Origin of the sequence: Streptomyces piniterrae (assembly GCF_005048155.1) — a bacterium.
GTDB classification, from domain to species: Bacteria; Actinomycetota; Actinomycetes; order Streptomycetales; family Streptomycetaceae; genus Streptomyces; species Streptomyces piniterrae.
Map to the genome: position 1 here is coordinate 460227 of NZ_SUMB01000002.1, position 229673 is coordinate 689899.

Genomic DNA, 229673 nt, shown 5'->3' on the forward strand with positions numbered 1-229673 from the left:
CCGCTCCATCATCGACGGGCTGCACGACGCCGGTATCGATGTCGTGCCCACCGTGACGGAGACCCTCGGCGCCAAGGCGATGGGGGATCTGATGCGGGACCGGGGGCGCCGGGCCGCGCATGTCGACGCGCTGCTGCGGATGGTCGAGAGCCGCGCGTACAACGGAGTCGATCTGGATTACGAGACCATGGCGGTGACCGGCAGCAAGGCCGACCGCGAGCGGGTGAGGAGCGGCTACAACGCGCTGACCAGCGAGCTGTGCGCGCGTCTGCACGACCGCGACAAGCAGTGCGTGGTGACGGTGATGGCCCGGGTCCGCGGGTCCGGTGACGCCTTCGACTACGAGCACCTCGGCAGGGTCGCCGACCGGGTCCGGATCATGGGCTACGACCTGCACTGGGCGGGCGGCGCGGCGGGCCCGCTGTCCTCCAAGGGCTGGTACGAGGCGTTTCTGCGCTATGCCACCGACGCCATTCCGGTCCACAAGATCGAGGTCGCGTTCCCGGGTTACGGCTGGAACTGGACCACCGGCAGCCGCGACCGGGCCAAGCATGTGACCTGGAAGGAAGCCGAGGCGCTGCGCAAGCGGCAGGCGGCCGGCTATCTCTTCGACGCCGAGTCCGGCACCCCGCACTTCCGCTACCGGGAGAACGGCCGGGCGCACGAGGTCTGGTACCAGGACGCGCGCGGGGTCCGTGAGCAGCTGCCGTTGCTGAGGAAGTACGGGGTGCGGGGCACCGGCCTATGGGCGCTCGGATTCGAGGACCCGGACTTCTGGGCCGCGCTCCGTGGCAAGTAGCCGCAGTGCCGCTTCGGACGGCGAACCCTCCGCGGCGGTGTACATGATCACGCCCTGCCCGGAACCGTCCGGGGTCTGCATCATCTCGAAATCCAGCGTCAGCTCACCCACCAGCGGATGGCGGAACCGCTTGGTGCCGAAGGTGCAGTTGCCGACCGCGTGCCGGGACCACAGGCTGCTGAATTCGGTGCTCTTCATGGACAACTCGCCGATCAGCTCGGCGAGTTGCTGGTCGTCGGGACGCTGCCCGGCGGCCACCCGCAGCGCGGAGACCGCCCTGCGGGTCTCCTCGTCGCGGTCCGGGTACAGCTCGCGGGTGTGCGGGTCGAGGAACAGCAACCGCTGCGTGTTGGGACGGTCCAGTGGCCGGCCGGGACTGTCGAAGTCCAGATGCCCGGCGGCCAGGGCGTGCCCGAGCCGGTTCCAGGCCAGCACCTCGAAGCGGGGGCCGAGGGCGATGGCCGGTACGTCGTCCATCGCGGCGAGCAACTGCCGTATTCCGGGGCGGACTTTGTCGTGACGGACGGCGGGGCGGCGGCGGGCCCGCGCGGGCCGGGCGAGTGCGCGGAGGTGCGCCCGCTCGTCGGCGGTCAGCCGCAGCGCGCGGGCCAGGGCGTCCAGTACCCCTTCCGAGGCGTTGTGGCTCTGCCCCTGTTCGAGGCGGGTGTAGTACGCGACGCTGACGCCGGCCAGCTGGGCCAGTTCCTCGCGGCGCAGACCCGGTACGCGGCGGCGCGCCCCGTAGGAGACCAGACCGACGTCCTCGGGCTGGAGCCGGGCGCGGCGGGTGCGCAGAAAGTTCCCCAGATTCCCCAGGCCGGTCGAGCCCGCTCGCACGGTCGCCGGGTCGGCGGGGGTAGGTGTGGGGGGTATGTCCGTGGCGGGTGAGTCCATGGCGGACAGTCTCCGTCATGCGGCGGGCGGCAGCCTGACCCTGCCGGTACCAGGATCGCCGACACCGGGGACCCGGCCGATATGGTGTTCCCTCCGGGATACCGACCGCTTAGTATGTCGACTGCGGCGGAGCTCCGGCACCCACCGGGCGCCCCGCACCACCCGCGTATCCGAGGCTTGTGGAGGCACCAGGTGAGGGCATGGCGCGTACACGCGAACGGCGAGCCGCGCGAGGTGATGCGGCTGGAAGAGGTGCCGGATCCGCAGGCGGGACCCGGGCAGCTGCTGCTGCGCGTACGGGCCGCCAACATCAACTTCCCGGACGCGCTGCTGTGCCGCGGCCAGTACCAGGCGCGGCCGCCGCTGCCGTTCACCCCGGGCGTGGAGATCTGCGGCGAGATCCTGGCGGTGGGGGAGGGCGCCGCCGGTGAGATCGGCGCGCGCGTACTCGCCCAGCCGCCACTGCCCGACGGCGGCTTCGCCGAGCTCGCGGTCGTCGACGCGGCGACCGTACGCCCGGCCCCGGAAGAGCTGGACGACGCGGAGGCGGCGGCCCTGCACATCGGCTACCAGACCGGCTGGTTCGGGCTGCACCGCCGGGCCCGGCTGCAGGCGGGGGAGACGCTGCTGGTGCACGCCGCGGCCGGCGGAGTCGGCAGCGCCGCCGTCCAGCTCGGCAAGGCCGCGGGCGCGCGGGTCATCGGCGTCGTCGGCGGCGAGGACAAGGCCCGTATCGCCCGCGAACTGGGCTGCGACGTCGTCCTCGACCGGCGCACCGACGACATCGTCGCGGGAGTGAAGGAGGCCACCGGCGGCCGTGGCGCGGATGTGGTCTACGACCCGGTCGGCGGCGACGCCTACGCCAAGTCCGTCAAATGCATCGCCTTCGAGGGCCGGATCATCGTCGTCGGCTTCGCCGGCGGAGCCATCCCCACCCCCGCCCTCAACCACGCACTGGTGAAGAACTACGCGATCCTGGGCCTGCATTGGGGCCTCTACAACACCAAGCACCCGGCCTCGGTCGACGCCTGCCACGAAGAGCTCACCAAGCTCGCCGCACAGGGCGTCATCAAGCCACTCATCGGCGGACGAGTGCCGCTGGACGGCGCCGCCGAGGCCGTACAGCGGGTCGCCGACGGCACCAGCGTCGGCCGCCTCGTCGTGGTCCCCGGAGAGGAGCGGGCCTGATGCCCACCGACGCCGCCGACCTGCGCCGACGCACCGCCGAACTGCTCGCCGCGCATCCGCCCACCCGTCTCCCACCACCCCAGAACGAGGGCCCTGCGGGCCAGCACCTCTCGTCTGACACCGAGCCGCTGGACTTCCTGCGCGCCCGCTTCGACGCCGGGCTCGCCTGGATCCACTTCCCCGAGGGACTCGGCGGGCTGGACGCGCCGCGCGCCCTGCAAGCCGTCGTGGACGCCGAACTGGAGGCCGCCGGCGCCCCCGGCAACAACCCCGGCCGCATCGGCATCGGCCTCGGCATGGCCGCGCCGACCATCCTGCGCTTCGGCACCGACGAACAGAAGCGGCGCTTTCTGCGTCCCCTGTGGACCGGCGAGGAGGTCTGGTGCCAGCTGTTCAGCGAACCCGGCGCCGGCTCGGACCTGGCGGCGCTGGCCACCCGGGCCGTACGGGACGGGGGCGGGGACTGGATCGTCGACGGCCAGAAGGTGTGGACGTCCGGCGCGCACCAGGCCCGGTGGGCGATCCTCATCGCCCGCACCGACCCTGACCTGCCCAAACACCGCGGCATCAGCTACTTCGTCTGCGATATGACCGACCCGGGCGTCGACGTACGACCGCTGCGGCAGATCACCGGTGAGGCCGAGTTCAACGAGGTCTTCCTGACCGGCGTCCGCATCCCCGACGCACACCGCCTGGGCGAGATCGGCGAGGGCTGGCGGGTCGCCCAGACCACGCTGATGAACGAGCGGGTCGCCATCGGCGGCGCCCGCATGCCCCGCGAGGGCGGCATGATCGGCGTCGCCGCCGCGGACTGGCGCGCACATCCCGAACTGCGCACCCACGATCTCCACCAGCGGCTGCTGAAACTCTGGGTGGACGCCGAGGTCGCCCGGCTCACCGGCGAGCGGCTGCGCCAGCAGCTCACCATGGGCCAGCCGGGACCCGAGGGCTCGGGCATGAAGCTGGCCTTCGCCCGGCTCGCCCAGGAGATCAGCGGCTGGGAGGTGGAGTTCCTCGCCGAGGACGGTCTCACCTACGACGACTGGACGCTGCGCCGCCCCGAAGGCGTCGACTTCACCGGACGCGAGGCCGGCTACCGCTATCTGCGCGCGAAGGGGAACTCCATCGAGGGAGGCACCTCGGAAGTGCTGCTCAACATCGTCGCCGAACGTGTGCTGGGGCTGCCGCCCGAGCCGCGCACCGACAAGGACGTCGCGTGGAAGGACCTGCCCCGATGACCGCCCCGCAGACGCTCGCAACCGCCGGCCCGGACCCCGATCTCCTCTACTCCGAGGACGAGGACGCGCTGCGCGACGCCGTACGGTCACTGCTCGCCGACCGCAGCGATCCGGCCACCGTGCTGGCCGGTCTGGAGTCGGACGTCCCCTACGACACGCGGCTGTGGCGCTCGCTCGCCACCGACATCGGCACCGCGGGGCTGCTGGTTCCGGACAAGCTCGGCGGACAGGGCGCGAGCGCCCGCGAAGCGGCCGTCGTCCTGGAGGAACTGGGCCGCTGTGCCGCCCCGGTGCCCTATCTGACCAGCGCCGTCGTCGCGGTGACCGCACTGCTCGGCTGCGATACGGCGGACCCGGAGACCGCCACGCTGCTCGGCGCGCTCGCCGGCGGCAATACGGTCGGCGTGCTCGCGCTCCCGCTGACCACCGGGCCGGGCGGAGTGGCCGAGACCGCGGTCCGGGCGGACGCGGGCGGTGCCCTGACCGGCCGGGTGACCTCGGTCGCGGACGCGGCCTCCGCCGAGATCCTGCTGGTGCCGGCCGAGGGACCGGACGGCCCTGCCCTGTACGCGGTCGAGGCGACGGCGGACGGCGTACGCAGCGACACCGTCACCCCCCTCGACCTCACCCGGCCCCTCGGCCACCTCACCTTCGACGGGGCGCACGGCCGCCTTCTGGCCACCGGGGACCGCGCCCGCGCCGCCGTCGAACGAGCGCTGCTGGCCGGTGCCGGGCTGCTCGCCTCGGAACAGCTCGGCGTGGCGGAGTGGTGCCTGGCCGAGACCGTTCGCCATACGGCGGAGCGCACCCAGTTCGGCCGCCCCATCGGCTCGTTCCAGGCGCTCAAACACCGGATGGCGGCCCTCTGGCTGGACGTCGCCTCGGCCCGCGCGGCCGCCCGCAACGCCGCCGACGCGCTGGCCACGGACAGCCCCGACGCCCCGGTGGCGGTGGCGGTCGCCCAGGCGTACTGCGCGCCGGTCGCGGTACGCGCCGCGGAGGAGTGCATCCAGCTGCACGGCGGACTCGGCATGACCTGGGAACACCCGGCGCATCTGTTCCTCAAGCGGGCCAAGAGCGACGAGATCGCCTTCGGTACGCCGGGGCGCCACCGGGACGCGTTGGCCGGCCTGGTCGGGCTGAGCGCCCCGTAGCAGGCCGTAGAGAACTGAAGAGGGCAGGAGAGAGCAGAAGAGAGCCATGGAGAGGGGCGCTGTCCCGGCCCGTCGAGGGGGATCCGACGGGCCGGGACCAGGGTCCACTCGTTGCCGCCCATGGTTGAGATGTCCGGAAAAAGTCGTGTTCGGGTAGCGTCGTAAACATGAAGACCGCAACCCGTCGTGTGCTGTTCGGACCGCTGCTCCTGCTGGTGGCCGCCCTGCTGGCGGTGGTCACCGTGCTGGCACCGGGCGCTCATGCCGCCGACGGCCTCGACGAGGCCGCGGCGGCCCTCAAGAAGGGCCCGGTCTATGTCGATCCCCGGGCCGCGGGCGAGTTCTCCTCGGGCCAGGCGGACGCGCTGGCCAAGAAGATCAAGGACGCCGACAAGCCGGTCTTCGTCGCGGTGCTGCCGAGGGCCCCGGAGTATCCGCCCCAGACGGTGCTGCGTGATCTGCGCACCAAAGTCGGCATCAGCGGTGTCTACGCCATCGAACTCGGCAACGGCTTCAACGCCGGCGCCGACACCCGTGTGATGTCCCACAGCTCCGTCCAGAACCTCGTGGGAGCCGTCAAGCGCTCCCAGTACCCGACGGTCTCCGAACGCCTCAACAGCTTCGTCGACTCGGCCGACGCGCAGGCCAACGGCCATGCGCCCACCGCCTGGGACGCCGGCAGCAGCGGCTTCGACGTCGGCACGGCGATCGGCCTCGGTGTGCTGATCGCCGTCGGTGGCGGCGGCGCGTACGCCATCGCCCGCCGCAACCGTCGCCGGAAGGAGGCCGCGGAGCGGGCCGCGCTGGAGGACCTGCGGGTCGTCGTCGACGAGGACATCACCGCCTTCGGCGAGGAACTGGACCGGCTCGACTTCAGCCCTGGTGAGCCCGGCGCCGACGACGCGATGCGCGCCGACTACAGCCATGCGCTGGACGCGTACGAGACAGCCAAGTCGGCGATGGCGGCCGCGCAGCACCCCGGCGATGTGCAGGGGGTGACCGAGGCGCTGGAGGACGGGCGGTTCTCGCTCGCCACGCTCGCCGCCCGTCGCGCGGGCGAGCCGCTGCCCGAGCGCAGGCTGCCCTGCTTCTTCGACCCGCGGCACGGCCCGTCCGTCGCCGACGTCCAGTGGGCACCGGCCGGCGGGGCGGAGCGCACCGTGCCGGTCTGCGCCGCGGACAAGACCCGGCTGGACGAGGGCCTGGAGCCGATGGCCCGTACGGTCAGGACCGCGGCCGGTGACCGCCCGTACTGGGACGCGGGCCCGGCCTACGCCCCCTGGGCCGGCGGCTACTTCGGCGGCGGCCTGCTCCCCGGCCTGCTCGTGGGCACCATGCTCGGCAACATGATGATGGCCCCGCACGCCTATGGCGCCGGCTTCGGCGGCCCCGAGGGCGGCGATGTCTCCGGCTCCGACTTCAGCGCCGACGACTTCGGTGGCGGATTCGGCGACGGTGGCGGCTTCGACGGCGGCGGGGGCTTCGACGGCGGCGGCTTCGGCGGCTGAATTCGGTAGGCGAACTGGGTCGCGGGGTGCGCGGGCGCCGACTCGTAAGACCGACAGGTGAGTGGTCAGCCCAGGCCCTGACTGGTCAGCCCGGTCGCCGGACGGCCCCGCTCCCCCCGTCCCCTCCCTTGCCGACCGCCCGCTTGGCGCCCAGGAAGCGCGCATAGCGCGGCCGCGCCGCGAAGTCGGCATAGGTCCATACGGCCGGGCGGCCGATCTCCCGGCACAGGTGCAGGACCCGGTCGGGGCCCAGGTGGACGCCGACGTGCGCGCCGTACCCGGCAGGGCGCCCCTCGGCCCGGCCGCCGTCGAAAAGCACCAGGTCAAGCGGCTGTGGCGGATCGGCCTTGCAGGTTGCTCCGGTGTCCGCCCACAGCTCCGCCGAACGCAGCGGCGGGATCAGCAGGCCGAAGTGGCGGAGCACCGCGTAGGCGTAGCGCTGACAGTTCGCGCCCCCGGCCAGCCCATGCGCGCAATCAGGTGTCTCCGCTCCCGGATAGCGGGCGCCCGAGTAGGGGACGTTGCGGAGGGCCTCCGGGAGGTCGTGCAGGCCGTACGGGCCGTACTGGGGCGGGACTTGGCGGCCGCTGTCGGATATCACCGGGTCATCATGCAAGGGATCTCCTCATGCCGCACGCGTCGAGGTCGAGGACGCTCAACAGGCCGGATCCGACGACGTGTAGTCGACACCGCGAGGAGATCCCCGATGCAACGCCGCTTTCAGACGCAACGCCGCTTTCAGATGCAACGACGCTTCCGAAAGGCAGCTCTCTGGGGCGCGACCGTGGCCGCCGTGATGGCGGCCACCAGCCCGCTCAGCCCGGCCCGCGCAGACTCCGACCCGACGCCCCAGCCCGCACCGCGCGGCATGCTCGACGCGATGCGCCGGGACCTGGGCCTGACGCCGGACCAGGCGCGCAGCCGGCTGGTCCAGGAGGCCGAGGCGCAGCGTGCCGCGCTGGCCGTACGGCGGGTGCTCAGCAGACCGCCGGCCGGAATGTGGTTCGACAAGACGGCCGGCAAGCTGGTCGTCGCGGTCACCGGCGCCGATGACGCGCAGCGGGTGCGGGCTGCCGGGGCGGTGCCCAAGACGGTCGCGCACAGCCGCGCCGAGCTCGCCGTGCTGGTACGGCGGATCGGCAACCGGGCCGGCGACGGTGTGCCGGGTGTCACCGGCTGGGGCGTGGACGACCGCAACAACGGCGTCGTCATCCGCGTCCACCGCAAGGCCCGCAAGCCCGAGACCGCAGACTTCGAGCGCGCCGTCCGTGAACTCGGCACCCGCTCGCGCATCCCGGTGCGCATCGAGGAGAGCGACCAGAAGCCGATCCAGCAGGGCGGCCGGATCGTCGGCGGCGAGAAGTGGATGCCGGGGACCGAGGGCATCTGCTCCATCGGCTTCTCGGTGACCGGACCCAACGGCCTCAAGGGCTTTCTGACGGCCGGTCACTGCACCAACGACGCGGATCAGCTCGCGTACGGCAAGGACGGCAGCCGCGTGGGCATCTCCAACCAGGGCGGGCGGCTCAGCGTCAACGGGCGCGAGGGGGACTTCGGCGTGGTCGGGGTGGACGGCGACGACTGGACCCTGACCCCGGATGTGGTGGGCGAGGGCGGCAACCCGGTCGCCGTCACCGGAACGCAGGAAGGCATGGTGGGGATGTCCGTATGCCACTCCGGGGAGGCCAGCGGCTGGCACTGCGGCGAGATCACCAAGGCCGACCAGACCGTGGACTACGGGACGGTCGTCATCGAGGGGCTGTCGTACACCGACGCCTGCTCGGCGCCCGGGGATTCGGGCGGCTCGTATGTGACCCAGCCCAGCTCCCCGAAGGCGGTCGGCACACATTCCGGTGGCGGCAGCACCACCTGCAGCAAGAGCACCGGCTCCGGCGACACCATCACCATCTTCCAGCCGATCGGCGAGCCCCTGGCCAAGTGGGACCTGACCCTGATGACGCAGTCTTCGAGGGGGACGCCGACGCGGTGAACGGGGGGTCGTGAGGGGGACATGGCGGGGGCATGCCTGGGCGAGCGGCACTCCGCTCGCCCAGGCGACCTGCGTCCACGGGCGACTCGGCGCGAGTCGTCGCCCTTGTGTGATCCGTCGCCCCTGCCCGAGCCGTCGCCCCAGCCGTGCTCCAGCACGGACAGCCGTGAAATAACCGCCGGCCGTTGATCGTTGACGCCTACGATGCGAGAAAGCCGACGGCCGACGAGGCCGGCGCCAACGGGGAGCGGAGAGATCGTGGCAGAGGTAGCGGGTGCGGCAGCCGGGGCGGGCGGGGCGGAGCCCTTCACCGTAGGAATCACCGTTCGCGGCTATGAGACGGACACGCAGGGGCATCTCAATCAGAGCGTCTATCTCCAGTACGCCGAGCACGCCCGCTGGACGCTGCTCCAGGCGAGCGGAATCCGGCAGAGCGACCTGGTGGACAAGCGCGTCGGCCCGGTGACCGTAGAGACGACCATCCGCTATCTGCGGGAGCTGCGGGCCGGCGACGAGGTAGCGGTGAGCTGCGAATTCGTCTGGGGCGAGGGGAGGACGTTCCGGGTGGAGCAGACCGTCCGCAAGCTCGACGGGACGGTGTCCGCCGAGATCAGCGCCGTCGGCGGCCTGCTGGACCTCACCGAGCGCAAGCTGCTCAAGGACCCGCGGGAGGTGTTCCGGGAGCTGGCGGACGACCCGTCGCTGCTGGGCCTCGGCGGCGGCCCCGGGAGCGCTCGCGGCTGAGGGCGCCGCCAGGGGCTTTCCGACCCTGTCCGGTGGGTCAGGGTCGGACTCGGCGTCGGACAGGCCCTACCCCCGTTCCGCCACCACCATCACCTCGGTGCCGCCCGCCCGCACCGCCCGTACCTGCTCGGCCGGTAGCCCGTCGTCGACGATCAGCAGATCGAAGTCGGTCAGCGGCGCGAGCGCGTACAGCCCGTCCTTGGTGAACTTGGTGTGGTCCGCGACCAGCACACTGCGTGCCGCGCTCTCCATCATCGCCCGCTTGACCTGCACTGTTTCCGGTGAGGTGTGATAGCAGCGGCCGTTGGTCACGGCCGTGGTGGACATGAACAGCACATCGGCGCGAAAGGCCCGGACCGCGTCCGCGGTGTGCAGCCCCATGAAGGCGTCATAGGCGGGGAAGTAGGCGCCGCCCAGGGTGATGAGGGAGATACCCGGCTCCTTGGACAGCGTCGTGATCGCCGGCAGCGAGTTGGTGATCACGGTCAGCGGGGTGTGCTCGGTGGCCTCGTTCGCGAGCAGCAGACAGGTCGTGCTGTCGTCGAGCAGCACCGTCTGGCCGGGGACCAGCAACGTCGCGGCGGCCCGTGCCAGCAGCTGCTTGGTCTGCGCCATGGTGGCCATGCGTTCCGCGACGCTGCCGTGGAACTGCGCCGACGGCAGCCCGGTCGCGCCGCCGCGCACCTTGCGCAGCCAGCCCTGCGCCTGGAGAGCGTCCAGATCGCGGTGCGCGGTCATCAGGCTGGTGCCGAACTCCTCGGCGAGGTCCGCGGTGCGGACGAATCCGCGGGCGATGACGCTGTCGCGAATACGGCGCCGCCGCTCCTCCTGGGCCTCGACCCGGTCCATCGCCCCGCTCCCTCCGGTGCCCGCGCCAGGTGCCTCCGCGTGTGTCACCCGGCACGGCGTGTGAATTCGCCGCGTTATGTTCGCACGGATTTAACGTACGGACTCACCGTAGCGCGCCAGCCGGTGAGGGCGTCTCCCTGCGGCTTCCGCGTACGCAACATGGCAGGTCGCCGCCCTCATGCGAAGAGTTCCGGCCACCATTGACGCCCCTTTCGGCCAGGCGGTTCCCTCATCGCATCCATCCCGCCTGCCGCCGCAGAAAGGGGAGATTCGATGACGAACCTTCCGCCGCGTTCGCTGATCACACGCCTGGGCATCCCGCCGACCCTCGCCTGGGGCTACCTCGGACTCCTGCTCTTCATGATCGGAGACGGTGTCGAGTCCGGCTATCTCTCCCCGTACCTGATCGACGAGGGCATCTCCGAGTCCCGCGTCGCGCTGCTGTTCACCGTCTACGGAATCGCCGCCGCGATCGCCGCCTGGCTCTCCGGAGTGCTGTCCGACCTGTGGGGCCCGCGCCGGGTGATGTGGACCGGACTCGGCATCTGGGGCGTCTTCCAGCTGGTCTTCCTCGTCGCGGCCATCCCCGCGACCAGCTATCCGCTGATGATGCTCGGCTACGGCCTGCGCGGCCTGGGGTATCCGCTGTTCGCCTACGGATTCCTGGTGTGGATCGCCGGAGTGGCACCGCGCGCCCGGCTCAGCACGGCCATGGGCTGGTTCTGGTTCGCCTTCACCGGCGGACTGCCCACGCTCGGCTCGCTGGTCGCCAGTGGCCTCATCCCGCAGATCGGCGCCTACGCCACGCTGTGGGCGGCACTGGCGCTGGTCCTCGTGGGCGGCCTGATCGCCCTGCTGCTCGTCCGCGACGAGCGGGGCGCCAAGCGGGTGCCGGCCGAGGGGGAGAAGCCGCTGGCCACCCTGGTCGGCAGCGTCACCATCCTGTGGCGCAACCCCCGGGTCGGTGTCGGCTCGCTGGTACGCGTCATCAACACGGCCTCGCAGTTCGGCTTCTTCGTGATCATGCCGATCCACTTCACCAGGACCGTCGGCTTCAGCCTCACCCAGTGGCTGCACCTGCTCAGCGCGATGTTCGCGACCAACATCTTCGCCAACCTGCTGTGCGGGATGATCGGTGACCGGCTCGGCTGGCGCCACACCATCGCCTGGGTCGGCGGCGCCGGCTGCACCCTCAGCACCCTGCTGCTCTTCTACGTGCCGGACGCGGCGGGCGCCAACTTCCCGCTGGCCCTTGTGGTCGCCGCCTTCTACGGCGCTACGCTGGCTGGATACGTCCCGGTATCGGCGCTGATGCCCTCGCTGGAGCCGAAGCACAAGGGGCAGGCGCTGGCCGCACTCAACCTGGGCGCGGGCGCCAGCACCTTCGTCGGCCCCGCCGTCGTCGCGGCCTTCGTCGGGCCGCTCGGCGTGGAAGGCGTCGTGTGGATCTTCGCGGGGATGTATGCGCTGAGCACTGTGCTGGCCCTCTTCCTGAAGCTGCCGGACGATGCGGGTAGGGGCGAAGAAGCGGCTGCCGCCGGCGCCCGGCCGGGCACCGCGTCCACCGCCTCCGCCCCGGCGTGAAAGGACCCCACAGATGTCCGTACTGACCATTGATGTCGGCACCACGATGATCAAGTCGGTGGTCTTCGACGACCAGGGCACCGAGATCGCGGTGTCCCGCCAGGCCACCGAGGTGCACCGGCCGCACCCCGGCTGGGCCGAACAGGACATGGACGCCGTCTGGAACGCCGTTGTCTTCACCGTCCGCAGTGTTCTCTCGGACGTGTCGGAGCTGGCCGACCCGGTGTGGCTGGTGTCTTTCACCGCCCAGGGCGACGGCGCCTGGCTCGTCGACGAGCGCGGCCGCCCCACCGGCCCGGCGATCCTGTGGTCCGACGGCCGGGCCGGCGACCGGCTCACCGCCTGGCAGCGGGACGGCATCCTCGAAGCGGCCTTCCGCCGCAACGGCTCGCTGACCTGCGCCGGCATGCCCAACGCCCTGTTCAGCTGGCTCGCCGAACACGACCCGGACCGGCTGGCGCGCTCCGCCACCTCGCTCACCGCCGCCGGCTGGCTCTTCCTCCGCCTCACCGGCGTCCGCGCCACCGACGAATCCGACGCCTCCGCCCCGTTCCTCGACCACGCCACCGGCGATTACGACCCGCAGATCCTGGAACTGTTCGGCCTGACCGCCTACGCGCGGCTGCTGCCGACCGTCCTCGGCGAGTCGGAACGGATCGCCGAGATCACCGCCGAGGCCTCGGGACAGCTCGGGCTGCCCGCCGGACTGCCTGTCGTGATGGCCCCCTACGACATCGCCTCCACCGCCCGCGGCGTCGGCGTCGTCAACCCCGGCCAGGCGTGCAGCATCCTCGGCACCACCCTGTGCACCGAGATCGTCCGCACCGACGTCGACACCACCGGCGAACCGTCCGGCATCAACATCGCCTACCGCGGCCGCGAGCGGGTGCTGCGCGCCTTCCCGACCCTCAACGGCGCCGAGGTGCTCGGCTGGGCCGCGGAGATGCTGGGGCTGACCGGGCCTCCGGAGCTGGCGCGGCTGGCGTTCCAGTCGGAGCCCGGCGCCCACGGGCTGATGTTCCTGCCGTATCTCTCCCCGGCGGGCGAGCGCGCTCCGTTCCTCGATCCGCGCGCCCGCGGCTCCTTCTGGGGCATGTCCCTGGAGCACTCGCGCGCCGACATGGCCCGCGCCGTCTTCGACGGGCTCTCCCTCGTCCTGCGGGACTCGCTGGCCGCCGCCCGTACCGACATCAGCGAGCTGCGGCTGTGCGGCGGCGGCGCCAACAGCGACGCCTGGTGCGCGCTGATCGCCGATGCGACCGGGGTGCCGACCGCCCGCGCCGGGGACACCGAACTGGGCGCCAAGGGCGCGTTCCTCACCGGTCTGGTCCGCTCCGGCGCGGAGAGCAGCATGCACAGCGCCGCCACCAAGTACGTCCGGATGCGGAGCAGTTGGGAGCCGGACCCGGAGCGCGCGGAGTTCTATGCCGCGCTCTACGAGGACTTCCTCGGCTGGCGGACGATCGCCCGCGAGGCCGGCTGGCGGGGCGGCGCGGTCTGGCGGGGGAGCACGGCGGGACGCCGCGCGGCATCCGGGCCGCCGCCCGCGGACGACGGCATACCCCGCCAGGGCGCCGGCCCCACACCCCCGGCCACCCACGCAGTCCGCCCGGCCGCCGGCGGCACCACTGTCACCACCGGCCCCCGCGCCCCCACCGCCCCTGGAGGCACCCGTGTCTGACCCGCACACCCCCAGCCGCACCCCCACCCTCGACGGCACCTGGCTCGGCCTCGACCTGGGCACCCAGAGCGCCCGCTGTGTCGCCGTCGACGGCACCGGACAGGTCCTCGCCTCCGCCTCCCGCCCGCTGACCAGCCGCCGTCAGGGCAGGTGCCACGAGCAGGACCCGGAGGAGTGGTGGACCGCGCTGTCCGGTGCCTGCCAGGAAGCCCTGCACGGCATCGACACCCGCCGGATCCGCGGACTGGCCGTCGACGGCACCTCGGGGACCATCCTGCTCGCCGATGCCGCCGGCACCCCGCTCACCCCGGGGCTGATGTACGACGACGGGCGCGCCACCGACCAGACCGAGGCGGTCAACAAGGCCGGCGCGGCGGTCTGGGAGGAGCTGGGCTACCGCAGCATGCAGCCGTCCTGGGCGCTGCCCAAACTCCGCTGGCTGCTCGACCACGAACCCGCCACCACCCACCGGGGCGACCGGCTGCTCCACCAGGTCGACCTGATCACCTGGCGGCTGGCCGGACACCAGGTGCCGAGCGACGCCAGCCACGCCCTCAAGACCGGCTACCACCTGGTCGAGGAGGGCTGGCCGCACAAGGTGATGGCCGAACTCGGCGTCTCCGAGAGCCTGTTGCCCGATGTCGTACGCCCCGGCAGCGCGCTCGGCACCGTATGCGCCGACGCCGCCGAGGCCACCGGCATCCCCGAGGGCACCACCATCGTCGCCGGTATGACCGACGGCTGCGCCGCCCAGATCGGCGCCGGAGCCCTCGCCCCCGGCGCCTGGAACTGCGTACTCGGCACCACCCTCGTCTTCAAGGGCAGCAGCCCCCACCTCGTCCGCGACCCGGCGGGCGTCGTGTACTGCCACCGCGGCCCGGACGGCAACTGGCTGCCCGGCGGTGCCTCCAGCAGCGGTGCCGGCGTCATCTCGCAGTACTTCCACAGCGAGAACGTCGACGTGCTCACCGAGCAGGCCGCGGCACTCGACCCGGACGCCGTCGCCTACCCGCTGGTCTCCACCGGCGGCGAGCGCTTCCCGTTCCGCGCACCCGAAGCCGAACCCTTCATCCTCGGCCAACTCCCCACCCGCGCCGCCGAGTTCCACTCGTATCTGCTCGGCGTCGCCTGCCTCGAAAGGCTCTGCTTCGACTACCTCGACCACATCGGCGCCCCCGTCGACGGGCCCCTCACCTTCACCGGCGGCGGCACCCGCAACGCCTACTGGAACCAGCTGCGCGCCGACGTACTCGGACGCGCCGTACGCCTCCCCGAACAAGCCGAAGGCGCCATCGGCATGGCCGTACTCGCCGCCACCTCCTCCGGAGCATCCCTCCAGGAGGCGGCGACCGCCATGGTCCGGATCGCCGAGGAGCTGCATCCCGCCCCCGACCGCACCGCCCGCTACCTCCCCGTCTACCTCCGCTTCATCGACGAACTCACCCGCCGTGGCTGGCTCGACCAGACCGTGGCCGACCACGCCCGCAGGAGGGCCACGCAGTGACCGACTTCATCCTGGTACGCCACGGCGAGACCGTGTGGCATGCCGAGAACCGCTATGCCGGCCGCACCGATGTGCCCCTCACCGACCACGGTCGCGAGCAGGCCGCGACACTCGCCAACTGGGCGACGACCGCCGACCTCACCGCCGTCTGGAGCTCACCGCTCTCCCGCGCCCGCCTCACCGCAGGCCCCGCGGCCGAGGCCTGCGGCCTCACTCCGCGCATCGACGAGCGCCTCTACGAACTGGACTTCGGCCAGGGCGAGGGCCTGACCAGGGACGAGATGCGGCACCGCTTCCCGCAGCAGCTGGACGCCTTCCTTGCCGACCCGGTCGAGCACCATCTCCCCGGCGGCGAGGACCCGCGCCGGGCCGCCGGACGTGCCGCCGCCTGCCTGGCCGACATCGCCCGCGAGCATCCGCACGGCCGGATCCTCCTGGTCGCCCACTCCACCCTCGTCCGGGTCCTGCTCTGCCATCTGCTGGGCATACCGCTCGCCGACTACCGCCGGGTCTTCCCCGAACTGCACAACGGCGCCCTCACCGAGATCCGCGTCGAGGACGGCCGGACCGCGCTGCTGCGCCTCAACACCCCGGCGATGACCGCCATCCCCGTCTACCACTGACCCGCGAACAGCCCCTGCCGCACCGCCACTTCAGGAGAATTTCCCGATGACCACCCCCGTCCTCGTCGCCGGCAACCACTTCATCCGCCCGAGCCTGTTCGCCGACGCCGTCCGCCAGGCTGCCGGGGACCTGCCCCTCAAGGTCCGCGAGCATCAGTTCCCCTGGCCGCACACGCCCTTCGGCCCGGTCGCCGAGGTCATCGAGGCATCCGGCACCGAGGACGAGATGATCGAGGCCCTCCAGGGCATCGAGATCTGTGTCACCGAGCACGGTCCGCTCACCGAGCGCATCCTCGCCAACTGCCCCGACCTGAAACTGTTCTGCACCAGCCGCGGCGGCCCGGTCAACGCCAACCTCGAAGCCGCCACCCGGCACGGCGTCGCCGTCTGCTACGCCCCCGGCCGCAACGCCACCGCCACCGCCGAACACACCCTCACCCTGATGCTCGCCGCCGCCCGCGGCGTCGGCGACACCCACACGGACCTCCGCCGCGGTGTCTGGCGCGGCGACTACTACGACTACGACAACTGCGGCATCGAGATCGACGGCGCCACCATCGGCCTGATCGGCTACGGCGCCATCGGCAGCCGCGTCGCCAAGGTCCTGCGCGCCATGGGCGCCGAGGTGCTCGTCCACGACCCCTACGTACGCCCCGAAGCGCTGGCCGGCATCGCCGAGCAGGTCTCCCTGGACGAACTGCTCCGCCGCTCCCGCATCGTCTCGCTGCACGCCCGCGTGACCGCCGAGACCAAGGGCATGATCGGCCGCGCGCAGATCGCCGCCATGCCCCGCGGCTCCGTCCTCGTCAACTGCGCCCGCGGGGCCCTCCTGGACTACGACGCGGTCTGCGACGCCCTGGACTCCGGCCAGCTCGCCGGCGCCGGCCTCGACGTCTTCCCGGAGGAACCGCTGCCCGCCGACTCCCGGCTGCTGACCGCCCCCGGTGTCGTCCTCACGCCGCATATCGCGGGTGGCAGCCAGCAGGTCGCGCACAAGGCCGCTCGGATCGCCGCGGCAGAGGTCGGCCGCTATCTGCGCGGCGAGGCGCTGGCCCACTGCGCCAACCCGGAAGTTCTCAAAGCGAGTTGACGCGCGGGGCGGCGGCCCGTTCAGCACCCCGGAGTGGCCTCGGCCGGCAGCGGCACACGCCAGATCCGGTTGTCGTTCTCCGAGCCCGCGAGCAGCGAGGTGCAGTCGGCGTAGGTGACGGCCTCGCCCTGCGGCTGGGAGGGCAGGGCGACCTCGGCGAGCTCGGTGCCGGCCGAGTCGAAGACATAGCCGGTGTTCGGCCCGAACGGACCGCCGCTGCGCAGGACGTATGACCTGCCGCTGGGGGAGTACGCCCCGTCGGTGGCCCACACAGGACCCTTGCCCACCGGGGTGAGAGTGTTGACCTGTCCGGGCTGCGGGGGCAGCGGCGCCCGGTAGAGCCTGCCCCGCGAACCGAGCACCTTGCTCGCCACATACAACCGACCGGACGCCGGGTCGACGAGCAGCGACTCGGCGTCATGCCTCCCGTCGGAATAGGCGAAACGGAAGGTGGCAGGGGACACCGTCGCGTCCGCCAGCCGGTCGGGCTCGGCAAAGCGGTGGACGGAGATCTCGGTACGGCTGGAGAGGTTGTCGCCGATGTCGCCCACATGAACCGAAGGCCGCCCGTTCTCGTCGGGCCCGACGGCGATGCCCTCCCAGTCGGTATTGGTCACTCCGCTCAGCGTGAAAGTGGCCTTGAGCCGACCGGTCGCGCCCGAACAGTCGATGGCCAGAACCTGATGGGGGTTGCCACTGTCGTTGTGCGCGTAGAACACGCCCGGGTGCCTGGCGCTCATCGCGATACCGCTGAGTTCGGCGAGCCCCGCGGGGAGCGTGCACTGGGGCTCGGGCGCGACGGATCGAGGCGCCGCCACGGCGGACGGCGCGGACAGGGGACCCATACTGAGCGGGATGACGAGCGTGACGGTCGCCATCAGCATGGCAGGAAGTCTCGACATGGCCTCAATGTGACGCCGACCGCGCCAGGCGCCAATCCGCAACACGCCACCCGTCGGGCATGCCGGCGATAACCGGCCGGCATGGGAGTGGCCAGGACGCCGCCCTGAGAGGGTTCAGTGAACGGAGAACCCGCCGTCGACGAAGATCGCCTGCCCGGTGACATAGCCCGAGGCGCGGCCGGCCAGGAACACCGCCGCTCCGGCGAAGTCCTCGGCCAGGCCGTTGCGCCCGACCATCGTGCGCGCGGCCAGCGCCGCCACCTTCTCCGGGTCGGACGACAACCGCGCATTGAGCGGGGTCATGACGAACCCGGGCACCAGCGTGTTGCAGGTGACGCCATGTGGCGACCACGCCTCGGCCTGAGAGCGGGCCAGCGACTCCAGGGCTCCCTTGGAAACCCCGTAGGCGCCGCTCTGGACGAACGCCCGGTGTGCCTGCTGGGAGGTGATGTGGATGATCCGCCCGAAGCCCCGCTCGGCCATGCCGGGCCCGAACCGCCGGCCCAACAGGTAGGGCGCTTCCAGGTTCACCGCCATCGTGGTGTCCCACACGTCCTCGCTCAGCTCGCCCATCGGCGGCCGCAGGTTGATGCCGGCGCTGTTGACGAGAATGTCGGGCTCGCCGAACACCTCGGCCGCCTGCTCCGCCGCCGCGCGGACCCCGTCGCGGGTGCTCAGGTCGGCGCTCACCCAGGCCGCCCGGCAGCCGTCCGCCGCCAACTCGTCGACCGTGGCGGCCAGTTCCGACTCCTTGCGCGCCATGATCACCACGCTCGCCCCCGCCCGCGCGAGAGCCCCGGCGATGGCTCGGCCGATGCCGGAACTGCCGCCCGTCACCACGGCGACCCGGCCGTCCAGCGAGAAGAGTTCGGAGAGGTAGCCATGCGAGGTCATGTCCGCACCCTAGACGGCGCGTCCACGGCGACAGCGCCCGGGGCGGGACCCTCCGGGTGGGGAAACACGCCCCCCCTCGAACTACGCGCCGGGCGAAAGACCCCACCGCTCGGCTGTGTTCACCCCACAGTGGTGACCATGCTGAACCGAGTAGCGGTCCTGTCCGACATTCATGGAGTCCTGCCGGCCCTGGAGGCAGCGCTCGCCGAACCGGACGTCCACACCGCGGACCGCATCGTGCTCACCGGCGACATCACCGCCGGCCCGCAGCCGACCCAGGTTCTCGACCTGCTGACGAGTCTCGGCGACCGCGTCGCCTGGATCAGCGGCAACGCCGACCGCGAACTCCTCGAATACCGCCTGGGGCAACGCGACACGATCCCCGATCCCATCGCCCCCTGGGCGGCCGAACAGCTCCGCGCCGACCATCTCGACCTGCTCGGCTCGCTGCCACGATCACTTTCGCTGTCCGTGCGTGGCCTGGGGAAAGTGCTGTTCTGCCATGCCACGCCCCGTGACGACGAGGAGGTCGTCCTGGTGGACTCCCGACTCGACCGCTGGAAGGAGGTCTTCGACGGACTCGACGCCGACATCCGCACCGTGGTCTGCGGCCACACCCACATGCCGTTCGTCCGCCTCGCCCACGGTCGACTCGTCGTCAACCCCGGCAGCATCGGCATGCCCTACGGAAGAACCGGAGCCCACTGGGCTCTCCTGGGGCCAGGCGTCGAACTGCGCACCACGGACTTCGACATCGCGGCGGCCGTCACCCGGGTCGGCCAGGACTCGTCCTACCCTGAAATCGCCGAGTGGGCCGACTACTTCCTGCACGCCCGCGCGACCGACGCGGAAGCCCTCGAAGCCTTCGGCCCACGGGACGGACGCGACCACACACCGTGACTGCCACGACCGGCCCGGAGGTGCCATGACCCTGCGGATGAAGTTGACCGCGATAACACTCGACTGCCCTGATCCGCTGGCTCTGGCGGCGTTCTATCAGCAGGTCACCGGCCTTGAACCGCACCCGAAATCAGACTCCGAATTCGCCGGCCTCAGCCGTGCCGACGGTCTCCTCATCGGCTTTCAACGGGTCGACGACTACCGGGCTCCGCGCTGGCCCGACCCGACCCTTCCCCAGCAGTTCCACCTCGACTTCGCGGTCGAGGACCTGGACGAGGCCGAGGCCCGGCTGCTGGAACTGGGCGCGGGCAAGCCGGAACACCAGCCGGGGAAGGACAGGTGGCGCGTCTTCACCGACCCGGCCGGGCACCCCTTCTGCCTGGTCAGAGGCTGAGAAGAGGCCGCGACGAGGTCACCCGGCGCCCCCTTGCCCGACTGCCTGCCGCTCACGCGGGCACGGCACCGACCAGGCCGCCGTCGATGACGAGGTCCTGGCCGTTGATGTAGGACGCGTCGGAGGAGGCGAGGAATGCCACGGCCGCCGCGACCTCTTCCGGGCGTCCGAAGCGGCCCGCGACGATCTGGCCGGTCAGCGCCTCCTCCTCCGCCGTGCTCAGCGCGGCGGCGGGGTACATCGGGGTGTCGATGTAGCCGGGGCTGACGGAGTTGACGCGGATACCGCGCGGTCCGAGCGCGGCGGCGAGCGTCCGGGCCAGGTTGTGCGCGGCGGCTTTGGCCGCCGAGTACAGGGTCAGCACGCTGTTTCCCCGGTGCAGGGTCCAGGACGCGTTGATGACCACCGAGCCCCCGGCCACCAGCAGCGGCAGCGCCTTTTGGACGGTGAAGAACACCCCTTTGAAATTGACGTCGACGCCGTGGTCGAAGTCCGGCTCGGTGATGTCCTCGAACGGCAGGAACGTGCCGATGCCCGCGTTCGCGAAGAGGCTGTCGAGATGGCCGTGACGCTTCCGTACCGTCTCCATCAGCGCGTCCACCGCGCCGAGGTCGGCGGCGTCGGCCACCACCCCCGAGGCGTCGGGGCCGAGCGCACGGGTGGCGGCGTCCACCCGGGCGTGGGTCCGGCCGGTGACGATGACCTGGGCGCCTTCGCTGATGAGGCGGTGCGCGGTCGCCAGGCCCATGCCGCTGGTGCCGCCGGTGATGAGGACGGTCTTCCCGGTGAAGCGGTTCATGCCGGTGCTCCGATCAGGGTGTGCGTGAGGTGGTCGGCGAGGCGGGGGAGCCAGTCGGGCCGCGCGTTGCCGAGCAGGTGATCGCCGTGGGGGACGGACAGATATGTGCCGTGCGGTGCCAGACGGGCCAGCGGCTCGCCGTTCGTCACGCCGGGGATGACGTCCTGGCCTCCGTCGACGACCAGCAGCGGGGCCGCGATGCGCGGGGCCAGGGCGGCAAGGTCCACCTGCCCGGCGAACTCGCGGGCGGCGTCGGCCCCTCCGGTGCGTCGCGCCATGATGTCCCGTACGGGCGCGGGCAGTTCGTCCCAGTCGAGGCGGAAGGGACCGCTGACGGTGGCGACCGCCGCCACGCGCGACTCCAGTGCCGCGGTCCTGGCCGCGAAATAGCCGCCCAGACTGAGGCCGACGAGCCCGATGCGTGTGACGCCGAGCGCGTCGATGACCCGGCCCACCACCCGCTCGTACTCCGCCCTGAGGGACGTCGTCGCCGCCAGCACACCCTGCCCCGGGCCGTCCATCGCGAACACCGCCAGCCCTCTGGCCAGCAGCGCGGACACCAGATCGAGAAACTCCTCCTTCGCCGAGTCCAGGCCGGGGACGACGACCACGGTGCCCGGCGCATCGGCGGGGCCGCGCAGCCAGCCGGTGAATCCCGCACCGCTCACCCGCCGCGCACCGGGCTCCAACACCGCGAGCGCCCGGCTCAGGGCGTGGTCCGCCGCGACGGCGGCACGGCCTGCCTCCTCGTACGGCGCCAGCGTGGCGAGATGGAACCACCGGGCCGCCATCAGCAGATGCTCACCGGCCGAGACGGACGATCCCGCGTCCGCCGCGCGCTCCAGGTAGGCCTGTCCGGTGCGCAGGAAGCGGGGTCCCCAGTCGGCGACGGAGGTGAGGCCGTCGGTGACCCGCCGGTACTCATGGGGGTCGACTCCCGCACCGGTGGCGCGCGTCCACTGCGCCGCGGCGAACTCGGGGGCGCTCATCGTCCCTCTCCCGTCAGTAGTACGGCCTTACCGCGTATCCGGCGCTCCCGCAGATCGACCAGTGTGTCGGCGGCCTCGGTCCAGTCGGCGGTCCGGCCGATCTCCGGATGCAACCGGCCTTGCTCCACGAGGCGCACCAGTGCCGCGAGATCGGAGCCGTAGGGGGCGCCGGCGTAGTGGAAGTGCTGGATCGTGACGCGCTCGGGCCCACCCAGCAGCTGGAAGAAGTCGAGGGTCACCGGGGTGCGGCTCGCCTGGCCGAACCACACCAGCGTGCCCCCCGGACGCACCTTCGAGAGGGCGACCGGCAGAGCCGGCCCGCCCGTGGACTCCAGCACGACGTCGAACGGCCCCTGAGCCGCCGCGACGTCGTACACCACCTCCGCGCCCAGCGCGGCGAGCCGCTCGCCGCGCACCGGCGTGGCCGTCACCGCGGTCAGCTCGGCTCCGGCCCCGACGGCCAGCTCGGTGACGAAGTGGCCGACGCCGCCCGAGGCACCGGTCAGCAGCACCCGTCGCCCTGCCGGGGAACCGGCCGTACGCAGCAGTCGGAGGGCGGTGATCCCGGCCAGCGGCAGGGCCGCCGCCCGTACGCTGTCGATGCTGTCCGGGAGCACCGCGAGCGAATGCGTGGGCACGGTGGCGTACTCGGCCCAGCCGCCCTGCGCCGGATGCCCGACCACACGGGTGCCGATGCCGGGGCCCGAACCGTCGGCCGCGGCCTGCACGACGAGACCCGCGATGTCCTTGCCGGGCAGCAGCCCCGGCCGGGGATGTTCAAGGAGGAAAGTCTCGCCCCGGTTCGGCGCGAACGCCTCGACCTTGATCAGTGCCTCACCGGGCTCCGGGACGGGCTGGGGGACCTCGGCGAAGGCGACGGGACGCGCCGCTTCCCCCGTGGGAATCAGTCTTTGCATGAGCACGATGCAACCCCCGCGGCCGCCCCGCGATCCAACAACGAACCAGCACAGCCGACAACTTTTGGTTGTCACCTATGGTGGGAGGCATGGATCTCGACGTGGCGCAGGTACGTGCCTTCATCCGCGCCGCCGAGGAACTGCACTTCGGGCGGGCGGCCGGGACCCTTGCCATCTCCCAGCAGGCGCTGTCCAAGAGGATCGCGCGGCTGGAATCCCTGCTCGGGACCGAGCTGTTCCGGCGCGGCGGCAACGGGGTACGCCTCACCGAGGCCGGCCGGCGTTTCCTCCAACCGGCCCGGCACACCGTGGCCGCCGCCGACGCCGCGGTCGCGGCCGCGGTCGGCAAGGACCGTCCGCTGCGCGTGGACGTCTGGGGACACCTCTACGCGCCGATGCGGACACTGGCCCAAGTGGCCGGGCGGGCCGGGGAGTTGGCGTTGGGCCACGGTCGCGATCTGCCGTCGGTCACGGCGGCACTGCTGCGCGGCGACATCGACGCGGCCTTCGGCCGGGTCCACCCACCGCTGCACACAGGACTGACACACCGCCTCGTCCGCCTCGAACCGGTCGACGCCGTACTGAGCACGGACCACCCGCTCGCGGCCGAACCGGCGCTGCGCCCCGACCAGTTGCGCGACGGCGTGCTCTGGGCACCCGGGTCGCTGGACCGACTCGACTTCCTCCACCAGTTCACCGACCGATTCGACATCCGGAACCGCGCCGCGAGCGTCAACCTGGGCCTCACCCACTTCCTCGCCGAGGTGGCGGCAGACCCGAACCGCTTCTCGCTGCTGCCCGCCGACGTGCCCCTGCCGGAGACCCCCGGGCTGCGCTCCGTCCCGCTGGTCAACCCCACACCGCTGTACGCATGGTCGCTGCTGTGGCGCACCGGCAACGGCCACCCGGGCCTGACCGGCCTCACCACCGCCTGCGCGGAAGAAGCAGGACGAAGCCGATGGCTGGAGTACGACCCGGCTCGCGACTGGCTGCCCGAACCACCCGAGAACCATCCCCGGCACGGGGGCGAGCAGTAAGCGAGCAGTAGTGGTGTGGTCGCGGGGGGGGGAGTAGCCACAGCCACGGGACCGGGGCGAACGGGTTCGTGGCCATGGCCATCGCCGACGTCGCATGGGCGCGGCGAATGGCGAGGCCGGCACAGTAGTGCGATCATCGAATCAGCTCTGCGGGCCGGTGGGCACCGGCATGCGGAGTGAGAGGCCGCGAGGCCGGGACCGGGGGCCCGGACTGACGACATCGATAGCGACATCGATCATGCGCGGCTGGATCTTTCTCCCCGGAGGGGGACAGCATGGCCAAACGTCTGATCGTCTGCTGCGACGGCACATGGAATCTCGCCGACCAGCCCAGCAAGACGAACGTCACCAAAGTAGCCCTGTCGGTCCGACCGCAGGCCGCCGGTGTGGAGCAGCGCGTCTACTACCACAGCGGTGTCGGCACAAGCCGATGGGAGCGCCTGCGCGGCGGCGCGTTCGGCGCGGGGCTGTCCGGCAACATCATGGATGCCTACCGCTTCCTCATCGATGCCTACGAGCCCGGTGACGTGCTGTATCTGTTCGGCTTCAGCCGGGGGGCGTTCACCGCGCGCAGCCTGGCCGGCCTGGTGCGCAACTGCGGCATCCTGCGCCGGGAGAACGCCGATCGGATCAAGGAGGCGTGGGCCCTGTACCGCGACCGGATCGAGAAGCCGACCGGCACGGCGTCCACTCTCTTCCGCCGGGCGTACGCACACGAGACCGGGATCCACTTCATCGGAGTGTGGGACACGGTCGGTAGCCTCGGCATCCCAGATGCGGGCCCCCGGTGGCTCAGGCCGGTCGTGAGCCGGGCCAACCGTCGTTGGGAGTTCCACGACACCGGGTTGAGCAGCTGGGTGAAGGGCGCCTTCCACGCGCTGGCCATCGACGAGCAGCGCACACCCTTCCGCCCGACACTGTGGCACCAGCGGGCCGCCGACGCCGACAGCGGCCAGGAACTGAAGCAGGTGTGGTTCTCCGGAGTGCACACCGACGTCGGCGGCGGATACAAGGAGACGGGTCTGTCCGACATCACACTGCTGTGGATGGTCCATCAGGCCCGCCGGTACGGGCTGGAGTTCGACGCCGAGGTCCTCAGCGAGACCGGGCCGCGTCACATGACCGCGGACCGCAGCATCGACTTCCGGGTGCTGCCCGACAGCCTGGGCATGGTGCACGACTCACACACCGGCCTGTACCGACTGGACGCACCGTGGCACCGGCCCATCGGACAGGCCGCGGACAAGCAGGGGCGTCTCGACGGGTGCGAATATCTCTCGCAGTCCGCCAAGGAACGCCACGACAAGGACACGTCCTACCGACCGCCGGAGCTCGACCGCTATCTCGACCAGGGCCCGGTACGCCTCGAAGAACCGGTGCCCGTGCCCGCAACCAGCGCGCAACTGCCGCCCACCAGCACGGACCGGACAGCCGCTGCCTGATGCAGGCGCCCCCTGCCCGAGGTGTTGGTGTGCCGGTCCCTGGTGGAGTCCCCGGTGGGATCAAAATGCTCGCCGCGGGAGGGATGCGTCAGAAGCCCCAGACCGGTGAGCCACAGGGCGCCGTCGTCGCCCGCGCTGATGTCGTGCGCCCGCAGCTCGTCCGGACAGCCGGCTTTGCGGGCCCGACACTCGGCGATGGCGAGCCGCGCCCGTGCATCTGCGCCCGTCGCTCCGGGGTCCGTTCGGCGTCCCGGTCGTCGAGCCCGACTGCGGCTTCGGGTGCGCACGGACTGTGGGCGTACCCCAAGGGGACGGGATGGGAGGGTTCGCCATCCGGTCGGCTGTCGGCAACTATTCGGTTATTCCGTGGGCCGGCGCACCTGCCTCAACTCGCGGTGGACTGCCCAGGCGTCCCCTACCGGGCCCACGTGCCCGAGCTTGTCGGGGTTGACCACCGAGCGGATCGTCTGAATCTGCCCGTCGAGTACATCGAGGGCCAGGGTGTGGAGCACCTTCCCGTCCCGGTCTCGGAAGATCGCGCCCGGCTGGCCGTTGACCTCGTGCGGCTCGAACGTCACGTCGATCAGGGCCAACCGGGGGAAGACGGAGGCAAGCAGCCGGGCCACGTTCTCGGCACCGATGACGGCCCTGGCCAGCTGCGGGGCCTTGCCGCCGCCGTCGCCGACCATCGATACGTCCGCGGCGAGCAGTTCCCGCAGACCGGCGACGTCGCCTTCGCGCAGGGCGTCGAAGAACTGCGCCGCCAGTTCCTCCCGCTCCTCGCGAACCGCTTCGAAGCGCGGCCGTCCGGCCTTCATATGGCGACGCGCCCGCACCAGTAGCTGCCGGCAGGCCGCCTCCGACCGACCCACCGCCGCGGCCACCTCGTCGAACCCGAAGCCGAACACCTCCCGCAGCACAAACACCGCCCGCTCCAGCGGGCTGAGCCGCTCCAGCAGCAGCAACGCCGCCATCGACACCGAGTCGGCCAGTTCCACCGACCGCGCCGGATCCTCATACGGATCGCTCAGCAGCGGCTCGGGAAACCACGGACCCACGTACTCCTCCCGGCGCACCCGCGCGGAACGCAGCACGTCGATCGAGAGCCGCGTCACCGTGGCCGACAGAAAAGCCTTGGTCGACGTGGGGCGGGTGGACGTGAGGTCAAAGCGCAGCCAGGTCTCCTGCACCGCGTCCTCGGCCTCACCCACACTCCCCAGAATTCGATAGGCGATCGAGAACAGCAGCGGTCGCAGCTCCTCGAACTCCTCGACCTTGCTCATGCCGAATCCCCTCCCCCTGAAGCCCCTTTGGAGCTCTCCCACCCGGCAGTAGTCGCCGGCCGCAGACATCTGAAGGCACCTCAAGGCATAGGCAGACACCTTCGTTGATCATCCGGACCACCGGCAGGCAGAGTAACGCCCCCGAGCCCGGGGCCCGGAGTCCACAGCGGACCCCGAGCCAAGTGCCGATGTCCCCTCAGTGGAACTGCCCAGCCTCGTAGTTGCCGGCCGGCTGCCGGGTGATGACGTTCACCCGATTCGCCAAGTTCATGAAGGAGATCAGCACCACCAGTGCGGTGAGCTGCTCCTCGTCGTAGTGCTTGGCGGCATACGCCCACACCTCGTCGCTGACCCCACCGGCCGCGTCCGCGATCCGGGTCCCCTCCTCCGCCAGCTCCAGCGCGGCACGCTCGGCCTCGGTGAAGACCGTGGCCTCCCGCCACGCCGCCACCAGGTTCAGCCGCACCGAGGTCTCGCCGGCAGCGGCGGCTTCCTTGGTGTGCATGTCGATGCAGACGGCGCAGCCGTTGATCTGGCTCACCCGAAGCGCCACCAGCTCCTGCGTCGTGGCCGGCACCGGCATGTCCTTGAGCGCCTGGCCCGCCGACATCATGTACTTGAAGGCCTTGGGGGCGTCCGGGCCGGTGGAGAAGTTCAGTCGCGCGTCCATGGCGTGCTCCTTCGTGGTCGTCAGTGGCTACACCCCCTGAGACGGGGTAGCCCGACCCCCTGTGACACGGACGAATGTGGCCTGCGTCACTCGGCCGTCGGGTGCACATCAGTCGACGACCTCTCGGCACCTCCTTGCGTAGGATCCCGGCACTGTAGGAGCCATGGGAGCAGCAGGAGTGACACCACAAACGGGCGCCGGCACGCGCAGTGGCCGCATGTCGCTGCGGGAGGTGGCTTGGCGTTATCAGGCGGACGAGGTCTTCCCTGCGGACTTGGGGCCTGGCGCGGCGGTACGCGCTGCGCCGACTGGCGGCCAGGCTCGTCGAGGGGGAGATTGCCCTCGACCAACTGACAGCGGTCGAAACCGAGGAGGAGCGATCGTTCGTGTCGCTCATCCCGCAATGCGTGTGCTGCATCGAGTACACGTTGGGGTTCGATCAGCGGACTTGGGTGGCCGAGCTACGGGCTGCCGCGCTCACTCTGACATCGGCTCCGCCGATCGGCCCCGGCTACTTCGCCTGAGTTACCGCCACACGAACGAGAGAAGTCCCTGGCCACGAGGGCCGGCACGCAGGGGCGACAGCGTGGGAGCTCGGGGGGCGTGCATGAGGCGAGCGCATCCCGGACTGCCTGGGCCGATGGTTCGAGCCGCTCCGGGGCCCGGCTCAGGGCCCGTGAATGGCAGCATGATCGGCATGACGCGCATACTCACCCGCCGCGATCTGCTCGCCGTGCTCGATCCCGGTGCCTGCCTTGAGGTGCTGCGTGACGGGTTCCGTCGAGCCGGGGCCGGAGCGGTCCCCGGGCAGCGGATCCGTACCGACCTTCCGTTCCCGGGGACCGCCACCGCGCTGATCCCCGGCCTGCTGTCCGGCATCGATGCGTACACCGTGAAGGTCAACGCGAAGTTCCCCGGCGCCCGCCCGGCCCTGCGCGGCGTCATCTGCCTGCACAGCGGGCGAGACGGCGAACTGCTCGCGTTGCTGGACTCCGCGACTCTCACCGCCTGGCGCACCGGGCTGGCCGCCGCCCTCGGGACCCATCTGCTCGCCGCTCCCGACCCAGACGGCAGTGCGGTGCTGGGCGTCATCGGGGCCGGCGCACAGGCGGAACTCACCCTCCTCGGGCTGCGCGAGCTGCGTCGCTGGGGCGGGCTGGTGGTGCACGACACCGACGCGGAGCGCGCCGCCGGCTTCGCCGCCCGCCACGGCGGTACCACCGCCGACTCCGCCGCCGAAGTCGCCGCCCGCGCGGACACCCTGCTGCTGGCCACCTGGTCCCGAACCCCACTGCTCGCGCTCACCGACATCCGCCCCGGACAGCACCTGACCACTCTCGGCGCCGACGAACCCGGAAAGCGGGAACTCGCCGCCGACCTCCTGGATGCCGCCCTGCTCGCGGTCGATGACCGTCAACTTGCCGCCGCTACAGGTGCGTTGGCGAACGCCGGACTGTCGGAATCGGCCGCGGACGCCACCCTCGGTGAGATCCTCCGCCGTGATCACCCGGGACGTACCCACCCCGAGGAGATCACGGTCTACGCTCCGGTCGGCCTCCCTTGGCAGGACCTCGCCGTCTCCTGGGCCGCCCATCAAGAAGCCGAACGCCGGGACATCGGGGTCATCATCGATCTCCTTGGCTGACGGGTGACGGCTGACGGCTGACGGGTGAGGGGCGCCGGCTGGGTGGCTGCGGGTTTGTGCGCGCCGCCCGCTCCCAGCTATTTCGTCCAGGGCGGGCTGAACTCCACATGGAACTGCTCCACCTCGTGGGCGTGCACATCCGACCAGTAGTAGAGCCCCCTGCAGACGTGGTAATTGCAGCCACCCGGGAGGTACAGCCTGGTGGCGGCTGCAGGCGGCCCCTCCTTTGTCACCGCGAACACGTCTCCCGCGGCGTCCCGAAATGCCGACGTATCACCGGTCAGGAACAGTGTCTCGGCGAAGAAGTGCTGGCGGAGAAAGGGCTGGTTCCGGTGATTGCGGGTGGTGGCGTAATCCTTCTCCTTGTCGGCCTTCTCGTTCTCCTCGTCGGTCGGCAGATCGCTCTCCGGCACGCTCGCCGTCCGTATCTCCCGGGCGGCGTTCCCCGCGTTGATACGCTCCCGCAACCGCTTCCAACGGGACGGCCGGAACTGCACCGACCTGTGGGCCAGCACGAGATCGAGCGGCTGTTCCTCTCCCCAGCCGATCCCCGGCGCGGGCGGGGTGGTGCGCATCGGTAGATAGAGCAAGGTCCGTGGGGAGCGTGCCGCGAGCAGCCACAGCGTGCCGATGCGTCGGCCGTCCGCCCGGTCGACGTACATGTCGTAGGAGTTGCGGGTTTTGTAGAGTGCCCCGTTCTTGAGGGGTTTGGCCGGGCGCATCACCCGGAATTCCTCGCCCCCCATCCGTACGTGCTGTACGGCGACCTTCAGCCGCAGGTCGTCCCGTCCGATGGCGGCCCTTGATGCGGGCATCCAGTTCTCTCCTGCCTTTCGCGTGATGTTTCAGACCGTGATTGTTCCGGTGGGTGAGTGGTATGGCACCCGGAATTTCGGAATGGCCGCGCCGCCGCAGGTGCGGAACGAAGGGGGCCCGTCGGCCGTCACGATGTACGAAAGTACGGAACGGAGGGTCCGTCGACGACCAGCGGCCAGCACGGTGTCCGAATACCGCCAGACCTGTGGGTGAGCTGCGGGCACACTCGGGTCTGTAGCAGCCCGTGCCGCGGTTGAAGCCGGACACAATCGGCCGGCGCGGCCCCGTCCTCTGGAGCGACTCATGAGCACCATCCAGCCGGCGGCCGTTCCGCGTTTGGTAGGGGTCACGGCTAGGGGCGCCTGGGTGCTGTCGGCCGCGGTGAGTGAAGACGTATGACGAGCGCCGCAAGCGGAACGTACACCCTGATCGGGCCTGACGGCCGGGCCTACCGAAGCGCTTCGCCCGGCTCGTTGGGCGGTCACCGGCCGGGCAAGTTGTATGGGCGGCTCGACTGCCCCTCCGCGTTACGCGCCATTGCCCGCGGTCACTACGTACGCCATCGGGTCTTCTTCGCCGACGAAGACACCGCTGTCGCGGCCGGATATCGACCGTGCTCGGTGTGTATGCCCCAGCAGTACGCAAAGTGGAGGGCTCGGAGAAACGGGTTTCCCGGCCAGGGGAGCCCCGGAAGAGAGAGTGAATGCGTGATCAGTACATCTGGAGCCGGCGATGCGTTCTGCGCGTCCGACCCACCTGGCGATGTGGTGACCGACCGGTCGACGGAGGGGCAGGCCGTGGTGGGGGAGGACGGACTTGGGCGCTGTGTGTGGGCCGTCTCGCATCCGCTCAACCTGCACTATCACGACACCGAATGGGGCCTGCCCGTCCGTGGTGAACAGGCTTTGTTCGAGCGGATCACGCTTGAGGCCTTTCAGGCGGGGCTGAGTTGGCTGACGATTCTCGCCAAGCGTCCGGCTTTCCGTACGGCGTTTGGTGGTTTCCAGCCCGAGGCCGTTGCGGCGTACGCCGACGGGGATGTCGAACGCCTCATGAGCGACGCCGGGATCGTGCGTAATCGCGCGAAGATCGAGGCGGCGCGCACCAACGCCCGCGCCGTGCTGGCGTTGCGTGAACACGGCGGGCTGGATCGGCTGATCTGGTCCCACCAGCCGGCTCGCACCCCCGTGCCCCGTACCGTCGCCGAAGTGCCCACCAGCACGGCCGAGTCGAAAGCGCTCGCCGCCGAACTGCGGTCGTACGGCTTCCGGTTCGTCGGTCCCACCACGAGTTATGCCCTCATGGAGGCCATTGGCATGGTCGACACACATCTTGTCGGTTGCCATCGGCGCGGGTCCTCGGGTCAGTATGACGACTAGAGCGGTCTACGTCTGCGGCTCAGCCAGATGTATTGCCGGGCTTGCAGAAAGTGTGCGGGAATATCTGCTACCGGCTTGAAAATCGGCGGCCCGCGATTCATTATCGCGGGGACTCCGGTTCGTACGGGGCTGTTGAGCCCTATGCCACAGGAGTCCAGGATCCGGGGGGAGATCTGTTCTTTTGGCGATTCCTTGGCGTTCTTCGACGCCCCTGTGCGTTCTCTCTGTCTGCGGCATGACATTGATCGCGATGGTCGCACGGTTGCGCAGTCTCAAGGTCGCCCCCTTCGGTTCTGGTGACGTTTGCACTCATCATCCGCCGCTGCATTGCGGAGAGAACAAAGATTCCCGTCTTGCGGGGATCGGATAGATCCGGGGCAATTCACCGAGGAAGGGCTCGACAACACACATGACGAACGATCACAAGGATGCGGCACAGGGCGGGAACCCGGGAGGGCCCGGGCCCGAGAAGGCTCCCGCGGCCGAGTTCGGTGCGACGAAGATCGCGGCAGCCGACCCGCGTTACGGGGACCTGGTGCGCGGTATGAACCAACGCTGGGTGGGGCGACCGGAATCCGTGCGCATGGTCGACTCGACCCAACAGGTCCTGGCCGTGGTTCAAGAAGCGGTCCGGGACGGCAAGAAACTCACGGTCCGCGGTGGCGGGCACTGTTATGAGGACTTCGTCTTCAATGCCGACACCCAGATAGTGCTCGACATGTCGGAGATGACCTCGGTCTACTACGACGAACGGTTTTCCGCGTTCGCGGTCGAGGCGGGCGCGACACTGCTCGATGTCTACGAGCGGCTGTACAAGGTGTGGGGCGTCACCGTTCCCGGCGGAATGTGCTATTCGGTGGGCGTGGGCGGTCATGTCAGCGGTGGCGGGTGGGGCATGCTCGCCCGCCAGCACGGCCTGGTCGTAGACCACCTGTACGCGGTCGAGGTCGTCGTGGTCGACGCCCGCGGGAAGGTCCGTACGGTGGTCGCCACACGTGAGGAGTCCGACCCCAACCGGGAATTGTGGTGGGCCCACACCGGAGCCGGCGGCGGTAACTTCGGGGTGATTACCCGGTACTGGTTCCGCTCCCCGCACGCCAGGGGACGCAGACCGGAACAGGCCCTCATCAAGCCGCCGAGCGAGGTGTTAATCAGCGCCATCGCCTGGTCCTGGGACGACATCACCAAGGAAGAGTTCACCAGGCTCACCCGCAATTACGCCGCCTGGCATGTGGCGGACGAAAACTCCGCGCCCGGCAGCGAGTACAGCGGGCTGATGAGTTCGCTCCTGCTCAACCACAAATCGAATGGCCAGATAGGGCTGGTGTCCGTGCTGGACGCCACGGCTCCGCACGCGGAGAAGCTGCTGGAGGCGTATATCGCGGCCGTCACCGAGGGCGTCGACATCGAGCACGGCCCCGTCACCAAGACGATGGGCGAGCACAAACCGATGCCGCAGTACCACAAACCCCAGCGGATGCCGTGGCTACAGGCCACGCGGTACTTCGGCACCACCAACAACACACTGGTCGATCCGACGCTGCGTGCCGACTACAAGTCCGCCTACAACAAGCGCATGGTGACCGATCAGCAAATCGCGAAGATTTACCAGCACTTGGCGAATGCGGGCCTCAACAACCCCCGCGCCATGGTGCAGTTCAGTTCTTTCGGCTGCGCGGTGAACAGCGTGAAGCGGTCGGACACCGCGACCGTACACCGTGACTCGCGTTTCAAGCTGCTGTACCAGACGTACTGGAACAGTCCGGCCGACGACAAGGCGAACATCGCATGGCTCAGGGACTTCTACGAGGACGTGTACGCGCAAACGGGGGGTGTACCGGTCCTCGACGACACCACCGACGGCTGCTACATCAACTACGCCGACATCGACCTCAACGACCCGCGGCGCAATAGGTCCGGAGTGCCGTGGCACACCCTGTATTTCGGGGACAACTATCCCCGGCTGCAGGACGTCAAGGCGAAGTGGGACCCGGGCAACCACTTCAGCCACGGGCAGTCGGTGCGTCTGCCGTAGGCCGGCACCGGCGAGACCCCCTCGCGTGGGTCTCGTCGCGGCTGGACGGTGATGTCGTCTCGCCCGGGGCTGGGCGCCCCGGGCGAGACCACGGAGGAGAGCGGTTGGCGGCTCAGGCGCCGAAGCCGCCGTCGATGTCCAGGCTCGCGCCGGTCACGAACGCGGCCTCGGGGCCGGCGAGATAGGAGACCATTGCCGCTATCTCCTCGGACCTGCCGAACCGGTCCAAGGCCATCCAGCCGATCATGCTGCTGGACATCGGGCCGTCCGCGGGGTTGGCGTCTGTGTCGACCGGGCCGGGCTGGACGTTGTTGACGGTGATGCCGCGGGGGCCCAGTTCACGGGCCAGACCGCGGGTCAGCCCGGCCACCGCCGCCTTGGTCATGCCATAGACGGAACCACCGGGGAAGGGCATACGGTCGGCGTTGATACTGCCGATCGTAATGATGCGGCCGCCGTCCGGGAGATGCCTGAGCGCCTCCCGGATTCCCACGACCACGCCACGGATATTGACGTTGATCATCGTGTCGATGTTCTCGATGGGCAGTTCTTCCACCGGACCGAAGGTGCCGCCCCCGGCGTTGTTCACCAGGATGTCCAGGCCGCCCAGCGTCCGCACCGTCTCGTCGACGGCGGCCGCGATGTCCTCGTCGCTGCCGCTGTCGGCCTGGACGACCGTCGCACGTCCGCCCGCTGTGCGGATGCCGGCGGCGACCTCCTCGGCACGGTCTTTGGAGTGGGAGTAGGTGAGCGCCACGGCGGCGCCATCGGCCGCCAATCGCTGTGCGATCGCCGCGCCGATGCCACGGGATGCCCCGGTGACCAGGGCGACCTTGCCGTTGAGCGTGTCCGTCACGTGAAGTGTCCTCTCACAGTTTTTCGCTGGTGTTGCGATTGCTCTGATGGTTCGCCGGCTTGGTCCGGCGAATCAGCTTTCTGCGGGGGCGCTGCCGCGCTCCGCGCTCGGCAGGAACAGGGCGACGACCGCGCCGACCACGCAGAGCCCCAATGTCCACCAGAAGGCGGCGCCGAAAGCCTCGGTGATCGGCCCGGCCAACTGGGGGGAGGTGGCGACCGAGGCGGAGGCACCGGTCCGGCCCACGCGGTCGGTGAGCTGTTGCTGGACGACGACGGCGAGCAGTGCGGTGCCGACGGAGCCGCCCAGCTGGATGGAGGCGATCAGCGCGCTGCTGGCCCGGCCGGTGTTCTCCGGGGCGATGCTGGTGAACCCCGTGGACAGCGCCGGGGCGAGGGTGGTGCCCAGGCCGACACCGCGTATCAGAAGGGCGACGACGAGCAGTCCGGTGTCGTCGGCGGGGTCGAGCTGGGTGTACGCGAGGGTGCTGGCCGCCGCGAGGGCCATACCGGCAAGGACGACGGCGCGCGGGCCGAAGCGGGCGACGAGGCGTCCGACAGCGGGCAGGATCAGTACGGTGCCGACGCCCTGCGGGGCGAGCAGCAGGCCGGAGGTCCATGCGTCGAAGCCGCCGGCCTGCTGGAAGAAGAGCGGGAGCAGGAACATCACGCCGTAGACCGAGGCGCCGAACAGGAAGGAGCCGAGGGCGGCGGCGGTGAACCGGCCGGTGGCGAACAGCCGCACATCGATGAGGGGGACACCCCGCATGCGGAGAGCGTGCACCACGTAGGCGATCAGCAGGACCGCGCCGACGGCGAACGAGATCAGCACGACCGGGGCGCCGACACCCCCGCCGGTGGCCAGCTGGGAGAAGCCGAGCAGCAGTCCCGCGAGGGCCGCGGGCAGCAGGGCGAGTCCGGTCACATCGAGCCGGGAGACGGCCCGCTGTTCACGGGGCGGGTCGGTGGGCAGGATGCGGTGGGCCATCACCGCGCAGAGCAGGCCCAGAGGCACGTTGAACCAGAACAGCCAGCGCCAGTCCAGGCTGTCCATCAGGACGCCGCCGATCATGGGGCCGAAGACCGGGGCGAGCGTGATCGGGATCTGGATGAGGCTCAGTACGGTGGTGGCTCGTTTCGGGCCGGCCGCGCGGGCCAGCATCGTGAGCATGATCGGTTCGAACATGGCGCCGCCGATGCCCTGGACGACGCGGGAACCGATCAGGGTCCCGACGGATGTGGCGACGGCGGCCAGGACACAGCCGATGAGGTAGACGACGAGGGACGCCTGCCAGAGGGCCTTCTCCCCGAACCGGTCCATCGCCCAGCCGGCGATCGGGATGGCGACGGCGATCGCCAGCAGATAGGCGGTGCTCACCCATTGCACGGTGGACAGGGACACCGAGAACACCTCGGACAGCCGCCCCATGCCCACCGACACGATCGTGGTGCTGAGCAGGGCGATGACGGCACCGAGGGCCAGCGTCGAGCCGATGGGCAGCAGCCGCGTCTCCGCCGGTTCACCCCCCTCGGCGGGCCGATCTGGGATCGGAGCGCTGTCGACTTCCGGCGGTCGGGCCGCCGCGGTCTCTTCCATCGTCACCTTCCGTGCGGTCAATGCGTTCCCTGCCGCGGGCTCCTCGCGTGGGCGCGTGGCAGGTGGGGACGTGTCGTTCAGTGCGGGCCTCGGGATTGCAGGCCACCAGACCGTCAGGCCGTCGGGGCAGTCCGGGGCGTCGGCAGAGTCCGGGTCGTCGGGCGGGCCGGCACCCCGCCGTGTCAGCCGGCAGGTTCTTCTCCCAGCTCCCAGCCGTAGCGCGAGCCGATCTCCGCGACATGCGGGAAGCGCTCCGGGGGCCATGGCTGCGGATGTTCACCGGGCCTGGCCGGGTCGCCGGCTTCGAGGAAGAACTTGTCGAAGCCGGCCGGGGTGAACAGGAAGACCATCTTCGCCACATGCAGTCCGGTGTTCTTGAACCGATGGGTCACCCCGCGGGGTATGAAGACGAAGTCGCCCTGATGGGCGGTGAAGGTGCGTCCCGCGTCGAGGACTTCCAACTCGCCGGAGAGCAGGTAGTACGCCTCGTCCTCGAGGTTGTGCACATGTGCGGCCGGGCCGCAGCCGGGCGGCACGGAGGCCTCCAGGAAGGCCAGGGAACCACCGGTGTTCTCATGGCTCGCCTTGACGGTGTAGGTGTCGCCGTCGACCCAGACGGTGGGGCCCTGCCCCGCGGGGACGTGGAGTACCCGTTGGGGGCGCTCCGGGCGGTCCTCCCTTCCCTGCGTCAGCGTTGCCTCGGTCATGTGGTGGCCTCCAGCTCGGATGCGGTTTCGGAACGGATTCGGTGTGCTGCGGAGCGTCCGGTTCAGTGGAATTCACAGGGGAAACACCACCCGGGCCGAACGGGTTGCATCCCGGACCGACCGCCGGCCCGGAACGCCTCTTTCACACCGGCAGCGAGCCGCCGCGGCCGAGGTGACGGACGACCGTGCGGGCGGCGAGCTGCCGTTGGGCGGTGCCGGCCGTCAGGCTTCGTCGGTCGGCCGGCGGATCGAGCCGGCCGAGCAGCCTCAGCGCCCCGTCGGCCGGGTCGACCTCGACGAGGTCACGGGTGCACAGCCAGCCGCCGGGGTCGCGTCCGCCGTCGGCGAGGAAGCGCGCGGGAGGATCCTCCTGCGCGAGATACGGCGAGCCGGGCAGCCGTACCTGGAGCTCTCCGGAGACCAGCCTGATCTGGACGCCGGGTGCCGGGACGCCGACCGTGCCCGGCCCGTGCTCGCCCGCCGCGTCGACGGCGATGATCCCGGTCTCGGTCGTTCCGTACGCCTGGCCGACGCGCACTCCGAAGAGTTCGGCGAAGCGCCGGTGGACCCGTCGGTCCAGGACGTCACCCGCGGAGATGGCCACCCTCAGGCGGGGCAGCGGCGGTGCGTCGTCCTGGGCGGCGAGGGCGGCGAAGTGCGCGGGCGCCCCGAGGACGGCGGCGATGTGATGGGTCCGGCAGGTGTCGAGCACCGACCGGGCGCCGGTGTCCGGGGCGAAGACCGGGACGGCGCCGGTGTTCATGGCGTGCAGCAGGCCGCCGATGAGCCCGAAGGAGTGCTCGGGCGGTGTGAGCAGCAGCGTCTTCTCGCCGTTGCGGGGCATGCCGCCGATCGCGCGGAACCGGCCGAGTTCGGTGGTGAGGGACCCGGGGGTCCGGCCGATGGCCTTGGCGATACCGGTGCTGCCGGAGGTGAACTGGACCAGGCAGTAAGGGGTCCTTGCCGGCCGGCCGCCGACCAGGCGGCGTACGAGCACCTCGCACTCGTCGTGGAAGGTGCCGGCGGCCCACCCCGGAGCGTCGAAGGAGAGGTGGTACTGGGGCCGGCAGCGGTCGAGGACGGCGCCCAGCTCGCGGCCGCGCAGACCGGGCCCCATGAGCATGACCTGGGCCCCGCACGACCACAGCGCGAGCAGCGCCCACATCTGGGTGAAGCTGCGGGCGCCCTGTAAGGCGACGGTATTGCCCTCCCTGATGCCGTACGACCGGAGCGTGTGCCGCAACGCCGCGACCTGGGTGCGCAGTTGACCGTAGGTGACCGTGCGGCGGGCGGCCGCCCATGGAGCGTCGGTGGGGGGCCCGGCGAGCAGCCCGGCGCCCCACCAGTCGGTTTCCCGGAGCGTCACGGTGGTTCAGCCTTCCCGCTCGCGCCTGAGCTCCAGCCGCTGGTAGCCCTCGTGCCACGGGCGGCGGCGCTCCATGGCGGCGCAGGCCGCGACGACCTGCGGCTCGTCGAAACGCCGGGCGGCGACCTGGAGGCCCACCGGCAGGCCCGCCGGGGTGTAGCCGGCCGGGACCGTGGCGGCGGGGCTGCCGATGAAGTTGTACAGGCCCGTCAGACACCATCCGACCAGCGGGTTGACGCGCTGTCCTGCGACCTCGGAGGGGCCCACGGTGGTGCGGTCGGGAGCGTTGGCGATCCGCGCCACCGAAGTCACCGGGCTCACGATGAGGTCGTACTGGTCGAAGACGTCCTCAAGGGAGTCGAGGAGTTCGGTGCGCAGGATGTCCTCGAGGCGGTAGTCGACGGCCGAAGGGCGGGCGCCCATGTCCAGGAGCTCCAGATAGGTGGGGGCCATCCGCTCGCGGTGGGCGAGCACATCCACGCCGGCGCGGCGCATCCGGGTGATGAACTCGACCTGGCGGACCGCCTGAAGGCGTCGCCACAGGGCCGTGAACTCCTGGTGGGGCCGCGGCAGTTTGATCTCCACCTCGACGACCTCGGCGCCGTCGTCGATGAGCGCACCGAGCGACTCCCGTACGACCGAGGCCACTTCGGGTTCGACGGGAAAGCCGCCGAGGTCGGGGGAGTAGGCGACGCGCATTCCGGTCAGCGGCCGCCGCAGGGCGTCCGAGAGCCGCCCGGGTGCCTCGGGGAGCGAGTAGGGGTCCCGGGCGTGCGGGCCGGCCAGCACATCGAACATCAGCACACCGTCTTCCACGGTGCGGGCGATCGGGCCGTAGCACACCATGGGATTGAGCAGGCCGAACGCGTTGGGCCGCACCACGGTGGGCACCCGGCCGAAGGTCCCCATCAGGGCGAACACCCCGCACAGGGAGCCAGGGACGCGCAGCGAGCCGCCCGCGTCGGAGCCCTGGGCGAGAGGCACCAGCCCCTCGGCGACGGCGGCGGCGCTTCCCCCGGAGGAGCCGCCCGCGTTGGCGGCCAGGTCGAAGGGCGTGCTGGTGGGCCCGAACAGGAAGTTGTCGGTGATGGCCTTGTGGCCGAACTCGGGCGTGTTGGTCTTGCCGACGACGATGGCGCCGGCCTGGATCAGCCGTTCGGCGCTCACTCCGCCGGCCTCGGGCACCTCGTTCTCGAAGGCGTACGACGCCTGGGTGGTGCGGATCCCCGCCACCGGGTCAAGGTCCTTGATCCCTATGGGCAGTCCGTGCAACGGGGGCAGCGGCTCGCCGGTGAGCACCTCGCGCTCGGCCCTCCGGGCGGCGTCCAGGGCCTCCTCGGCACATACGGTGACGAAGGCGTTGACGGCGGGGTTACGGCGCTCGATGCGGTCGAGGCACGCCTCGACCAGTTCGACCGGGGACAGTTCACGTCGGCGGATCATCCCGGCGAGGCGGGTGGCCGGCTGATAGGCGAGTTCATCCATGGTGCGACATCCCTCCACTTGATGCGCTGCCGGCTCGGGCACCCCATACGGGCCCGCCGCACCGAAGGGGGCGCCCATAGAGGGCGCCCGAGCCGGCGCGCCGGCCTACTTCTCGACGCAGAACTCGCCCACCGGCCAGCCGACATGGCGCTGGTCGGTCGCGAGATAGCCCATCAGCTGGTCACCCTGCTTGAGTTCGGTGACATTGCGCACCGCGTCCCCGGGGCCGAGGACCCGTACATGCCAGTCGTCCTGGACGGCGAGGCTCACCAGGGTGCCGTCGTCGGCGCGCGTCTTGATGGTGAGCAGCGGGCGGGATTCGAGCTTGACGCGTCCGACGACGACGCGGCGGGTGCGCCCGGTGGTGCTGACGGCCAGGACGGTGTCACCGGCGCCGAGTTCGCTCAGGTAGTTGGTGCGGTTGTCGGTGCCGAGGACATACGACTGCAGGGCGCCGGCGTTGACGCGGAACGGCCGGGTCGGCATGTAGGGCAGGGGGTGGGTCTCGCTGGAGCACAGGATGAAGCCGTGTGAGTACGAGCCGACCAGGATGCCCTCGTCCTTGTGCAGATAGCTGCAGGTGTCGACGCACACCCGGTCGCCGAGTCCGCTGTGCTCGATGGACTCCACGGTCAGCTGAGTGAGCGTCAGCGGCGGGGTGTCGGTCCGGAGGAGCTCGGCGAGTTCCAGCACCTCGGCGACGGATTTCGGTGCGAAGAGGACGCCCTCCGAGCCCTTCTCCAGCACATCGAGGATGATCTTGGCTTCTTCCAACGAGTCCGCCCGGCAGATCAGCTGCCCGGGAGCCTTGTCGGCCGCGGCGATCACGATCTCCAGCGGGATCTTCGTGGGGTCCTTGAAGGTGACCGCGGTGTACGGCAGGGCCCGCGCGGCCGAGCACGCCAGGGTGAGCGAAGCGTCGTCGACCACCGGCACATGGGCGGCGACGGAGTCCTGGCCCTCAAGGGCCCGGCCGTGCAGCATGGAGAGGCCGTCGTCATCCGTGATGTCGGTGAGCAGTACGTCGTAGCCGTCCCAGCCCTCGGCTGCCCCATCGCCGGGCGCCGCGGCGACCAGCACCTTGCGCACGGTCGGGGGGAGGCCGGCCAGGATTTCCGGTCCGTCGTCGACGATGCCGTCGATCCGGGCATGCACGGCCGCCTCGACCAGCGCCGCACGCCGGTCGGCGGGGACGGAACGTATGTCGATCCAGGCGAACTTCACATCGCACCTGCCAGTTCGGGTAGGGAGGTTGTCTTCGGGGCGGTTTCCGGCCGTGGGCCGTGGACGGCGGCGGTGAGGGTGCGTACCGCGGCCGCCGGGTCGGGGCTGTGGAACACCTGACGGCCGACGGCGAGTCCGCGGCAGCCGGTGTCCATCGCGAAATGCGCGAAGTCGGAGAGGCCGCGGCCGCCGCCGGGGCCGCCGGCCAGGACGACCGGGACCGGAGTCTTGGCGACGATTCCCGCCATGTCTTCCGCGGTGTCCGCGGCGACGGTTTTCACCAGGTCGGCGCCGAGGTCGACGGCGATGCCCACCACATGCGCCAGCAGCGCGGGGTCGCGCGGATCCTGGATGCGGGGTCCCCGTGCGTACATCATGGCCAGCAGCGGCATACCCCATCGGTCGCAGCTCGCCGAGACGGCACCGAGATCGGCGAGCTGCCGTTTCTCGGTGTCCGAACCGATGTTGATATGCACGCTGACCGCGTCGGCGCCGGCGCGCACCGCTTCTTCGACGCCGCCCACCAGGACCTTGGCGTCCCCGTCGAGGGCGTGCGGAGTGCTGGCGCTGAGGTGGACGATCAGGGCGGCGCCCTTCAGCAGGCCCGGTTCGATGGACCGGGCGCGCCCCTTGTGCACAACGATGGCGTCCGCACCGGCGGCCACCACGTCACCGACGATCCGGCTGAAGCCCGCGGCGTCGGCAATGGGGCCGTCGGCCACGGAATGGTCCATGGGCACGATCAGAAACTTTCCGTCGCCGGGCCTTGAGAGCCGCGTGAGGCGCAGCGATTTTCCGCTCAGAGGTAGTAGGGGCACAGCACCCTCCGTAAGCACGGGTGATACGGGAACCGTCAGTCGGAACTGCGGATTGATAAAGACCCGGGAATGACGAACTCATGGAAAACGGGCCGGCACATTCCGGGTTGGGTGACTTAAGGGAGGTCCGGCTTCAGCCCGTGTACGTTCCGGCCGGATACTGATTCTTATGTCCCTTCGGCGTCCTGGGCAACATCCTTGGGGCCGCCATGCCGAACGGAGAAGAAGTTTGCGGCTACAGCGGTACTTCGCCGGGCGGATGACCGCCAATTTCCCTGAGAAGGCAACTCGGTCGGGCTCTTCGGTGTTCTGCGGGTGTCCGTGTCCTGAGGGGCACCGTGCCTGTGGAGGAGGGGCCGATGAGGAACGACACGCCGCCGCGTATCGCTGTGGTCGGGGGAGGGCTGGCGGGTCTGACGCTCGCGCTCGCGCTGCATCGCGCCGGGCTGGAGTGCCGGGTGTACGAGCAGGCGCCCCAGTTGGGCGAGGTGGGAGCGGGCATACAGCTGGCGCCGAGTGCGACCAGGCTGCTGCACCGGCTGGGGCTGGAGCCCGCGCTGCGGTCGCTGGCGGTCGAGCCTGCGGCCATGGAGTTCCGGCGCTGGGCGGACAGTTCGGTGATCAGCCGTGGGCTGCTGGGGGTGCACTGCGAGCAGCGGTATGGCGCGCCGTACTACGCGCTGCACCGGGCCGATCTGCATCGGGTGCTGGTCGAGGCGCTGCCGAGGGGCACGGTGCGGCTGGGCGCCAGGTGCACCGGGGTCGAGGAGGATCCGGACGGGGTGGTGCTGCGGTTCGCTGATGGCTCGGAGGCGGGCGCGGATGCCGTTGTGGGCGCCGACGGTATCCACTCCGTACTGCGCCGGGCCCTGGTGGCCGACCGGCCGCGCGCCTCCGGCCAGTCCGTCTACCGGGGCTTGGTGGAGAGTCGGAGGGTGCCCGCTGTGGTGGCGGAGCCCAGGGTGTTGCTCTGGCTCGGGCCGGGACGGCACTTCGTGTGCTACCCGGTTTCGGACGGACGGCTGGTCAACTTCGTGGCGACGGTGCCCACCACCGGTGCCACGGACGAGTCATGGTCGGGGCAGGGCCGGGTCGAGGATGTGGTCGCGGCGTACGACGGGTGGTGCGCGGATGTCACCTCGGTCATCGGCGCGGCGGACGAGGTGAGTCTGTGGGCGCTGCACGACCGCGCCCCGATAGAGCGGTGGAGCACCGGTCGACTCACGCTGCTGGGCGATTCGGCGCATCCGATGCTGCCCTTCCTCGGCCAGGGCGCCAATCAGGCCGTCGAGGACGCCGTGGCGCTGGCGGGCTGTCTGCGGGACGCCACCTCGGGCACGCTTCCGGCGGCTCTGGAGCGCTATGAATCGATGCGCAGGCCCCGGACCACCCAGGTGCAGGAGCGTTCCCGGGGCAACAGCACGGCGTTCCATCTGCCGGACGGTGATGCGCAGCGCGAGCGCGACGCGAGGATGGGCACGCCTGCGCCGGAGCGGCAGGACTGGCTCTACGGGTATGACGTCGAACGCTCTCTGGCGGCGCATCAGCCGGCCTGACTCCCGGCTCGACAGGTCTTCTGGGGGGCTCCCGTCCTCCAGAAGACCGGGGTGCTTAACGAGCCCCATGTGGTGACGTCTTATCGCGCGCCTTGCAGGATGTGGCTGGAATCAATCTGCGCCCCCGGTAGTAGCCATGGCCAAGTGATCAGGGTTTGCGGGGGAGTTCACAGAGGTTGGATCCCTTCTGCTGTTTCGGCGAACTCCGCCGTCAATTCTCCGCCCTGTCCTATGGAACACCGAAGCGCCCCAGAAGGTTGCATGCAGCTTGTTTCAGGAACGTCATTCGAGTCGAAGCAACTGGAGTGATCGTTTCCGCGACCGGTGTCGATCTTGGCCCGTCACGATGTCGACACCCCGCCCACCAGGAACTACCAATCGTCGCTTGATCGTTGAAGCATCCCGACCTTGGCGATTGCTTTAGTTTCACTTTAACTACCTTTTAGTTGCCGGATCTTCAGCATGTGGGGTTCGCTGGGTTGAGTCCGGAAAATGCACGGGGGGTCTCCGGTCGATCAAGAAACAAGCTGACCCATCAGATCGTTTCTCATCGCCGGCCGGGCTGTTGGAGGTAACGGGGGATTCACCACGGTCCTGGGGGCAGAGCCGACCGACGTGTGGCGATCGCATATCCGCGCTCGCCACACCGGAATGCATCTGTCCGTTTTCGTGTGCTCCGTGAGCGGCATTTCCCCGCTGTAATCAAGCACGTACGCGCCAGAGCGGGCCCGCGGCCATGCCGCCGTGCGCCCAACGGAGGAGCTCTAGTGATCGTTACCGAGTGCGCCACCAGACCGACGGCCGTCGCGTTACCGACCGCGATGCCGGCTGCGGAGACCGTCCGGAAACCCGCGCCCGCAAAGGCCGTCGACGTTCACTTACCGGACCCGCTGTCCAAAGGCAGTGCCTGGAGGTCATCCGCCACCGCGGGACAGCGGGTTCCATGCGTCCGAGACGGCCAACTGGCGGAGGTTCTGGCCGAATTGGGCAAACGGATCGGGCCGCTCTTCGCCCGACCAGAGCCGCGGGCGCAGGCGATGCAGTACGCCCTGGGGCTGCTCGCCGTCGGCGGTCGCAGTAATACCTGGCAGCTGGCCCAGCGGGTGGGCGACGCCTCCCCCTGGCGGATGCAGCGCCTGCTGACGCGCGCCCGCTGGGACGCCGAAGCCGTCCAGGACGCGGTCCGCGGCTATCTCTCCGAAAACCTGGGGCACCCGGGGGCGATGCTTGTGCTCGGCCAGAGCGACGCCCTGAAGAAGGGCGCGCAGACCGTCGCCGCGGCCCGTCAGTACACCGAGCTCACCCGCCGGGTCGAGAACTGCCAGACCGCCGTCGTGACCGCCTATATCTCCCCGCGGGGACAGGCCCTGATGGACCGTGAACTGCATCTGCCGACGTCCTGGACCGTCGATCCGCAGCGCTGCGTCAAAGCCGGGGTCCCCGAGGGGCGCCTCGCGTACCGGACCAAGGCCGAGCTGGCGCGGGCGATGATCGAACGCACCATGAAATCGTCCGTGCCGTTCCAGTGGGTGTGCGGCGGGCAGGACTACGGGCAGGACGAGGCGCTCCGCGGCTGGCTTGAGAAGAAAGGTATCGGCTATGTCCTCGCCGTACCTGCCGGACGGCTCGACGCCGCATCGCTCGCAGCCGCCCCGCCGAGACAGCGCTGGTGGCCGTCCCCCGGAGTTCCTGGCGACCCCGCCACCGCCGGCCTATGGGCCCGGGTGCCGGCGCCGAGCGCCCCGAACTGGGGCCCCACCGCGCCTCCCTGTGAGGGCTTTGCCCGCTTCCTGCTGCTGCACCGCCGCCCCGACGCACCGCGGACCGAGTGCTATCTGGTGCACGCCCCCAGGGACACCGGAACTCCCGCCATGGTGACCGCCGCCCAGGCCCGCGACCAGGCTCGGCGCTACCTGGACGCGGCCCGGCTGCACACCGGGCTCGACCGGCACGAGATCCGCACCTGGACCGCCTGGTACCGGCATATCACGCTGTCCCTCATGGCCCTGGCGGCCCATACGGTCGCCATGAACCGGGCAGGCTGAGAGCCGCCCCGACTTCGGCCCGTACGCCCTGTCGTAGCGGGCGAATTCGACCGCACGTCACCCGGTTCGACGCTTATGGCGCCGCGCCGGGATGACCCCTGCCCGGAATGCGATTGCACCTCATTTCCTAGTGGGCGTCTGGGCGTTGATCGCCGGGAAGTTTTGCCAAATCCCGGACAACCGATTCACGAAATCTCCAAGTACCGCAGTAGGAACGCACTCGGCAGGCGCAACCCCTTTCCCCTTGCCCGGTCCCCGCGGCGGATGGTGTCCTGAGCGAAGAACGACCCGCTTTGCCCCCATGGGCATGCCGCATCCCAGCGGCCGTCATTTCGGAATTCCTTCCGGAGGAGCGTGCACACACTGTCATGAGTATTTCCGCCAACTCCCTGACCAACGGGAATACAGAATTCCGGGACGAGGAATTCACCGCGCTCGATGTCGACGGGTCTCCGGGGCTGCGTCTCGCGCTCGCCTCGTTGCAGACACAGGCACAGGAGCTGGACCGGCTGGTGACGGCCACGCTCGACACCATGGCCCGGCCCCGGGAGCAGCTCTCCTCGCACTCCACGGCCTTCGCCGAGATCGCCACCCGCTCGATCCCGCGCTGGCACTTCGCGATGCTCAACGACACCGAACGCAATGACGCCCTGATCGTGGCACTGGAGCGCCGGATCCCGGCCGGCGCCCATGTCCTGGACATCGGCACCGGCACCGGCCTGCTGGCCATGGCCGCGGCCCGGGCCGGCGCCGGCCGGGTCGTCACCTGCGAGGAGAATCCGCTGCTCGCCGAGATCGCCCGGCAGATCATCGCCCAGCACGGGATGTCCGACGTCATCACCGTGGTCAACAAGCGCTCCACCCACCTGGTGATGGGCAGCGACCTGGAGCGCCCGGTGGACGTCATCATCTCCGAGGTCGTCGACTGCGGACTGATCGGCGAGGGACTGCTGCCCACGATGCGACACGCCCGGGAGCATCTGCTCGCCCCGGGCGGAGTGCTGATCCCCGGTGCGGCGCGGCTGTACGGGCAGCTCATCCAGAGCGAGGTGGCGAGCGGCCTCAACCGGGTGGGAAACGCCGGCGGGTTCGACGTATCGCTGATGAACGTGGCCTCGACCCGCGGGCACTTCCCCGTACGGCTGCACACCTGGCCGCACGACGTCCTCTCCGGCCCCGTCGAACTGCTCGACTTCGACCTGCTCACCGGCCCGCTGGCGGCCGGCAGCCGGGTGGTGCCGGTGCCGGCCACCGCCGCCGGACCGGCCCATGCGCTGGTCGCCTGGTTCGAACTGGACCTCGGCTCCGGAGTCGTACTGCGCAACTCTCCCGACAACGTCGGGTCCCACTGGATGCAGGCACTGATCCCGTTCGACAAGCCGGCCATGGTCGGCCCGGGAGACCGGCTGGACGTGGAACTGCACTGGACGGACTACAGCCTCTCCGCACGCTGAGCATCCGCAACCACCCCACAGGAAGGCCTACTCGATCCGATGAGCCACACTTCGTTCCCCTACGAGCCGTACGAGCTCCACGGCAAGGAACTGCGCGACGCGGTCGTGCGCTATGCGAGCAATCCCATCTATCTCGACAACGAGGAGTGGGAGAACAGCGACAACCCCTACCGGCGCCAGCTGCGCCCACAGGTGCTCGCGCACCTGGACCTCGACCGCGTCCCGGGGCGCGACGAATTACTGGACTACAGCAGCCTCGCCGTGCAGCGGCTGCTCACCACCGTGTACGAGGCCGACCTGGTGTTTCTGCCCAAGTCGGGCCTGAAGGGCAAGTGGGAGGACTTCAGGCGGTTCTACAGCCCGACCAACCGGGCGCTCGGGGAGATGATCCGGCCCGCGCTGGAGCGGTATGCCTTCGGTTTCCTCGACAAGGAGGTGGAGACCTCCGGGGCATGGACGATCGAGAGCCTGGAAGCGTATCTGGTGTCGCTCAACGCCCATGAGCCGATGGATGCTTCGCTCTCCGAGAAGGCCATCGCCCGCTCCACCGACCGCGAGCGCGCGGCGCGTATGTGGCTCATCCAGTTCGCCCCGGACTTCCTCTCCGAGGCCTCGCCGATGATCCGGAACGTGCTCGGCTACTACGGGGCCGCCCAGTCCGAATGGTTCAAGATCATCATCGATGAGTACGGCTACGGCGTCCATGACACCAAGCACAGCAAGCTCTTCGAGCGCACCCTGGAGTCGGTCGGACTGGAAGCCGACGTCCACCGGTACTGGCAGTACTACCTCAACAGCAGTCTGCTGATGAACAACTACTTCCACTACCTGGGCAAGAACCACGAACTCTTCTTCCGCTACGTGGGCGCGCTCTACTACACCGAGGCCACGCTGGTGGACTTCTGCCGCCGGGCCACCGCACTGCTCAAGGAAGTCTTCGGCGACCGCGCCGACACCCAGTACTTCACCGAGCATGTGCACATCGACCAGCACCACGGCCGGATGGCGCTGGAGAAGCTGATCCGCCCGCTCGTCGCCGAGCACGGGGAGGAGATCATCCCGGAGATCGTCCGGGGCATCGAGGAATACCGCCGCATCCAGGACCTCGCCGACGAGGACTTCGCCATGCAGATCGGCTGGATGGACAACGGCCCCGAGTTCAAGAAGCTGCACGCGCCGGTCTGGGACGCCATCAAGAGCGGCCGCGTCACCGCCCCGGTCGCCGACATCGTCGAGCCGCACGGCGAACTCTCCAACACCCACTGCCACGACGGAGACGAGCTGTGCCACATCGTCTCCGGGACGATGAAGTTCGTCTCCGGCTTCGACTCGCACCAGATCCTCGAAGCGGGCGAGGGCACCGTCATCCAGCGCAACCGTCTGCACGGGGCGATCATCGAGTCCGAGGAGTGCGTCTATCAGATCCACTCGGTGGGGGACTACAAGAAGTGCATGTAGTGACGTTCTCCGTGGCCGGCCGGAACAACTGCGCGGTGGTGGCCGGTGAACCGTATGTGTACGCGCGGACCGACGAGGGGTGCTTTGTGATGCGGGCCCGCTGCCCGCACCGCGGCGGCCCGCTGCATTTGGCGGAGCTGGCCCCCGAGCGCAACCGGCTGGTGTGCCCCTGGCACGAGCGCAGGACGTCGCTGACCCGGCTGCGGCAGGAGATCCCCGCCGTACGCAGCGGCGACACCGTCACCGCGGTCTTCCCCGGGCGGCCCGACGCCGGAGTCAGTCTCGGGCACCGGCCGTTGTCGGTGGACCTGGCGGGGTGACTTCGCAGCGCGGCCGGGACCTGGGACTCGCCCGTCCGGACGGTCCCGGCCGCGGCTGATCGCCGCCGAACCCGGAGCAGAGCTCCGATCTGACCGAGACTCCGAGACTTCACCGAGCGGACAAGGAATCCTGCTGTGTCTCCGTATCCTTCCGGCAGCCCGGCCGTCATCGTCGACCCGTTCTCCTCCGGCGGCCTGTACGGCCCGGCCTTCCGCGCGGTGGGGGTCCCGACGGTCGCGGTCGTCTCGTATCCGGAGATCCCGCCGGCCTACGCCGGGTCCTTCCGCCCCGAGGACTTCGACGAGGTTCTGACCTGGAGCGGGGAGGAAGGCGCGCTGGTGATGCGGCTGCGCGAGCTGCGGCCGCGCTGTGTGCTGCCGGGCGCCGAGATCGGCGTGGAGCTCGCCGACCGGCTGGCGGCGTTGGTCGTCCCCGAAACGGCGAACGTGCCCGCACTGGCGGCGGCTCGGCGCCACAAGTACGCGATGGCGCGGGCCGTTGCCGCGGCCGGGCTGCCGGTGTTGCGGCAGCTGTGCTGCGACGACCCTGACGAGATCGCCGCCTGGATCGACCGGGAGGGGCTGACCGGCCGCGACCTGGTGGTGAAGCCGCCGAAGAGCGCGAGCACGGACGGCGTGACACGGATCGTCGGCGGGCGGGGCTGGCGCCGGGAGTTCGAGGCACAGCTCGGACAGCTGAACCAGTGGCGGATCCGCAACGACCAGATGCTGGTGCAGGAATACGCGACGGGCACCGAATACGTCGTGGACGTCTTCAGCCACGCGGGCACCCACACCGTCACCGACGTGTGCCGCTATCGCAAGGTCGACAGCGGTGGGCAGATGGCGGTGTACGAGTCCATGGACTGGCTGCCCGAGGACCGGCCCGAGGTACCGGAGCTGGTCGGCTACACCCGGGGCGTGCTGGACGCGGTCGGCTTCCGATGGGGGGCCGCACATGTCGAGGTGATGATGACCGCCGAGGGGCCACGGCTGATCGAGGTCAATGCCCGGCCGCACGGCGGTGGCCACCCCCGTTTCTGCCGCGCCGCGACCGGCGGCAGCCAAGTCGACCGTGCGGTGGCGTACTTCACCGGCCGGACTCCGGTGCCGTCCGGCTACCGGCTGCGCCGGCGGGTGCGGGTGGTGTTTCTGATCAGCCGGTCCGCCGGGGTGGTCCGCAATGCCGAAATTCTGCACGGTGTAAAGGAGATGACGAGCCATCACTTCTCTGCGGTGCCGGTGCGCAACGGCGACCGGATTGCCCCGACGAAGGATCTGCTGGGGACGCTGTCCCTCGGGTTCGTGGTGCTTGCCCACGAGGACCCGGCGCAGCTCGACGCCGATCACGCCGCCATCCGGCGGATCGAGTCGCTGCTGAAGGTGGATCCGCAGGCGGACGCGGCATGAGCCGTCCGGGGCCGGGTGCCGGCGGCTGCTTATCCGTACTACACGCCTTCGGCCATGACCGCGGGCGCCTGCTAGTGCGCTGTGGAGAGCGCTGGGGGAGGCGGTCGTGATCAGCGGGTGGTTTCTGGGCAGTTCGCTGCTGGTGATCACCACTCCTGGACCGGACGCGGCACTGGTCGCCCAATTGGTGCTGCGCACCGGGCGGCGCGCCCCCGCGCTCGCCGCGGCGGCGGGCATGCTGACGGCGGGCGCCGCCCATGCGGCGCTGGCCATCAGCGGGGTCTCGCTGGTGCTCGCCGGCCGGCCTGAGCTGTTCACCGCCGTCCGCTGGTGCGGCGCGGCCGTCATGCTGATCTGGGGGATACGAGCGCTGCGCACCGCGCTCCGCCCGCACGGCCCGCACCCGCAGGACAGGCAGGGGCATGATGCCGGGCAACCCGCCCCGGCATCCCTGCGGCGCTGCTGGCTGCAGGGCCTGCTGTGCACCGGCACCAACCCCAAGGTCGGACTGTTCCTGCTGGCGTTTCTGCCGCAGTTCGTGCCGCCCGGGGACCCCCCGGCGCGGACCATGGCGGTGCTTGCCGTCGTCCATCTGTCCCTGGCGGCGCTGTGGCTCGCCTTTCTGAGCGGCGCCGTGCATCTGCTGCGCCGCTGGATGGCCGCGCGCCGGCCCGATGCGGGAGCCGGTCTGGCGCGAGTGGTCGAGGCGGTCGTGGGGACGGTGTTCATCGGTTTCGCCGTCCGGCTGGGACTCGGCGGATGAGCGATCGCGCCATCGGATCAGTCCTGACACTCCAGGTCGAGCAGGAAACGCTTGGCGGCGACACCGCCCGCGTAACCCGTGAGCCGGCCCGAGGCACCGACGATGCGGTGGCAGGGCAGCACGACGCACAAGGGGTTCGCCCCCAGGGCCTTGCCCACCGCCCGCGCCGCGCTGGGGCGCTGCACTGCCGCGGCGAGCTCCCCGTATGTCGCCGTCTCGCCGTACGGAACGTGCTCGGCGACCGCCAGCACCACCTCCTTGCTGAACGGTGTGGCCAGGCTCGGGTCCAGCGGCACCGAGAAGGAGCGCCGTCTCCCCGCGAGGAAGGCGTCGAGCTGACCGCGCGCCTCCTGTATCACCCCGAGCCGGCCGGGGCCGGCCGCGGACTCGTCCACGCAGACCCGCGCACCCGCCGCGAGCCGTTGCCGTACGGCGTCCGGCGGGAAGAAGCCGCAGTACAGCAGGGCTTCATCGGTGGCGGCGAGCGCCAGACGACCGATCTGCGTGTGGTGTTCGGCGACCACCACGGTGTCCACCGCGGCGTTCGCCGCGCTGCGACTACTGGTCTGCATGACGTGCTGCATGACGTCTTCCTCCCGGCTGGGCGACATGGCTGGCTGTCTCTTACTCCGCGGCACCCGACGCGCCGCTGTATGGCACACGCGGCTGCATCCCCCACGGTGCTGATCCCGAACGCTGCTGTTCCCGCACTGCGCTGCTTCCCTCTTGCCGCGAGAGAGCTCACACCGCCATGGAGCCCACCCCGTGAGGGACTCACGCAGCTATCGGCCGGCAGCTCTTGCAGGCGCGGTATCCCGCCTCGCGGGCGGCCCGTGCCGAGCGGAACGGCACCTGGTGGGGTGGGGTGATCCGGCGTGCGTGGGCACAGGTCGGATGGCAGTAGATACGCGTGGTGTCGCTGCCGAGGAACACCGTCCCCATACGGGACAGCCCCACCAACGCGTCGTCTATGCCCTCGGCGCCGCGCAGTACCGCGCCCACTATGGGGCCGTACCGCAGATCGCAGGGACCACTTTCGTCGAAGGTGACCCGGTGGCAGGGGATCAGCAGCGGCACCGGGTTGACCTCAAGGGCCTCGGTGACCGCGGCGGTGCCGGAGACAGCGGCCTCCCGCGCCACCCAGGCGAGCGGCCGCAACTGGCCGCGTGGAATGGTGCGTACCGCATCGAGCACGGCCCGCTCCGCTTCGGTGAGCTCCGGCAGATCTATCCGCAGCCCCTTGGCGCGGCCGGTGCGCAGCGCGGTCCGCAATCCCGGCAGGGGCCGCGTCGTGCGGATCGCGCTCCGTCCCGTGCGCGCGAGGTGTGCTTCCTCGAACGCCTCGGGACCGGGCACCGTTTTGCCGAGTGCGGCGCCCGTCACGGCCTGCGGCCCATACGCGACGTACAGCCCGCCGGCGGGTGCTTCAAGGTGCAGATACATGTCGTACCGGTTCCTCGGGATTCCCACCCGCTGCAGCACCCGTGCCGCGAAGTCCGCCGGAGCGGGACCGGCGAGGTCCGCCAGGGCCGCCTCCACGCCACCCTCCGGCCGCGGGGTCCTTTCCCCACCTCGGTTCACATCGTCACCTCCCTCAGCAACGCGACTTCCGGTTCCAGCAATTGACGCAGGGTGGCGATCCCTCTCGACACCTGAGCCTTGACCGTACCGACCGGGCATCCCTGCACCTCGGCCACTTCGGCGTAACTCATCCCGACCACATGCCGCAGCACCACCGCGACGCGGGCCGGCTCGGGTAATCGCGCCAGCGCCGCGACCAGCAGCGCCCGGTCGGCTGCCGTTTCGGCCCGTTCCTGAGGGCCCGGTCCCTCGGCCGGCCAGCTCTCGCAGGAGTCCTCCACACGCGCGGCTGCGACGGGCCTGCGGACGCAGGTGCGCACATGATTGCGCCATACGTTCGCGGCGATCGTCATCAGCCAGGCGCGTGGACGCAACGCACGGCGACGTTTGGCGGAGTATCCCTGCAGAGCCGTGTAGGCGCGCAGGAAAGTCTCCTGGCCCAGGTCGTCTGCTTCGGCGGCGAATCCCGTCACCCGGAGCAAGAAGGCATGGACCGCTGAGGCGTGGACCCGGACCAGTTCCGTGAAACCGTCGTCCAGATCCGTCGCCAGGCGTTCGCAGAGTGGCTCGGCTGTCTCGTCCATCACTCACAGAAACACCGACGGGCTTCGCATGGTTGCACAGCCCCGCCCGAGCCTTCACTGTCCTGCGTCAGCTCCGGGACCGTAAGCTCCAGGACCGTCAGCGCCAAGACCGCCAGCTTGAGACGACCGGCCTCCGGCCGTCCGCGCCCCGAGCCTCAGCGCCGGCCGTCCGCGCCCCACGCCTCAGCCGCCCCACCGCAGCACCGCGCCGAGTCCGCCCGCCGGCCCCTGCATGCCGGCCGGGACCAGCAGCACCTCGGCGTCGGCCGCCGCAGCGGACCGCAGCAGGGCGTCATCCGCGCGTGCCCGCTGCGGCTTGCTGACGCCCAGCGCCCGCGCCTGACCACGCTGTACCGCGACCTGGTCGACGCCCGGCCCGATCCAGACGTCGCGGCCCCCATCGGACGCGTCCTGGCCCAGGAACAGTGTGTCCACCTGATGGCTGCGGGCCGCGTCCACGACGGCGGGCACTCCTTCCGCCGCGCCCCCCGGACTGCTGTCGACGCCGAGCGGACCGTGCTCGCCGGGGCGGCCGCGTTCGGCCCGGAAGCGGTTGAGGGCCTCGTCGAGGCGGGCGCGCGCATACTCCTCGCAGGCCTGCGCGATCTGGCGGTCCAGCACGCTCTTGGAGGCGCCCGGGGACCTGCTGCCGTTCTCGGCCTCGACGGCGGCGGCCCGGAGCTGTTCGGGCAGCCGGTTGTACACGGCCCGCCGCTCGCGGGAGTCGCCGGTCAGCACCAAGAGCTGCGCGCCGCTCTCCGGCCACTGCCGGGCGAGCTCGTCCGCGATGATGTCGGCAGTCTCGTTCCAAGTGTTCTCGACCTTGTTCCGGTAGTGCCACTCGTACCGGTCCGCGGGGATGCTGCGGTGCCCTCGGCCCCGCCACTCCTTGCCGTTCGCCGTCGCCACGGCCTTGCTCCGCTGCGCCTCGCGCAGCTCGATATCGGCGCCGGTGCGGTCGATGTACGCGACCAGGCACGCCGGCTCCTCGCCGATCAGCCAGGGGAGCGGGGCGATGTGCGGCAGGAGGGACCAGGTCGCCTCGGTGCGGACCGGGGGCACGCTGAGCGGGATGTCGAGGACGACCTCGGCGCCCGCGGCGAAGACGGCCCGGCCGGGAGGCGCCCCGGAGGTCGGCTCGTGGGCGAGCCGGTCCGCCACCGCCCGGCACGTGTACGGGTCGGCACCCCCGTCGATGAGCTGAGAGGCCACGGAGCGCTCACGGAGCTTCTGCTGCCGCTGCGCGTCCTCGGTCGCGCGCGTGGTGTCGATGTACACGGAGGCCCAGGGGCCCAGATGGTCGAAGAGCGGCTTGAGAAAACCGAGTTCCATGATCTTCCCCCGGATCGGGGACAGTGGGTACTACCAGGTTAGGACGTGGACGAGGGGCCGGCAGAGCCGTCCTTGTGGAGGAATCGTCGCAAGCGTGCCAGCGGCCAGGTGTTGATCACATCTTCTGTGGTCAGCCAGCCCCGTTGTGCGGTGCCCACCCCGTAGCGCAGGTACTCCAGGTGGAGCGGCGCATGCGCGTCGGTGTTGATGGCGAACTTCACGCCGTACCGCTTGGCGCGCAGGATGTGCTCGTCGGACAGGTCGAGCCGGTCGGGGTGTGCGTTGATCTCCAGCGCCGTCCCGGTGCGGGCGCAGGCGGCGAACACCGCGTCGAGATCCATGTCGAGGCCGGGTCGTTTGCCGATGATCCGGGTGGTCGGGTGCCCGATGATGTTGACCTCCGGATTCTCGCAGGCGGCGACGAGCCGTCGGGTGAGGGCGTCCCGTCCCTGGTTGAAGTGGGAGTGCACGGCGGCCACGCAGAGGTCGAAGTCCCGCAGGAACTCCTGCGGCCAGTCCACGTTCCCGTCCGGGTCGATATTGAGCTCGGTGCCGTGCAACAGGCGCATCTTCCGGTGCCTGCCGTCGAGTTCGCGTACCCGCTCACGCTGGGCCAGCACTTTCTCGTCGGTCATCCGCTGCATGTAGAGGTTGGGCGCGTGGTCGGTGACCGCGTAGTAGCGCAGACCCCGCCGGGCGGCCGCCGTCACCATCTCGTCCAGCGGGGCGAGGCCGTCGGTGAGGTCGGTGTGGGTGTGCAGGTCGCCCCTGATGTCGGCCTCCGTGACCAGGTCCGGCAGCTCGCCGCGCAGCCCGGCGGCGACTTCGCCGCGGTCCTCGCGCAGCGTCGGGGGGATCCAGGGCAGCCCGAGCCGTGCGTAGACCTCCTCCTCGGTCTGCGAGACGATCTTCTTGCCGCTCTTGGCGTGGAAGAGGCCGTATTCGGACAGCTTGAGCTTGTGGTGCACGGCCATCTCGCGGGTGCGGATGTTGTGCGCCTTGGAACCGGTGAAGTACTGGAGTCCCGCGCCCCAGGAGTCCGGCGGTACGACGCGCAGATCGATCTGGAGGCCCTTCGTGGTGCGGATCGATGTCTTCTTCGTGCCGTGCGCGATGACCTCGGCGGTGTCCGGCAGCCGTGTGAAGGCATCCATGAAGGGGGCGGAGCGGCCCGCCGCCACGAGGATGTCCACGTCCCCGATGGTCTCCCGCATACGGCGCAGCGACCCGGCGTATGCGCAGCTCACGCAGCCCGACAGGGCGGACAGCTCGGCCACGATCTCCTCGGCGACCTCCATGGCGACGTTGATCGGTACCCGGTCGCCCGCGGCCTGCATCAGGTCGATGCCGTGCAGGATGTTCTCCTCGGTCTTCGGCCCGAAGCCCTTGAGGTCGCGCAGCCGCTCCTCATGGATGGCGTCGAGCAGCTCGGGCACCGAGGAGATGTGCAGGTCCTCGTAGAGCGTCATGGCCTTTCTGGGGCCGAGGGTGGGGATGGCCATCAGCTGGCGCACGCCGGCGGGGATCTTCGACCTGACCTCCTCCACGGCGGGCATGCGGCCGGTCCGCAGATACTGGAGCACCTTTTCGGCGATGGACTTGCCGACGTTCGGGATCTCGTGCAGGCCCTCGGCATCGAGTTTCGACACATCGGCGTGGTAGCCGCCGATGGCACGCGCGGCCTTCTCGTAGGCGCGGGCCTTGAACGCGTCTCCGCCGGTGATCAGGACGAGGTCCGCGTACTCCTTGAGCAGCGCCTCGACCTCCTCGTTGGGCCGGACCACACGCTCATTTTAGTGCGGGCCCGCGCAGGGGGCCTTTCCGCGCCCGGTGGCCGTGGCGCGAGAGGCGCTGTATGGGTGCCTCCGGGCACCGTCCTCCGTCGCCTTGGTCTCACGGCACCGCGGTCTCCCGGGTCGCGAGCGACCCGTCGGTCCCGGGGGCGGCTGTACCGAACGGTGGAAGGGGCTACGCGCCATGAGCGGCGGTGCACGTGTCGATCAGGCGTGCCGGTTTCGGCCGCCGATGTACACACATGCCGCCATGCGCGTGTCCGCCAACTACATTGGTTCCGCGCGCAGTTGTTGTCGTGGTCACGACGTGAGCGGAGGCGGCGCCGGTGAGTGTGGACGTACGGGGTGTGGTGTCCGACGTTGTTGCCCAACAGGCGCCGGAGGAACTGCCGCTGGTAGACGGACTGGCCCGGCTCGATCACGACGAAGCGGTGCGGCTGCTCAGGCGCCGCAACACCAGCGCGCCGCTCGGCTTCGGCCTCGCCGAGATCGCCACGGTGATCACCCCGGTGGTGTGGATCGCGGTGGACGAGGTCTGCCGCACCTCCGTCGGGTCGCTGATGGGCCGAGCCATACCCGGGCTGGGGGCGCTGGTGCGCCGGATGCTGCACAGACCCCCGGCACCACCGCCCGAAGTTCCCGCTCTCACCGCCGAGCAGTTGAATTCCGTACATCGCCGGGTGCGCGAGGGGGCGGCGCGCTCGGGGGTGGAGGAGGCCGCCGCAGAGACACTCGCGGACCGCGTGGTGGCCCGCCTCGCCCTCGACCGGGCCGGGGCGCCGACGGTACCGCCCGAGGCCGAGCCGGAACCCGCGGCCGAGCCGGAACCCGCGGCCGAGCCGGAACCCGCGGCCGAGCCGGAGCCCAGGAGGACGTCCTGAGCGCCGGCAGCACACCACCCACTCAGGGTGGCGCCCCGCCCACCCCGCCCACCCCGGACGACGCCCCGCCCCGGAAGATCGACCCAAGGGTCCTGCCGATGGGCACCACCCTGCGCTTCGCCCTCCTGGTGCTCGTGATGATGGTGGCGACCGTCGAGATGGTCAACTCGATGTTCGCGCTGGCGCCTTGGGACGACAAGGCGATTCTGTGCAAGTTCGCGGCGGGCTTCGATCCGAACGTCCGGATGCTGAACTCGATGCAGCTCGACACCCGGGGGCTGCGGGAAATCAAGGACTGCGTTCCTCCCAGCGCCGTGATCACCGCCCTGCCCGGCATCGCCGGCGCCGTGCTGGTGCTGCTGTCGGCCGCCGCGCTCTACGCCTGGCTGCCACGCTGGAAGACCAGGCGCGGACGGGTGATCACCGTAGACGAGGCGGACCCCAGCGGGGAATTGCGGGCCGAGCTGATGCGTCTGGTGGCCACGGCGCGGCTGCGTACCGTGCCGGCCTTCGTGGTGGACCCCGCCTCCTTCGATGCCGGTGCCGAAGTGTTCGGCCGGGCCGGGCGGCACACGGTCTGTCTGCACGCCGGACTACTGGCCACGCGGCGCGACGGCCCGGAGGGGCAGGCCGGATTCCACGCCGTCATGCTGCACGAGATGGCTCATCTCCGTAACCGGGACGTGGACCTCGCCTACGCCGTCACCGCGCTGTGGCGGGTCTTCGTGGCACTGGTCGTCGTGCCGTTCATGGTGCTGTACGGGGGCAGCTTCGTCGCGGCGCAGTTCTTCGGCGCGTTCTACGGGGGCGACGAGCTGTTCTGGCCCGCGGGGCGCGCAAGTGTGCTGCGGGCCATGGCGAGCGCGCTGTTCATGGTGCTCCTCGTGGTGCTGGCCCGAGCCGACGCCCTGCGCCACCGTGAGCTGTACGCCGACGCGGACGCCGTCGCCCTCGGGGCGGAGCGCCGGGTCTGGGACGGTTCCCGGGACCGCGGCCACAGCGGCCGCCCCACATCCCTTCAGAAGGTGCGGAGCCGGGTGTCCGCACTGTGGAGCACCCACCCTTCCTGGGCCGTGCGCAGACGCTCCCTGGCCGATCCGGCGGCGCTGTTCTCCCTGGGCACGGAGCAGATGTTCCTGGTCGGCTGGGCCGCCCTGGTCTCCGCGCACACCCTCTCCGCGCTGTGCGGCAGCACGGCGGCGACCTGGGCGACCGCCCTGCCCGCCGCGGCACTTGTCACCCTCGCCGCCTGGCGGTCGCTCGCCTATGCCGAGGACCACGGTCTGCGCGGGCCGGACGGCGTGCGCTCGGGCCTCGCGCTGGGGCTCGGCCTGGCCTGCGGTGAGCTGATGACCGGCATCACCAGCGGCGCCGGGTGGCTGCCCGAGCACCCCGAGATCCTGCTGGCGCTGCTGGCCTGTGCCGCGCTGTTCACGCTGTGGACGGTGACCTGCGCACGACTGCGGCTGCGGACGCTGGGCGGCGCCTCGCTGCGTACGGCGATCTGGCTGCCGCTGCTCGCCTCCTGCCTGCTGGCCGCGGCCGGCTTGAACTGGTGGCTGCGGTACGGCTTTCTGTACCTGGCGGGAGACATCCTCACCGGCAGCGGCCTCCAGCAGCAGATGACACAGGCATTCCCCGGTCCGTGGAACACTCACACAGCGGAACTCGACTGGTTCACCGCCACGATGCCGCAGGCGGCGATGCTGGGCACGAGCACACTGTTCGTCGGCGCGACGCTGGTGCTGTGGGCGTATCCGCTGGCCCTCTGGCTGCGGCGCACCCGGGTGTACGGACCGGCCACCGGTCTGCGGTCGGCCGTGGCGGCCGGGATGCTCGGCGGCGTCGCCTGTCTGGCGGGGCTGGCCGGCGTCATGGCCAGTATGCACACCTGGCAGCCGCCGGTCGGCGGGGCCCTCGGTGCCTTCTCGATCCTGTACCTGTGGTGGGCGGCCACCGCGATCTGGGCGGGGGTGGCCCTGACCGGCGCGGTGGTTGCGGTCACTTCCCGATACCGGTGGCTGCCGCGCGCGCTCGTCGCATCGGCGGTGGCCCAATCCGTCGCGATCGTCGGGCAGTTCGCGCTCGGCTCCGTGGACGGTTGTCTGGGGCCGCTGCGGACCCTGGGCCACACCTGCCACTGGCTGCCCACCGCGAGCTGGCTGTTCACCCAGTCCCTGGCGGGTCTGGTGCTGCCTTCCGTCATCGGCGCGGCACTGCTGGCCGTCTCCGCCAGAGGCGTGGCGTCCGCACTGCGTCTACGGCGCCCGACACGACAGCCCCGGCCGGGCCCGGCCGCCCCCTCGACACCCGTGCCCCGTTCCCGCACACGCTCGCCGGCCGCGCCGGCCGGCCTGGCTCTGCTGGTCGCCGTCGCGGCGGTCGGTCCGGCGGCTGTCGCCAGTCAGCGGCCGGCGGCACGGACACCGTCCGCCATGACACCACCACCGCCGCCCAAGGCATCCGAACGGATCCGGACCTTCCAGCTGCTGGCCTGGTTCAAGGTGGGTGGGCAGCGCAGCATTCTGCAACTCACCTCCGATTACGGCGAGTTCCGTAAGCAACTCGACGAAATGGTGCAGGCGGCGAAGTCCCGCCCGAACGAGATGGTCCGCTTCGACTCGAAGCGACTCCGCAGGACCTGTGCCGCGCTCACCAGGGATGCGACCACCGCACGCCACCTTTCCATCCCTGACCGGGATCTGCAGGGCCCCTGGGCGTCCTGGCTCGGGACAACCCTCAATGCGGGCCGGAACTGCGTGAGGCTGGTGGACAGCGAGCGCAACAACCCGGACGAGAACGACGCCATGCTCAACGGGCTCTTCCAGGGCTACACCCAGTCGACCAAGGCCGTCGGGCCGGTCGTCCGACAGGTCGAGGCCGCCGCCCGCCTCTGGCCACAGTGGGCGCACATCGACAAGCGCTGATAACCGGTCCTGCCGGGGCCCCGAGGTCCCGGCTGCTCGAATCCATCCCGGCGCGTGCGAAATCGCTATTGCCGGGGCCGTTGATGGAAGAAATCTGCCATCTTCGGGCTCTGGCTGGAACCGCGCCGAGCGGCCACCGCACGCTGACGTCCGACCGGGAGACGTTCCGACGAAGGGCCTCCGACGAAGGCTCTCCGACGAAGGAACTGCGTCCCGGTACGAGATATCAGCGGAAGGGACCCCATGGCCAACAAAGCCCCAATGACACAGAAATCCGCCACGCCTGTCAGCACGCAGAAAACATCCGCCCCGAAGACGGCCTACCGATGGCGATGGCCGGCACTGGCCGCATTGCTGCTCGGCGAGGCGATGAATTTGCTGGACTCGACCATCGTGCAGGTTGCCGCGCCGGAAATACACGCCGATCTGGGCGGTTCCGTATCCGACATCCAATGGTTCACCACGGCCTACACGCTCCCCTTCGCCATGTTCCTCATCACTGGGGGTCGTCTCGGCGATATCGCCGGGCGACGGCGAATCTTCACGATCGGCGTCACGACCTTCATGCTGGCATCGGTCGCCTGCGCGCTCGCCCCTTCGGCCGGTTCGCTGATCGCGTTCCGTATCGCGCAGGGCGCCGCGGCCGCGGTGATCATTCCGCAGACCATCGGCCTGATCAAAGCGATGTTCACGGCTGAGGAGACCTCCAAGGCGCTCGGCAGCATCGGCCCGGTGATGGGACTCGCCGCGGTGTGCGGCCCCGTGCTGGGCGGAGTGCTGACACACGCCGACCTCTTCGGCTCCTCATGGCGCGCCTGCTTCCTGGTCAACGTTCCGCTTTCACTCGGTGTCCTCGCCATGACGCCGAAGCTGCTCGAAGACCGTGCCCCGAAGCGGCCGACCCTCGACCTGATCGGCACCGCCCTGGCGATGACCGGCGTCGCGCTGATCGTGTACCCGTTGATCGGCGCCAATGTGGCCCGTATGTCGTCATCGAGCTGGAGCTCCATCGGCGTCGGCCTCGCCATCCTGATCGGATTCGCGCTGCATCAGCGCGGCGTCTCGGCACGCGGCCGTAGCCCACTGGTGGAGCCCAGCCTCTTCACGCGCCGTGGATTCCCGGGTGCTCTGGTGACATCCACCCTGTTCTTCTCGGTGACGACCGGCCTGATGATGGTCGTCGTCCTGCAACTGCAGCTCGGGCTGGGAACCGACGTCCTCACCGCGGGACTCTCGCTCGCCCCTTGGTCGTTCGGTCTGGCGGTCGCTTCCTGGATCGCCGGCGGCCATCTGACGAAGCGATACGGACACCGCGTCATGACGGCCGGGCTCGCGCTGCTGCTGGTGGGCCTGGTCGCCGCCGTGGCCGCGTACCGCTCGGCCGGTCCCACGGAGTATCCGACGGCGTTGCTTGTCGCACTCGGCGTGATCGGTCTGGGCATCGGTGTCTTCACCCCCGCGTTCTTCACCATCGCGCTGCGTCCGGTAAAGCCGCACGAGATCGGCTCGGCGGCCGGTCTGCTCAATGCAGTCCAACAACTCGGTGCCACACTTGGCGTCGCCGTCCTCGGCAGTGTCTTTCTCAATGGTGCCGTCGGTTCCGGTGGCCCCCTCGCGGCACTTCACGCCGTCCAGACGACTTTCTGGGTTGCTGTGGGACTAATCCTCGCAACCATTCTCAGCAGCAGGCTGATGGTCGAGCGGCGAATGCGGAGGTGAGGTCGGCCGCCTTGCCGGCTGCCCGTCAGCCGGCGTGAGAAGGAGTGCGTGAGGGGCGGCGAGGGGGGCCGAGGCCGCTCAGCGCCGGACTCGCCGCCTTGAGATTACGCATTACCGGAGTGGTTTCCAGCGATTGAACGGCATCGAGAGAGCCGAGCCGTTGGACAAGGTAACGGTGCAGGTCCGCGGGATCGCTGCACAGCGCCAGAGCGACCAAATTGGTGGGACCCGTGGTGGCGGCCACAAAAGCCAGTTCGTCGTGGCCCGCGAGGGTCGTCGCGACGAACTCCAGGTGTGCCGGGCGTACGGACATCCACAGCATCGCCCAGGTGTTGGCACCGAACAGTGCCGCATCCACCTCGACATCGAAGAAAATGCCACCGCTCGCCTGAAGATCCGCCAGCCGACGGGCCACAGTGACCGGCGACCACCCGGTTGCTCGGGCGAGTTCGGCGTGACTGGCACGGCCGTCCTTCTGCAGGGCAGTCAGCAGCGCGTCGTCGTTCGCGGAAAGCCGCCGTGAATTCGGCCGGTCCGCGGCGTCGGCGGCGTCTGCCGGATCGGACGGGCAGAGCAGGCGCTTCTGCTCCTCGCTGAGGGCGTTGGAGCTTCTTCGCCATTTGGTGGGGCCCCCGAGGTAGGTGTGCAGCAGGCAGTGGGCGGAGACCGCGGTGATGTTGTTCGTACGGGGAATGTCGCGCAGCAGAAGCGAATTGTCGGCCGTCGCATCGGTCGGCGTATGGACGATCGCGAAGATTTCGGTGCCGCCGGAACACAGCTTGACCCAGGAAGTGTCGGGCCGACGGCCCAAGGCCTGGGCGAGGTCCTGCGCGGCACCGGCGGCGGCCGTCAGCCGCACCATCCACTGCGTTTGACCCGCCCGGTGTGGATCGGCCAGTCCGACCACGCGCAGCGACGTCTCCGTCCGCAACCGGCTGTAGCGGCGTGCCACGGTCTGCGGGGAAACACCCAGAGCGCCGGCAATCCGACTGAACGGTGCACGACCGTCGATGTGCAGGGCATGGATCAGGGCGCGGTCCAACGTATCAAGCATGCGCACATCATTCCGTCCGGGAATGAGGCCTGCGGGGCGGTCGACGAGGACGGCAACGAGCGCCGCGAGCGCCGTCTGGCCGCGCTCCGGCTGGTCGGCTCCGAAACCACTGGCCGTGCCGGGTGCCTTCCGGATCGACCCCGGCGCCGTCATAGGTGTCCCGGAACTCGGAGTGCCCGGTCAAAGCCGCCGGCATGTCCTCGCCGTCGGGCATATCGAGCCCCGTCGGAATCTGACGCCCTGTGCTCTGCGCCCTTCCCGTTCTTTTCGCTCCAGCAACAGACGAGGGGCTGCCGGTATCCACGACCCCGGCAGCCCCTTCGCTCGTTGCGTACGTCCTGCTTGAACTGCTACGCCACCAGGCCTACTTGCTTGCCTTGGCGTACGCCTCACGAATCTCGGCCGGTACGCGACCACGGTCGCTCACGGTGTATCCGTTCGCCTTTGCCCATGCCCTGATTTCCGCGGTGTTCTCTCCGCTCGGGGCGCCCTTGCGAGCGGACTTCTTCCCCTTCCCGGTCTTGCGCCCGACCCTGGTGAAGGGTGCCACGGCTTCCAAAAGCTGGTCATAGCTGTCCGGGCTCAGGTCGAGCTCGTAGGTCACACCGTCGAGGGAGAGGGTGTGGGTGCTGACCTCCGAGGTCTCTTCGCCTGTGAGGTCGTCCATATAGATGGTGATGATCTTCTGTGCCATGGCCGGGATTCTACGGCCATCCGAGTGCGTTGCCGCCACTCAGCTCACCACTCATCCAATCGAGATAGGAAGGTTTCCGCACGAGCTATGGGATTCCTTACAAGCAGCCGACGTTACAGGCGATACGGGCGACACGTGCCGACCGGGTCGTTACGCTCGATGTCGACGGGACTCACCCCGTACCGGTCTCCAGGTCTCATCAAATTTCGCACCTTTGGTGGGGTGTTAGACAGATCAGCTGGTCTTGTGCCAGTGTCGTTGGCCGGCTCCGGTCTTCCTGCAAATTCATGGGGATTCCGCCGCCCATGCGGAATGCCCATCCCATGCGGAATCCTCAGCCCGTCAGATCTTCCGAGAAGGTCGGCCGTCAGCGGCCGGCAGACCTGACGGGCAGCGTTCTGGGCGTGGGCCTACGCTGGGTGCTCGTGGGGGTCAGTAGCTGTCGTCGATCTCGATCACGCCTATTCGTTCCGGCCCGACCATCAGGAGGCAGGCCCCGTCCCCTGCGAACTCCAGGGGAAACCCGGCGCAGTAGACCAGCGTCGGGGTTTTGCCGGGGGCCCCGGTGACAGCCGTGGTGACCGTATCCAGGAGCTCCCGGCCGAGCCAGGAAACGAGCTGGTCGCCGGGTATCTCGGGGGATGCCTCATCCTCGTAGTCACCGGCCAGCCCTCGCGCCATGTCGACCGCGTTTCGCTCGGACTCGGCCAGCACAGCGGCGAAGGACGCGTCGTCCAGCCGCCGTAGCCTGCCGTAAGCGTCTGCTTCCTCTGGAGTTTCCCCGTCCTCGAATTCCAGGTCCACGCCAGGGGATTTGAACGACACATGGAAAGTCACCTGGTTGTTGTTGTTCATCCAGAGGCACTCACTGAGCAGGGCGGTGGTCAGGGCGATGCGGGACGTGAGGGTGGTGGCTGGGCGCGGACTCGTCGCCGGCAGCGACACGGCGGGGGCCAGTGCCAGCCGCCGCGTACGACCGTCGAAGTCACGCACCAAGAGGTGCAGCTCGTTGTTCAGCGGGAGGCCGCCCGGCTCGGCCGCGACGGCGATCCGCAGCAGGTCCATACCCTCCGCGGTCAGCGCTCCGGCAAGGTAGCCGACCAGGCACCGGACCCGTCGGTCGAGCACGCCGGTTACGGACTCCAGAGCGCCGGTCAGGAGCGCGATCGCCTGCTCCGCACATGGGTCGGGATTGCCCGCCGCGGCCCGCAGCGCGCCGCACATATCGGCCTCGTCCTCGATATCGAAGTGCTCGACGGACACCGGGTAGCGGTGGCCAGCGGGTCCCGCGTTGGCGAAGGCTTCCGGGAAATTCCCGTATGCGGTTACTTCCGTGGTGGTTGGTAGGCAGGCCTGAGGGCCTTGCTGCCACTCCTCCTCGTACGGAGCCGGTGCCTCGCCGAAGACGAGTGCGCACCGCCACGCGGGCGCGCCGGTGGCCGGGTCTGCCGGCAGCCATCGCTCCAGCAGGCGCGCCGCGGCCTCCACCGGGCCCGTCCAACCCTCCTGCTCCTCTTCCGTGCTGTTCATCGCGGTTCTCCGCCCCCGTCCCGCTGGATCGATCAAGTGAAGCCAGCCTAGGACACATTCGCGAACGAATGTTCGGCCTGTGGATAACTCCGCACGCGCAGCCCGTACCGAGCCCAACCCCCTTGCCGTATCACCGAGATGGCCGTCGGGTCCCCGTGCGAAAGGCGTTGGGCTGACGCCCTATCATGGCCGCATGTCCGCCCCTGAGCTGATCCGTATCGTCTCCCGTGACTCCCCGATGGCCCTCGCCCAAGTGGAGCGGGTCCGTGCCGAACTGGGGGCGCTGCACCCCGGTACCGCCACGGAGGTCATTCCGGTGAAGACGACCGGTGACCGGTGGATGGGGGCTCTCTCCCAGGTCGAGGGGAAGGGCGCGTTCACCAAGGAGGTCGATGCCGCGCTGCTCGCCGGCGAGGCCGATCTCGCGGTGCACTGCGTCAAGGACATCCCCGGCGACCGGCCGCTTCCCGTCGGCACGACCTTCGCCGCCTTCCTCAAGCGTGACGACGTCCGCGACGCCCTGATCCACCCGGAGGGACTCACCCTCGACGAGCTCCCCGCCGGAACCCGCATCGGCACCTCGTCGGTCCGCCGGATCGCGCAGCTCGCCGCCTCCCATCCGCACCTCGACTGCGTCCCGATGCGGGGCAACGCCAACCGGCGTATGGAGAAGCTGGCCGCCGGCGACGCGGACGCGCTGCTCCTGGCGGTGTCCGGTCTGGAGCGGATCGGCCGCACGGACGTGATCAGTGAGATCCTGTCGGTGGACTCGATGTGCCCGCCGATCGGCGCGGGCGTCCTGGCTCTCCAGTGCCGCGAGGACGACACCGCCACCATCGACGCCGTCAGCGGCCTCGGCGACCCGGCCACGTTCCGCGAAACCACCGCCGAGCGGATGCTGCTGCACGTACTCCAGGGCCACTGCAACAGCCCCATCGCCGGTTACGCCACAACCGACCGGCGCGGTGAACTGTCCCTGCGGGCTTGTGTCTTCACCCCGGACGGCAAGACGGTCCTCAACGCCCACGAGTGGGCCGGTCCGCTGACGCCCGAGACGCTCGGCACGTCCGTCGCCGTCGCCCTTCTGCGCCAGGGCGCTCGCGAGCTGATCGACAACATCGCGCACTAGTCAAGCGGTTTCCGCCGCAAAGTCCAGCGCGCGGCGCCACTACAAATGCCGCCCTTCTGACGCCGTATATACCGTCAGAAGGGCGGTGGTGAGTGCGATAGGCGATGGGGAATCCATTCGCCGAGCCAATCCAGCGGCAGCTTTCATATCCGCTCATGTTCGCTGATTACTATGTGAATCACATCGGAACTCAGGGTCACGGACCTGCCCTCGGTCTGCTGGATTCTCGGGGTGATTCTCGGTACTCGGCCGACGAGATGCGCGCGTCACCCGCCTGTGGAACCGTGGAAGAAAAGCCCGACCGCCGGCCGGAGCAGTGCGGGATGTCGGCGATCGAGGGTCAGGTTCTCGAGTAGGGAGCAACCCCCATGGCCTCTCAGCGACGTGCCCACGGGTGGACGCTATTCGCCGCTGTCCTGATGATTTTCGGTGGTGTCATGACCTTCCTCGAGGGTATTTCCGCCATCGCCAAGGACGATGTCTTCGTCACGACCCGGAACTACGTCTTCTCGTACGACCTCACGGGCTGGGGCTGGATCCACCTCATCCTGGGCATCGTTATCTTCCTCGCCGGCATCGCACTGCTCAGCAACGCACTCTGGGCGCGCATGGTCGGCGTCGTCCTCGCGGGGCTCGGCGCGGTCGCGAATTTCCTGTGGATTCCCCACTACCCGTTCTGGGCCATCACGCTGGTAGCCATCAACATCTTCATCATCTGGGCCCTGTGTGCGGGTGATCGCCGCGCAGTGACCTGAGCCATGAGCTCCGGAACCGGGCTTTTCAGCGCGCGGGAACGGGCGGAGCGGGGCAGGGCGCTTCGCGCCGAGGTGCCCCGCTCCAGTCATGCGGAATACACGCCGACGGCCACCCGAGCCGATCCGATCGACATCATCGAGGAGCAATCGGCCATCCGCGTCCCGGAGTTGGTGCCGATCCGCTACGGCCGGATGATGGAGTCGCCGTTCCGCTTCTACCGGGGTGCCGCCGCGATCATGGCGGCAGATCTGGCCACCACCCCTTCCACAGGCCTGACGGCTCAACTGTGCGGGGACGCGCATATGCTGAATTTCCGGCTGCTGGCATCCCCCGAGCGCCATTTGATGTTCGATATCAACGACTTCGACGAGACCTTCCCCGGGCCGTGGGAATGGGATGTCAAAAGGTTGGCGGCGAGCCTGGTCATCGCTGCGCGCGGAAACGGATTCGGTGACGGCGTGCGCGACGACATCGTCCGGGCGGCCTGTGCGTCCTACCGCGAACAGATGCGCCGCTACGCGGATATGCGCACCCTCGATGTCTGGTACGCGCATGCCGATATGGACGATGTCCAGGTCCAGGTGGCGCGGGAACTCGGGAGCCTTGGCCGTAAACGGCTGTCGCGCGCCGTGGAGAAGGCCCGCTCTCATGACACCCTGCAGGCGTATCGGAAACTGACCCGGGTGAGCGACGGTGAGGTGCGTATCGTCGCCGATCCGCCCCTGATCGTGCCGTTGGCCGATCTGCTGCCGGGTTTCGAGCGAGACCAGGTGGCGGAGGCGTTTCGTGCGGTGGTGGAGGGCTACGGGCACAGTCTCCGGTCGGACCACCGCAGCCTGCTGAACCAGTACCGGGTCGTCGACATGGCCCGGAAAGTCGTCGGCGTCGGCAGTGTGGGTACGCGCTGCTGGATTTTCCTGTTGCTCGGCAAGGACGCGGAGGATCCGCTCCTGCTCCAGGCCAAAGAGGCCGACGAGTCCGTACTCGCCGCGCACACCGAAGCGAGCCCATACACCCACCAAGGCGAACGGGTGGTCACGGGCCAGCGATTGATGCAGGCCGCGAGCGACATCTTCCTCGGCTGGGAACGGACCACGGGGATCGATGGCCGTCAACGGGACTTCTACGTACGGCAGTTGCGCGACTGGAAGTGGGTCGCGGAGCCGGAGATCATGGTGCCTGTGGGTATGCGGTGGTTCGCCGTGCTGTGCGGGGCCACGCTGGCCCGTGCCCACGCCAGGTCCGGGGACCGCATCGCCATTGCCGCGTATCTCGGACGGGGCGATGTGTTCGACAGGGCCCTGGTGCGCTTCGCGGAGAGCTACGCGGACCAGAACGAGCGCGACCATCAGGCGCTGGTGGACGCGGTCCGCGAGGGGCGCGTCACGGCCGAGCCCGGCTGAGCCCGCCCAGGCCGAGGGCAAGTCACGAAAGTAACGGGCGGGAGCCCGTGCAACAGTCGGGATTTGGCACCGCTGCTTCCGCGATTCGGTATTGCTGCTTTCGCATTACTCCTCGCGCGACTCGACCAAGGCGGTGGGAAACGGTTCGCCGGCCCGGACCGGACAATGGCATGCTGTCCGGCGTGAACGGACCGGAGATCCACCTGAGTTTCGCCTCTGAGCTGCATCTATTCGTCGCCGCCGGCCGCCGGACCGGCCGTGTTCCCCTGGTGACCGATGGGTCGTCGACACTCGGCCATGTGGTCGAGTCACTCGGCGTCCCGCTCACCGAAGTCGGCCGCCTTGTCGTGGACGGCCGTGAGGTCACCGCCGCGCACATCCCGAGTGCCGGCGAGCATGTCGAGGTACGCGCCGTGGAGCGTCCGCAGGAAGTCCCCGGCGCCCCGCTGCGGTTCCTGCTCGACGTCCACCTGGGCACGCTGGCGCGGCGGCTGCGCCTCCTCGGTGTCGACGCCGCGTACTCGAACGAGGACCCGGGCGACCCCGTTCTCGCCACCCAGTCGGCCACGGAGCGGCGCGTCCTGCTCTCGCGGGACCGGGGGCTGCTGCAGCGGCGCGAGATCTGGGCAGGGGCGTATGTCTACAGCGACCGGCCCGACGACCAACTTCGCGACGTACTCGGCCGTTTCGCGCCCCAGCTCGCCCCGTGGACCCGCTGCACCGCCTGCAACGGCCCGCTGACCGAGGCCAACAAGGATTCGGTCCAGGATCAGCTCCAGCACGGCACTCAACGCACCTATGACGTCTTCGCGCAGTGCACGGAGTGCAAGCGGGTCTACTGGCGGGGCGCGCATCATGCGCACCTGGAGGCGATCGTGGAGGAGGCGCTCCGGGAGCGGAGCGTCTGACGGGGGCGGGGGAGACAGGGGAGACGGGGCAGTGCGCCCTCATGGTCTGCCCGTTATCTACCCGTTCCCATTCCCACGAGCAGGGTCACCAGTCGCCGTGTCTGTTCACGTGGGTCCTCCGTCGCGGCCCAGCCGGTCATCAGGAGATGGTGGACGGTTCCGACGAGGGCGAGCGCGACGGTGGCGGTGTCGGTGCGGTCCGCCAGGCGGCCGAGGCGTTGTTCGGCGTCCAGGTAGGTGACGATCGCGTCCTGAACCGTAGTGAAGCCCGGTGCACCGGCCTCCAGTGCCTGGCGCACCCGGAGGGAGGCGCCGGGGCGGGTCATCGCGAGGCCGACGACCGTGGGTTCCATGGACGTCAGGAGCGCGACCGCGACGGTGCCGAGGTTGTCGGTGACGGTGGCCTGACCTGCTCGGTCCGGGAGTTCCCCGGCCTGTGCCGCCGTGCGGCCGAGCCGATCCAGAACCAGTTCGGCGACGAATTCATCCAGTCCGGCGAAGTGGGTGTGCAGCATGCCCTTGGCGCACCCCGCCTCGCCGGTGATCGCCCTGCTCGTCAGCGCGCCGGGGCCCTCGCGCGCCAGAACCCGCTCAGCGGCGGCGAACAGCCGCTCGCGAACATCCGGTATCGCTACACCACGCGGTGACATGGGGCCTCTCCTGGTACGTGCGGGTGATGGGGCCTGTGACTTTTGATCTTGCCAGTTTGGGCGCCCGCCCATACTGTTTGGGCGCACGCCCATTCTAGTCGGCAGGCCCACAGCCCAGCAGGAGGCATCCGATGCATCCGACGGACCCCATGCGCCCGATGGACCCCACGCACTCCACGGAGACGAGTTCCACGGACGGTGCACAACACATCGTCAACATCGATCAAGCGCAGGCATGGAACGGCTACGAGGGCACGCACTGGGCCCGCAACCGGGACCGTTGGGACGCCGTCAACGCGGGCTTCAACGAGCCCCTGTTCACGGCCGCCGCCATCGGGGAGCGGGATCGCGTCCTGGACATCGGCTGCGGATCCGGGTGCACGACCCGCCTGGCCGCACGCCGGGCAGTCAACGGCCGGGCCCTGGGCCTGGACCTGTCGGGGCCGATGCTGGCGCGCGCACGCGAGTCGGCCCGGCATGAGGGCCTCGGCAATGTGGCCTTCGAGCAAGGCGACGCTCAGGTCCACGACTTCGAACCGGGCGCGTTCGACGTCGTGATCAGCCGCTTCGGAGTGATGTTCTTCGCCGACCCGGTCGCCGCCTTCGCCAACATCGGGCGTGCGCTGCGGCCCGGCGGCCGTATGGCCTTCATCTGTGGAGCCGATGCGGAAGGCAACGAATGGCTGCAGACCATCGCGGGACTGCGCGATCTCCTGCCCATCGGGGACTTCGGCGCGCCGGGACGTCCGGGAAACCCGGGCATGTTCTCTCTGGCGGACCCGGACAGGACCACCGAGGTGCTGTCCTCCGCCGGATACGAGCACATCGACTTCGCGCGCGTGGAGGCGTACGGAATCTGGGGCGAGGACGCCGCCGACGCGGCCGCGTTCCTGCTGGACTCCGGCCCCGGGCGCCACCTGACCAGCCAGGTCGCACCCGAGGTACGGGACCGGGCCCGCCAGGCACTCACGGAGAGCCTGCGGCCCCACGAGGCGAACGGCGCGCTGCGACTGCGCAGCACCGCCTGGTTGGTGACCGCCGATCGTCCGAAGTGACCCGGTCGGTCGCCCCCTCCAGCACCAAGACCTATGACCGGTGCAGTGAGCTGACGGGTGCAGCCACCACCACGCCATCTCCCGTCCGCTGTACACCCTGCTGTACGGTCGAAGCATGTCCAAATCAGTGACGATCAGGATCGACGACGAGCTGCACGCACTGCTGAAGGAACGCGCCGAAGCCGAGGGCACCACGGTGACGGCGCTCATCACCCAGGCCGCGCACAACGCCGTACGCGATCCCCGTCTCGAAGGCGCCACCGCCACCTTCCGCGCCTTCATCGACAGTCATGCGGACGCGTTCGACCAGGCCTTCCCCGATGACGCCCCCGCCCGGCTGGACGGGCCCGGCCGGGCGGCCTGACGTGGAGCTCTATATCGACCTGCGCTGGCTGCTGGAGCGCCAGGCGGATGTGCTGCCCAAGCACCCCACCGTCCATGACTTCTCCAGCCTCGTGGCCGCGGTCGGCCGCCATCGCGTCGGCACCCCGCGGGTCGGCGCGATCGTCGACAACGCCTGGCGGGCCGCCGCCCTGATGCACGCCATCGTCCGGCTGCGCCCGTTGCCCGCCCGCAACGCCCTGTTCGGCGCGGGCATCGTCACCGCCTACATGGACGCCGTGGGCGAGAGTCTCGACGTTCCGTACAGAGCGTTGGTCGACCTGGCCCGCGACATCGACGCCGGGCGGTCCGACGCGTACGACGCGGCGGACCGCATCCGTACCTGGAAGATGTGACCCGCACATGGTGGAGCAGCAGCAGTAAGCAACAAGCAAAGGGAGGCATCCATGGGCCGGGCCGCCACAGCAGTGGACGGGGCACTCGAAGTACCCGCCATCGACATCTCCAGCTGGACGACCGGAACCGAAGCCGACCGTCGGGCGATCGCGACGGCGGTCGACGAGGCGGCGCGCACGGTCGGATTCATGCAGATCCGGGGGCACGGCATCCCCGAGGGCACGATCACCGCCTTCGCCGACGCGCTGGACGCGTTCTTCGCGCTTCCCCTGGAGCAGAAGAAGGAACTGCGCCCGCCGTCCCCCGACGTCAATCGCGGCTACACCCCGCCGCGCACCGAGAAGCTCAGCCTGAGCCTGGGCGTTCCGGCAGCTGTCGAGGACCTCTTCGAGGCGTTCAACGTGGGCTCCGAGGCCGTCGCCTTCCCCGGGCTGGATCTGCCGGAGGAGCACTACCCGGCCAACCTCTGGCCGTCCGTGCCGGGCTTCCGACAGGCCGTGGGGGAGTGGTGCACCCGAGCAGGCGGGCTCGCCGAGCGGCTGTTGGAGATCTTCGCCCACGCCCTTGGCCTTGAGGACGGCTACTTCGCCCCGTTCACCGACCACTCCATCGACGTGCTCCGGATGAACCACTACATGCTCCCCGAAGGGGAGTTGGTGATCGACCGCGACCAGATGGGAATGGGCGCACACACCGATTACGGCATCGTCACCGTGCTCTGGGCCGATCGTGTCCCCGGGCTCCAGATCCTCGACGCCGGCGGCGACTGGCACGATGTGCTGCCGGAGCCCGGCTGCCTGCTGGTCAACCTCGGTGACCTGCTGGCCCGTTGGACCAACAACCGCTGGCTGTCAACGATGCACCGGGTCCTTCCGCCCACCGATGACAGGGGCCGGGTCGTCCGGCGTCGCTCCGCCGCGTACTTCCACGACGGGAACTGGGACGCGGAGATCAGCTGCCTGCCCGGCTGCGTGCCGGCAGACGCCGAGCCGCTGTACCCGCCCACGACGGTGAGCCGGCACCTCGCCGAAAAGCTGGCCGGCTCACGAACCGGCAAACTCAACGCGAACTCACCTCGCGAGGCCGCCCGGCTGCGCGCCGCCAAGGGCGGCTGAGAGCCGGCGACGTCCGCGATGACATGCCCGTCGATCTCCCGGCGGAGTCGCTCCTCGTCCGCTTGGTGGAGCGTGATGGTTCTCCGGCGGGAAGCGGGCGGCTTCGGCACTGGACAGCATGGAGTCCATGACCGTTGAAACGTATGCCACCCTGATCCGCCGCAAGCTCCTCACGCCCGCCGGGCCCGTACCCGCGCGGCCCTTCGTCCGACTGGCCGCGGGCCTGGCGATCGTCGAGATGCTGGTGTACACCGCGCAGAAGGTGTACATGGCGGCGCGAGGCGAGGTCGGCATGCCTGGACACCCCGCTCCTGCGGCCGTGCAGGCACAGTTCGAGCACGCGGGGTTGGCTCAGGCGGGCAATGCGTCGCTCGGCCTGATCGCGGCGCTGGTGGCGCTGGCGACCGTCACCCGCTGGGGCTCCCGCATCCCCCGGTGGATGCTGCTCTGCGCCGTGTCGCTCGCCTCGGTGATGCAGTCGTTGGGAGCGGTGATCATGATCCAGCGTGCGGACCTCGACCTGGCGCACCTTGACGGGAGCGCCGCGTTCGAGGTGGTGTCGGGAGGCGTCCAGATCGCGGCGTGGCTCGTAGTGGCGACGTCCTACTACGTGCGCAGCCGCCCGGCCCGCGTCGGCCTGACGACGGGTGCGTTCCGGTGACCTCGATTCCATCGGTGGACGGAGTGCCATCGGTGGACGGGGTGACGTCGTCGGACGCGGAGACGTCGGTGGACGCGGTGTCAGCCACTCCTCGCGTGCAGACGGCAGCGGCCTACGTGGCCTTGGTCTGCGCACTCGCCTACGGTGCGATGAAGCTCGACTGGGCATGGGGCGGCGACTTTCTGATGCGGCAGACTCCGCTGCCCCCCACCGCCAGGGACGAGCTGCTGGGTCACACCACGGGCTCGGTCATCCAGGACTGGGCGTCCGTGGCGCTCTCCCTGGTGGGCATGGCGGCCGCGCTCCATCTGGCGGGCCGCTTCCGGCCGCACGGGAAGATCCGCCGGTGGGCGCTGCTCGCCGGCTCCTGGGCCGGGTGCGCGTTCATGGTGGCGCGCGCGGTCGGGATCCTGGGCTACGGGTTCGTCAACGACGTGCGGCTGCTGGCCGGCGCGGTCCCCGTCCCTCCCGCGTACGCGGATCTGGCGCGCGACCAGGCCCGTTGGGACCTTCTGCTGTGGTCGCCGTACTGGCTGCTCTTCGGTACGTGCTGGGCGGTCGCGGCCTGGCACTATCGGCACGAGGGGCGGGGACGGCGGCGGGGACGTGCACGCGGACGTGGACGCCTACGAGGACGTGGACGCGGATGAGGACGTGGACACGCCTCGGCCATTCGTGGCGGCGCCTCAGCCGGCGCCGGCTTGCGTCATCCCCTTTACACCATGGCGGTGACACCGCCTCGGTGATCCGGGCCATCCAATGGGTGATCATCGGGCGCCTCGCCACTCGAAGGGCCCATGCCGTAACTCCAATGCGGCGATCTCCGGTGGTGCCGGACCGTAATCCGGCCGACGGTGATCACGTCGCTACTGCGATTCGTGCGCTGACGATGTGTCGGCCTTCGCGGGCGCGGCGAAAGGAACATCCCCATGCGCGCTATCCGAACGCTGTATAGCTCCGCCGCCTCCGCCGCCATCACCGTGGCCCTTGCGATCTCCGCTCCCGCATCCCATGCCGTGACCGCGTCGGAGGACTGGGGCCAGGATGAATCCGGCTATTCCACCGGCAGCGACCAGCAAGAGGACCCCTGGAAGGGCGCCCAGGAATCGTCTGGGACGGGCGACCGGGACAGGTCTGGGGCGGCTGGGCACAACGAGTCCGGTGCGGCTGGTCAGGACAAGTCCGGCGCGGCCGGGCAGGAGAAGTCCGGTGCAGCTGAGCAGGACAAGCCAGACGCGGCTGGTCAGGACAAGTCCGGGACGGCTGGGCACGAAAAGCCCGGGGCGGCTGGACACGACAAGACCGGCGCGGGCGGGCACAACAAGTCCGGGACCGGCGAGCGCGACAAGTCCGGGACCGCCGACCGCCGCGACGGGTCTTCGAAGGGTGCTCACGACGAGTCCGTGAAGGGCGGCCACGACAAGCCCGGCCATGGCAGGAAGCCGCACGGTGGCGTCCACACGGGGGGCGGTGCCATGGGCCTCTCCGGCGGCAGCCTGGCGGCCGGGTCGGTCCTGATGGTCGGTGGCCTCGGTGCCGGCGTGTACATGTTGCGCCGTCGGCGTCAGGTCTCGGATGCTGCGGCGTCCTGATCCGGCTGTCCCGCCGTATATCGCCGTGCGTACGTGGCCACCGTTGCTCCGCCGACGGTGGCCACGGCGATTCCGCTTACGCCGTCCGTGGCTCCGTGAGGCCCGTTCGACACCGAGGTGACGCCCGCTCACGAAAGGCACCACCTGATGACCATCCACCAGCAGAGCCAGCCGACCCAACCAGGACAGCCGAGCCAGCAGAGCCAACCAGGCCAGCCGGGCCAGCCGGGCTCCCCGTCCCCAGGTCACCCGACCCAGCCGGGCCCCCCGCCCCCAGGACCTCAGGGCCAGACCGCGCAACTGGTTCCACAACACCAACCGAGGCAACCGAAGCCGTCCCGCAGCGCCCCCACGACCGCCCCCACGACCCGTTCCCTTGACCACGGCCTGGTGTGGTGCGCCGCGGCCGTGCTGCTGGGCGGCTTCCTCGTCTACAACTCCGTAGAGGTGGCCGAGGATCCCCCACCGCAGGACCGCCCCCCGAAGGTCGCCTCCGCCACCCCCAAGGCGGCCGCCCGCCCTGTCGGCCCGGCGCTGCCCCCTTCCGTCCCGAAGCGGCTCATCATCCCGGAACTCGCCATCGACGCCCCCTTCGCCCCGTTGTCGATCGGCCCGTCCGGTCAGCTCAACGCACCCCCCGCGGGGAACAACAACCTCGTCGGCTGGTACCGCGACGGGGTCTCGCCCGGCGAGCGTGGTTCGTCGATCATCGCGGGGCATGTCGACACCAAGACAGGACCGGGAGTGTTCTTGCAGCTCAGCACGCTCGGACCCGGGAGCATGCTCGACGTCGCCCGTGAAGACGGCAGCACCGCCACGTTCAAGGTCGACTCCGTCGAGACCTTCAGTAAAGCGGACTTCCCCAACGACCGGGTCTACGCGGACACGCCGTCCGCGCAACTCCGTCTGATCACCTGTGGGGGAGCGTACGACCACAAGGCAAGGGACTACGTCGACAACGTGGTGGTCTTCGCGCACCTGGTCTCCTCGAAGCGGGCCTAGTGCGCCGCCGCTGCCTTGGCAGCGGACCGGTCAGGTCGTCGCCCCTGTCGCCCGCCGTCGAGCGCGTGCGGCGAGGGCGCCGTTAGCATGCACAACCATGATCACTCGCCGAGCAGACGGCTACGAAATCGATACCGATCCGGACCGTCTCGACATCGACCTGATGCACAACTGGCTCTCGACCGACGCGTTCTGGGCTCTGGGCCGAAGCCGTGAAGTGGTGGAGCAGTCGGCTCGCGCTTCTCTCAATTTCGGTCTCTACGATGCGCACGGGGCCCAAGTCGCCTATGCGCGCGTCGTCACCGATCTGACGACCTTAGCCTGGCTCTGTGATGTCTACGTCGACCGCGACCACCGCGGCTCAGGTCTTGGCACCTGGCTGGCCGCCGCGGTGCGCGACCACCTCGCCCCGTACAAGCTCAAGCGGGTGCTGCTGTCCACCCTTGACGCGCACAGCGTTTACGCCAAGGTGGGCTTCGTCCCGTTCCCGGACCCCGAGAAGCTGATGATCATGGGCGCTGTGCAGTGATCATGAGCTCTGTGCAGTGATCGCGGGCCACGTCGCCGGGCGGCCGGTCTGTGTGTGAAGCCGGGCGTCCCTGCCAGGCGGCAGACCGGCTGTTGTCAGTGCCGGCGTCTAGGGTTCTCATATGAGTTCCTTGGCCGACCCGAGCGTCGCGTTCCTCTGGCAGACGGTTGTCTACCGGGACTTCGACGTCGAGCTCGACGAACCGGGCCGCCGCAGCGGTGCGGCGCTCGAGTTGCTGATGGCCGACCTCGGGATACCGGACGATGCGGAGGGCTTTGACCTCGTAGGCGAGTGGGCGGATCAGCTGTCCAGAACTCTCACGGCGGGGCTCCCCGCCCTTCTGGCACGGCTCTCCCACCCGGACACAACGGTGCGACGCATCCTGCCCGTTGTCTTCGCCTACGCGGACGCGCCCGCGGACGAGGTGGTCCCCGCCCTCCTGGCCCACAGCGCGAGCGACCCCGATGCCCCGGTGCGGCTCGGCCTGCTCTTCGCCCTGGGACTGCACTGCGATATTCCGGAGGTGCGCGACCACCTGCTCCGCCGCATGCGTGGCGAGCAGCCGGCAGACGCGCTGGGTGCCGCCCTGGGGCTGCTGCTCCCACCGGTCGCGGAGACCGACGACGAAGTGATCGAGGAAGTGCTCGACGTCCTCACACTGTGCGCCGGCCCGGCCGGTGAAGCGCTGTCGGAGCTGGCTTGGTGCGACCCGGAATGGGTCGGCCGCCAGGTGCCCTACGGCCCGGTGTCCGTGGTCGATGACTGGCTCACTCCTACACCCGAGCTGCGCTCCCGGTGGCTGACCCGCATGCTGTCCGGTCTGTCGGACGGCCGCCTCGATGCCGCCACGGCACCCATACTGATCGAGGCCGCGGACCGGTTGTTCCAGAAGGACCGCGACCTCTACGCGGACCATGCCGCGACCGTCGCATCGCTGGTTGAACACCCGCATCCCGTGGTGCGGCGAGAGGCCGTCGCGACCAACTACCTCCCCGCAGACACCGGCTATACCGAAGCCCTGGCGAGAGTCCTGCAGCGCCCGCCCCAGGGCCCTGCCCCGGACACGCAGGACCCTGACCCGGACATACAGGGCCCCGACCCGGACATGCAGGGCCCTGACCCGGACGTATTCGACAAGGCGCTGTACGTCCTGGCCCGGCGCGGCGATCCCCGGTGTGCGGCACCGATACGGGAGAAAATCGGGCGGGGCACGGCGCATGCCGGACTGCTCGACGTGGCGAAGGACTTGGCCGACCAGCTGTGGCCGCACGTCCGGGCGCGGCTCGGCCAAGAGCTTGCGGCCGCCGAGGTCTGCGCGCTGTTGCGTGGCACCTCACCATGGCGCGGGGGCGAGCCGGCCGTCCCGCAGGTCATCACCACACTGGAGAGGTTGAGCCGCGGCATCGACGCCACGGAAAGCCCCGAGTTCGACGAGCTCGAAGCGGCCTCCGCGGCCTGCATGTTCCTGCGCAAGTGGGGGCTGTCCGACCCGCGTGCACTGGCGACCCTGCGGAGAGTCTCCGTCGGAGAAGACCTGGAGATCGGGCTTTCCGCCATCCGCGCACTCATGGGACTTGGCGAGTCCTCGGACGACGAAGTCGTACAGCTGCTGCTGAACGTACTGGCGCGCCGTGCTCGTCCCGGCCGTACCGCCGGACGGCGGGGGTGGCGATTCGACACCAACGCCTGTGGCTGGCTTGGCGAGTTGGGCCCGCGCGCCCAACTCGCCGCCGCTTCCCTGCGCCGCATACGCGACACCACGACAGAGGCACACGAACTGCGCGTAGCCGCGGCCCATGCGCTCTGGAGGATAGACGGTGATGCGGATGGCGCCCTGCCCGTCCTCCGCGAGTACGCCACCTCGGAAGACCGCCTCGGCGCACGTGCCCGGGACGCCGTCAGACGTATCGAGTCCGCGCCATAGGAGCGTGCCAAGCCCCGCGGAGACGCTTCTACGGCGTGTGGCAGACCGCTTCGATGTTGTTGCCGTCAGGGTCGCGTACGAAGGCCGCGTAGTACGACGCGTGGTACTCGGGCCGCAGCCCCGGCGTGTGCAGGGACTCGGCCCCGGCGGCGACAGCGGCGGCGTAGAAGGCGTCGACGGCCGTGCGATCGGCAGCCGCGAAGGCGAGATGCACTTCACGGGCCTGGCCGTCTTCGCTTGTGGGGACCAGCCAGAAACTGTGGTGCTCGGAGGTGCCGAGGCCGAAGCCGACGAAGTCGCCGAATTCCTTGGACCGCTTGCCTCCGAGTGGCGCGAGAGCGGCTTCGTAGAAAGCGGAGCTCGCGGCCACGTCCTGTACCTGGATAGCTAAGTGATCAAACATGCAGCCAGCTTTCCATGAACTTCGTCAGTCTGTCTTCCGGATATCCGGTCTGTCTTCTCGATATCCGGCCGGTCGGCGTCCCAAGAGTGCCGCCGATTCGGCGAACTGCGAGCGCAAGTCGGTGCGCGCCCGAGCGAACGAGAGCAACGACGTGGACAGTGGCGATGCGGAGAACGATGATGCTGTCCGTCTACAGCGAAGGGGAGAATGACGATGCTATCGGTGCACGTCGCCCGACTGGGTGGGGGAGTTCACCTGAGTCGGAACGCCGACCGTACGTACTACGCCGCTAGCACGATGAAGATGGCCGTACTCGCGGCCCTGTACCGCAGCGACCTCGACCTCGACGCGCCGGTTCCGGTGCGCAATCGCTTTGAATCGGCCGTGCCCGCACCTCCCTTCGGTATCACCCCGGACTGGGCGGCCGACTCCGACACGTGGCAGCTGCTGGGCAAAAGCGCGTCACTGCGTTGGCTGGCGCGGCGCATGGTGACCCATTCGTCCAACCTCGCCACCAACATCTGTCTTTCCCATGTCGGCATCGACGCCGTGAACGAGGTCTGGCAGCTGGCCGGCGCCCGGCACAGCGTCACCCATCGCGGAATCGAGGATTCTGCCGCCCGCGCGGCCGGAGTCACCAATCTCGTCACCGCCGCCGATCTCTCGCGGCTCCTGTGCTGGCTCCCCCCTGAGCTACTCGATCAACTCGCCGCCAACGTGCACCGCATCGATCTACCGGCCGGACTGCCGGCGGGCACCCGGATCGCTTTCAAGAACGGCTGGGTCCGGGGCATCCGGCACAGCGCCGGCATCGTGTATCCGCAGGCCGCCCCACCGTATGTCATCGCCATTTGCTACTCGGGTCCGCTCGCCATGGGGAGGGATTCGGACGACCCCGCGGCACGGCTCCTCGCCAGGATTTCGGCCGGAATCTGGTCGCACCGACGCTCGTTGCCGGCAATTGGCGATGCGTTCTGACCGTCGTCCGACTATTGCCGTGGAGCGCGGTGGTGGTCGGGTCGTACGTGCAATGTTCCTTCAACTGATCCGTAGTTCAGGAGAAGTCATCTGGGGATCATTTCGGATTCCGGTGGATCCCCGGTCCTCATGGATGGCAAGGTGCTTCAGGGCCGCGGAGCTCTGCTGTCTACTGCCCTGCCCTGCCCTTCCGGTAAACCTCTGAAGGAACAAAAGTGTCCGTCAATATCAAAGAACGGCTCGTGCTCAAGCCAACCGTCACCGATTCCGATATTCGCAAAATGGCGTTGGACGGCGGGTGGGATCTCTACGATATAGGAGACACTTCGTCAGGTGTCTATGTAGACGTATGGTTCAGCGGAACTGTTGAGATCCGCTACGTGGAAGATGAATTCGTTGGCCAGCGCTACTTCACGCTGTGGGGCGATGGCAGCGGTGATGGAGATGGCGCTGGTGCGGGCAACGTGAAGCGGGACATCCAGGACGGTCTCGATCTCTGGTCGGTCGGCGAAGCGTTGGCCGCTCTTCGTCGAGCAGTCGACCGTGAGGAAAAGTTGCTGGCGATCTACGCTGCGGCTCTCTCGGCCACCGGCGAGCCGGACCAGCGGCTGATCGACGCCTTCCGAGCGATCGCGCGGGAGGAGGAAGACGCCGGCATCCGGCAAGCCATCGTCATCGCGACCGGATATCTCCCCTGGCCCGGACTCGTCGAGCTGGTCGAAGGGTTGCGTGATTCCGATCCTGTGGACCACGTCAGGCGTAACGCGCAGATCCTCCTGGACGGCCTCAGCCTCTATCCCCAGACGGCAGAGGGGGATGCACCACCCGTGCTGCTGCCCACGACCAACTGAAGGCGATTACCCGCAAGGCGGCTCGTACGGAAGATCCGGTGAAAGGTAGCGCTCCCACTGTTCCCGGCTGAGGGTGTTTCCCGTGCACAGGGGCCGTAGAAGTCGGCGCGCAGGCCGCATACGACGAGCGCTACGGGGGCGTGCTGGGGGAGAGGGCGGCTGAGTTCGGGATTGGCTTCTGGGGTTGGCTTCGGGATTGGCTTGGGGGTTGGCTTCTGGGTTGGCTTCTGGGTTGGCGGCGGGATCGAGTTCGTGGGTGAGGTTGCTGTCGACGTCACGATGGGGGCCGTCCCCGGGGCCGCTTTCAGCCACCGACAGAACAAGTCGACGAAGTCGCGCCGTTCTTGGCAGTTGGTGCACATGGTGAACATTCCCTCAAGCTGGTCAATGAGCACGACTAGCCGGACACCCGACCTGCGCAGCATGGCCACGCACTCCTCCGGCCCGGCAGCCACCACTGACGCCACGGTCTCCAAGTCCGCCTGGAGGGCCGCCGAGAGAGAGTCGGTGAAGGCCGTCAGCGGATGGGCGGTGGGGGTGAACACCAGACGCGGCCAGCGCCGTGACCCGGGCAAAGCGCTACCCGCCAGGGCAGGTACCAGCCCCGCTCTCAACAGTGACGACTTTCCTGCCCCGGAGGGGGCGACCACCATCAACGGGCCGCCATCGTGGAGACGTCCGTCCAGCCGGGTGGTGAGCTCGGCGATCAGCCGGTCACGTCCGAATAACCACCGTGCGTTCTCCGGCCCGAACGCGGCCAGGCCGGGGTAGGGGCACTCGTCCACCACGGTGCCCGAATCGACCCGGCGGATCCGGTGCACTCCGTCGTGGCTGTGTATGTGTACGTCCCGACCAGCCTGGTTGACCTGCGCATTCCCGGCTGCCTGCGCTTCGAGTCGGATCCGCTCCCCGAAAGGCGGACGCTCACCGGACCGCTGTACGCCCTCAGCGGCGTCCTCGGGTGGCTGCCCCATAACGCACCCCCGTAGCCCGAATCGCTCGGAGCCGAGAACGTCTGGTCAAGAATTCGGGGTCGGCAGGGCGCCACGGGAGGGGGAGGCACGGAAACCGGACCTGAGACTCGGGCCCGTTGAATGGACCCGGCGGCCACTCGTAGCATCGCCCAGTGTCGAGTGGAGTGGACCCAGGAGGGTGTGTTGAAGATCTTCGTCTCCTCCGACATGGAGGGCACCGCGGGTGTCGTGGACTGGTCGCAATGCACACCCTCGGAGCCTGAGTTCGCCTACTACCGGGGCCTGTTGCAGGAGGAGGTCAACGCCGCGATCGAGGGGGCGGCAGCAGGTGGCGCGACCGAGTTCCTGGTCAACGACTCGCACTCGAAGATGGCCAATCTGCGGCCCGACGCCCTCGCGGGCCGAGCCCGCTACCTGTCCGGACGGCACAAGCCCCTCTACATGATGCAGGGCTTGGACGCCTCGTTCGACGGCGTCTTCTTCGTCTCCTACCACGGCTCGATGTCGGGCACCCCGGCCACGCTCTCGCACACATACAACCCGCAGGCCATCAGCGAGGTGCGGCTGGGCGGTGTGGTGGCCGGGGAGAGCGGCATCAATGCCCTGGTCGCGCTGGGCCACGGCGTCCCGGTGGTGCTGATCACCGGTGACGACACGACGGCCGCCGAGATCGAGCCCTTCTGCCCCGGAATCCGCAGCGCCGTGGTCAAGTCCTCGGTGTCCCGATTCGCAGCGGACAGCCTTCATCCAATGGAGGCGCGCGAACTGATCCACGAGGCGGCACGCGACGCCGTACGTGCCCTGCCGCAAGCCGCCCCGCCACACATCACGCTGCCCGCGACACTGACCGTGCGGTTCCGCAATCCGGACCTCGCCGAGATGGCCACGTGGATCGCCGGAGTGGTTCGTATGGACGCGGTAACCGTCGGGCTGACCGATGAGGATCCGATCCGCCTCTACCGCAAGTTCGTGACGGTCGTCATGCTCACGCGAGGCATCGCGGAGTAGCGACGGAGGACGGCTCGACGTCGGCTGCGGCCCGCTGAGGGAGCTCGGGCTTCGTCCCCCGTCCGTGAGAAGATCCTTTCGCCGTGTGTGCGCTGGTTCCGAGCGTGTGCTGATTCTGACTGTGTGCTGATTCCGACTGTGGAGGGCGGCCGTGTACGCGATATCCCTGGGCGACGACGGCGCCGAGCTGCGCCCGCTCGAACCATGGCGGGCCGAGGAACTCCTTGCTCACATCGACCGTGGACGGGAGTTCATCGGGCAGTACATCGCGCTGCCGGACGCGGTCGCGGACCTGGAGTCGAGCCGCGCGTTCCTCCAGGCGTACGCGGAGAAGGCCGCGGCCGACACCGGGCGGATCCACGGCATCTGGACGGACGGCAAGCTCGTCGGCGGAGTCCTCTTCCGGACCATGGACATCCAGCAGGGCACCGCCGAGGTGGGCTGCTGGCTGGAGCCGTCCGCGGTGGGCAAGGGGCTGGTGACCAGGGCCGTACGCGTACTCATCGACTGGGCCGTCGGGGAGCGCGGCATCCACCGCGTGGAGTGGCAGGTCTCGGCGGCCAATGAGCCCAGCATCGCCGTCGCCCAGCGGCTGGGGATGACGAAGGACGGGGTGCTGCGCGAGAGCTACCTGTACCGGGGCAAGCGGCACGACATCGAAGTCTGGTCGGTGCTGGCACCGGAGTGGCGGTCGGTCGGGCGGGCGGCCTAGAGCGCCTGGCGCCGCGGCCGTCCCACATACGTGCGCGTGCGGGTGTACTCGGCAAAGCCCATGGATTCATAAAGCCGCTTCGGCACCGGGTAATCGGCGTCGCCCCGGGAACAGACGACGGCGCGATGCCCGCCCGCATCGGCGAAGGCATGCAGCACCGCGATGCATACGGCCCGCGCGAGGCCGAGACGGCGGTGGTCGGGATGCGCGCCGACCGGTTCGAACGTACCGATGCCATTGGCCTCGTCGTACCAGCCCTGGCAATAGGCGGCGACGGCACCCTCGGGAGACACCACGACGAGGTCGAACTCGGCGCGGTAGGGCCATATTTCCCTCATGCGGGCATGGCGTTCGGTCGTGACGCGGGTCGACCCGAAGGCGGCGCGGTGTGCCGCTGCGCGGCCGGCCACGTCGGCATGGCTCTGCTGGGCGCGGATCGTATAGCCGTCCGGCAGGCGTGGGATGGCCGGCAGGCCGGTCAGCGGACGGCCCAGGCACGCCATGAACGGGCCGTCGACGACGGGGGTGCCCCCGCTCGGGCGAGTCCGAGACCGAGACCGAGATCGGGGGAGCGTGTAGCCACGTCGCTCCAGTACGCTGACCAGGTGCGGTTCGGTCTCCGCGACCTCCACGCTCAGCGTGCCACCGGCGGTCCGCTCGGCCCAGGCGAGCACCTCGTCGGCCAACTCCGGGCGGCTCGGATCGACCTGCAACATCAAGTTGTCGGGGAGTTCCAGCCAACCCCAGGCCAGCGTCTCGTCCCCGTGGCTCCAGACCGCCGTCGGGCACTCGTCGGCCCGGTCGAGGGACAGGCACCAATTCCAGGTGAGGTCGCCGACGTGCCGGTAGCCGGTCATCGGGAAGGTCCGGGTGGCCAGACTGTGCATGGCAGGCAGCGCCACGGGACCGAAGTATTCATGGCGTCGCATGGGCGCCATGGTGTCCAAGCGGCTCGTGATCAAGCAACGGAATATCGGCCAACGCGGCTGCGTCAGATGCAAACGCCCATCGCCGACCTGGAAGGCCGGCAGAAGATGGCCAGTCGGGATGCGGTGCCGCCAACGACCCCTCGTCGGACCGCAGATCGGCGTACGTACGCCGGGCCGCCAGTGCGGCCATCGCCGCGAACTGACAGCTCCCAGGTATGAGTTGAAGTTTCCCGATTCGGTACGAGCGCCCGACACGCTACTGTGCGGACGTGCTCAACACGGGGAGGCAGCGATGCAGGTGAGGCGACAGCAACGTACGGGGCAGGGCGCTTCGTGAGCAGACGGCGGTACGTGGCCAGGGGAGTACCGGGCGGTTACCGGATCTGGGACAACAGGGGGCGTCGGTGGTGGGGCGATCACTACGAACTCTGTCCTGACGATCTCCTCAGCGAACTGAATGGCAAGGCGGACTACGAGAAAATCACCGCACTTCTCAAGCGCTATCGGGCTCAGAAGCGTTAGGGCGTTTCCGGTAGACCATGAACGGACTGGTCGACGCCATTGTCAGCGATGGGAAATGTCGTGAGGAATGCGATGCGGTCGTGGGGAATGCGATGCGGTCGTGGGGAATGCTATGAGGTCACGGGGAATGCGATGAGGTCGTCGGGGTGTTCCGTCACCCTGTTCGCCGCCGCATTCGACCACGCCACCGGCACGGCACCTATGTCCGCATTGGTAGCCCTCGGCAACTGACTCCGCCGGTGTCGCGCGGCCTAAGGCCTACAGGTGGAAAAGCTCCCGGAGACTGGGTCCGGCCTCTTCCCCGTCGCGCATGGCTTCCACCACCGCCTGATGGAAATTGCGGCTGGCCTCTTCCGATTCGCATGGGACGGGGCTGCCGACCATGGTGAACCAGTCCGCCGATCCGGTGTACTGCACCGCTACGTGCGCCTCGCCCTCCGACCAGGTCGTATGGACGGTCAGATCGCCTTCGATCACCCCGGCCTCTTCCGTACGGACCGTGCCGGGGCGTGCGTGGATCCCGACGGTCGTCCAGGATGCCCAGGTCATGATGCTCCCCCTTGGGGCTGGGGGCCGCGGCCGGCGGCCGGGCGCGATGCCTTAAGTCTGACACTGGCGGTACGGAGACGCAGGGGATCGACAGGCGGTTTTTGGGCTCACACACGATCCGTGTGTGACGGAAGGAGCGCTCCGGCGTAGCGGTTGGGTAACACGCTGAATGCATTGAATTGGCGATTCCGAAGGTATGGGACCATGATCGGGACACCTTTCAATGCTCCATGCGGTAATCGCTCGCCGAAACATAGGTGAATTTGGATTCGCCGGGTTGGTGGGATTGGTGGGAGGGGAGCGCTGCCCCCGTCAAACCGTGTCGCGCCAAAGAGACGGTCTCAGCCTGCGAGTCCGACCCGCTCCCTCCCACCGTTTGCCCCAGCTGCCACCGGATGGCGTGCTGTGTCACCCTCCGCTGGCGCTTCAAGACGATGAGTGCTGCGGCCTCTAGTGGGCCGGCAGCGAATGCAGCCACTCGGCCAACAGCCGATTGACGTCGTCGCTGCGTTCCTGCTGGACCCAGTGCCCGCAGCCTTCGAGGATGTGCGAGGAGGAAAGGCCCGGAAGGGTTGTGGGATAGGCCTTGATGGCGTCGGCCAACCAGATGGTGGGGCCGTCGTGCTCTCCGCCGATGAACAGCGAGGGCTGGCTGATCGGCGCCCCCTCCCATGCGGCGAGGTCTTCCCAGTCCCGGTCGACATTGCGATAGCGGTTGAGCGCTCCGGAAAACCCGGTCCGCTCGAATTCATTCGCGTAGAAATCGAGGTCGGCCTCGGTCAGCCAGGCCGGGAGGCCATCGCCCAGGAAACGGTCGGAAAGCTTTCCGCCCTTGGGAACGAGGAAGAGGCTGCCGGCACCGTCCGCCGGCATCGTGTCGCCCGAGAGGCCTGCGTAGAACCCCGCCAGCCACCCGCGGACATCGAGCTCGATCTCCGCCTCCGCCCGGCCCGGCGTCTGGAAATAGCTGATATAGAACTCGTCCTCGCTGCCACCCATGAGAGCGAAGGCATCAGTCGGTCGGAATGCGCTGCGAGGAGCATAGGGAACGCTGAGAAGTCCTACGGCGGTGAAGACATCGGGCCTGAGAAGCGCCGAGTTGGCGGCGATGGGGGAGCCCCAGTCGTGGCCGACGATCACCGCCGTCTCTTCTCCGAGTGCCTGCACGACCGCGACATTGTCGTCGATATGAGCCAGCATCCGGTATGCCTCCACGTCGAGAGGCTTCGCGGAACGTCCGTAGCCGCGAACGTCGACCGCCACCGCGCGATAGCCCGCCGCGGCGATGGCCGGGAGCTGGTGGCGCCACGAGTACCACGACTCAGGAAACCCGTGAACCAGGAGAACGAGGGGGCCACTGCCCTGCTCGACCAGATGAATACGGCCTGCGGGGCCGTTCACCAGCCGGTGTTTCACATCCAGCTCCGGTGCGGAGGACGGTCCTTGGTCGTCCGTCAGTGGGGCGGACGAATCGGTGGGCGGCAATTCGGCGGACTGAGTCATGGGCCGAGGTATGGGCTGCGACATATCGCTCCTTGAGGGCCAGTCATGTCGGTGGTAGCGGTGCGGTGGTGGCGGCCATGTCGGTGGTAGCCGTGACGGAGTGCACCACCCACCCCGACCATGCCCTAGTAGTAACAGGCAACGCGAGACTTGTTGGCGCTTCAGCAACGACTGGGCGTCCGCGCCTCACAGGCCGTTCACGCTGGCCCGGCCGGCCATCGACAGGGGCTTGCGCGGCTGCGGTGTCGCACGCGCGCGGCGCTTGACGTCCGGCTTGCGTCGACGCCCACCTGCCAGCAATTGACGGCTCCGAAGCGCCATTTGAATTTCAAACCGGGTACGCGGGTCACGCAGCCGGGACCCGAACAGCTTCTCAATCTGACGCATGCGATAGCGCACCGTCTGCGGATGAATGCTGAGCGCCTTGGCGATTTCCGGTGCCCCGCCGCCACCCAGCCATGCCAGCAACGTCGCCTCCAAGCGTGCGCACCGCTCCGGCGTCAGCCCCGCGAGCGGACGAAGCCGACGGGAGACGAGGGCGCGTGCCAAGGACTCGTCCTGGAGGATCACGAGGGACGACACATGGTCGTCGACGAACACGACCCCGGCACCGCCCCCACCGCCGACTCCGCTGCCGAGCCCGCTCCCGGCTCCGCCACCGAGCCCGCCGCCGAAACCGTCAACGGCTCGGCCACCCATTCCGACTCCATTGCCGGCCCCGCCATGCCCGGTCCCGTCACAAGGCCACGCCATATCCAGTAGTCGGCGCGCCCAGCGCACAGAAGCGGCAGCGTTGTCAGGGGAAACAGCGTGCCCGACCGCGGCAGAACGACAGCGCAGCACTCCGAGGAGCCGGGCCTTTTCATCGGCGAGCGGGCCGGGAACGAGCAGGCACGGTGTGCGCTCGGGCGCTCCGACGAGACAGTCGCCCAGTGCGGAAGCCACAAGGTGGATATCGGTGCCGGTCCTGAGCGCGACGGCTCGCACCCTTTCGGGCAGGGGCCAGTTGGCCAGCCGGCTCAGTTCATGCAGTGCTTCCGGGGGCATCGAGCCATCCCCGATGAGAGCGGCGAACAAGGCCCGGCGGGCTTGTTGGGTCGTCGCGGATCGCGGCTGGCCCAAGCCGACGCCATCATCCGTTTCGTCGTCAAAATCTTCGTCAAAATCGTGAGGTGCGCCGCCATACGTACCGCAATCCGCCGCACCCTCATCGGCTACACCGCCCTTCATCCCGCCCTTCATGCCGTCTTTCATCCCGGCCTTCGCGCCTTCGCCGTCCGCGCCGACGTCGCCCGAAGGCCGCGGCCCGCAGTCGACGGCGTCGCGGAGTACCCCCTCGACCAGCCGCGTGACCCGTACGTGCCCAATGCGTTCGATGAGGCCCCGGAAACCGAGGGAACGGTCGGCCAGCGATTGCGTGATCAGCTCGGCGAGTGCCGCGCGTTGGCCGCAGTCGTCCTGCGTGCCGCCGCGCCGGATTAAGCAGGCGCTGTCGAGTGCGCTGCCGATGATTGCTTCACCCATAGTGACCTCATTCATCTGGATTCATCCCGGAAGCCGCCGAACACGGCCGGTTCCTGGAGCCGGCTGAAATTTCGACGCTCGGCCCGGCCGCAGTGCATCCGCGGTCAGGCGCCGGCCAGCGCACCTCCGCCGGCCAAGATGCGCTGTTGATGGGAGGGTATTCCCTACCGTTGCGTAAGCAATGGCCAGCATCGCAAGCGCCCTGCCGATGTGACCGAGCGGGTGCCGGTCGTCGATCGATCCGCTCCGGCATTTGTTCTACATGACCGGGCACGTGCCTTTGGCACCTGACGGAGATCCGTCACATTTGAGGTGGAGTCTGCCTGAATTAAGGTGCCGTTAGAACGTTCCTGACACCAGAAATCCCTTTGTGGCGGCGGGAGTACCGCCGGGTCTGTCGTCCGGGGCCCTGAGTCCCTCTGACTCCCCGTCGGCCGCACCGAAGCCGTTCAACTCGTGCACGCACCGTAAACGACAGCAAACATCCTGGAGGTCTGCAGTCCATGCGACCTCCGGCGGACGCCGTCATGCCCCACCATCGGGGCGGCGCAGGCAGCGGCGATCACGCGGTGACGTTGTGTGTCGGTGGCGTCTGGCACGATCGAGGCATGCCTGACACGTTCAAGACTCGAGTGATCGACGTGACGACCGGCTCACGGGAGACGGTCTATGACCTGACCCATGAGTGCGAGCGCTTCCTCCGGGATTCGGCCCAGGGACAGGACGGTTTCCTGAACGTCTTCGCTCCTCACGCGACCATGGGCGTCGCCCTGCTGGAGACCGGCGCGGGAAGCGACGACGACCTGCTGGCGGCCCTCAAGAAACTGCTCCCGGCCGACTTCCCCTGGCACCACAAGCACGGCAGCCCGGGCCATGGCAGGGACCATGTGTTGCCCGCACTGGTTCCACCACACGCCACACTCCCTGTCGTTGGGGGGAGGCTGGCGCTGGGTACGTGGCAGTCCGTCTGCCTGGTGGACACCAATGTCGACAACGTCAACCGTCAGGTTCGGTTGAGCTTCCTGGGCTGACCAAGATCGCCCTGGGGGCAGGATGTCCTCTCGGCTGCCGCGGCCGTCGGCGCCCACATCATCGGCCGGGCTGACGACGGGGGAGGTCTCGGGCGCCACGGACCCGATGATGCGGCCGAAGCCGGGTCCTGTCCTGCGCCAAGGGCGCCACCGGTAAAGCCACTGTCATCGCGGGCGGCGGCTACCGTGGCACCGATCTGGTTAACCCGTACCGATGTGAGAAAGGGCGGACTGGACTCCCGGTTTGGAAGGAGAAAACATCACGCCTCCCACAAGGCCCGCGCATGCGTCGAGCACGAATTCGCCCGGATGAAGGGCTGGGAGACGCCCCGCGATTCCGGTCGCCGGAGTACCGCGCGTTGGCGAGAGGTATGGCGTCTTTGAACCGCGGGGGCGGTCCGCAGTAGCCGCGGGATTCCCACTACCTGCAAGGCGGGTGAGGTCAGGACTGCTGTAGCCAATGTCCGCGGCAGCGGCCAGGACAGCCCTGCCGTGGCTCGATGACGGAAAACCGCTCAATGATGCCGATCGAGGGGATGGCGACCGAAGGAAAAGATCCTTCAGGCCTTGGGACGGTTTCCATGACGATCGATTCGCAATGCGCCTGGGCGCAGCACAGCCCGTTCGAGGGCTCCCGGACGGGAACAGCGCCGAAGGCCGGCGGCCGCAGTGCTTGGGCCGCTGAACGGGACAGCGCCGCGGTGGGGACGCATCTTCGGCGACTGGGCCTGGGGCACGTTCGTCCTCACGGTTGCGGTCGGATCCGCCGTGTTCATCATTCTGGCAGCCGCCTGCCACATGTGAACTCCCGCTCCTGTCGGACGCAGCCGAATCCTCTTCGATCCGGAATCCCGGCAGGGGCGGGACCGCGCTCACGTGCGGTGCTCGGAAGAGACGAGGTGTCAGATGGCGGAGGAGTACGCTCAATTGTCCCTGAAGGCCATTCTCGCTCTGTTCGAGCCCAGCGAAGCCAGACTCCTCACCCCTGAGCCGCAGGCCGACGTCCAAGTGACCGCACACGCGGTCCTGGATCTAACGGAGCGAGCCGGGACCCTGCACCGGGGCGCTCTTCTGATCGCGGTCGGAATCTCTACCGCCGACACCGGACTGCTCGACGCACTGCCCGCTCTTGCCGACGCGGGTGTTGTGGCGATCGCGCTGAAAACACGTGGTTCACGGGCCGAGCCGCTGGTCGAGACCGCCACAGCGGCGGGCGTCGCCGTGGTGGACATCGCCGAGGAGATCCCGTGGCGGCATGTCGACGCGCTACTGGGCGCCGCCATGGGCGGGGTCCGGAATGGCACACCCAACTCCTCCCCGGCGGACGCGGTCGGTGACCTCGCGGCGCTGGCCGATGCCGTGGCGGCGAGGGTGGGTGGTGCCGTCACGATCGAAGACCCGCAGATGCGGGTGCTCGCCTACTCCCATATCCCCGGTCAGCCGATCGACGACCTGCGCCGCGAAGCCATCCTCAGGCGCCAGGCCTCCGATGATTTTCTGCAGGCGTGGCGACGAGTCCAGGTCACCCAGGGCGTGATCCGGATCGACGACCTCTCCCCCCTGCCCCGCCTCGCGGTGGCCGTGCGGGCGGGAACGGATGTGCTCGGTTCCATCTGGGTGCTCCAGTCCCCGGGTACACGGTTCAGTTCCGTGACAAAGCGAGTTCTGTGCGAGGCCGCCCAGAGTGCGGCACTGCAGCTGCTCAGGCTCCGCTGTGCCACGCACCGGGAACGCCGGGCACGCGGTGAACTGCTGCGCGCCCTGATGGCAGGTGAGTTCGACTCCTCGCCGACGGCCAGGCTCGGCATCGAGCGCGGCCGCATGACCGTACTCGCCTTCAGGCTGCCGTCCTTGTCGGAGACCCCCGCCGATGTCGTAGGCCTTCAGGCGGCCGACCTGGTTGCCGCCTGCGCCGAGACGATGGCACGCCGCTCCTCCTGTGTGGTGGAGGGCCACGTCGTCTACGCCCTGCTTCCGCTGCCGGACGAGCTGTCCGCGACGCACGGGGCGGTCGCGCTGGCCAGGACCGTCCTTGGCCGGGCGGAGGCGTCCTTGCGTATCCGGTTGCGCGCGGGCATCGGCTCGGCCGTGGCCCACCTCACGGAGGTTCCGCGCTCACGTCAGGATGCCGACCGGGTGCTGACCGTGCTCGCAACCGGGCATCACGGCCGCCGGATCGCGTCCATCGAGGACGTACGCTGCCAGGCGATCCTGCTGGAGCTCGGCGACACCGCCGTCCGCGACCCGCGGTCGCGGCTGGGCTCGGTGGCCGCGATTCTGCGCCACGACTCGGAGAAGCAGGCAGAGTACGCCAAGTCCCTGCTGACGTACCTCGAGGCGTTCGGTGACATCGCCGTTGCCGCGGGCCGGCTCCATGTGCACGAGAACACCCTCCGGTATCGCCTGCGCCGGATCACCGAACTGTTCGGCGTGAATCTCTCCGACGCCGACGAACGCCTTGTGCTCTGGCTGCAACTGCGGCACCTGTGCCGGGTCCGGCATCAGAAGAAGCGCCATGCCTGCTGAGGAACTCCGCTGCACGTCTGCATCTGGATCGGTGTTCCGTTCGCGGTCGCAGGACCTCTCACGTCCAGGCACATGCCCTTGTACCCGACGAGTCTGCTGTCGGACGTGAGACTCCATCGCTGGGCAGGAGTGTCCGCGCAGGACCAGAGCTGCACCGGGGTACCGCCTGCCGCGCGCGGGCCGCGCACCTCGAGACACTTGTCGGCGAATCCCTTGATGTGCCCATCGCCGGTCAACACCCATCGTTCTTCGGGCACATTGATGCAATCCCACAGCTGGACCCCCGTCCCTGTGTCGGAAGACGGACCGAGGACGGTCATGCACTTGCTCGCATAGAGACTTTGCAGTTGAGACGTGACCGTGGCGGTCGCGGACGAAGCCGGTGTGGTGGCTTTTCTTGTCGTCGACGGAACGGGGGAGCCGGAGTGTGCGGCCGAACCAGCATGAATCGTCGGGGACTTCGTGCTGGCTCCCGCGCCGGCGTTGTGGTTGCCCAGCCTGGATTCCAGAAAGGCCGTGGATCCGGCCGCGGCCGCGATCACCGCGAGCGTCATGAGTGCGCGACGGACCGAACGCGGGGGAGAGCTGTCGCCTGGTCGGCGCTCCCGTGGCTTGGTGAGTGGCGCGGTAGCGGATGGGCCGACCTCGGTCTGTTTCGCCCTGCGGTTGCCGCGCTCTGCGGGCCGAGGGGCGGTTTCCGCCGCGGCGGAGGCGGTGTACGTGGCGCGCGCAGCCTGGAGGCGATCCAGGAAAGCGCTGGCGTCCGCGGGCCGGTCCGCGGGTTCGCTGGACGTGGCACGCGTCAGCAGACGTTCGACGCCATCTGGTGGGTTCTCGCCGAAGATCCCGTAGAGAGTGACCGCCGCTGAGTAGACGTCACTTCGGGTGTCGGGTTGCCGACCTCTGCCCAATTCCGGGGCGAGGTAGCCCGGTGATCCTGCCGGCGCGTTGAGCGTGTGCCGGTCGACGGGTTTGGCAATTCCCATGTCGCACAGGACGGCCCTTCCTTGCCGCAGGAGAATGTTGCCGGGCTTGATGTCGCGGTGGATGTGACCTTGCCGGTGGATCTCGGCCAGGCCCGACAGCACGTCCTCAGCGAGTTCGAATGCGTCCTCACGCGACAGGGGAGGGCAGCGGTGCAGTCGATTGTCGAGCGACTCGTCGCACAATTCTGTTGCGATCCACGCCGAGCCATCAGCCGGTGCATCGGCCCACAGAAAGCGAACGATGTTCGGATGGCCTGACAGCCGACGGTGCAGGGAGCATTCTTGCCGAAATCGGATGTGTTCGTCCTCGGTGAGCGACCGCTGCCAGACCTTGAGCGCCACGACATCGTCGAATGTTGTGCTCTTCGCCCGGTGGACCACGGATGAAGAGCCCCTGCCCAAAACGCCCAGACTCACGAAATTGGCGGGCCCCAGCGGCACATGACGATCCTGGCCTGGTATGGCACCCTCAGTCATCCCTGAACTCCTCCGCGGGGGAGCCGTTCCACATCGGCGGCCGTGATCCGGAAGTGCGAGACGAGTATCTGCGCGACCTCGTAGTAGTCGGGCAGAGCAAGTGCCCGCCGTCGGTTGCCCTCCTCCGCGCCCCGCTCTTCGGTGGTTCGAGCCCGGTCCTGTCCGAACGTCCACAGTCCGCGGCGCAACTGCGGATCCGCGGGTATGCCGAGTTGTTCCTGCTCCCGAACCAGCCGCAGCAGTAAACGGTCCTTCAATTCGGGAGAGGCATCGGTGTAGTGCGTGCACAGCTCGCCGACCAGCATGCGGACCTTTTTGAGGCTCGGTTCACCGATGCGTGACATCACCTCGCGGTACGAGGCCGGCAAATACCCGCCGGCAAGGAGAGGCTCGCAAAGAGCTGCGGCTATGTGCCGCAGATGTCGGGGAACTTCGGGGACCCTGGAGAGGGTGGGGATGTCCAGGCCGTAGGTGAGCATCTCGGGTGCGGGCTGGTTCACCTGGCGTACCTGAAGTTCGCAACCGTCCGGACCCAGCACGGTGCACACGGGCCTGGGAATGCTGCGGGCGTCTCCGCGTGCCTGCTCGTCACGGCGGCGACGCAGTGGCTGTTCCGGCGGCATATGAGGTATCCGCAGGTGGAGTTCGTGAGTCGTGGACAGGTTCCGCAACCACAACTCGCCCTCCATCCGCCAGATTCTTCCGGCGACCCTGGAGAGCTCGCGGCCATTCAGCGCTGACCAGATCACTATGTCGCACGAGGTGTCGTCCCTGCCGAACAAACGGGAATCGCCCTCTTTGGCGAACTCGAATGAGATGTCGGGTTCACCTGTGTAAGTCACTGTTAAGAACGGCTCAGTCATGGACCTGTTCCCCTCGCGTAACAGTGCGCCAAGCTTAGCCCAAAGGTCGCCTTGGCCTGTCGTGGTCGGAGAGCAAGATGCCGCCACCTGAGACGCTCCGAACGGCAGGTGGCACCATTCCCGAACGTTCCTCAGGTGCGGACGTACCGATCCCGTCACCGGCGATGTGACGTGGCAAGGCAGCTCCCAGAGCGGCGAGTTGAAGTGTCCTCGGGGCAGATCCGACAGCCGTCAGAAGGGCTCTTCTGAACGCGGGCCCGGCCTTCTCGGCAAGTTCGAGGACGGTGTGCGTGGTCACCTGGACGTCGGTATGAGGCGGTGCGGCGAGGAGGCCGGCCTCGGAGGGCCCGAACAGAGCGAGCAGCTGCTTCAGGATGTGTATCCGTGCCGGCTCGTCAAGTGCCACCCCCTTGGACGCTGTGATCCGGTTCGGCGCAGAGGCCCCCGCGAGGCCCGTCCCTTCGCCCATGCGGTCGTGCGAATGCAGGGCAGCCGGATGCGCGGGCATCTACGGCGCCGCGAAGCGGCTGGGCCGGGCTGCACGCTTCCGCGTGCGGCCCGGCCCAGCCTCAGCTCCTAGCCTCCGCAGTACGCCTTGGCTTCGTCAGAGGTCATCGTCCGGGTGTGCTGGCTCACGCTGCCGGCGTCCCCCTTCGGCGCGGTTTCCGTGAAGGGCAGATACCAGTAATAGTGGCCGTGGTACCGCTCTCCGAAGTGCATCTCGAACGTTCCCGAGGTCTCCAGCAGGGTCGGCTGGCGGGTTACCCAACCGACCTGACGCGCGGGCACGCTGATGGAGGTGGTCTGCTGCTCCGTGTGAGCTTTCGACCACTCGTGCCCGTACGACACCTGGAGGGAAGTCTTGAAGACCTCCCAGAAGCCGGCCTCGACGCCCACACTGACGCCGACGCTGTTGGACTCGGTGTCCGTGTCCGACCAGCTGACATTCATCATCTGCGAAACATCCGTGCAGTTGAAGACGGACGTTCCGACCTGGTGACTCTCGCCCGGGACCTCCTTCGGCGGACCGTCAGGGTGGAAACCGCAGAAGTCGGTGCCTGCGCCGCACTTCTCCAGCAATTCACGCGAGGATGGAGTGTCGTCGGCCTGTGCGGAGGGCGCGAGCAGGATGCCGCATATGGGGATGAGCGCCACCGCGAGGGTCGCGGCGCGGATTGACGTACGCATGAAGTCTTTTCTCCTTTTGGGTTGGTCGGGACTGATCCGGGCCATGAGGCGTGAATCCGAAGGGATCAGTCGAATCTGACGGACCTTGCGCGGTCGTTCATGAACGGGCCGATGTCGGGCGTGGGCGCCTTGATCGGGCCGTCGCGGTCACCGCCGAGGTTCGCCTCGGAGAAGAGATTGATCCAGCAATTCGCCCATGGTTGCACCGAGCTGATCACGTCGGACCATTCGTCCAGGTTCACCGCAAAGTCCGAAGCTCCGTTGCCCCGACACGGGTGGCTGCCCGTGAGGGTCAGGGTGGTGCCGCCGTAGTCCTTGTCCGTGAAGAACGTGCCGATGATGACATCGCCGTTCGCGCCGCCGACGTCTTCCATGAGTCGTGACGTCTCCGCACGGAGTTCCTGGAGCCCCGAGCCCCCGGAGGCCGCCTTCAGGTTGTCCGGTGCGTCGGTGATCCGGCCGCCCGATGCCGTGGAAATCGCGGCCGAGAAATTGCCGTAACAGGTCTGACGGCCCGTATCGAGTGCCAATACGCAGTGTTCGAGGGCTGGTTGACTTGCCCGGGCGGGCGGCGCGGCAGCCAGGCAGCCCAGCCCTGCGGCCGCGGCCGCCACGGCGGCCAGGGCGCAACGCGGGAGTTTTCTGATCATGAGCAGACTCTCTTCTGCGGGGGGGCGCTTGCTGTTTCATCAAGCGCTTCCTGTGCAGCCCACCGTGGTGGTGAGCGATCGGGAGAAGCCTGCAACGATCAGGGGGCTCCGGTCTTTGTCGTCCGCTCTCAGACAGCCGCGCCGGATTCGTCGCCGATTCCTAAGACAAACGGCGGCGCAGTTCACCGGTGCAGCTGACCTCGGCCATCTCGCGTACGCGGCCCTGACTGGCCGCCCCCAGGGGGGATTTGAAGGCCGCCGGCAGGGAAATCTGCTGTTCGGGAGCGCTGCATGGACATTGACAGAAAGCCTTGGCTGCCGCGCTTTCACCGGATTTATGGGACCGTGTCGACAGAAGCAAAGACGATCACCTGTCAGCGGCTGAGCGGTTCGGCGGCAGCTGGAGACCATGCGTTGATGCGAAGGCTGCGGAGGCAGGGCGCCTGTCGTGGTTGCCGGTGCTGCTTATGGCAGGGAAGCGCAGCTCCGCGTACTCGCTGCGCAGCGAAAGACCCTCAGGCCGCACGCAGGGCCGCGCAGTTTGCATGGTTGATCACCATGCCGTGGCTGTTCCCACGCATTTCCCGCTTGAAGGTCGCGTTGAACGACTCCACGAGTGCGTTGTCCGCTCTGCTGCACCACGCTCATGGACTGGCGGATGCCGGACTTGTGGCAGGCAGCAGCGAACGCGGCGGATGTGTATTGCGCTCCCTGGTCGGTGTGTAAGACGGCCCCGGCGAGGCTGCCGCGGGTCCGCTCGGCCGCCGCCAGGGCGTCGATGACGAGCTCTGCACGCATCTGATCGGCGATCGCCCAGTCGGCCAGACGGCGGGAGGCGAGGTCGATCACGGTCGCCAGGTAGCAGAGATTCCCGCTGCCGACGCTCAAGTAGGTGATTACTCCCTGCCGGTGGATCGTTGCCGCCGCCCAGAAGAGCAGGGGAGCCCAGCCCAGGTGGACGCCCGCCAGGAAGCGGTACAGATTGTCCGCGTCCGCCCCGCCCGCCGAACCTCCCTGCGCCAATTCCTCCCGACCGCCGCCGAGCGCGATGGCTGTGGGGCCACCAGCAGGCAGACACGGACGATGATGTCGGCCGGTGTGAGAGGGGCACGGGCGGTCACCATGCATCCCTGCCCGTCTCGGAGTTGGCGTTGGGCTTGTCGCTCAGACCTGCTCGGTGGGACGTACGAGCAGCTCGGCGACGGCCACGTGCCGGGGGCGGGTGACGATGTAGCCGACGGTGTCAGCGATGTCCTGGCTCTGCAGCCGGTCGATGTCGCCCAGAGCGGCGGTGATGTGCTGTTGGATGACGTCTGGGTTGTGGGTGCGCAGTTCGGTGTCGACGCTGCCCGGCTCGATGACGGAGACGCGGACGTGCTGGCGTGCCAGTTCCTGGCGCAGGGATTCGCTGAAGGCGCCGACGCCGAATTTGGTGGCGCTGTACACGGCGGACATGGCGTAGGCGTTACGGCCGGCGAGTGAGCCGATGTTGACGATGTCGGCGACCCGGCGCGGGGCCTCGGCTGCTGCTTTGACCAGGTGGGGGACGGCCGCGTGGGCGGTGTACATCAGGCCCATGAGATTGATGTCGATCATGCGCCGCCAGTCATTCAGGTCCGCGCCGGGGGCGGGTCCGAGCAGCATGAGACCGGCATTGTTGACCAGGGTGTCCAGGCGGCCCAGGCCCTCGACGGTCCGCTCGACCGCCTCGGCGGCGGCCTCGGCGGTGGTGATGTCGGCGGGCACGACCAGGGCCTTGCCGCCGGCGTCGGAGATTTCCGCGGCGAGACCCGTGAGCCGGTCCTCACGCCGGCCGACCACCGCCACGGAGGCACCCTCCCGGGCAAGCTCCAGGGCGGTGGCATTCCCGATACCGCTGGATGCTCCGGTGACCAGAGCGACGGTTCCTTCAAGACGACGAGTCATCGTTCAAACCTTTCGAAACGCGGCACGGCCACCTCGCTGCGGGCCGTGCGGGTAGAGGAAAGACAGCCTTCCTGGCGCGGGCCGTACGGGGTGGCGGCCGCTCAGTGCCGGGGCCAAGGGCAGAATGGGGAAGTGAGCACCACTGGGCAGAAGACCGTCAATGCCAACCATCGGGAGAGCGAAATCGAGGGAGACCTGCCGCCTCGCGAACGCCTGGTCCGGGCCGCGTCACGGCTGTTCTACTACGAGGGCGTCCGCGCGATCGGCGTGGAGCGGCTGATCGCCGAGGCCGGAGTGACGAAGGCGACCTTCTACCGGCACTTCGCCTCCAAGGACGACCTGGTCGTGGCCTATCTGCTGACCAAGGACGCCTACTACAAGGAGGTGGCCGAACCGCTGGCCGCCGGGCACCCGCCCGCGGAGGCGATCGACCTGATTTTCGAGGCGATCGCCGAGCACGCCCGCGAGCGCGGCTTTCGCGGATCGCCGTTCATGAACGCGGCCGCCGAGTACCCGGCCGCCGACCATCCGGTCCGCGCCCTGGTGACGACCCACCGGGACTGGATCCGCACCCTCTTCCAGGAGCTGCTCACCCGGCTCGGCCATGCCGACCCGGAGTCGGCCGCCGGTGCGCTGCTGATGCTGTACGACGGCGCGATGGCAGCCGGCTACCTGGACGACTCGACGGCCGCCCACAACACCCTGCAGGACGCGGTCCGGCTCATCCGATCGGGCGGCTGACCCCACCGGGGCCATGCGAAACACCGACCTTCTGCTGGACCCCGGACAAGCCGGGGCGCGGACTGGTTCCATGAGGCTTTTCATCTCTGTTCGACGTGCACCGGGATTCACTGGCGGTTGCCCGCCTGGTCGGCAGTCCCGTCCGGGAGGCCCGAAGCGCCACCCTAGAGGTAGGAAGACCGGTCGTTCTCCCTGTCGACGATAACCCCGTCGAGGTCCATGCGCCAGCAGGGCGGCCCGTTTGCGGGCGCCCTCACCGGCCGTGACCAGGGAGGACGGAAAGAACGCATCGCGGGCAGGTTCGCCCGGTATGAACCCCGCCTGCGGGCTGGGCGGTTGGTACTGGATCTGCTGTCGGACCTGCCGCGCAAAGATTGCTGGACCATCGCCGAGTGGTCTGGGGGGTGATCCGCTCACCGTGGGCGCCCGCGCGACCGTAACAAGGTGACCTCGGCTGTCGTCTCGTTTTGCTGGTGACACAGCGTGAGGTGGTGTGCCGTCGCTCCGGCGGTTGCGGCTGTGGCGGTGAATGAGGAGCTGCTGGCGTTCTACGACTTCCCGGCCGAGCACCGGATCCATCTGCGGACCACGAACCCCACCGAGTCGACGTTCTCCACGATCAGGCTCCGAACCAAGGTCACCCGCGGCGCCGGCAGTCCGGCCGCCGCCCTCGCGATGGTGGTCGAGCTGGTCGAGTCCGCCCAGGCCCGCTGGCGGGCGATCACCGGCGCCCACCTCGTCGCCCTGGTCCGCGCCGGCGCGAGGTTTGAGAACGGCGTCCTGGTCGAGCGCACGGAGACCGCCGCGGCCTGATCACGCCGCCGAGGTGTGTGCCCAGCCGCGGCGAAATCAGCCCAGAACGCCGGTCAGGGCGCGGACGAGTACGGCGTCGAACCGGTCGATGGGGTTGCGGTCGGGCGGGGGAGCGGTGAGCAAGGCGGTGATGCGAGGGTGGCTTCCTGCGGCGGCAACGTGGCGGAGGTAGGCGGACCGGCGCGTGGCGCTGGTGTCCGCGGCGGCCATCTCGTTCTGGACGAACAGTGCGGTCAGGCCGCTGAGGAGGGCGAAAGCCTCGAGTTTGCGGGCGGGGTCGGCCGGGTGGTCGGCGAGCACGTCGAGTACGTGCTCCAGTAGGTCGATCCCGTGGGGGCCGAGGGCCGGGCGGCCCATGACCATGGCGGGTAGCCAGGGGTGGCGGTGCATGATCTGCCGGGCCTGGCGGGCGATGGCGAGCAGGTCGGCCTGCCAGTCGCCGGTGGGGGCGGGCAGGCCGTATTCGCTCGCGGTGCTGTCGGTCATCAGGTCGAGCAGGTCGTCGCGGGTGGCCACGTAGCGGTAAAGCGAGGCGGCGCCGGTGCCCAGGACCGATGCGACGCGGCGCATGGAGACGGCCTCCAGGCCCTCGCGGTCGGCCAGTTCCACCGCGGCAGAGGTGATCTCGGCGCGGCTGCGCTCGGCCGGGCGCCCGACCGGCGCTTGCTCCGGCCGCATCCAGATCACCGGTTCCTGCTGTCTTGCCACTGCCACCTCCCGCGTTGTCACCAGCCTACCTATCGCATACGGTGTTCGCGAACGATGTTTGCGAATGGTGTTTGTGCAATGAGAGGGGGCGCGATGACGCGCTTCGCGCACAACGGCGAGATCCAGATCGCCTTCGAGGACCTGGGCGGCGCGGGCGGCGACCCACTGCTGCTGGTCATGGGACTGGGAACCTCACGGTTTTGGTGGCCGGACGGCCTGGTAGCCGAACTGGTCGGCCGCGGCTTCCACGTCGTGGCCTACGACCAGCGCGACGCAGGCGAATCCACCCACCTGCCCAACCGGCGCATCGGCCCGCCGGTCAAGGCCCTGCTGCACCGCAAAGCTCCGGCCTACAGCGCCGAGGACCTCACCGACGACGCGGTCGCCGTCCTCGACGCCCTCGGCTGGGAAGGCGCCCACCTCTTCGGCCACTCGATGGGCGGGCTCATCGCACAACGCACCGCCATCCGCCACCCGAAGCGCGTGCTGAGCCTGGCCACCTCCTCCGCCGTCCCCAGCGACACGAAAGGCCTGCGCGTCCTGCGCTACCTTCGCCTGACCTGCCTGCCCCGTTTCGCCCGGCTTCACCACCCCGAGACCCCTCAGGGCAACCTGGACCTGGCCGTGGCCCTCGCCCGCATCCTGGCCGCACCCAGCCAGCACATCGACGAGCAAGATGTGCGCGAGTTCGTAGACAAGGAGACTGCGCATCAGGTCACCAGCTTCCGCGACCAGAAGGCGCAGAGCCGCCAGATCGGCGCGAAGTGGCACGGCAGACCACTCGCCCAGATCACCGCGCCGACCCTGGTACTGCACGGCGAGCGCGACCCGCTCCTGCGCGTGGCGGCCGCGCGCGACATCGCCGACGCCGTCCCCAATGCGCGTGTGCGCACCCTGCCCGGAGTCGGCCACTTCCTCGCCCGCGACACCTGGGCCACCTACGCCGACGAACTGCGTGCGCTCGCCAACCGCGCCGACGAGCAACCGCAGATCGACGGGGTCACACATGGATAACCGGCGACCGCCGCCAGGCGCACTCCTCCGCAACCAACTGAAACCGAACTACCCCGTCGAGGAGATCCGAGGACATCCCACCCACAACTCTCGACAATTGCTCGTCAATATCAGGTGGTGGAACTGGAGTTCCGTGAAAGACGTTGAGGTAGGCATGCGGATCTCTTTAAGGCGTGTTGCGGGGGTCGTCGCCGGCATAGCAGTGGTGTGCGGCGGGGTCTCGGCGTGCGGGGCGACCTCAGGCGGTGAGGGCGGCCGGAGCGGGGGTGTTACGGCATCCGCTTCCCCCGCGAAGAAGGGGCCAGGAGGTCCGGGAGGCAGACTGTTCGATGGGATCTGGACCTTCGACGACGACACGCTCACGGTGGACGGACAAGAGGTGCGCGCCCCCGAGAACGCCAGTCCGTGGATCGAGTTCCGTGACGACGGGACGGTTGCAGGGGATTACGGCTGCACGCCGTTTCGAGTGAAAGCCGAACTTGAGGCAACCACGTTGACGTTGGGTGAAGACGCTCCGGCGCTGGCCCCTCCACCGACGCCTGCTTGGCACGACGAGACGACCTCATGCCCGAAGCCGGCACAGCAGAAGGACATCGCGAGTTCCGCGAGTCCGGACGCGCAGCAACCGAAAGCGGCGGGCCTCGTACAACGGAGCCCGGAACTGTCGGATTTCGAGGCGAAGGTCAAGAAGTTCTTCCACCGAGGCCTGCTGAAGATCGGCGAGAAGAAACTACCGGAGGAACCTGGAGGTCCGCCTCCCGGCTCGTTGCCGCAACTGCGGAACGAGCACGGTGACGTAGCCACCCTGACCATCATCAGGTCCCCGGCCTTCTTCGACACCGAGTTCCAACTGGACGCGTGGATGGAGTACGACCACACCGAAGGATTCCAGTCCGCCAAGGACACCTCCTTTGTGTTCCATCGCGACGGCACCGTCACCGGCAAGCTCGGCTGCAACGACTTCACCGCAAGGGTCTTCTTCAACGGCTTCCACCTCTTCTTCCGCGACACCCGCCTCACCACCCACCGCACCTGCGCGGCACAGAACATGAGAGACGAGGCATTTGTCTTCGGGATGCTGAAGCGTTCATTGAACTACTGCTATGTCGGTGATAGTGGCGGGATCTACATGAGGGACGACGTCGGCGACGAGCATCGGGCGACAGGTTTTCAGTTCAGGTCCGTCACAGATCAGTAGGCCACAACCGCCCCCACACGCCGGGCCGGCTGCGCTGGAAGGAGCCACGCAGCAGGGCCGCCGTGGAGGCAGGAAAACTGGACGAGAGTAAGCCGGAGCAGTCTCACGCTCTGGCTGCTGCCCGTCGACGTCTGGGCAGTGTGGCACCGGATCGATGCCGTTGGACCCTTGCGCGTCCGACGGGCGTCGTTGTTGACAAGGCCGCGGATTTGCTCATCCACTGCTAACTGACGGCCTTCATTGGCGACGAAGTCGCGGATCCTAGATCCGTGTCACGTGATCTCTCCTCGGTGTGATCAGAATCCATCGATGCCGATTACGTTGCCGAACGGATCGGTGAGCTGGGCGATTTTGCGGCCGGTGCCGACTGGCGCCGCCACATTCAGAGGCAACGCCGGCAGGTTCGGTCAGCAGTGCACTGAACAGGGCATTCGTCTGGTGGGTTCCTGGCGTTCTCGAGTCACTCGATGGCCTACGCGAGATGCTGGGACAGACCAGCTCTCACCGCACCGCTTTCCGTGCGGGTGGTGCGGGTAGGTATGGCGCACTGTCGGCCGGGCGCTCGGCCGACAGGCCGGCCCCGGTGTCCCGTACTGGGACGTCAGCCGGCAGGGTTTCCGGCCGCACCAGGGAGAAGAATGCAGACCGGGCCAGGGCGAACGGCGGGACCTTCGCTGTTCCGCATGCTGGAGTGGCACGAACACATCGAGGCGGAGCGGCAGCAACCGGGTGCCCGCGTTTTCCTCTCCGACTACAACGGCGGCCACCCCTACGTGGAGCGGTATCTCGGCGAGCTCGCTCATACCGCGCCACGTCATCTGGCAGACATCACCCGGTACTCGGGTCTGGACGAAGACCTGAAGCTCCGGTCCAAAATCGCCGCGATGCATGAGCGGTACGACGGGGTGGCCTACGGCGAGCGGAACGTCGTCCCGGCCGGCGGTTCGAGCAGCGTGCTCGGCACATTCGTCACCTGGCTCGCCGTGAACGGCCACCGGCGAGTCCACTACGTGGCACCCGTCTACTACAAACTGGCCTATCTCTTACGGGAGTTCGGTATCGAGCCGGTCCCGGTGGCCTCTGGGCACGCGTATCAGTCGGAGTTCGACCTGAGCCTTCCCGACGAGCGAACGGTCCTCGTGCTGACCGACCCCGTCTGGTATGCCGGGCGACGGGTGCCGGTGGATGTCCTGGACGCGATCGCAGCGTGGCAGCAAACCACTGGGTCGCTGGTGTTCATCGACGGCACCTTCCAGTACATGCCCTGGGACGGAAGGCTGGGCGAGGCCAGCGCCCGGCTTCCGGCCGAGCACACGCTGCGCATGGTGTGCCCCACCAAGTACCTGTCCATCCACGGATACCGCTGCGCCCATCTGCTGGTGCCCGCCGCGCTGCGTCAGGAGCTGGCCGACCTGCACATCAACCTGCACGGTGACATCTCCGTCTCCGACCGGCTCTTCGCCCACCGCGCCGCGGACCTCATGAGCCGGCACGGCAATGAGGGCTTGGTCGGGCACATCCGTGACAACCACGCGCGGCTCATCGCGAGCGGTGCGCTCGCCGCCTGGACACCGGTCGAGACCGGCTTCTTCCTCTTCGGTCGGCCACGCGTCCCGCACCGCTGGTTCCTGGCGCTCGACGAGCGGTACTTCGAACTCGAGGGTCACCCTGGCTACGTCCGCATCAATCTGCTCAACCCCACCGCCATCGAGGCGCTGGCGGCCACCGTCTCCGACCGCGGAGCCTCCGTCACGTCCGGGAACGGCGGGTTCCTGGGCCACTCGGAGTCAGGTGCCGGGGCCGGCGAGGGCGTGCCGACGTCGCCACACTCCGGCTGAGATACGGGCCAGCAGCCGGGCGGCGGGGTCGTCGACATCGCGGCCGTTCGCCAGCCGCCCGGTGTAGCAGACGGCGAGAACGTACGGTGCCGAGTCCGGGGGACGGACGACGGCGGCGCTGTGGCGCAGGCCGGGAAACCAGCCGTTCTTCCCGGCCATGGGCGTCCCTGGGGGCAGCCCGGCCGCGATGTCCACGCGGTGCACGTTGCGCTCCAGCAACGCCAGCACCTCCGGCTCCAGGGACTCCAGCAGCCGGACCAGGTCCCGGGCAGAGACCCGGTTGTGGACACCGGCGTCGCGCCCCGCGTAGTCCTCGACCCCGCGCGGGCTGCCACTGGCCGTGGCACCCGCCCGCCGCCAGACCCGGGCCACGGCCTCGTGTCCGACCTGCGCCAGGCACAGGTTCGTCGCCAGATTGGAGGAGTGGGTGACCATGCGCCCGGCGAGCCAGCGCACCGAGGCGCAGCCGCCGATCCGCTCCCAGGGCAACGGATCGCTGTCCCACTCGGGGCTGTTGCCGTAGCTGCTGCCCGTCACCGACCGGAACTCGTTGACCACCGGTATCTGCGTGTCCATGTCGAGACCGCTGCGGTACAGAGCCGTCAGAACGGCCACCTTCATCATGCTCGCCGCATCATGGGAAACGTCCGCATTGCGCAGCACCACCGGATCGCGCCCCCACGGTGCCACCACCATCGACAGCATCCCAGCATCGTATCCACCGCCCCTGCGCCCCGCCCTGATCCGCGGAGTCCAGGCACTGTCCTATCGGTCGTGTGACCAGGCCTGCGTTCACATCGTTCGGCGGATGTGGGGCGGGGTGATCTGTCGGATCAGGAATGGGCTCGACTGGAGCAGCGGAGCTTCCGTAGGAGGCGTCTCGCCACGCCCTCGAGGCTATCGGCCGAAGTCAGGGTCGATAGAAGTGCGCTGGTAGTGACATGGGTAGGAATGGTCGGGCTCCCCATACACCGGGACACTCCCATGCATCTGCAGCTTTCCATGCTCCAAAGTGAATGGCAGAAACTTGACGTCTTTCTGCTTCTCGAAACGAAGCGCCAGATAGGGAGTCAGGCCAGGATCTTTGTTGACCGCATGCCATTTCCCGTCGGTTGAACGGCGCGTCACCTGCGAGTCCGACCCGGGGCCGTCCCACCCGACCGGAAAGTCCTTGACGGAAAAGGTGTAATCGTCGCGCAGTCGAATGACCGGAAGCGGCGATCTGCATTCCCGCCCCCCGTCCCATCGGCCGACCAATTCGGAATGACGTACGGACTCCGGATGGGCGTAGGCCGGTTTGTTTGTCCCGCAAGCGGTCGAGGCGAGCACCGTCAAGGTGGGAGTCGCAAGGCTTGCACTGATGCGAGTGCGTCAAATCTCACGCTATCTGCTTCCAGTCGTTCCGGGCGGCGGGGCTGCCCCCAGGGATCCCTGGGGGTAGGGAGTAGTGGTGCCCGCATCGCCCATCTCGCCGCCGGTCCGCAGCCCCGCCTTCATCTCCCCAAGGATCCGTCATTTCCGAACTCCCTACTTTCCGGGCGATTTCACCAGGCGCCGGCATTCAGGCCAGTGCCATGCTCTCCCCGCGCCCTTTCCGACCTGACGGCGTGGCCTGGCGGTTGGCGGGCTGTGCGAACCGACGAAGCTCCTGGTAGACGGGTTCACGACCAAGATCACCCGTGCCGACCAGGAGCTCCGTGTGCTTGTCTATCCAGCGGTGATCGATCTGTCCAGGGCCCACCTGCGCCACCTCGCTGGCCAGCTCACGCTTCGCCGTCGCGAGACCGGCACCCGGTGGCGCCGCGTCACGCCGGGCCGTCAGGCACTGCCGGTCGCGGCCCATCTGCGGTGCGGACCGCGAGTCGCCTGGCCTTCGTGATCCTCGACGGGACACTGCTGCCGATCGACGGGATCGCTGCCGACACCCCGTACTACTCGGGCAAACATCCGCGTCACGGCATGAACATCCAGGTCCTCACCGATCCCTTCGGGCGGCTGCTGTGGGGCTCGCCCGCGCTGCCAGGCTCCACCCGCGACCTGACCGCCGCCCGCACCCACGGCATCGTCGACGCGCTCACCGAGGCCGACCTCAACTGCTGGGCCGACAAGGTGTACCAGGGTGCCGGCAGCTCCGTCCGGATCCCGTTCCGAGGCCGCCACCTCAAGCGTTGGCAGCGCCGGCGCAAGGCGCACACGCCGTTGCGCCGGCGCCGCGAGGAGCCCGTAGCCAATACCGCAGCAATTCGGGTCGTAACCTTTGGCGCGCACTGCACCCGATGGACCTCTGAAAAACGGGAGGCGGTGGCGCAAATCACGGCCACAGAGCCCGAGCGGCGCAAATCGACTCCACCCAGTAGCAAAATCCCTGGTGGGAGCCCACCGGGCGCCCAGTCACAGGAATTCCCCTACTTGTTCCCGGCTTGTGCCGATCGTCCATTCTTGGGAGCCCGGAGGATCCCTGCGTGGCTCGACACGAGGATCTCAGCGTGTTTAGAGTGCGCCGCGCAAACGCACGTCACCGGTCGTTTAAGAGAATCGAGATACTGCAGGAGTTTCTCCATGGGGAGTCGCGGCAAGCCGAAGCGGAGCGGCGCGAAGGTCGCCGTCATCGCCGGGGCGATCGCCGTGACGGTGGGGGCCGGCGGGTACGGCGCGTACAGCCTCATGAGCACGAGCGACACCGCCTCCGGCGAGAACCAACCCGCACCGGTGAAGACCGGCCCGCCCAGCGCGGTCGAGGTACGCGCCACCGCGCGGGACTTCCTCGACGCCTGGGCGGCGGGCGAACCGGACCGCGCCGCGGCTCTGACCGACGACCGTGAGGCCGCAGCGACCGCGCTGACCGGCTACCGGAAGGACGCCCACATCTCAAAGGTGTCTCTGAAGCCGGGCACGCCCACTGGCACCACCGTGCCGTTCGGCGTAAGCGCCGAGATCTCGTACGACGGAAAGCGCGCCACCTGGACGTACGGATCCGAACTCGAAGCGGTCCGCGAGAAGAAGACGGGCAAGGTGCTGGTCGGCTGGCGGCCCACCGTCCTCCATCCGGACCTGCGCGGCGGCGACACCCTCAAGACCGGCAGGGCGCAGGCTCCGCCCATCAAGGCCGTGGACCGCAACGGAGCCGGCCTGACAGGGAAGGAACACCCGGCGCTGCGCGAGGTGTTCTCCAGCCTGCGCGAGCGGTACGGGGATAAGGCCGGCGGGACGGCGGGCGTGGAGCTGTGGATCGCGCGTGCCGACAAAACGGCCGCCGATTCGGGCTCTGGTACGCAAGCTGACGGCAAGGACTCCGAGCGCCCTGACGAGACCCTCAAGGTGCTCTCCAAAGGCACGCCGGGCACTCTCCGTACGACGCTCGACACAAAGCTCCAGACAGTGACCGAGGAGGCGGTGGGCAAGCGCTCGAAAGCCGCGGCGGTCGTCCTCGACCCCGCCACGGGCGAGGTCCTCGCTGCCGCCAACTCCCCTGCCGACGGATTCGACATGGCCTTCCAGGGCTCCTTCGCCCCCGGCTCCACGATGAAGGTCATCTCGTCGGCGCTGCTGATCGACAAGGGGCTCGCGGCCTACGGAGAGCCCCACCCCTGTCCCAAGTACGTGACATACGGCGGCTGGAAGTTCCAGAACGACGACAAGTTCGAAATCAAGAACGGCACCTTCGAGCAGAGCTTCGCCCGCTCCTGCAATACCGCCTTCATCAGCCAGGCCGAGAAGCTCGACAACGACGAGCTGACCAAGGAGGCGCGAGACGTCTTCGGGATCGGGCTGAGCTGGGTAACCGGCGTGCCAAGTTTCGACGGTGCGGTTCCGGTGCAGACCGGTGCCCCGAAGGCCGCCTCGCTGATCGGCCAGGGTGGAGTCCGGATGAACCCACTCACCATGGCGTCGGTCGCGGCCACCATCCGTTCGGGAGCCTTCCACCAGCCGTACATCGTCGCCCCGTCGGTGGACGACCGGCAGCTCGCCAAGTCGTCCCGCCCGCTGTCCGCGGACACCGCGAAGCAGCTGCGCTCCCTGATGCGGCTGACCGCGACCTCCGGCACCGCGGCCGAGGCGATGGCGGGGCTGGACGGGAAGATCGGTGCGAAAACCGGATCGGCGGAGGTCGACGGGCAGAAGAAGCCCAACGGCTGGTTCACGGCCTACCGGAACGACCTGGCCGCGGCAGCGATCGTCCCCGCAGGCGGGCACGGCGGATCTTCGGCGGGCCCGATCGTCGCGCAGATCCTGCGCTCGGCGGACTGAGCTGCGGTAGGCGAGCTAGGGAGCTCACAGGTATGCGAGACGTCGCGGCAACGCCGACCTGATATCCCGGGTCGGCGCTCGCAGCCGCGGTTGAACCAAGCAGCTCCGGTGCCTGTCGGGGCGACGGGTCGGTCAGAGCCCGCTTACGGAACCTCGTCGGTCTCCATCGCCTTCAAGCGGCTACCAGGATCCTGGTGCGAGAAGGATGTGATGGGCCGTCAAAGGAGATGGGCGTCCCGCCACAGGCTTTGGCTAGCAGAACCAGCCTCGGAAGGACTCCTCGCCCTCCTCCTCCGCGTTGGAGTTCCGCCGCGCCACCACCGCCAGCAACCGCTCGACCGAGCGCTGCCATGCAGCGGCACGTGTCGGTTCTCCCGCCTGCGCCCACGACGGGACGAAACGCTTGCGCCGCCGCGGCTGGTACGGAGGGCGGTCGGGGGCGTCGGCCGCCGCGCCGAAGAAGTCCCCGCCCTTGCGCTTGAAGCCGTCCGTGCCCCACGCCTGGCTCTGGCGCTGCTCGGCCGACGCCTTCCGCAGGTGCGGAATGTGCTTGGCGCAGTGGATGTACGCCTCCTCAACCGTGATCTCGACCCACAGCTGGGCTCGGCGCCCAGGCACGGGGTCGACCGGCAGCTCGCGCTGGGCGCGGCGCATCTCCTCGTCGGAAACGATCCGGGCCCGCCCGTTGACGTGCAGGCCGATCCGGTCCTTCAGGAAGTCGATCATCAGGATGCCGACGTGGGGGTTCTCCTCGATGTTGCCGAGGCTGGCGAGCACGCCGTTGCCCCGGTACTCGGGGTAGACCAGCGTCCTGTCGTCGAGAACCTGGAGGAATCCGGGCGGACCGGCCCGGAAGGTGTTGTCGCACTCACCGTGCCGGTCGGAGGTGGCCAGGAAGCACATCTCCTGGCGCGCCACGAAGTCCCGCATCCTGGTGTTGAGCCGGTCCAGGACCTGCTCGTCGTAGAACTTGTCCGCGCGTGCGTTGGTGCCCATGCGCTCCTGGAGTTCGTGCTCCCCATCGCTGCCGGGTCGGATCCGGCAGCCTGCATCGGGCATGGGATCCACCGTGGGCATCCGGCCTGCCGTGGACATCTGGTCCGGCACTCCCACCTGGTCCGCCCTGAGCTCCGCTGGAACGCCACTGGCTGTCTCGGCGTTCACTTGTATGTTCACGTCCGCATCTCCTCCGTTCCCTAATCCCGTGCCGCGACGGGGCTCTTCGAGGGAGTCGTGCCGCATGCGGTGGGCCGGTACGCCGATCTCCACCAGAGTGTCGACGCCACTGCGGATCTGGCCGGGCGGAGACAGTGACAGTCGCGACGTCGGGGGTGCGCAGCTCGTGGGAGACGGCCTAGGCGTGCCACCAGGCTGGCGCGTGCCGCCCGTCTTCGGCGGCCGTGTCGATCACGATCTGCGAGATCGCGGTGTACGCCTGCTCCCAGGCGACCTCGGTCTCCTCGCTCCAGGTGTTCGTCGCGTAGCGGTTGAGGACGCCGATGAAGCACTCGCCGACGGCCGGGTAGTGCGCGGGCTGGGTCCCCTACTTGCCGTGGCCGCGACCGAGGTTGGTGAGGTACTCGGTCAGGACGCCGGCGTCGTCGGCGTGTTCGGTCGCTGTGACCAGCGCCTTGAAGAGGCAGTGGCGTTGAGCATCCATGGCGGCTGGTAACAAGTCCCCGCGTCTCGGGATGATGCTCGAACAGCATCGCGTAGAAGTGCGAGGTCACCTTGCCGGCGATCGGCTCGATCCCTGCCATGGTGCGGCGGATCAGGACCGCGTCCGGCGACGCGCCGGCGGCTTTGAGGCTGCCCTCGGCACGAGCCTGCCCCCGGGACCCGGAATCGTGCGGGGGCTCCGCTGCGGCGGCCGACGCGGGCGTCTTGCGCGGCCTCGGAGCGAACAACTCCCCACCGCCATTGCTCATCTCGGTGATGCCGCTGCCGGCGGACCTGGTGGTCGGAGCGTCCATGGCCTCCCTCACCTCGAACGTCACCGTGCCACCCCGAACTATCCCTTCGGACAATGCCAAGAGTTCGGGTACGGACGCCTCGCCCTCAGTAGGCGGGCAATCCGGCTTTGGGACAACTGCCACCCCCGGCCGGACCAAGCTCGACCATACCCGACCAAGGGCAATTCACAAGCTCGGCTCTTAAGAGCATCCGAAAGGCCGAGAATTTCCCGCATTTCCACGAGCAACGGACGGCTGCCATTCACGTACATCCACCGCACATATCCGTTACGACACGCACACGCAATGGACACAATATCTGCGCCGACAACTTCGTCACCGACAGAGATTCGCTACTCGTTGCACGCCTCGACTGACGGCACTGCCGAATCGTGCGACTACGGCCATTCTGTACATGGGTGCACCCATAGGACTCGCAAACGCACCTGAGCCCTATGGGTAGTTAACAGTGCTCGTATCTCTTCGTTTCTTCGCAGCCATGCCTCTATCGTTCAGCGTGGAGAAGGCGGAGACCAATGGCAGCGGAGCCGTGCAGCCGGGGAACGTCACGGTCGAGGTCACGGACGACGCCTGCAAGCTGGGCAGGGTCGGTGAGGGGGCACGCGTGGCAAGTTCACCGTGAACGCGAAGCGGCATGGATGGCGCCTCTCCACGTACCGGTCCCCGGCGACCGGGAGGCTCCAACCGCCGAGCTCCGGCTTCGGCGAAGCGCATGGCGCACCGATACCGAGAAGTAGATGCCGGACGCGGGCGGGGGCTGGGCCGGGGGGGCTCCATCCCCGCCCGCGTCGCGCACGGATCCTGTAGCCGGGGGGACCTTGGATCCGTCGTGTGCCGACGAATCAATTCGGCACGCTCAGTTCTGCGCCGTCGGCGGATCAAATGTCACACCCGCAGGCCGAGCGAATGGCGGAATTGTCGTACGCGCACACATCGGCGAGAGACACCCCTGCTGTGACCGCATAGGGGTCGCCGCACACACGCTCTTCGTCGAGTTTGTGGAAGGCGTGGCCGACACGCTGGCCTGATGGTCACAGGGCATCTTCACCATGGGCACAGAGAGCGTTCGCGTCCTACTCAATTACGGTCTGCCGGCCGTGATCTATCTGCCGGTCGGACACGAAATAGCCGCATGGATACGCCGCCTCTGACCCTGTTGCCGCCAATCCAGACCTGTGAAGAAACGAAGTCGGCTCAGCAACCGGTCTGAAACCGGGCTACTTTCACACACTCCAGAAGAATGTGGGCGATGGTGCAGCTGACGGACGTGGACCGACGCGGCTTGACTGCGCTCTCCTGGTCGAACGTCAACTCGTACGGGCACCGTCCGCTCGACGTGGGCCAGCGCCTCGAACTCTGTGTCTCCGCCACCGTGCCCGGACCACGCCACGTGGCCCACGCCAGCAGCCTGCCGAGAACAACGTCCTGAGGATCAGCGCCCATACCTACCCAGCGCGCAAGTGGGGCTGCGGATGAGCTGGGTATCGGCGTCGATGACGGCCTGGTGGTTGCTGGAGTACCGATAGGTCAACGACAGATGAAACTGGACAGCACTCAACGAACCTGCGCAATTCCATGTCAGAGTTGGACTGCGCAGATTCACCGACCGACGACACTCACCTCGACGAGTCGGTTGGTGGATACCAGCCAGGCCACACTGCGGTAGGGAACTGGGGTGCGCGCCGTCTACGGGCTTCGAGCACGAGGGACGTGACTCCCGAGACGAGCGTCGCGGTGAACGACAGCATCACGATGACCGGCCGCCAGATGTTGGAGGCCCCCACCACGACCAGCCACATCGCTGCCGAACCCGTCGCCAAGACCAGCAGCAAGGGGACCCTGACGCTGCGTGACAGCCTGCCGCTCACCGCGACGAATGCGTATCCCAGGATCGCGCCTGGCGTTACAGCCACGGCCAGACCCAAAGCCATAAAGGCAAGGAAGGCGATGATCACGTTCTGACCTCCGGATTCATGACAACCGGTCATAAGGGCAGGCAGACCCGCATTCCCCGCTGCTCCGGCAGGTTTACACGCCGACAATACGACGGCGCCCGACGGGTACGCCCAGCAGGCCCCGGGCCGTCCACTGGTCGGCGCTCACCGCAGCGACTTAACGTTCTGGGGCGCGCCGGCTCGGCAGCCTCGCCGCTCCCGGGAAGTACCGCAAGTGGCGTGGGGGCCGGGGCCCCCCCGCCCCCCCCCCCCCCCCCCCCGGGGGGGGGGGGGGGCGGGCCCCCCCCCCCCCCCCCCCCCCACGACTGCTGGGGGCGCTACTGCACGTCGACGTAGTCGCCGGTCGCCTTGACGGCCGGAGTGGTCGAGGTGCCGGCGAAGTTCCAGCGCCAGTAGCCGTCTGCGGACGCGGTGGCCGTGGCCTTCACGTCACCGGTGCTGGAGGTGTTCACCGTCTGGAGGGTTGTGTAGGTGCTGGTGCCCGCCTTGCGGAACTGGAGCTTGACCGGCTGGGCGGTGTAGCCCGCGTAGGTGTCGGTGTCCCAGTTGGCCCGGGTGAGCCTGCCGGTGACCGTGAGGGGCTTGCCGGCGGCTATCGGCTCCGGGCTCGCGTTGACGGTCAGCTTGGAGAAGCGCTGGAGTCGGACGGTGGTGTAGGCGTCCCGCACCGCCCGGCTGTCGTCATTCGCCCACACCTCGACGCCGACCTTCCAGGTTCCGGCGTCGGCGTTGGTGAGCCACCAGTCCGGTTCGAAGGTGAAGGTCTTCGAGCAGGTGGAGGTGGTCGCTGAGGAGGCGACGCAATCCGCCGGGGTGGTGTCCTCGTTCGGCTTGATGTAGCCGTCGGGGTTGTCGGGGTCGGTGCCGCGCCAGAGGTGGAAGTCGGCGTCCCAGATACCCGACGGGTCGGTGGCGGTCACAGAGACCGTGATTGTCTTGTCGGCGAGGCCGATCGCGATGTCTTTGCCGCCGTTGACGGTGACATTGGCGATCTGGATGTCGCCGACGGTCTCGTCCGCGTACGCGGCAGGGGCGGTGGATCCGCCCAGCGCGGTGGCAGCGGCGAGTACAGCGAAGATTGCGCGCTTGCGCATGAATCTCCCCACAATGTGAAGACGCCCGCCGGATGCATGACACGGCAGGCGAAGGAGCGGCCAACTGTAAGCAGTCGAACGTTTTTTCACAACGGCCGTCGATCACACCGATGCCATCAGCGCACCCGCCCGACAGCAGCATTGCCTACGAGGAGTGCCGCTACGCCAGCCCAGACGGGCACCATCCGCCATGTTGAGCGGCGCACCGGCAACACCGTGATAGCCCGGCCCCGGAGTCGGTCACGCCGCGACCGCCTGAGGGACCCAGGCGGCTGCTGGGGAACGGGGCGCCGAGCAGGTAACCGAGCTGCGCCGCGACCCGGCATCCGTGCTGGGTCAGAGGCGGCGTACCCGCCCGGCGATCAGGTGTCCGGCCAGCAGATAGATCGCGGCAGGCAGGCCGTAATTGAGGACGACGCGCAGCCTTTCGGTGTCCATGGTGAAGATGTCCCGCGCCCACCAGGCGAGCCAGTCCGCCACGCCCCAGGGCCGCCCGCTTTGCGGCGGTGCCGGCACGACTGCCGCTGTACTGATCATCTGCGGGTAGGGATTCGCGTCTGTGACTCATGGGAGTCGCAATCTGACGTACGGAGCACCTCGACAGCGGGGAAAGCGAGCACGGCCAGGGTGGCCACCCCCCACAGGAGTCACCCCGGCCGTGATCACGTACGGGGCGACTGTGCGCGCCCGTATGCAGTTCTGCGCCGCAGCGTGCTGTCGCGTTACCCGACGAAGCGATACGTCCCATGTGCGCAGACACATGCGCACTCCCAGACGCTTGGTCGTGCGGGTGTGACAAACGATCAACCGGTGGCGCAGTAGAAGTAGCCGACTGGTCATCGGCTCAGCGGACCCGAGGGCTCCCCCCGTGCCCGGCGGGTCCGCCACCCGGCGAGGGCGGCGCCACCCACCTCTGTGGCCCCGCCCTCGCCGGCCCCCGCCCACCGGCTGGATCGGTGTCGGTCACCTGTCGCTGGTGCCCGCGCTCATGACCGGGTAGAGCGTGAACGGGTTGGGGAGGGTGCCAGGCGTGGCCACCTGGCTCGCGAGCGTCGAGAGGAACCTCTGCTGGTTCTTGGCGCGGTCCAGGTCGCTGCCGACGAAGGCGTGCTGGGTACGGACGTACGCGAGCGCCTGGGCGCCGTCGAGGGTCTGTGTGCCGGCCTTGAAGTCGGCGCCTGACCACTTGTCCGTGAAGCCCTTGTCGAGGTTCATCTCGACGCCGCCCATGGCGTCGACGATGTCGGCGAAGCCGGTGAAGCCGATCTCGGCGTAGTGGTCGATGTGCAGCCCAGTGTCGTACTCGACCGTGCGGACCAGCAGCTGCGGACCGTCGAAGGCGTAGGAGGCGTTGAGCTTGTTCGCGCCCATCGCGGGCCTGATCTTGCCGGACTCGGAACCGCGGAACTGTGGGATGGTCACGTTCGAGTCGCGCGGCAGGGAGATCAGCGTCGGGCCGTTGGAGCCGACGTGCAGGATCATCATCGAGTCGGTCCGCTGACCCGCCTCCGCGCTGCCGCCGGTGTGCAGGCTCTTGCGCCGGGCCGCCGACATGCCCTTGCGGCTGTCCGAGCCGACGATCAGGTAGTTGGTGCCCTCGCCCTCGGCCGGGCGGTCGATGACCTTGCCGAGGTCGACCTCCTTGCGCAGGTTGGAGTCGCCCAGAGGTACGTGCCGGCCAATACCACGAGCAGGAGGACGAGGACGGATATCAGAATCCGCTTGACCTTGCCGCCCCGGCGCGGGGACGGCCCGGCTTCGTACGGCCCGCCGCCTCCCGGCAGGTGCGGCGCTGAGTGGCGCTGGCCGGGAAGGACACGGGCGAAATTCGGATGAGGCGCGGCATTTCCGCGCTCATGCCGGTCCTGAAAGTCGGCGTACCTGCCGTCGGGCCTCTGATTCATGCCCCGCAGTGCGCATTCCCCGGCTCCCTCAGACGCAAATCGAGGATGGGATTCCAGAAAGAATGTTTCACGCCTGAGCACAGCACCCGAGGGAACCGCCTGCAATGTCCTGCCAAACATGCAAGGGGGCGAATGAACGGGCAGTCGCGGCTGATTGCCATAATTCGGGCACGTCGAAATGATCACACGTACCGACTTTGATCACCACGTTACTCCCTGCGGCCGCAGGATGAGCGTGGGGCTGCCGGCTCGTCACCGGATCACGTATCGCCACTTCCGTGCAATGTGCACTCAGCGGGGGGCTGTACTGGGAGAGCGGGGTTTGTCGCGCGGCGGAACGTGCGTATCAGAATGCACACCGGGGTGCGCACCGGGGTGCGCATCGAGATGCGTACCGGGACGGAATTGTCAGTGCACCGCGCATCGATCGCCGACGGACACGGTGCCATGCTCGACGGCAATGATCGGCACGCGCCCTTTGCGCCCCGCAGCGGGGTGAGACCGGCGTGCGGAGTGCTGAAGGGGGTGGTTCGCGCTCAGGGGGCACTGGCGGCCTGCACCCCCTGAGCTCGAAGGAAGCCCCGTCAGAGGCGGCGAAGCCAGGCTGCTGCGCCGTGGCCGATCGCGAGGTAAATCAGCGCGGGCAGGGCGTAGTTGAAGAAGACACGCAGTCCTTCGGTGTCCATGATGAAGATGTCCTGCGACCAACCGGCAAGCCAGTCGGCCACACCGTGCACGAAGTCGACAAAGACATTCGCCTGATTTGCTTCGAGCAGATACAGCAGGATCCACAGCCCGAGAAATACCGCGGCGACATCCGCGATGCTGTGAATGATCAAGGCCATTCGGCCCCTGTCGATGCCTCCGCGATTGCCGCTCGAAGGCCTTCTGCCGTGGTATGCCGCGTTCGGAACGTCGCCGTACGGTCCGGCCGGGGCGGAGTTGTAGGGAGGGGGCGAATTTCTGGGGCGCGGGGCATGCACTCCGTCAGCAGGCGGCAGCGGGGCCGTATCACCGACATCCGGCGCGTTTGATCCGCCGCGGTAGGGAGGGTTTGATCTGGAGTCGTATGGGCGATTTTGCGGTATGCCGTCATTGGGGTAACTCACGGTCCCGCGCATTGCCCGTTGGGAGAATCCGAAACTCCCTTCACTGCTTTTTCACATGACTGCCCTCCGACCGCCACCTCGCAATCGAGGGACCAATGGCGCGGGCGGCCCGTCAGGGACCGCCCGCGCCGCGCACGGCAACTTGAGACGGGGGGACCGCAGATATCAAGGCACCGCACGACCGATAATGATCGGCACTTCCCCCTGCGGCGCAGCGGACGGAAGTGTCACACCCCGATGCGACTGCCTCACTGCGGACGTCTCGTCGCCGGGAGGGCACCACGGACGGAGTCGCTGAGTTTGAACTCGCGGAGTTGTAGGGGCTGACGGCTGACGGCGTACACGCGAATGTGCACAGGCCGCTACAGCTCGAAGTACACAACCTCCACCTGGTTCCGGAGTGCTGGGGAGCGGTACCACCAGAGTCGTCAGCGTGCGGCATCGTGCCCGCCGTCAAGGACGCCTATGGGCGTCGCGGTGCGATGCCGCCTTCGGCCCTGCCGGCGTGCCAGTACTGCGCGTATCCCACCGGTGTTCCGTGGGCCAGTACGAGGAAGGACTCCACACGGGACCGGCGCCGCCCCACGTACTTCTCGGCCACCTCTTCACGCGACTTCGGCGCTCCTCCCCAGTGCTCGACGAAGTCCGGGGTCGCGAACCATGCGGCCAGCAGATCCAGGTCATCCTCGCTCGTCGGGACCAGCCGGGTCAGCACCCCTTCGAGGGCAAGGCCATCAGGCATCGCTCACACTCCAACTCGAACTCGCTGCATCGACGTTGGTCCGCCGACGGTGCCGGGAGATGATCCTGCGCCGGGTGCGGGCCGATCATCGGTTGGGGCCCCGGTGCTCTGGTGTGCGGCGCGTTGTGCATGCAGTGCACTATCACGGGAACGCCGACACACCCGCGCCGCGACCGTTCACCGTTGGCGTCTCCGAGCTCATCGTGCTTCCAGTAGATCTGGCGATGGCCGGAAGCCTGCCCGTCGGTAGACCGGCACGCTGCGCTCGGACGGCCAGACGATGAGCACCTCCGCACCCAGCTCCTGGGCGTGCTGCCGTAGGGCCTTGAGAAGGGCAGCCCCGAACCCGAGATTGCGGTGCGCGGGGCTCACGTAGAAGTTGGTCACGTAGCCGACGGGGGTGTTGTCCTCATAGGGGTCCGGTACTCGCTCGACCAGGTGGAGGAAGACATGCCCGCAGATCTCTGCGCCTGTCTCGGCCACCCAGGCCAGCCACTGCCCGCCGTCAAGCCGCTCCCGGATCCACTGCTCAGCCTGCGTCATGGACCTGGCCGGAGCCGAAGAACCGCCTTCGTAGTCCTCCTGCTTGAATGCCCATCGCAGCTGCGCCAGTACGGGAGCATCAGCGGCTTGGGCCTGGCGCACGCGGAAGTCTGTGGTCATGGGGAAAGTCTTACGTGTTCCGATCTCGGTCGGCTCCTGGTTTTTCTGGCTTGCCCCGGCAGGGAACCCAGGCACCCCCGGGTCGGCGTCGCTACCGCGGCTGAGCGAGCAGCAGTTCGCGCGGTTGGAGCAGGAGCTGGCCAGGGGGCCGGCCGCGCACGGTTGGGAGTACCAGCGGTGGACGCTGGAGCGTGTCAAGACCGTGATCGGCCGACGTTTCCACCTGACCTACACCATCCAGGGCGTGCGGAAGCCAGGCGGCGGCCCGTGGAGCCTGGCTCGTCTTCGAGGATGAAGCCGGCTTCTCCATGACGCCGCCGCACGCCAAGACCTGGGGCAGGCGAGGCCGCAACCCGGTAGTCCGAGTCCGCGGCCGCTGGCACACGGGTGTCGATCGCCGCACTGACCTGCTACAAACCCGGCCTCACATGCTGCCTGACCTGGGTGCGGGCGAGGTCAAGCGCGAGCTTCCCTGTATGGGTGAAACGACCTCCGGAGCAATCCAGATTCCCCCCGATGAGGGATCCGGGTAGGGCCTGTCCGATGGGTCAGGGTGAGGGGCCGCGGCGTCTGGTGTGGATGTTTCGGCAACAACGGGGCCCGGCGGCGTTCAGGTGTGGGGGAGAGGTGCCGTGCCAAGCGTCACAGGCCCAGCCCTGACCATCGGCCGGGCCGTAGTGGGCATGCTGACTACTTGTCGACGGATGGCTCGGGCTTCGCCCGGAGTTCGTCGAGCCGCAGAAACGCCAGCGCGCGGCGTATCAGATCGACGAGTTCTTCGGGCTCGTCCTGCCAGGCCCAGTGCTCCATGGTGACGGTGAACGCATCCAGCACCGCGGTGGTAAGCAGACGCACTTCGAGACTGTCGACGGGGGCCTCCGCGCGGGACGCCAGCGCGGGCGCGAGCCGTTCCTGCATCTCCCGCCCCGCGGCGAGCCAGCGCATCTTCAGGACGGGGACGGTCCCCAAGATCCGGACCAGCCGACGGGCCCGGGCGGCGTCCTCCAGGCGCCGCTCGGCCATCGCCGTGCCGAAGGACGCCTCGATGGCGGCGCTGAGCGGTTCCTCGACCGGATGTTCCGTGAGGACGTCCACGAGTTGGCCGACGCTGGAGGCGAAGAGGGGGGTGAGGGCGTCCTCCTTCGCCGGGCAGTAGCGGTAGAAGGTGCGCAGGGAGATGCCCGCGGCCGAGGCGATGTCCTCGACTGTCGTCGTGTCATATCCGCGGTCGGCGAACAGGGCCGCCGCGGTCTCCGCGATCTCCAGCTGAGTCTGAAGGCGCCGATGTTCCGTCAGGGACGGACGGCCCCGCGCTGCCGCCATTGTGTGCTCCTTGCCGTGCTTGACCTCGGCCTTATTGTCACAGACAGAATTATTGGCACGCCATGCCAAAAAAGCGTATGTTGATCAACGGCTGATCAGGAGCCGATCGGACAGTGGTCGATTCGTCTGCTACGCCCGTGCTGTCGCGCTATCCCTGCCTGCCCGCGCGCAGGTGGGGGCCGCGCGGCGAACGGCGATTGCCGATCGGCGGCGTACGGCCAACGGCCGACGCGTGGTGATCAGTGACCGGTGAACGTACAGCGTCAGCGAAGGAGCCGACCATGTCCCGCACTTACCTCATCACCGGAGCCGCCTCCGGTATCGGCAAGGCCACCGCAACCCGGCTCAAGGAGCAGGGGCACACGGTCATCGGCGCCGACCTCAATGACGCCGATATCGTCGCGGACCTCGCCACCCGCGATGGCCGGGCCCATCTGGTCCAGCACGCAAGCGAGTTGAGCGGTGGGCGGCTCGACGCCGTGATCGCGGGCGCCGGCCTCGCCGGTTTCGCACCGCGCGCCGTCAGCGTCAACTACTTCGGCGCGGTCGCCACCTTGGAAGGGCTGCGCCCTCTGCTCGCCGCCGGTACGGACCCGCGTGCCGTGGTCATCGCCTCGGTCGCCTCAGTCCACCCCCACGACACGGCCATCGCCGACGCGGCGCTCGCCGGTGACGAGGAAGCGGCGCTGGCCGCCGCCCAGGCAGCGGTCTACCGGGGAGAGGGCTATGCGATCTACGGCTCGACCAAGGCCGCCATCGCCCGATGGATACGCCGCACCGCCGTGACCGCCGACTGGGCGGGCGCCGGTATCCCCCTCAACGCCATTGCCCCCGGAACCGTCGTCACCCCCATGACGGAACCCATGCTGGCCAGCCCCGATGTGCGCAAGATCGTCGACGCGACCGTCCCCATGCCGCTGCACGGCCACGCCCAGCCGGCACAGATCGCTCCCCTCCTGACCTGGCTCACCTCTCCCGAGAACGAACTGGTCACCGGTCAGGTCGTCTTCATCGACGGCGGCGCCGACGCCGTACTGCGCGGCGACGGCACTTGGTGAGCCGTCGAGGGAAACGGCCGATCAGAGACAACCCGCGGTCATCGCAATCCGCAATCATCGGAGGCCCGTCTGTGCACACGCTCACTCGTACCACCGTCGTCACTGCCGACCCCGATGCCGTCTGGCAGATCATCGGCAAGTTCGGCGGCCTCGCCGACTGGCACCCCCTGCTGCCGCCGTCGGTGATCGAGGACGGCGCCGATCCCGAGACGCCCGGGGCGGTACAGGCGTTCTCCGTCAACGGCCAAGTGGTCATCCGGGAACAGCTCCTGGAGAAGGACGACTCGCGCCGGATGTTCCGTTACACCATTCATGAATCCGTCGTCCCCGTCTCCGACTACGTCTCCATGCTGTCCGTGCACCCGCACGAGGCGGGCGCCGAGATCCGCTGGGCTGCGACATACGAGGCCGCCGACGAACACGTCCCCGAGATCGAGAAGCACTTCGGCGACAACATCTACACCACCGGCCTGGACGCCCTCAAAGAACGCTTCGCCCTACCTGCCCCGGTCCTGTCCGGCGTGTCATGCGCAAAGCCAGAGGCGAAGGGCTGCGACGGTGACGGTGACGGTGCTGTGAAAGACGTACGCCCTCTTGTCGAAGCGCGTGTCTCGATCTGCCGCCGCCGCGGGTAGCGGCGGTTGCGGCGTGATGAGTAGGCCTTGTCGCCGCCCAGATGGTCCGGCCGGGTGCGCGAATGGCCGCCGGCCGGGGTGCGCTTGCCGGGTTTCCACGGTGGAGACCCGAGGCCGCCCGAGCCGCCGCTGCCCACACTGCGGGCGGTGGCTCCGGCCCTGCTGCAGCGCGACCTTGTCCCGAAGGAATGGGCGAGGACGACGATGCCCGCGCCTGATCACTCCCGCCGGCGCCGGTCAGGAGCGTATGCAGGGTGGCCTGATGGAGCTCTCCGCGGAGTATCTGGCCCTGGCCGGCGGCCGCCCGTACTGGCCCGGTGTTCGCGGTCGCGGACTGTGACGCCGCCGGGGGGAGTGTCACCGAGAACGGCGGCAGCCTGCAGATGGGTCCCGAGGATGCGGAGGCGTCGGGCGGCCGGCTGTCTGCCTCGACCCGGCCGGCGCGGTTTTCGTGGTGCTCAAGCCCATGGACGGCCCTGATTAAAAGCGGAAATTGCAGAGCAAAGGCATAATTTCCCGGCTGGCTCTCCAAGGGCCGGTGCCGGATCGCCATGAGGTCGGCGCTTGATCCGGGCCTACGGGATGGGGCACCGGATCATGCTGCGTCGCACGCTGATCGTTGCGCATCGCCCCGGAGATCCCGCAGTCGTATCCGCTCCGGTCCCGGATTGAGTCCGTCCTACCCCTCCCCGCCAGGGGGTACCCGGCGGTAATGTCACCGCCCTCCTCCTAGGAGGAGGCGGCGCTTCCGGGGCCGGGTATCGATCTCGACAGTGCGAGGGGCCTGATGGCAGCGAACAATCATCCCGCGCATTCTCGTGGGTCGTACGGCGGTTCCGAGGAGCGCTGGCAGCGGATGTGGAGCCATCGCGAGCAGTTGCTGAAGGTGGCTCGCCGGAGGTCCATGAGCCTTGAGGACGCCGAGGACGCGGTGCACGAGGCCATGCTGCGCGCGGTGGAGAACCCCCATGTCGACGAGGAGCGGCTCGGGGCGTGGCTGACGACCGTGACGATGCGGCTGTGTGCCGACCGGTACCGGCAGGTCAACCGCGAGGCGCAGGTGGGCAGTCGGTCGACGTTCGCCGTCCCCCCGCCCCCGGCCGTCGAGGAAGAGGTGTGCGACCGCGCGGAGGCCAAGTGGCTGGCGAGCCGGAGCGGTGAGCTGCCCGCACGGCAGGCCGAGGCGCTCTGGCTGAAGTCGGAGGACCTGGACGTCGGTCAGGTCGCCCGGAAGATGGGGCTGAGCTACCGCACGGTCGAGTCGCTGCTGGCGAGGGCGCGGCGGACGCTGCGCAACTCGCTCGCCGCGACGCTCGGGGCTGCCCTGTGGCTGGTCTCGCAGGGACGGCAGCGAGCGGGCGGTGGTGGCGCGCAGGCCGCGACCCTGGTGTCCACGGCGGCGACGCTGGCCGTGCTGGGATTCGCCGCGCCCCACTACCCGTACGCGCCGGACGAAGCCCGTCCCGGGCCGGTCTCCCCGGAGGAGGCGGAGGAGTGGCCCACGGCCTCGTACGACAGCGACGCGCCGTCGTCGTCTTGGGGTGCCACCTCCGCGCCCGGCCGTGCGGGTGGGGAGCTCGGCATCGATCTGACCGCGGAAGTGCCGGCGATGCTGCCCGAGGCGGTGATGCTCCCGGGGCTGGCGGTTCCCTCCGTGCCCGCCGTCCCGCCGGCTCTGCGCATACCGTCGGTTCCGACCGTTCCCTCGGTCCCGTCCGTGTCGTCGCGTCCCGGCATCCCGGACGTTCCCGGCGCCTCGTCGGCCGGTGACGTTCCGTCGGCCCCCTCCGCCGACTCGGCTCGGTCGCAGATCTCGAATATGTCCGATCTGTCCGGTCCTTCCGCTTCGGGCTCCCCCTCGAGCGTCGTCCCGTCGGCCGGCCTGGGCGGCAGCGCCACCGAGCCGCTCGCCGACCCGCTGCCCACGGGCTCCTTGCACACCGACGTTCAGCCCTGATCAGAGCGCGATTACCAGCCCGTTAAAAAAATTCGGATTCCTAGCGACGGACGGGCCGCCCGCCCCCGTAGAGCAGATGACAGAGCTGCTCCCGGGGCTGAAGGGCGGACCGAATGGGTGTCGAGATCTGTGTGGAAGGGTTGACGAAATCCTTCGGACACCAGGTCATCTGGCAGGACGTGTCGCTCACGCTGCCCGCAGGGGAGATCTCCGTCCTGCTCGGCCCGTCCGGCACGGGTAAGTCCGTCTTCCTCAAAACGCTCGTCGGCCTGCTCAAGCCCGACAGAGGCTCCATATGGATCGACGGGAAGGACGTCACCCGGCTCCGCGAGCACGACCTCTACGAGGTGCGGAAGCTGTTCGGCGTCCTCTTCCAGGACGGTGCGCTGTTCGGCTCGATGGATCTCTACGACAACATCGCCTTCCCGCTGCGCGAGCACACCCGCAAGTCCGAGCGCGAGATCCGGCAGATCGTGCTCGAAAAGATGGACATGGTCGGCCTGCTCGGAGCCGAGGGGAAGCTGCCCGGTGAGATATCCGGGGGTATGCGCAAACGGGCCGGTCTTGCGCGGGCCCTGGTGCTCGATCCGGAGATCATCCTGTTCGACGAGCCCGACTCCGGCCTCGACCCGGTGCGGGTGGCCTATCTGAACCAGCTGATCGTCGATCTGAACGCCCAGATCGACGCGACGTTCCTGATCGTCACGCACGACATCGCCTCGGCCCGCCTGGTGCCGGACAACATCGGGCTGCTGTTCCGGCGCGAGCTGGTGATGTTCGGGCCCAGGGAAGAGCTGCTGTCCAGTGGTGAGCCGGTGGTCGGCCAATTCCTCAACGGGCGCATGCAGGGCCCCATCGGCATGGCCGAGGAGAAGGACGCCGCCCAGGTCGAACAGGAGCTGGCCGAGCTCGATGCCGGCAACCACCGCGGCCCCAAGGGCGGCAAGGGCGCGTCCGGCGCGGGTGTCACCCCCCGCCTGCTGCCCAGCGAGGGCATCGTCCGCCCACCCCGCTGGGAGGAGATCGCCGAGTACGAGGAGAAGATGCAGCGGCTGCGTGACCTGCGCGCTGCCTCGAAGGGTGCGGTCGGCGTGGACGGCCCGGGGGTGACCGGCATATGAGCCTGTCGCCCACCAACGCGCTGAAACATTCCGGCAGCCTGTTCGCGCTGTTCCTGGACGTCCTGCGGACCCTTCCGCGACGGCCGCTCCAGATACGCGAGTTCATCCAGCAGTCCTGGTTCATCGCGAGCGTCACGATTCTGCCCACCGCGCTGGTCTCCATCCCCTTCGGAGCCGTGATCGCGCTCCAGATCGGCAGTCTGACCCGGCAGCTGGGGGCGCAGTCGTTCTCCGGCGCCGCCTCGGTCCTCACGGTGCTGCGCGAGGCGTCGCCGATCGTGACCGCGCTGCTCATCGCGGGCGCCGGCGGCTCCGCGATCTGCGCGGACCTCGGGGCGCGCAAGATCCGCGAGGAGATCGACGCCATGGAAGTGCTCGGGATCGACCCGATCCACCGACTGGTCGTCCCGCGGGTGGTGGCCTCGATGGCCGTCGCGGTGCTGCTCAACGGACTGGTCTCGGTGGTCGGCGTGGCCGGCGGCTACTTCTTCAACGTGGTCCTGCAGAACGGGACCCCCGGCGCCTATCTGGCCTCCTTCACCACCCTCGCGCAGTTGCCCGACCTGTACTGGGCCGAGCTGAAGGCGCTGCTCTTCGGCGCCATCGCCGCGATCGTCGCCTCGTACAAGGGCCTGACGGCCAAGGGCGGACCCAAAGGCGTCGGCGACGCGGTGAACCAGTCGGTCGTCATCACCTTCATGTTGCTGTTCGTCGTCAACTTCGTGATGACGGCGATCTACTTCCAAGTCGTTCCGCAGAGGGGTTAGTCGATGGCGCTGTCGGAACGATTCCTCTCAGGCCCCCTCCGCTCCCTTGAGGAGCTCGGCGGCCAGCTGTCCTTCTACGGCCGCTCGCTCGGCTGGACCGCCCGCACGCTGCGCCGCTACAAGAAGGAAGTCCTGCGCCTGCTGGCCGAGGTGAGCTTCGGCCGCGGAGCGCTGGCGGTCATCGGCGGCACCGTCGGGGTCATCGCGTTCCTCACCTTCTTCACCGGAACCGAGGTCGGCCTCCAGGGGTACGCCGCGCTCAACCAGCTCGGCACGTCGAACTTCGTGGCGTTCATCTCCGCCTACTTCAACACCCGGGAGATCGCGCCACTGGTCGCGGGGCTCGCCCTCTCCGCGACGGTCGGCGCCGGATTCACCGCCCAGCTCGGCGCGATGCGGATCAGCGAAGAGGTCGACGCGCTGGAGGTGATGGGCGTCCCCTCGCTGCCCTTTCTGGTCACCACGAGGATGATCGCCGGTTTCGTCGCGGTGATCCCGCTGTACGTGATCGGGCTGCTCTCCTCGTACTTCGCCGCCCGCACGATCACCACCGGCTACTACGGGCAGTCGGCAGGCACGTACGACCACTACTTCCAGCAGTACCTGCCGCCCATCGACGTGTTGTGGTCCTTCGGCAAGGTGATCGTCTTCGCCGTCGTGATCATTCTCGTCCACTGCTACTACGGCTACTACGCGAAGGGCGGCCCGGCGGGCGTCGGCGTCGCGGTGGGCCGGGCGGTGCGCACCTCCATCGTCGCCATCAACATCATGGACTTCTTCCTCAGCCTGGCGATCTGGGGAGCCACCACGACTGTGCGGATCGCGGGGTAGCAGACAGATGCCGATACTGACACCGACACGGAGGCCGGCGCCGGCGCCGGCTCCGTCCCCGGGGAAAGCATGGACGCCCGCCGCCAAGCTGCGGCTCTACGGCATCGTCTTCCTCGTCGTCCTCGGGTTGCTGCTGACGCTGGCGGTCGCCGTCTACCAGAAGGCGTTCACCCCGTCCGTCCCGATCACCCTGCAGGCGAGCACGACCGGCAACCAGCTCGATCCGGGCGCCGACGTCAAGCTGCGCGGCCTGATCGTCGGAGAGGTCCGGGACATACGGGCCGACGGTGAGAAGGCGACGCTCGACCTCGCGCTCAAGCCCGAGCGCGCGTCCCACATCCCGGCCGACGTCCAGGCCCGGCTGCTGCCCAAGACGCTGTTCGGCGAGAAGTACGTCGACCTGGTCGTCCCCGCCCACTCCCCGCAGCGACCCATCCAGGCCGGAGACGTCATCACCCAGGACCGCACCAAGGCCGGCATCGAACTCCAGAAGCTGATGGACGACCTGCTGCCGCTGCTGCGCGCGGTCCAGCCGGGCAAACTGAACGCCACGCTGTCCGCGTTCGCCGACGCGCTGGAGGGGCGCGGTGACGAGATCGGCACCAACCTCGCCCGGGTGGACCGCTATTTCCACGAACTCAACCCGCACATGCCTGCCATACAGGCGAACATCTCGAAGCTCGCGGACGTGGCCGAGATCTACGGGGACGCCGCCCCCGACCTTTTGCGGACCCTGCGCAACACGATCACCAGCAGCAAGACGCTGGTGGAGAAGAAGCAAGCGTTCGCCTCGGCCCTGACCGGGACCACCACCTTCGCGGGCACCGGGGAGAAAGTGATCGACGACAACTCCGAGCGGCTCATCGGCCTGTCCCGGGTCTCCCGGCCCACCCTGGCGCTGCTCGCCCGCTACTCGCCCGAATACCCCTGTCTGCTGCGCGGCCTGGTGAAGTCGGAGCCGCTGTCCGAGCAGATCTTCGAGGGCGGAAAGATGCACATCACCCTGGAGGTCGCCCTGCCCCGCCCGCCCTACCGCCCCGGCGAGGAGCCGCGCTACGCCGATCGCTCAGGACCGAGCTGCCGGGGCCTGCCCAGTCCGCAGAAGCCGTTTCCAGGGACCGCGTTGAACGACGGCACCAAGGGCTCCGGCGGTGCTTCCCCTTCCACGCCGGGCCCGCTCGGCGGCATCGCCGGTACGGCCGCGGAGCAGCAGGTCGTCGGTTCGCTCGTGGCCCCGGTCATGGGCGTGCCCGCCGATGAGGTGCCCGGCGTGGCGACCCTGCTCTTCGGCCCGATGGCCCGCGGAACGGCGGTGAGCGTCGCATGAAGGCACGGGAAACGGCCGCACCGCTGATCAAGTTCAGCCTCTTCGCTGTAGTGACCGTCCTGGCGACGGCGCTGCTCGCGGCCACGATCGTCAACATCCGGTTCACCGACGAGGACACCTACCAGGCGGTGTTCAGCGACGTCACAGGCCTGGAGGAGGGTGACGACATCCGGGTGGCCGGGGTCAGGGTCGGCGAGGTCCAGGACATCCGGATCAAGGACCGGACGCTGGCCGAGGTCGAGTTCACCGCCTCCAGCGACCGGCCGCTGCTCGCCTCCTCAGGCGCTGTCATCCGCTACCGCAATCTCGTCGGACAGCGGTACATCGCGCTGACCGAGGGCGCGGGCAAGAGCAGCGAGCGACTGCGGTCCGGAGCCACCATCCCGCTCTCCAGGACCCAGCCCGCTCTCGACCTCAACGCGCTGCTCAACGGCTTCAAGCCACTGTTCGCCGCGCTGAGTCCCAAGGACACCAACCAGCTGGCCACGGAGATCATCAAGACCCTCCAGGGTGAGGGCGGCACGATCAACAGCCTGCTCGCACACACGGCTTCGCTCACCACGACCCTCGCCGACCGCGACGAGCTGATCGGCTCGGTGATCGACAACCTCAACCAGGTGCTCGGCACGCTGGACCAGCGCAGTGCGCGCTTCTCCGGCCTCCTCAAGCAGCTGCAGCGGGTGGTGTCCGGGCTGTCCGCCGACCGTAAGGCGATCGGCGACTCGCTGGCAGGCATCAGCGACCTGGCCGGCGCCACCTCGGGCCTGCTCGAAGACGGACGTCCGGCGCTGAAGTCCGACATCGCCCAGCTGTCCCGGCTCACCGGAACGCTCAACAAGAACGAGAAGACCGTGGAGGGCGTCCTGAAACGGCTCCCGCACAAGCTCAACAAGCTGACCGCCACCGGCTCGTACGGCTCCTGGTTCAACTTCTACCTGTGCGACTTCGACGGCCGTGTCGTGCTGCCGAACACCGCGCAGGCCATCACGCCGCGGCTGCACGTCGACCAGGCGAGGTGTGGTCGGTGATCCCTTTCCGCGAACGCAACCCCGTAAAGATCGGGGCGGCCGGCCTCACCACCATCGCGCTGCTGCTCGCCGCGGCGTTCAATGTGGACAGCCTTCCGCTGATCGGCAGCGGCGATCAGTACAGCGCCGCCTTCTCCGAGGCGGGCGGGCTGAAGGGCGGTGACGAGGTCCGGATCGCCGGGGTCAAGGTCGGCAAGGTCGACGACGTCGAGCTGGACGGTGACCACGTCAAGGTCAGCTTCCGGGTCAAGGGCGAGCCGCAGTTCGGGACCAGGACCGGCGCCGCCATCCGGGTCAAGACGATCCTCGGCGCCAAGTACCTCTCCCTGGAGCCCAAGGGGACCGGGCAGTTGGAGCCCGGCAGCCAGATCCCGATCAACCGGACCGTCTCGGCGTACGACGTGGTGCAGGCGTTCAGCGACCTCGCCACGACCAGCGAGAAGGTCGACACCAAGCAGGTGGCCAAGGCGATGGACGCGATCTCGGCGACGTTCAAGGACTCGCCCCCCGAGGTCAAGGCGTCGCTCAACGGCCTGTCCCGGCTGTCCAAGACCGTGGCCTCGCGCGACAAGGCGCTGGGCGATCTGCTCAAGCGCGCCAACGGCGTCACCGGGGTGCTCTCCGACCGCTCGGACGAGCTCACCTCCATGATGAAAGATGGCAACGCACTGTTCGAGGAGATCAGCAAGCGGCGCCAGGTCATCCACACCCTGCTGGTCAACGCCACGACGCTCGGGGTGCAACTCTCGGGGCTCGTCGAGGACAACCGGAAGCAGATCGGTCCGGCGCTGGCCCGGCTGAACACGGTCGTCCAGATGCTGCAGCGCAACGAGAAGAGCCTCAACCGCAGCGTCAAGCTGATGGCGCCGTTCGCCCGGGTCTTCACCAACACCCTCGGCAACGGCCGCTGGTTCGACACCTACATCCAGAACATGGTCGCGGCTCAACCCGCCTCGCCCCGCAGCGGCGGATCCGCGCAGACATCCCCGGGAGGGTCGCAATGAAGGCCGCCTCCAGGAGGAACCGACCGCAGCTGGCGCCGCGCAAGCTGCAGCGCCGTATCGCGCTCGCCGTCGCGCTGGCGCTCGTCACGGGACTCACCGTCGCGCTGTGGCCGCAGAAGGACAACGTGCGGGTCACCGCGTACTTCCCGCGTACCGTCGGCATCTACCCCGGCTCCGACGTCCGCGTGCTGGGCATCCGGATCGGCGAGGTCAAGAAGATCACGCCGCAGGGCTCCCGGGTGCGGGTGGATCTGGAGTACGAGGCGGACAAGAAGGTCCCCACGGACGCCAAGGCCGCCATCATCAACTCCTCCGTGGTCAGCGACCGTTACGTCCAGCTGCTGCCGGTGTACCGCGGCGGCCCGGAGATGAGGAGCGGCGACGTCATCCCGGAGAACCGCACGGCCGTCCCGGTCGAGCTGGACCGGATCAACGACAGCCTGCACACCACGGCCGAGGCGCTCGGCCCGCGCGGCGCCAACAAGGACGGCGCGCTGAACCGGCTGCTCGGGGTCAGCGCGGACAACCTGAAGGGGCAGGGCGGCAAGATGCACCAGACGGTGAAGGACCTCTCGCTGGCCGTCTCCGCCCTTTCGGACAGCCGCAAGAACATGTTCGGGACGGTCCGGAACCTGCAGGTGTTCACGTCCGCGATGGCGGCGGACGACAAGAGCGTCCGGACCTTCAACGACAGCCTGGCCGGCGTGGCGGGCCAACTCTCCGGTGAGCGTAAGGAACTCGGGGAGGCGCTCAGGCAACTGTCGATCGCCCTGAAGGACGTGGCCGGATTCGTCAAGGGCAACAAGAAGTCGCTGACCTCCAATGTGAAGGGTCTCAGCGAGGTGACGCGTGTGCTGGTCAAGCAGCGCGCCGCGCTGGAGGAGCTGATGGACGTCGCACCCGCCGGTCTCGGCAACCTCAACAACGCGTACAACCCGGAGTCCGGCACGCTGGACACCCGCAACAACAGCGAGCAATCGCATGACCCGGCCAGTGCGCTGTGCTCGATCCTCAAGACAACGGGAGACAGGTCCGACTGCGGGGAGCTGCGGAAGCTCTTCGACTCGCTCCCCGAGGTGCCGAAGGGCGACCCTCTCACCGGAGCGCCCCAGCAGGCCTCCGCAGGGACTGCCACAACGGACAAGACGCTTGGCGGGATTCTGGGGGTCAGCGCATGACCGCCCCGAACGCGGCCGCCTGCCCCGCACGGCGGCACAAGACCGGCTTCGCGCGGAATGCCCGGCGCACGGCCGCCCTGTGGGTGGCCGCCGGGTCGGTGCTGCTGTCCGGCTGCGAGTTCAACGGCCTGTACGACGTCCAGCTGCCGGGCGGCGCCGCCGCGGACGACGACGCGTACCACGTCACCGTCGAGTTCCGGGACGTTCTCGACCTGGTGCCGCAGTCGGCGGTGAAGGTCAACAACGTCACCGTGGGCGCTGTCGAGAAGGTGGAGCTCAAAGGCTGGCACGCCAACGTCCGCCTGCGTATCGCGGACCATGTGAGGCTGCCGGAGAACGCGGTCGCCGAAATGCGCATGACCAGCGTGCTCGGCGAGAAGTACGTGTCTCTGGCCGAGCCGGCGGGCGTCGAGCCGGTCGGGAAGCTCAAGGACGGGGCGCGCATCCTGATGTCGCGCAGTGGCCGCACACCGGAGATCGAGGAGGTGCTTTCCGCCCTCTCCTCGCTGCTCAACGGCGGCGGTGTAGCCCACCTTCACACGATCACCAAAGAGCTGAACAACACGATGGGAGGCCGCGAGGAGCGGATCAAGAACCTGCTTGAGGAGCTGGACACGTTCGTCGGCGGGCTCGACCGGCAGCGCTCCCAGATCGTCCGCGCGCTGAACGGCATCGACCGGCTCTCCAACCGGCTCCGGGAGGAGAAGGCCGCGATCGGCGAGGCTGTCGACGCCATACCGCCCGCGCTCAAGGTGCTGGCCGACCAGCGCCGGAACCTCACGCGGATGCTGCGGTCCCTCTCCAGTCTCGGCAAGGTCTCGACGAAGGTGATCAACGCGTCCAAGGACGATGCCATCGCCAACCTGCGGAACCTGCAGCCGATCCTCGCCAAGCTCAACCAGGCGGGCAACGACCTGCCGAACGCGCTGGAGCTGCTGACCACCTATCCGTTCCCGCGCAACGCCCCGGACGCCATCAAGGGCGACTACACCAACCTGCACATCACTGCCGACCTCGACCTGAAGAGCATCTACGGAAACGTCACCGACGAGCCGAAGAAGCCGGGCGAGGGCAAGAACGACGACGGCGGGAAGCCCGGCGTGCCGGAGGCACCGGACGCGCCGAAGCCGCCGGACGTGCCGGACTTCCCCGGTCTCGTCAATCCCACCTCGCTCCCGAAGTTGGACGGTGACGGGGGCCAGGACGACGGTGACGGGGGCCAGGACACGGGCGGTGGCGACGTGCAGTGCCTGCCGCTGTGCACCGGAATCCAGGCCTCGTACGGCGCCTACTCCGACGCCGGCGGGTCGGCCTATCCCAGCGGTTTCGACCTGGCTCTCGCGAGGCTCATGACGAAGGGGATGCTGTCGTGATCACCCGTACGGTCAAGGCGCAGCTCATCGCCTTCTCTGCCGTCACCGCCGTAGGCGTGTCCTACGTCGGCGCGGAGTACGCCGGCCTCGGCGACCGGATCCTGGACCGCGACTACACCGTGCGGGCGCACTTCGCCGACTCCGGAGGTATCTACTCGGACGCCGAGGTGACCTACCGAGGGATCCCGGTGGGCCGCGTGGGCGACCTGCGCCTCGGCGACTCCGGCAGCTCCGTCGGTGTATCGGTGGACCTGCACATCGGGGACGGCTCGCGCATCCCCGCCGACACCCTCGCCGTGGTGGCCAACCGCTCGGCGGTGGGCGAGCAGTACGTCGATCTGCAGCCGCGCTCCAGGAGCGGCCCCTATCTGCGCGATGGCTCCGAGATCGCCCAGAAGGACACCCGTACCCCGCTGCAGACGACGCAGCTGATCAAGGGTCTCGACCGGTTCGTCGCGTCCGTCGACAAGAGGGACCTCAAGATCACGGTCGATGAGCTGGGCAAGGCGTTCGCGGGCACGGGGCCGCACCTGTCCCGGATGGTCGACTCGGGCAACTCGCTCGTGAAGGAGGCGAGCGACTCGCTCCCCCAGACGATCAAGTTGATCGAGGACTCCCAGGGTGTGCTGCAGACCCAGATCGACAAGGGCTCGTCCATCAAGTCCTTCTCCCGCGATCTGGCGGACCTCACCGAGCAGATCAAGAACAGCGACGGCGACTTCCGCAGGCTGATGGACGGCCAGACGTCGGCCGCGCACGAAATGGACTCGCTGCTGAAGGCCAACCAGAAGGCGCTGCCGGTGCTGCTGGGAAACCTCATCAGCGGAGGCCAGGTCAGCGCGGCACGGCTGCCGGGCATGGAGCAGACCCTGGTGACCTTCCCGGCCGTCGTCGCCGGCAGCTTCACGGTGCTCCCGGGCGACGGCACCAGCCACTTTGGTCTGGCCCTCAACTCCGACGAGCCGCCGTCCTGCCGGCAGGGATACGGCAGCACCCAGCGCCGCTCCCCAACGGACACCAGCGAGCGGCAGGCGAACACCTCGGTCCGCTGCACCGAGCCCCGCGGCAGCAAGACCTCGGTGCGCGGTGCGCAGAACGTCCCGCGGCCGGGCGGCTCCGGGAGCCAGGCCGACCTGGCGTCGTATGTCGCGCCCTACGATCCCGCGTCCGGCCTCATCCAGGGACCGGGCGGAGGGACCGTCCAGATCGGCTCGACCGGGGGAGAACAGAACGTGTTCGGAAAGGACTCATGGCAATGGATGCTCGTTGGACCGATGGCATGAATGCCATGAATATCCGGCTCCTGGCCGCCCGCGGCGGCGGGCCGCCGCTTCGCCTCCTCGTCAAGGGGGTGCGCTCGGCCCGCCGCAGCAGGGTGCTCCCGATGGGGCTGGCCGTCGCAGCCGTTCTGCTGGTGGCCCTCTCCGGCTACCTCGGCGTGCAGAAGTATCAGCACCACCAGCTGGACCAGCGGGAACAGCAGGCGCTGGCCGCGGCCCGGCAGTCCGTGCTCAACTTCACCTCGCTCGACTACCGGCACTACGGCCGGGACAGCAAGAACGTCCTGGACGGCGCCACCGGTGACTTCAAGAAGCAGTTCGCCGAGCAGAACAAGCAGCTCACCAAGCTGGTGGCCGCCAACAAGTCCGTCTCGCAGGGGCAGGTGCTGGAGGCGGGGATCATCCGGGCCGACGAGAAGTCCGCGCGGGTCCTGGTCGTGGGTGACAGCAAGGTCACCAACGTCGCCGCCCCGAAGGGGCAGGCCCGCAACTACCGGCTGCAGCTCGACCTCGTGCACGAGGGCGGGCGATGGCTGACGTCCAACGTCGAATTCGTCGGCTGACCGGCAAGTAAGGAGAAAGACCGTGGCGAAGCTGTCCGTTCGAGGGAGTGCCGGCAGCGGCACGACCCGGTCCCGTTCCTCCTTCGCCGCGGCTGCCCGTGCCGCGGCGAAACGAGCCGAGAAGGCACACGGCTCAGCCGCGGAGGAGCCCGCCGGGGAGCCGCGGCGCAGGGGCCTGATCGACGCGCTGAAGGCCGACACGTCCGCCGACAAGGCGGCCGCCGAGCCGAAGCCGAAGGCGAAGTCCGGGTCGGAGGAGGCGACGGCGGAGCCGAAGCGCCGTCGGTCCGGCCTGCTCGGCGCCGGACTCGCGCTCCTCGTCGTGGCGGGTCTCGCCGCGACGACGGTGCTCGGGCTCGACTACCGGGACGCCGAGAGCGCCGGCGAGGCCCGTACGGAGGCGCTCGCCGCCGCGCAAAAGGCGGCCCCGGCGATTCTGTCCTACGACTACCGGCACCTCGACAAGGACTTCGCTGCGGCGCGCAGCCACATCACGGGCGACTTCGAGGACAAGTACCGCAAGACCACGACGACGGTGGTCGCGCCCACCGCGAAGCGCTACCACGGGGTGGTCAAGGCCACGGTGGCGAAACCGGCGTCCGGCGACCCTGCGGCGTCGGTGGTGTCCGCGTCGCCGGACAAGGTGGTCGTTCTGCTCTTTATGAACCAGGTCACCAACAGCACCCAGGTCTCAGGCTCGCGCGTCGACCTCAACCGGGTGCGGATGACCCTGCAACGGACGTCCGACGGCTGGAAGGTCAGCGCTGTCGACGCGCTGTAGCCCCTGTACGAGACGTGGCGGCCGTGGTCAGGCGTCCTCGATGTCGAACGGGAACGACACCCGCCCACCCCGCATGCGCATGTGTCGAAGTCGGAACCGGAGTAGCCGCCGCCACCGTAGTCCTGCCGCCCCCGTACCCGTCATACCCGTACGTTCGGCCCGGTCTTCAGGCTGCTCGGCATCGTGCGCAAGGGGCAAGCGGTGGCGCATATGGTCGGTCGCGACCACAACGGCGTCGCCGCCGTTTCTCACTGCTTGTGGGTGAACCACGAGGCCACGCGCTCGCGCCGACCGAAACTGGACGATCGCGCCCGCTATTGTCACGTCTCGTGCCGTTGAGCTGTGCGTTTGTGAACCTCAAGCCCGGCGTCGGAAAGACGACGAGTGCTGTGTGGCTGGCCCACGCGCTTCATGAGTCGGGACTGTCGCCGCTGCTGGTCGACGGTGACCCAGCCGCTTCCGCGCTGCGCTGGAGCGAGCTGGCCGGCGGGTTTCCGTTTCCGGTGATCGCTCTGCCGGTGGGGGACGTCCACCGTCGCGTGAACGACTTCCTCGGCAACCGGCAGGCCGTCGTGCTCGATGCGCCCCAGCTGGAGGACCATCCCCGCATTGCCCGCAGCATCATGAGGTACGCCGGCGAGTGGATCGTGCCCGTGACCCCCGCCCCCATCGAACTGGACCGGATGGCACCCATCCTCGGCGAGATGGCGGACGTGCAGTCCCTGCGTGCCGAGCCGGCCCGCACGGCGGTCCTGCTCAATCGCACCAACCGTCCCGAGGCCACGCGCACCGGGCCCGATGCCGACGCTCGCGAGGCACTCACCGAGCGGGGTTTCGAGGTGCTGGACACCCAGATCGCGCGGCTCGACCTGTACGCCCAGTCCTTCGGGAACCCGGTCCAGGCCAAGGGCTCTGCGTACATGGACTTCGCGGAGGAACTGATCAAGCGTCAGGATGAGGTATGAGCCAGCGCAAGGAAAGCTACCGCGCGGCATTGCAGCGCGGACAGGACGTTGCCGCCCCACGGTCCACCAAGGTCACCACGCTGCAGAGCAGATACGTCCGGGTGACCGTCGAGGTGGATCCCGACTTGCGAGACGATCTGACCCGATGGGTGGGAGGGCCAGTCTCCTCAGTGGTGCTCATCGGCTCGACCGTCCTGCGTACCCTGGCCGCCACCGTCGGCAGGGTGTCTCGGCCCGGAAGCTAGGCTGGTTCGACTGGTTCGACTGGTTCGCCTGGTCACCGCAGGGGAGCACGTCTTTTCTCTTCAGGCCAGTGCGGTGCAGCCGGGGCACGTGCGTTCGGTTAACGTGGCTGTGTCGGGGTGGCTTGGCGCGAGCGACCGTATCCGGAAGGCCCCGGGTGCACCGGTACTCCGCGTCGGGCTCGGGTACCGGCGTTCCTTCCCTGTACGACGCAGGGACGGAACTCGCAGAAGCAGACCGCAGGTGAGATATGGAGACCAGCTTCGTGCCCGTCGCGAGCCCGCTACGGCGACCGCGAAACAGGGGGACGGGGGCAGCGGGGCACGGTCCGGAGGGGGCGAAGCGTCATGGGTGAGGTCGCGCTCACGGCCGCTGGTCTCTACGTCATCGTTCTGCTGCGGGCCGGAGGGACGTTCGCCGTCGGGTGGCTCGCCGGTGCCGGTACCAGGCGCAGCAGGTTCGCCGAGCGGATCTCCGCGGCCAAGTTCAGGCGTGCCGAACGGGCGATCCAGCGGTGGGGCGCGCCGGTGGTGGCCGTCTCCTTCCTGACCGTCGGTTTCCAGACCGTTGCCAACTTCCTCGCGGGGAGTATGCGCATGCCCCTGTCGCGCTACCTCCCCGCACTGTTCGTGGGGGGAGCGGGCTGGGCGCTGGTCTACGCGACCGCCGGGATCGGCGCACTCCACATGCTGGCAAGGCTGTTCGCCGAGCGGACGGTGCTCGGTGTCGCCGCGGTCGCCGGCCTCCTCCTCGCGGTGTGCGGGGTGGCGGTGTACCGGCGAAGAAACGCTTCCCCGGCACGCGGCGACGCCGAGGCCGGGGAACCTGAAGGGCCGCACCGCGCCGTGTAGCGCCGCCCCTGTCGGCCGGAAACTGGGTGCCGTTCTCCCTTCGTCCTGCGCCGGCCTCACGGGCCACCGACGGCCGGACGCCCCGCACGAAATCGAGGCCGCCTGTGGTGTCCGCAACTCGCATACAGCCGTACAGCCGTGGCTCCTGACCTGACGGCAGCCCTTCCTTTGGAGTACTAGCCGTCTTCGGCGACGAGCAGTCCGACCTCGGCCGCCTCGCCGCACGCCTCGACCTCGACGACCCCACGCCCGTACTCGCCATCACCAGCCGGTCGGATCCCACGGCCGAGGGCAGGCTTCACCCCTCTGCGTACGGTTTTCAGCTCCGCAACCCTTGACGTCGCGCTGGTCCGGGGCAAAACTTCCGTTCGTTGGTCGGCATTGCCGAACACCTACCGGTAATGCGCGATGCAATGCTGAGGGCCAGCAACGCCCTCACCTGAGGGGACCCGGGTGTTCCCTGGCATCACCCACCGCTACGGTGCCGCGTCCGGTCAGGCCGATCGAGATCCGATGGGTCCTCAGAGCCGATTCCCGCATGTCCCGCTGCCTCCGCGCCTGTCGTACTCCCTTCGTGAGGACCTGATGACACAACACATACCGGAGGCGGTGTTCTGGTGCCTCGCCGTGGTCACGCTCGCCGGAGTGTCGCTGCTGGTACGCCAGTACCGGATCACCGCCGCCCTGCGCGGTCGACTGACGCTCCATGAAGCCGGTCTGCTCGCCAGGGAGGAGGAGGTCCGGCATCTCTCCGAGGTTCGGCTTCCCGCGCTCGTCGAGGCGGCCCACGGCAGCGCACCCGTACCCGGGCCTCTCGATGCTGATCTCGCCGGAACGACGTACGGAAAGAATCTGCAGCAGATCGTCGAGCAGTTCACCGGGGCCGCCGAGGCCACGCGATCCCGGGCGGACAGGTCGGCGAAGGCGACACTGAAGGCGGCGATGCGTGCCCTGCAGGCCTTGGCGAACGAGCAGCAGGTGTCGATCTCCGACATGCAGGACCGGCACGACGACCCCGATGTGCTCCGGGACCTCCTGGAGGTCGATCACACCAATGCGCAGTTCGGCCGGAGGGCGCAGGCCATCGCCATGCTCTGCGGCTCGTGGCCCGGACGGCAGCGGGCCGCGTCACCGCTGGTCGACGTCGTACGCGGTGCGACATCGAGGATTCGGGACTACCGACGCGTCACGGTGCACTCGCGCGTCGACATGGACGTCGTGAGCCGAGCCGTCGAACCGGTCGTCCTCGCGGTCGCCGAGCTGCTGGACAACGCGGCGCGGCACTCCCGGCCCAACACCACCGTCGAAGTCGGCATCCAGGCCGCCCACAACGGCGTCAGCATCGTCGTCGACGACTCCGGCATCGGCATGGACGCGCGCGAAACCGAGGAAGCCGGTCGGCGTCTGTCCGGGCTGGTGGACATCGACATCAACAAGCTCGGCAACCCGCCGCAGTTCGGCTTCGCCGTCATCGGCGCACTCGCCGCCCGGTACGGATTCAGCGTCTCGGTCAACACGCAGTCCCCGTACGGCGGTGTGCGGGCCGTGCTCTTTCTCCCCAACGCGCTCCTCAACCGGGTGCGTTTCATGGGCCCGCCCATTCCCGGGCTGGGAGGCGAGACGCCGCCCGCCCCGGAGCCGGCCTCTCCCGGCGCGTCCGAAGCGGCGGCAGCGCCGTCGGCCACCGCAGGCGGCCTGCCTAAACGTCGTCGATCCACGCAGCGGCACCAGGCAGCCGACGGCGGCCCCGAGGCCCCGGCCGCCGATCCCGCGCTGGTCCGCCCCGCCGCCGAGGCCGCCTCCCGTATGGGCGCGTTCGCCCGCGGCACCCGCTCCGGCCGCGACTCCTCCCACGACACCGAAGGAACCCCCCAGGAATGACCGGCCAGATGACCAACGAAGTCGGATGGATGCTCGACGAGGTCCTGAAGGTCCCGGAAGCCCGCCACGCGATCCTGCTCTCCGCGGACGGCATGCTCCGCGCCCACTCCCAGGGCATGGCGCGCGACGAGGCCGAGCGGCAGGCCGCGGCGTTGTCCGGACTGCAGTCCATCAGTCGCAGTACCGCCGAGTTCTGCGGGCTGGAGACCTCGCCGTGGCAGCAGACACTGGTCGAGTTCGTCGACGGGTACGTCTTCCTGGTGGCCGCCGGCGCGGGCGCGTATCTGGCGGTCTCGGCCGGCCAGGACGTCGACATGGAAGCCGTCACCTACAGCATGCACAAGGTGGTCGACCGGCTGGGTAAGGAGCTGACCAGTCTGCCGCGGCAGCATTCCGTACCCGGCAGGCCGGACGACTCCGGTACGGCATGACCCCGCCGCGCCCCCGTCATGACAGAGGGCTCGTACGGCCGTACGTCGTCACGGAGGGCCGCGCCCATCCGACGCGCAACACACTGGACCTCGTGGCACTGGTGACGGCCGTGCCCGACCGTCCCCTGAACGGGCTGAGCCCGGAGAAGCGGCGGGCGATCGAACTGTGCCGGCCCGGGGCGCTGTCGGTCGCCGAAATGGCCGGACATCTCGCTCTGCCGATGAGCGTCACCAAGGTCCTGCTCAGCGACCTCGTCGACAGCGGCCATGTCCATGTCCGGCCTCCCGTCCCCAAGGCACAACTGGCCGACGCCCGACTCCTGCAGGAGGTGCTGGATGGGCTCCGCTCCCGTTTCTGACCCGGTCGACCCGATCGATCCGATCTACGTCTCGGACACGGTCACGACCGCGATCAAGATCCTCGTCGTCGGCCACTTCGCCGTCGGCAAGACCACGTTCGTCGGCACCCTCTCCGAGATCCGGCCGCTGCGCACCGAAGAGACCATGACGCAGGCCGGCGAGTTCGTCGACGACCTCACGGGCATCCCCGACAAGACCACGACGACCGTGGCCATGGACTTCGGCCGCCTCACACTCAACGAGTCCCTGGTGCTCTATCTCTTCGGCGCCCCCGGGCAGAAGCGCTTCACCCAGCTGTGGCAGGACATGCTGAACGGAGCTCTCGGCGCACTGGTGCTGACGGACACCAGAAGGCTCGACCAGTCCTTCGACATCATGGGCCTGCTGGAAGAGCACGGCATGCCGTACGCGGTCGCCGTCAACCAGTTTGACGGCGCGCCGATGTTCCCCGAGGCAGAGATCCGCGAAGCTCTCGACCTGCTCCCGGAAACCCCCTTGGTCACCTGCGACGCGCGCGAAGCCACGTCCGGTGCCGGAGCGCTGATCTCCCTCATCGAGTACCTCCAGACCCGCACCCCTCAGGAGCAAGGATGACGACACCCCGGCCCGCACACGACGCGGCGCCTCCTCGCGGCTGCCCGGCGCACGCCGACGCACGTACGGTGGAGCGGCTGTACGGCCCGGAGTTCGCCGCCGACCCCATGGCGTCGTACACCCGACTGCGCGCCCAGGGCTCCGTCTCGCCCGTGGAGATAGCGCCCGGCGTGCGCGCTTCTCTGGTCGTCGGCTATGACACCGCTCTGGAGGTGCTGCGCAGTCCGGAGCGCTTCTCCAAGGACCCGCGCCGATGGCGGGCTCTCGCCGACGGGACGGTGCCGGCGGACAGCCCGGTCGTGCCGATGATGGCGTACCGGCCGAACGCCCTGTGGACCGACGGCGACGAGCACAGCCGACTGCGCGGCGCCATCACCGACAGTCTTGGCCGAGTGGACCCCGACGCGCTCACCCGCCACGTGGAGCACAGCGCCGACACCCTCATCGACCGGATCGGCCCCAAGGGTCGGGCGGATCTCCTCCACGAGTACGGTGCCGTCCTGCCGTTGCTGGTCTTCAACCAACTCTTCGGCTGCCCGCCCGCCACCGGGGACAAGCTGGTCGAGGGAATGTCCGGGATCTTCGACGCCGACGCCGGCTCCGAGAAGGCGAACGCGGTGCTGGCCGAGGGCGTCGCCGAGCTGGTGGCACTCAAGCGGGCGAAGCCGGGGCCGGATGTGACGTCCTGGCTGATGGCCCATCCCGCCGGGCTGACCGACGAGGAGATGGCGCACCAGCTGGTGGTGCTCATGGGCGCGGGCACCGCGCCCCAGCTGAACCTGATCTGCAACGGCCTGCGGCTGCTGCTGTCCGACGACCGGTTCGCCGGTGACCTCGCACGCGGCACCATGCCCGTCGAGGACGCCATCGACGAGGTGCTGTGGACCGACCCGCCGATGGCGAACTACGCCGTCCACTATCCGATTTACGACCAGGAGCTCGACGGAACCCTCGTGTGCGAGGGGGAGCCCATCCTCATCAGCCTGGCCGCCGCGAACACCGACCCGGGCCTCGGCGGCGAACGCCGGACCGGCAACCGCGCGCACCTCGCGTGGAGCGCGGGCCCGCACAGCTGCCCGGCGAAGGGCCCCGCCCGGGTGATCGCCGCGGTCGCCCTGGAGAAGCTCCTCGACCGGCTCCCCAACATCGAACTGGAAATCCCGGTCGAGAAGTTGGAATGGCGGCAAGGCCCCTTCCACCGGGCTCTGGCCGGTCTGCCCGTCCGCTTCCCGCCGATCAGCCGCACCTAGCGCGGGGGAGCACTGGCCGCGGAATTACTCCTGGGACGGGAGGGAAGGGCTGTGAGCCGGGCACACAAAGCTGGAGGGGGAGGACCGATGGCCGGTCGACTGCTGCGGGTGGGGACATTCTTGTCCACGGGGCCAATTGGAACGTCCGAGGCCTTACGACGATTGCCGGCCACCCCCGCCGTGCCCGCCCAGGCCCGGGAACGCTGTCTCGAACTCCTCGCCCGCCTGGAGCAAGTGGAGTTCGTGCACGATCTGAATCTCGACCGCACTCACATCCGCGGCGGCCGGGTGTACCACGGCGAGCTGTGTCTCAACGAGCTCGACCTGTACGTGTGGTACGCGCAGATCGACCGCGGGCCCGGCAGCTACCACATTGAGGCGCTGCGGACGCTCAGCCATGACACACGGGTGGTCATCGCCCCTGAGAGTTTCGCAACCGGCGTGGACAAGTTCCGCTCTCACCTACTGCTGGAACGCGCCGGGGTACGGGTACCCGACACCGTCCTGCTGCACCGGGGCAACGTGGCCGCGGCCGAGCCGGTTCTGGCAGAGTGGGGCCGCGCCCTGCTCAAGCCGCGCGGCGGCTACTTCGGCCACGGCGTGCTGCTCATCGAGGACTACGCCACGCTGCGGGACGTCGCCGACTACGTGACCGCCGCAGCGCCGGGCGCCGCCGACGAGACGCTGCTGCTGGAGCGGTTCTACGACAACGATCTCGCCGACTGGGTGTCGGTGACTCTGGTGGGCGACTCGGTGATGTACGGCTACCGCAAGCGCCCCTCCCGCTGGGCCGCGATGCCCGGCGGCACAGCGAAGGTCTACGACGCGACGGGATCCGGCGGTGAGGTCGACCTCTGCGAGGTGCCGGCCGCACATGAGGAGCTGGCCCTGCGCGCCCAGAAGGCGTTGGGAGCGCAGATCATCGGATTCGACATGATCCTCCACCAAGGAGCGCCGATCATCGTCGACGAGAACACTTTTCCCGGCCTCTACCCCGAATTCTTCCGCGCGGCCGGGAAGGACCTGGGCTTCGAACTGTTCCGGGTGATCGCCCGAGCCGTCGACGAATGCAGGACCAGCACACTGGCCGTACGCCATCGCTGACGTCCGGCGGATTCGTGCCAGTGGTGGGCTGGTTCACCGGCCTGCGGCCGCCCGGGTCCACGCGAGTGGGACGACCGGCTCCGCCTGTGGGCCATCGGCCACTCCACACCCACAGCGGCCGCCGTCCTCCAGCGGGCGACCTTTCGCGTCCGGTCACTGGCCCCGGACTAGAGCTTGGCGCCGATGCCGGTCAGGGCCCGTACCTCCATCTCCGCCTGCTTGTCGGGGTCCGCGGGGTGCTTGCTGAGAACCGTGCCCAGGTACCCGCAGAGGAAGGAGAGGGGGATCGACACGATGCCCGGGTTGGTGAGCGGGAACCAGTGGAAGTCGACGCCCTGGACGATGGACGTGGGCGAGCCCGAAATCGCCGGGGAGAAGGCGATCAGTACGAGTCCGGACACCAGCCCGCCGTAGATGCTCCACAGCGTCCCTGTGGTGTTGAACCGCTTCCAGTAGAGGGAGTAGAGCATGGTGGACAGGTTCGCGGACGCGGCGAGGGCCAGCGCCAGCGACACCAGGAAGGCGACGTTCTGCCCGTTGGCCACGATGCCGCCGATGATGGCCAGGAAGCCGACCACGATCGCCGTCAGGCGGGCGACTCGGATCTCGGATCGCGGGTCTGCCTTGCCATGCCGGAGTACGTTGGCGTAGACGTCGTGCGCGAACGACGCGGAAGCGGCGAGCGTCAGGCCGGCGACCACCGCCAGGATGGTGGCGAACGCCACCGCGGAGACCACCCCGAGCAGCACCGTGCCGCCGATCCGGAAGGCGAGGAGGGGCGCCGCGGAGTTCTCCCCGCCAGGGGCATTGAGGATCTTTTCCGAACCCACCAGGGCGGTGGCGGAGTATCCGACGATGAGGATGCCCAGGTAGAAGGTGAACATCGACCAGGAGCACCAGACCACCGATCGGCGCGCCTCCTTGGCGTTCGGCACGGTGTAGAAGCGCATCAGTACATGTGGAAGGCTGGCGATGCCGAGGACCAGCGACAGGGAGAGCGAGACGAAGTCGAGCTTGGTCATCGCGTTCCGGCCGTACCAGCCGCCCGGTTCCAGCAGGCGCTCGCCCAACGGGCTGTTCTGCGCCGCTTTTTCCAGCAGGCCGGAGAGGCTGAAGCCGAACTTGCCGAGGATGAAGACGCTGATGAAGGTCACGCAGAGCAGCAGCAAGGTGGCCTTGATGATCTGCACCCAGGTCGTGCCCTTCATGCCGCCGACCAGGACGTAGAAGACCATGACGACGCCGACGCCGGTGATGACCAGGGCCTGCCCGCCCTTGCTGTGCACGTTGAGCAGCAGGGCGATCAGACCGCCGGCGCCGGCCATCTGCGCCAGCATGTAGAAGAACGTGATCACCAGGGTGGCGTTGGCCGCCGCCGCCCGCACCGGGCGCTGTTTCATCCGGAAGGCCATCACGTCGCCCACCGTGAACCGGCCGGTATTGCGTAGCCGCTCGCCGATGAGCAGCAGGGCGATCAGCCAGGCGACCAGCCATCCGACCGAGTAGAGGAATCCGTCGTAGCCGTGGACGGCGATCGCTCCGGAAATTCCGAGAAAGGAGGCCGCGGAGAGGAAGTCGCCGGACAGGGCGATGCCGTTCTGCATACCGCTGAAACCACTGCCCGCCGCGTAGTAGTCGGAGGCGGTGGGACTGCTGCCGCTGGCCCGGTAGACGACGAACAAGGTGATGCAGACGAAGACGACGAAAATGCTCACATTGAGCGCCGGACTGCCGGTCGTACCGGCTGCGATCAGCACCTTCATTTCCTGCCGGCCTCCGCGTCGGCTCGAACCAGCTCGTGAATCCGGTCGGTTTGGGGGTCGAGCCGCTTCTTGGCGAAGCGCGCATAGGTCACCACGATCGTGATCGTGGTCAGAAATTGCGCCAGGCCGAAGAGGGTCCCCACGTTGATCTCGCCGGTCACCTTGCGCCGCATGAATTCGTTGCCGTAGGCGGAGAACAGGGCGAAGGTGAGGTACCAGCAGAGGAAAAGTGCGGTCATCGGGAACACGAAAAGCCGCAGCCGACGACGGAGTCGGGCGAACTCCGGGCTGGCCTGGATTGCCGCGAAGTCGGGCTCGCCCGAGGGGCCGCATAAGGGCCGGTCGCCGGCTTCCGGGAAGGGGCCCGCTGTTCCGTCGTCGACGGCCCGTGCCGATGGGGGTGGAGCGGGAGGCTGCCTGTCTCTCGTCATAAGTCCCTCCAGGTCTCGGTGAGTTGACCGGTGCGCCTACCGCCGTTGAGGGAGGGAGTGTAGCGACCCGCCCGGTGCAGTCAAACGCGGGGGGACCGGTAAGGAGCGGCCCGTTGCGGGCTGGTCGCTACTGGCCGGTTCTGGCCCGCCACGGGGCATTTTGACGGTTCTCCCCGGGGCCCGGGGCATTCGGCCCGTTTACCGATTGCCTGGGGTGTCGGGCAGCTTCCTGACGGGCCATCACCGAGGAGCTTCTCGCCGGGCATCTCGCCGGTGGTCAAAGTCGCTCGTAAAGCGGGGTCTACGCGCGGAGTGGTCCCCTCCGGAAACGCCGGACGCGGGACAGCGGAACAGGTCAAGCCATTGGCACGGACGATCAGTTGCCCTACACTCGCCACCGCTCGACCGCTGGACATACATCCAGGAAATTCGCGATTCAATTAAATTGCTGCCCAGACCCGGGAGGTAGACCCGCCGGTGGGACTCCTTGAGCATTCCCGCATCATCGCGCGACCGGGATGGAATCGCTGGCTGGTCCCTCCGGCTGCGCTGGCGATCCACCTGTCGATAGGTCAGGTATACGCCTGGAGCGTTTTCAAATTACCGCTGGAGAGCGCCCTGCATATCTCGGGGGCGGCCAGCGCATTACCCTTCCAGGTGGGCATTCTCGTGCTGGGGCTCTCCGCGGCCTTCGGCGGCACCCTCGTCGAGAGCAGGGGCCCGCGCTGGGCCATGCTCGTCTCGTTGGTGGCCTTCTCCTGCGGATTCCTGATCGCCGCACTCGGCGTCGCCACCCGCTCCTACTGGCTGGTGGTCTTCGGCTATGGCTTCGTCGGCGGAATCGGCCTGGGCATCGGCTACATCTCGCCGGTGTCCACCCTGATGAAGTGGTTCCCCGACCGGCCGGGCATGGCCACCGGCACCGCGATCATGGGCTTCGGCGGCGGCGCACTGATCGCCTCGCCCTGGTCGACGCAGATGCTCTCCGCCTTCGGCAGCGACACGGGTGGGATCGCGAAGACCTTCCTCGTGCACGGCGTGACCTACGCCGCCCTCATGACGCTCGGCGTGATGCTCGTGCGCGTGCCGCCCCAGGGATGGCGGCCGGCCGGCTGGCGGCCCGGCGAGGACACCGGAAAGCGGCTCGTGACGACCGCGAACGTCTCCGCGAAGAACGCCGTGCGCACGCCGCAGTTCTGGTTGCTGTGGGTCGTGCTGTGCATGAACGTGACGGCCGGGATCGGAATCCTGCAGAAGGCCGCGCCGATGATCCAGGACTTCTTCCGGGACACCGCAACCCCGGTCAGCGTGACAGCCGCCGCCGGGTTCGTCGCGCTGCTGTCCCTGGCCAACATGACCGGCCGGATCCTGTGGTCGTCGGTCTCCGACGTGATCGGCCGCAAGAACGTCTATCGGCTGTATCTGGGCGTCGGCGCTCTGCTCTATCTGACCCTGCTGCTCGGCAAGAACAGCAGCGTGACGCTGTTCATCGTCGCCGCCATGGTGATTCTTTCCTTCTACGGCGGGGGATTCGCCACCGTCCCCGCCTACCTGAAAGACCTGTTCGGCGGGTACCAGGTCGGTGCGATCCACGGCCGGCTGCTGACCGCCTGGTCCGTTGCCGGAGTTGCGGGGCCGGCCATCGTGGACGCCATCGCGGACATGAGGCAGCAAGCCGGACACACCGGGCCGAGCATGTACACCCTCTCGTTCTCCATCATGACCGCGCTGCTCATCATCGGATTCCTGGCCAACGAACTGGTGCGCGCGGTTGATCCGAAGTTCCACGAGCCCGAGACGACGGTCCGCAGCGAGCCCGACCCCGTCCCGGCCAAGAACGTCTAGAAACGCGGTGCATAGCGACGGAACAGGTACGGACGGGCCCTGACGAATCGCCGGTTGTTCGTGAACTGAAGTAGGGATTCCAAAAAGTGCGTGGTGGGCTCGGTCCGACGGAAGGCCTCGCCGAGACGATGCGAGGGGGCGAAGCGCTCGCGGTACGGCCCCGAGTGGTGCCGGGGTACGCGGTACTCGCGCGGGAGCCGGCTTCGCCCTCAGGAGAACCCCGCATCGCGAAACAACCTCGTGAGCTCTTGGTGCGCGGCACCCGGTTCCAGGGCGGGGGACACCTCTCGTGACCCCGGCAAGGCATGCGTGCCCGCGGGTGCGCCGGGTGCCGCAGTGGTCCACCGTCGTGCAGTGGCGCAACTGGCGGCTGCCCGTCAAGTTGGCCGCTGTCCTGGTGGTGCCGGCGCTGCTCGGCGTCGCCTCGTCGGTGGTGCAGATCCAGCGAGAGGTCGCACGCGCAGAGGAGTACGCGGACATCCAGCAGCTGGTCGAACTGCGGGGTGACCTGACGTCGTTGATCGGCGGACTGCGGCAGGAGCGGACCCTGTCCGCCGAGAGCCTGGGCGGCCGCTCGCCCGTGGATCAAGCCACACTCCGGCGACAGGCCCTCGACGTCGATCACGCCGAAGCGTCCGTCAGGCGCACGGCCACCAAGCTCTGCCGCCTCGACCAGGTCTCGAAGACCCGGTACGACGAGGCGGGCACGTTCCTGCGACGGTTGCCCGCGCTGCGCTTCCAGGTGGGCTCGGGCAGCATCGCGGCGCGGAGCGCCACGCAGCAGTACAGCGCGGTCATCAAGAGCGTGCTGGATCTGGACCAGGCCCTGGTCAACCAGTTCGGCGACCCCCAACTCTCCCGGCCGGCGACCGCGTCCTACGACCTGGAGGTGGCCCAGGAGCAGATCGGCCTCCAGCACGTCCTCATGCTGGAGGCGGCCAGGCCCGGCGGCCTGCGGGACCGGGAGCTGGGCCGGGCGCTGCAGGACTCCGACACCAGGTTGCGGGACAAGCTCGCCGACTTCCGGGCCCTGGTCACCCCGGTACAGGAGAAGGCCTATGCGGAAACGGTGACCGGCACGGCCGTCGAGCGGCGCGCCCAACTGGTGAACATCGCACTGTCCCAGCCGGAGGCGTCCGACGACGCGGGGCGGGGCACTTCGTGGGAGATCCCGGTCAAGGACTGGAACGACAGCTCCGAGCGCACCGGCGAGCTGATGGACAAGGTGCAACTCGGGCTTGCCCATGACCTGCGCACGGTCTCCGCCGAGCTGCAGGACCAGACCAGCGACCGGGCGGGCGCGGCGTCCGTGATCCTGCTGGCGGTGCTGCTGCTCGCCGTCGGCATCGGTGTGCTGATCGGCCGCTATCTGCTGCGGTCGCTGGTCGTACTCCGCTCGACTGCCCTCGACGTGGCCGAGCGCCGGCTGCCGGACGCGGTCGCGAACATCCGCGAGGGCCATCTGCCGAACGCGGCGGTCGAGTCGGTGCCGGTGCACACCACCGAGGAGTTCGGGGAGCTCGCGCGGGCCTTCGAGGCAGTACACGGCCAGGCCGTGCGGCTGGCGGTCGAGCAGGCCACGCTGCGCAGCGATCTGCGGAACACCTTGGTGAACCTCTCCCGGCGCAGCCAGAGCCTGGTGGAGCGCCAGTTGCAGCTGATGGAGCAGTTGGAACGGCACGAGGAGGACCCGGACCAACTGGCCAGCCTCTTCAAGCTCGACCACCTCGCGACGCGGATGCGGCGCAACAACGAGAACCTGATGGTGCTCTCCGGCAGCGAGCTGGCCCGCCGCTTCGATCAGCTCGTGCCGATGGGAAACGTACTGCGGGCCGCGGTTTCCGAGATCGAGCACTACCAGCGCGCTGTGGTGCAACTCCCGGCGCCCCTGGAGGTGATCGGGTACGTGGCCGGTGACCTGGCGCGGCTGGTCGCCGAGCTGATGGACAACGCCACCAGCTTCTCCCCGCCGGACACCCAGGTGGTCATCGGCAGCAGCTGGCGGCGCGACGGCTCGGTGCTGATCGACATCCTGGACCAGGGCATCGGGATGAACGACGCCGAACTGGCCGAGGCCAACCGGCGGGTGGCGGCGGGCACCTCCGCTGACGTGCCCACCTCGCGGCAGATGGGCCTGTTCGTGGTCGGCCGGCTGGCAGCCCGGCACGGCCTCAGCGTGAAGCTGACGATGGACCAGAAGGGCAGCGGCGTCCGCGCCTTGGTGCGCGTACCGGCTGAGCTGGTGAAGGCGGACGCCTCACGTGATCTGGGCCGAGAGGGAACCCTGCTGAGCACGCCGGCCACCAAGCCCGCCTCGCGGGTGGCGGCACTCCAGGCGAACAACGCGGTCACCGCGGGCACGTTGCCGCGCCGGGGCGGTGGCCGGGCGCCCGCCGCAGCCCGCGTCGACGACCCCACTACGGCCCCCGAGCGCACCCCCGACGCCGCCGAGCCGGACCACTGGGCCGACTCCGGGGCGTATGCGGACCTGTCCGCGACAGCCCCGCCCACACCAGTCACCGAGGACGCGCCGGACGTCACCGACACCGGCCCTCCCAACGGGACACCCGTGTACGGCCACGCCCTCCAGGACGCCACGCACCGGCCCGCGCCGCAGATGCCGTCCGGACCCGCAGACCCACGCGACGCCGAGACTTCGTGGTTCCAGCCGGCCACGCCGACGTGGCCGGGCGCCACCCCCCAGGACATCGCACGCCCACCCGCGCCGCCCGCCGCGAACGCGCCCGAGCCGCATACGTCGAAGGACACCGACGGGTTCTCCTGGTTCGCGTCCGAGGCGGCCCGCCCTCCCACGGCAGAGCCGCCGGACACCCCGCAACCGCCGCCCACCGTGGGCCCGCCCGAACCCGCAGCGCCGCGCCGGCCGCCGGCGCCCGAGCCAACGGGCGATGCGGAGACGGGCGATGCGGAGACGGGCGATGCGGAGACGGCCGACCACACGCCGGTCGGACTGCCCAAGCGGGTACCGCGCGCGAACCTGGCACCCGGGCTGGCCGCACCGCGCGCCGGTGCCGCCGGCGACGTACCCGCGAGCCAGGACGCCAGCCGGACCCGCGGGTTCCTCGACAGCTACCAGGCAGGAATCCGTCAGGCTCGCCCCGACGAGACGTGACAGCACCCCGACGAGCCCGGCAGGAGAACCTCCCATGACCGCACCCCAGCTCCGGCAGATGAGCAAGTTCGGATGGCTGGTCACCAACTTCACCGAGCGCGTGCCCAACGTGGCCCACGCCGTGGTGGTCTCGGTCGACGGGCTGATGCTGACCGCGTCGAACCGAATACCGGATGCCCATGCCCAGCAGCTCGCCGCGATCGCGGCAGGCGCTGTCAGCCTGATCCAGGGCGCCGCGAGCTGTTTTGAGACCGGTGGCATACGGCGGACCGTCGTACAGATGAAGAACGGGATCATGCTCCTTATGTCGATCAAGGACGGCTCGTGCCTCGCGGTGCTGGCAGCGCCGGACTGCGAGATAGGCCAGATCGCCTACGAGATGACCGTGCTCGTCGACCAGGTGGGCGAGATCCTGACCCCGGAACTACGCGCCGAGTTGTACGAACTGAACCAGGCCGCCGCTCAGCAGCCGGGATAGGGCGACCATGAGCACCGGTGGAGGCCCACTCGGACCCCCGGGGGAGGGCCAGGGGCCGGAGGACGACCAGACGTTCGCCGACGTGCTCAACGCGTTCAGCTGGGACAACGCACGACGCAGGCGGAAACGCTCCGAGCCCGGCGACCAGCCCCAGGCCGCGCCTCGCCAGGAGACGGACACCCCGCCGACGCATCCGGCGCCGGGCTCCCCGGAGGCCGCTCCGCCCGCGGACCCGCTCAGCGCCTGGACGCCCGAGCGCCAGTATCAGGACACCGACCAGTACGTGGCCTCGATCGTCCGCGCCTACACCTGGACCGGCGGCCGGACCAGGTCGAACCATCACTTCGAGATCGAGACCCTGGTGACGGCCACCGCACTGGGCTACCGCTCCACGGCCATCGCGCAGACGGAGTACCGCGCGGTGATCGGGCTGTGCGGACAGCCGGTATCGGTGGCCGAGGTGGCCGCGCTGCTCTCGTTCCCCCTAGGGGTGGCCAAAGTGCTGCTCGGTGACATGGCGGAGCGCGGACTGATCACAGTGCATCAGACCGCCACCACCAACGGCACCACCCCGGACTGCGCGCTCATAGAGCGGGTGCTGAGCGGACTGCGGCGGCTCTAGGCGTACACAGATTCGCGGGCCATGGGGCGGGGGCTTCTTCCGGCCCTATGACGTACAGGCCACGAGCTGCGCTGCATACGCGGACTCGAAGAAACAGAGGTTTCTGGTCACCTTTGCCTTGCATGTGTCCAGGTGTGTCTCTCATGTGCGATATCTTCTATGGCGTTCCCTCGTGACGGGACGTCAAATGCGACGACGGCACGACGCCGGGAGGGCCGTACACACGCCCCCCGCGGAACGACCACGAAAACCGGTACGTGACGCACGGGCGCCTCTCTGCGCCCTCGTCACAGCTTCGCCGTGCCGGCAGACCGTACCGCCACCGTCCGCATCACCTAGGCAAAGGCCGCATGTCCGTTCATCCGCTAGCGAACCTCATACATCACGCCCGCCATAACTCGCCCTTCTACTCCGATCTCTACGCGGCGCTCCCGCCGGCCGTGACGGACCTCACCGCACTGCCCGTCGTGGACCAGGACTCCTTCTGGGCGGCCAACACCGTCCAGGGCAACCGCGTTCTGACCGGCCCGCTGGCGGAGGCGGTCGTCTACAAGACCGGCGGAACCACCGGCGCGCCGAAGTTCTCGTACTACAGCCGTGAGGAGTGGCGGGAGTTCGTCACCGCCTTCGGCCAGGGTCTCGTGGACGCCGGGCTGCGGCCCGGCCACCGGGTGGCGGACCTGTTCTACGCCGGGGATTTGTACGCCAGCTTTCTCTTCGTCCTGGACTCCCTGGCCCACGCGCCCGTCGAGAACGTGCGCCTCCCCATCGGCGGGGCCGCTCCTCTGGAGACCACCGTTCCCGCACTGGAGGACTTCCGGGCGCAGGTGGTGGCGGGCACCCCGACCACGCTGTGCCGGCTCGCCGCGCACCTGGTGGCCACGGGCCGTCAGCTGCCCGCGGTGGAGCTGCTGTTCTTCGGCGGCGAGCCGATGTTCGCCGACCAGCGGCCACTGCTGGCCGCCGCGTTCCCCAACGCCGAACCGCGGTCGCTGGGTTATGCGAGCGTCGACGCCGGCCTCCTCGGTCGTCCCGTCCCCGGTCCTGACCCGCGCGTGCATCGCACCTTCACCCCGCACACCGTCGTGGAGATCCTCGACGAGACGACCGGGGAGCCCATTCGGGAGACCGGCCGACCAGGGCGCGTCGTGGTGACCCAGCTCTACCGCCGCCTCATGCCCGTCCTGCGTTACCCCGCCGGAGACCGCGCCGAGTGGACGGACCCCGAGGCCGGCTGCTTCCGCATCCTGGGCCGGGCCGACGAGGGCGTGCGGGTGGGACCCGTGTCGCTGTCCGCGCAGGACGCGCAGGACGCCGTCGCCGAGGCGGATTCCGGCGGGCGCATCGTGAGCACCCAGCTTGTGGTGCGGCGCTGGGAGAACCGCGACGGGCTCGTGCTGCGCCTGGTCACAGTGCCCGGGGGCGCCGGCGCGGATGACGATGCAGTGCTGGAGGCCCTGGGCCGTACGGTCGTCGACGGGCTGAACCGGGCCCGGCCGCTGTACCCGGAGAGCGTGGCCGCCGGGCACGTCCACCCGCTCACCGTCGAGTGGGCGCACCACACCGACCTGGTGGTCAATTCCCGCTCGGGCAAGCTGGTCCGGGTGGTCGACGAGAGGCCGACCTCGTGACCGCCCCCACCGTGAGGAAGCGGCGCAGGCTGCCGCTCGTCCTGCGCAATCGTGCCTTCGGTGCGGTCTGGCTGGGCCAGGTGCTGACCCAGGCCGCGGTACGCATGTTCCAGGTCGGCGTGTCCTGGTGGCTGGTGGCGTACGCGGTCGGGGCAGGGCGGGGGCTGGCGTCGGGGCTGTTCATGGCCGTCAGCACGCTGCCGGCCGTGGCGCTGGCGCCCGTGGTCGCCCGAGCCGTGGCCGGACGCGCGCACCGGTCGGTGTTGCGCACGGCCGCGGCGACGGCCGGTGCCGGCGTCCTGCTCCTGGCTCTGGTGGCGTACGGCAGCGCGCCGCCGGCGGTGGCCGTTTACGCGGCGACGCTGGTGCTGGCGTCGTGCCAGGCCTTCTTCGACCCCTGCCTCACCACCTCCGTTCCCGAGCTCGTCGACGACGAGGACATCGAAGCCGCCACCGGTTTCGAGCTGTCCACACAATCGCTGGCGAGCCTGGGCGGTGCGCTGCTGGGCGCGTTGGTCGTGGACGCGGCCGGTGTGGCAGGGCTGGCCACCGGCTGTGCGGCCGCTTATCTGGCCGCGGCACTCCTCGTCTCGACGGTCCGCTTCCGCCCGGCCGTCGCGCCCGAGCCGCAGGACGGTGCGGAGGCGGGTGCCGGCAAGGCGCGCGGGTTGCGCGAGGTGCTGGCCGGCCTGCCGGCCATCCGGAAGATCCTGGTCTGCTTCACCGCGGCCAACCTGTTCACCACGGCCGTCTTCGTGGTCATCCCGCTCTACACCAAGTCGGAGCTCGGTGACGGCGGTTCCACCGTGGCGTTGCTGGAAGCGGGGCTGGGCACCGGCACGCTGCTCGGCTCGATCACCGGCGCCCGGGTGCCCGGCCGGCCCACGCGCCTGGGAGCCGGTCTGCTGATGGTGATGGCCGCGGCGTTCGCCGTGGCGTACCTGGTGGCCGGGCGGCTGGTCCTGGCGGGCTGCCTGGTGGTGGCCGGCTGGTGCGTGGGCGTCATCGGCGTGCGCTTCGTCGCACTGTTCCAGCGGCTCGTCCCGCCCGCGGACAAGCCCGGCTTCTTCGCCGTCATGCAGGCCGTGCTCGGCGCGTCCTTCCCCGTCGCCTCGCTGCTGTTCGGCCTGCTCGGCGACCACCTTCCGGCGCGGACGCTGTGCCTGGTCCAGGCCGCGGGGCTGGTGCCCGCGGCGATCGCGCTGGCGCTGCTGCGCGGGCCGGGCGCGGACGGCCGGGACCGAGGACAGGCGGCCGATGTGAACCGGCAGCCCCACCCGTCCGATCAGTCCCCCGAGTTCGTGGCCACCGGAGGAGAACGATGACCGCCACGATCGACCCGGCGTCGCCGGCCGACATCGCCGAGCTGCGCCAGCTCTACTACGCCGTCTACGGGCCGCACTACCCCAGTGCTCTGGGTACCGACCCCGCCGAGATGTCGCGCCTCATCGACGACCCGGACACACTCTGGCTGGTCGCACGCTGCCCGGACACCGGCGCCCTCATCGCGTCGGCCGCGATCCACGGCGAGCCGGGCGGCCGCGTGGGCCGGCTGGAAGGCCTGGCCGTACACCCCGGTCACCGGGCCGGCGGGCTGGCCTCGGCCCTCACCGACGAACTGTGCCGGCGCACACTGGGGACCGGTCGCCTGGACTCGGTCTACGCCACCGTCCGTACCGTCGGCGCCGGTCCGCAGCGGGTCGTCGCCCGCAACGGCTTCCGGCCGCTGGGCCTGCTGGCCAACGCCGTGGACCTCAGCACCCGTGAGAGCCTCGCCCTCTACGCGCGCCACTCCGCGGGCGTGCTCGACCGCCGCGTCCCCGTCGCCGAGGTGCCGGCCCCGTTGACCCCCCTGCTCCGTGCCGCCGAACGCAGCCTGGGCGTCGACTACGGACTCACCCGCACGACCGCACCGCGTCCCGTGCCGGCCCGCCCGGTCGCTCCGGTCGACCGGCTGGAGATGATCGAGGCACCCGGCTTCGTCCGCCGCCGGTTCCGCGACCGGTTCCCCGACGCCGAGCGCTGGTTCTACCCACTGCATCTGCCCAACACCCTGCTCGTGCCCGATGACGACGGTTTCGAGGTGTACGCCTACCTCAACCGGGCCGGGCGCTACTGCTCCCTGGTCGCCGCGCATCCCGAACCGGAGGCGGCGGCCGCCTGGCTGGAGCCCATCCACCGGGTCCTGACCAGGGCCGGTGCCGGTTACGTCGAGGCGCTGCTGCCGCTGGCACGGCACGACCTGCTGTCGACGTTCCTCGCACAGGACTTCATCCCCAGCGCGCTCTATCCGGCGATGCGCCCCGAGCCCGACGGCGACGGCCGTCACGACTACGTGGTGATGTCGCGGACCGCCGAACACATCGATTTCCGCGGCGTGGTGGCCGACGGCCCCCTCCAGCCCTACTTGGACGCCTACTTGTCGGCCTGGGCGTCGACCTACCTGCCCCCATTCGAGGTTGCCTCATGACCGTGAGCGGTTTCCCCGTCGTCAATCCCCACCTCGCCCCCGTCGAGGTCCCCGACCTCGCCCTCCTGCCGCGGGTCCAGGAGCTGTGCGATCTCACCGATCCGTACACCTGCGGCCCCCGGCAGGACGAGCTGTTCGCCGCGGCCATGGCGGAGATCAACGCATGGCACGCGGAGCACTCCCCGTTCTTCCGCTCGCTGGCGGAGCGGGCCGACCGGGGTGCGCCCGAGGCATACGGCGCTCCTCTCGTGCACGCCAACTTCTTCAAGCGGCACGAGGTGCTCTCGATCCCCCGGGACGAGGTGGAGTTGCATCTGACCTCCTCGGGCACCACCGGCCAGAAGTCGCAGATGTTCTTCGACCGTTGGACCATCCGCTCCGCCCAGCGCATGGTCGCCCGCATCTTCGAGCGCAACGGCTGGATCACCCCCGACCAAGAGGTCAACTACCTGCTCTACAGCTACGAGCCGGCACCCGGCCTGAAGCTGGGCACCGCCTTCACCGACAACTACCTGTGCGACTTCGCGCCCGCCCGGCAGGTGGAGTACGCGCTGCGGCACACCGGCGGCGGCCACGAATTCGACCCGTTCGGCACCGTCGCGGCGCTACGGCGGTTCGCCCAGGACGACGTACCGGTACGCATCCTGGGCTTCCCCGCCTTCCTCTGGTTCACCCTGGAGCGGATGCGGGCGATGGAGCTGCCGCCGCTCTGCCTCCCGGAGGGCTCCCTGATCGTCCTCGGCGGTGGCTGGAAGGGCCACACCGACCGGCAGATCGGCAAGGAGGAGCTCTACGCACGCGTCACCGAGCAGTTGGGTGTGCCGTCGGAACGCATCCGCGACACGTTCGGCTCGGTCGAGCACTGCGTTCCGTACATCGAATGCGACCACCACCGGCTGCACGCCCCCGTGTGGTCACGGGTGTTCGTCCGCTCGGCACGCACTCTGGAGCCGCTGCCCCACGGCGAGCCCGGTTTCCTGCACCTGGTCTCCCCGTACATCACCTCCGTGCCCGCGCAGAGCGTCGTCATGGGGGACCTGGCGACCCTGCAGCCGGGCCGGGAGTGCCCGTGCGACCTGGACACACCCTGGTTCACCGTCCTCGGCCGGGCCGGAGTGAGCCGCAACCGAAGCTGTGCGGTGGCCGCCGCAGAACTGATGAAGGGACTGTCGTGACGACCCCCATCGCAGAGCACCAGCATTACTGGCAGGGTGCGTTCGTCGGCGACGAGGAGGCGGGCCGCCGCCTGGCGACCCTGGCCGACACCGTCGAGGCGGTCCTCGCCACCCCGATCGACACCGCGGCCGTGCTGTCCGCGTGCGACGCGCTGGCCGCCGCCCTGCTCGACCCCGCGCACCCGACGTGCATACGCCTGGCCGCACAGCTGCCCGCCGGCGAGGACGAGGGCGTGCTCGCCGAACTGGGCCTGGCCCTCACCCGCGCCGAGCTGACCCGCAAACTCCGTCGCGAACTGGGCGGCACGGCGCCCCAGCGGCTGACCCGGCCCGACGCCAAGGAGACCGTCTACGAGGCGTGGGCACCGGTGGGTCTGGTCGCCCACATCGCGCCCGGCAACGCCGCGACCGTCGCCCCGCTCAGCGTCGTCGAGGGTCTGCTCGCCGGCAACGTCAACGTGCTCAAGACCAGCTCCGGCGACCCGCTGTTCGCCCAGCACGTACTGGCCGAACTGGCCGCGCTGGACTCCACGGCAGCCATCTCCGAGCGCGTGATCGTCCTTCGCTTCCCCTCGTCGCGGCAGGAGTGGCTGCGCATGATGTGCGCGCCCGCGGACGCGGTCGCGGTGTGGGGCGGAGAGGCGGCGGTCGCGGGCGTCGCCGAGCACGTACCGCCCGGTTGCCGGCTGGTGGAGTGGGGCCACAGGATCTCCCTCGCCTATCTGGCGCGCGCCGCCTGGCACGACGACCAGGCGCTCACCGCACTGGCCGCCGACGTCTGCGCGCACGAGCAACAGGCGTGCTCCAGCCCGCAGGTGGTCTACCTCGACACCGAAGACGAGGAGGAGGTCTTCGCGTTCGCGGAGCGCTTCGCCGACGTCCTGGCCGCGGAACCCGCCCCGACCGCCGACGCGCCCGGCATCGCCGAGGAGGCGGAGGTCACCACCACCGAGCTGATCGCCCGGCTGGAGGAACACCTCGGACTCACCCGCGTACACGCGGCGGCCGACGGCTCCTGGCGCGTGATCGCCGATACCCGGCCGGCGCTCACCGCGTCCCCGCTCCACCGGAGCATCTGGGTCAAGCCGCTGCCCCGCAAGCGCGCCCTGGCCGTGCTGCGCCCGATGCGCCGCTACCTGCAGACGGCCGGCGTGGCGGGCAGCCGCACCGACGTCGCCGAACTCTCCCACCTGGTGCTGGCCGCCGGCGCGACGCGGGTCACGCCACTGGGCGGAATGCCGTCCGGCTACTCCGGCGAACCGCACGACGGCGTGTACGCGCTGCAACGCTACAGCCGCCGCGTCGCGGTGCAGGCCGACGAGCGGTTCGCCACCGTCGCCTGCCTCGACGATCTGGTACGCCCGGTGCCGCCGCCCGCGCACGGCGGACCGCTGCGCGACAAGGCCGCGGTACAGGCACTCAACGAGCAGGTCTCCCGGGCCGACGCCGAGCTGTACTTCCGCAGCGGCGGCAGCACCGGCACCCCCGCACTGTCGCTGTTCACCTACGAGGACTACGACGCGCAGATGCACGCCGCCGCCCGCGGCCTGCTGGCAGCCGGCTACGACCCGCGCCGCGACCGGACCGCCAACCTCTTCTACTGCGGCGGCATGTACGGCGGGTTCATCAGCTTCTTCTCCATCCTGGAACGGCTGGGCGGCGTGCAGATTCCGCTGGCGGCCGGCCCCGACCACCTGGCGACGGCGCAGGCGCTGGTGGAGTGCCAGGTCGACACGCTGTTCGGCATGCCCTCGTACCTCTGGCAGCTGCTGCACGACCAGAGCGACCTGCTGCGCTCGTACGGCGGGATCCGCCGGATCTTCTACGGCGGTGAGCACTTCACCGCCGAGCAGCGACGGGTGCTCATGGAGGACTTCGGCATCGAGACGGTCCGCTCGCTCACCTACGGCAGCACGGACCTGGGCCCGCTGGGCTACCAGTGCACCGAGAGCACCGGGGGTGTGCACCACCTCCACGCCGATCTGCACGCCCTGGAGATCCTCGACGTCGACGAGGACCGACCGGTGGCCGACGGCGAGACCGGCCGGCTGGTGTTCGCCACGCGTGCGCGGCGGGGGCAGGACCTGGGCCGGTACGTCATCGGCGACTTCGGCCGAGCCGTACCGGGCCCCTGTCCCTGCGGCAACCGAACCCCGCGCTTCGAACTGCTGGGGCGGCTCGGGGAAGTGATGAGGGTGGCAACGTACTTCCTCAACTACCGTCGGTTCGTCACGCTCGCCGAGGAGTTCCTGGGCCACCGGGGCGGGACGCAGATCGTGCTCGCGCACGACGGGCTGCGGGAGCGACTCACCGTCCGCCTGGAGCGGGCAGATGGCGAGCCGCGCGCACTACGGGCGCGCGAGGTGTTCCTCGCGGGCTACCCCGAGCTGCGGACGGCCGTCGCCGAGGGGCTGCTGGACCTGGAGGTGACGGAGATGGCCGGCGCCGGTCTCGAACGGACACCCGGGACCGGCAAGCTGCGCAGCGTGGTGGACACACGTCAGCAGCCGATCACGGCTCCTGCCTGATTCGCCGTCCTGATTCACCGTCCTGATTCACCGTCACAAAACCGTGTTCACGGCCGCGCGGGCGGTCTTCCTGACGGCGTCCACAACGGCGCAGTCGAAGGAGGCCCGGTCCGCGCGGCCGACGAGACGATGTCCCGCCGGGTTCGCTCGCCGATTGCGCACGCCACACCGCCGCGCTTCACGATTGACCATGATCGCGGTGTGGGCCTGCGGCGGAGGCGGTGCGGAGCAGGTAGCCGGAGAACCAGGTGGGGAACGCCCGTCGCAGCGTGCTCGGTCCGGTCAGGGTGACGGCTCCGGAGCGCAGGAGCGGTGCCCAGGAGATCTCGCCGAGCCAATAGCGGGTCAGCGCCTCCAGGTCGGCCTCCACCCGCAGGGCCACCTCGAAGCCGCCGTCGTCGGTGCACAGGTCGATCTGCGGCCGGGCGACGTGCAGAAAGTACGGCCCGCCGTCGGCTCCGCGGAAGCGCAGCTCGACGATGGTCCGCCGCTCCGGCAGGCGTTCGGTCACGGTACGGCGGCGGATGTCCCACACAAGGACATCGGGGTCGAGGTGTTCCGGCCGAAGGCCGCGCCGGTCCCACTCCATGGCCCAGCCGCCCAGTTCCCGCACCACCGGCGCCAGATTCTCGCCCGCATCGGTGAGCCGGTACCCGCCTCCCTCCCGTGCCACGATCCCGGCCTTCTCCAGGGTTTTCAGACGCGTCGACAGCATGGTCCGTGAGATGCGCGGCAGGCCCCGGCGGATGTCGTTGAAATGCCGCTCGCCCAGCAGCAGCTCCCGGACGACCAGCAGCGTCCATCGCTCGCCCAGAACCTCCAGCGCGCGGGCGACCGCGCAGAACTGCCCAGATCCACTCATGCGGTCCACGGTAGCGGTCCAGAATCCGTACTTGCCGCGTAGCGGAGACGATCTAGCGTTGGGTGCCATGAGCAGCGAAAACACCGAAATCACGGCTCCTTCCGGCTTGGACTTCCTGCGTTCGATCATCGAGGGACGTACGCCGCAGGCACCCATCTCACACACGCTCGGCTTCAGGCTCGTCGGCGCCGATCCCGGCGTGGCGGTATTCGAGGGCGAAACCGGCGAGCACCTGTACAACCCGATGGGCACCGTGCACGGCGGCTACTTGACCACCCTGCTGGACTCGGCGCTCGGCTCCGCGGTCTTCAGCCGCCTGCCCGCCGGTACGGGCTACACGACCGCGCAGATCAACGTGCATCTCATCCGTCCGGTGACCGCGCGTACCGGCAAGCTCCGGGCGACCGGCACCGCCGTCCACGTCGGGCGCACGCTCGGCACCGCCGAGGCCCAGGTGGTCGGCGTCGACGACGGGAAGGTGTACGCACACGCCACCACCACGTGCGCGATCTTCGCCATGAGGTGAGAGCGGCGCACGGCTGACCGGTGGCATCCCGGAAACGCGCTGGTCAACCGTCGCCCACGAGGCGCGGCGGGGCTGCCTGGCTCCACGAGTCCACGATGATGTCCCGAAGCTCGCCCATGTCCTCCAACGCGGCAAGCCGCACCCTCACCCAGTTGGAAGCGGCCTCGTGCGGCGGTACCCAGAACTTCTGCGGTTCCGCCGCGATCAGCTCCGCCCGCTCGTGGATCGGGCATCGCACGGCGAACGACGTCTCATCGTCAGGGAGGGTGAGGAACATCTTCCCGGCGACCCGGAACGTGGGCATGTCCCAGGCTTCCTTCTCCGCCGTCTCCGGGAGGGAGAGGGCGATCCGGCGGACGTCATCGGAATCAGTCATGATCACACGTTACGGCGAGCCGAGTGGCCGGGGGCGGCCGCGGGGGACCGCCCACGGCGGCCTCGCGCCGTCCCGACCTCGGTGACGGGCCCGTCACCTGCGTGAACCCGGCCCTGCCCGGCATGCGCTCCCTCGGCCCCGGCACGCTGCTGCTCGTCGACGGCGGCAGCGCGGTACGCCCGCACCCTGAGCGGGCCGGCACCTCGATCGCGTTCGCCCGCGAGAGCGCGCGCATGCCGGCCGACGCGGAACGGGATTTGGGCGAGCCCGGTTGGCGCTCGGACCCCCGCGCGCCCAAGGCCCGTTCACAAGGGAAGGATCGCGCCAACCGTGTCCGACCCGCCCCTTCGAGGAACGCCCGTACGCGGACATCACCTTCACGGTGACCGACACCCGCTACCCGAAGCACCTCACACCCGGCCTCCGCCGGCGCACGGCGATCTGGCGATAGGGATGCCCTCCTGGTGTTCGATTCTGCCGCCTGATGGGGCATCAAGTCAGGCTGCTAGTACCGGAGATGTCACCGGAGATGAAGGCGGTGTGTGGCCGCCCTGCCGTGCACTGAACGTGTTCAGGATCAAGACAGTCCGAATGCCATCGGTCGTCCGGACAAACCCGGTGCGGAGCGAGATCACTGCATCGAAGTAACTCCAACGGCCTCACGGGACAAGCGGGGCGTACCAGCCGTTTACTGGTCTCCGGGACCTGGATGGATCTCCAGAAGTTCACCCTCCTTTTCTTCGTTCATTCGTTGCCGCCGCGTACGCCGATCACTGCCCCCGCGAAGGAGAGCCCGCCCGATGACCGCTGAGACCGGCATGGAAGCGCAGCTGGAGCCGCCTCGGCAGTCCAGCCCGAGCAGTTCAACTCGCTTCCCTTCCGGCGGCAGAACCGTTACGGCGAGGCCGGCATCGCGATGTCGGCCGGTCACACAGGCGAAGTCGAGCTGCCGGGCTCCTTCGTCGGGTACGAACTCACGCCGCGCGCGTACCTACCCGCCGTCGCGCAGGCGGTCAAGACGGTCAAGACGGTCCAGACGGTCGCGAAGACTGTGGAGGATCTCGACGAGTTGATCTGCCGCCGTCGCGGCACCGAGCTCCTCCTCGCCCGTGCAGGCACCGGCCTGACGCGGGGGCCCGATCCTGCCCTGGAACAAGGTCCCCTGAAACAAGATCCACTCAACAAGATCCCCATCAGCAAGGAGAGCACCAGCTCGACCCTCACCTCGCGAACCGGCAAGGACGAGGACGAGGACGAGGACGAGGATGAGGATGAGGACAACCTAGGCGTCGTCGGTCTGCGGCGGTCCCGCTCGCCGGAGGAGTGCGGGCCGGGTCTGTCCGTGCGCTTCATGGACATCGGCGAGCAGGCGATCATCCCGTGCCGGGTCACCAGGCGTTACTCCGCCGCCGGCCCGGCGCCCGACGCGCCCGACGTGCTGGAGACCGAGCAGATCGCCGGCAGCCGCGACCAGAGAACCCGTCCGACGGCCGTGACGGCCCGGATCTCCCCGAAACCCGGGCGAGCACGGCCGGGGCCGGAACAGCCAACCCATCTCACCAAAGGAGCTACGGATGCCCGATCCTGGGTCTTCCCCGCTGCAGTCGAGCCTGCCTGCCGCTGCGGCTCGGGCCCATGCCCACCCCCACGCAGCCGGCGGCGTCGCTCTGCCCGGCCCGCCCTCCGTCCCCGTCCCCGCCGCAGGGGCCGTTCCCGTGGGCGCGTCCGTACCCGTAGACGTGCCCGGACCTGGCGATGTGCCCGCACCCGTAGACGTGCCGGTACCCGACGACGGCCCGGTTGGCGGCCTGATCGATCGGCACGTGGGGGAGGGGGCCGGCGCGGTGACGCGATCGAGCCCTGCCGCCCTGGAGCGGATCCTGCGTGGTCCCAGTGGTCTGGGCACGGCGAGCGTGCATCTGGCCCGACGTGAAGAGCCTCCCGTGTCGCCGGCGCCCGAGACACCGGAAGAGGGCAACCCGATCCCGGGCCTCTACTACCACCCGGTGCCGGAGCCCGACCCGGCGCGAGTGGCGGAGGTCGGCCGCAGGATCAAGGAATGGGCGGTGGACGAGGTCCAGGCGTACCCCCCGGAGTGGGAGGACCAGTTCGACGGCTTCTCCATCGGCCGCTACATGGTCGCCTGTCATCCGGACGCTCCCACCGTCGAACACGTGATGCTCGCCGCGCGGCTGATGGTCGCCGAGAACGCGGTCGACGACTGCTACTGCGAGGACCACGGCGGCTCGCCCATCGGTCTCGGCGGCCGCCTCCTGCTGGCGCACACGGCCCTCGACCCGCTGCACACGACGGCGGAGTACGAGCCGGAGTGGGGGAAGTCGCTCTGGTCGGACGCCCCTCGGCGCACCTACCGCTCCGCCATGGAGTACTTCCTGGAGATGGCCACCCCCTCCCAGGCAGACCGGTTCCGGCACGACATGGCTCGTCTGCACATGGGGTACCTCGCGGAGGCCGCCTGGGCCGAGACGGACCACATGCCCGAGGTGTGGGAGTACCTGGCGATGCGCCAGTTCAACAACTTCCGCCCCTGCCCGACCCTCACCGACTCCGTCGGCGGCTACGAACTGCCGGCGGACCTGCACGCCCGGCCCGACATGCAGCGGGTCATCGCGCTCGCCGGCAACGCCACCACCATCGTCAACGACCTGTACTCGTACACCAAGGAACTCAAGAGCCCCGGCCGGCACCTGAACCTGCCCGTGGTGCTCGCCGAACGAGAGGGCATCTCCGACCAAGAGGCCTATCTCAAGGCGGTCGAGGTCCACAACGACCTCATGCGCGGTTTCGAATCCGAAGCCGCCACGTTGGCCGCCGCCTGCCCCGTCCCGAACGTGCTGCGCTTCCTGCGGGGCGTGGCCGTATGGGTCGACGGCAACCACTACTGGCACCAGACCAACACCTATCGATACAGCCTGCCCGACTTCTGGTAAGGATGGACCTAACTGTGACCACCACCCAGCTCACCACCGTCAACGGCACCTCCGCGTTCGTCCCCGCCCCGGCGTCGCCCTACCAGGGTGACATCGCCCGTTACTGGGACCAGGAGGCCAGGCCCGTGAACCTGCGCCTCGGCGACGTCGACGGGCTTTACCACCACCACTACGGCATCGGCGACGTCGACCACGCCGCCCTCGGGGACGTCGAAGACAGCGAGTACGAGAAGCGGCTGATCTCCGAGCTCCACCGCCTGGAGTCGTCGCAGGCCGAAGTCCTCTTGGACCACCTGGGCTCCATCGGGCGTGACGACACGCTCATGGACGCCGGCTGCGGCCGGGGCGGTTCGATGGTCATGGCCCACCAGCGATTCGGATGCAAGGTCCAGGGCGTCACCCTGTCGGCCAAGCAGGCCGACTTCGCCAACCGGCGCGCCCATGAACTCGGCATCGACGACCACGTCCACGCCCGCGTGTGCAACATGCTCGACACGCCCTTCGACACGGGGCAGGCCGCGGCCTCCTGGAACAACGAGTCGAGCATGTACGTCGACCTGCACGACCTCTTCGCCGAGCACTCCCGGGTCCTCGCGGTCGGCGGCCGCTATGTCACCATCACCGGCTGCTGGAACCCGCGTTACGGCCAGCCCTCGAAGTGGGTCTCCCAGATCAACGCGCACTTCGAGTGCAACATCCATTCCCGCCGCGAGTACCTGCGCGCCATGGCCGACAACCGTCTCGTACCGCAGGCCGTCATCGACCTGACTCCCGCGACGCTGCCCTACTGGGAGCTGCGGGCGACCTCCTCCCTGGTCACCGGCATCGAAGAGGCCTTCATCAACTCGTACAAGGACGGTTCCTTCCAGTACCTCCTGATTGCGGCCGACCGCGTCTGACCGACTGCTGACCCGAAGGGCCGGGACCGTCACCCAGACGATCCCGGCCCTTCCGGGGCCGGGAGCCGGGGGGCCAAGCGAAGTGGGCCTGGCCTCACGTTTCTTGACAGTTCGAATGCCCGCACGACAGCATCCGGCCGGTGGAGATCACCGACCTGACCCCAGCGGAACGACGTGTTTGGCAGGCGTTCCCCCTCGGCGAGAGCGTCGACTTCCGGGAGAACGCCGACGAGGACACCGCCACCGGCGCCACCTGGGGCCCCGAGCGGACCGTACGCGCCGCCGTGCTCCGGGCGCTGCTGCTCAACGGACCGTCACGAGACGGCGAGATAGCGGGGCTGAAGCTGTGGGGAGCCCGCATCACGGGGGAACTGGACCTCAAGTACGGCAAGGTCGAGCACCCGGTACGACTGCGGTCCTGCTACTTCGAGAGAGCCCCGGAGCTGTACGGTGCTCAGCTCTCCATCCTGGCCCTGAACGACTCGGTCCTCCCGGGTCTCACGGCCGGACACCTCCACGTCGACGGGGTGTTACGCATCACCTGTTGCCGTATCAAGGGTCCGGTGCGGCTGGCCGGGGCGCAGATATCCGGTGCGGTCTTCGCCAACGGGGCCCACTTCGGTGATCCGGCGGCCACGCAGCCGCCCGAGGAACCGGTTCTCCAGCTCAACCACGCCGACATAGGCACCGACATCTGGGCTCCCGACCTGGTCGCCCACGGCGAGATCCGGCTGAACGGCGCCACCGTCGGCGGACAGATCACGCTTGACGACGCGCGGCTCAACGCCCCCGGCGGCCATGCGCTGCAGGCCGAGACCCTCAGCGTCGGCACCGACGTGCATGCGATGCGGCTGCGCGTCCACGGCAGGGTCGACCTGCGCGGGGCCAGGATCGGCGGCCAGCTCAACCTCGCCTATGCCGCCCTTTCCAACCCGGGCGGCGTCGCGCTGCGCGTCAGCAGTTGTGTGGTGGGCGAGATGTGGCTGCGTGAGGCGAAGCCCGTCGTGGGCACGATCAATCTGCGCCGCGCCCAGTTCGACGTGCTGTACATCCCGCCGGAGGTCTGGCCGGACGAGGTCAAGCTCGACCGGCTCACCTACGGTTCACTGCTGCCGCATCTGCCCGCCGAGGAACGGCTCCCGGTGCTGGACCGCGAACGCGCCGGTTATGTGTCGTACTCGTACGAGCAGCTCGCTGCCGCGTACCGCACGGCGGGCGACGAGGCGGCCGTACGCGCCGTCCAGCTGGCCAAACTCCGCCGCCACCGCCGCACCCTGCCCTGGTACTCCAGGGTCTGGGGCCATCTCCAGGACACCACCGTCGGCTACGGCTTCCGCCCGATGCGTGCCGCAGGCTGGCTGCTGGCCCTGCTGCTCATCGGCGCCCTCGCCTTCGCGCTGCACCATCCGCGCCCTCTGAAGGCCGACGAGGCCCCCGACTTCAACCCCTTCTTCTACACCCTCGACCTGCTGATGCCGATCATCGGCTTCGGACAGGAGGTGGCCTTCGCACCGCGGGGCTGGTACCAGTGGCTCTCGTACCTGCTGGTGGTCACGGGCTGGACGCTGGCCACGACGATCGCGGCGGGCATCACCCGCTCCCTGACCCGTCAGTAGACGTGGGCGGCCGGGCGGGCGTCCGCCACGGCATGGACGTGGACGTGGCTGTCCAGCGGTTATCGGCGCGGCACTACGGTCCTTCCTCAGCAGCCCGCGCGGCCCGCCTTCGCAGCCAATGGTTCCGGAGGCGGGCGCTGGGCAGGCGGGGTCAGCAGCCGACGGACCAGGTGTGGGAGCTGCCCCGGTCGTTGGCGCCGCCGTCGTAGCCGACTTCCTGGCCGGGTGCGAGGCACAAGGTGACGTCGCCGATGAGCTCGCGGCCGTCGTAGATCTTCACATGGTCCGGCACGTTCGGTCCGGAGATGCCGTGGTTGGCCCAGGAGGAGTCTTCGTTGGACATGTCGCCCTCCCACCAGTGGTCGTCGCCGCCGTGCTCGATCTTCATGCCTTCGAAGTTGGCGTCGGTCCAGACACAGAAGTAGCCGCTGCGGCAGGGGGCTGCCTCTGCTGCCGTCGAGGTGGCGAGGGCGGTGCCGAGGGAGACGGCCAGGGCGGTGAGGAGGGTGGTGAGTCGCTTCACGGGGCGTGTCCTTGTCATCCGGTGGGTGGGGGTGCGGGCGGGTGGTCGAGCAGGGCGGTGGCCCGGTGGTGGGCACGGGCCCTCATCCGCTGCCAGGCGGCGATCTCGGCGCGGTGCCGGGCGCGGACGTCGGCGAGGGTGCTGCGGGTGCGTTTGGCTTCCGGCTTGAGGTTGTTGACGACGACCGATGCGCGGAACCAGGCCCGCTGGTCGCCGTACAGCTTCTGCTGTGCGGAGGCGAGGCAGCCGTCGGTGTGGGCGCGAACGGTGTAGCCGGTGGGCAGCTTCAGCGAGAGCTCCGTGGCGCCGGCCCCGAAGAGCGCCGCGTCCACCCGGCGTGCGTCGGCGGCCGACGCGCGAGGCCGGTGCGGGGACGGCGTGGTGAGTCCCTGGCGGCGCAGGCAGCCGTCGGTCAGCAGCAGGGTTGCCGCCTTGACGGCAGCGTCGGGGTCCCGTGCAGGGCGGTCCGACGGCCGTGACGGGGTGGAGGCGCATCCGGCGGCCGTCACCGCAGCGGTGAGCAGCAGGGCCAGCGTGGCCAGTTGGGGGCGGGGGACACGACTGAAACGGCCGTTCGGGCGCACGGCGTCAGGGGGTGAGGAGGCGGTTGGCCGGGCTGGCGGTCACAGACTGGAGTTGTAGTCGCTGCGACATGGCCGTGACAGGCGGGAGACGGTTCGCCACCCGATCGGGTGGCGAGCTGCACAGCAGAGGCGGTGGAGCACAACTACCGTCGCAGCTTCGATGCGTTGATTGCCCATGACGGCCCATGACGGCCCATGACGGCCCATGACCGCCCATGCCAGCCCTGTGCCAGCCGTCGTCATCCTCCGGTCGCACCTCGCCATCGGCCCTACGGCGGAGCCGAGTTCGCCCGCGGAGCGATTCTCGACGACTGCCCGGCTGGGATCTTCATTACGGAAGGGTCAGCCCCGGCCCACGGAAGCGAGGACCGTCCATGAAGCAGCTTCGCCGGCATACCGAAGAACCCACTGCCGCCCGTCCCGGACGACGCCGCGCCGCATGGCGGGCCGCCCATGATCCGGTTTCCGGAGTGTCCCGACGGATGCAACTCATCGCCTGCGCCGTGCCGTTCACCGTCCTGCCGGCCGGCATCTGGCGGCTGCCGGCCGCATTCGACGAGGGGATCGGGCTCGGCGAGCGGGCCTACGTCGTCTTCCTGTCGATCCTGTCCGAAGTCCTCGCCTTCACCGCGATCGGTCTGATCGCCCGCTGGGGCGAGGTGTTCCCGCGCTGGATCCCGTTCCTGCGTGGACGCCGGGTCCCGACGATGGCGGCGGTCATCCCCGCCGCCACCGGGGCGACGATCCTCACACTCGTGTTCACCCTCCTGTTCATCGTCTCCGAGATCAGGGGCACCACGATCCAAGGCGACGAGCTGCCGGCGGGCTCCCCGGCCCTTGCCACCGGCTGGGAAGCCGCCTGGTACTACGCCTGCTATACGCCGCTGAGCTTGTGGGGGCCGTTGTTGGCCGTGCTGACCGTCGCGTACTGGAAGCGCCGTCGTGGGGTCGGGAACGTGCCTGGGGCTGCCTGAGTACCGGAAGTGACCAAGCCTGTCGGTCAAAGAAGGCACGGCGGCCATTTTCGGCTGGTTTCCCGCAAATGATCTTTGCGCTTGGGGAATTTCTGGATTTCGCAGGTGTCACTCGAATGGCCGCGTCCGAAATGAAACCTGCCGCAGGGGCATGCAGGGTTATCCACATGACCGCGACACACGAAACCCACCGGGAGATATCCATGTCACGAGTACTCGCGATCGGCGCCACCCTCGGTCTCGCTCTCGCAACCGGGCTGACCACGGCCGGATACGCAGTCGCCGCGCCCTCGGCCCATCACGCCGCCACAAAAACCACCACGGTCCAGTCCAGCCCAAGCACCGTCGTTCACCCCGGCGGCGGGCATGGTGGCGGCGACTGCAGCGGTGGCGGCAGCATCTGTAACTGACGCCTAATCCCGCGAGCCAGGGGCAGGCGGAGGAGGAGGGCTTTATGCCTGCGCAGTTCCTCCTCCGCCTGCCTACGCGTAACACCCGAATGCGCCAACTCCCCAGATCGTCCGCCTGCACAACCTCACCTGGAGGTGCCCGCCGGCCACGCAGGCTTCACGCAGGGCAGTGTTTTGTTCCCTGACCCACGCAGCGATCTCCCGCATTCCTCATGCAAACGCAATGCTGTATGGAGATCCCTTCGGTAGCTCCATTCGTCTTTGACGGACGAGTCCAGAATCGCACTGAAGAATTCTATGGAGCCTGATGTCGGAGCCTCTGAAACATCCTTCCCGTGACTCGAAACGGCGCCCTTATCTTCTCGGTCCATGAACTTCACCAAGATTTTTCCGCGGCCCACACTTTTTCAGGCCGAACGTAAACCTGCGATCGGGAAAATCAAGCACCCCGTTCCAACCCATCATGAAACCTTCGATATCGGTAAGGAGCGCGAGTCAGAGTGCATCGATCGTGTCGGTGTCGCTGCGTTTCTTGAGAACCGGATGCGACGACGGCATTTTCGGCTACCGGCAGCACCGCACCATAGGGGCGCCGGTCTGTGGAGGCGATCATCCACGCCACCCTTCAGTCGCTGTGTGACACGAGGCGAAGCGAGTGCGCCGATGAGCCTCTGACAGCCCGGACACCGGCGCAACCGCCCCGTTTCGGCCCTGACTTCCCCGCATCCGCGCAGAAGCCGGCAGGTCAGGCGAGGGAGACCAGGTCCCGGTACTCCTCGTTCCACAGGTCCTCGTCCGCGTCCGGCAGCAGCAGGACGCGGTCGGGGCGCAGGGCGTCGACGGCGCCTCCGTCGTGGGTGACCATCACGATCGCGCCGGGATACGAGCCGACGGCCGCCAGGACCTCGTCGCGGGGGGCGGGGTCGAGATGGTTGGTGGGCTCGTCGAGGAGCAGCACGTTGGCTCCGGAGTGGACGAGACCGGCCAGTGCCAGGCGGGTCTTCTCGCCGCCGGAGAGCACTGCGGCCGGCTTGTCGGCGTCGTCCCCGGAGAACAGGAACGCGCCCAGTACCCGTCGCGCTTCGCCGTCGGTGAGGTGGGGCGCGGCCGCCGCAAGGTTCTGACGTACGGTGCGTGCGGTGTCCAGGGTGTCGTGCTCCTGGGCGAAGTAGCCCAGACGCAGCCCGTGTCCGCGCACCACCCGGCCGCTGTCCGGGTCCTCAGCACCGGCCAGGATGCGCAACAGGGTGGTCTTTCCGGCCCCGTTGAGGCCGAGGACCACCACGCGGCTGCCCCGGTCCACGGCCAGGTCCACACCGGACAGCACTTGGTGGCCGCCGTAGGACTTGGCCAGGCTGATCGCGCCCAGTGGCATGCGGCCGCACGGGGCGGGTTCGGGCAGCCGGATCCGGGCGGTCTTCTCCGTCCGCCGGGCCGGTTCGAGGTCGGCGAGCATGCGGTCGGCGCGGCGGGCCATGTTCCTGGCCGTGACGGCGGTGGCCACGCGCGCCTTCATCTTGTCCGCCTGCGCGTGCAGGGCGGCGGCCTTGCGTTCGGCGTTCGCCCGCTCCCGGGCGCGCCGTCGCTCGTCGTACTCGCGCTGCGCGAGATACGCCCGCCAGCCGGTGTTGTGGACCTCGATCGTGGTGCGGTCGGTGGCTCCCCTGCGCATGGGGGTCCCCCCTGCTCGAACAGAGTTGAGAGATTGGGGGAGGAGTGGAGAGCTCGGGGAAGTGTCGAGGTGGAAGACGCGGTTGACCACGTCGGCGAGCAGTGAGGTGTCGTGGCTGATCAGCATCAGTCCGCCCGGGTGGCTGCGGAGGAAGGTGCGCAGCCAGGCGATCGAGTCGGCGTCGAGGTGGTTGGTCGGCTCGTCCAGCAGGAGTGTCCCGGAGTGTCCGGCGAACAGGATCCGCGCCAGCTCCACCCGGCGCCGCTGACCGCCGGACAGCGCGCCGACCGGCTCGCCCAACACCCGGTCGGGCAGGCCGAGTCCGGCCGCCACACGGGCCGCCTCGGCCTCTGCTGCGTAGCCGCCCCCGGCCTGGAACGCGGCCTCGGCGTGCGTATAGCGGTTCATCGCCCGCTCCAGTTCCGCGGGGCCGGTGGCGTGGGCCATCGCGGCCTCGGCCGTGCGCAGTGCACGCAGAGCGCGGTCGAGGCCGCGGGCGGACAGGATCCGGTCGGTCACGGTGACGGTGGGGTCGGCGGCGCGGGAGTCCTGCGCGAGGAACCCGACAGGACCGGTGCGGGTGATCGTCCCGGCATCCGGCTCGGCCTGTCCGGCGAGGGCGGTCATCAGGGTGGTCTTGCCCGCACCGTTGCGGCCGACCAGGCCGATCCGGTCGCCGGGGGAGATGGTGAAGGAGATGTCGGACAGCAGCAGGCGCGCGCCGGCGCGCAGCTCGACTCCGCGAGCAGTAATCATGGGGTGACGCTCCGAAATAGCAAAAGGACACACTTCTGGCGGGGAAGCGGGTCCTCGGCTAGGAAATTCGGGGCGTAGACATGCCGCCACGGTAACCGGGCCCCCTGGAGCAGCGCATGCGTTTTTCTCCGGGCTCGGTGCGGTACGTCGTCGGGGCGCTCGCGTGTCCTGGCGATGGTCGACCGGGGCGCGAGCATGCTGCTGACCAGGCTCATCCACGAGAGCCAAAAAAATCGGACGGGGATGTCGAGAACCCGTGACCGGCTCCGTCCCCGCTGTGAACGCGACCACAATGGGTCGCACCAGGACCTAGGAGAACCATCATGGCCAAGTACCTGCTGCTCAAGCACTACCGCGGTGCCCCGGCCGCGGTGAACGACGTTCCCATGGACCGGTGGGCGCCCGAGGAGATCTCGGCCCATGTGCAGTACATGAACGACTTCGCGGCCCGGCTCGAGAAGACCGGCGAGTTCGTCGACGGTCAGGCGCTCGCCCCCGAGGGGACGTGGGTCCGGTACGACGGCGAGGGCCGCCCGCCGGTCACCGACGGCCCGTTCGCCGAGACCAAGGACCTCATCGCCGGCTGGATGGTGATCGACGTCGACAGCTACGAGCGCGCCGTCGAGCTGGCCGGGGAACTGTCGGCCGCCCCCGGCGCGGGCGGTAAGCCGATCCACGAGTGGCTGGAGGTGCGCCCGTTCCTGGCCGCCCCGCCCACCACCTCGGACTGCGCCTTCCATGGATGAGGCTCTGCTTCGGAGCCTTACGCCCAGCGTGCTTGCCATCCTCGTCCGCCGCGGAGCCGACTTCGCGGCGGCCGAGGACGCCGTGCAGGACGCGCTGGTCGAGGCGGTCCGCGTCTGGCCGGCCGACCCTCCGCGGGATGCGAAGGGCTGGCTGGTCACCGTGGCCTGGCGCAAGTTCCTCGACGCGACCCGCGCCGACACCGCCCGCCGCCGGCGCGAGGACCACGTCGACCAGGAGCCGGCCGCCGGTCCCGCGCCCTCGGCGGACGACACGCTCCAGCTCTATTTCCTGTGCGCCCACCCGTCGCTGACGCCGTCGTCCGCGGTCGCGCTCACACTGCGCGCCGTCGGCGGGCTGACCACCCGTCAGATCGCCCAGGCCTACCTGGTACCCGAGGCGACCATGGCGCAGCGCATCAGCCGGGCCAAGCGCACCGTCTCCGGCATACGGTTCGACCGGCCCGGCGACGTCGCCACCGTGCTGCGCGTCCTCTATCTGGTCTTCAACGAGGGCTACTCCGGCGACATCGACCTCGCCGCCGAGGCCATCCGGCTCACCCGGCAGCTCGCGGCCGGAATCGACCACCCCGAGGTGGCGGGGCTGCTCGCCCTCATGCTGCTCCACCACGCCCGGCGCGCCGCCCGGACCGCGCCCGACGGCAGCCTGGTGCCGCTCGCCGAGCAGGACCGCGGCCGATGGGACACCGGGTCGATCGCCGAGGGCGTCGAGATCCTGCAGGCGGCCCTCGCCCGCGACCGGCTCGGCGAGTTCCAGGCCCAGGCCGCCATCGCGGCACTGCACGCCGACGCGCCCACCGCCGAGGAGACCGACTGGGTGCAGATCGTCGAGTGGTACGACGAGCTCGTGCGACTGACCGACAGCCCGGTCGTCCGGCTCAACCGTGCGGTGGCGGTCGGCGAGGCCGACGGACCGCGCGCGGGCCTGGCGGCGCTCGCGGCGCTGGACGATGCCATCCCCCGCCATGCCGCGGTGGCGGCGTACCTCCATGAACGCGACGGCGACCTGGTGACGGCGGCACGGCTTTACGCCGAGGCGGCCCACAAGGCCCCCAGCCTCGCCGAGCGCGACCACCTGACCCGCCAGGCCGCCCGACTCAACGCCCGCCGCCGTCGCTGACGGGGCGCGCTCTTTTCGTTCCGGAGGTGCGGGTCGGCTCAGGCGCGGGCGCAGTCGGGGCACAGACCCCGGTAGGTCATCTCGACGTCGGAGACGGTGAAGCCGAACCGCTCGGAGGCGGGGAGATCGGCCAGCGGGTCGCCGTCGGGGTGGACGTCACGGATGGCGCCGCAGCGCGAACACAGCAGGTGGTGGTGGGGGTGGTGGGCGTTCGGGTCGTAGCGCTTGGCGCGGCCGTCGGTGGCCACCTCGACCACCTCGCCGAGCGAGACGAGCTCACCAAGGGTGTTGTAGACGGTCGCGCGGGAGATCTCCGGCAACCGGTCGGTGGCACGCGCGAGTACCTCGTCCGCGGTGAGGTGGACGTGCTCGCCGTCGAGCACCTCGGCGACAACGCGGCGCTGGGCGGTCATACGCCAGCCGCGTCCGCGCAGCCGTTCCAGGAGGTCGCTCATGCCCATCAGCCTAACTGTGCATCGTCCGACGAATGAATTCGTATGGGTTTGGTCATCGTATTGACTTAGATTTAGTCCATCGTAGGATCGGTTCCGGCGACAGCCAAGGGACAGGACACAACCGCAGGGACAGCACTTGACGGTTCACCAGACGGGTCTGCTCACCACAGCACCCGGTCGCACCGGTCGCGGACAGCCACTGCGGCGAGCAGACGAGCGTCGGCGGCCCGATCGCATGGTCCACGCATGCGGCGCCGTCGCCCGGACGGTGACCAGTACGGCGTCGAGGCGATCACCTCCGGGGCACGCGGTGGCGTAGGACGCCCGCTCGTCACGCACCCCTCAGGGCCGTGTCACCACCACATGTGTCGGTCGAGTGGCGTCTTCGCCCCCAATTCCTGTTCCACCGCCCCCAGATCCTGAGCACCGTGATCCGCCCATTTCGGAGGGATTTCCTTGTCTGAGAACCAAGACGCAAACGCCGTAGACGCGAAGGTGGAGGGCGGAGGTGGCTGCCCGGTCGTGCACGGTCGCGCCCCGCACCCGACCCAGGGCGGCGGAAACCGCCAGTGGTGGCCGGAGCGGCTCAACCTGAAGATCCTTGCCAAGGACCCGGTCGTCGCGAACCCGCTCGGTGCGGACTTCGACTACGCCGAGGCGTTCAAGAACCTCGACCTCGCCGCCGTGAAACAGGACATCGCCGAGGTCCTGACCAGCTCGCAGGACTGGTGGCCCGCCGACTTCGGCAACTACGGCCCGCTGATGATCCGTATGGCCTGGCACAGCGCCGGCACCTACCGCATCAGCGACGGTCGCGGCGGTGGCGGCCGCGGTCAGCAGCGCTTCGCGCCGCTGAACAGCTGGCCGGACAACGGCAACCTCGACAAGGCCCGCCGCCTGCTGTGGCCGGTCAAGAAGAAGTACGGCCAGTCCATCTCCTGGGCCGACCTCATGATCCTCACGGGCAATGTCGCGCTGGAGACGATGGGCTTCGAGACCTTCGGCTTCGGCGGCGGCCGCGCCGACGTCTGGGAGGCCGACGAGGACGTGTACTGGGGTCCCGAGACCACCTGGCTCGACGACCAGCGCTACACCGGCGACCGTGACCTGGAGAACCCGCTCGGCGCCGTCCAGATGGGCCTCATCTACGTCAACCCGGAGGGCCCCAACGGCAACCCGGACCCGATCGCCGCGGCCCGCGACATCCGCGAGACGTTCCGCCGCATGGCGATGAACGACGAGGAGACCGTCGCCCTCATCGCCGGTGGTCACACCTTCGGCAAGACCCACGGCGCCGGCCCGGCCGACGCGGTCGGCAACGACCCCGAGGCCGCCTCCATCGAGGAGCAGGGCCTGGGCTGGAAGTCCACCCACGGCACCGGCAAGGGCGGCGACGCCATCACCTCCGGTCTAGAGGTCACCTGGACCACCAAGCCCACCCAGTGGAGCAACGACTTCTTCGACATCCTCTTCGGCTACGAGTGGGAGCTGACCCAGAGCCCCGCCGGCGCCAACCAGTGGGTGGCCAAGGACGCCGAGGCGATCATCCCCGACGCGCACGACTCGTCGAAGAAGCGTCTGCCCACGATGCTCACCACCGACCTCTCGCTGCGCTTCGACCCGGTCTACGGTGAGATCTCGCGCCGCTTCCATGAGAACCCGGCCGAGTTCGCGGACGCCTTCGCCCGCGCCTGGTACAAGCTGACCCACCGTGACCTTGGTCCGAAGTCCCTGTACCTCGGCCCGGAGGTCCCGGAGGAGACGCTGCTGTGGCAGGACCCGCTGCCGCAGGCCGAGGGCGAGGCCATCGACGCCGCGGACGTCGCGGCCCTGAAGGCCAAGCTCCTCGACTCGGAGCTGTCCGTATCGCAGCTCGTCTCCACCGCGTGGGCGTCGGCCTCGACGTTCCGCGGCAGCGACAAGCGCGGTGGCGCCAACGGCGCCCGCATCCGCCTGCAGCCGCAGGCCGGCTGGGAGGTCAACGAGCCCGACGAGCTCGCCCAGGTGCTGCGCGTCCTTGAGGGCATCCAGTCGGCGTTCAACACCGGCGCGAAGAAGGTCTCCCTGGCCGACCTGATCGTCCTCGGCGGTACCGCCGCTGTGGAGAAGGCCGCCAAGGACGCCGGCGTCGACGTCGAGGTGCCCTTCACGCCGGGCCGTGTGGACGCCACGCAGGAGCACACCGACGCGGAGTCCTTCGCCGCGCTGGAGCCCGCCGCCGACGGCTTCCGCAACTACCTGGGCAAGGGCAACCGCCTGCCGGCCGAGTACCTGCTGCTCGACAGGGCGAACCTGCTCACCCTGACCGCCCCCGAGCTGACCGTCCTCGTCGGTGGTCTGCGCGTCCTGGGCACCAACTACCAGGACACCGCGTACGGCGTCTTCACCGAGACCCCGGGCAAGCTGACCAACGACTTCTTCGTCAACCTGCTCGACCTGGGTACGACGTGGAAGTCGACGTCCGAGGACCAGACCACTTTCGAGGGCCGCGACGCCTCGGGCCAGGTTAAGTGGACCGGCACCCGTGCCGACCTCGTCTTCGGATCGAACTCCGAGCTGCGGGCGCTCGCGGAGGTCTACGCGAGCGATGACGCGAAGGAGAAGTTCGTGAACGACTTCGTCGCGGCGTGGGACAAGGTGATGAACCTGGACCGGTTCGACCTGGTCTGATGATGTCGTCCAGGTCGGCCCTGCCCGGCCGACCTGGACGACATCCGCTCGGACCGTGATCCTCTCGGCGCCATCCGCCTCCGGCGGGACTCGAGAGGGCCACGGTCGAGCAAGGGGCCGTCGACGCCCAGATCTTCGTCATCGACGTGGCGGGCGGCGACGGCCTTCCGCGTTTCGAACCGCGGTGGCTGCACCCGCGCGGGAACGTGGCGCGGGTGTGCGTCATCGGAGCCATGAGCGCCCCGCCCGGCGGCGACCGGCTGCGCATGGAAGCCACCGCGCAGCAGGGCACGGCGCTGCACATCATCTCCGCCGCCGCGACCCTCGCCGTGCGGGGCCTGACCCCAGAGCCCGCCACCTACGACGTGCAACTGACCGTGGCGGAGGACGCACAGCTCCACTGGCGCCCCGAGCCGTCGACCTGCGCGGCCGACAGCGACCTGCGCCAGCCCCGGACCATCGACCTCGCCCGCACCGCACGGCTCGTACTGCGCGAGGAACAGATCCTCGGACGCACAGGCGAATCGCCGGGCCGTGTGACCACTCGCCTCACCGTCCGACGCGGCGGGTACACGCTGCTGGACCAACAGGCCGCCTACGGACCGGGCGCACCCGGCCGGGAGGGCCCGGCCGTCCTCGCCGGTCACCGCGTGACGGGACAACTCCTCGTCGTCGACCCGGCTTTCGAGAAGAAGCCCCCGGGAGTACGCCTGCTCGGCGGCGCCGCGAACGACGGCTTCCTGAGTGCGCCCCCCGCGCGCGGGCGTACTCCCACAGAACTCGAATGGGGCAGCGCAGGCTGGAATCGGCTTGGGCAGGATCCCGGGCGGTGATCTTTCCCTGCCCGGCATGCCGGTAAGAGCCGCGCCGCAGTGGCGCGCGCCCTGCGGTGGTCCTGCCACCCATGCCGTAGCCGGGCCGCGGATTCCATTGAACTGATTGACGAGTAAGGGGTTGTGCCGTGGCTTTGACGATTGCGAACATCTCGGCCGAGCTGGAGGCCGCGAACAAGGTCGGTGATCCGGCCGCCGACGCGCTGGTGTCCGACCTGATCGACAACCGAGAGGTCGACGGCGTCAACGATCTGTTCCGCACCATCAACAAGCTGGGGCCCGGCCAGGACCTCTCCCAGTTGCCCGAGCGCCTCGCCCAGTTCTTGCGGGAGGCGGAGGCCGCGCCGCCGGGCTGGAGCGAGGCGGACGTCAAGGCGGCGGAGAGCTTCTTCGGCCACCATCACGGGGAAGCGTCCATGCTCCAGGGCACCGTCGGCCTCATCGGCACCTACCTCTCGCCCACCGGCGCCTTCACCCTGCGCTCCACGGGCCGGCTCGGCGGCGTGGAGGGCCCGGGCCGGCGGCTGTCGCAGTCCTCGCGTCTGTTCCTCGACATGGGCAAGGACAACGCCATGCGCGACGGCAGCCTCGCCGCCACCGTGACCAAGGTCCGTATGGTCCATGCCTCGGTGCGGCAGCTGCACAAGAAGAGCGGCGAGTGGGACTACGCCAAGTGGGGCGAGCCCGTCTCCCAGAAGTACACCACCGGCGCCGCCTGCGTCTTCAGCACCCAGATCCTCCAGGGCATGGCGAACCTGGGCCTGCACGTCTCCAAGGACGACGCGCACGGGTTCATGTGCGCCTGGCACTACGTCAACCACTACCTCGGCACCCCGGAGAAGTGGCTGCTGCCCAAGGACGCGGCTGAGGTCGAGCGTCTCTGGAACCAGGTGCGGGACGAGGAGTGGAAGAAGACCGACGATGGTGTGTTCATGACGGCGCAGGCCATCAAGTTCTACCGGGAGCTCGTCGGGCCGGGGGCCAGTGACGCGTACATCGCTCTGACCCGCGTGGCGCTCACCGACAAGTACGCCGACATGGCCGGCATCCCGAAGAGCCCCCTCGACATCGCGGGCAAGCCCCTCGCCGCCGGCCACGGTCTCCTCAGCAGCACGGCCGGCGGGCTGTTCGGCGAGACCGCGAAGCAGACCGTCGGAGTCAATCCCTACAAGGACATCCTCGGAGTCGCTTCCAAGGCGTTCAACCAAGTCGAGAGGTACGCCCTCACCCACGACAAGGACGATCAGCCCCAGATGCACCAGGAACTGCACGACAACCGCTGACCGAGCGGTAGGACCCGACGTGGGGGACTCCTCGGAACGAGGTCTCCCTCGCGTCGTCCGGCCACCCCAGCAGAACGGGGGTGACGCAGGTCACAGGGCTTCGTGTCACAACTCGCTGAGCTGCTCCGTCAAAGGTGTGTAACCGCCAGACAACGGCAATGGAGCGCATCATGGAAGCACGCCTGAACCCCTTCACCAACCCGGTCCTGGGCAAGGTCTTCAAGCACATCATCGCGGCGGGGAAGGTGCTCGAGGAGTCGACCTTGCCGGCCTCGACGCAGGAACTGGTGAAGCTCCGCGCCAGCCAGATCAATGGCTGCGGCTTCTGCACCGACATGCACTTCAAGGACGCCGTGCACGCCGGGGAGTCGGCGGAGCGCCTCAACCTGGTCGCCGCTTGGCGGGAGGCCAAGGTGTTCACCGAGGCCGAGCGCGCGGCGCTGGAGCTGGCGGAGGAGGCCACTCGCATCGCCGATGCGGCCGGCGGTGTCCCGGACGAGGTCTGGGAGAACGCCGCCAAGCACTACGACGAGGATCAGCTCGGCGCCCTGGTGGGTGTCATCACCGTCATCAACGCCTTCAACCGCGGGAATGTCATGCTCCAGATGCCCGCCGGTGACTACCAGCCCGGCCAGTTCGGGTAACCGGGAGCGCGACGCCTGAGGCGACCGGGTCCGCTCCGGACCCGGTCCTCATCACAGAGGGGCATGGCTCTCCACCCTCCGTGCTCCGTACTCCCGGCCGATCCTGCCGACGGCATCGCGCGGCTGTTTGCGATGTGTGTTCACTCATCGGCGCTGAGTAAGTCTTCCGCCGACTGTGACGGGGCCAACAGCGGGGTGACGTCGCCTGTGCGCATGCTCTTCGGGGGAGTAGTGAGAGAGCGAGCGAGAACGGCCGATGTCCATACCCCGCAAGTCCATACCCCCCTTGACCGCCGGTGCACTGGCCGCCGCCATGGTGGTGGTGACGGGCTGTGGCGTCGGTGGCGCCGCAGCCTCCCAGCCCGACGGCGCCAAGGGCATGAACCCCTCCGTCCCGGCGCTGCCCGCGAGCTTCACGCAGCAGAAGGTCCAGTGGACGAGCTGTGGCACGGACGTCACCCCCGAGGCCGTGCCCGGCGCGCAGTGCGGCTGGGTGAAGGTCCCTGTCGACTACTCCGCCCCGGACGGGAAGACCGTCAAACTGCGGGTGTCGCGGGTGCCGGCCAGAGACCACGGTCGTCGACTGGGGTCGCTGCTCTTCAACCCCGGCGGGCCCGGCGCCGGCGGTGCGGCCGACGTGGCCAACGGAAACTGGCAGGCCGGCGGAGAGGCTCGGGCCCGCTACGACCTGGTCGGCTTCGACCCACGAGGCACAGCAGGTTCCGGTCAGATCAAGTGTCCCGACGGTGTGGCGCAGGAGCCCGAGAACCCGCCGCGTACCGAAGCGGGGGCCGAGAAGGCGTTCGCCGACGCGGCCAGGCGTGCCAGAGCCTGCCAAAAGGCGAGCGGCCCGGTTTTCGCGCACATGGACAGCGTGAGCGTCGCGCGCGACCTGGATGTGCTGCGTACGGTCCTCGGGGACGCCAAGTTGAACTACACCGGCATCTCCTACGGCACCTTCATCGGCCAGCAGTACATGAAGCTGTTTCCCGACAAGGTGGGCCGCATGGTGCTCGACGGTGTCGTCAACCCCGCGGCCGACATGCGCCAGGTCACCCGGCTCGACGTCAAGACCTCCGAGGACGCGATGCGCCGATACGCCCAGGACCTCGTCGCGCGCGGGGATCACCGTCTGGGAGCCACGGCCGAGGAGATTCTGCGGAGGCTCACCGGGCTCGCCAAGAAGCTCGAGCGGGAGCCGCTGCGGGGGGCCGACGGTGAGCGGTTCACCGACGCCACCCTGTCCTCGTATCTGGGGATGGCCGTGACGGCCGAAGAGAGCTGGAAGCGACTGACCGAGGCGCTGGTGGCCGCCCTGCGCGGGGACGGGACCGCCTTCGAGCGCTTTGACGCCGCAACGGCCGGAGAGAGCGGTGGCGAGAGGCCGACGTCGCAGGAGGAGCAGACCGAGGAAAACGTGTCCGCGAGCCTGCCGGCGGTGCTGTGCCTGGACTCCCCGTCCGCGCCGAAGTCCCCCAAGGAGATGCTCAACACCGCCGAGGCGTTCGCCAGGCAGTCGCCGCTCTTCGGGCGTTCCTACGCCTGGCAGATGATCGACTGTGCGACATGGCCGATCGCCCCCACCGGCGTGGCCGAGCCGGTCAACGCGACCGGGGCGGCACCGGTGCTGCTGGTGTCGTACACCGACGATCCGCAGACTCCGCTGGCGAACGCGCGGGCGGTGCACCGGCAGTTGGCGAACAGCTCGCTCCTCGTACGCAAGGGCCAGGGGCACGGGGCGTACGCCGCGGAGAATCCGTCCACGTGCACCGACCGTGCCGTCGACAGGTATCTGGTCGAGGGAAGGCTGCCGGACAAGGTCGCCACCTGCCCGCGCTGACCTGTGGCGGCAGCCGCAAGGAGTGTGGAGATCCACGACAGGTGGGCAGCCCGGTCGCTGACGCGCAAACGCCATGCGGTCACCGTTGAGGCGACCGCATGGCGAGCGTTCGGCGCGGACTTGTGTGCTCTACGCGTGGCTCTACGGGTCTCCTTCGCCAGGCCCGGATTTCCTCCGTGCTCCCAGAGGTCGGCAGCCGCTAGTCCGCCGCCCCCGGGGCCGTCCGCAGCGGCACCTCGCGGATCAGCCAGGCGGCCGCGAAGGTGACGGCACACAGCGCGGCCGTGCCGATCATGACGCCGTGCAGTCCGCCGGTGACCGCGGCACGGAAGGAGTCCCGCACCGCGTCGGGCAGCCCGCGCAGCACCGCGGGGGTCATTTCGTGGCCGCCGGCGAGCCGCTCTCCGTCCCGGCCGAGCCGGTCCGTGAGGGCGGCGGCCATGCGGCCGGTGTAGACGGAGCCGAGCACGGCGACGCCGAGCGAGCCACCGATGGTCCGCAGCAGCGTGGTGGTGCCGCTGGCTGCGCCCATGTCGCGGGGCTCCGCGCTGTTCATGGTGATGAGCATCGCGGGCTGCATCAGACAGCCGAGGCCCAGGCCGAGGACGAGCGTCAACGCGGAGGCCACCGCCGTGGCGGTGTCCGCGCCGACCATGAGCAGTGCCAGGGCGCCCGCCGTGGCGACCGCGCCGCCCGCGATGGGGTACCCGCGGTACCCGCCGCCGTTGCCCACCGCCCGCCCGATGAACAGCTGCGCGCCCATCATGCCGAGCATCAGCGGGAGCAGCAGCAGCCCGCTTTCCGTCGACGACATGCCCCGTACGAACTGCATGTACTGCGGCAGATAGCTCGCCGCGGCCAGCATCGCCGCGCCCACCAGGAAGCTCAGCACCTGGGCGAGCGTGAAGTTGCGGTCGCGGAACAGGCGCGGCGGGATGATGGGTTCGGGTGCTCGTCGCTCCACGCGGACGAACCAGCCGAGGGCGGCCACCGAGAGTGCGGCGAGCCCCGCGATCTGCGGTGAGACCCAGTCGTACGTCGTGCCGGCCCAGGTCCCGATCAGGGTGAGCGCCAGAACGCCCGCCGTGAGGAGTGCGGCGCCCAGGTAGTCGATGCGGGCCGGGCCGCGCTCGCCGCGCAGTCGGATGCAGAGCCCGACGATCAGGAGTGCGGCGGCGCCGACGGGCACGTTGACGTAGAAGACCCAGCGCCAGTCCAGCTGGTCGGTGAGGAAGCCGCCGAGCAGCGGGCCGCCGATCATGGCGGCCGGCAGCAGTACGCCGATCATCGACTGGGAGCGCCCCGCCTGCGCGGGCGGCAGGAGCGTCCCGAGGAGGGAGAGCGCACCCACGAAGAGGCCGCCCGCGCCGAGCCCCTGGAGTGCGCGGAAGGCGATCAACTGCCCCGTGTCCTGGGCGAGTCCGCAGAGCGCCGAGCCGACGAGGAAGACCCCGATCGAGGCCAGATAGCTGCCCTTGCGGCCGTAGAGGTCGCCGACCTTTCCCCAGATCGGGGTGGAGACGGCGGTGGTGAGCAGATAGGCCGTCACCACCCAGGAGAAGTGGTCCAGGCCGCCCAGGTCGCCGACGATCGTCGGCAGGGCGGTGCCGACGATCGTGCCGTCGAGTGTCGCCAGGATGATGCCGAGCAGCAGTCCCAGGACGGCGAGACGCGAGGGTGGTGCAGTGGCCGGCGCCGCGGCCGGCGGTTGGTCGCCGCCGGGCTCCGCGATCTCGGGCGCGGCTTCTTCCATACGCTGATTACGCTGATTCATCACTTCCCCCACCGCTATGTGACGCCGCATCAGGCGGCGTACGGACGGGCGTTCCTGGCGTCCCGCAGTGCCTGGCCCCACCAGGCGAGCTGGTCGAGCATCGTCTTGGCCGCGGCGTCGCTCTGCGCGTCCTTCATCGCGTACTCCTCGTCGAACAGGCCCCAGGCGTTGTGCAGGCTGACCGTGTTGCGGATGGTGGTCGCATGCAACTCGGCCATGACGAGCCGGAGTTGCTCGACCGCGCGCAGGCCGCCCGAGATGCCGCCGTAGGAGACGAAGCCGATGGGCTTGGCGTGCCACTGCTCGTTGTGCCAGTCGATGGCGTTCTTCAGGGATGCCGGGAAGCTGTGGTTGTACTCCGGAGTGACGAACACGAACGCGTCGGCGGCCGCCAGGCGCGGTGAGACCTCGGCGAGGGCCTCTTCGGTGCCGGGCGCGGGCGGCTGACCGAAGGCCGGGAAGACGGTGGGCAGCGGGGTCTCCGCCAGGTCGACGACGTCGACGCTCATGTCGTCGCGCTGGTCGACGTGGCTCTTGATCCACCGTGTGACGACGGGTGCGAAGCGGCCCTCCCGGGTGCTGCCGACGACGACCGCTACGCGGAGCTGCTGCGGCTGCTCGCTCATGGGAAATCCCCCTGATGTGTACGACGTATTGGGATGCGTACAACGTACACGTCGCTGTGTACGACGTCTACTGGCGATACGCTGTACACGATCGGCCGGCCGGAGAGGAACCCACGCGTGGCAGCCCAGAAGAAGAGCAAGGATGCGGATTCGCCCGTGCTGTGGGAGCGCCTGGAGCGCCCCGCCGCCGCGCCCCGCGCCTCACTGACGCCGCAGAAGATCGCCGCCGTGGCCGTGCGGGTCGCCGACGCCGAGGGCTTCGCCGCCGTCACCATGCGCCGCCTCGCCACCGAACTGGGCGTCGCACCCATGGCCGCGTACCGCCATGTCTCCGGCAAGGACGACCTGTGGGCGCTGATGGTCGACCAGGTCACGGCCGAAGTCGCCGTCCCCGACGAGGTGACCGGCTGGCGCGACAGCCTGCGCGCCTACGCACTGGCCAACCGCGCCATGATGCTGCGGCATCCCTGGCTGGCCCAGCTGCCCACACCGCACTTCGTGCTGACGCCGAACCGGATGGCGGCAGCCGAACGCCAGCTTGCCGCGCTCGACGGCCACGGCATGGACACCGACACGATGATGGCCGCCTTCCGCGCGGTCAACGCCTATGTGCACGGCGCTGCGCAGTCCGAGGTGGCGCTGCGCCAGTACATGGAGGACAACGGCTGGGCCAGCGGCGACGAAACACGCCGCGCGCTCGCACCCCAGATGACCTATCTGATGGAGACCGGCCGCTACCCGACCTACCGGCGCTACGCCCTCGGGGCCGGGCGCAAGGACGACGCGGCTTGGCAGTTCGAGACGGGGCTCGACTACGTGCTGGACGGCATCGCGGTCAGGATCGACGGCTAGGCCGATTCGTTCGGCTCACGGGGAACGTCCGCCTGCGGGAACGCGCGGACGGGCCTCACACCGCTCACAGTCGGTCCTTCGGGCGCTCACGCAGGGAGGTGTAGTCATGGTGCGGGAAGAGGCGGGGAAACAAGCCGACCATGGCCTTCATGTCGACTGCGGTGTGATGGAACGACTGCGGCAAGGACACCCGTACCGGAGTGCGGATGACTGTCGATCCGCCGCAACTGGCCGAGGAATTGCCGTTCCCCGGCCGAGTCGTCATCCCAGGCGAGGGGCGGGGCCGGTTCAGAGATCGCGCGCTAGCAGTGGGGAATGCTCGGCACGCTGCGCTGGTGAGAGGCCGTTCAGCCCCTCGGCAGCGCTCTCGACGGCGATCGCGTCCCGGTGAACGGTGACGGCCGAACAACTTCGGAGTTCCGCCACAACCTGAGCGAGAACCTGTTCGTACCGGTTGGGGGACATCAGTCCCTCGGGGCCGTCCATGTCTGCTCCTCCGTAACGGACTTCACCTTGCAGACATCTTCCTTCTGGCCCGTCGGTGATCCAAACGAAGCAGCCTGCGTTTGGGCGCCCCGCGCCTCCCGTCACGTCGGTGTATCCGGCAGGAGCAGCGGTTTCATCCCCCTTTGAGGGCGGTTTCATGGCGCCCTTCTAGCGTCCTTACCGACGTGTTCGCGGCGCTCAAGCAGTAGGGCACGGGCGCGGGCGCTGCCTGAGCGGCCGGGCCGGCCGAACGGGCTGGCCGGCTGACGCAACAGGCTCTGGACCAGGTCTGACTGACGCCCGGTCACTGGCGCCAACCCACCGCGAGTACGTCCAACCCCACGCACTTACAGAGAGGAAGAACATGACATCCGGAAAGGCGCGTAGCACGATCGTCAGGGGCATGGTGGCAGCAGCGCTGGCGATACCGTCCCTCATGCTGGCCGCAGGCCCCGCGTCGGCCACCCCCGACGACATAGTCGCGATCGCGAACGCGAATCTCGACCATCATGCCTGCGACACCAACAGCGCGGGCGAACAGGGGTACAACTCCAGCTGCACGGGCGCAGATGGCTCGCCGGAAAACTGGTGCGCCGACTTCGCGGCATGGGTCTGGGCGCAGGCGGGCTACAACGTCTCCGGATTGACCCCGGCGGCCGGCAGCTTCGGACAGTACGGTGCAGGACTGCATCCGGACCCCCACGTCGGTGACGCGGTCGTCCTCAACTACGACGGCAACGGCTACGCCGATCACGTCGCCATCGTCACGGCGGTCAATCCCGACGGGACCATCGAGAGCATCGGCGGCAACGAGGTCACCAACGATCCTGCGACCTCCTCCGCCCACCACGATGGCCCATACAACGGCGCGGTGGGTGACAGCTCATACTGGGGCATGCCGATCAGCGGCTACGTCTCTCCGACCAACTAGCCTCAACCTTCCGTGACGGTTCGCCGGTTCGGCCAGTTCGCTGGCTCGTCCGGCGAGCCGTTTCGGCTTGGGGGTGGCCGCCGGGCGATCGCCCAGCGGAGGTCTCGCGCGATCTGGCGGCACGAGCCGCCTGCCGAGATGCCGGACTGGTTCAAGCCCGTGAGCACATGGTGCTCACAGCGTCAGAGCCGGTCGTTCAGGCCGCTGACGCCGCGTTCCAGGCCTTGCGCGCGTTGCGCGACCGCATTGCTCAAGGTCAAGACGTGCATTCGCCGGGCTACGAGGCTGACCTGTCGAGCTACGACGACAGTCTCCGCTCCTTGCGCAACGCCATCCGCGAGGACTTGCATGCGGATGCCCTGAGCTTCCGGATCCCGATGTGATCTCCGTCCAGGAACAGTTCCCACAGCAGCCCGCCCGGCACGGGTTGCTCGACTGTCGCCACGCCCGGAACAACGAGCTAGAGCTCCCGGAGAGTCAGGATCACGCAAGGCGCAGGTCGATCCAGGGGATGCTGTCGCCAGGCAGCAGGTATCGGTCGGTCTCGACGAACCCATGCTTGCGTGCGAACCGCAGACCGTCTTCGTTGGAGGACAGGACGACGGTCTCGATCACTTCGGCGCCGAGCTCCCGCGCCCGGCTGAGCCCGCGCGCATAGAGTTCCTCGCCGAATCCCTGTCCACGGTGAGCGGCGAGCACCCGGGCGATCACTGTGACCGTCAGCGTGTCGTCCGTGGGCGGGCGGACCGTGCTGCACCCGATGAGGTCGTCACCGCGATACGCGACCTCCAGGTGGTGGCGCTGTGCGCGTTCCCGTACCTCATCCAGCGAAAGGAAGTGGGTAGGGATGATCACGTTGTGGACGTGCTGCCAGTCCTTGAGGGTGGCCTCGCCGTCCGGCTGCTGGATACGAAGGTCAGACATCGCAGCAGGAGACCCGAGTTCACCTCGAACGTCAACTCTGTTGCCGCGCCGGCGGGCGCCGGTGCCGCTGGAGGCGCTCGCAGGCAGGTGACTGGGACACCCTCAGCGGCCGGCAGGTTGCCGATGTTCGATGGCTCTACTGTCTTCGCCCGCCCCGTCAGCGCGGCCAGCATGCGTCGTGCCTGCGCGGTGGGGGAGACCCGTCGTGGCGATGACCGATGCCGGCCGTCGGCCGCCGAGCTGTGCGGGGCTACCTGCTCGGTGCGGGCGCGGCCGCGGTGGAACTCCCCTCTTGTTCGGGTGGCGCTGTGGTATCCGCCTGCGGTTGCCCATCGGATGCCTCGGCGGCCCGTCTCCCCCACGCCGTTCCGATGAGAATCAGTGCCGCACCGGCATAGCCCGCCGCGCCCAACTGGTCCCCGCCCAGGGCGACACCGATCACGGCCGCCCACAGCGGTTCCGTGCCCAGCAGCAGGCTGACACGGGACGGGTTGGTGCGGCGCACGGCCCACAGTTGGACGAAGAATGCGAACAGCGTGCAGAGCAGTCCCAGATAGAGGAGATCCAGCCACTGGCCCGCCTCCAGAGCGGAGGCCACACGCAGGGGCGGGGTTCCTACACATGTGGAAAGTGCGGCGAAGCAGATGACTGCGGTGGCCAGCTGGACGAAGGTGAGAGCACCGTCGTCAGCGCTCTTGATCGAGGCGAGCCGGTGTGTGGTGAGCACATTGGCGGTCCGGGCGAGGGCTGCGAGGAGCATGAGCAGGTCGCCGACCGAGGGCGCGGTGAACCCGCCGCCCTGGGTGAGGAGGAGCACTCCCAGAACTGAGCCGGCGGCAGCCATGAGGAATGATCCGGGGGGCCGCGTGCGGCACAGCGCCGCTTCGGCCAAGGGGGTGAAGACCATCGTCAGACTGATGATGAGGCCGGCGTTCGTCGCCGAGGTGTGCACGACACCGTAGGTCTCCAGGAGGAAGACGCCGGTGAGGATCAGGCCGATGATGACTCCACCGCGCACCTCGGCCACCGTCAGCCGTCGGATGGCGCGGAGGCGAAGAAGCCCGAGTACGGCAACGGCCAGGAGGAAACGCAACAGCAGCGTGGCCATGACGGTCGACGGGGTCGTGATGCTCTTTGTGGCCAGATAGCTGGAGCCCCAGGCGATGGCGACCGCCAGCACGGGTGCGTCGGTCAGCCAGCTGCGGCGTGATGAGGGGGCAGGTGTCATGGGGTTCCCAACGATGACTGCGGTGGCGGGCCGTGCGGGGAGTGATGCCGCGCGGCCCGCCACCTGGATGATCAGCGAGCCGTGTAGGCGATCACCAGGACGTCGCGGTGCGCGGGCTCCTGGGCGTTCACCGGGTGGATCGGCGTTACGTCGTGGAATGTCGTGCGGTCATCGCCGAGGTACAGGTCCCCGGGGCTGCTCAGAGTGCCGCGGACGAGTTCGTCGCCCTCCACGGTGAATGCGGAGCTCTCCCCACCTGCCACGTTCACCCGATGGATGAGCAGTGTGGTGATGAAGGTGACCCCGTCCTGATGGCGGCCCTCCGGGGCCGGCTGCCCCATCTCGCGTCCAGCGACGATCCGGTAGGGGTGGAGCTTGATGTTCCACCTGTCCGTTCCGTCCACCGCGCGGAAGATCCTGCCGAGGTTGACCAGGATGTTCGCCAGCAGAGGGTCGTTGGTGAACTGGTCCGTGAGCGGTTCGAAGACTCGGTCGACGCCGCCGTTGAGGGGGTTGACGCGGCTCTCCTGACGATAGGGCTCGTGCGGGAGCAGCGTCAGGGATCCCTGTTGCGGGTCCAGGTCGTACTGGCCGTAGCGCCGGTAGCGGTAGGTTCCGCCATCGGCCATGTACTGGTCGCGCAGCAGGTCATCCCAGTTGCGGCCGAAGCGGGTCCAGTCCTCGGGAGTGGCGTCGAGGATGCGGGAAAGCTCGGCGGAGGGCAGTACGCACGCCCCCGTGGTGGCCAGTGCCTCGACGGTGGCTCGGGCCTCGGCGGTGAGTGTCGCTGTGTCGTTCATGGTGGTTCCTTGGAGTGTCGAGTCAGACCGTGGCGGGGGCGAACAGAGCGTGTGCCGAGGACTCCGCAGCGATGGACTGCTCCTCCCACCGCTCGCGGTCCCGGAGGTACAGGGAGCGTGGGGCCACGATGGAGCGCGTGTCAGCGCCCCCTGTGTGCAGTTCCCAGGTCACGTTCCCTGTGGTGCGCAGCGCGCAGTTGTCCATGAAGGTCTGCAGGGCAAGGCGCAGATCCCCGAACCAGCGCCCCTCCAGTGCCTCACGCACCCATACCTGCTCCAGATGCTGTTTCTCGCGCAGGAGCTCGGCGTCCAGGCACGCGGCCTCGATATGCCGATAGGTTCGCAGGAGAATCCAGGCTGCCGGCATTTCCCTGAGTTCGAGAACCTTTTCTCCGTTGTCCAGGTGTTCCAGGCCGGAATAGCGTCCGATGCCGTAAGCCCCCACACGCTGGTTGAGTTCAGCGATCAGCTCGACCAACGTCATCGGTCGCCCGTCCACCGCGACCGGGATACCGGACTCGATGCCGATGGAAATTTCACTCGGGGCCACGCCGGCCCGTACGCTGCTCCACCGGAACAAGTCGCCCGGGACGCGGTGATTTTCTGGATCGTCGAGGATTCCGGATTCGAATTCGCGGCACCAAAGATTGGAATCACCGCTCACTGAGCGGTCCTTGAGGAGGTCGACACCGGCTGCTGCGAGGGCCGCTTGTTTGTCGTCGCGGTCGACCGGTTCGAGGTCGTACGGACTTCCGTACAGCCCCGAATAGTTCAGAAGCCGCAACGCGCCGTTGAGTCGACGAAGCGTGTTCTGGGACCGGTTCGCGGTGTGGATCACGGCCTGGGCACCCAGCCTCTCGGCCAGCTCTGTGGCCCGCTGCGCGATCAGCGGGCGGCTCAGAGTGGAGCTGACGGGGTGGAGGTCCAGGTAGACCGCCTGCGCGGAGATCGCGGGGGCAACGAAGTCCCGGGCGAACTCCTCTTGGCAGTCGAGAATGTGGAGCTTCGCTCCCAGTGCTTCTGCGAGCTCGGCCTTCTGATCGCTGGTCTCGGATTCTGCCAGGTCGATGCTGACGGCGTGGATATCGGTAAAACCGTTATCCCTCAGCCACAGGAGGAGATAAGCACTGTCGAGGCCGCCACTGAACAGGGTGACGACCGGCGCATCGCGCCTGAGCTTTCGTTCCATTTCGCGAAATGAACGAATGGTGGGGGGTGTAGACACACGACACCTCTAGTGTCAGAAATCGCGGACGTCTCTCAAAATCGTGGAACCACGTCGTTGTAGCCCGCTGATGCCGAAGATCAACTCGGCAGGGTTCACCGTATCGGTGCATGATCATCACGCAAGGTGCCCTATGTCACACCATGCTTCGCCAAGGTGTAATCGCACACCGATGGCAGCGCCAACTCGCCGGAACGAAAGCAAAGTTGTCGAGTTATGGCCCACCTGTGCAGATGGTGAATGAGTGGCGGATCCTGCCCAACATTCGGACAAGTCTCCTACCTCAAGCCTGAGATGAACCTATCGATGCTGAATGGCCGCCCGCAGCCGAGTTGTTCGGATGTGCCCGATATCGCACACCGTGCTGCGTGGAAGCGCAGCGGACCGCACCGAGAGACGGGCTCAAGGCCGGCAAGCCCGCGCGGAGGGCGATCGGCGGGAAGCTGGTGGGAGTCTCGGGAAGCGGTTGGACGACCAACGGCTGTCCCGCAACTGGTATTTGAGGTTCGGTGGTACGGAGCCTCTGCGCCTCGGCCGCAGGGTCGTCGAGGCGTAGCTCGCGCGGCGAAGGTTGAAGGCTCCAACGCCGTGATCACACCAGTCACAGCGTGATCATTTCAGGGCCGGCCGGTGCTCCCTGCCGGTCATGGGGACAGCGCGGCGGACACACGCGCCAGTCGGTCGTCTGCAAGGGCGAACTCGTTGACCGGGTTCCGGAAGGAGTACCTGCCGTTGTTGATGCGGACGCCGCCCTGGACGGTGGCCCACTGCGCAGGGCCTGCCGGCCCCTGGCTTTCCAGGAGGGCGGCGGCGAGGGGCTGCGGGGCCTTCACCCCCAGGCGGGCGCTCAGTGCGGCCGCCAGACGGGAGACGGCTTGCTCGGGGACCGCGTTGTCGCCGAGCGCGGGCAGGAGGAGCAGAAGATTGGCATGGGGGTCGGCAGTGGTCCCGCCGGGTAGGGCATGGTCGGCAGCGGCGACCAGTTCTGTCCAGGACAGGCCGGGGCCCATGAAGTGCCCGTCGTCCCGGGCGATCGGATCGGCCCGGTCCCAGTTCGGGTGGTGCAGGAGGTAGTCGACGCCCGCGTCGCCCGCGACGGTGCGGTGGACGACGTGGAGACGGTGACCTGCGGCGAGCGGGATCGTGAAGGCCGGCCAGTCGCCTCGCTCCCACAACCGTCGCTGGAAGTTCCTGTGGTCGGCCCACCCGTAATCCGCGCCCCGCAGCAACCTGCCCGCGTCGCCCTGAGCGCAGGAGTAGAGGTGGCCGTGCCAGAACAGCCTCTGGTCAAGAAGTTCGAGACGCCGGGCGAAGGGGCCGTCGTGGTAGCCCGGTATCCGGTCGGGGTGTAGGTCGGCAGCGTTGGTCACGTCGGTCATCATGCCGCTCGGCTAGGCGCCCTTGTTTTCCTTGAGCTTTTGCCACACCGTGCTGAGCGCCTGAAGATCGTCCTGGTCGAGGAGATCCGTGAAGACGGGGGCGAGGCACTCGCGGCGGGTGGCGTCGGCCGCCTCGAAGAGTCGGTGGCCCTCGGGGGTGAGTGAGACCTCGACGGAGCGGGCGTCGCGGGCCGAGGGGGTGCGGGTGACCAGCCCGCGGCTCTGGAGGGCGTCGACGACGCGCGAGACCTGGCTGCGGCTGAGCATGGTGCTGTTGCCCAGGACCGAGGCCGGAACGGGGTCGGGGCTGGACGCCAGCCAGAGCAGGACCTCGAACCAGGAGACCGGGAGGTCGTGCGCCTTGCTCAGTGCGCGGTCCACGCGGTCCGTGAGGACGGTCCCGGCCCAGACCAGCCCGTAGAAGGCGTGGTCGGCCACCGGCATCTCCGCCTGTGTGAGCTTCTTCTTCGGCATGCCCCCAGTTTAGCGGTTGCGTGTACACGCACGTAATGGTTATGGTGTGTGTACACGCACTCAAATGTGCTGACACCCCCGCGCCACGAAGGGTCTCCCATGACTTCCCAGACGTCCCAGCCCCCCAAGGTCGTCCTCATCACCGGCACCTCCTCCGGCATCGGCCTCGCCGCCGCCGTTTCCGCCGCACGCGCCGGCTGGACGACGGTCGCCACGCTGCGTGACCCCAGCCGCTCCGACGCCCTGCGCAAGGCCGCCGGCGAGGCGGGCGTGGATCTCGACATCCGTCGGCTCGACGTCACCGACGAGGCCTCGATCACTTCCGCGATCGATGGTGTGCTCGCCGACTACGGACGCCTGGACGCCGTCGTCAACAACGCGGGCGCCGGACACCTCGGCACCCTGGAGAACGAGTCCGTGGCCGAGGTCCGCAAGGTCATGGAGGTCAACTTCTTCGGCGTGCTCAACGTCTCGAAGGCCGCCATGCCTCACCTGCGCGCCTCCGGCGGCCGTCTGATCACCGTCACCAGTGTCGGCGGCGTCATCGGACAGCCCTTCAACGAGGCGTACTGCGCGGCCAAGTTCGCCGTCGAGGGATACATGGAGAGCCTGGCCCCCGTGGCCGCGGCGCACGGCGTGTCCGTCTCCGTGATCGAGCCCGGCGCCGTGGCCACCGAGTTCGTCGCCAACGTCGGCGTCGACCTGGAAGCGGCCGTCGCCGGTGCCGGGGCGTACGCGCCCCAGCTGAGCGCCTACCTGAACCGCACGATCGCCCAGTTCGGCGACGGCGCGCAGACCGCCGAGGGCGCCGCCGAGTCGGTGCTCGAGGCGCTGACCGCGGACGAGCCCGCCTTCCGTCTCCAGACCTCCGACTGGGCCCGAGGCTTCGTGGGAACCAAGCTCACCGACCTGGACGGCTCCGCGGTACTCGGCATGACCAACGGCTGGGTCGCCTGACCGCACCCACCCGGCGAGGGGGCGGCACCCCGCAGATGCCGCTGAGTGGGCCGCGCCCGCCCTCCGGCTGAGGCGCTTTCGCGCGGCTCAAGAGGAGCAGGTTGCCCCTCTCGGTTGCGCGGCGGTGTAGTCCACGACGGGGACTGGCCGGGTGTGTATTCCCGGATTCAGTGATCGGATAGTTCGACAGAAACGGCCTGGTCTTCCTGGTCCCCGTTGTCGTCCGAGTCCTCCCAGTCCTCGCACTCCTCTCGTATTTCTTCCAACAGGCCTTCCCAGAGGGCTGATTCGTCCGGGTCCTGACCCAGCTGCTCCAGCAGGGTGGTGAACTCGTCCAGCGCGGTCAGGGCAGCCGCTGCGGACGACGCGTCAGCGACGTCGAATCGATGCTCGTAGAGGGTGAACAGCCCGAGCGCCCCGATGAACTTCCGCAGCGACGGGGCCGCGTACCCGCCGTAGCCCGCCGCGTGGTCCCAGCCGTCGGGGTTGTAGATCTCGACCGCACCGGTGTCGCCGTCCACCATCAGGTGCAGTTGGCTGACCTTGCCTATGCAGTAGGAGTAGCGGGTTGGAGGGGAGTGGTCGTCCGGGTAGCGTTCGCCGAACAGCTCGTCCGGGTCCTCTTCCCACATGCCCCGCTCGGGCAGATCGGCTGAGTCGTAGTCGATGGCGGAGAGGCGCACCGCGGGGATCCCCGTCTCGGTCAGGAACTCGCGGGTTTCCTTGTCCTCCAACCGGGCAGGCAGATCGGCCTGGTCGGGACGCCACAACGTCCTCGGCCCGAAACAGGACTCCAGCCACTCGACGGTGGGGCTTTGGGCGGCGGCCAGCAGGTCAGACATACTCGGTGACACTCCCCGATGAGGACGGCAATAGGTCCATTCAACCGTGAGGCACTGACAATCCGGCTGTCGGCCGAGCCGTCGGGCGGGGGCAGCGCTGCTGCACGGTGCGGGAGAAGAGGGTGGCGTCGGGCCCGGTCCACGGTGTCGACGGCCGTCGCACATGCGCCGGCCGTCGCCCGTAGAGCGGTACCCCGGAGGCAGGGTCAGGCCACGCGGGGCGCGAAGTCGCCAACACGAGGCACGGGGAAGGCTAAAGCCCCCGGCCGCCCCATGTCCGGGTGTGACGGAATCATCTGTCCATGGTGATGGAAGCTCGCCGTCCCGAGGTCACTCTCATGGCAGAGTGATTCGCATGCCCATAACGACGCATCAAAGACGAAGACACATTGCCGCTGCCCTTCTCCTGAGCGCTGCAATACCTCTGACTGCGTGCGGTCAGCAGCGTGTTGCTGCCGACGCGCCAAGCGCATCAACCAGTGCCACGCCCGGTTCCGACCCCAGTGGCAACCCCAGTCCCTCCGAACCCGGGGCCTCCCCGTATGTCGAACCCGGAGCCCACGACGGAGCTCCGCACTACAACGAGAACAGCGCCGGCCGCCAACCCCGCGAAATGTCTCCGGCCAGCGAGAAAGACGCCCGACGGGAAGCCAACCGCATCGAACCCGCACTCAAACGCCTTTGGAAACAGGGGAAGTGGGATCCCAAGAGCGTCCGCTCGGCGATGCTCGGGCTCGGGTACAAGGAACAGCGGACCGGCCCCAAAGGTGAGCAGCGCGGCGGGCAACTGGAAGTGCGGGGTATGGAACGCCGCTTCGAGGGGGACCACTACGTCACCCACGAAGGCGCCCGGATCGGCCTCCGCGTACACAAAGACGCCTGCGTCACCGCATTCGTCCAGAAGACCAACTACCAGGTGCAGGTGAACGGTCCCTACCTGGAAACCGGCTGCTTCGCACCACCCTTCGCCCACTGACGAAAAGCCCTTGGTCCCGGTGGGCGGCAGGCCGGCCTGAAACACATGCCAAGCAGGGCGCTTGGAATGCTGGTTGACCGCCGGCATTCCGGGGCGGACGGCGGTCCATCGCTGTTCCTCGAAGGAGCAGGGCGAGATGCGGCGACAGGAGACGGGCGGGCATGGGTGACCCCTCGATCACATGAGTTTCGACAACTCGCAGGATTGGGGAATCCATGCCCGCCCACGAAAAGACGTCCTGCGCTATGACTTTGCCGGAGCACTGACGACTCTGTCGGGGCCCTGGAAGGCACGTCGGGAGATCCGCCACAGCTGGCCGGCATCGGGGGAGGGGCGACGGGGGCCGTGGGTCAGGAAACGGGATGACGTCCGGATCGGGTTCGGGTCGGGTGCGGATCAGGTGCCGCCAGCAGTCCGCGCCGGCCGCCACCCCTGGGGCAGGGCGATGAGGGATCCGCGCCGTGAGGGGCTGCGAACCGGGTGGGAATTCCCGCGGCCTTCCGGCTATCGGGCGGGCCGGGACGGAGTGGAACCGGAGCGCGGGCCGTAAGCGGTGAGGAAGCGGTCGCGGAAGGTGTCCATGCGCCAGACCGGCGCCTTCGGGCCGGGCTTCAGGCCGGGCGTCCACTGCCAGTCGGAAATGCGCTTGAGCACCGCCGGGTCATGGGCGACGAGCGTGACCGGGACGTCACGGCTCGCGTGGTCGCCGGAGACCTTTGCGACGGGCTGGTGGTCGCCGAGGAAGACGAGGACGGTGTTCTTGGTGCCGTACTTCTGCAAGTACGAGATGAGGCTGTGCAGCGAGTACTGGATGGACTTGCCGTACTCGGTGCGCACTTGGTCGGTGCGCTTCCAGACGTCCACGGGGTTCTTGCCCGCCTCCTTGATGTCGTTGTAGACGGAGCCGTCACCGATCTCGTCCCAGCCGATCGTCTTGGGGAGGGGCGCCCAGGGGTTGTGGCTGGAGGTGAGGATGACGAACGACATCAGCGGCTTCGATTGTTGCTCGGCCCGCTGCTCGGCCTGTTGCGTAGCCCGCTGCTTGCCCCGGGTCCTGCCGTGTTCCAGGCGCTCGAAGGCCGACAGGGCGTACTGATCGGGCATCGTCGACCAGCTGAATTTCGGGCCCTTGTAGCCGAGGTCCCGGGAGCCGTAGACGTGGTCGAGGCCGTAGAAGGAAGCCTCCGGCCAGCCCTTGGTGAGACCCGGCATGATGCCGACGGTTCGCCAGGCGCCGGTGCGTTTGAAGGCGCTGGTGAGGGTCAGGTGGTCGCCGGCGGTGAGGGTGCGGTAGCGCTGTTGGTTGTCGATCCACAGGCCCGACATGAACGTGGAGTGGCCCAGCCAGCTGCCACCCCCGTAGGTCGCCGAGGTGAGCCAGCCGCTCCGTGCGGAGTACCCGGCCGCGCGCAGCTGTTTGGTTCCGTCCGCGAGGGCTGCGTCGACTCCCGGTGCCATCAACGGGTCCTCGATGGCGCTGCGTCCGTAACTCTCTATGAACGTGAAGATGACGTCCTTGCCGCGCAGCCCGGTCAGCAACTGGTCGCCCGGGGTGTCGCGGAACGCGTCGGCGGCGGCCTCTTTCGCGAACGCCTGCTCGTCCTCCAGGCTCGCCCGCACCTGCTGCGCACGGTTCTGTACGAGCCCGGCCGCGCTCTCTGCGGCTATCGGCACACCGGCCACCTGCACGCCGAGCGCCGTGCAGACGACCCAGACGGTCCCGAGCCCCAGGGTGGTACGGGTCGCGGTGGCGCTGTGCCGGGCCATGAGATTGGTGAGCCGGACGGCCGCCAGCGTCATGAGGACGAGCAGGGCGAGAACGAGGGCCAGGGCTCCGATCGCGACACCGATCGCCTTCGTCCGGCCGATCGAGTCCTGGAGAAACGATTCGCCATCGTCGAGCAGAACCCAGTCGAATACCGGGTTGAACCCTCGGCCGAGAGTCTCGTTGAAGCCGATGTCGAGGAGGTTCAGCACGGTCAGCAGGCCGAGGCCGGCCCCGGCGAATACGGACGCCACCCGCCTCGCCTTCGGTGGAAGGGCGAGCAGCAGAGCGGCACCGAAGATGCCCTCCACCGGGATCCGCACGAACTGACTGGGCGTCAGGAGGATGAGTTGGTTCGGCAGGAGGAGGGCGAGGAGGACCAGGGCGATGGAGAGGGCTGTGGTGGCGTGTGCGAGGGCCCGCGCGGTGGCCGGGTGACGGTCGCGCCAGGTGGGCCTGCGGCCGTCGGTGGCGTCGTTACCCGCGGAGGTGGCGTCCGGGGTGCGCTCCGGAGGGCCGTCCGGCAGCAGGCCCGCGTCCGATATCGGCCCTTCGGCTGTGGCCGCCTCGTCAGCCGTAGCCGCTGCGTCCGCATTCGGCTGCTGATGAGAGCGCGTGGAGAGTGACAACGCGAGGGTCCTTCCGTGCGGGGCGCGGTGGTGGCACGGCAGACCAGACCCGCGAGACCGGGCCGCCGCTCCTATCTGTACGGCTGGGCGGCGGATTTGGTTCAATCACCGGTCCTGAGACGGGGCGGCGGTCCGACCGTCGTCACTGTCCGGTGTCGAGTGGGGGTTGCCATCACGTCCATTCATCCTGAAGGGGCCGCATTGCGCAGGTCCAAGCGGGATATCTGGAGGCGGATTTTCTCAGAGGTCCGAGACGACATTGAGGTGCACAGGACGGCCAGGGCGGGGGATCTCGGCAGCCGGCCAACAGCGCCGCCAGGACTGGCAGTTCGTCAACGAAACCAGGTTCAGGTCACCCGTTGCCACATGCCGGCCCGTGCATGGTCGGGCTCCTCAGGAGGGAAGGGAGAGCGGCATGAGCAACATCGACAGCACTCCGGCAGTGTCCACTCTGCTGGATGTCACCGACCGCATCTGTGTGACGCCCCCCTACTTCGCGCTCACTGAAGTACGGCAGTCCGCCCCGGGCGAGGTCACCGCGGTCGTCCCCGTTGAAGTCGGCCCCGGCAGCCAAGCGGCCGTCATCGGGGGCGCCGAGTCCGGTCGGCACCTGGCCATCCTGGGCCTGTGCGCCGCCGCCACCCTCAAGGAAACCCCGGGACGGCATTACTATCTCGCCCGTACCGCACGCGGTACCTGGATCGCTCCCGCGACCACCGCGACCTCCACCCCACCGACCGTTCTTCACAACCACGCGCGAGCCACGTTCACCAACCCGCGCCGCGCCTCCGCCCACACCCGCCTGGGCGCCCCCGACGGCACCGCCGTCGTGCAGGTGTCGTTGCCCAGGGCACTTCGACGGCTACCCGGGTCTGCCCGTCGCCCTCACGGCCACCGCGATGACCACCCTCACCGGGCGGCTCGTCACCCGCCACCATCCCGCCGCCCGCTGGTACCTGGCCGCCTGCCACATCGAAGCGCAGCAGATCCCTTGGGCCGGCCAGGCCCTGACCGTCACTGTCACCCACGCCCCTGGTGACCTCACCGGGGAGGCCATTCTCTGCACCGCGCGGTCCGGCAGCCAGACAATCACCACCATGACGATGGATATCGAAGTTCTCCACGACGCTTCTTAGGCACTTAGGCACTTAGGTACTTAGGCACTTGTCGGTTGCCCGTCGGCGGGACGGGCGGTGCCCACCGGGGCTGGGGTGGGGACGCACCCCAGCCGGCATTCCTCCCTCACACGCCGCTGCTCGTTCAGGTCTGCTGTTCGCTGATGTTGACCAGCCAGGTGATGCCGAAGCGGTCCGTACACATGCCGAAGACGTCGCCCCACATCTGCTTGTCCAGCGGGACCGAGACCGTGCCGTCGCCGGAGAGCTTGTTCCAGTAGCCGCGCAGTTCGTCGGCGTCGTCCCCGCTCAGGCTGACGGAGATGTTGTTCCCGGGCTTGTGCTCCATCCCTGGCGGGACGTCGGCGCCCATGAGGGTGAATCCGCTGTCGGTTTCGAGCATGCTGTGCATGATCTTGTCGGCGGCGTCTCCGGCCTCCTTCCCGCCGAAGTCACCGTAGGTGTGCACGCTCAGGGTGCCGCCGAAGATCCCCTTGTAGAACTCCATCGCCTGCCGTGCACTGCCGTCGAAGCTGATGTACGGGTTGAGCCGAGAAGGCATGAAAGTTCCCCTTCATGGTGAGATGCCGTTTTCTGGCACATTAGGCGATGCGCTGCCGGTGACCGGGGCGACTCCCCGGCAGTCGGACGCCGTGCACCGCGGACCACCGCGCCCGTCAGGCGCGCCGCGCGTAGGCGCGTACGTCCGCGTCCGAGTCGTCGGTGACCGCGGCGAGCGCCTCGGCGACGGAGGGATCCGTGTGCGCGTGGGGGAGGAGGGAGAGTACGGCCGCCCTGCGGACGTCGGCGTGGGGATCGGACAGGGCGCGCCGCAGGGCGGGTACGGCGCGTTCCGGCGCGGCCGCCGAAAGGGCGGTGGCGGCGGCTTTGCGGACTTGCCAGAGCGGGTCGCCGAGGCCGTCGACGGCAACGTCGTCGTACGGGCGCGGGCAGCCGGCCGGGGCGAGGGCGGCCAGGGCGGCGGCCCGTACCAGCGGGTCCGAGTCGGCGAGCAGTGGCGCGAGTGCCGAAGCAGCGCCCACCGAGCCGAGGGCCTCGGCGACCGCCACCCGTACCTCGCGTGCCGGGTCGCCGATGGCGTGCTCCAGGGCGTCGGCGGCCCCGATCGAGGTGAGCGCCCGCACCGCCTGCAGCCGCACCGCCGTGTCGGGGTCGTCCAGCGCCGGGCCGTAGCTCTCGGCCCCGCCCAGGCGCAGCACCCGCAGCACCTCCAGGGCGACCGCGCGGGACAACGGGTCCGGCAGGGTGAGGCCGGACAGCAGCGGGGTGCGCAGGGCCTCGCCGGCGGGCAGCACCTCCACCAACTCCCGCAGTGACGCGGCGGCGGAGGCCCGTACGGAGCTGTCGTCGTCGGCGAGGAGCCCGGCCAGTGCGGGACCGGCGCCCGGTGGTGCGCTCTCGGTCAGCGCGGCGATGGCGGCGCGGCGGACCGAGGGGTCGGGATCGGCGAGGTAGGGGTGCAGCGTGTCGAGACGGGGTTGTTCCTCGGCGAGAGCGAGGACTTGGAGGAGGCGGGGTGAGGCGTCGGCACCCGCCGACGGTGTCGCAGCCGAGGGGTCCGCGTTCCCGGTCGCTTCGGTCGCTTCGGTCGTTTCGGACGCCCCGGAGGCTGCCGCCGGAGCCGGTTCCGTGCCGCCCGCCGTGGCCACCTGCTCGGGTGCCACCTCGCCGATCAGCTGCGACGGGCCGCCGCGCGGGTCGAACCCCTCGACCGGCACCAGATAGGGCGCCACCGGTCGCTGTGTGAACTCCATTGCCCCGGAAGGCGACTTGCGCAGATCGAGGTGGTGCAGCCAGCGGGCGTCGTCCCGGTCCGGGTGGTCGGTGCGCTCGTGGTACAGCCCCCAGCGGGACTCCGTACGGGCGAGGGAGGCGCGGGCGGCCATCTCCGCGCAGTCGCGGATGAAGGTCACCTCGGCGCAGCGCATCAGCTCGTGCGGGGTATGGGCCCCCATGCCCGCGATCTCCCGCTCCATCCGTGTGAAGGCCTCGACGGCGAGGGACAGCCGGGCGCCGCTCTTGGGCGGGGCGACGTAGTCGTTGACGAAGCGCCGCAGCTTGTACTCGACCTGCGGCTGGGGCGGCCCGTCGGGATTGCGGAGGGGACGGTAGATGAGTTCGTGGGCCTCGGCCAGCTGGTCCTGCGGGAGTTCGCCCGTGTAGCGCTCAAGGGTGGCGGCGTCCGCGCCCGCCAGGTCGCCGAAGACGAAGGCGCCGATCATGTAGTTGTGCGGTACGCAGGCCAGATCGCCCGCCGCGTACAGCCCCGGCACGGTCGTACGCGCCTGGTCGTCGACTCTCACGCCCGATGCCGAGTGGCCGCCGCACAGGCCGATTTCGGAGATGTGCATCTCCACGTCGTGGGTGCGGTAGTCGTGCCCGCGGCCCGTATGGAAGGTGCCGCGGGTGGGGCGTTCGGTGGTGTGCAGGATCGACTCCAGCGCGGAGACGGTCTCCTCGGGCAGGTGGCTGACCTTCAGGTAGACCGGGCCGCGTTCGGAGGCGGTTTCGGCCGCGAACTCGGCCATCATCTGGCCCGACCAGTAGTCGGAGTCGACGAACCGCTCACCGAGCCGGTTGACCTGGTAGCCGCCGAAGGGGTTGGCGACATAGGCGCAGGCCGGGCCGTTGTAGTCCTTGATGAGCGGGTTGATCTGGAAACACTCGATGCCGGTCAGTTCCGCGCCCGCGTGGTAGGCCATCGCATAGCCGTCACCGGCGTTGGTGGGGTTCTCGTAGGTGCCGTAGAGATAGCCGCTGGCGGGCAGGCCGAGCCGGCCGCAGGGCCCGGTCGCCAGAATCACCGCCCCGGCCCGCACGGTGACGAAGCGGCCGGTGCGGGTGTGGAAGCCGGCCGCACCCACCGCCCGCCCTCCGGAGGTGAGTACCCGGACCGGCATCACCCGGTTCTCGATCCTGATCCGCTCCCGCATCTCCCGCCGCCGCAGCTGCCGGTAGAGCACCTTCTTGACGTCCTTGCCCTCCGGCATGGGCAGCACATACGAGCCGGAGCGGTGGACCTGGCGGACCGCGTACTCGCCGTACTCGTCCTTCTCGAACTTCACGCCGTACGACTCAAGTCGCCGCACCATGTCATGACCGCGGGTCGCGGTCTGGCGGACGGTGGACTGGTCGACGATGCCGTCGTTGGCACGGGTGATCTCGGCGACATAGTCGTCGGGCTCGGCGCGGCCGGGGATGACCGCGTTGTTGACGCCGTCCATGCCCATCGCGAGTGCGCCGGAGTGGCGAACGTGGGCCTTCTCCAGGAGGAGGACGTTCGCGCCGTGCTCGGCGGCGGTCAGCGCGGCCATGGTGCCTGCGGTGCCGCCGCCGATGACGAGGACGTCGCAGCTGATCTCCTCGGCGTCGGTGAGCGCGGGGATCTCCAGGGGCGTGTTCACGGGGGTGGTCACCGGGGGGCCTTTCAGGTGCCGAGCGAGATGAGGACGTCGCGGCGCAGTGCCACGCGCGCGGGATCGTCGTGCGCCGTACGGTCGTGCGGGCGCGGCACGTTGCGTACGGCGGTCAGACGGCCGTTGCCGAGGAGGGCCACACGGTCGCCGAGGAAGAGGGCCTCGTCCACGTCGTGGGTGACGAAGACGACGGTCGCGCCGGTGCCGCGCAGCACCTCCACCAGCAGGTCCTGCATGCCGGCGCGGGTCTGGGCGTCGAGGGCGCCGAAGGGTTCGTCCATGAGGACGGCGCGGGGCGCTCCCGCCAACGCGCGGGCCAGCTGGGCGCGTTGGCGCTGTCCGCCGGAAACGCGGTGCGGCAGGTGCCGGGAGTGGTCGGCGAGGCCGACGCGCGCCAGCCAGGATTCCGCCTGCCGCCTGCGCTCCGCACCTCGCAACCCCTTGATGGCGAGCGGCAGTTCGACGTTCGCGCGCAGGGTACGCCAGGGCAGGAGGGCGTCCTCCTGGAAGATCAGGGCGCGGTCGGCGGCGGGGCCGGTCAGCGGGCGTCCGTCCTGACCGACTTCTCCGGCGAGGGGGGACAGCAGTCCGGCCAGCGTGCGCAGCAGGGTCGACTTGCCGCATCCCGAGGGGCCTACGACGGTGAGGATCTCGCCGGGGGCGACATCCAGGTCGACGTCCGCGAGGACCGGGGCGTCGGGCCGGCCGAGGCCGGCGCCGCGGAGGGTGAGCCGCGTGCCGCGTACGGCTGTCGGCGCCTTGGCCTCCGTACCGGTGGGAGGTGCGCTGGTCACTTCAGTGTCAGACGAGGTGCTCATCGCGCGCCTCCTCGGTCGACGGGGCGGTCTCGGTCTTCGTGGGTGCGGAGGTCCGGGCCGCCGGGGCGGCCGCCCGGAGCGGTCCGGGCCTGCCGGCGGGGACGTAAGACGTGCGCGGCAGCCAGCGTGTGAGGCGGCGGCCTAGGAGTTCCACGGCCGTGGAGGTGATCCAGCCGAGCACGCCGATCGTGACCATGCCGACGAACACGCCCGCGTAGTTGACGACGGTGTAGTCCTGCCAGGTGCGGTAGCCGACGCCGTACTGCCCGGAGATCATCTCGGCGGAGATCACACAGATCCACGAGACGCCGATGCCGACCGACAGGCCGCCGAAGATGCCGGGCAGTGCGCCCGGCAGGACGACCGAGCCGAGGATCCGCCACCGGCCGCCGCCCATCGTCAGCACCGCCTCCTCCCATACGGGGGTCAGGGCGCGGACCGCGTGCCGGGTGGAGACCAGGACGGGGAAGAAGGCGGCCGTGCAGGTGATGAAGACGATGCCCTGTTCGTTGGAGGGGAAGAGCAGGATCGCGACCGGGACGAGGGCGATCGCCGGGATCGGGCGGATCACCTCCAGGACCGGGCCGAGCAGGTCCTCGGCGAGGCGGGAGCGCGCCACGAGCACGCCCGTCGCCACGCCGAGCACGGCGGCGAGGAGGAAGCCGGTGAGGATGCGGGTGAGGCTGTCGGTGAGGTCCGTCCAGTAGTCGGGGCCGGACAGCCGGTCGGCGAAGGCGCGCGCCACGTCGGCGACCGTCGGGAACTGCGAGAAGCGCAGCCACAGGTCGACTTTCAGGCCGGCCAGCAGCTGCCAGGCGCCGAGGGCCGCCGCCAGCGAGGCGAGCCGCAGGGCGAACCGGCCCGCGCGCCGCGGATAGCGGAGCGCGAACCTGCCCTTGCGTTGCGGTTGCTGCTGGGTCACGACGCCTGCTCCAGCGCGTCGGCATAGGTGATGACGCGGGCGCCTCCGTGTGCGGCGACGTACTTCTTCGCGGTCGCCGGCGCGACGAAGGGGAGGAGCCGGTCGCCGTCGGCCACCCAGACCGCCTTGTCGGCGAACCACAGGGTGCCGGTGGTGGCGTCGGGGACGTAGGCCGCGCGGATGCCGTCCTTGTGCTTGTCCACGTAACTCAGCAACTCGGCGGGCGACTTGAAGGAGGTCGTCTTCTCGGCGCCCTTGGGCCACACCTCGCTCGCCGCCGCCGGAGGCGTCGTGTTGAGGCGCTTGGTGTAGCTCGTGCCGAGGGCCTTCTTGACGTACTGGTCGTCTACGAAGGAGTCCACGTCGATGTCGCTGGTCAGCTTGGCCGACTTCAGGACCGAGACGTCCTTCATGAGCGCGGAGACGAGTTGCGGCTTGACCGCCGGGCCGAAGGTGGAGATGCCGTGGGCGCCGTTGTAGAGGTAGACGACCTCGGCGGGCAGGCCGGTGGCCTTGGCGACCTTCTCGGCGGCGGCGACCGGGTGGTCGTTGAGGTAGTCGGTGGCCTCGGCCTGGGCCTTGAGGAAGGCATTCAGGACGACGGGCCGCTGCTTGGCGAAGTCCTCGCGGGCGGTGACGCCGTGGAAGGTGGGGAGGTTCAGCTGGGCGCCGTCGTAGATGGCCTTCGCCTTGCCCTGGAAGGTGAGCAGGCCCGGCCAGGCGACGAACTGGGACAGGGCGTCCGCACTGCCCGCCGACAGGGCCGAAGCACCCACCGCGGGCTGCTGGTTGAGCTTCTCGATGCCCTTGTCGGGGTCGATGCCGGCGCGCTGCAGGGCCCGTACGAGAGTGCCGTCGGCGGCGGAGCCGACGCTCGTGGAGACCTTCTTGCCCTTCAGGTCGGTGAGGGACGCCAGCTTCGAGTCCGGGGAGGTGACGATCGTGTTGAGACCGCCGCGGAGGTTGTAGCCGGTGACCGAGACCAGGTGGGTCGGCCTGCCGAGCTGCTTGCCCCGGGCCGCGTTGATCAGCAGCGGAAAGTCGCCCATCGAGCCGATGTCGACCTTTCCTGCGGTCATCTGGGCGGTGATGGGTGCACCGGTGGCGTAGTCCTGCCACTTCACGTCGTACGTCCGCCCCTCCCGCTTGCCGAGCGCCCGCAGTTCGCGCTCGAAATAGCCGAGGGAGCGCAGCAGGGTCCCGGCGGTGGTGGTGTTGATGGTCTTGGACTGATAGCCGATGGTGACGGTGACGTGGTTGCCGTCACTCCCCTCGGCACTGCCGCCGCAGCCCGTCAGGGCCAGGGGGAGGAGCACCGCGGCGGCTGCGGCCGGGACGGTCGTACTGGTTGTGCGTGATCGCATGGCGGAGGGACCTCTCAGCGGAGCAAGTAGGGCATGTTGACCGTGACCGCGCCGGTGGGACAGCGCGCGGCGCACGGCCCGCAGTACCAGCACTCGTCGACGTGCATATACGCCTTGTCGGTGTCGGGGTTGATGGCGAGCGAGTCGAGCGGGCACATCTCGACGCAGAGCGTGCAGCCGTCGATGCACTTGGACTCGTCGATGGTCACGGGCACATCGGCCCGCTGCGGCACCAGCGCCATGGCGTACTCCTTGGGTCCGAACTGGATCAGGCAGATCAGGCAGATCAGGCAGATCGGGCGGGTGAAATGGATCAGGTGGATGAGGCGGATCAGACGGTTCCGGTGGTTCCGGCGGTTCAGAGGGAGCGGTGCACCAGCCCCTGCATGGTGATGCGGTCACCGCGGAACCGGATGAACTCAAGGTCGACGGGGCGGCCGTCGGCCAGATGCGTCAGCCGCTCCAGCATCAGCACCGCCGCACCGCGCGGCGCCTGCAGCACGGCCGCCGAGTGCGCGTCGGCGTTGACCGCCTCCAGGGTGATCTCGGCGGTGCCGAGCGGCTGCCCGGTGAGCTCCTCCAGCAGCCGGAAGATGTCGGTGTTCTCCAGGTCGGAGCCGAGCAGCCGCACGCCGATGTCCATGGGGATGTAGGTGAGGTCCAGCGACAGCGGCAGTCCGCCGAGCCGCCGCAGCCGCTCCACGTACAGCACCTCGCTGCCGTCCGGCACGCCCAGCCGCTCCGCCACACAGCCGGGAGCCACGACCGGACCGACGGTGCGGACCTCGTTGCTGACCCTGCCGTGTTCGTGCAGCGTCTCGGCCAGGCCCTGCAGGCGGTTCAGCGCGTGCGGGTACTTCTCGGCGACCACCACCGTGCCCACCCCCGGCACCCGCTCCACCAGCCCCTCGGCGCGCAGCAGATCCAACGCCTGGCGGACGGTGTTGCGGCTGGCCAGGTAGTCGGCGCACAGGGCCGACTCGTGCGGCAGCGCCCCGTCAGGGAACGCGCCGCCCAGCACCTGGTGCCGCAGCAGATCCGCGAGCTGCCGTGCCTGGTCGGCGCGGAGCCGACGGCGCCGAGCGGCGGCCGCGGTCGGGCTCGTCCGGTCGGCCCCGTGCTGGTTGCGGAGGCGTTGGGTGGAAGGCATGGCAGGGACCGTAACCGCGTTTGCCGACCAGATGTGTTGCCAGAGTATTGCGCCATTTCATCTCGCCACGGCGGGGCTGTGACCTGCGTGGATGTGCCTATCCGAGGGAGATGCGCCACATCGGACGCGCCATCGGCGGCGATTCCGGAACACGCCCCGGCCTTGTCGGCATCCCACCAGGTTCGTCCCGACTCGTTTTGTCGTCCCACGGGTCGGGCAGGCTTTGACAACTATGACCGAGATCTGTCTAACCTACGCGGCATCGGTCATGAGCGTCAGCGACAAGCCCTGGCTTGCTGACCGGCAACCCTCGCGCCGCGGTGGGGTGCCCCAGGTGACGACCGGACCGGAAGATTTCGGTAAGCGCGAGGCCCCCAGGGGCCGGAACAGTGACGGTGACGCAATGTACGCAGCTTTCGGGACAGCCGCATGGCGGCGCCGTGGCTGCCTGCTGCTGTGCGCGAACCGGTCGGTCGATCTGCTCCGCGTCAACAGTGCGCTGTGTACCGGCAGCTGCACCCGCCGTGCCTTCTGCCAAGGCTGACGGTCTTCTGAATCTCTGATGCCACCGCTGTCGCGGTGTGCGTCCTTCGTTCCCAGCCCCCGTACCGCGTGACCCCGTGCGCATCGTCACGCAGAGCCCTGCCGGCTCTGCGGTGCCGTTGCCGCATCCGTGGTCCGGGGTGTCCGAATTCGCTGGAGCCCTCCATGAGTGAACCCCCTGGCGCTGCTGTATCCCTCGCCCCAGCGCCGCCGGCCGAGGAGACCCCCGAACCCTCCTCCGCGCCTCGCACCGCACGCCTCGCCGAGGCCGAACGACCGGGCGACGACACCGCACCGCGGCCACTGGCGGCACAGCGGGTGCTGCCGCTGCGCAGACCAGGCCGCTGGATCGCCACGGCGATCGTGCTGGTGCTGGTCGCCCAGATCGTCCACGGACTGGTGACCAACCCCTTCTACCAGTGGGACCGGTTCCAGTACTGGTTCCTGCGCCCGACGATCCTCGACGGTCTGTTCATCACCCTCGAAGTGACGGCGTACAGCGCGGTGTTGGGTCTGCTGGGCGGCATCCTGATCGCCCTCGGCAGGCTGTCCCGGAGCCCGGTGCTACGGGTCGTCAGCTGGACCTACACATGGCTCTTCCGCTCGGTTCCGCTGATCGTGGTGCTGCTGTTCCTCTACAACTTCAGCGCGCTGTACAGGACGCTGAGCATAGGGGTTCCGTTCGGGCCCGCCTTCTTCACCTTCGACGAGTCCCGGCTCGCCACCGACATCGTCGTCGCGGTCGTCGGACTCAGCCTGAACGAGGCGGCGTACGCGTCCGAGGTGGTGCGGAGCGGCATCCTCGCGGTCGACCAGGGGCAGCACGAGGCGGCATCGGCACTCGGCCTGCCGAAGCGCTACCAGTTCAGGAAGATCGTCTTCCCGCAGGCCCTGCGCTCCATCACCCCGAACTACGTCAATCTGCTGATCAATTTGATCAAGAGCACCTCGCTCGTCTTCTACGTGTCGCTGCTCGACCTGTTCGGCTCCGCGCAGAGCATGGGCAGCACCTACCCGGGTGACATCGTCCCGCTGCTGCTGGTCGCCACCATCTGGTACCTGATCCTCACGAGCGCGGTCTCCGTCGTCCAGTTCTACGTCGAGCGGTACTTCTCCCGGGGCGCCACCCGCACCCTTCCGCCGACGCCATTGCAGAAGTTGCGTACGGGTCTGCGTGATCTGCGCGCCCGCGCCCGGAGGGAGGCGGCGATATGACCACCGAGACCGCTGAGAGCACCGGGACCACCGAAGACACCACCGAGGTACGACCCGCTGCCGTCGAGGTCCACGACGTGCACAAGTGGTACGGCGCCCACCGGGTGCTGGACGGCGTCGAGTTGACCGTACGGCCCGGCGAGGTCACCGTGATTCTCGGGCCGTCCGGGTCCGGCAAGTCCACCCTGCTGCGGGTGATCAACCACCTGGAGAAGCCCGAGGTCGGCTACGTCAGCGTGAACGGCGAGCTGATCGGCGTACGCCGGCACGGCGAGGGCAGGGAGACGGGGGTCCTTCCGGCGAAACGCCGGGGGAGGCTCAAGGAGCTGAGCGAACGGGCCATTCTGGGCCAGCGCAGCCGGATCGGCTTCGTCTTCCAGAACTTCAACCTCTTCCCGCATCTGACCGCGCTGGACAACGTGGCCGCCGCTCCCGTGGCCACCGGGAAGCTGACCAAGCCGGAAGCCCAGGAACTGGCCCGCCAACTGCTCGGCCGGGTGGGCCTGGCCGACAAGGCCGGCGCCTATCCGCGGCAGTTGTCCGGCGGCCAGCAGCAGCGGGTGGCCATCGCCCGCGCCCTCGCCCTGCGGCCGGGGGTCATCCTCTTCGACGAACCCACCTCCGCGCTCGATCCCGAACTGGTCGGCGAGGTACTGGCCGTCATCAAGGACCTGGCCACCAGCGGCACCACCCTCATCATCGTCACCCACGAGATCGGCTTCGCCCGTGAGGTCGCCGACCAGGTCGTGTTCCTCGACGAGGGCCGGATCGTCGAACAGGGCCCGCCCACCGAGGTGCTGGACCACCCGAAACACGAGCGGACCAGGGACTTCCTGAGCAAGGTGCTCTGACCCGTCCCCCACCCCCACACCCCCTCGAAGCGCCCCCCCCACACCACCCGAAGAACCGGCAACACACCACCACAACCACAACCACAACCACTCACCGAACAAGGACAACCATGCGCATCCCCAGCCTTCGCAGCAGACTTCTCCGCGGCCTCACGGCGGGCACCGTCGTCACCGCCCTCGGCATCGGCCTCGCCGCCTGCGGTGGCACCAGCGAAGCGGCCGGCACTTCCGACGGCAACGGGACGGTCACCGTGGGGACCCTGTCCAACGGGGCCGCCAAGGAGACCAAGCTCAAGGTGTCCGAGGTCAAGTCCATCAGCGCCAAGCTGCCCAAGTCGTTCGCCAAGAAGGGCAAGCTGGCCATCGGCGTCGGCGCCCTGCCCACCGGATCCGCGCCGATTCAGTACGTGGGGGATGACCAGAAGACCCTCACCGGATCCGAGCCCGACTTCGGCCGGCTGGTGGCCGCGGTCCTCGGTCTCAAGCCCGAGCTGAAGAACTTCACCTGGGAGAACCTGTTCGTCGGCATCGACAGCGGCAAGGTCGATGTGGCCTTCTCCAACGTCACCGACACCGAGGAGCGCAAGAAGAAGTACGAGTTCGCCTCCTACCGCAAGGACAACCTCGCATTCGAGGTACGCAAGGAGAGCAACTGGAACTTCGACGGCGACTACAAGAACCTGGCCGGCAAGACGGTCTCGGTGAGCCGGGGCACCAACCAGGAGAAGGTCCTGCTGGAGTGGAAGGCGAAGCTGAAGAAGGAGGGCAAGGACGTCACCGTCAAGTACTACCCGAGCGTCAACAGCGTCTACCTGGCACTGAACAGCGGGAAGACCGACGTCCACTTCGGCCCCAGCCCCAGTGTCGCCTACCACATCACCCAGGTGGCGAAGACCCCCGACACGACCCGTAACGCGGGCAGCTACTCGGGCGCCGGAGCGAAGCTCCAGGGACTGATCGCCGCGACCTCCAAGAAGGACAGCGGGCTGGCCGAGCCGGTCTCCGAGGCGATCAACTACCTGATCGAGCACGGCCAGTACGCCAAGTGGCTGGCCTCCTGGAACCTCTCCAACGAGGCCGTCAAGACCTCCCAGGTCAACCCGCCCGGCCTGCCGCTCGACAACTCCTGATCAACGGTCGCACGGGTGTCCGCCGCCCGGGACTCCACCGTCACGTCGGAGTCCCGGGCGCACCGGCCCGCCAGGTCCGCCACGAACGCCACCGGTGCCGCGGACGACATCGATGCCATGGATGACACGGAGCCTTCTCACGCTATGTCCACCAGCGTCTCTCCCTCCCCCGCGCAGAGCCCGGTCGAACCGCACCTCCTGGACAACGCCGCCTGGGCCGCGCTGACCGGCCCGCACACCCGGTTCGCCGAGCGCGTCGGCCGCGCCGCCCGCTATCCCCTCGACGTGTGCCCCTTCACCGCCCTCGCCGACCCGGCCGACCCGGGCGCCTGGGACGACCTGGCTGCGCTGGTCGGCCCGGACACCGTCACCGCCGTCACGGCAGCGTGGGCGGTCCCGGACGGATGGGAGATCGTGGAGCGAGGGCAGGGCGTCCAACTGGTCGACACCGGGCTACGCGCCGAACCCGCGCCCGAAGCGGTACGGCTGGGCCTCGACGACATCCCCGAGGTCCTGGACCTGATCGCCCTGACCAAGCCGGGCCCCTTCCTGCCCCGCACCGTCGAACTCGGCACCTACCTCGGCATCCGGCACGGCGGACGGCTCATCGCCATGGCCGGGGAACGCCTGCATCCGCCGGGCTGGACGGAGATCAGCGCCGTCTGCACCCACCCGGCACACCGTGGGCAGGGTCTGGCCACGCGTCTGGTCCGGGCGGTGGCGGCCGGGATCAGGGAACGCGGGGAGACCCCCTTCCTCCACACCCACGCGAGCAACAGCACCGCCATCCGCCTCTACGAGTCGATCGGCTTCACCCTGCGCCGCCGTACGAACTTCCTGCTGGTGCGCACCCCGGGCCGTCAGCCGGCACCGACGCCGTGAGCAGGCGGCCGCTGCCCGACGACGCCCTGCCCGACCACGCCCAGACGCCGAAGGGAACCGACATGATCACTTCCGAGAACCGACCCGCGCGACCCTCAACGGCGGTTTCCGCCACGAACGCTGCGAACCTTGCCACCACGAACCTTGCCGCTACGAGCGCTGCCACCACGAACCCTGCCGCCGACGACATACTCCGCCGCACCCTGCGGCGCCACGCCGCCGGAGTCACGGTGATCACCGTCCCGGGCCCGGCCGGCTTCACGGCCACCTCCTTCACCTCCGTATCGCTGCGGCCGGCTCTGGTGTCCTTCTGCCTGGGCCTCGGCGCCTCGACCGCGCCGGCCGTACGGGAGGCCGACCGGTTCGCCGTCCACCTCCTCGGCACCCAGAACGCCGAGGTGGCAGGGCAGTTCGCGCGCAGTGGTGTCGACCGGTTCCACGGCGTCGCCTGGACCGAACAGGAGGGCGGCCTGCCCCTACTCGACGACGTGCCCGCCTGGCTCACCGCCCGGGTGACGCTGCGTCAGCCCGTCGGTGACCACCTGCTGGTCGTCGGCGAGGTCGAGACCGGCGCGGTGCATCAGGAGGCGACGGCACTGGTGCATCACGACGGGGCCTTCGCCGCGGCCCGTCCGCTGCTCCCGCGACGGATCCGCCGCGCTTCATGACGATCACGATGATCGCGACCCTACGACGATCGCGACGAGATGAGCCCACTCCCGGTACGTACGTCCCAGTCCCATAAGGAAGGACCCCCACCGTGTCCTCATCATCCCCTTCGCTACCCTCCTCGCCCGCTTCATCCGCTCCGCTGCACCTTGCCGTCGCACTCGACGGCGCAGGCTGGCACCCTGCCGCCTGGCGCGAGCCGGTGGCCCGGCCCCGGGACCTGTTCACCGCCGGCTACTGGGCCGACCTCGTCGCCGAGGCCGAACGCGGCCTGCTCGACTTCGTGACGATCGAGGACTCGCTAGGACTCCAGTCCGCGCACTTCCTGGAACCGGACGGGCGCACCGACCAGGTGCGCGGACGGCTGGACGCCGTCCTCATCGCCGCCCGTGTCGCCCCGCTGACCAGGCACATCGGGCTCGTGCCGACCGTGGTGGCCACCCACACCGAGCCGTTCCACATCTCCAAGGCGATCGCCACGCTCGACTATGTGAGCAACGGTCGCGCGGGCCTGCGCGTTCAGGTGACGGCGCGCCCGAACGAGGCCGGGCACTTCGGACGCCGCACGTTCCCCCGTATCGACCTCCGGGAGGACAGCCCGGCCGCACGGGACCTGGCGACCGACCTCCTCGACGAGGCCGCCGACTACGTCGAGGCGGTGCGCCGGCTGTGGGACAGCTGGGAGGACGACGCGGAGATCCGGGACGTCGCCACCGGCCGTTTCGTCGACCGCGACAAGCTGCACTACATCGACTTCGAGGGCAAGCACTTCAACGTCAAGGGCCCCTCGATCACGCCCCGGCCGCCGCAGGGCCAGCCCCTGGTCAGCGCGCTCGCACACGAGCACCCGACCGGTGCCCCGTTCCGGCTGGTCGCCCGCTCCGCCGACGTCGGATACGTCACGCCGCACGACACCGAGCGGGCACGCGCCGTCGTCGCCGCGGTGCGGGCCGAGAAAGACACTGCCGGGCGTGCGGAGGAGCCGCTGCACCTGTTCGGCGACCTGGTGGTGTTCCTGGACGACGACTCCGCCGCGGCGGAGGACCGCCGGGACCGCCTGGACGCCCTCGCGGGACACGCGTACCCCAGCGACGCCCGTGTGTTCACCGGGACGCCCGCTCAACTCGCCGATCTGCTACTGGAGTTGAGGACGGCCGGACTGTCCGGCTTCCGGCTGCGCCCCGCCGTTCTCGGACACGACCTGCCCGCGATCACCCGGCGGCTGGTCCCCGAACTGCAGCGCCGAGGCGCCTTCCGGAGCTCCTACGAGGCCGACACCCTGCGCGGGCTGCTCGGACTCGGCCGTCCCGCCAACCGCTACGCCGCTACCGCCTGAGCCGGAGGGACCTACTCATGAGCACGTCGTCAACGGACAAGCCACTCAAGCAGATTCACCTCGCGGCGCACTTTCCCGGTGTCAACAACACCACCGTGTGGAGCGACCCCGAGGCCGGCAGTCACATCGAGTTCAGCTCCTTCGCGCACCTCGCGCGGACCGCCGAACGGGCCAAGTTCGACTTCCTGTTCCTCGCCGAGGGGCTGCGGCTGCGCGAACAGGGCGGGGAGATCTACGACCTCGACGTCGTGGGACGGCCCGACACCTTCACCGTCCTCACCGCGCTCGCCGCCGTCACCGAACACCTCGGGCTGACCGGCACCATCAACTCCACCTTCAACGAGCCCTATGAGGTCGCCCGCCAGTTCGCCAGCCTCGACCATCTGTCGGGCGGGCGCGCCGCCTGGAACGTGGTCACCTCCTGGGACGCCTTCACCGGCGAGAACTTCCGCCGCGGTGGTTTTCTGCCGCAGGAGGAGCGCTACACCCGGGCCAAGGAGTTCCTGGCCACGGCCCATGAACTCTTCGACTCCTGGCGGGGCGACGAGATCATCGCCGACCAGGAGACCGGCACCTTCCTGAGCGACGCCAAGGCCGGATCCTTCGTCCACCAGGGTGAGCAGTTCGACATCAGCGGACAGTTCAACGTCCCCCGCAGCCCCCAGGGACGACCGGTGATCTTCCAGGCCGGCGAGTCCGACGAGGGGCGCGAGTTCGCGGCCTCCAACGCCGACGCGATCTTCAGCCGGTACAGCAAACTTGAGGAGGGGCAGGCCTTCTACCAGGACGTCAAGGGCCGCCTCGCCCGCTACGGGCGCAGACACGACCAGCTGCTGATCCTGCCCGCCGCGACCTTCGTCCTCGGCGACACGGACGCCGAGGCGCGGGAACTCGCCCACGAGGTAAGGCGGCAGCAGGTCAGCGGCGCGACCGCGATCAAGTACCTGGAGCACATCTGGAACCGGGACCTGTCCGCCTACGACCCGGACGGCCCGCTGCCCGACGTCGACCCGATCCCCGGCGAGAACACCATCGCCCTCGGCCGGGCGAGCGTACGACAGTTCCGTGACCCGCTCGCCGTCGCCAAGGAGTGGCGCGAGCGCGCCGAGGCGAAGCACCTCTCCATACGCGAGCTGGTCATCGAGACCACCGGCCGCCAGGCGTTCATCGGCTCCCCGGCCACCGTCGCCGAGACCATCAACGAGTTCGTCCAGGCGGACGCCTCCGACGGCTTCATCCTCGTCCCGCACATCACCCCCGGCGGCCTCGACGCCTTCGCCGACACCGTGGTTCCGCTGCTCCAGGAGCGCGGAGTGTTCCGCACGGAGTACGCGGGCACCACCCTGCGCGACCACCTCGGCCTGGACCACCCCGACGCCGAGGCGACGGCACAGCAGGTGGCGTCATGAGCGCACCCCTCGGCGTCCTCGACCTGGTCCCGATCTCGTCCGGCTCCACGGCCACCGAGGCGCTCCGCAACTCCATCGACCTGGCCCGGCATGCCGAGCGCTTGGGCTATGCCCGCTACTGGTTCGCCGAACACCACCTCAATCCGGGCGTGGCGGGCACCTCACCCGCCGTCGTCCTCGCCCTGACCGCCTCCGCGACCTCGACGATCCGGCTCGGCTCCGGCGCCGTGCAGCTCGGTCACCGCACCGCGCTGTCCACGGTCGAGGAGTTCGGCCTGATCGACGCGCTGCACCCAGGGCGGCTCGACCTGGGCCTCGGGCGCTCCGGCGGCCGCCCGCCCGGAGCGGCCACCACCCCGGTGCTGTCCGCGACCCCCGTCGTCGACGGCCGGGCCCCCAACGGGCTGCGGATCCCGGAGCGCTTCTCCTTCGCGCACCTGCTCGGCTCACCGAGGGTCGCGCTCCAGCGCAGACTGCTCCAGCTGCCGGGCGCCGAGTCGCAGGACTACGGCGAGCAGATCGACGACATCCTCGCGCTGCTGGCCGGCACGTACCGGTCCGCGGACGGCATCGAGGCACGCGCCGTCCCGGGGGAGGGCGCCGACCTACAGGTGTGGATCCTGGGCAGCAGCGGCGGGCAGAGCGCCGACGTAGCGGGCCGCAACGGTCTGCGGTTCGCGGCGAACTACCACGTCAGCCCGGCCACCGTGCTGGAGGCGGCGGAAGGCTACCGAGCCGCGTTCCAGCCGTCCGACGTGCTCGACAAGCCGTATGTGAGCGTCTCGGCCGATGTCGTCGTCGCCGAGGACGACGAGACCGCTCGCGAACTCGCCACAGGCTACGGCCCGTGGGTCCGCAGCATCCGCACCGCCGAGGGCGCGATCGAGTTCCCCACACCCCAACAGGCCCGCTCCCATGTGTGGACCGACGCGGACCGGGCACTGGTCGCCGACCGCGTCGAGACCCAGTTCGTCGGCTCACCGGGCCGGGTGGCCGACCAACTGGAGCAGCTCCAGGAGGCCACCGGCGCCGACGAACTGCTCATCACCACCATTACGCACGGCCATGCCGACCGGGTGCGTTCCTATGAACTGCTGGCCGAGGAGTGGCAGCGCAGATGAGCCGGGAGCCCGTGCGCGGTGGGGAGGGACCTTCGACGAACCGCCCCACCGCGCACCGGGCTGCCGCGTTCCACCGCACAGCCACCGGTGCCGTCAGCGGCGGCGATTGTGAACGAAATGCTGCGCGCGCATGGCGGGATATTCAGAAAGTGAGACAAGGCCTGTGGCCTCATTGACGTGGCTGAATTTCGCTGCCAGCCTCCCAGGTGTGAACCACTCGGAGCACTTCACCGCACGCCTGCACGTCGATCTGCGACGCCAGGCCAGTGCCATCTGTGCCGCTGGCTGCTAGAGCTGCCGACCAGCGTCAGCTTCTGAGCGACCCCTGATTCCGGGGCATTGTCTGCCGGTCCGGAATTCCCCCGTCGCATGGTGATTTCTCGCCGCGTACCCCTCCGGACTCCGCCAGATTCGGTACCCGAGCCGCCCCGTTTCCTCTCACCCTTCGCATTTCCCTTTCGGTTTTTCGCGCCTCGGGCCGGCCTCATGCCCCGGGCTGTTTCTCCGCTCCAGTAGCCGGCGGTCATCACCACCGCCCCCCACTTGCGTACCGCCGCGGCTCCACCACCAACTCGAACAGGACCCTTCCATGAGCTCCATGAGCAAGCTGACGACCGCATCGAGCCGACGACAGTTCCTCACCCTGCTGGGCCTCTCGGCGGTAGCGGTCAGCTGCGGCACCGGGGGCGGCGGCTCGGCCAAGGACCAGAGCAAGACCCTGCGATACCAGGGCTGGGCGGGGTCCGTCATCCTGCCCGAACTGGCCGAGGACCTCGGCTTCCTGGAGGACGTGAAGCTGAAGTGGGTCGGCAACACGATCAGCGGGCCGCAGGACATCCAGTCGGCGGCCACCGGACAGGTCGACTTCGGCGGCGCGTTCAACGGAGCCGTCGTCAAACTCGCTGCGAGGAAGGCGCCCATCACGGCCGTCGTCAGCTACTACGGCGTCGACAAGGCCGCCTACAACGGCTTCTACGTCCTCAAGGACAGCCCGATCCGTTCGGCCCGTGACCTGATCGGCCAGAAGGTCGGGATGAACACCCTCGGCGCGCACTCCGAGGCGATGCTTGACATCTACCTGCAACGCCACGGCCTGTCGCAGGCGGACATCAAGAAGGTCGAGCCGTTGGTGGTGCCCCCGGTCAACACCGAGCAGTCGCTGCGGCAGAAGCAGATCCAGGTGGGTGTCCTCGGCGACATCCTGCGCGACAAGGCCCTGCAGACCGGCGGGATCAGGCCGCTGTTCACCGACCACCAGCTGCTCGGCGACTTCTCCGCCGGCACGTACGTGGTGAACAACCGATTCCTGAAGGAGAACCCCGACACCACGCGCACCTTCGTCACGGGCATCGCACGCGCCATCGAGTGGGCCCGCGCCACACCGCGCGAAGAGGTCATCGAGCGGCTGATCGAGATCGTCAAGAAGCGTGGCCGCAACGAGGACACCGGTCCGCTGAAGTACTGGAAGTCCTTCGGCGTCGCCGAGACCGCCGGACGCATCACCGACAAGGACCTCGAGCTCTGGATCGACTGGCTCGCCAAACGCGGTGACATCGAGAAGGGCCAGGTCAAGGCGTCGGATCTCTACACCAACGAGTTCAACGAGTACAGCCGGAAGGACAAGCAGAAGAACAAGCCGTCCGCGGCCAAGCAGACCTCCAAGAGCGGGAGCTGACCCCATGTCAGAAGCCACCACACCCAAGATCGAGTTCGATCAGGTGCGCAAGACCTTTCCCGCCAAGAAGGGGAGGGCCCAGCGCCGTGGATCGGCCTACGGGGACGGCGAGTTCACCGCCCTGGACGGTGTCGACCTGCGGATCGACGCGGGGGAGTTCGTCGTCGTGGTCGGCCCCAGCGGATGCGGCAAGTCCACCCTCCTGGACCTGCTGGGCGGACTCGCCCGGCCGACCGGCGGACAAATCCTCCTGGACGGGGAACCGGTGACCGGGCCCGGCCTGGACCGCGGCATCGTCTTCCAGCAGTACGCCCTGCTGCCCTGGCGCACCGCCCTGGGCAACGTCGAGTTCGGCCTGGAGGCGACCGGCGTGCCACGGCGCGAGCGCACCGCGCGTGCCCGCGAGTACCTGGACCTGGTCGGGCTCTCCGGATTCGAGAACCGTCACCCGCACGAGCTGTCCGGCGGCATGCGCCAGCGCGTGGCCATCGCCCGCTCGCTCGCCTACGACCCCGACGTCCTGCTGATGGACGAGCCGTTCGCCGCGCTGGACGCGCAGACCAGGGAGTCGCTCCAGGACGAGCTGCTGCGCATCTGGGAGCGCACCGGAAAGACCGTCGTCTTCATCACCCACGGCATCGAGGAGGCCGTCTACCTGGGCCAGCGGGTGGCCGTCATGACCTCCAGGCCCGGCCGCATCAAGCAGGTCGTACCCATCCACTTCGACTCCCGTACGGAGACGGACGACCTGCGGTCCAGCCCCGAGTTCGCACGGTACCGGCACGAGATCTGGACGCTCCTGCACGACGAGGTGACCAGGGCCCAGCTGCTGGAGAAGGAGGAGGTCTCCGTATGAGCCTCGTAAGCGGTTCGCGCACTCGGAGCAAGCCCGAGGAGGAACTCAAGCCCCAGCCGTCCACCGAGAAGCCCGCACCGGTCCTGGCCATCGCGCTGCGCAAGTCACGGCTCCACCGCGCTTCCGTGCTGCCCCGCATCCTGCGCGCGGTGCTGACCGCCGCCACCAAGTCGGCGGCGATCGTCGCCCTGCTGCTCGCGTGGGAGCTGGCGCCCCGCTTCGGCTTCGTGGACCGGACCTTCCTGCCGCCCTTCAGCGAGGTCGCCCAGGCATGGTGGGAACTCGTGGCCAACGGGCAGCTCGCCGACAACGCCCAGGCGAGCCTGGTGCGTTCGTTCAGCGGATTCGGCATAGCCGTCGGCGTGTCCGTACCGCTGGGCCTGCTCATCGGTTGGTACCGGCCCGTTGCCGATCTCCTCAACCCCCTGCTGCAGGTCTTCCTCAACACCGCGGCCCTGGCCCTGCTGCCGGTGTTCGTACTGCTCCTCGGCATCGGCGAGACGTCGAAGATCTCCATCGTGGTGTACGCGTGCGCGTGGCCGATCCTGTTCAACACCATCAGCGCGGTACGCACCGTCGACCCCACCCTGCTGAGGTTGGCGAAGTCCATGGACCTGTCGGCGCCGAGGCTGTTCCAGAAGGTGATCCTGCCCGCCTCGGTGCCGACGATCTTCACCGGAATCCGGCTGGCCGGGGCGATCTCCATCGTCGTCCTGGTCGCCGCCGAGATGATCGGCGCCAAGGCCGGCCTCGGCTATCTGATCAACGCGTCCCAGTACAACTTCGCCATTCCGCAGATGTATGCGGGCATCGTCACGATCTCCGTCATCGGCGTGGCCTTCAACCAGCTGCTGGTGACCGTGGAGAAGCGGCTCAGCGCGTGGCGCGTCCCCGTGACGAGCTGACGTCCCTAACCGTCCCCGCGCAAGGAACCCGGAAGGACTCTCCATGCCCGCAACCAGCACTCCTCGCCCCCGCCGCCTTCATCTCAACGCCTTCCTGATGAACGCCGGCCACCACGACGCCGCCTGGCGACATCCGCGTACCCAGCCCGAACGCGTCACCGACCTGCGCTACTTCCAACACCTCGCGCAGACCGCCGAACGCGGCAAGCTCGACTCCATCTTCTTCGCCGACGGCCTGGCCCTGTGGGGCAAGGTCAAACACAACGCGCTCGGCGGTTTCGAACCGCTCACACTGCTGTCCGCCCTGGCGACGGTCACCGAACGCATCGGCCTGATCGCCACCGTCTCCACCACCTTCAACGAGCCCTTCCACACCGCCCGGAAGTTCGCCTCCCTCGACCACCTCAGCGGCGGGCGCGCCGGCTGGAACATCGTCACCTCCGGCACGGCCGACGAGGCCCGCAACTTCGGCCAGGACGAGCACCTCGAACACAGCCTGCGCTACGACCGGGCGCGGGAATTCCTCGAGGTCGCCACCAAGCTGTGGGACAGCTGGGAGGACGACGCGATCCTGCTCGACCGTACGCGCGGGATCTACGTGGACGACGAGAAGGTGCGGCCCATCGACCACTGGGGGGAGCACTTCGTCGTACAGGGCCCGCTCAACGTGCCGCGCAGCCCGCAGGGTTACCCGCTGCTGGTGCAGGCCGGGTCGTCCGAGGACGGAAAGGAGTTCGCCGCCCAGTACGCCGAGGCCGTGTTCACCGCACAGCAGAGCCTCGCCGACGGGCAGTCCTTCTACAAGGACGTGAAGAACCGCCTCCCCCGCCACGGACGTTCCGAGGACGACCTGAAGATCCTGCCCGGGATCTGCCCGGTCATCGGCTCGACGGAGGCGGAGGCCCGCGCCCTTGAACAGGAGCTGACCGACCTCCAGGTGCCGGAGTACGGACTCGCCCAGTTGTCGGGGATGCTCGGCACCGACCTGACCGGGCTGCCGCTGGACGGGCCGCTGCCCGAGCTGCCCGAGGAGCGGGACATCAACGGCAACAAGAGCCGATTCACGCTGGTCGCCGAACTGGCCCGGCGCGACGGACTGACCCTGCGCGAACTCATCGCACGCCTCGGCGGCGGGCGCGGCCACCGGGTGTTCGCCGGGACGCCGGACCAGATCGCCGACCAGCTCGAAGAGTGGTTCACACAGGGCGCCGCCGACGGCTTCAACGTCATGCCGCCGCATCTGCCGGGCGGCCTGGAGGACTTCGTCGACCACGTCGTGCCGATCCTCCAGGACCGGGGCCTGTTCCGCACCGAGTACACCGGACGCACCCTGCGCGAGCACTACGGCCTGCCCCGCCCCGAAGGCCGGCTCGCCCCCTCCGCCACCGCCGCCGAGGGACAGCCGGCATGACCGGCCTCGACCTCACCACGGACGTCCTTGTGGTCGGCGGCGGCCCCGCCGCCACCTGGGCGGCGCTCAAGTCGGCCCAGGCCGGAGCGGATGTCGTTCTCGCCGACAAGGGCTACTGCGGCACCAGCGGCGCGACCGCGTCGGGCGGCACCGGCGTCTGGTACGTCCCGCCGGACCCCGTCGCGCGCGAGGCGGCCATGACCAGCCGGGAGAAGCTCGGTGGATACCTCGACGACCGCCGCTGGAAGGAACGCGTCCTGGACCAGACGTACGCGGGCATGAACGAACTGGCCGCGGCGGGCCGGTACCCCTTCCCCACCGGGCCGGACGGCACCCAGCTCAGAAACGGCCTCCAGGGGCCCGAGTACATGCGCCGGATGCGCATTCGCGTCCAGCGGGCCGGCGCGCGCGTCCTCGACCACAGTCCGGTCACCGAGCTGTTGACGGACCCGTCCGGAGCGGTCGCCGGGGCCCGCGGCTACCGGCGGCAGGCGGGTGAGGCCTACCGGGTGCGGGCGGGCGCCGTGGTCCTGGCGACCGGCGGCTGCGCGTTCCTCAGCGGAGCGCTCGGCTGCAACGTGAACACCGGAGACGGTGCCCTGTTCGCCGCCGAGACGGGTGCCGAGCTGTCCGGCATGGAGTTCTCCAACGCCTACGGCATCGCCCCCGAGGGCACCTCGGTCACCAAGACCGCCTTCTACTCGTTCGCGACCTTCTACCACGAGGACGGGACCGTCCTGGAAGGCGCGGCGAGCCAGGGCGGCCGGTCGGTGATCGCCCGCGCTCTGCTGCACGAGAAGGTGTACTGCCGCCTCGACCGTGCCGACGCCTCTGCCCGGCGCGGAATGCGGCTGGCCCAGCCGAACTTCTTCCTCACCTTCGACCGGCTCGGCATCGATCCGTTCACCGACCGGTTCGCGATCACACTGCTCGCCGAGGGCACGGTGCGGGGCACCGGTGGCATCCGCCTCACCGATGACGACTGCTCCACCACCGTCCCCGGGCTGTACGCGGCCGGGGACGCCGCCACCCGCGAGCTGATCTGCGGTGGCTTCACCGGGGGCGGCAGCCACAACGCCGCCTGGGCCATCTCGTCGGGCATCTGGGCGGGCCAGGGGGCGGCACGGTACGCGCTGTCGTCCGGGCGCCGGGCCGGCACCCGCCGACTCACGCCGACCGGCGGGGCGGGTCTCCGGCCGACCCGGACACCGGGCCCGGCAGCCGCCCACCGCGAGGTGATCGCGGCGGTGCAGGCCGAGATCCTGCCGTACGAGAAGAACTACCTGCGCCACGGCACGACCCTCACCGCCTCGCTCACCGCCCTCGACGCCACCTGGGACGAGGCCCGCTCCGCACTGCGCGGCACGGGACCGGATGTCGTACGGGCCCGCGAGGCCGCGGCGATGACCGCACACGCCCGCTGGATGTACGCCTCCGCGCTCGCCCGCACCGAGAGCCGCGGCATGGCACGGCGACTCGACTTCCCCGATCAGGACCCCGGACAGCGCCACCGCATCGTCAGCGGCGGACTCGACGAGGTGTGGACGCGGGCCGAGCCCGTGGCCGCACTCCTGGAGGCGGCCTCGTGATCGAATTCATCTCCGCCGAGCGCTGCATCGCCTGCGACAAGTGCATCAAGGTCTGCCCGACCAACGTCTTCGACCGGGGCGAGGACGGTATCCCGGTCCTGGCCCGCCACACGGACTGCCAGACGTGTTTCCAGTGCGAGGCGAACTGCCCCGCCGACGCCCTCTACGTGGCCCCGCAGTCATACCCCCTGCCCGACGAACCCGCCGTCCGGGACGAGGACGGTCTCGACCGGGCCGGCCTGCTCGGCAGCTACCGCCGCCGCATCGGCTGGGGGCAAGGCCGCACCCCCGGCGCCCGACTGGCCGTGGGACCGCCCCTCAACCCGCCCGGCGCCAACGGAACCTCCCTGCCCATCACCTCCTGACACGGCCGAAACCCCTGAAAGGAACCTGCACATGACCACCAGCACAGGATTCGACATCCGCCGGATCGGCGGACGCATCGGCGCCGAGATCGTCGGCGTCGACCTCTCCACCGACCTCGACCCGGCGATCGTCACCGAGATCAACACGGCACTGCTGGAACACAAGGCGCTGGTCTTCCGCGGCCAGCAGCTGGACGACGCCGGGCAGCTGCGCTTCGCCTCCCTCTTCGGCGAACTCACCACCGCCCACCCCACCGTCCCGTCCGTGGACGGGCAGCCCAACATCCTGCCGGTCGACGGGGACGAGGGCATCCGCGCCAACCACTGGCACACCGACGTCACCTTCGTCCGCACACCCCCGAAGGCCTCGACCCTGCGCAGCATCGTCGTCCCGCCCTACGGCGGCAACACGCTGATCGCCAACTCGGCCGGGGCCTACCGGGACCTGCCCGAGCCGCTGCGCGAGCTGGCGGACAAGCTGTGGGCGGTGCACACCAACGACTACGACTACGCCGCCCCGAAGACCGACAAGGCGGCCGAGCACCGCAAGCAGTTCGTCTCGCGCAAGTACCGCACCGCCCACCCGGTGGTACGCGTGCACCCCGAGACGGGGGAGCGAGGCCTGTTCATCGGCGGCTTCGCGCAGACCATCGAGGGCCTCGGCCCGTCCGAGTCCCGGGACCTGCTGCGTATCTTCCAGTCGTATGTGACACGCCCTGAGAACATCCTCCGGGTGGCCTGGACACCCGGTGACCTCGTCCTGTTCGACAACCGCATCACCCAGCACTACGCCCCCGACGACTACGGCGACCTGCCCCGCCTGCTGCACCGGGTGACCGTCGCCGGGGACGCTCCGGCGGGCATCGACGGCACCTCCAGCCGCGCCATCGAAGGCGATGACGCCGGCCACTACACACCCGCCGCGGCCTGACGCACGCGGGACGCCCGTTGATCACTTGGCTGATCGCCTGCGCCGCCCTGGCGGAGGCGGTCAGCCAGGGCCGGCGGCCGACCCCGTTCGCGCGCACCGGCCGCGAGGAAGATGTAGCCGCACTGTGCGGGCCGGTCGGGTGAAACCGCTCCGGCTCGTAAGCTTGGGCCATGGATCTGATCTTGGCGGAGGAACTCCTTCTGGTCGGCCGCGATTCCGACGGCAGAAGTCTGCTGAACAGCATCACGGCCACCCGGGGTGTCGCGGGGGCGCTGCTGATCGAGCTGGCGCTGCGGGGCGAGATCGGCGTCCGCGACGGGCGCCTGGTCGCGGACGAGTCCGCTGGCGCGGACGCGGAGCGCGCGGCGCATCCGGAACTCGACCGGCTGGTGGCCCGAATCCGGGCCGAGTCGCGTGCACGCAAGCCCAAGTGGTGGGTGGAGAAGGCCGAGTCGCGCGAGGTGAACACCCGCCTGCTCACCGGCCTCGCGCAGCGAGGGGTGCTGGCGGAGGAGCCACACCGTGTGCTGGGCCTGTTCCCGGTGCCCCGCTGGGTCGACAACGACCCGCAGCCCGCCGCCGAGGCGCGCAGGCGACTCGTGGGAGCGATGGGGGCCGGCCCCGTCGAAGCGCGGACGGCCGCGTTGGTGGCACTGGTCGACGCCTGCGGTCTGTCCCGGCGCCTCTTCCCTGATGTGCCCGCCGCCGGCCGCAAGGCCCGGATCAAGGAGCTGTCGAAGGGCGCGTGGGCCGCGACAGCGGTGCGGGACGCCGTCCGGGCCGTCCAGGGCGCGGTGGTCGTGGCGGTCACCGTGGGCGCTGCCGCGTCTGGCAGTTAGTGCGTCGATGCCGTGCCGTCGGCTCAACCGACATGCACGCGTGGGCGGCGCTCGCGGTCGGGTTCCGCTTCGCGGAGGACTTCGCGGGTGACGGGGGCGACTTCGCCCTGGCCGAAGAGGAAGAAGCGCAGGAACTGCGCCAGGGGGTTGCCCTCGGTCCACTCGAAGTAGATGTGCGGCCGCTGCCCGGTCTCGTCGCGTACGTGCAGGAGCAGCGCGGCCAGGGCGTTGGAGACGGTGGAGCTCTCCAGGCGGAGCACGCGGTAGCGGCCGTGCTGCACTTCACCGCGTACCCGCAGTTCGCTCTCGAATTCGGAGGGATCGCCGAGGGTGACCTCGACGAAGATGCAGTCCTCCGACGTCGGCAGGTCGTTGTCGGTGCGAATCTGCTGGAGCTTGTCGCGGTACTCGGCCACATCGCGCGCGTCGGGTTCGTTGGCGATGAAGCGGATCTTGCGGTGGGCGGTATCGCGTACAAAGCGTTCGGCCATCTCGTCCAGCACCACGCTGGTGACGCGCAGCTCGAAGGCGCGGGCCAGGCGGGAGAGGAAGGAGACGAGGATGATGCCGGCGATGAAGCAGGCACCGATCTTCACACCGTCGGGCCGCTCGATGATGTTCGCCACGGTGGTGTAGAGGAAGACCAGGGCGATGACCGCGAAGCTGATCGTCCAGCCGTGCTGGCGGGCGCGGCGTGCGGCGATGGTGACGGCGATGGCGGCGGAGCTGATGAGGACCAGGACGCCGGTGGCGTAGGCGCCGCCCTGGGCGTCCACGTCGGCGTTGAAGATCCAGGTCACCAGGAACGCGACGAGGGTGAAGACCAGCACCATCGGGCGCACGGCTCGTGCCCAGTGGGGCGCCATGCCGTAGCGCGGCAGGTACTGCGGCATGAGATTGAGCAGACCGGCCATGGCGGAGGCGCCGGCGAACCACAGGATGGCGATGGTGGAGATGTCGTAGACGGTGCCGAAGGCGGAGCCCAGATACTCATGCGCCAGATAGGCCAGCGCGCGCCCGTTGGCCTCCCCGCCCGGCTTGAACGCGTCCGCCGGGATGAGCAGGGTGGTCACGAAGCTGGTGAGGATCAGGAAAACACTCATGATCACGGCGGCGGTGGTGAGCAGCTTTCTCGCGCCCCGGATCCGCCCGGTGGGACGCTCCTCGGTGTCGCCGGTGTCGCCTTCGATATGCGGCATCACCGCGACACCGGTCTCGAAGCCGGAAAGGCCCAGCGCCAGCTTCGGGAACACGAGCAGGGCAACTCCGACCATCGCCAGCGCGTTGCCGTGCTCGGTGGTCAGCGCCTGGGACCAGTCGGTGATGACATGCGGAGCGGAGCCCACATGCCACAGCCCGGCGACGACCACCGCCACGTTGAGTACGAGGTAGAGGCCGACGAGCGCCACCGCCACCCCGATCGCCTCCAGGAACCCCTTGAGGAAGACCGCGCCGAGCAGGGCCACCAGGACGAGCGTGATGAGCATCTGCCGGCCGTGCAGGGCGCTGCTGACATGCGGGTTCTCCACCAGGTGGGTGGACGCGTCGGCCGCCGACAGGGTGATCGTGATGAGGAAGTCGGTGGCCGCGAACCCCAGGAGGGTCAGCACGAACAGCTTGCCCTGCCAGAAGGACAGCAGCCGCTCCAGCATCGCGATCGACCCCTGGCCGTGCGGGCTCTCCTTCGCCACCCGCCGGTAGACCGGCAGCGCGCCGGCCAGCGTCACGATGACCAGCACGATGGTGGCGACCGGCGACAGCAGCCCCGCGGCCAGGGCGGCGATACCCGGCTGATAGCCGAGGGTGGAGAAGTAGTCCACACCGGTCAGGCACATCACCCGCCACCACCGCTGCCCCTCATGGGCGCCCTGCGGTCCGGCATGCGGTCCGGGGCGGCGCTTGGCCATGTCGGCCAGGCCCTCCAGCATCCAGGCGCGCAAACGATGCCGCACCGCGGCCCCGGGCGACGGACCGGCAGGGGCGGAGGCGGCCATCGTGTGCTCCTGTCGTACCGCGAAAAGATCCAGCCATCGAGGAGACGGCCAGGTCAGGGTACGCATCCGGAGTGGATTCGCCTTGGTGTTCGTGACTTCGGCGGCCGTGTGTCCCCGGATGGATGGCGATGGCGACTGCACTCGGGTGGTGCTCAGCCGATGATCCCGGCAACGCGCCGCGCCGGTCGTCCGGTGAAGTGGTGGACGTACTCGTGCTCCAGCCGGAATCCGGCGGTCCAGGCAAGGAGCCGGCTGGGGCGGTCGTCGCGGGAGCATGTCCAGCTCGGGGTGTGGCCGCGGGCGGCGATGTCCTTGCACAGGGCGGTGACACAGGCCGGGGCGAGGCGCCGGCGGCGGTACTCGGGAGCCGTCACACAGGCGACGTCCTCGAATCCGCTGCCACGGAAGTACGTACAGGCCGGCGCGAGAACACGGCCATGCGCGAAGGCCGCCCAGCCGTGTCCCGACCCGGCGAGGCCTGCCGGGCCGCCCCAACTGGCGTGAATCCACGCCGTGTCAGGACCCAGTGCGGCGAGCGCGGGGGCGTCCTCGGGAGTCAGCCGACGCACCGTCACACCAAGGGGCGGGCGTGGCGGCGACACGGGGACGCGGTGGACGTACGCCATGCGCTCCCAGGGCAGCGGCAGATGATCGGCGCAGGCCACGGCTATGGCACGCGGATCGACGGCACGGTCGGCCCACCAGCGACCGACTCCCGAGACCAGCGCATGTTCGGCCAGCGCTGTCGCCGCCGGGGGACCGGCCGCGAACCAGCGGTGGAGGGCGGGGAGTTGGTCGGCGGACAGTTCGATCACACCGGCGTACAGACCGTCGTGCATACCGGGTTGGGCGGTGCCGTGGCTGCGACCACCGCCCAACCCGGAGCTTTCAGGACCCGGAGCTTTCAGGACCGGAGCTTTCAGGCCTGCGCGACCAGGCCGAGGTCCTGGCTCTCGTGCTCGTGCTCGCAGGCGTCGTCGATTCCGTAGGTGTCCCAGAGGGGGAACGGATCGTCGCAGGGCAGCTCCCCGCTGGTCAGGAGGCAGTCGGCCAGGGCCGCTCGCAGCGCTTCGGCGCGCAACTCCGTTCCGATGAAGACCAGTTCCTGGCCCTGGCTGTCGCCGACGGCGCGGGCGCCGGACGGCTCGAAGCGGGCGACCGCGCCTGCCTGCGACCACAACCCGGTGACGTGGGGGCGGCTGGCCAGCCAGAAGAAGCCTTTGGACCGCAGGATGCGGCCGTAGGCGCCGCTGTCGAGTTCCTCGGTGACGAAGGTCCACAGGCGGCCGGGATGAAAGGGCGCGTCGGCACGGAAGACCGTGCTGGAGATGCCGTACTCCTCGGTCTCCGGTACGTGGTCGCCGTTGATTTCGCGCACCCAGCCCGGGGCCAGCTGGGCCCGTTCCAGATCGAACGACCCGGTGCCGAGGATGTCACCGGCGTTCACCTGCCCGTGCCGAGCGGGCACGATACGCGCGGCCGGGTTGAGGCGGGCGAGCGTGGCCTGAAGACGGCCGGCACTGTCCGCATCGACGAGATCCGTCTTGTTGAGGACGATGACGTCGGCGAACTCGATCTGGTCCATCAGCAGGTCGCTGACGGTGCGTTCGTCCTCCTCGTACTGGTCCAGGCCCCGCTCCGCCAGCCCGTCGCCGCCGTTGAGCTCAGGCAGGAAGTTGGCGGCGTCGACGACGGTGACCATGGTGTCGAGCCTGGCGAGGTCACCGAGGGTCGCCCCGTCATCGCGCGGGAAGGCGAAGGTGGCGGCGACGGGCATCGGTTCCGAGATGCCGCTGGACTCGATGAGGAGGTAGTCGAAGCGGCCCTCGCGGGCGAGCCGGTCGACCTCTTCGAGCAGATCGTCGCGCAGGGTGCAGCAGATGCAGCCGTTGGTCATCTCGACCAGGCGTTCCTCGGTGCGGGAGAGGGCGGCCTCGCCGCCGCGCACCAGGGTCGCGTCGATGTTGATCTCGCTCATGTCATTGACGATGACCGCGACGCGCAGGCCCTCCCGGTTGGCCAGGACGTGATTGAGCAGGGTGGTCTTGCCGGCTCCGAGGAAGCCCGACAGGACGGTGACGGGCAGTCGGTTGTGCGTCATGCCGCCGGCTCAGCTCTCCGGTCGCAGCAGCCCGCGCTCGTACGCCTTGGCCAGCCGCTGCGGTACGAGGTACGGGGTGCCGTCGACGGTGACGGGCACGAGCTGGGGAGTCGTGGCCTTCCACTGGGCGCGGCGGTGACGGGTGTTGCTGCGGGACATCTTCCGCTTGGGTACGGCCATGACGACCTCCTGCGTTGTTGGGGTGAGGCCACGCTATATGAAAATGGATGCCATTATCAAACTGTGCCCCGGAGGTGGTGAGGCTCAGCCGTCGAGGGCGAGGTGGACGCCGAAGCCGGCGATCGCCGTCCCGCTGATCCGATCGAGGACACGGCGCGCCGACGGGCGTCGCAGGGTGCCGCGGAGCGCTTGGGCGCATGCGATCAGTACGCCCGACCAGAGTGAGGCGAGCACGATGTGTACGCCGGCCAGCAGGGTGCCGGCCAGCAGATGCGCGGCGCCGGCCGGGATGAGCTGCGGCAGGACGGCCATGTAGAAGGCGCCCATCTTCGGGTTGAGCAGGTTCGTCACGGCCCCTCGGCGCCAGCCTCGGGCGAAGCCGTCTTTCGCGTCCGGGGCATCCGGCTCATCCGCGGCGTCGGTTGGGGCGGTATCCGTCTTGGGGTGTCGGCGCAGTGTTGGCAGCAGGATCCGGCTTCCCATCCACACCAGGTATGCCGCTCCCGCCCACCGGAGTATCGCGTAGGCGAGGTGGGAGGCGGTCAGTACGGCGGTGATGCCGAGCGAGCTGAGCACACCCCAGGCGAGGGTGCCGGTCTGGATGCCGAGAACGACGCCCCAAGCGCGTCTGCGGTGGCCCAGGGCGGCGGTGCGCAGTATGAGGGCGGTGTCGAGACCGGGTGTGAGGGTCAGAAGTCCCACGATCAGCGCGAAGGACCCCAGTGCGGAGGCAGTGATCATGAGCGGTCACTGTACTGCCGGAGCCGTCAACTTCCCATTTTCTGCCCGAAATCGGGCAGAAAACTCTTGGCTGCGGTCGGGCGGAGGCGGCGGGTCAGTTCGCCGTGGTGTCTTCCGCGCGGGACAGGGCGACATCGAGTACGACCAGCAGGGCGTCGCGGACCGAGCCCGTGTGGCGGGCGTCGAAGACGGTCAGCGGTACGTGGTCGGAGATGTCCAGCGCCCACCGCACCTCGTCGAGGTTGTGGTGGACCTCGCCGTCGAAGGCGTTCACAGCCACGGCGAACGGGATGTCCTTGTGCTCGAAGTAGTCCACCGCGGCGTAACAGTCGTCCAGACGGCGGGTGTCCACGATCACCAGACCGCCGAGAGCGCCCTGGACCACGTCGTCCCACATGAACCCGAACCGGTCCTGACCGGGCGTGCCGAACAGGTAGAGCTTCAGCGTCGGGTCGATGGTGATACAGCCGAAGTCCATGGCGACCGTGGTGGTGGTCTTGCCGGGGGTGTGGGAGAGATCGTCCACGCCCGCCGCGACTTCGGTGATGGCGGCCTCCGTGGTCAGTGGCCGGATCTCGGAGATCGCGCCCACGGCCGTGGTCTTGCCGACGCCGAAGCCGCCGGCGATGACCAACTTGACCGGCAGCGGCGGCTGTTCAACCGCTGTCACGGAGTGTGCCTCGTGAGTCGGGGACGGCACGGAGACCATCGATAACCCTTCGCAGTACGGAGATGTCCTGGGTTGTCCTGGCGTTCGGGACGTGCACCGCCAGATGCCCGGCGGTGCACAGGTCCTGCGCCAGCACCCGGACCACATTGAGGTGGAGGTGCAGCCGGGCGGCCAGTTCCGCCACCGACTGCGGGTGTCGGCAGGCGGCGACCAGGTCGTGTTGTTCGAAGGCGAGCGAGTCCAGGCCTGAGAGCCCGGACGAGGTCGCCACGACCTGGGTCTCGACCGGGAGCGGTGGGCCGGTGCCGCCGCCCGCCACCCGGCCGGCGGTCAGCAGGAAAGGCCGGATCGCGGGAGCCCGGCCGGCCGGCTCCGAAGAGCCCCGGGTGCCGCCGTCCCCCAGGCTCTCGGCTCCTCCCCCACTCTCGGCTCCGCTCGAGCGGGGGGACCCCCATGCGCAGGGGGGACCCCCATCCTCGTTCGGTCCTGGTTCACCGGCGGTCATCATGGTCCTCTTCTCGGCGCCCGCACTGGTTCACCGGCGGCGGTCATCGTGATCCTCTCCTCGGCGCCCGCATCCCTGCCTCCGTGGTGTGCGACGGGTCAGCGGGCCGGTGCGGCGCCGGCGTTGTTCTTGAGCTCCAGCACCAGTTGGGGAGTGAGCGCGCTCCCGGCCCGGTTGGCGAAGAGGGTCATCTCGTAGGCGATGTTGCCGAGCTTCGCCTCCTTCGAGGTCACCACCCCGAGGACGGCACCGCAGCCGATCGCCGACACCAGCACATGGCCGCCCTCCAGGTCGATGATGACCTTGTTGAGGCCACCGAGTCCGTAATTGCCGGACGCACCGGCCGCCAGACTCGTGACGCCCGACACGATCGCCGCCAGCCGCTCGGAGTCGGCCTGCTCACGGAGTCGGGAGACGGCGATCAGCAGGCCGTCGGAGGACACCGCGATGGCGTCGACGACGCCGGCGGTCTGGGTGGCGAACCGGTCGAGCAACCAGGTGAAGTCGGCCGCGGCGGCTGTCAGATCCATGGGCTCGTCCCGCTCGGAACCGCTCTTACCTGTCGGCGTCGTCACTGCCCGACTCCTTCCGGGGTTGCTGGTGTTGCGCTGGGGCTGGGTCCGTCGGGGCAGCAGCGGTCTCCTGCTCTGCCCTGTGTACGGCGGCTTCGAATTCGTCGAGTTCCGAACGGACCGCGTCGGCGTCGACGGGCCCGCGCACGGCCTGGGCCCCTCGGTCGGCCGTCGGTGTGGTCATGTCGAGCGTCGCGCCCCGTACCCGCCGTCGCAGCGGACGCGCGGACTGCGCCGGCCGGGGCTCGGACGCGATGGCGGGGACCCGTACCGGCAGCGGCACAGCGGAGGCTGGTGCGGACTCGGACTCGGACTCGGACTCGGACTCGGGATCTGGCTCGGACTCGGGCTCTGGCTTGGGCTCGGGAACCAGCTCGGGCTCGGGCGCGGCCAACTCCCGCTCGGGCGTTGTCGGTTGCTCCGACACGGCCGCGGCACGGCTCGCTGCCGGGGCCGGCGCGGTGGCCGGGCCCACGTCCAGCAGCAGCGTGGCGGGAAGCCAGACGGTGCCGGTGACCCCGCCGCCCGGCGTGCGGCTCAGGGTGACCCGAATGCCCGAGCGCCGGGCGAGGTTTCCGACCACGAACAGGCCGAGGACCTTGGTCGGTACGAGGTCGAGCCGCTCGCGGTGGACCAGCCGGGAGTTCTCCTCGTCGAGGCGTTCCGCGCTCATTCCGAGTCCGTGGTCGATGACCTCGATCAGGGCACCACCGTCCGAGGTGATGTCGGTGCCGGGCCGGACGACCACTTCGACGGGCGTGTCGGACGGGGAGAACGAGACCGCGTTCTCCAGCAGTTCGGCGAGCATCAGCGTCAGATCGTCGACGACGTCGGGCGCGACGGTGACCTCCGTCTCGGACCGCAGGGACACCCGCTGGTATCCCTCGATCTGCCCGAGCCCGGCCCGGATGACGTTGACCAGGCTGGTCGGCCTGGCCTCCACCTCGGGATCCCGGATACCGGCGAGCAGCATCAGACTGTCGGCGTTGCGCTGGAGCCGTACCGCGATGTGGTCGATGCGGTACATCCGCTCCAGGACGTCGGGGTCGGTCTCCTCTCGCTCCACGGCGTCGATCAGCAGCAGCTGGCGTGAGGTGAGGTTGCTGACCCGGCGTCCGACGTTGCCGAACATCTCGGCGACGTTGCGGCGGCTGAGCACCTGCCGCTCCAGCAGTGCCGCGGCGGTGACCTGCACCTGGTTGAACGCCTCGGCCAGGTGGCCGATCTCGTCACGGACCGGGACCGGGATCGGCCGCGGCCGCAGCGGGGTACTGTCCGCCGACTCGTCGTCCTCGACCTTGCCGAGCTCCTCGCCGGCCACGTCGACCACCTGCTGGGCGGCGCCGGTCAGGGCTGCCAGGGGACGTACGACCGAGCGCCGGACCAGGACGGAGAAGGCCAGCCAGCAGGCGAAGCCGAGCAGGGCGAGGCCGAGCATCACCAGCGCGTTGTGCAGGGAGCCGCGGGAGAGACCGTCGGCGCGGGCGGCGATCTGGTCGATCAGCGAGCGGGTGATGTCGAGGCGGGCCTGGGCCTGCCGGGTTCCGGCGCTGATCGCCGTGCGCAGCTGCTGCGGCGTCTGGCCCTGCAGGGAGCCCGGATCGATC

The 229673-nt window shown here is 69.2% G+C and carries 208 protein-coding genes, 13 pseudogenes and 1 riboswitch (2 of these 222 cut by a window edge); of the genes and pseudogenes, 135 read left to right on the forward strand and 86 right to left on the reverse strand.

Translation table 11 applies throughout. From position 1 onward, the window contains the following. Window positions 1-799 carry the 3' portion of a glycosyl hydrolase family 18 protein gene (locus FCH28_RS06325; protein ID WP_136738698.1) on the forward strand. It extends 296 nt beyond the left edge of the window, so 799 of the gene's 1095 nt are visible here — the last part of the coding sequence; its start codon lies off the left edge, out of view; the stop codon is at window positions 797-799. Here FCH28_RS06325 and FCH28_RS06330 read toward each other — a convergent pair. After that, entirely contained in the window at window positions 743-1693 is a 951-nt protein-coding gene (locus FCH28_RS06330) for a helix-turn-helix domain-containing protein (RefSeq protein WP_136738699.1), read from the reverse strand. The genes FCH28_RS06325 and FCH28_RS06330 overlap by 57 nt on opposite strands. A 192-nt stretch (window positions 1694-1885) precedes the next feature. On the opposite strand from FCH28_RS06330, the gene FCH28_RS06335 reads away from it, so the two are divergent. The 4 genes from FCH28_RS06335 (at window position 1886) to FCH28_RS06350 (ending at window position 6781) form a co-directional block, all read left to right on the forward strand. Further along, the gene (locus tag FCH28_RS06335) at window positions 1886-2881 is read left to right on the forward strand and encodes an NADPH:quinone oxidoreductase family protein (RefSeq protein ID WP_136738700.1); all 996 of its coding nucleotides are present in this window, start codon (window positions 1886-1888) and stop codon (window positions 2879-2881) included. Next, window positions 2881-4119: an acyl-CoA dehydrogenase family protein gene (locus tag FCH28_RS06340; RefSeq protein ID WP_136738701.1), complete on the forward strand. Its 1239-nt coding sequence runs from the start codon at window positions 2881-2883 to the stop codon at window positions 4117-4119. Before FCH28_RS06335 ends, FCH28_RS06340 begins: the two co-directional genes overlap by 1 nt. Then, a complete protein-coding gene (locus FCH28_RS06345) occupies window positions 4116-5273 on the forward strand; it encodes an acyl-CoA dehydrogenase family protein (protein ID WP_136738702.1) in 1158 nt (385 codons plus the stop codon). The genes FCH28_RS06340 and FCH28_RS06345 overlap by 4 nt, the downstream gene beginning before the upstream one ends. Window positions 5274-5440: 167 nt before the next feature. Next, window positions 5441-6781 carry a hypothetical protein gene (locus FCH28_RS06350; RefSeq protein ID WP_136738703.1) on the forward strand — a complete coding sequence of 447 codons (1341 nt, stop codon included), beginning with the start codon at window positions 5441-5443 and terminating at the stop codon, window positions 6779-6781. 85 nt (window positions 6782-6866) lie between these two features. Here FCH28_RS06350 and FCH28_RS06355 read toward each other — a convergent pair whose 3' ends face one another. After that, window positions 6867-7382 carry a cell wall hydrolase gene (locus FCH28_RS06355; protein WP_425471903.1) on the reverse strand — a complete coding sequence of 172 codons (516 nt, stop codon included), beginning with the start codon at window positions 7380-7382 and terminating at the stop codon, window positions 6867-6869. Window positions 7383-7487: 105 nt separating this feature from the next. On the opposite strand from FCH28_RS06355, the gene FCH28_RS06360 reads away from it, so the two are divergent. Continuing rightward, window positions 7488-8771, forward strand: a complete 1284-nt coding sequence (locus tag FCH28_RS06360) for a S1 family peptidase (RefSeq protein WP_246102453.1) — start codon at window positions 7488-7490, stop codon at window positions 8769-8771. 258 nt (window positions 8772-9029) lie between these two features. Further along, window positions 9030-9515 (forward strand): acyl-CoA thioesterase, encoded by a 486-nt coding sequence (locus tag FCH28_RS06365; RefSeq protein WP_246102454.1) that lies wholly within the window; start codon window positions 9030-9032, stop codon window positions 9513-9515. 66 nt (window positions 9516-9581) lie between these two features. On the opposite strand, the gene FCH28_RS06370 is transcribed toward FCH28_RS06365, so the two are convergent. Beyond that, window positions 9582-10364, reverse strand: a complete 783-nt coding sequence (locus FCH28_RS06370) for a DeoR/GlpR family DNA-binding transcription regulator (protein ID WP_136738705.1) — start codon at window positions 10362-10364, stop codon at window positions 9582-9584. Between the two features lie 273 nt (window positions 10365-10637). Between FCH28_RS06370 and FCH28_RS06375 the strand changes: the two genes are divergently transcribed. From FCH28_RS06375 to FCH28_RS06395, 5 genes are read left to right on the forward strand one after another with little or no spacing between them, the layout of a single operon-like run. After that, window positions 10638-11948, forward strand: coding sequence for an MFS transporter (locus FCH28_RS06375; protein WP_136738706.1), 1311 nt, complete (start codon window positions 10638-10640; stop codon window positions 11946-11948). 13 nt (window positions 11949-11961) lie between these two features. Next, window positions 11962-13629 carry an FGGY-family carbohydrate kinase gene (locus FCH28_RS06380; RefSeq protein WP_136738707.1) on the forward strand — a complete coding sequence of 556 codons (1668 nt, stop codon included), beginning with the start codon at window positions 11962-11964 and terminating at the stop codon, window positions 13627-13629. After that, complete coding sequence (locus FCH28_RS06385; RefSeq protein ID WP_136738708.1) at window positions 13622-15133, forward strand: FGGY-family carbohydrate kinase; 1512 nt, start codon at window positions 13622-13624, stop codon at window positions 15131-15133. Before FCH28_RS06380 ends, FCH28_RS06385 begins: the two co-directional genes overlap by 8 nt. Next, window positions 15130-15756, forward strand: a complete 627-nt coding sequence (locus FCH28_RS06390; protein ID WP_136738709.1) for a histidine phosphatase family protein — start codon at window positions 15130-15132, stop codon at window positions 15754-15756. Before FCH28_RS06385 ends, FCH28_RS06390 begins: the two co-directional genes overlap by 4 nt. A 46-nt stretch (window positions 15757-15802) precedes the next feature. After that, window positions 15803-16846 carry a 2-hydroxyacid dehydrogenase gene (locus FCH28_RS06395; protein WP_136738710.1) on the forward strand — a complete coding sequence of 348 codons (1044 nt, stop codon included), beginning with the start codon at window positions 15803-15805 and terminating at the stop codon, window positions 16844-16846. A gap of 20 nt (window positions 16847-16866) precedes the next feature. Here FCH28_RS06395 and FCH28_RS06400 read toward each other — a convergent pair whose 3' ends face one another. Together FCH28_RS06400 and FCH28_RS06405 are read right to left on the reverse strand one after the other, a co-directional pair. Beyond that, on the reverse strand, window positions 16867-17748 hold the full coding sequence (locus tag FCH28_RS06400) for a hypothetical protein (RefSeq protein WP_136738711.1): 882 nt from the start codon (window positions 17746-17748) through the stop codon (window positions 16867-16869). 114 nt (window positions 17749-17862) lie between these two features. Beyond that, complete coding sequence (locus FCH28_RS06405; RefSeq protein ID WP_136738712.1) at window positions 17863-18642, reverse strand: SDR family NAD(P)-dependent oxidoreductase; 780 nt, start codon at window positions 18640-18642, stop codon at window positions 17863-17865. 138 nt (window positions 18643-18780) lie between these two features. Between FCH28_RS06405 and FCH28_RS06410 the strand changes: the two genes are divergently transcribed. Next, window positions 18781-19542, forward strand: a complete 762-nt coding sequence (locus tag FCH28_RS06410; RefSeq protein WP_136738713.1) for a metallophosphoesterase family protein — start codon at window positions 18781-18783, stop codon at window positions 19540-19542. Window positions 19543-19567: 25 nt separating this feature from the next. Then, window positions 19568-19936 carry a VOC family protein gene (locus tag FCH28_RS06415; protein WP_136738714.1) on the forward strand — a complete coding sequence of 123 codons (369 nt, stop codon included), beginning with the start codon at window positions 19568-19570 and terminating at the stop codon, window positions 19934-19936. A 52-nt stretch (window positions 19937-19988) separates the two neighbouring features. Here the strand turns inward: FCH28_RS06415 and FCH28_RS06420 are convergent, their stop codons facing one another. From FCH28_RS06420 to FCH28_RS06430, 3 genes are read right to left on the reverse strand one after another with little or no spacing between them, the layout of a single operon-like run. Further along, entirely contained in the window at window positions 19989-20735 is a 747-nt protein-coding gene (locus FCH28_RS06420) for an SDR family oxidoreductase (RefSeq protein ID WP_136738715.1), read from the reverse strand. After that, window positions 20732-21724: an alpha/beta hydrolase family protein gene (locus FCH28_RS06425; protein ID WP_136738716.1), complete on the reverse strand. Its 993-nt coding sequence runs from the start codon at window positions 21722-21724 to the stop codon at window positions 20732-20734. Before FCH28_RS06425 ends, FCH28_RS06420 begins: the two co-directional genes overlap by 4 nt. Next, window positions 21721-22641 carry a zinc-binding dehydrogenase gene (locus FCH28_RS06430; RefSeq protein ID WP_136738717.1) on the reverse strand — a complete coding sequence of 307 codons (921 nt, stop codon included), beginning with the start codon at window positions 22639-22641 and terminating at the stop codon, window positions 21721-21723. Before FCH28_RS06430 ends, FCH28_RS06425 begins: the two co-directional genes overlap by 4 nt. Window positions 22642-22730: 89 nt before the next feature. Between FCH28_RS06430 and FCH28_RS06435 the strand changes: the two genes are divergently transcribed. Together FCH28_RS06435 and FCH28_RS06440 are read left to right on the forward strand one after the other, a co-directional pair. Further along, window positions 22731-23678: a LysR family transcriptional regulator gene (locus tag FCH28_RS06435; RefSeq protein WP_136738718.1), complete on the forward strand. Its 948-nt coding sequence runs from the start codon at window positions 22731-22733 to the stop codon at window positions 23676-23678. A 275-nt stretch (window positions 23679-23953) separates the two neighbouring features. Next, on the forward strand, window positions 23954-25120 hold the full coding sequence (locus tag FCH28_RS06440) for a DUF2235 domain-containing protein (protein ID WP_136738719.1): 1167 nt from the start codon (window positions 23954-23956) through the stop codon (window positions 25118-25120). Between the two features lie 359 nt (window positions 25121-25479). Here the strand turns inward: FCH28_RS06440 and FCH28_RS06445 are convergent, their stop codons facing one another. Both FCH28_RS06445 and FCH28_RS06450 read right to left on the reverse strand, forming a co-directional pair. Then, window positions 25480-26403, reverse strand: a complete 924-nt coding sequence (locus FCH28_RS06445; RefSeq protein WP_136738720.1) for an RNA polymerase sigma-70 factor — start codon at window positions 26401-26403, stop codon at window positions 25480-25482. 196 nt (window positions 26404-26599) lie between these two features. Beyond that, the gene (locus FCH28_RS06450) at window positions 26600-27073 is read right to left on the reverse strand and encodes a carboxymuconolactone decarboxylase family protein (RefSeq protein WP_136738721.1); all 474 of its coding nucleotides are present in this window, start codon (window positions 27071-27073) and stop codon (window positions 26600-26602) included. A 697-nt stretch (window positions 27074-27770) separates the two neighbouring features. On the opposite strand from FCH28_RS06450, the gene FCH28_RS06455 reads away from it, so the two are divergent. Next, window positions 27771-28718 carry an ornithine cyclodeaminase family protein gene (locus FCH28_RS06455; RefSeq protein ID WP_136738722.1) on the forward strand — a complete coding sequence of 316 codons (948 nt, stop codon included), beginning with the start codon at window positions 27771-27773 and terminating at the stop codon, window positions 28716-28718. Between the two features lie 77 nt (window positions 28719-28795). On the opposite strand, the gene FCH28_RS06460 is transcribed toward FCH28_RS06455, so the two are convergent. Further along, window positions 28796-29533, reverse strand: a complete 738-nt coding sequence (locus FCH28_RS06460; protein WP_136738723.1) for a hypothetical protein — start codon at window positions 29531-29533, stop codon at window positions 28796-28798. A gap of 798 nt (window positions 29534-30331) precedes the next feature. Here FCH28_RS06460 and FCH28_RS38995 point away from each other — a divergent pair. Next, window positions 30332-30913, forward strand: a complete 582-nt coding sequence (locus tag FCH28_RS38995; protein WP_246102558.1) for a DNA-3-methyladenine glycosylase I — start codon at window positions 30332-30334, stop codon at window positions 30911-30913. Window positions 30914-31322: 409 nt separating this feature from the next. After that, window positions 31323-32948 carry an FAD-binding oxidoreductase gene (locus FCH28_RS06470; protein ID WP_136738725.1) on the forward strand — a complete coding sequence of 542 codons (1626 nt, stop codon included), beginning with the start codon at window positions 31323-31325 and terminating at the stop codon, window positions 32946-32948. A 112-nt stretch (window positions 32949-33060) separates the two neighbouring features. Here FCH28_RS06470 and FCH28_RS06475 read toward each other — a convergent pair whose 3' ends face one another. From FCH28_RS06475 to FCH28_RS06505, 7 genes are all read right to left on the reverse strand, one after another. Continuing rightward, complete coding sequence (locus tag FCH28_RS06475) at window positions 33061-33804, reverse strand: SDR family oxidoreductase (RefSeq protein ID WP_136738726.1); 744 nt, start codon at window positions 33802-33804, stop codon at window positions 33061-33063. A 72-nt stretch (window positions 33805-33876) separates the two neighbouring features. Next, window positions 33877-35400 carry an MDR family MFS transporter gene (locus tag FCH28_RS06480; RefSeq protein ID WP_169314063.1) on the reverse strand — a complete coding sequence of 508 codons (1524 nt, stop codon included), beginning with the start codon at window positions 35398-35400 and terminating at the stop codon, window positions 33877-33879. A 182-nt stretch (window positions 35401-35582) separates the two neighbouring features. Then, the gene (locus FCH28_RS06485; RefSeq protein ID WP_136738728.1) at window positions 35583-36107 is read right to left on the reverse strand and encodes a cupin domain-containing protein; all 525 of its coding nucleotides are present in this window, start codon (window positions 36105-36107) and stop codon (window positions 35583-35585) included. Between the two features lie 142 nt (window positions 36108-36249). After that, window positions 36250-37473, reverse strand: a complete 1224-nt coding sequence (locus FCH28_RS06490; protein ID WP_136738729.1) for a class I adenylate-forming enzyme family protein — start codon at window positions 37471-37473, stop codon at window positions 36250-36252. A gap of 6 nt (window positions 37474-37479) precedes the next feature. Continuing rightward, entirely contained in the window at window positions 37480-38958 is a 1479-nt protein-coding gene (locus tag FCH28_RS06495) for an amidase (RefSeq protein ID WP_169314064.1), read from the reverse strand. 105 nt (window positions 38959-39063) lie between these two features. Beyond that, window positions 39064-40182, reverse strand: a complete 1119-nt coding sequence (locus FCH28_RS06500) for a 3-dehydroquinate synthase II family protein (protein WP_136738731.1) — start codon at window positions 40180-40182, stop codon at window positions 39064-39066. Continuing rightward, the gene (locus FCH28_RS06505; RefSeq protein ID WP_425471888.1) at window positions 40179-41018 is read right to left on the reverse strand and encodes a 2-amino-3,7-dideoxy-D-threo-hept-6-ulosonate synthase; all 840 of its coding nucleotides are present in this window, start codon (window positions 41016-41018) and stop codon (window positions 40179-40181) included. Before FCH28_RS06505 ends, FCH28_RS06500 begins: the two co-directional genes overlap by 4 nt. 341 nt (window positions 41019-41359) lie before the next feature. Here FCH28_RS06505 and FCH28_RS06510 point away from each other — a divergent pair, with 341 nt between their 5' ends. The 7 genes from FCH28_RS06510 to FCH28_RS06540 all read left to right on the forward strand — a co-directional run bounded on the left by FCH28_RS06510 (window position 41360) and on the right by FCH28_RS06540 (window position 50006). Further along, the gene (locus FCH28_RS06510; protein WP_136738733.1) at window positions 41360-42556 is read left to right on the forward strand and encodes an FAD-dependent monooxygenase; all 1197 of its coding nucleotides are present in this window, start codon (window positions 41360-41362) and stop codon (window positions 42554-42556) included. A gap of 983 nt (window positions 42557-43539) precedes the next feature. Further along, window positions 43540-44601, forward strand: a complete 1062-nt coding sequence (locus FCH28_RS06515) for an IS701 family transposase (protein ID WP_169314065.1) — start codon at window positions 43540-43542, stop codon at window positions 44599-44601. Between the two features lie 368 nt (window positions 44602-44969). After that, a complete protein-coding gene (locus FCH28_RS06520; protein WP_136738735.1) occupies window positions 44970-46055 on the forward strand; it encodes a class I SAM-dependent methyltransferase in 1086 nt (361 codons plus the stop codon). A 39-nt stretch (window positions 46056-46094) separates the two neighbouring features. Then, complete coding sequence (locus tag FCH28_RS06525) at window positions 46095-47513, forward strand: iron-containing redox enzyme family protein (RefSeq protein ID WP_136738736.1); 1419 nt, start codon at window positions 46095-46097, stop codon at window positions 47511-47513. Then, window positions 47513-47833 carry a Rieske 2Fe-2S domain-containing protein gene (locus FCH28_RS06530; RefSeq protein ID WP_169314066.1) on the forward strand — a complete coding sequence of 107 codons (321 nt, stop codon included), beginning with the start codon at window positions 47513-47515 and terminating at the stop codon, window positions 47831-47833. The genes FCH28_RS06525 and FCH28_RS06530 overlap by 1 nt, the downstream gene beginning before the upstream one ends. A 135-nt stretch (window positions 47834-47968) precedes the next feature. Next, complete coding sequence (locus FCH28_RS06535; RefSeq protein ID WP_136738738.1) at window positions 47969-49243, forward strand: ATP-grasp domain-containing protein; 1275 nt, start codon at window positions 47969-47971, stop codon at window positions 49241-49243. Window positions 49244-49349: 106 nt separating this feature from the next. Continuing rightward, the gene (locus FCH28_RS06540; protein WP_169314067.1) at window positions 49350-50006 is read left to right on the forward strand and encodes a LysE family translocator; all 657 of its coding nucleotides are present in this window, start codon (window positions 49350-49352) and stop codon (window positions 50004-50006) included. Window positions 50007-50023: 17 nt separating this feature from the next. Here the strand turns inward: FCH28_RS06540 and FCH28_RS06545 are convergent, their stop codons facing one another. The 5 genes from FCH28_RS06545 to polX all read right to left on the reverse strand — a co-directional run bounded on the left by FCH28_RS06545 (window position 50024) and on the right by polX (window position 55287). After that, window positions 50024-50590 carry a methylated-DNA--[protein]-cysteine S-methyltransferase gene (locus FCH28_RS06545; RefSeq protein WP_246102455.1) on the reverse strand — a complete coding sequence of 189 codons (567 nt, stop codon included), beginning with the start codon at window positions 50588-50590 and terminating at the stop codon, window positions 50024-50026. A gap of 190 nt (window positions 50591-50780) precedes the next feature. Continuing rightward, window positions 50781-51545 (reverse strand): MGMT family protein, encoded by a 765-nt coding sequence (locus tag FCH28_RS06550; protein ID WP_246102457.1) that lies wholly within the window; start codon window positions 51543-51545, stop codon window positions 50781-50783. 38 nt (window positions 51546-51583) lie between these two features. After that, window positions 51584-52171 carry an RNA polymerase sigma factor gene (locus FCH28_RS06555; protein ID WP_136738740.1) on the reverse strand — a complete coding sequence of 196 codons (588 nt, stop codon included), beginning with the start codon at window positions 52169-52171 and terminating at the stop codon, window positions 51584-51586. Window positions 52172-52354: 183 nt separating this feature from the next. Beyond that, on the reverse strand, window positions 52355-53503 hold the full coding sequence (locus FCH28_RS06560) for a baeRF2 domain-containing protein (RefSeq protein ID WP_136738741.1): 1149 nt from the start codon (window positions 53501-53503) through the stop codon (window positions 52355-52357). Between the two features lie 38 nt (window positions 53504-53541). After that, entirely contained in the window at window positions 53542-55287 is a 1746-nt protein-coding gene (polX, locus tag FCH28_RS06565; RefSeq protein WP_136738742.1) for a DNA polymerase/3'-5' exonuclease PolX, read from the reverse strand. Between the two features lie 335 nt (window positions 55288-55622). Here polX and FCH28_RS38475 point away from each other — a divergent pair, with 335 nt between their 5' ends. The 3 genes from FCH28_RS38475 (at window position 55623) to FCH28_RS06580 (ending at window position 60823) form a co-directional block, all read left to right on the forward strand. Next, entirely contained in the window at window positions 55623-56177 is a 555-nt protein-coding gene (locus FCH28_RS38475) for a hypothetical protein (RefSeq protein WP_136738743.1), read from the forward strand. A 98-nt stretch (window positions 56178-56275) separates the two neighbouring features. After that, window positions 56276-59104, forward strand: a complete 2829-nt coding sequence (locus tag FCH28_RS06575; protein WP_136738744.1) for a M56 family metallopeptidase — start codon at window positions 56276-56278, stop codon at window positions 59102-59104. Window positions 59105-59347: 243 nt separating this feature from the next. Then, the gene (locus FCH28_RS06580) at window positions 59348-60823 is read left to right on the forward strand and encodes an MFS transporter (RefSeq protein WP_246102459.1); all 1476 of its coding nucleotides are present in this window, start codon (window positions 59348-59350) and stop codon (window positions 60821-60823) included. Window positions 60824-60848: 25 nt separating this feature from the next. On the opposite strand, the gene FCH28_RS06585 is transcribed toward FCH28_RS06580, so the two are convergent. From FCH28_RS06585 to FCH28_RS06595, 3 genes are all read right to left on the reverse strand, one after another. Further along, on the reverse strand, window positions 60849-62030 hold the full coding sequence (locus tag FCH28_RS06585; RefSeq protein WP_342781579.1) for an Lrp/AsnC family transcriptional regulator: 1182 nt from the start codon (window positions 62028-62030) through the stop codon (window positions 60849-60851). 211 nt (window positions 62031-62241) lie between these two features. Then, on the reverse strand, window positions 62242-62571 hold the full coding sequence (locus FCH28_RS06590) for a histone-like nucleoid-structuring protein Lsr2 (RefSeq protein WP_136738745.1): 330 nt from the start codon (window positions 62569-62571) through the stop codon (window positions 62242-62244). 432 nt (window positions 62572-63003) lie between these two features. Beyond that, window positions 63004-64101: a hypothetical protein gene (locus tag FCH28_RS06595; protein ID WP_246102460.1), complete on the reverse strand. Its 1098-nt coding sequence runs from the start codon at window positions 64099-64101 to the stop codon at window positions 63004-63006. Window positions 64102-64294: 193 nt separating this feature from the next. Between FCH28_RS06595 and hemC the strand changes: the two genes are divergently transcribed. From hemC to FCH28_RS06615, 4 genes are all read left to right on the forward strand, one after another. Further along, window positions 64295-65230, forward strand: coding sequence for a hydroxymethylbilane synthase (gene hemC, locus FCH28_RS06600; protein WP_136738746.1), 936 nt, complete (start codon window positions 64295-64297; stop codon window positions 65228-65230). A 368-nt stretch (window positions 65231-65598) separates the two neighbouring features. Beyond that, a complete protein-coding gene (locus FCH28_RS06605) occupies window positions 65599-65985 on the forward strand; it encodes a DUF7144 family membrane protein (RefSeq protein WP_136738747.1) in 387 nt (128 codons plus the stop codon). A 3-nt stretch (window positions 65986-65988) separates the two neighbouring features. Then, window positions 65989-67389, forward strand: a complete 1401-nt coding sequence (locus tag FCH28_RS06610) for a DUF2252 domain-containing protein (RefSeq protein ID WP_136738748.1) — start codon at window positions 65989-65991, stop codon at window positions 67387-67389. A gap of 182 nt (window positions 67390-67571) precedes the next feature. Next, entirely contained in the window at window positions 67572-68297 is a 726-nt protein-coding gene (locus tag FCH28_RS06615) for a Mut7-C RNAse domain-containing protein (RefSeq protein ID WP_136738749.1), read from the forward strand. Window positions 68298-68350: 53 nt separating this feature from the next. Here the strand turns inward: FCH28_RS06615 and FCH28_RS06620 are convergent, their stop codons facing one another. Then, window positions 68351-68947, reverse strand: a complete 597-nt coding sequence (locus tag FCH28_RS06620) for a TetR/AcrR family transcriptional regulator (RefSeq protein ID WP_136738750.1) — start codon at window positions 68945-68947, stop codon at window positions 68351-68353. A gap of 158 nt (window positions 68948-69105) precedes the next feature. Between FCH28_RS06620 and FCH28_RS06625 the strand changes: the two genes are divergently transcribed. The 10 genes from FCH28_RS06625 (at window position 69106) to FCH28_RS06670 (ending at window position 77563) form a co-directional block, all read left to right on the forward strand. Further along, window positions 69106-70002: a class I SAM-dependent methyltransferase gene (locus FCH28_RS06625; RefSeq protein ID WP_136739146.1), complete on the forward strand. Its 897-nt coding sequence runs from the start codon at window positions 69106-69108 to the stop codon at window positions 70000-70002. A gap of 115 nt (window positions 70003-70117) precedes the next feature. Continuing rightward, complete coding sequence (locus FCH28_RS06630; protein WP_136738751.1) at window positions 70118-70366, forward strand: YlcI/YnfO family protein; 249 nt, start codon at window positions 70118-70120, stop codon at window positions 70364-70366. Continuing rightward, entirely contained in the window at window positions 70323-70739 is a 417-nt protein-coding gene (locus FCH28_RS06635) for a toxin Doc (RefSeq protein ID WP_136738752.1), read from the forward strand. Before FCH28_RS06630 ends, FCH28_RS06635 begins: the two co-directional genes overlap by 44 nt. 51 nt (window positions 70740-70790) lie before the next feature. After that, a complete protein-coding gene (locus tag FCH28_RS06640; protein ID WP_136738753.1) occupies window positions 70791-71855 on the forward strand; it encodes an isopenicillin N synthase family dioxygenase in 1065 nt (354 codons plus the stop codon). A 127-nt stretch (window positions 71856-71982) separates the two neighbouring features. After that, window positions 71983-72516 (forward strand): hypothetical protein, encoded by a 534-nt coding sequence (locus tag FCH28_RS06645; RefSeq protein ID WP_136738754.1) that lies wholly within the window; start codon window positions 71983-71985, stop codon window positions 72514-72516. After that, a complete protein-coding gene (locus tag FCH28_RS06650) occupies window positions 72513-73166 on the forward strand; it encodes a DUF3995 domain-containing protein (protein WP_136738755.1) in 654 nt (217 codons plus the stop codon). Before FCH28_RS06645 ends, FCH28_RS06650 begins: the two co-directional genes overlap by 4 nt. Window positions 73167-73445: 279 nt before the next feature. Continuing rightward, window positions 73446-74108 carry a hypothetical protein gene (locus tag FCH28_RS06655; protein ID WP_136738756.1) on the forward strand — a complete coding sequence of 221 codons (663 nt, stop codon included), beginning with the start codon at window positions 73446-73448 and terminating at the stop codon, window positions 74106-74108. 387 nt (window positions 74109-74495) lie between these two features. After that, complete coding sequence (locus FCH28_RS06660) at window positions 74496-75110, forward strand: class F sortase (RefSeq protein ID WP_246102560.1); 615 nt, start codon at window positions 74496-74498, stop codon at window positions 75108-75110. 97 nt (window positions 75111-75207) lie between these two features. After that, window positions 75208-75639: a GNAT family N-acetyltransferase gene (locus FCH28_RS06665; RefSeq protein ID WP_136738757.1), complete on the forward strand. Its 432-nt coding sequence runs from the start codon at window positions 75208-75210 to the stop codon at window positions 75637-75639. Between the two features lie 121 nt (window positions 75640-75760). Next, window positions 75761-77563 (forward strand): hypothetical protein, encoded by a 1803-nt coding sequence (locus FCH28_RS06670; RefSeq protein ID WP_136738758.1) that lies wholly within the window; start codon window positions 75761-75763, stop codon window positions 77561-77563. 28 nt (window positions 77564-77591) lie between these two features. Here FCH28_RS06670 and FCH28_RS06675 read toward each other — a convergent pair whose 3' ends face one another. After that, the gene (locus FCH28_RS06675; protein WP_136738759.1) at window positions 77592-77966 is read right to left on the reverse strand and encodes a VOC family protein; all 375 of its coding nucleotides are present in this window, start codon (window positions 77964-77966) and stop codon (window positions 77592-77594) included. A gap of 213 nt (window positions 77967-78179) precedes the next feature. Between FCH28_RS06675 and FCH28_RS06680 the strand changes: the two genes are divergently transcribed. Next, window positions 78180-78944, forward strand: a complete 765-nt coding sequence (locus tag FCH28_RS06680) for a serine hydrolase (protein ID WP_136739148.1) — start codon at window positions 78180-78182, stop codon at window positions 78942-78944. 215 nt (window positions 78945-79159) lie between these two features. Continuing rightward, window positions 79160-79795 (forward strand): HEAT repeat domain-containing protein, encoded by a 636-nt coding sequence (locus FCH28_RS06685; RefSeq protein ID WP_136738760.1) that lies wholly within the window; start codon window positions 79160-79162, stop codon window positions 79793-79795. Here the strand turns inward: FCH28_RS06685 and FCH28_RS40015 are convergent. Then, on the reverse strand, window positions 79738-80616 hold the full coding sequence (locus tag FCH28_RS40015; protein ID WP_425471890.1) for an ATP-binding protein: 879 nt from the start codon (window positions 80614-80616) through the stop codon (window positions 79738-79740). The genes FCH28_RS06685 and FCH28_RS40015 overlap by 58 nt on opposite strands. Window positions 80617-80622: 6 nt before the next feature. On the opposite strand from FCH28_RS40015, the gene FCH28_RS37950 reads away from it, so the two are divergent. The 3 genes from FCH28_RS37950 to FCH28_RS06695 all read left to right on the forward strand — a co-directional run bounded on the left by FCH28_RS37950 (window position 80623) and on the right by FCH28_RS06695 (window position 82489). Then, window positions 80623-80784: a hypothetical protein gene (locus tag FCH28_RS37950; protein ID WP_169314068.1), complete on the forward strand. Its 162-nt coding sequence runs from the start codon at window positions 80623-80625 to the stop codon at window positions 80782-80784. 165 nt (window positions 80785-80949) lie between these two features. Next, the gene (locus FCH28_RS06690) at window positions 80950-81777 is read left to right on the forward strand and encodes a M55 family metallopeptidase (protein ID WP_246102562.1); all 828 of its coding nucleotides are present in this window, start codon (window positions 80950-80952) and stop codon (window positions 81775-81777) included. A gap of 151 nt (window positions 81778-81928) precedes the next feature. Next, complete coding sequence (locus FCH28_RS06695; RefSeq protein WP_136738762.1) at window positions 81929-82489, forward strand: GNAT family N-acetyltransferase; 561 nt, start codon at window positions 81929-81931, stop codon at window positions 82487-82489. Here the strand turns inward: FCH28_RS06695 and FCH28_RS06700 are convergent. After that, on the reverse strand, window positions 82486-83451 hold the full coding sequence (locus tag FCH28_RS06700) for a GNAT family N-acetyltransferase (RefSeq protein WP_246102466.1): 966 nt from the start codon (window positions 83449-83451) through the stop codon (window positions 82486-82488). The genes FCH28_RS06695 and FCH28_RS06700 overlap by 4 nt on opposite strands. A gap of 300 nt (window positions 83452-83751) precedes the next feature. On the opposite strand from FCH28_RS06700, the gene FCH28_RS39000 reads away from it, so the two are divergent. After that, complete coding sequence (locus tag FCH28_RS39000) at window positions 83752-83940, forward strand: hypothetical protein (RefSeq protein WP_127153537.1); 189 nt, start codon at window positions 83752-83754, stop codon at window positions 83938-83940. 258 nt (window positions 83941-84198) lie between these two features. Here the strand turns inward: FCH28_RS39000 and FCH28_RS06710 are convergent, their stop codons facing one another. The 3 genes from FCH28_RS06710 to FCH28_RS39005 form a co-directional block, all read right to left on the reverse strand. Beyond that, window positions 84199-84489, reverse strand: a complete 291-nt coding sequence (locus tag FCH28_RS06710; RefSeq protein ID WP_136738763.1) for a hypothetical protein — start codon at window positions 84487-84489, stop codon at window positions 84199-84201. A gap of 450 nt (window positions 84490-84939) precedes the next feature. Further along, window positions 84940-85992: an alpha/beta fold hydrolase gene (locus tag FCH28_RS06715; protein ID WP_136738764.1), complete on the reverse strand. Its 1053-nt coding sequence runs from the start codon at window positions 85990-85992 to the stop codon at window positions 84940-84942. Window positions 85993-86178: 186 nt separating this feature from the next. Continuing rightward, entirely contained in the window at window positions 86179-87516 is a 1338-nt protein-coding gene (locus tag FCH28_RS39005; protein ID WP_246102468.1) for a helix-turn-helix domain-containing protein, read from the reverse strand. 608 nt (window positions 87517-88124) lie between these two features. Here FCH28_RS39005 and FCH28_RS06725 point away from each other — a divergent pair. The 3 genes and pseudogenes from FCH28_RS06725 to FCH28_RS06730 all read left to right on the forward strand — a co-directional run bounded on the left by FCH28_RS06725 (window position 88125) and on the right by FCH28_RS06730 (window position 91073). After that, window positions 88125-88547, forward strand: a complete 423-nt coding sequence (locus tag FCH28_RS06725) for a YjbQ family protein (RefSeq protein ID WP_136738765.1) — start codon at window positions 88125-88127, stop codon at window positions 88545-88547. Between the two features lie 128 nt (window positions 88548-88675). Beyond that, window positions 88676-88883 (forward strand): annotated as a pseudogene (locus FCH28_RS39010) (IS5/IS1182 family transposase); the annotation flags it as partial. 570 nt (window positions 88884-89453) lie between these two features. Beyond that, window positions 89454-91073, forward strand: coding sequence for a helix-turn-helix domain-containing protein (locus tag FCH28_RS06730; RefSeq protein ID WP_136738766.1), 1620 nt, complete (start codon window positions 89454-89456; stop codon window positions 91071-91073). On the opposite strand, the gene FCH28_RS06735 is transcribed toward FCH28_RS06730, so the two are convergent. The 6 genes and pseudogenes from FCH28_RS06735 to FCH28_RS06760 all read right to left on the reverse strand — a co-directional run bounded on the left by FCH28_RS06735 (window position 91049) and on the right by FCH28_RS06760 (window position 97163). Further along, window positions 91049-92536 carry a protein kinase domain-containing protein gene (locus FCH28_RS06735; protein ID WP_136738767.1) on the reverse strand — a complete coding sequence of 496 codons (1488 nt, stop codon included), beginning with the start codon at window positions 92534-92536 and terminating at the stop codon, window positions 91049-91051. The two genes, FCH28_RS06730 and FCH28_RS06735, sit on opposite strands and share 25 nt — an antisense overlap. Beyond that, window positions 92533-93036 carry a hypothetical protein gene (locus FCH28_RS06740; protein WP_136738768.1) on the reverse strand — a complete coding sequence of 168 codons (504 nt, stop codon included), beginning with the start codon at window positions 93034-93036 and terminating at the stop codon, window positions 92533-92535. The genes FCH28_RS06735 and FCH28_RS06740 overlap by 4 nt, the downstream gene beginning before the upstream one ends. A 939-nt stretch (window positions 93037-93975) precedes the next feature. After that, window positions 93976-94587: a hypothetical protein gene (locus FCH28_RS06745; RefSeq protein WP_187363769.1), complete on the reverse strand. Its 612-nt coding sequence runs from the start codon at window positions 94585-94587 to the stop codon at window positions 93976-93978. A 65-nt stretch (window positions 94588-94652) separates the two neighbouring features. Then, window positions 94653-95201 (reverse strand): hypothetical protein, encoded by a 549-nt coding sequence (locus FCH28_RS06750; protein ID WP_246102470.1) that lies wholly within the window; start codon window positions 95199-95201, stop codon window positions 94653-94655. Between the two features lie 614 nt (window positions 95202-95815). Continuing rightward, window positions 95816-96140: pseudogene (locus tag FCH28_RS39015) on the reverse strand (transposase); the annotation flags it as partial. A 261-nt stretch (window positions 96141-96401) separates the two neighbouring features. Then, window positions 96402-97163 carry an SDR family NAD(P)-dependent oxidoreductase gene (locus tag FCH28_RS06760; protein ID WP_136738771.1) on the reverse strand — a complete coding sequence of 254 codons (762 nt, stop codon included), beginning with the start codon at window positions 97161-97163 and terminating at the stop codon, window positions 96402-96404. A gap of 132 nt (window positions 97164-97295) precedes the next feature. On the opposite strand from FCH28_RS06760, the gene FCH28_RS06765 reads away from it, so the two are divergent. From FCH28_RS06765 to FCH28_RS06775, 3 genes and pseudogenes are all read left to right on the forward strand, one after another. Then, window positions 97296-97904, forward strand: coding sequence for a TetR/AcrR family transcriptional regulator (locus tag FCH28_RS06765; RefSeq protein ID WP_246102473.1), 609 nt, complete (start codon window positions 97296-97298; stop codon window positions 97902-97904). 219 nt (window positions 97905-98123) lie between these two features. Then, window positions 98124-98306 (forward strand): annotated as a pseudogene (locus FCH28_RS40020) (hypothetical protein); the annotation flags it as partial. A 135-nt stretch (window positions 98307-98441) separates the two neighbouring features. Then, window positions 98442-98717 (forward strand): annotated as a pseudogene (locus tag FCH28_RS06775) (transposase); the annotation flags it as partial. Window positions 98718-98753: 36 nt separating this feature from the next. Here the strand turns inward: FCH28_RS06775 and FCH28_RS06780 are convergent. Continuing rightward, window positions 98754-99425, reverse strand: coding sequence for a TetR/AcrR family transcriptional regulator (locus tag FCH28_RS06780; RefSeq protein WP_136738773.1), 672 nt, complete (start codon window positions 99423-99425; stop codon window positions 98754-98756). Window positions 99426-99518: 93 nt separating this feature from the next. Here FCH28_RS06780 and FCH28_RS06785 point away from each other — a divergent pair, with 93 nt between their 5' ends. The 3 genes from FCH28_RS06785 (at window position 99519) to FCH28_RS06795 (ending at window position 103475) form a co-directional block, all read left to right on the forward strand. Beyond that, on the forward strand, window positions 99519-100439 hold the full coding sequence (locus FCH28_RS06785) for an alpha/beta fold hydrolase (RefSeq protein ID WP_136738774.1): 921 nt from the start codon (window positions 99519-99521) through the stop codon (window positions 100437-100439). Next, window positions 100432-101637, forward strand: a complete 1206-nt coding sequence (locus FCH28_RS06790; protein WP_169314070.1) for an META domain-containing protein — start codon at window positions 100432-100434, stop codon at window positions 101635-101637. Before FCH28_RS06785 ends, FCH28_RS06790 begins: the two co-directional genes overlap by 8 nt. Window positions 101638-102320: 683 nt before the next feature. Further along, a complete protein-coding gene (locus FCH28_RS06795) occupies window positions 102321-103475 on the forward strand; it encodes an aminotransferase class I/II-fold pyridoxal phosphate-dependent enzyme (protein WP_169314071.1) in 1155 nt (384 codons plus the stop codon). Here FCH28_RS06795 and FCH28_RS06800 read toward each other — a convergent pair. After that, entirely contained in the window at window positions 103425-104180 is a 756-nt protein-coding gene (locus FCH28_RS06800; RefSeq protein ID WP_136738777.1) for a serine hydrolase, read from the reverse strand. The two genes, FCH28_RS06795 and FCH28_RS06800, sit on opposite strands and share 51 nt — an antisense overlap. 994 nt (window positions 104181-105174) lie before the next feature. Here FCH28_RS06800 and FCH28_RS06805 point away from each other — a divergent pair. Beyond that, window positions 105175-105704, forward strand: a pseudogene (locus FCH28_RS06805) (transposase family protein); the annotation flags it as partial. Between the two features lie 435 nt (window positions 105705-106139). Beyond that, window positions 106140-107723, forward strand: coding sequence for a penicillin-binding transpeptidase domain-containing protein (locus tag FCH28_RS06810; protein ID WP_342781589.1), 1584 nt, complete (start codon window positions 106140-106142; stop codon window positions 107721-107723). A gap of 252 nt (window positions 107724-107975) precedes the next feature. On the opposite strand, the gene FCH28_RS06815 is transcribed toward FCH28_RS06810, so the two are convergent. Beyond that, window positions 107976-108782 (reverse strand): pyridoxamine 5'-phosphate oxidase family protein, encoded by an 807-nt coding sequence (locus FCH28_RS06815; protein ID WP_136738778.1) that lies wholly within the window; start codon window positions 108780-108782, stop codon window positions 107976-107978. 295 nt (window positions 108783-109077) lie between these two features. Then, window positions 109078-109224, reverse strand: coding sequence for a globin family protein (locus FCH28_RS40025; protein WP_425471904.1), 147 nt, complete (start codon window positions 109222-109224; stop codon window positions 109078-109080). A 950-nt stretch (window positions 109225-110174) separates the two neighbouring features. On the opposite strand from FCH28_RS40025, the gene FCH28_RS37955 reads away from it, so the two are divergent. From FCH28_RS37955 to FCH28_RS06835, 3 genes are all read left to right on the forward strand, one after another. Further along, window positions 110175-110318: a hypothetical protein gene (locus tag FCH28_RS37955; protein WP_169314072.1), complete on the forward strand. Its 144-nt coding sequence runs from the start codon at window positions 110175-110177 to the stop codon at window positions 110316-110318. Between the two features lie 627 nt (window positions 110319-110945). Continuing rightward, window positions 110946-111125 (forward strand): hypothetical protein, encoded by a 180-nt coding sequence (locus tag FCH28_RS06830; protein WP_136738779.1) that lies wholly within the window; start codon window positions 110946-110948, stop codon window positions 111123-111125. A gap of 305 nt (window positions 111126-111430) precedes the next feature. Beyond that, window positions 111431-111658 (forward strand): hypothetical protein, encoded by a 228-nt coding sequence (locus FCH28_RS06835; RefSeq protein WP_136738780.1) that lies wholly within the window; start codon window positions 111431-111433, stop codon window positions 111656-111658. A gap of 310 nt (window positions 111659-111968) precedes the next feature. On the opposite strand, the gene FCH28_RS06840 is transcribed toward FCH28_RS06835, so the two are convergent. The 6 genes and pseudogenes from FCH28_RS06840 to FCH28_RS06865 form a co-directional block, all read right to left on the reverse strand. Then, on the reverse strand, window positions 111969-112745 hold the full coding sequence (locus FCH28_RS06840; protein WP_136738781.1) for a DUF5707 domain-containing protein: 777 nt from the start codon (window positions 112743-112745) through the stop codon (window positions 111969-111971). A gap of 336 nt (window positions 112746-113081) precedes the next feature. Further along, a complete protein-coding gene (locus FCH28_RS06845; protein WP_136738782.1) occupies window positions 113082-113261 on the reverse strand; it encodes a hypothetical protein in 180 nt (59 codons plus the stop codon). 462 nt (window positions 113262-113723) lie between these two features. Continuing rightward, window positions 113724-114649, reverse strand: a pseudogene (locus FCH28_RS06850) (LCP family protein); the annotation flags it as partial. Window positions 114650-115233: 584 nt separating this feature from the next. Beyond that, entirely contained in the window at window positions 115234-115509 is a 276-nt protein-coding gene (locus FCH28_RS06855; protein WP_425471905.1) for a hypothetical protein, read from the reverse strand. A gap of 730 nt (window positions 115510-116239) precedes the next feature. Next, window positions 116240-116500, reverse strand: a pseudogene (locus FCH28_RS06860) (GNAT family N-acetyltransferase); the annotation flags it as partial. Window positions 116501-116698: 198 nt separating this feature from the next. Further along, window positions 116699-117163 (reverse strand): GNAT family N-acetyltransferase, encoded by a 465-nt coding sequence (locus FCH28_RS06865; RefSeq protein WP_136738784.1) that lies wholly within the window; start codon window positions 117161-117163, stop codon window positions 116699-116701. Between the two features lie 70 nt (window positions 117164-117233). On the opposite strand from FCH28_RS06865, the pseudogene FCH28_RS40030 reads away from it, so the two are divergent. Continuing rightward, window positions 117234-117586 (forward strand): annotated as a pseudogene (locus tag FCH28_RS40030) (IS630 family transposase); the annotation flags it as partial. A gap of 267 nt (window positions 117587-117853) precedes the next feature. Here FCH28_RS40030 and FCH28_RS06875 read toward each other — a convergent pair. Next, window positions 117854-118486 carry a TetR/AcrR family transcriptional regulator gene (locus FCH28_RS06875; RefSeq protein ID WP_136738786.1) on the reverse strand — a complete coding sequence of 211 codons (633 nt, stop codon included), beginning with the start codon at window positions 118484-118486 and terminating at the stop codon, window positions 117854-117856. Between the two features lie 281 nt (window positions 118487-118767). Between FCH28_RS06875 and FCH28_RS06880 the strand changes: the two genes are divergently transcribed. Together FCH28_RS06880 and FCH28_RS39025 are read left to right on the forward strand one after the other, a co-directional pair. Beyond that, a complete protein-coding gene (locus FCH28_RS06880; RefSeq protein WP_136738787.1) occupies window positions 118768-119544 on the forward strand; it encodes an SDR family oxidoreductase in 777 nt (258 codons plus the stop codon). A 71-nt stretch (window positions 119545-119615) separates the two neighbouring features. Next, window positions 119616-120026 (forward strand): annotated as a pseudogene (locus FCH28_RS39025) (SRPBCC family protein); the annotation flags it as partial. Between the two features lie 42 nt (window positions 120027-120068). Here FCH28_RS39025 and FCH28_RS38480 read toward each other — a convergent pair. Next, window positions 120069-120256: pseudogene (locus FCH28_RS38480) on the reverse strand (IS5/IS1182 family transposase); the annotation flags it as partial. Window positions 120257-120393: 137 nt separating this feature from the next. Between FCH28_RS38480 and FCH28_RS39030 the strand changes: the two are divergent. From FCH28_RS39030 to FCH28_RS07000, 22 genes and pseudogenes are all read left to right on the forward strand, one after another. Further along, a pseudogene (locus FCH28_RS39030) lies at window positions 120394-120663 on the forward strand (VOC family protein); the annotation flags it as partial. Between the two features lie 303 nt (window positions 120664-120966). After that, window positions 120967-122136 (forward strand): RNA polymerase sigma factor, encoded by a 1170-nt coding sequence (locus tag FCH28_RS06900; protein WP_136738788.1) that lies wholly within the window; start codon window positions 120967-120969, stop codon window positions 122134-122136. Window positions 122137-122249: 113 nt separating this feature from the next. Continuing rightward, window positions 122250-123257: an ABC transporter ATP-binding protein gene (locus FCH28_RS06905; RefSeq protein ID WP_136738789.1), complete on the forward strand. Its 1008-nt coding sequence runs from the start codon at window positions 122250-122252 to the stop codon at window positions 123255-123257. Then, window positions 123254-124024, forward strand: coding sequence for an MlaE family ABC transporter permease (locus FCH28_RS06910; protein ID WP_136738790.1), 771 nt, complete (start codon window positions 123254-123256; stop codon window positions 124022-124024). The genes FCH28_RS06905 and FCH28_RS06910 overlap by 4 nt, the downstream gene beginning before the upstream one ends. 3 nt (window positions 124025-124027) lie before the next feature. After that, a complete protein-coding gene (locus FCH28_RS06915) occupies window positions 124028-124855 on the forward strand; it encodes an MlaE family ABC transporter permease (RefSeq protein ID WP_136738791.1) in 828 nt (275 codons plus the stop codon). 7 nt (window positions 124856-124862) lie between these two features. Then, on the forward strand, window positions 124863-126182 hold the full coding sequence (locus FCH28_RS06920) for an MCE family protein (RefSeq protein WP_136738792.1): 1320 nt from the start codon (window positions 124863-124865) through the stop codon (window positions 126180-126182). Continuing rightward, window positions 126179-127210: an MCE family protein gene (locus FCH28_RS06925; RefSeq protein ID WP_136738793.1), complete on the forward strand. Its 1032-nt coding sequence runs from the start codon at window positions 126179-126181 to the stop codon at window positions 127208-127210. The genes FCH28_RS06920 and FCH28_RS06925 overlap by 4 nt, the downstream gene beginning before the upstream one ends. Continuing rightward, window positions 127207-128214 (forward strand): MCE family protein, encoded by a 1008-nt coding sequence (locus FCH28_RS06930; RefSeq protein ID WP_136738794.1) that lies wholly within the window; start codon window positions 127207-127209, stop codon window positions 128212-128214. Before FCH28_RS06925 ends, FCH28_RS06930 begins: the two co-directional genes overlap by 4 nt. Beyond that, window positions 128211-129392, forward strand: a complete 1182-nt coding sequence (locus FCH28_RS06935; protein ID WP_187363770.1) for an MCE family protein — start codon at window positions 128211-128213, stop codon at window positions 129390-129392. The genes FCH28_RS06930 and FCH28_RS06935 overlap by 4 nt, the downstream gene beginning before the upstream one ends. Next, the gene (locus FCH28_RS06940) at window positions 129389-130765 is read left to right on the forward strand and encodes an MCE family protein (protein ID WP_136738795.1); all 1377 of its coding nucleotides are present in this window, start codon (window positions 129389-129391) and stop codon (window positions 130763-130765) included. The genes FCH28_RS06935 and FCH28_RS06940 overlap by 4 nt, the downstream gene beginning before the upstream one ends. Then, window positions 130762-132048 (forward strand): MCE family protein, encoded by a 1287-nt coding sequence (locus FCH28_RS06945; RefSeq protein ID WP_136738796.1) that lies wholly within the window; start codon window positions 130762-130764, stop codon window positions 132046-132048. The genes FCH28_RS06940 and FCH28_RS06945 overlap by 4 nt, the downstream gene beginning before the upstream one ends. A 5-nt stretch (window positions 132049-132053) precedes the next feature. Beyond that, the gene (locus FCH28_RS06950; RefSeq protein WP_246102477.1) at window positions 132054-132608 is read left to right on the forward strand and encodes a hypothetical protein; all 555 of its coding nucleotides are present in this window, start codon (window positions 132054-132056) and stop codon (window positions 132606-132608) included. Between the two features lie 22 nt (window positions 132609-132630). Further along, a complete protein-coding gene (locus tag FCH28_RS06955) occupies window positions 132631-133389 on the forward strand; it encodes a hypothetical protein (RefSeq protein ID WP_136738797.1) in 759 nt (252 codons plus the stop codon). A 329-nt stretch (window positions 133390-133718) separates the two neighbouring features. Next, the gene (locus FCH28_RS06960) at window positions 133719-134354 is read left to right on the forward strand and encodes a ParA family protein (protein ID WP_246102479.1); all 636 of its coding nucleotides are present in this window, start codon (window positions 133719-133721) and stop codon (window positions 134352-134354) included. Beyond that, window positions 134351-134599 (forward strand): hypothetical protein, encoded by a 249-nt coding sequence (locus tag FCH28_RS06965; protein WP_136738798.1) that lies wholly within the window; start codon window positions 134351-134353, stop codon window positions 134597-134599. The genes FCH28_RS06960 and FCH28_RS06965 overlap by 4 nt, the downstream gene beginning before the upstream one ends. 345 nt (window positions 134600-134944) lie before the next feature. After that, the gene (locus FCH28_RS06970) at window positions 134945-135448 is read left to right on the forward strand and encodes a DedA family protein (protein WP_136738799.1); all 504 of its coding nucleotides are present in this window, start codon (window positions 134945-134947) and stop codon (window positions 135446-135448) included. Window positions 135449-136033: 585 nt separating this feature from the next. After that, complete coding sequence (locus FCH28_RS06975) at window positions 136034-137329, forward strand: ATP-binding protein (protein WP_136738800.1); 1296 nt, start codon at window positions 136034-136036, stop codon at window positions 137327-137329. Further along, on the forward strand, window positions 137326-137760 hold the full coding sequence (locus FCH28_RS06980; RefSeq protein ID WP_136738801.1) for a roadblock/LC7 domain-containing protein: 435 nt from the start codon (window positions 137326-137328) through the stop codon (window positions 137758-137760). The genes FCH28_RS06975 and FCH28_RS06980 overlap by 4 nt, the downstream gene beginning before the upstream one ends. Further along, window positions 137757-138119: a DUF742 domain-containing protein gene (locus tag FCH28_RS06985; protein WP_136738802.1), complete on the forward strand. Its 363-nt coding sequence runs from the start codon at window positions 137757-137759 to the stop codon at window positions 138117-138119. Before FCH28_RS06980 ends, FCH28_RS06985 begins: the two co-directional genes overlap by 4 nt. After that, window positions 138097-138714, forward strand: coding sequence for a GTP-binding protein (locus FCH28_RS06990; RefSeq protein WP_136738803.1), 618 nt, complete (start codon window positions 138097-138099; stop codon window positions 138712-138714). The genes FCH28_RS06985 and FCH28_RS06990 overlap by 23 nt, the downstream gene beginning before the upstream one ends. Then, window positions 138711-139964: a cytochrome P450 gene (locus FCH28_RS06995; protein WP_246102481.1), complete on the forward strand. Its 1254-nt coding sequence runs from the start codon at window positions 138711-138713 to the stop codon at window positions 139962-139964. The genes FCH28_RS06990 and FCH28_RS06995 overlap by 4 nt, the downstream gene beginning before the upstream one ends. 162 nt (window positions 139965-140126) lie before the next feature. After that, window positions 140127-141068 (forward strand): ATP-grasp domain-containing protein, encoded by a 942-nt coding sequence (locus FCH28_RS07000; protein WP_169314074.1) that lies wholly within the window; start codon window positions 140127-140129, stop codon window positions 141066-141068. Between the two features lie 167 nt (window positions 141069-141235). Here the strand turns inward: FCH28_RS07000 and FCH28_RS07005 are convergent, their stop codons facing one another. Together FCH28_RS07005 and FCH28_RS39670 are read right to left on the reverse strand one after the other, a co-directional pair. After that, window positions 141236-142831, reverse strand: a complete 1596-nt coding sequence (locus tag FCH28_RS07005) for a solute symporter family protein (RefSeq protein WP_136738805.1) — start codon at window positions 142829-142831, stop codon at window positions 141236-141238. Then, the gene (locus FCH28_RS39670) at window positions 142828-143262 is read right to left on the reverse strand and encodes a DUF485 domain-containing protein (RefSeq protein WP_136738806.1); all 435 of its coding nucleotides are present in this window, start codon (window positions 143260-143262) and stop codon (window positions 142828-142830) included. Before FCH28_RS39670 ends, FCH28_RS07005 begins: the two co-directional genes overlap by 4 nt. A gap of 477 nt (window positions 143263-143739) precedes the next feature. Here FCH28_RS39670 and FCH28_RS07015 point away from each other — a divergent pair, with 477 nt between their 5' ends. The 9 genes from FCH28_RS07015 to FCH28_RS07055 all read left to right on the forward strand — a co-directional run bounded on the left by FCH28_RS07015 (window position 143740) and on the right by FCH28_RS07055 (window position 157144). Beyond that, window positions 143740-145107, forward strand: a complete 1368-nt coding sequence (locus tag FCH28_RS07015) for an L-lactate MFS transporter (RefSeq protein ID WP_136738807.1) — start codon at window positions 143740-143742, stop codon at window positions 145105-145107. Between the two features lie 328 nt (window positions 145108-145435). After that, on the forward strand, window positions 145436-148240 hold the full coding sequence (locus tag FCH28_RS07020) for a nitrate- and nitrite sensing domain-containing protein (protein ID WP_169314075.1): 2805 nt from the start codon (window positions 145436-145438) through the stop codon (window positions 148238-148240). A gap of 34 nt (window positions 148241-148274) precedes the next feature. After that, a complete protein-coding gene (locus tag FCH28_RS07025) occupies window positions 148275-148718 on the forward strand; it encodes a roadblock/LC7 domain-containing protein (protein ID WP_136738809.1) in 444 nt (147 codons plus the stop codon). A gap of 7 nt (window positions 148719-148725) precedes the next feature. Beyond that, the gene (locus tag FCH28_RS07030) at window positions 148726-149340 is read left to right on the forward strand and encodes a DUF742 domain-containing protein (RefSeq protein WP_187363771.1); all 615 of its coding nucleotides are present in this window, start codon (window positions 148726-148728) and stop codon (window positions 149338-149340) included. Between the two features lie 350 nt (window positions 149341-149690). After that, window positions 149691-150971: a phenylacetate--CoA ligase family protein gene (locus tag FCH28_RS07035; RefSeq protein WP_136738810.1), complete on the forward strand. Its 1281-nt coding sequence runs from the start codon at window positions 149691-149693 to the stop codon at window positions 150969-150971. After that, window positions 150968-152296, forward strand: coding sequence for an MFS transporter (locus FCH28_RS07040; RefSeq protein ID WP_136738811.1), 1329 nt, complete (start codon window positions 150968-150970; stop codon window positions 152294-152296). The genes FCH28_RS07035 and FCH28_RS07040 overlap by 4 nt, the downstream gene beginning before the upstream one ends. Further along, window positions 152293-153441 (forward strand): GNAT family N-acetyltransferase, encoded by a 1149-nt coding sequence (locus tag FCH28_RS07045; RefSeq protein ID WP_136738812.1) that lies wholly within the window; start codon window positions 152293-152295, stop codon window positions 153439-153441. The genes FCH28_RS07040 and FCH28_RS07045 overlap by 4 nt, the downstream gene beginning before the upstream one ends. Further along, the gene (locus tag FCH28_RS07050) at window positions 153438-154616 is read left to right on the forward strand and encodes a LuxE/PaaK family acyltransferase (protein WP_136738813.1); all 1179 of its coding nucleotides are present in this window, start codon (window positions 153438-153440) and stop codon (window positions 154614-154616) included. Before FCH28_RS07045 ends, FCH28_RS07050 begins: the two co-directional genes overlap by 4 nt. Next, window positions 154613-157144, forward strand: coding sequence for an aldehyde dehydrogenase family protein (locus FCH28_RS07055; RefSeq protein WP_246102484.1), 2532 nt, complete (start codon window positions 154613-154615; stop codon window positions 157142-157144). Before FCH28_RS07050 ends, FCH28_RS07055 begins: the two co-directional genes overlap by 4 nt. A 178-nt stretch (window positions 157145-157322) precedes the next feature. Here FCH28_RS07055 and FCH28_RS07060 read toward each other — a convergent pair whose 3' ends face one another. Continuing rightward, window positions 157323-158006 carry a winged helix-turn-helix transcriptional regulator gene (locus tag FCH28_RS07060; RefSeq protein WP_136738814.1) on the reverse strand — a complete coding sequence of 228 codons (684 nt, stop codon included), beginning with the start codon at window positions 158004-158006 and terminating at the stop codon, window positions 157323-157325. A gap of 67 nt (window positions 158007-158073) precedes the next feature. Here FCH28_RS07060 and FCH28_RS07065 point away from each other — a divergent pair, with 67 nt between their 5' ends. After that, window positions 158074-158532, forward strand: coding sequence for a PaaI family thioesterase (locus tag FCH28_RS07065; RefSeq protein ID WP_136738815.1), 459 nt, complete (start codon window positions 158074-158076; stop codon window positions 158530-158532). Between the two features lie 43 nt (window positions 158533-158575). Here the strand turns inward: FCH28_RS07065 and FCH28_RS07070 are convergent, their stop codons facing one another. Then, window positions 158576-158908 (reverse strand): MmcQ/YjbR family DNA-binding protein, encoded by a 333-nt coding sequence (locus tag FCH28_RS07070; protein ID WP_136738816.1) that lies wholly within the window; start codon window positions 158906-158908, stop codon window positions 158576-158578. A gap of 86 nt (window positions 158909-158994) precedes the next feature. Here FCH28_RS07070 and FCH28_RS39040 point away from each other — a divergent pair. From FCH28_RS39040 to FCH28_RS07090, 5 genes and pseudogenes are all read left to right on the forward strand, one after another. Further along, window positions 158995-159138: pseudogene (locus tag FCH28_RS39040) on the forward strand (SDR family NAD(P)-dependent oxidoreductase); the annotation flags it as partial. 662 nt (window positions 159139-159800) lie between these two features. Continuing rightward, a pseudogene (locus FCH28_RS38630) lies at window positions 159801-160352 on the forward strand (Crp/Fnr family transcriptional regulator); the annotation flags it as partial. 130 nt (window positions 160353-160482) lie between these two features. Beyond that, window positions 160483-161859: a family 2 encapsulin nanocompartment cargo protein terpene cyclase gene (locus tag FCH28_RS07080; RefSeq protein ID WP_136738817.1), complete on the forward strand. Its 1377-nt coding sequence runs from the start codon at window positions 160483-160485 to the stop codon at window positions 161857-161859. Window positions 161860-161861: 2 nt separating this feature from the next. Continuing rightward, a complete protein-coding gene (locus FCH28_RS07085) occupies window positions 161862-162758 on the forward strand; it encodes a geranyl diphosphate 2-C-methyltransferase (protein WP_187363772.1) in 897 nt (298 codons plus the stop codon). A 140-nt stretch (window positions 162759-162898) separates the two neighbouring features. Continuing rightward, the gene (locus FCH28_RS07090) at window positions 162899-164374 is read left to right on the forward strand and encodes a membrane-associated oxidoreductase (RefSeq protein ID WP_136738819.1); all 1476 of its coding nucleotides are present in this window, start codon (window positions 162899-162901) and stop codon (window positions 164372-164374) included. A 151-nt stretch (window positions 164375-164525) separates the two neighbouring features. On the opposite strand, the gene FCH28_RS07095 is transcribed toward FCH28_RS07090, so the two are convergent. Together FCH28_RS07095 and FCH28_RS07100 are read right to left on the reverse strand one after the other, a co-directional pair. Beyond that, complete coding sequence (locus FCH28_RS07095; RefSeq protein ID WP_246102486.1) at window positions 164526-164897, reverse strand: peptidase inhibitor family I36 protein; 372 nt, start codon at window positions 164895-164897, stop codon at window positions 164526-164528. 14 nt (window positions 164898-164911) lie between these two features. After that, entirely contained in the window at window positions 164912-165481 is a 570-nt protein-coding gene (locus FCH28_RS07100) for a hypothetical protein (protein ID WP_246102488.1), read from the reverse strand. A 374-nt stretch (window positions 165482-165855) separates the two neighbouring features. Between FCH28_RS07100 and FCH28_RS07105 the strand changes: the two genes are divergently transcribed. Together FCH28_RS07105 and FCH28_RS07110 are read left to right on the forward strand one after the other, a co-directional pair. Then, window positions 165856-166455, forward strand: a complete 600-nt coding sequence (locus FCH28_RS07105; protein WP_136738821.1) for a hypothetical protein — start codon at window positions 165856-165858, stop codon at window positions 166453-166455. A 203-nt stretch (window positions 166456-166658) separates the two neighbouring features. Continuing rightward, entirely contained in the window at window positions 166659-166865 is a 207-nt protein-coding gene (locus tag FCH28_RS07110; protein ID WP_136738822.1) for a hypothetical protein, read from the forward strand. Window positions 166866-167610: 745 nt separating this feature from the next. Here FCH28_RS07110 and FCH28_RS07115 read toward each other — a convergent pair. Next, the gene (locus FCH28_RS07115) at window positions 167611-169293 is read right to left on the reverse strand and encodes an ABC-F family ATP-binding cassette domain-containing protein (RefSeq protein WP_169314076.1); all 1683 of its coding nucleotides are present in this window, start codon (window positions 169291-169293) and stop codon (window positions 167611-167613) included. A gap of 323 nt (window positions 169294-169616) precedes the next feature. Between FCH28_RS07115 and FCH28_RS07120 the strand changes: the two genes are divergently transcribed. Together FCH28_RS07120 and FCH28_RS07125 are read left to right on the forward strand one after the other, a co-directional pair. After that, window positions 169617-170039, forward strand: a complete 423-nt coding sequence (locus FCH28_RS07120) for a YciI family protein (protein WP_136738823.1) — start codon at window positions 169617-169619, stop codon at window positions 170037-170039. Then, window positions 170032-171177, forward strand: a complete 1146-nt coding sequence (locus FCH28_RS07125) for an RNA polymerase sigma factor (protein WP_136738824.1) — start codon at window positions 170032-170034, stop codon at window positions 171175-171177. The genes FCH28_RS07120 and FCH28_RS07125 overlap by 8 nt, the downstream gene beginning before the upstream one ends. Window positions 171178-171215: 38 nt before the next feature. On the opposite strand, the gene FCH28_RS07130 is transcribed toward FCH28_RS07125, so the two are convergent. Next, a complete protein-coding gene (locus FCH28_RS07130) occupies window positions 171216-171632 on the reverse strand; it encodes a Fur family transcriptional regulator (RefSeq protein WP_136738825.1) in 417 nt (138 codons plus the stop codon). Window positions 171633-172088: 456 nt separating this feature from the next. Here FCH28_RS07130 and katG point away from each other — a divergent pair, with 456 nt between their 5' ends. From katG to FCH28_RS07155, 5 genes are all read left to right on the forward strand, one after another. Then, complete coding sequence (gene katG, locus FCH28_RS07135; RefSeq protein ID WP_136738826.1) at window positions 172089-174302, forward strand: catalase/peroxidase HPI; 2214 nt, start codon at window positions 172089-172091, stop codon at window positions 174300-174302. Window positions 174303-174535: 233 nt separating this feature from the next. Further along, window positions 174536-175135 (forward strand): urease accessory protein UreD, encoded by a 600-nt coding sequence (locus FCH28_RS07140; protein WP_136738827.1) that lies wholly within the window; start codon window positions 174536-174538, stop codon window positions 175133-175135. A gap of 128 nt (window positions 175136-175263) precedes the next feature. Beyond that, window positions 175264-176418: an oxygenase MpaB family protein gene (locus FCH28_RS07145; protein WP_246102489.1), complete on the forward strand. Its 1155-nt coding sequence runs from the start codon at window positions 175264-175266 to the stop codon at window positions 176416-176418. Between the two features lie 170 nt (window positions 176419-176588). Next, window positions 176589-177062 carry a carboxymuconolactone decarboxylase family protein gene (locus FCH28_RS07150; protein ID WP_136738828.1) on the forward strand — a complete coding sequence of 158 codons (474 nt, stop codon included), beginning with the start codon at window positions 176589-176591 and terminating at the stop codon, window positions 177060-177062. Between the two features lie 256 nt (window positions 177063-177318). Then, entirely contained in the window at window positions 177319-178902 is a 1584-nt protein-coding gene (locus FCH28_RS07155; protein ID WP_136738829.1) for an alpha/beta hydrolase, read from the forward strand. Between the two features lie 199 nt (window positions 178903-179101). Here the strand turns inward: FCH28_RS07155 and FCH28_RS07160 are convergent, their stop codons facing one another. Together FCH28_RS07160 and FCH28_RS07165 are read right to left on the reverse strand one after the other, a co-directional pair. Next, the gene (locus FCH28_RS07160) at window positions 179102-180655 is read right to left on the reverse strand and encodes a DHA2 family efflux MFS transporter permease subunit (RefSeq protein WP_136738830.1); all 1554 of its coding nucleotides are present in this window, start codon (window positions 180653-180655) and stop codon (window positions 179102-179104) included. Between the two features lie 50 nt (window positions 180656-180705). Next, the gene (locus FCH28_RS07165) at window positions 180706-181302 is read right to left on the reverse strand and encodes an NADPH-dependent FMN reductase (RefSeq protein WP_136738831.1); all 597 of its coding nucleotides are present in this window, start codon (window positions 181300-181302) and stop codon (window positions 180706-180708) included. Window positions 181303-181419: 117 nt separating this feature from the next. On the opposite strand from FCH28_RS07165, the gene FCH28_RS07170 reads away from it, so the two are divergent. Continuing rightward, a complete protein-coding gene (locus FCH28_RS07170) occupies window positions 181420-182154 on the forward strand; it encodes a TetR/AcrR family transcriptional regulator (protein ID WP_246102491.1) in 735 nt (244 codons plus the stop codon). A gap of 288 nt (window positions 182155-182442) precedes the next feature. Here FCH28_RS07170 and FCH28_RS07175 read toward each other — a convergent pair whose 3' ends face one another. Then, on the reverse strand, window positions 182443-182640 hold the full coding sequence (locus tag FCH28_RS07175; RefSeq protein ID WP_136738833.1) for a hypothetical protein: 198 nt from the start codon (window positions 182638-182640) through the stop codon (window positions 182443-182445). Window positions 182641-183043: 403 nt separating this feature from the next. Between FCH28_RS07175 and FCH28_RS07180 the strand changes: the two genes are divergently transcribed. Together FCH28_RS07180 and FCH28_RS07185 are read left to right on the forward strand one after the other, a co-directional pair. Then, window positions 183044-183571, forward strand: coding sequence for a CHAP domain-containing protein (locus tag FCH28_RS07180; RefSeq protein ID WP_246102493.1), 528 nt, complete (start codon window positions 183044-183046; stop codon window positions 183569-183571). A 167-nt stretch (window positions 183572-183738) separates the two neighbouring features. Then, on the forward strand, window positions 183739-183954 hold the full coding sequence (locus tag FCH28_RS07185) for a hypothetical protein (protein WP_136738835.1): 216 nt from the start codon (window positions 183739-183741) through the stop codon (window positions 183952-183954). Window positions 183955-184054: 100 nt separating this feature from the next. Here FCH28_RS07185 and FCH28_RS07190 read toward each other — a convergent pair whose 3' ends face one another. The 6 genes from FCH28_RS07190 to FCH28_RS07215 form a co-directional block, all read right to left on the reverse strand. Continuing rightward, the gene (locus tag FCH28_RS07190) at window positions 184055-184495 is read right to left on the reverse strand and encodes a GNAT family N-acetyltransferase (RefSeq protein ID WP_136738836.1); all 441 of its coding nucleotides are present in this window, start codon (window positions 184493-184495) and stop codon (window positions 184055-184057) included. 250 nt (window positions 184496-184745) lie between these two features. Then, window positions 184746-185723 carry a DMT family transporter gene (locus FCH28_RS07195; protein WP_136738837.1) on the reverse strand — a complete coding sequence of 326 codons (978 nt, stop codon included), beginning with the start codon at window positions 185721-185723 and terminating at the stop codon, window positions 184746-184748. A 71-nt stretch (window positions 185724-185794) separates the two neighbouring features. After that, a complete protein-coding gene (locus FCH28_RS07200; RefSeq protein ID WP_136738838.1) occupies window positions 185795-186523 on the reverse strand; it encodes a 2OG-Fe dioxygenase family protein in 729 nt (242 codons plus the stop codon). 22 nt (window positions 186524-186545) lie between these two features. Beyond that, window positions 186546-187748 (reverse strand): argininosuccinate synthase-related protein, encoded by a 1203-nt coding sequence (locus FCH28_RS07205; protein ID WP_281289683.1) that lies wholly within the window; start codon window positions 187746-187748, stop codon window positions 186546-186548. A gap of 644 nt (window positions 187749-188392) precedes the next feature. Further along, a complete protein-coding gene (locus FCH28_RS07210) occupies window positions 188393-189118 on the reverse strand; it encodes a hypothetical protein (RefSeq protein WP_222852393.1) in 726 nt (241 codons plus the stop codon). A 21-nt stretch (window positions 189119-189139) separates the two neighbouring features. Continuing rightward, on the reverse strand, window positions 189140-189601 hold the full coding sequence (locus tag FCH28_RS07215; RefSeq protein WP_136738841.1) for a MarR family winged helix-turn-helix transcriptional regulator: 462 nt from the start codon (window positions 189599-189601) through the stop codon (window positions 189140-189142). 99 nt (window positions 189602-189700) lie between these two features. On the opposite strand from FCH28_RS07215, the gene FCH28_RS07220 reads away from it, so the two are divergent. After that, complete coding sequence (locus FCH28_RS07220; RefSeq protein WP_136738842.1) at window positions 189701-190558, forward strand: SDR family oxidoreductase; 858 nt, start codon at window positions 189701-189703, stop codon at window positions 190556-190558. 167 nt (window positions 190559-190725) lie between these two features. On the opposite strand, the gene FCH28_RS07225 is transcribed toward FCH28_RS07220, so the two are convergent. Continuing rightward, window positions 190726-191400, reverse strand: coding sequence for an SUKH-4 family immunity protein (locus FCH28_RS07225; protein ID WP_169314077.1), 675 nt, complete (start codon window positions 191398-191400; stop codon window positions 190726-190728). 613 nt (window positions 191401-192013) lie between these two features. On the opposite strand from FCH28_RS07225, the gene FCH28_RS39045 reads away from it, so the two are divergent. Next, the gene (locus FCH28_RS39045; RefSeq protein ID WP_246102495.1) at window positions 192014-192376 is read left to right on the forward strand and encodes a hypothetical protein; all 363 of its coding nucleotides are present in this window, start codon (window positions 192014-192016) and stop codon (window positions 192374-192376) included. A gap of 504 nt (window positions 192377-192880) precedes the next feature. On the opposite strand, the gene FCH28_RS07235 is transcribed toward FCH28_RS39045, so the two are convergent. Next, entirely contained in the window at window positions 192881-194770 is a 1890-nt protein-coding gene (locus FCH28_RS07235; protein WP_246102497.1) for a sulfatase-like hydrolase/transferase, read from the reverse strand. 899 nt (window positions 194771-195669) lie between these two features. Here FCH28_RS07235 and FCH28_RS07240 point away from each other — a divergent pair. Continuing rightward, on the forward strand, window positions 195670-195906 hold the full coding sequence (locus tag FCH28_RS07240; protein WP_136738845.1) for a hypothetical protein: 237 nt from the start codon (window positions 195670-195672) through the stop codon (window positions 195904-195906). Between the two features lie 124 nt (window positions 195907-196030). Here the strand turns inward: FCH28_RS07240 and FCH28_RS07245 are convergent, their stop codons facing one another. The 7 genes from FCH28_RS07245 to FCH28_RS07275 form a co-directional block, all read right to left on the reverse strand. Further along, window positions 196031-196447 (reverse strand): VOC family protein, encoded by a 417-nt coding sequence (locus FCH28_RS07245; protein ID WP_136738846.1) that lies wholly within the window; start codon window positions 196445-196447, stop codon window positions 196031-196033. A gap of 115 nt (window positions 196448-196562) precedes the next feature. Then, window positions 196563-199322 carry a fumarate reductase/succinate dehydrogenase flavoprotein subunit gene (locus tag FCH28_RS07250; protein ID WP_187363773.1) on the reverse strand — a complete coding sequence of 920 codons (2760 nt, stop codon included), beginning with the start codon at window positions 199320-199322 and terminating at the stop codon, window positions 196563-196565. Between the two features lie 11 nt (window positions 199323-199333). After that, window positions 199334-200140, reverse strand: coding sequence for an ABC transporter ATP-binding protein (locus FCH28_RS07255; protein ID WP_136738847.1), 807 nt, complete (start codon window positions 200138-200140; stop codon window positions 199334-199336). After that, the gene (locus tag FCH28_RS07260; RefSeq protein ID WP_136738848.1) at window positions 200124-201062 is read right to left on the reverse strand and encodes an ABC transporter permease; all 939 of its coding nucleotides are present in this window, start codon (window positions 201060-201062) and stop codon (window positions 200124-200126) included. The genes FCH28_RS07255 and FCH28_RS07260 overlap by 17 nt, the downstream gene beginning before the upstream one ends. Beyond that, window positions 201059-202426 (reverse strand): ABC transporter substrate-binding protein, encoded by a 1368-nt coding sequence (locus tag FCH28_RS07265; protein ID WP_136738849.1) that lies wholly within the window; start codon window positions 202424-202426, stop codon window positions 201059-201061. Before FCH28_RS07265 ends, FCH28_RS07260 begins: the two co-directional genes overlap by 4 nt. Window positions 202427-202440: 14 nt before the next feature. After that, complete coding sequence (locus FCH28_RS07270; protein ID WP_136738850.1) at window positions 202441-202668, reverse strand: 4Fe-4S dicluster domain-containing protein; 228 nt, start codon at window positions 202666-202668, stop codon at window positions 202441-202443. A 116-nt stretch (window positions 202669-202784) separates the two neighbouring features. Further along, window positions 202785-203576: a GntR family transcriptional regulator gene (locus FCH28_RS07275; RefSeq protein ID WP_136738851.1), complete on the reverse strand. Its 792-nt coding sequence runs from the start codon at window positions 203574-203576 to the stop codon at window positions 202785-202787. A gap of 264 nt (window positions 203577-203840) precedes the next feature. Then, a riboswitch (SAM riboswitch) is annotated at window positions 203841-203948 on the forward strand. A 336-nt stretch (window positions 203949-204284) separates the two neighbouring features. On the opposite strand from FCH28_RS07275, the gene FCH28_RS07280 reads away from it, so the two are divergent. The 17 genes from FCH28_RS07280 to FCH28_RS07355 all read left to right on the forward strand — a co-directional run bounded on the left by FCH28_RS07280 (window position 204285) and on the right by FCH28_RS07355 (window position 221303). Next, a complete protein-coding gene (locus FCH28_RS07280) occupies window positions 204285-205334 on the forward strand; it encodes an amino acid ABC transporter permease (RefSeq protein WP_136738852.1) in 1050 nt (349 codons plus the stop codon). Next, window positions 205331-206185 (forward strand): amino acid ABC transporter ATP-binding protein, encoded by an 855-nt coding sequence (locus FCH28_RS07285; RefSeq protein WP_136738853.1) that lies wholly within the window; start codon window positions 205331-205333, stop codon window positions 206183-206185. The genes FCH28_RS07280 and FCH28_RS07285 overlap by 4 nt, the downstream gene beginning before the upstream one ends. 110 nt (window positions 206186-206295) lie before the next feature. Continuing rightward, window positions 206296-207315, forward strand: a complete 1020-nt coding sequence (locus tag FCH28_RS07290) for a transporter substrate-binding domain-containing protein (RefSeq protein ID WP_136738854.1) — start codon at window positions 206296-206298, stop codon at window positions 207313-207315. A 144-nt stretch (window positions 207316-207459) separates the two neighbouring features. Then, window positions 207460-208197, forward strand: coding sequence for a GNAT family N-acetyltransferase (locus tag FCH28_RS07295; RefSeq protein WP_136738855.1), 738 nt, complete (start codon window positions 207460-207462; stop codon window positions 208195-208197). Window positions 208198-208400: 203 nt separating this feature from the next. Next, window positions 208401-208865 (forward strand): flavin reductase family protein, encoded by a 465-nt coding sequence (locus FCH28_RS07300; RefSeq protein ID WP_281289684.1) that lies wholly within the window; start codon window positions 208401-208403, stop codon window positions 208863-208865. A 92-nt stretch (window positions 208866-208957) separates the two neighbouring features. Beyond that, entirely contained in the window at window positions 208958-210202 is a 1245-nt protein-coding gene (locus FCH28_RS07305; RefSeq protein WP_136738856.1) for an LLM class flavin-dependent oxidoreductase, read from the forward strand. Between the two features lie 17 nt (window positions 210203-210219). After that, window positions 210220-211611: an NtaA/DmoA family FMN-dependent monooxygenase gene (locus FCH28_RS07310; RefSeq protein WP_136738857.1), complete on the forward strand. Its 1392-nt coding sequence runs from the start codon at window positions 210220-210222 to the stop codon at window positions 211609-211611. After that, window positions 211608-212732, forward strand: coding sequence for an LLM class flavin-dependent oxidoreductase (locus FCH28_RS07315; RefSeq protein ID WP_136738858.1), 1125 nt, complete (start codon window positions 211608-211610; stop codon window positions 212730-212732). Before FCH28_RS07310 ends, FCH28_RS07315 begins: the two co-directional genes overlap by 4 nt. 130 nt (window positions 212733-212862) lie before the next feature. Further along, entirely contained in the window at window positions 212863-213024 is a 162-nt protein-coding gene (locus tag FCH28_RS40035; protein WP_425471893.1) for a putative leader peptide, read from the forward strand. A gap of 306 nt (window positions 213025-213330) precedes the next feature. After that, window positions 213331-214407, forward strand: coding sequence for an ABC transporter substrate-binding protein (locus FCH28_RS07320; RefSeq protein WP_425471894.1), 1077 nt, complete (start codon window positions 213331-213333; stop codon window positions 214405-214407). Window positions 214408-214411: 4 nt separating this feature from the next. Beyond that, window positions 214412-215263, forward strand: a complete 852-nt coding sequence (locus FCH28_RS07325; RefSeq protein ID WP_136738860.1) for an ABC transporter ATP-binding protein — start codon at window positions 214412-214414, stop codon at window positions 215261-215263. Continuing rightward, window positions 215260-216168: an ABC transporter permease gene (locus FCH28_RS07330; RefSeq protein WP_136738861.1), complete on the forward strand. Its 909-nt coding sequence runs from the start codon at window positions 215260-215262 to the stop codon at window positions 216166-216168. The genes FCH28_RS07325 and FCH28_RS07330 overlap by 4 nt, the downstream gene beginning before the upstream one ends. A gap of 43 nt (window positions 216169-216211) precedes the next feature. After that, entirely contained in the window at window positions 216212-217579 is a 1368-nt protein-coding gene (locus FCH28_RS07335) for an LLM class flavin-dependent oxidoreductase (protein ID WP_136738862.1), read from the forward strand. Further along, window positions 217576-219168 carry an FAD-dependent oxidoreductase gene (locus tag FCH28_RS07340; RefSeq protein WP_136738863.1) on the forward strand — a complete coding sequence of 531 codons (1593 nt, stop codon included), beginning with the start codon at window positions 217576-217578 and terminating at the stop codon, window positions 219166-219168. Before FCH28_RS07335 ends, FCH28_RS07340 begins: the two co-directional genes overlap by 4 nt. Continuing rightward, complete coding sequence (locus FCH28_RS07345; protein WP_136738864.1) at window positions 219165-219533, forward strand: 4Fe-4S dicluster domain-containing protein; 369 nt, start codon at window positions 219165-219167, stop codon at window positions 219531-219533. Before FCH28_RS07340 ends, FCH28_RS07345 begins: the two co-directional genes overlap by 4 nt. Before the next feature lie 31 nt (window positions 219534-219564). Beyond that, window positions 219565-220464, forward strand: coding sequence for a TauD/TfdA dioxygenase family protein (locus FCH28_RS07350; RefSeq protein WP_136738865.1), 900 nt, complete (start codon window positions 219565-219567; stop codon window positions 220462-220464). 170 nt (window positions 220465-220634) lie between these two features. Beyond that, window positions 220635-221303 carry a GOLPH3/VPS74 family protein gene (locus FCH28_RS07355; protein WP_136738866.1) on the forward strand — a complete coding sequence of 223 codons (669 nt, stop codon included), beginning with the start codon at window positions 220635-220637 and terminating at the stop codon, window positions 221301-221303. Between the two features lie 23 nt (window positions 221304-221326). Here the strand turns inward: FCH28_RS07355 and FCH28_RS07360 are convergent, their stop codons facing one another. The 9 genes from FCH28_RS07360 to FCH28_RS07400 all read right to left on the reverse strand — a co-directional run. Beyond that, the gene (locus tag FCH28_RS07360) at window positions 221327-223297 is read right to left on the reverse strand and encodes an APC family permease (protein ID WP_136738867.1); all 1971 of its coding nucleotides are present in this window, start codon (window positions 223295-223297) and stop codon (window positions 221327-221329) included. Between the two features lie 152 nt (window positions 223298-223449). After that, complete coding sequence (locus tag FCH28_RS07365) at window positions 223450-224112, reverse strand: GNAT family N-acetyltransferase (RefSeq protein WP_136739165.1); 663 nt, start codon at window positions 224110-224112, stop codon at window positions 223450-223452. Window positions 224113-224216: 104 nt separating this feature from the next. Then, a complete protein-coding gene (locus FCH28_RS07370) occupies window positions 224217-225398 on the reverse strand; it encodes a GTP-binding protein (RefSeq protein ID WP_136738868.1) in 1182 nt (393 codons plus the stop codon). A gap of 9 nt (window positions 225399-225407) precedes the next feature. Continuing rightward, entirely contained in the window at window positions 225408-225578 is a 171-nt protein-coding gene (gene rpmF, locus FCH28_RS07375) for a 50S ribosomal protein L32 (RefSeq protein ID WP_006601600.1), read from the reverse strand. 84 nt (window positions 225579-225662) lie between these two features. Next, window positions 225663-226319 (reverse strand): LysE family translocator, encoded by a 657-nt coding sequence (locus FCH28_RS07380; RefSeq protein ID WP_136738869.1) that lies wholly within the window; start codon window positions 226317-226319, stop codon window positions 225663-225665. Window positions 226320-226413: 94 nt separating this feature from the next. Next, entirely contained in the window at window positions 226414-227028 is a 615-nt protein-coding gene (locus tag FCH28_RS07385; protein ID WP_136738870.1) for a GTP-binding protein, read from the reverse strand. Beyond that, window positions 226976-227392, reverse strand: a complete 417-nt coding sequence (locus FCH28_RS07390; protein ID WP_425471906.1) for a DUF742 domain-containing protein — start codon at window positions 227390-227392, stop codon at window positions 226976-226978. Before FCH28_RS07390 ends, FCH28_RS07385 begins: the two co-directional genes overlap by 53 nt. A gap of 200 nt (window positions 227393-227592) precedes the next feature. Continuing rightward, window positions 227593-228024 (reverse strand): roadblock/LC7 domain-containing protein, encoded by a 432-nt coding sequence (locus FCH28_RS07395; RefSeq protein WP_136739166.1) that lies wholly within the window; start codon window positions 228022-228024, stop codon window positions 227593-227595. Between the two features lie 25 nt (window positions 228025-228049). Then, on the reverse strand, window positions 228050-229673 hold the 3' portion of the coding sequence (locus tag FCH28_RS07400) for a sensor histidine kinase (protein ID WP_246102564.1). 770 nt of this gene lie beyond the right edge of the window; the window shows 1624 of its 2394 coding nt (coding positions 771-2394); its start codon lies off the right edge, out of view — the gene reads right to left on this strand; it ends in the stop codon at window positions 228050-228052.

Bases quoted from the DNA above. Each gene is read 5' to 3' on its own strand.
- FCH28_RS07240 (WP_136738845.1), top strand. From the start codon at position 195,670: ATGACCACCCTCACCGGGCGGCTCGTCACCCGCCACCATCCCGCCGCC.
- FCH28_RS06395 (WP_136738710.1), top strand. From the start codon at position 15,803: ATGACCACCCCCGTCCTCGTCGCCGGCAACCACTTCATCCGCCCGAGC.
- FCH28_RS06330 (WP_136738699.1), bottom strand. From the start codon at position 1,693: ATGGACTCACCCGCCACGGACATACCCCCCACACCTACCCCCGCCGAC.
- FCH28_RS06970 (WP_136738799.1), top strand. From the start codon at position 134,945: ATGGGTGAGGTCGCGCTCACGGCCGCTGGTCTCTACGTCATCGTTCTG.
- FCH28_RS06525 (WP_136738736.1), top strand. From the start codon at position 46,095: ATGAGCCACACTTCGTTCCCCTACGAGCCGTACGAGCTCCACGGCAAG.
- FCH28_RS39670 (WP_136738806.1), bottom strand. From the start codon at position 143,262: ATGACGAGAGACAGGCAGCCTCCCGCTCCACCCCCATCGGCACGGGCC.
- FCH28_RS06450 (WP_136738721.1), bottom strand. From the start codon at position 27,073: ATGGACGCGCGACTGAACTTCTCCACCGGCCCGGACGCCCCCAAGGCC.
- FCH28_RS07060 (WP_136738814.1), bottom strand. From the start codon at position 158,006: ATGAGTGGATCTGGGCAGTTCTGCGCGGTCGCCCGCGCGCTGGAGGTT.
- FCH28_RS07045 (WP_136738812.1), top strand. From the start codon at position 152,293: ATGACCGCCACGATCGACCCGGCGTCGCCGGCCGACATCGCCGAGCTG.
- FCH28_RS06495 (WP_169314064.1), bottom strand. From the start codon at position 38,958: ATGGATGAACTCGCCTATCAGCCGGCCACCCGCCTCGCCGGGATGATC.
- FCH28_RS06340 (WP_136738701.1), top strand. From the start codon at position 2,881: ATGCCCACCGACGCCGCCGACCTGCGCCGACGCACCGCCGAACTGCTC.
- FCH28_RS06830 (WP_136738779.1), top strand. From the start codon at position 110,946: ATGGTGCAGCTGACGGACGTGGACCGACGCGGCTTGACTGCGCTCTCC.
- FCH28_RS06910 (WP_136738790.1), top strand. From the start codon at position 123,254: ATGAGCCTGTCGCCCACCAACGCGCTGAAACATTCCGGCAGCCTGTTC.
- FCH28_RS06480 (WP_169314063.1), bottom strand. From the start codon at position 35,400: ATGGAAGAGACCGCGGCGGCCCGACCGCCGGAAGTCGACAGCGCTCCG.
- hemC (WP_136738746.1), top strand. From the start codon at position 64,295: ATGTCCGCCCCTGAGCTGATCCGTATCGTCTCCCGTGACTCCCCGATG.
- FCH28_RS06625 (WP_136739146.1), top strand. From the start codon at position 69,106: ATGGACCCCACGCACTCCACGGAGACGAGTTCCACGGACGGTGCACAA.
- FCH28_RS06840 (WP_136738781.1), bottom strand. From the start codon at position 112,745: ATGCGCAAGCGCGCAATCTTCGCTGTACTCGCCGCTGCCACCGCGCTG.
- FCH28_RS06400 (WP_136738711.1), bottom strand. From the start codon at position 17,748: ATGTCGAGACTTCCTGCCATGCTGATGGCGACCGTCACGCTCGTCATC.
- FCH28_RS06965 (WP_136738798.1), top strand. From the start codon at position 134,351: ATGAGCCAGCGCAAGGAAAGCTACCGCGCGGCATTGCAGCGCGGACAG.
- FCH28_RS07125 (WP_136738824.1), top strand. From the start codon at position 170,032: ATGGATGAGGCTCTGCTTCGGAGCCTTACGCCCAGCGTGCTTGCCATC.
- FCH28_RS06560 (WP_136738741.1), bottom strand. From the start codon at position 53,503: ATGGAACTCGGTTTTCTCAAGCCGCTCTTCGACCATCTGGGCCCCTGG.
- FCH28_RS06510 (WP_136738733.1), top strand. From the start codon at position 41,360: ATGAGGAACGACACGCCGCCGCGTATCGCTGTGGTCGGGGGAGGGCTG.
- FCH28_RS06935 (WP_187363770.1), top strand. From the start codon at position 128,211: ATGAAGGCCGCCTCCAGGAGGAACCGACCGCAGCTGGCGCCGCGCAAG.
- FCH28_RS06940 (WP_136738795.1), top strand. From the start codon at position 129,389: ATGACCGCCCCGAACGCGGCCGCCTGCCCCGCACGGCGGCACAAGACC.
- FCH28_RS07355 (WP_136738866.1), top strand. From the start codon at position 220,635: ATGGATCTGATCTTGGCGGAGGAACTCCTTCTGGTCGGCCGCGATTCC.
- FCH28_RS07330 (WP_136738861.1), top strand. From the start codon at position 215,260: ATGAGCCTCGTAAGCGGTTCGCGCACTCGGAGCAAGCCCGAGGAGGAA.
- FCH28_RS40035 (WP_425471893.1), top strand. From the start codon at position 212,863: ATGGCGGGATATTCAGAAAGTGAGACAAGGCCTGTGGCCTCATTGACG.
- FCH28_RS06350 (WP_136738703.1), top strand. From the start codon at position 5,441: ATGAAGACCGCAACCCGTCGTGTGCTGTTCGGACCGCTGCTCCTGCTG.
- FCH28_RS07285 (WP_136738853.1), top strand. From the start codon at position 205,331: ATGACCACCGAGACCGCTGAGAGCACCGGGACCACCGAAGACACCACC.
- FCH28_RS06925 (WP_136738793.1), top strand. From the start codon at position 126,179: ATGAAGGCACGGGAAACGGCCGCACCGCTGATCAAGTTCAGCCTCTTC.
- FCH28_RS06645 (WP_136738754.1), top strand. From the start codon at position 71,983: ATGACCGTTGAAACGTATGCCACCCTGATCCGCCGCAAGCTCCTCACG.
- FCH28_RS07220 (WP_136738842.1), top strand. From the start codon at position 189,701: ATGACTTCCCAGACGTCCCAGCCCCCCAAGGTCGTCCTCATCACCGGC.
- FCH28_RS07315 (WP_136738858.1), top strand. From the start codon at position 211,608: ATGAGCGCACCCCTCGGCGTCCTCGACCTGGTCCCGATCTCGTCCGGC.
- FCH28_RS06380 (WP_136738707.1), top strand. From the start codon at position 11,962: ATGTCCGTACTGACCATTGATGTCGGCACCACGATGATCAAGTCGGTG.
- FCH28_RS06725 (WP_136738765.1), top strand. From the start codon at position 88,125: ATGCCTGACACGTTCAAGACTCGAGTGATCGACGTGACGACCGGCTCA.
- FCH28_RS06950 (WP_246102477.1), top strand. From the start codon at position 132,054: ATGAATATCCGGCTCCTGGCCGCCCGCGGCGGCGGGCCGCCGCTTCGC.
- FCH28_RS07335 (WP_136738862.1), top strand. From the start codon at position 216,212: ATGCCCGCAACCAGCACTCCTCGCCCCCGCCGCCTTCATCTCAACGCC.
- FCH28_RS07120 (WP_136738823.1), top strand. From the start codon at position 169,617: ATGGCCAAGTACCTGCTGCTCAAGCACTACCGCGGTGCCCCGGCCGCG.
- FCH28_RS06410 (WP_136738713.1), top strand. From the start codon at position 18,781: ATGCTGAACCGAGTAGCGGTCCTGTCCGACATTCATGGAGTCCTGCCG.
- FCH28_RS06405 (WP_136738712.1), bottom strand. From the start codon at position 18,642: ATGACCTCGCATGGCTACCTCTCCGAACTCTTCTCGCTGGACGGCCGG.
- FCH28_RS06915 (WP_136738791.1), top strand. From the start codon at position 124,028: ATGGCGCTGTCGGAACGATTCCTCTCAGGCCCCCTCCGCTCCCTTGAG.
- rpmF (WP_006601600.1), bottom strand. From the start codon at position 225,578: ATGGCCGTACCCAAGCGGAAGATGTCCCGCAGCAACACCCGTCACCGC.
- FCH28_RS07295 (WP_136738855.1), top strand. From the start codon at position 207,460: ATGTCCACCAGCGTCTCTCCCTCCCCCGCGCAGAGCCCGGTCGAACCG.
- FCH28_RS07035 (WP_136738810.1), top strand. From the start codon at position 149,691: ATGTCCGTTCATCCGCTAGCGAACCTCATACATCACGCCCGCCATAAC.
- FCH28_RS06555 (WP_136738740.1), bottom strand. From the start codon at position 52,171: ATGGACGAGACAGCCGAGCCACTCTGCGAACGCCTGGCGACGGATCTG.
- FCH28_RS06635 (WP_136738752.1), top strand. From the start codon at position 70,323: ATGACGCCCCCGCCCGGCTGGACGGGCCCGGCCGGGCGGCCTGACGTG.
- FCH28_RS07140 (WP_136738827.1), top strand. From the start codon at position 174,536: ATGAGCGCCCCGCCCGGCGGCGACCGGCTGCGCATGGAAGCCACCGCG.
- FCH28_RS06735 (WP_136738767.1), bottom strand. From the start codon at position 92,536: ATGACTGAGGGTGCCATACCAGGCCAGGATCGTCATGTGCCGCTGGGG.
- FCH28_RS07215 (WP_136738841.1), bottom strand. From the start codon at position 189,601: ATGCCGAAGAAGAAGCTCACACAGGCGGAGATGCCGGTGGCCGACCAC.
- FCH28_RS06640 (WP_136738753.1), top strand. From the start codon at position 70,791: ATGGGCCGGGCCGCCACAGCAGTGGACGGGGCACTCGAAGTACCCGCC.
- FCH28_RS07340 (WP_136738863.1), top strand. From the start codon at position 217,576: ATGACCGGCCTCGACCTCACCACGGACGTCCTTGTGGTCGGCGGCGGC.
- FCH28_RS06920 (WP_136738792.1), top strand. From the start codon at position 124,863: ATGCCGATACTGACACCGACACGGAGGCCGGCGCCGGCGCCGGCTCCG.
- FCH28_RS06795 (WP_169314071.1), top strand. From the start codon at position 102,321: ATGCTGGAGTGGCACGAACACATCGAGGCGGAGCGGCAGCAACCGGGT.
- FCH28_RS06810 (WP_342781589.1), top strand. From the start codon at position 106,140: ATGAGCACGAGCGACACCGCCTCCGGCGAGAACCAACCCGCACCGGTG.
- FCH28_RS07245 (WP_136738846.1), bottom strand. From the start codon at position 196,447: ATGCCTTCTCGGCTCAACCCGTACATCAGCTTCGACGGCAGTGCACGG.
- FCH28_RS06360 (WP_246102453.1), top strand. From the start codon at position 7,488: ATGCAACGCCGCTTTCAGACGCAACGCCGCTTTCAGATGCAACGACGC.
- FCH28_RS07130 (WP_136738825.1), bottom strand. From the start codon at position 171,632: ATGAGCGACCTCCTGGAACGGCTGCGCGGACGCGGCTGGCGTATGACC.
- FCH28_RS06990 (WP_136738803.1), top strand. From the start codon at position 138,097: ATGGGCTCCGCTCCCGTTTCTGACCCGGTCGACCCGATCGATCCGATC.
- FCH28_RS07185 (WP_136738835.1), top strand. From the start codon at position 183,739: ATGGTGCTCACAGCGTCAGAGCCGGTCGTTCAGGCCGCTGACGCCGCG.
- FCH28_RS06710 (WP_136738763.1), bottom strand. From the start codon at position 84,489: ATGACCTGGGCATCCTGGACGACCGTCGGGATCCACGCACGCCCCGGC.
- FCH28_RS06875 (WP_136738786.1), bottom strand. From the start codon at position 118,486: ATGGCGGCAGCGCGGGGCCGTCCGTCCCTGACGGAACATCGGCGCCTT.
- FCH28_RS06680 (WP_136739148.1), top strand. From the start codon at position 78,180: ATGCTATCGGTGCACGTCGCCCGACTGGGTGGGGGAGTTCACCTGAGT.
- FCH28_RS07190 (WP_136738836.1), bottom strand. From the start codon at position 184,495: ATGTCTGACCTTCGTATCCAGCAGCCGGACGGCGAGGCCACCCTCAAG.
- FCH28_RS06800 (WP_136738777.1), bottom strand. From the start codon at position 104,180: ATGCTGTCGATGGTGGTGGCACCGTGGGGGCGCGATCCGGTGGTGCTG.
- FCH28_RS07290 (WP_136738854.1), top strand. From the start codon at position 206,296: ATGCGCATCCCCAGCCTTCGCAGCAGACTTCTCCGCGGCCTCACGGCG.
- FCH28_RS07080 (WP_136738817.1), top strand. From the start codon at position 160,483: ATGCCCGATCCTGGGTCTTCCCCGCTGCAGTCGAGCCTGCCTGCCGCT.
- FCH28_RS06815 (WP_136738778.1), bottom strand. From the start codon at position 108,782: ATGCCCGATGCAGGCTGCCGGATCCGACCCGGCAGCGATGGGGAGCAC.
- FCH28_RS06670 (WP_136738758.1), top strand. From the start codon at position 75,761: ATGAGTTCCTTGGCCGACCCGAGCGTCGCGTTCCTCTGGCAGACGGTT.
- FCH28_RS06975 (WP_136738800.1), top strand. From the start codon at position 136,034: ATGACACAACACATACCGGAGGCGGTGTTCTGGTGCCTCGCCGTGGTC.
- FCH28_RS06545 (WP_246102455.1), bottom strand. From the start codon at position 50,590: ATGCAGCACGTCATGCAGACCAGTAGTCGCAGCGCGGCGAACGCCGCG.
- FCH28_RS07200 (WP_136738838.1), bottom strand. From the start codon at position 186,523: ATGAACGACACAGCGACACTCACCGCCGAGGCCCGAGCCACCGTCGAG.
- FCH28_RS07225 (WP_169314077.1), bottom strand. From the start codon at position 191,400: ATGTCTGACCTGCTGGCCGCCGCCCAAAGCCCCACCGTCGAGTGGCTG.
- FCH28_RS07385 (WP_136738870.1), bottom strand. From the start codon at position 227,028: ATGGTCTCCGTGCCGTCCCCGACTCACGAGGCACACTCCGTGACAGCG.
- FCH28_RS06345 (WP_136738702.1), top strand. From the start codon at position 4,116: ATGACCGCCCCGCAGACGCTCGCAACCGCCGGCCCGGACCCCGATCTC.
- FCH28_RS07360 (WP_136738867.1), bottom strand. From the start codon at position 223,297: ATGGCCGCCTCCGCCCCTGCCGGTCCGTCGCCCGGGGCCGCGGTGCGG.
- FCH28_RS07065 (WP_136738815.1), top strand. From the start codon at position 158,074: ATGAGCAGCGAAAACACCGAAATCACGGCTCCTTCCGGCTTGGACTTC.
- FCH28_RS07370 (WP_136738868.1), bottom strand. From the start codon at position 225,398: ATGACGCACAACCGACTGCCCGTCACCGTCCTGTCGGGCTTCCTCGGA.
- FCH28_RS06520 (WP_136738735.1), top strand. From the start codon at position 44,970: ATGAGTATTTCCGCCAACTCCCTGACCAACGGGAATACAGAATTCCGG.
- FCH28_RS06605 (WP_136738747.1), top strand. From the start codon at position 65,599: ATGGCCTCTCAGCGACGTGCCCACGGGTGGACGCTATTCGCCGCTGTC.
- FCH28_RS06730 (WP_136738766.1), top strand. From the start codon at position 89,454: ATGGCGGAGGAGTACGCTCAATTGTCCCTGAAGGCCATTCTCGCTCTG.
- FCH28_RS37955 (WP_169314072.1), top strand. From the start codon at position 110,175: ATGCCTCTATCGTTCAGCGTGGAGAAGGCGGAGACCAATGGCAGCGGA.
- FCH28_RS06610 (WP_136738748.1), top strand. From the start codon at position 65,989: ATGAGCTCCGGAACCGGGCTTTTCAGCGCGCGGGAACGGGCGGAGCGG.
- FCH28_RS06620 (WP_136738750.1), bottom strand. From the start codon at position 68,947: ATGTCACCGCGTGGTGTAGCGATACCGGATGTTCGCGAGCGGCTGTTC.
- FCH28_RS07160 (WP_136738830.1), bottom strand. From the start codon at position 180,655: ATGGAAGAAGCCGCGCCCGAGATCGCGGAGCCCGGCGGCGACCAACCG.
- FCH28_RS06440 (WP_136738719.1), top strand. From the start codon at position 23,954: ATGGCCAAACGTCTGATCGTCTGCTGCGACGGCACATGGAATCTCGCC.
- FCH28_RS07280 (WP_136738852.1), top strand. From the start codon at position 204,285: ATGAGTGAACCCCCTGGCGCTGCTGTATCCCTCGCCCCAGCGCCGCCG.
- FCH28_RS07050 (WP_136738813.1), top strand. From the start codon at position 153,438: ATGACCGTGAGCGGTTTCCCCGTCGTCAATCCCCACCTCGCCCCCGTC.
- FCH28_RS06460 (WP_136738723.1), bottom strand. From the start codon at position 29,533: ATGCCCGCATCAAGGGCCGCCATCGGACGGGACGACCTGCGGCTGAAG.
- FCH28_RS06455 (WP_136738722.1), top strand. From the start codon at position 27,771: ATGACGCGCATACTCACCCGCCGCGATCTGCTCGCCGTGCTCGATCCC.
- FCH28_RS06675 (WP_136738759.1), bottom strand. From the start codon at position 77,966: ATGTTTGATCACTTAGCTATCCAGGTACAGGACGTGGCCGCGAGCTCC.
- FCH28_RS06420 (WP_136738715.1), bottom strand. From the start codon at position 20,735: ATGAACCGCTTCACCGGGAAGACCGTCCTCATCACCGGCGGCACCAGC.
- FCH28_RS07105 (WP_136738821.1), top strand. From the start codon at position 165,856: ATGAAGCAGCTTCGCCGGCATACCGAAGAACCCACTGCCGCCCGTCCC.
- FCH28_RS06370 (WP_136738705.1), bottom strand. From the start codon at position 10,364: ATGGACCGGGTCGAGGCCCAGGAGGAGCGGCGGCGCCGTATTCGCGAC.
- FCH28_RS07350 (WP_136738865.1), top strand. From the start codon at position 219,565: ATGACCACCAGCACAGGATTCGACATCCGCCGGATCGGCGGACGCATC.
- FCH28_RS07310 (WP_136738857.1), top strand. From the start codon at position 210,220: ATGAGCACGTCGTCAACGGACAAGCCACTCAAGCAGATTCACCTCGCG.
- FCH28_RS06905 (WP_136738789.1), top strand. From the start codon at position 122,250: ATGGGTGTCGAGATCTGTGTGGAAGGGTTGACGAAATCCTTCGGACAC.
- FCH28_RS07195 (WP_136738837.1), bottom strand. From the start codon at position 185,723: ATGACACCTGCCCCCTCATCACGCCGCAGCTGGCTGACCGACGCACCC.
- FCH28_RS06655 (WP_136738756.1), top strand. From the start codon at position 73,446: ATGCGCGCTATCCGAACGCTGTATAGCTCCGCCGCCTCCGCCGCCATC.
- FCH28_RS06985 (WP_136738802.1), top strand. From the start codon at position 137,757: ATGACCCCGCCGCGCCCCCGTCATGACAGAGGGCTCGTACGGCCGTAC.
- FCH28_RS39005 (WP_246102468.1), bottom strand. From the start codon at position 87,516: ATGGGTGAAGCAATCATCGGCAGCGCACTCGACAGCGCCTGCTTAATC.
- FCH28_RS07150 (WP_136738828.1), top strand. From the start codon at position 176,589: ATGGAAGCACGCCTGAACCCCTTCACCAACCCGGTCCTGGGCAAGGTC.
- FCH28_RS06790 (WP_169314070.1), top strand. From the start codon at position 100,432: ATGGATAACCGGCGACCGCCGCCAGGCGCACTCCTCCGCAACCAACTG.
- FCH28_RS07320 (WP_425471894.1), top strand. From the start codon at position 213,331: ATGAGCAAGCTGACGACCGCATCGAGCCGACGACAGTTCCTCACCCTG.
- FCH28_RS06485 (WP_136738728.1), bottom strand. From the start codon at position 36,107: ATGACCGAGGCAACGCTGACGCAGGGAAGGGAGGACCGCCCGGAGCGC.
- FCH28_RS06980 (WP_136738801.1), top strand. From the start codon at position 137,326: ATGACCGGCCAGATGACCAACGAAGTCGGATGGATGCTCGACGAGGTC.
- FCH28_RS07180 (WP_246102493.1), top strand. From the start codon at position 183,044: ATGGTGGCAGCAGCGCTGGCGATACCGTCCCTCATGCTGGCCGCAGGC.
- FCH28_RS07155 (WP_136738829.1), top strand. From the start codon at position 177,319: ATGTCCATACCCCGCAAGTCCATACCCCCCTTGACCGCCGGTGCACTG.
- FCH28_RS07380 (WP_136738869.1), bottom strand. From the start codon at position 226,319: ATGATCACTGCCTCCGCACTGGGGTCCTTCGCGCTGATCGTGGGACTT.
- FCH28_RS06745 (WP_187363769.1), bottom strand. From the start codon at position 94,587: ATGCGTACGTCAATCCGCGCCGCGACCCTCGCGGTGGCGCTCATCCCC.
- FCH28_RS07270 (WP_136738850.1), bottom strand. From the start codon at position 202,668: ATGGCGCTGGTGCCGCAGCGGGCCGATGTGCCCGTGACCATCGACGAG.
- FCH28_RS07070 (WP_136738816.1), bottom strand. From the start codon at position 158,908: ATGACTGATTCCGATGACGTCCGCCGGATCGCCCTCTCCCTCCCGGAG.
- FCH28_RS06900 (WP_136738788.1), top strand. From the start codon at position 120,967: ATGGCAGCGAACAATCATCCCGCGCATTCTCGTGGGTCGTACGGCGGT.
- FCH28_RS07275 (WP_136738851.1), bottom strand. From the start codon at position 203,576: ATGCCTTCCACCCAACGCCTCCGCAACCAGCACGGGGCCGACCGGACG.
- FCH28_RS07025 (WP_136738809.1), top strand. From the start codon at position 148,275: ATGACCGCACCCCAGCTCCGGCAGATGAGCAAGTTCGGATGGCTGGTC.
- FCH28_RS06445 (WP_136738720.1), bottom strand. From the start codon at position 26,403: ATGAGCAAGGTCGAGGAGTTCGAGGAGCTGCGACCGCTGCTGTTCTCG.
- FCH28_RS06375 (WP_136738706.1), top strand. From the start codon at position 10,638: ATGACGAACCTTCCGCCGCGTTCGCTGATCACACGCCTGGGCATCCCG.
- FCH28_RS07115 (WP_169314076.1), bottom strand. From the start codon at position 169,293: ATGATTACTGCTCGCGGAGTCGAGCTGCGCGCCGGCGCGCGCCTGCTG.
- FCH28_RS06865 (WP_136738784.1), bottom strand. From the start codon at position 117,163: ATGACCACAGACTTCCGCGTGCGCCAGGCCCAAGCCGCTGATGCTCCC.
- FCH28_RS07165 (WP_136738831.1), bottom strand. From the start codon at position 181,302: ATGAGCGAGCAGCCGCAGCAGCTCCGCGTAGCGGTCGTCGTCGGCAGC.
- FCH28_RS07395 (WP_136739166.1), bottom strand. From the start codon at position 228,024: ATGGATCTGACAGCCGCCGCGGCCGACTTCACCTGGTTGCTCGACCGG.
- FCH28_RS07110 (WP_136738822.1), top strand. From the start codon at position 166,659: ATGTCACGAGTACTCGCGATCGGCGCCACCCTCGGTCTCGCTCTCGCA.
- FCH28_RS06715 (WP_136738764.1), bottom strand. From the start codon at position 85,992: ATGACTCAGTCCGCCGAATTGCCGCCCACCGATTCGTCCGCCCCACTG.
- FCH28_RS06665 (WP_136738757.1), top strand. From the start codon at position 75,208: ATGATCACTCGCCGAGCAGACGGCTACGAAATCGATACCGATCCGGAC.
- FCH28_RS06430 (WP_136738717.1), bottom strand. From the start codon at position 22,641: ATGCAAAGACTGATTCCCACGGGGGAAGCGGCGCGTCCCGTCGCCTTC.
- FCH28_RS07005 (WP_136738805.1), bottom strand. From the start codon at position 142,831: ATGAAGGTGCTGATCGCAGCCGGTACGACCGGCAGTCCGGCGCTCAAT.
- FCH28_RS06590 (WP_136738745.1), bottom strand. From the start codon at position 62,571: ATGGCACAGAAGATCATCACCATCTATATGGACGACCTCACAGGCGAA.
- FCH28_RS06630 (WP_136738751.1), top strand. From the start codon at position 70,118: ATGTCCAAATCAGTGACGATCAGGATCGACGACGAGCTGCACGCACTG.
- FCH28_RS06415 (WP_136738714.1), top strand. From the start codon at position 19,568: ATGACCCTGCGGATGAAGTTGACCGCGATAACACTCGACTGCCCTGAT.
- FCH28_RS06585 (WP_342781579.1), bottom strand. From the start codon at position 62,030: ATGACGGCGCCGGGGTCGATCCGGAAGGCACCCGGCACGGCCAGTGGT.
- FCH28_RS07325 (WP_136738860.1), top strand. From the start codon at position 214,412: ATGTCAGAAGCCACCACACCCAAGATCGAGTTCGATCAGGTGCGCAAG.
- FCH28_RS07265 (WP_136738849.1), bottom strand. From the start codon at position 202,426: ATGCGATCACGCACAACCAGTACGACCGTCCCGGCCGCAGCCGCCGCG.
- FCH28_RS06760 (WP_136738771.1), bottom strand. From the start codon at position 97,163: ATGACTCGTCGTCTTGAAGGAACCGTCGCTCTGGTCACCGGAGCATCC.
- FCH28_RS06435 (WP_136738718.1), top strand. From the start codon at position 22,731: ATGGATCTCGACGTGGCGCAGGTACGTGCCTTCATCCGCGCCGCCGAG.
- FCH28_RS06425 (WP_136738716.1), bottom strand. From the start codon at position 21,724: ATGAGCGCCCCCGAGTTCGCCGCGGCGCAGTGGACGCGCGCCACCGGT.
- FCH28_RS06470 (WP_136738725.1), top strand. From the start codon at position 31,323: ATGACGAACGATCACAAGGATGCGGCACAGGGCGGGAACCCGGGAGGG.
- FCH28_RS06575 (WP_136738744.1), top strand. From the start codon at position 56,276: ATGGGCACCACCCTGCGCTTCGCCCTCCTGGTGCTCGTGATGATGGTG.
- FCH28_RS06785 (WP_136738774.1), top strand. From the start codon at position 99,519: ATGACGCGCTTCGCGCACAACGGCGAGATCCAGATCGCCTTCGAGGAC.
- FCH28_RS07175 (WP_136738833.1), bottom strand. From the start codon at position 182,640: ATGGACGGCCCCGAGGGACTGATGTCCCCCAACCGGTACGAACAGGTT.
- FCH28_RS07030 (WP_187363771.1), top strand. From the start codon at position 148,726: ATGAGCACCGGTGGAGGCCCACTCGGACCCCCGGGGGAGGGCCAGGGG.
- FCH28_RS06995 (WP_246102481.1), top strand. From the start codon at position 138,711: ATGACGACACCCCGGCCCGCACACGACGCGGCGCCTCCTCGCGGCTGC.
- FCH28_RS07085 (WP_187363772.1), top strand. From the start codon at position 161,862: ATGGACCTAACTGTGACCACCACCCAGCTCACCACCGTCAACGGCACC.
- FCH28_RS39045 (WP_246102495.1), top strand. From the start codon at position 192,014: ATGTCTCCGGCCAGCGAGAAAGACGCCCGACGGGAAGCCAACCGCATC.
- FCH28_RS06880 (WP_136738787.1), top strand. From the start codon at position 118,768: ATGTCCCGCACTTACCTCATCACCGGAGCCGCCTCCGGTATCGGCAAG.
- FCH28_RS06580 (WP_246102459.1), top strand. From the start codon at position 59,348: ATGGCCAACAAAGCCCCAATGACACAGAAATCCGCCACGCCTGTCAGC.
- FCH28_RS06595 (WP_246102460.1), bottom strand. From the start codon at position 64,101: ATGAACAGCACGGAAGAGGAGCAGGAGGGTTGGACGGGCCCGGTGGAG.
- FCH28_RS07255 (WP_136738847.1), bottom strand. From the start codon at position 200,140: ATGAGCACCTCGTCTGACACTGAAGTGACCAGCGCACCTCCCACCGGT.